This is a genomic window from Mucilaginibacter sp. OK268 (genome assembly GCF_900103125.1).
Lineage (GTDB): Bacteria > Bacteroidota > Bacteroidia > Sphingobacteriales > Sphingobacteriaceae > Mucilaginibacter.
This window is the reverse complement of the sequence record NZ_FNJV01000005.1, coordinates 173014-403699: the sequence shown is the minus strand read 5'-3', so window position 1 is coordinate 403699 and position 230686 is coordinate 173014. Positions and strand designations below refer to the sequence as shown.

At 41.5% G+C, this 230686-nt stretch carries 198 protein-coding genes, 2 tRNA genes and 3 riboswitches (2 of these 203 running past the window's edge); of the genes, 110 read left to right on the top strand and 90 right to left on the bottom strand.

What is annotated here, in order from left to right:
• Positions 1-76: the start of a hypothetical protein gene (locus tag BLR84_RS29740; RefSeq protein ID WP_143013936.1), read on the bottom strand. It extends 200 nt beyond the left edge of the window; the window shows 76 of its 276 coding nt (coding positions 1-76); the start codon lies at positions 74-76; its stop codon lies off the left edge, out of view.
• Positions 77-168: 92 nt separating this feature from the next.
• On the opposite strand from BLR84_RS29740, the gene BLR84_RS18215 reads away from it, so the two are divergent.
• Positions 169-1851, top strand: a complete 1683-nt coding sequence (locus BLR84_RS18215) for a MutS-related protein (RefSeq protein ID WP_090470955.1) — start codon at positions 169-171, stop codon at positions 1849-1851.
• Positions 1852-2000: 149 nt separating this feature from the next.
• Here the strand turns inward: BLR84_RS18215 and BLR84_RS18210 are convergent, their stop codons facing one another.
• Positions 2001-2294 (bottom strand): chaperone modulator CbpM, encoded by a 294-nt coding sequence (locus BLR84_RS18210; protein ID WP_090470953.1) that lies wholly within the window; start codon positions 2292-2294, stop codon positions 2001-2003.
• 16 nt (positions 2295-2310) lie between these two features.
• On the bottom strand, positions 2311-3204 hold the full coding sequence (locus BLR84_RS18205) for a DnaJ C-terminal domain-containing protein (RefSeq protein WP_090470951.1): 894 nt from the start codon (positions 3202-3204) through the stop codon (positions 2311-2313).
• Between the two features lie 223 nt (positions 3205-3427).
• Here BLR84_RS18205 and BLR84_RS18200 point away from each other — a divergent pair, with 223 nt between their 5' ends.
• Complete coding sequence (locus tag BLR84_RS18200) at positions 3428-3760, top strand: cupin domain-containing protein (RefSeq protein WP_090470949.1); 333 nt, start codon at positions 3428-3430, stop codon at positions 3758-3760.
• 17 nt (positions 3761-3777) lie between these two features.
• Positions 3778-4290, top strand: a complete 513-nt coding sequence (locus BLR84_RS18195) for a GNAT family N-acetyltransferase (RefSeq protein ID WP_090470947.1) — start codon at positions 3778-3780, stop codon at positions 4288-4290.
• Here BLR84_RS18195 and BLR84_RS18190 read toward each other — a convergent pair.
• Together BLR84_RS18190 and BLR84_RS18185 are read right to left on the bottom strand one after the other, a co-directional pair.
• Positions 4287-4916, bottom strand: coding sequence for a chloramphenicol acetyltransferase (locus tag BLR84_RS18190; protein ID WP_090470946.1), 630 nt, complete (start codon positions 4914-4916; stop codon positions 4287-4289). The two genes, BLR84_RS18195 and BLR84_RS18190, sit on opposite strands and share 4 nt — an antisense overlap.
• The gene (locus tag BLR84_RS18185) at positions 4913-5602 is read right to left on the bottom strand and encodes an HAD family hydrolase (RefSeq protein ID WP_090470944.1); all 690 of its coding nucleotides are present in this window, start codon (positions 5600-5602) and stop codon (positions 4913-4915) included. The genes BLR84_RS18190 and BLR84_RS18185 overlap by 4 nt, the downstream gene beginning before the upstream one ends.
• Before the next feature lie 156 nt (positions 5603-5758).
• Between BLR84_RS18185 and BLR84_RS18180 the strand changes: the two genes are divergently transcribed.
• The gene (locus tag BLR84_RS18180; RefSeq protein ID WP_176852097.1) at positions 5759-6118 is read left to right on the top strand and encodes a DUF1493 family protein; all 360 of its coding nucleotides are present in this window, start codon (positions 5759-5761) and stop codon (positions 6116-6118) included.
• 132 nt (positions 6119-6250) lie between these two features.
• On the opposite strand, the gene BLR84_RS18175 is transcribed toward BLR84_RS18180, so the two are convergent.
• A complete protein-coding gene (locus BLR84_RS18175) occupies positions 6251-6472 on the bottom strand; it encodes a PspC domain-containing protein (RefSeq protein ID WP_076373079.1) in 222 nt (73 codons plus the stop codon).
• Between the two features lies 1 nt (position 6473).
• On the bottom strand, positions 6474-7760 hold the full coding sequence (locus BLR84_RS18170) for a DUF2851 family protein (RefSeq protein WP_090470940.1): 1287 nt from the start codon (positions 7758-7760) through the stop codon (positions 6474-6476).
• A 137-nt stretch (positions 7761-7897) separates the two neighbouring features.
• Between BLR84_RS18170 and BLR84_RS18165 the strand changes: the two genes are divergently transcribed.
• The gene (locus tag BLR84_RS18165) at positions 7898-9229 is read left to right on the top strand and encodes an MFS transporter (protein WP_090470938.1); all 1332 of its coding nucleotides are present in this window, start codon (positions 7898-7900) and stop codon (positions 9227-9229) included.
• A gap of 137 nt (positions 9230-9366) precedes the next feature.
• Positions 9367-10443, top strand: a complete 1077-nt coding sequence (locus BLR84_RS18160) for a M20 family metallo-hydrolase (RefSeq protein ID WP_369829185.1) — start codon at positions 9367-9369, stop codon at positions 10441-10443.
• A gap of 146 nt (positions 10444-10589) precedes the next feature.
• On the opposite strand, the gene BLR84_RS18155 is transcribed toward BLR84_RS18160, so the two are convergent.
• On the bottom strand, positions 10590-11306 hold the full coding sequence (locus BLR84_RS18155; protein ID WP_090470936.1) for a ZIP family metal transporter: 717 nt from the start codon (positions 11304-11306) through the stop codon (positions 10590-10592).
• The gene (locus tag BLR84_RS18150; protein ID WP_090470934.1) at positions 11306-11869 is read right to left on the bottom strand and encodes a phosphatase PAP2 family protein; all 564 of its coding nucleotides are present in this window, start codon (positions 11867-11869) and stop codon (positions 11306-11308) included. The genes BLR84_RS18155 and BLR84_RS18150 overlap by 1 nt, the downstream gene beginning before the upstream one ends.
• A 306-nt stretch (positions 11870-12175) precedes the next feature.
• Here BLR84_RS18150 and glmM point away from each other — a divergent pair, with 306 nt between their 5' ends.
• The 4 genes from glmM to BLR84_RS18130 all read left to right on the top strand — a co-directional run bounded on the left by glmM (position 12176) and on the right by BLR84_RS18130 (position 15978).
• A complete protein-coding gene (gene glmM / locus BLR84_RS18145) occupies positions 12176-13558 on the top strand; it encodes a phosphoglucosamine mutase (protein WP_090470932.1) in 1383 nt (460 codons plus the stop codon).
• A 99-nt stretch (positions 13559-13657) separates the two neighbouring features.
• Positions 13658-14794, top strand: a complete 1137-nt coding sequence (locus tag BLR84_RS18140) for a cysteine desulfurase family protein (RefSeq protein WP_090470930.1) — start codon at positions 13658-13660, stop codon at positions 14792-14794.
• A 431-nt stretch (positions 14795-15225) separates the two neighbouring features.
• Positions 15226-15714, top strand: coding sequence for a hypothetical protein (locus tag BLR84_RS18135; protein WP_090470928.1), 489 nt, complete (start codon positions 15226-15228; stop codon positions 15712-15714).
• Between the two features lie 39 nt (positions 15715-15753).
• Positions 15754-15978 carry a hypothetical protein gene (locus BLR84_RS18130; RefSeq protein WP_090470925.1) on the top strand — a complete coding sequence of 75 codons (225 nt, stop codon included), beginning with the start codon at positions 15754-15756 and terminating at the stop codon, positions 15976-15978.
• Positions 15979-16054: 76 nt separating this feature from the next.
• On the opposite strand, the gene accD is transcribed toward BLR84_RS18130, so the two are convergent.
• Entirely contained in the window at positions 16055-16900 is an 846-nt protein-coding gene (gene accD, locus BLR84_RS18125; protein ID WP_090470923.1) for an acetyl-CoA carboxylase, carboxyltransferase subunit beta, read from the bottom strand.
• A gap of 220 nt (positions 16901-17120) precedes the next feature.
• Here accD and fbaA point away from each other — a divergent pair, with 220 nt between their 5' ends.
• The 4 genes from fbaA to BLR84_RS18105 all read left to right on the top strand — a co-directional run bounded on the left by fbaA (position 17121) and on the right by BLR84_RS18105 (position 19865).
• Complete coding sequence (fbaA, locus tag BLR84_RS18120) at positions 17121-18200, top strand: class II fructose-bisphosphate aldolase (protein WP_090470921.1); 1080 nt, start codon at positions 17121-17123, stop codon at positions 18198-18200.
• A gap of 91 nt (positions 18201-18291) precedes the next feature.
• Positions 18292-18804: a low affinity iron permease family protein gene (locus BLR84_RS18115; RefSeq protein WP_090470919.1), complete on the top strand. Its 513-nt coding sequence runs from the start codon at positions 18292-18294 to the stop codon at positions 18802-18804.
• The gene (locus BLR84_RS18110) at positions 18764-19195 is read left to right on the top strand and encodes a GNAT family N-acetyltransferase (protein WP_090470916.1); all 432 of its coding nucleotides are present in this window, start codon (positions 18764-18766) and stop codon (positions 19193-19195) included. The genes BLR84_RS18115 and BLR84_RS18110 overlap by 41 nt, the downstream gene beginning before the upstream one ends.
• A gap of 73 nt (positions 19196-19268) precedes the next feature.
• The gene (locus tag BLR84_RS18105) at positions 19269-19865 is read left to right on the top strand and encodes a hypothetical protein (RefSeq protein ID WP_090470914.1); all 597 of its coding nucleotides are present in this window, start codon (positions 19269-19271) and stop codon (positions 19863-19865) included.
• Between the two features lie 119 nt (positions 19866-19984).
• On the opposite strand, the gene BLR84_RS18100 is transcribed toward BLR84_RS18105, so the two are convergent.
• The 5 genes from BLR84_RS18100 to BLR84_RS18080 form a co-directional block, all read right to left on the bottom strand.
• Positions 19985-20761: a DNA-formamidopyrimidine glycosylase family protein gene (locus BLR84_RS18100; protein ID WP_090470912.1), complete on the bottom strand. Its 777-nt coding sequence runs from the start codon at positions 20759-20761 to the stop codon at positions 19985-19987.
• Positions 20762-20811: 50 nt separating this feature from the next.
• On the bottom strand, positions 20812-21696 hold the full coding sequence (locus tag BLR84_RS18095; protein WP_090470910.1) for a helix-turn-helix domain-containing protein: 885 nt from the start codon (positions 21694-21696) through the stop codon (positions 20812-20814).
• Complete coding sequence (locus BLR84_RS18090) at positions 21693-22313, bottom strand: pyridoxamine 5'-phosphate oxidase family protein (RefSeq protein WP_090470909.1); 621 nt, start codon at positions 22311-22313, stop codon at positions 21693-21695. Before BLR84_RS18090 ends, BLR84_RS18095 begins: the two co-directional genes overlap by 4 nt.
• Before the next feature lie 83 nt (positions 22314-22396).
• On the bottom strand, positions 22397-22951 hold the full coding sequence (locus BLR84_RS18085) for a carboxymuconolactone decarboxylase family protein (protein ID WP_090470907.1): 555 nt from the start codon (positions 22949-22951) through the stop codon (positions 22397-22399).
• A 117-nt stretch (positions 22952-23068) separates the two neighbouring features.
• Positions 23069-24121, bottom strand: coding sequence for a winged helix DNA-binding domain-containing protein (locus tag BLR84_RS18080; protein WP_090470905.1), 1053 nt, complete (start codon positions 24119-24121; stop codon positions 23069-23071).
• 459 nt (positions 24122-24580) lie between these two features.
• Here BLR84_RS18080 and BLR84_RS18075 point away from each other — a divergent pair, with 459 nt between their 5' ends.
• The 33 genes from BLR84_RS18075 to BLR84_RS17920 all read left to right on the top strand — a co-directional run bounded on the left by BLR84_RS18075 (position 24581) and on the right by BLR84_RS17920 (position 73203).
• A complete protein-coding gene (locus tag BLR84_RS18075) occupies positions 24581-25417 on the top strand; it encodes a hypothetical protein (protein ID WP_090470903.1) in 837 nt (278 codons plus the stop codon).
• Between the two features lie 17 nt (positions 25418-25434).
• Positions 25435-27885 carry a bifunctional YncE family protein/alkaline phosphatase family protein gene (locus BLR84_RS18070; protein ID WP_090470902.1) on the top strand — a complete coding sequence of 817 codons (2451 nt, stop codon included), beginning with the start codon at positions 25435-25437 and terminating at the stop codon, positions 27883-27885.
• 54 nt (positions 27886-27939) lie between these two features.
• Positions 27940-29184 (top strand): ElyC/SanA/YdcF family protein, encoded by a 1245-nt coding sequence (locus BLR84_RS18065; protein ID WP_090470900.1) that lies wholly within the window; start codon positions 27940-27942, stop codon positions 29182-29184.
• Between the two features lie 50 nt (positions 29185-29234).
• The gene (locus tag BLR84_RS18060) at positions 29235-30113 is read left to right on the top strand and encodes a hypothetical protein (RefSeq protein WP_090470897.1); all 879 of its coding nucleotides are present in this window, start codon (positions 29235-29237) and stop codon (positions 30111-30113) included.
• Positions 30114-30480: 367 nt separating this feature from the next.
• The gene (locus BLR84_RS18055; RefSeq protein ID WP_090470895.1) at positions 30481-33876 is read left to right on the top strand and encodes a SusC/RagA family TonB-linked outer membrane protein; all 3396 of its coding nucleotides are present in this window, start codon (positions 30481-30483) and stop codon (positions 33874-33876) included.
• A gap of 20 nt (positions 33877-33896) precedes the next feature.
• On the top strand, positions 33897-35429 hold the full coding sequence (locus BLR84_RS18050) for a RagB/SusD family nutrient uptake outer membrane protein (RefSeq protein ID WP_090470893.1): 1533 nt from the start codon (positions 33897-33899) through the stop codon (positions 35427-35429).
• Between the two features lie 434 nt (positions 35430-35863).
• Positions 35864-36460: a Pvc16 family protein gene (locus BLR84_RS18045; RefSeq protein ID WP_090470891.1), complete on the top strand. Its 597-nt coding sequence runs from the start codon at positions 35864-35866 to the stop codon at positions 36458-36460.
• A complete protein-coding gene (locus BLR84_RS18040; RefSeq protein WP_090470890.1) occupies positions 36457-37629 on the top strand; it encodes a hypothetical protein in 1173 nt (390 codons plus the stop codon). Before BLR84_RS18045 ends, BLR84_RS18040 begins: the two co-directional genes overlap by 4 nt.
• Positions 37630-37644: 15 nt before the next feature.
• Complete coding sequence (locus BLR84_RS30400; RefSeq protein ID WP_090470888.1) at positions 37645-39663, top strand: phage tail sheath C-terminal domain-containing protein; 2019 nt, start codon at positions 37645-37647, stop codon at positions 39661-39663.
• A 51-nt stretch (positions 39664-39714) separates the two neighbouring features.
• Positions 39715-40146: a phage tail protein gene (locus tag BLR84_RS18030; protein WP_090470886.1), complete on the top strand. Its 432-nt coding sequence runs from the start codon at positions 39715-39717 to the stop codon at positions 40144-40146.
• A 2-nt stretch (positions 40147-40148) separates the two neighbouring features.
• Positions 40149-40673: a phage tail protein gene (locus BLR84_RS18025; protein WP_090470883.1), complete on the top strand. Its 525-nt coding sequence runs from the start codon at positions 40149-40151 to the stop codon at positions 40671-40673.
• 36 nt (positions 40674-40709) lie between these two features.
• Positions 40710-40880: a DUF5908 family protein gene (locus tag BLR84_RS30090; protein ID WP_176852096.1), complete on the top strand. Its 171-nt coding sequence runs from the start codon at positions 40710-40712 to the stop codon at positions 40878-40880.
• Positions 40880-41602 (top strand): CIS tube protein, encoded by a 723-nt coding sequence (locus BLR84_RS18020; RefSeq protein WP_090470881.1) that lies wholly within the window; start codon positions 40880-40882, stop codon positions 41600-41602. The genes BLR84_RS30090 and BLR84_RS18020 overlap by 1 nt, the downstream gene beginning before the upstream one ends.
• A gap of 2 nt (positions 41603-41604) precedes the next feature.
• Entirely contained in the window at positions 41605-43401 is a 1797-nt protein-coding gene (gene vgrG, locus BLR84_RS18015; protein ID WP_090470878.1) for a type VI secretion system tip protein VgrG, read from the top strand.
• Positions 43402-43418: 17 nt separating this feature from the next.
• Positions 43419-43709 carry a PAAR domain-containing protein gene (locus BLR84_RS18010; RefSeq protein WP_090470876.1) on the top strand — a complete coding sequence of 97 codons (291 nt, stop codon included), beginning with the start codon at positions 43419-43421 and terminating at the stop codon, positions 43707-43709.
• Between the two features lies 1 nt (position 43710).
• A complete protein-coding gene (locus BLR84_RS18005; RefSeq protein ID WP_090470874.1) occupies positions 43711-44118 on the top strand; it encodes a GPW/gp25 family protein in 408 nt (135 codons plus the stop codon).
• Entirely contained in the window at positions 44118-47984 is a 3867-nt protein-coding gene (locus tag BLR84_RS18000) for a baseplate J/gp47 family protein (protein ID WP_090470872.1), read from the top strand. The genes BLR84_RS18005 and BLR84_RS18000 overlap by 1 nt, the downstream gene beginning before the upstream one ends.
• The gene (locus BLR84_RS17995; protein ID WP_090470870.1) at positions 47977-51039 is read left to right on the top strand and encodes a hypothetical protein; all 3063 of its coding nucleotides are present in this window, start codon (positions 47977-47979) and stop codon (positions 51037-51039) included. Before BLR84_RS18000 ends, BLR84_RS17995 begins: the two co-directional genes overlap by 8 nt.
• A gap of 3 nt (positions 51040-51042) precedes the next feature.
• A complete protein-coding gene (locus tag BLR84_RS17990; RefSeq protein WP_090470868.1) occupies positions 51043-54438 on the top strand; it encodes a hypothetical protein in 3396 nt (1131 codons plus the stop codon).
• A 26-nt stretch (positions 54439-54464) separates the two neighbouring features.
• Positions 54465-56408 carry a contractile injection system tape measure protein gene (locus BLR84_RS17985; protein WP_090470866.1) on the top strand — a complete coding sequence of 648 codons (1944 nt, stop codon included), beginning with the start codon at positions 54465-54467 and terminating at the stop codon, positions 56406-56408.
• A 10-nt stretch (positions 56409-56418) separates the two neighbouring features.
• Positions 56419-58548 (top strand): eCIS core domain-containing protein, encoded by a 2130-nt coding sequence (locus BLR84_RS17980; protein ID WP_090470864.1) that lies wholly within the window; start codon positions 56419-56421, stop codon positions 58546-58548.
• Between the two features lie 59 nt (positions 58549-58607).
• A complete protein-coding gene (locus tag BLR84_RS17975) occupies positions 58608-59648 on the top strand; it encodes an eCIS core domain-containing protein (RefSeq protein ID WP_090470862.1) in 1041 nt (346 codons plus the stop codon).
• A gap of 18 nt (positions 59649-59666) precedes the next feature.
• Positions 59667-61079 (top strand): eCIS core domain-containing protein, encoded by a 1413-nt coding sequence (locus BLR84_RS17970; protein ID WP_143013935.1) that lies wholly within the window; start codon positions 59667-59669, stop codon positions 61077-61079.
• Positions 61080-61142: 63 nt separating this feature from the next.
• A complete protein-coding gene (locus tag BLR84_RS17965) occupies positions 61143-62492 on the top strand; it encodes an OmpA family protein (protein ID WP_143013934.1) in 1350 nt (449 codons plus the stop codon).
• Positions 62493-62513: 21 nt separating this feature from the next.
• Complete coding sequence (locus BLR84_RS17960) at positions 62514-64364, top strand: eCIS core domain-containing protein (RefSeq protein WP_143013933.1); 1851 nt, start codon at positions 62514-62516, stop codon at positions 64362-64364.
• Between the two features lie 10 nt (positions 64365-64374).
• The gene (locus BLR84_RS17955; RefSeq protein WP_090470858.1) at positions 64375-65760 is read left to right on the top strand and encodes an eCIS core domain-containing protein; all 1386 of its coding nucleotides are present in this window, start codon (positions 64375-64377) and stop codon (positions 65758-65760) included.
• A 69-nt stretch (positions 65761-65829) separates the two neighbouring features.
• Positions 65830-67290: an eCIS core domain-containing protein gene (locus BLR84_RS17950; RefSeq protein ID WP_090470856.1), complete on the top strand. Its 1461-nt coding sequence runs from the start codon at positions 65830-65832 to the stop codon at positions 67288-67290.
• Positions 67291-67334: 44 nt separating this feature from the next.
• Entirely contained in the window at positions 67335-68231 is an 897-nt protein-coding gene (locus BLR84_RS17945; RefSeq protein WP_176852095.1) for a hypothetical protein, read from the top strand.
• Between the two features lie 22 nt (positions 68232-68253).
• Entirely contained in the window at positions 68254-69570 is a 1317-nt protein-coding gene (locus BLR84_RS17940; RefSeq protein ID WP_090470852.1) for an ATP-binding protein, read from the top strand.
• Between the two features lie 27 nt (positions 69571-69597).
• A complete protein-coding gene (locus tag BLR84_RS17935) occupies positions 69598-70410 on the top strand; it encodes an SH3 domain-containing protein (protein WP_090470850.1) in 813 nt (270 codons plus the stop codon).
• Positions 70411-70440: 30 nt separating this feature from the next.
• The gene (locus BLR84_RS17930; protein ID WP_090470848.1) at positions 70441-71583 is read left to right on the top strand and encodes a hypothetical protein; all 1143 of its coding nucleotides are present in this window, start codon (positions 70441-70443) and stop codon (positions 71581-71583) included.
• Positions 71584-71740: 157 nt separating this feature from the next.
• A complete protein-coding gene (locus tag BLR84_RS17925) occupies positions 71741-72703 on the top strand; it encodes a heme-binding domain-containing protein (RefSeq protein ID WP_090470846.1) in 963 nt (320 codons plus the stop codon).
• Between the two features lie 17 nt (positions 72704-72720).
• Positions 72721-73203: a hypothetical protein gene (locus BLR84_RS17920; RefSeq protein WP_090470844.1), complete on the top strand. Its 483-nt coding sequence runs from the start codon at positions 72721-72723 to the stop codon at positions 73201-73203.
• Positions 73204-73224: 21 nt separating this feature from the next.
• Here BLR84_RS17920 and BLR84_RS17915 read toward each other — a convergent pair whose 3' ends face one another.
• The 3 genes from BLR84_RS17915 to BLR84_RS17905 all read right to left on the bottom strand — a co-directional run bounded on the left by BLR84_RS17915 (position 73225) and on the right by BLR84_RS17905 (position 77248).
• Complete coding sequence (locus BLR84_RS17915; protein WP_090470842.1) at positions 73225-74202, bottom strand: GlxA family transcriptional regulator; 978 nt, start codon at positions 74200-74202, stop codon at positions 73225-73227.
• Positions 74203-74458: 256 nt separating this feature from the next.
• A complete protein-coding gene (locus tag BLR84_RS17910) occupies positions 74459-75859 on the bottom strand; it encodes a pyridoxal phosphate-dependent decarboxylase family protein (RefSeq protein ID WP_090470840.1) in 1401 nt (466 codons plus the stop codon).
• A gap of 375 nt (positions 75860-76234) precedes the next feature.
• Positions 76235-77248 (bottom strand): fatty acid desaturase, encoded by a 1014-nt coding sequence (locus BLR84_RS17905; RefSeq protein WP_090470839.1) that lies wholly within the window; start codon positions 77246-77248, stop codon positions 76235-76237.
• A gap of 319 nt (positions 77249-77567) precedes the next feature.
• On the opposite strand from BLR84_RS17905, the gene BLR84_RS17900 reads away from it, so the two are divergent.
• From BLR84_RS17900 to BLR84_RS17890, 3 genes are all read left to right on the top strand, one after another.
• The gene (locus tag BLR84_RS17900) at positions 77568-78101 is read left to right on the top strand and encodes an OmpA family protein (protein ID WP_090471060.1); all 534 of its coding nucleotides are present in this window, start codon (positions 77568-77570) and stop codon (positions 78099-78101) included.
• 192 nt (positions 78102-78293) lie between these two features.
• A complete protein-coding gene (locus BLR84_RS17895; RefSeq protein ID WP_090470837.1) occupies positions 78294-80018 on the top strand; it encodes an ATP-binding cassette domain-containing protein in 1725 nt (574 codons plus the stop codon).
• Positions 80015-81070, top strand: coding sequence for a glycosyltransferase family 1 protein (locus BLR84_RS17890; RefSeq protein WP_090470835.1), 1056 nt, complete (start codon positions 80015-80017; stop codon positions 81068-81070). Before BLR84_RS17895 ends, BLR84_RS17890 begins: the two co-directional genes overlap by 4 nt.
• Positions 81071-81266: 196 nt before the next feature.
• On the opposite strand, the gene BLR84_RS17885 is transcribed toward BLR84_RS17890, so the two are convergent.
• Genes BLR84_RS17885 through BLR84_RS17875 form a run of 3 tightly spaced genes read right to left on the bottom strand, consistent with a single transcriptional unit; the run spans position 81267 to position 84301 of the window.
• The gene (locus tag BLR84_RS17885) at positions 81267-82385 is read right to left on the bottom strand and encodes a glycosyltransferase family 4 protein (protein ID WP_090470833.1); all 1119 of its coding nucleotides are present in this window, start codon (positions 82383-82385) and stop codon (positions 81267-81269) included.
• Between the two features lie 3 nt (positions 82386-82388).
• Entirely contained in the window at positions 82389-83561 is a 1173-nt protein-coding gene (locus tag BLR84_RS17880) for an amidohydrolase family protein (RefSeq protein WP_090470831.1), read from the bottom strand.
• Positions 83561-84301 carry a class I SAM-dependent methyltransferase gene (locus BLR84_RS17875; protein WP_090470829.1) on the bottom strand — a complete coding sequence of 247 codons (741 nt, stop codon included), beginning with the start codon at positions 84299-84301 and terminating at the stop codon, positions 83561-83563. Before BLR84_RS17875 ends, BLR84_RS17880 begins: the two co-directional genes overlap by 1 nt.
• 227 nt (positions 84302-84528) lie before the next feature.
• Between BLR84_RS17875 and BLR84_RS17870 the strand changes: the two genes are divergently transcribed.
• Genes BLR84_RS17870 through BLR84_RS17850 form a run of 5 tightly spaced genes read left to right on the top strand, consistent with a single transcriptional unit; the run spans position 84529 to position 90142 of the window.
• Positions 84529-86037 (top strand): B12-binding domain-containing radical SAM protein, encoded by a 1509-nt coding sequence (locus BLR84_RS17870; RefSeq protein ID WP_255366979.1) that lies wholly within the window; start codon positions 84529-84531, stop codon positions 86035-86037.
• A gap of 12 nt (positions 86038-86049) precedes the next feature.
• Positions 86050-86799 (top strand): class I SAM-dependent methyltransferase, encoded by a 750-nt coding sequence (locus BLR84_RS17865; RefSeq protein ID WP_090470827.1) that lies wholly within the window; start codon positions 86050-86052, stop codon positions 86797-86799.
• A 2-nt stretch (positions 86800-86801) separates the two neighbouring features.
• Positions 86802-87851 carry a radical SAM protein gene (locus tag BLR84_RS17860; protein ID WP_090470824.1) on the top strand — a complete coding sequence of 350 codons (1050 nt, stop codon included), beginning with the start codon at positions 86802-86804 and terminating at the stop codon, positions 87849-87851.
• 3 nt (positions 87852-87854) lie between these two features.
• Positions 87855-89324 (top strand): B12-binding domain-containing radical SAM protein, encoded by a 1470-nt coding sequence (locus BLR84_RS17855; RefSeq protein WP_090470822.1) that lies wholly within the window; start codon positions 87855-87857, stop codon positions 89322-89324.
• Positions 89321-90142 carry a class I SAM-dependent methyltransferase gene (locus tag BLR84_RS17850; protein ID WP_090470820.1) on the top strand — a complete coding sequence of 274 codons (822 nt, stop codon included), beginning with the start codon at positions 89321-89323 and terminating at the stop codon, positions 90140-90142. Before BLR84_RS17855 ends, BLR84_RS17850 begins: the two co-directional genes overlap by 4 nt.
• A gap of 118 nt (positions 90143-90260) precedes the next feature.
• On the opposite strand, the gene BLR84_RS17845 is transcribed toward BLR84_RS17850, so the two are convergent.
• The 7 genes from BLR84_RS17845 to BLR84_RS17815 form a co-directional block, all read right to left on the bottom strand.
• Positions 90261-91181 carry a nucleotidyltransferase domain-containing protein gene (locus BLR84_RS17845; protein ID WP_090470818.1) on the bottom strand — a complete coding sequence of 307 codons (921 nt, stop codon included), beginning with the start codon at positions 91179-91181 and terminating at the stop codon, positions 90261-90263.
• A 26-nt stretch (positions 91182-91207) separates the two neighbouring features.
• Positions 91208-92527, bottom strand: coding sequence for an O-antigen ligase family protein (locus BLR84_RS17840; protein WP_176852094.1), 1320 nt, complete (start codon positions 92525-92527; stop codon positions 91208-91210).
• Positions 92502-93632, bottom strand: a complete 1131-nt coding sequence (locus BLR84_RS17835; RefSeq protein WP_090470814.1) for a DUF1972 domain-containing protein — start codon at positions 93630-93632, stop codon at positions 92502-92504. Before BLR84_RS17835 ends, BLR84_RS17840 begins: the two co-directional genes overlap by 26 nt.
• Positions 93633-93634: 2 nt before the next feature.
• Positions 93635-94708 carry a glycosyltransferase family 4 protein gene (locus BLR84_RS17830; RefSeq protein WP_090470812.1) on the bottom strand — a complete coding sequence of 358 codons (1074 nt, stop codon included), beginning with the start codon at positions 94706-94708 and terminating at the stop codon, positions 93635-93637.
• On the bottom strand, positions 94705-95673 hold the full coding sequence (locus tag BLR84_RS17825; protein WP_090470810.1) for a glycosyltransferase family 2 protein: 969 nt from the start codon (positions 95671-95673) through the stop codon (positions 94705-94707). The genes BLR84_RS17830 and BLR84_RS17825 overlap by 4 nt, the downstream gene beginning before the upstream one ends.
• Entirely contained in the window at positions 95663-97336 is a 1674-nt protein-coding gene (locus BLR84_RS17820; RefSeq protein WP_143013932.1) for a hypothetical protein, read from the bottom strand. The genes BLR84_RS17825 and BLR84_RS17820 overlap by 11 nt, the downstream gene beginning before the upstream one ends.
• Before the next feature lie 229 nt (positions 97337-97565).
• On the bottom strand, positions 97566-98390 hold the full coding sequence (locus BLR84_RS17815) for a glycosyltransferase family 2 protein (RefSeq protein WP_090470805.1): 825 nt from the start codon (positions 98388-98390) through the stop codon (positions 97566-97568).
• Between the two features lie 238 nt (positions 98391-98628).
• Between BLR84_RS17815 and BLR84_RS17810 the strand changes: the two genes are divergently transcribed.
• Together BLR84_RS17810 and BLR84_RS17805 are read left to right on the top strand one after the other, a co-directional pair.
• A complete protein-coding gene (locus BLR84_RS17810) occupies positions 98629-99198 on the top strand; it encodes a TetR/AcrR family transcriptional regulator (protein WP_090470803.1) in 570 nt (189 codons plus the stop codon).
• Position 99199: 1 nt separating this feature from the next.
• The gene (locus tag BLR84_RS17805; RefSeq protein ID WP_090470801.1) at positions 99200-99868 is read left to right on the top strand and encodes an NAD-dependent epimerase/dehydratase family protein; all 669 of its coding nucleotides are present in this window, start codon (positions 99200-99202) and stop codon (positions 99866-99868) included.
• Positions 99869-99953: 85 nt separating this feature from the next.
• On the opposite strand, the gene BLR84_RS17800 is transcribed toward BLR84_RS17805, so the two are convergent.
• The 5 genes from BLR84_RS17800 to BLR84_RS17775 all read right to left on the bottom strand — a co-directional run bounded on the left by BLR84_RS17800 (position 99954) and on the right by BLR84_RS17775 (position 108811).
• On the bottom strand, positions 99954-101291 hold the full coding sequence (locus BLR84_RS17800; protein WP_090470799.1) for a hypothetical protein: 1338 nt from the start codon (positions 101289-101291) through the stop codon (positions 99954-99956).
• The gene (locus tag BLR84_RS17795; RefSeq protein WP_090470797.1) at positions 101288-101920 is read right to left on the bottom strand and encodes an RNA polymerase sigma factor; all 633 of its coding nucleotides are present in this window, start codon (positions 101918-101920) and stop codon (positions 101288-101290) included. The genes BLR84_RS17800 and BLR84_RS17795 overlap by 4 nt, the downstream gene beginning before the upstream one ends.
• Before the next feature lie 231 nt (positions 101921-102151).
• Entirely contained in the window at positions 102152-103189 is a 1038-nt protein-coding gene (locus BLR84_RS17785; protein ID WP_090470792.1) for a PorP/SprF family type IX secretion system membrane protein, read from the bottom strand.
• Positions 103190-103192: 3 nt separating this feature from the next.
• Positions 103193-107344 (bottom strand): PKD domain-containing protein, encoded by a 4152-nt coding sequence (locus BLR84_RS17780; RefSeq protein WP_090470790.1) that lies wholly within the window; start codon positions 107342-107344, stop codon positions 103193-103195.
• Positions 107345-107572: 228 nt separating this feature from the next.
• Positions 107573-108811: a nucleoside recognition domain-containing protein gene (locus BLR84_RS17775; protein WP_090470789.1), complete on the bottom strand. Its 1239-nt coding sequence runs from the start codon at positions 108809-108811 to the stop codon at positions 107573-107575.
• 84 nt (positions 108812-108895) lie between these two features.
• On the opposite strand from BLR84_RS17775, the gene BLR84_RS17770 reads away from it, so the two are divergent.
• The gene (locus tag BLR84_RS17770) at positions 108896-109330 is read left to right on the top strand and encodes a DinB family protein (protein ID WP_090470787.1); all 435 of its coding nucleotides are present in this window, start codon (positions 108896-108898) and stop codon (positions 109328-109330) included.
• Between the two features lie 5 nt (positions 109331-109335).
• Here BLR84_RS17770 and BLR84_RS17765 read toward each other — a convergent pair whose 3' ends face one another.
• Complete coding sequence (locus BLR84_RS17765; protein WP_090471056.1) at positions 109336-111711, bottom strand: ABC transporter permease; 2376 nt, start codon at positions 111709-111711, stop codon at positions 109336-109338.
• A gap of 420 nt (positions 111712-112131) precedes the next feature.
• Here BLR84_RS17765 and BLR84_RS17760 point away from each other — a divergent pair, with 420 nt between their 5' ends.
• The 8 genes from BLR84_RS17760 to BLR84_RS17725 all read left to right on the top strand — a co-directional run bounded on the left by BLR84_RS17760 (position 112132) and on the right by BLR84_RS17725 (position 120572).
• Entirely contained in the window at positions 112132-113286 is a 1155-nt protein-coding gene (locus BLR84_RS17760; RefSeq protein ID WP_090470785.1) for a TauD/TfdA family dioxygenase, read from the top strand.
• A 54-nt stretch (positions 113287-113340) separates the two neighbouring features.
• On the top strand, positions 113341-114504 hold the full coding sequence (locus BLR84_RS17755; protein WP_090470783.1) for a 2-trimethylaminoethylphosphonate dioxygenase: 1164 nt from the start codon (positions 113341-113343) through the stop codon (positions 114502-114504).
• Between the two features lie 22 nt (positions 114505-114526).
• A complete protein-coding gene (locus BLR84_RS17750) occupies positions 114527-115123 on the top strand; it encodes an HD domain-containing protein (protein ID WP_090470781.1) in 597 nt (198 codons plus the stop codon).
• An 8-nt stretch (positions 115124-115131) separates the two neighbouring features.
• Positions 115132-116457 carry a DUF5690 family protein gene (locus tag BLR84_RS17745; protein ID WP_090470779.1) on the top strand — a complete coding sequence of 442 codons (1326 nt, stop codon included), beginning with the start codon at positions 115132-115134 and terminating at the stop codon, positions 116455-116457.
• 395 nt (positions 116458-116852) lie between these two features.
• Positions 116853-117269, top strand: coding sequence for a DUF3052 family protein (locus BLR84_RS17740; RefSeq protein ID WP_090471054.1), 417 nt, complete (start codon positions 116853-116855; stop codon positions 117267-117269).
• A gap of 91 nt (positions 117270-117360) precedes the next feature.
• Positions 117361-117792: an OsmC family protein gene (locus tag BLR84_RS17735; protein WP_090470777.1), complete on the top strand. Its 432-nt coding sequence runs from the start codon at positions 117361-117363 to the stop codon at positions 117790-117792.
• Positions 117793-117896: 104 nt separating this feature from the next.
• The gene (locus BLR84_RS17730; protein WP_090471052.1) at positions 117897-118727 is read left to right on the top strand and encodes a maleylpyruvate isomerase N-terminal domain-containing protein; all 831 of its coding nucleotides are present in this window, start codon (positions 117897-117899) and stop codon (positions 118725-118727) included.
• A gap of 468 nt (positions 118728-119195) precedes the next feature.
• Positions 119196-120572, top strand: coding sequence for an OmpA family protein (locus BLR84_RS17725; RefSeq protein ID WP_090470775.1), 1377 nt, complete (start codon positions 119196-119198; stop codon positions 120570-120572).
• 199 nt (positions 120573-120771) lie between these two features.
• On the opposite strand, the gene BLR84_RS17720 is transcribed toward BLR84_RS17725, so the two are convergent.
• Positions 120772-121155, bottom strand: a complete 384-nt coding sequence (locus BLR84_RS17720; RefSeq protein WP_090470773.1) for an SRPBCC domain-containing protein — start codon at positions 121153-121155, stop codon at positions 120772-120774.
• Between the two features lie 36 nt (positions 121156-121191).
• A complete protein-coding gene (locus BLR84_RS17715; RefSeq protein WP_090470771.1) occupies positions 121192-121782 on the bottom strand; it encodes an acetate uptake transporter in 591 nt (196 codons plus the stop codon).
• Positions 121783-121884: 102 nt separating this feature from the next.
• On the opposite strand from BLR84_RS17715, the gene gpmA reads away from it, so the two are divergent.
• Together gpmA and BLR84_RS17705 are read left to right on the top strand one after the other, a co-directional pair.
• The gene (gene gpmA / locus BLR84_RS17710) at positions 121885-122574 is read left to right on the top strand and encodes a 2,3-diphosphoglycerate-dependent phosphoglycerate mutase (RefSeq protein WP_090470770.1); all 690 of its coding nucleotides are present in this window, start codon (positions 121885-121887) and stop codon (positions 122572-122574) included.
• Between the two features lie 82 nt (positions 122575-122656).
• A complete protein-coding gene (locus BLR84_RS17705; RefSeq protein WP_090470768.1) occupies positions 122657-123145 on the top strand; it encodes a hypothetical protein in 489 nt (162 codons plus the stop codon).
• A 50-nt stretch (positions 123146-123195) separates the two neighbouring features.
• Here the strand turns inward: BLR84_RS17705 and BLR84_RS17700 are convergent, their stop codons facing one another.
• The 4 genes from BLR84_RS17700 to BLR84_RS17685 form a co-directional block, all read right to left on the bottom strand.
• Positions 123196-124431: a homoserine dehydrogenase gene (locus BLR84_RS17700; RefSeq protein WP_090470765.1), complete on the bottom strand. Its 1236-nt coding sequence runs from the start codon at positions 124429-124431 to the stop codon at positions 123196-123198.
• Positions 124431-125486, bottom strand: coding sequence for a homoserine O-acetyltransferase family protein (gene metX, locus BLR84_RS17695; RefSeq protein ID WP_090470763.1), 1056 nt, complete (start codon positions 125484-125486; stop codon positions 124431-124433). The genes BLR84_RS17700 and metX overlap by 1 nt, the downstream gene beginning before the upstream one ends.
• A gap of 78 nt (positions 125487-125564) precedes the next feature.
• The gene (locus BLR84_RS17690; protein ID WP_090470761.1) at positions 125565-126890 is read right to left on the bottom strand and encodes an O-acetylhomoserine aminocarboxypropyltransferase/cysteine synthase family protein; all 1326 of its coding nucleotides are present in this window, start codon (positions 126888-126890) and stop codon (positions 125565-125567) included.
• Positions 126891-127143: 253 nt separating this feature from the next.
• Positions 127144-127254, bottom strand: a riboswitch (SAM riboswitch).
• Between the two features lie 182 nt (positions 127255-127436).
• Positions 127437-128552, bottom strand: a complete 1116-nt coding sequence (locus BLR84_RS17685; RefSeq protein WP_090470759.1) for a trans-sulfuration enzyme family protein — start codon at positions 128550-128552, stop codon at positions 127437-127439.
• Positions 128553-128632: 80 nt separating this feature from the next.
• On the opposite strand from BLR84_RS17685, the gene BLR84_RS17680 reads away from it, so the two are divergent.
• The 7 genes from BLR84_RS17680 (at position 128633) to BLR84_RS17650 (ending at position 136341) form a co-directional block, all read left to right on the top strand.
• Positions 128633-129160 carry a hypothetical protein gene (locus BLR84_RS17680; RefSeq protein ID WP_090470757.1) on the top strand — a complete coding sequence of 176 codons (528 nt, stop codon included), beginning with the start codon at positions 128633-128635 and terminating at the stop codon, positions 129158-129160.
• An 87-nt stretch (positions 129161-129247) separates the two neighbouring features.
• Positions 129248-130444 (top strand): aminofutalosine synthase MqnE, encoded by a 1197-nt coding sequence (mqnE, locus tag BLR84_RS17675; protein WP_090470755.1) that lies wholly within the window; start codon positions 129248-129250, stop codon positions 130442-130444.
• A gap of 98 nt (positions 130445-130542) precedes the next feature.
• Positions 130543-131163 carry a histidine phosphatase family protein gene (locus BLR84_RS17670; RefSeq protein WP_090470754.1) on the top strand — a complete coding sequence of 207 codons (621 nt, stop codon included), beginning with the start codon at positions 130543-130545 and terminating at the stop codon, positions 131161-131163.
• Between the two features lie 14 nt (positions 131164-131177).
• Positions 131178-131921, top strand: coding sequence for a menaquinone biosynthetic enzyme MqnA/MqnD family protein (locus tag BLR84_RS17665; protein WP_090470753.1), 744 nt, complete (start codon positions 131178-131180; stop codon positions 131919-131921).
• 547 nt (positions 131922-132468) lie between these two features.
• A complete protein-coding gene (locus BLR84_RS17660) occupies positions 132469-133272 on the top strand; it encodes an SDR family oxidoreductase (protein WP_090470751.1) in 804 nt (267 codons plus the stop codon).
• Positions 133273-133498: 226 nt separating this feature from the next.
• Positions 133499-133981, top strand: a complete 483-nt coding sequence (locus tag BLR84_RS17655) for a hypothetical protein (RefSeq protein WP_090470749.1) — start codon at positions 133499-133501, stop codon at positions 133979-133981.
• 161 nt (positions 133982-134142) lie between these two features.
• Positions 134143-136341, top strand: a complete 2199-nt coding sequence (locus BLR84_RS17650; RefSeq protein ID WP_090470747.1) for a bifunctional alpha,alpha-trehalose-phosphate synthase (UDP-forming)/trehalose-phosphatase — start codon at positions 134143-134145, stop codon at positions 136339-136341.
• A 69-nt stretch (positions 136342-136410) separates the two neighbouring features.
• Here BLR84_RS17650 and BLR84_RS17645 read toward each other — a convergent pair whose 3' ends face one another.
• Both BLR84_RS17645 and BLR84_RS17640 read right to left on the bottom strand, forming a co-directional pair.
• Positions 136411-138195: a glycoside hydrolase family 15 protein gene (locus BLR84_RS17645; RefSeq protein ID WP_090470745.1), complete on the bottom strand. Its 1785-nt coding sequence runs from the start codon at positions 138193-138195 to the stop codon at positions 136411-136413.
• A 677-nt stretch (positions 138196-138872) separates the two neighbouring features.
• Positions 138873-139976, bottom strand: coding sequence for a WD40/YVTN/BNR-like repeat-containing protein (locus BLR84_RS17640; protein ID WP_255366977.1), 1104 nt, complete (start codon positions 139974-139976; stop codon positions 138873-138875).
• Between the two features lie 149 nt (positions 139977-140125).
• On the opposite strand from BLR84_RS17640, the gene BLR84_RS17635 reads away from it, so the two are divergent.
• The 11 genes from BLR84_RS17635 to BLR84_RS17585 all read left to right on the top strand — a co-directional run bounded on the left by BLR84_RS17635 (position 140126) and on the right by BLR84_RS17585 (position 151391).
• Complete coding sequence (locus BLR84_RS17635; protein ID WP_090470743.1) at positions 140126-141016, top strand: winged helix-turn-helix domain-containing protein; 891 nt, start codon at positions 140126-140128, stop codon at positions 141014-141016.
• Between the two features lie 414 nt (positions 141017-141430).
• Positions 141431-142066 (top strand): peroxiredoxin, encoded by a 636-nt coding sequence (locus BLR84_RS17630; RefSeq protein WP_090470740.1) that lies wholly within the window; start codon positions 141431-141433, stop codon positions 142064-142066.
• A gap of 145 nt (positions 142067-142211) precedes the next feature.
• On the top strand, positions 142212-142409 hold the full coding sequence (locus BLR84_RS17625) for a cold-shock protein (RefSeq protein ID WP_076372898.1): 198 nt from the start codon (positions 142212-142214) through the stop codon (positions 142407-142409).
• Between the two features lie 115 nt (positions 142410-142524).
• A complete protein-coding gene (locus BLR84_RS17620; RefSeq protein WP_176852093.1) occupies positions 142525-143763 on the top strand; it encodes an MFS transporter in 1239 nt (412 codons plus the stop codon).
• Positions 143764-143887: 124 nt separating this feature from the next.
• Positions 143888-144802 (top strand): oxygen-dependent coproporphyrinogen oxidase, encoded by a 915-nt coding sequence (gene hemF, locus BLR84_RS17615; protein ID WP_090470738.1) that lies wholly within the window; start codon positions 143888-143890, stop codon positions 144800-144802.
• A 116-nt stretch (positions 144803-144918) separates the two neighbouring features.
• A complete protein-coding gene (locus BLR84_RS17610; protein WP_090470736.1) occupies positions 144919-145317 on the top strand; it encodes a hypothetical protein in 399 nt (132 codons plus the stop codon).
• 187 nt (positions 145318-145504) lie between these two features.
• The gene (gene gyrA, locus BLR84_RS17605; protein WP_090470734.1) at positions 145505-148075 is read left to right on the top strand and encodes a DNA gyrase subunit A; all 2571 of its coding nucleotides are present in this window, start codon (positions 145505-145507) and stop codon (positions 148073-148075) included.
• 5 nt (positions 148076-148080) lie between these two features.
• A complete protein-coding gene (locus tag BLR84_RS17600; RefSeq protein WP_090470732.1) occupies positions 148081-149196 on the top strand; it encodes a tetratricopeptide repeat protein in 1116 nt (371 codons plus the stop codon).
• 8 nt (positions 149197-149204) lie between these two features.
• Positions 149205-150464, top strand: coding sequence for a tetratricopeptide repeat protein (locus BLR84_RS17595; protein ID WP_090470730.1), 1260 nt, complete (start codon positions 149205-149207; stop codon positions 150462-150464).
• Positions 150465-150642: 178 nt separating this feature from the next.
• A complete protein-coding gene (locus BLR84_RS17590; RefSeq protein WP_090470728.1) occupies positions 150643-151074 on the top strand; it encodes a hypothetical protein in 432 nt (143 codons plus the stop codon).
• Between the two features lie 29 nt (positions 151075-151103).
• Positions 151104-151391, top strand: a complete 288-nt coding sequence (locus tag BLR84_RS17585) for a hypothetical protein (RefSeq protein ID WP_090470725.1) — start codon at positions 151104-151106, stop codon at positions 151389-151391.
• A 41-nt stretch (positions 151392-151432) separates the two neighbouring features.
• Here BLR84_RS17585 and BLR84_RS17580 read toward each other — a convergent pair whose 3' ends face one another.
• Complete coding sequence (locus tag BLR84_RS17580) at positions 151433-152101, bottom strand: Type 1 glutamine amidotransferase-like domain-containing protein (RefSeq protein ID WP_090470724.1); 669 nt, start codon at positions 152099-152101, stop codon at positions 151433-151435.
• A 104-nt stretch (positions 152102-152205) separates the two neighbouring features.
• Positions 152206-154038, bottom strand: a complete 1833-nt coding sequence (locus BLR84_RS17575; protein ID WP_255366976.1) for a M1 family metallopeptidase — start codon at positions 154036-154038, stop codon at positions 152206-152208.
• 217 nt (positions 154039-154255) lie between these two features.
• Between BLR84_RS17575 and BLR84_RS17570 the strand changes: the two genes are divergently transcribed.
• Complete coding sequence (locus tag BLR84_RS17570; protein ID WP_090470720.1) at positions 154256-155170, top strand: aldo/keto reductase; 915 nt, start codon at positions 154256-154258, stop codon at positions 155168-155170.
• 9 nt (positions 155171-155179) lie between these two features.
• Positions 155180-155563, top strand: coding sequence for a nuclear transport factor 2 family protein (locus BLR84_RS17565; RefSeq protein WP_090470718.1), 384 nt, complete (start codon positions 155180-155182; stop codon positions 155561-155563).
• Between the two features lie 88 nt (positions 155564-155651).
• Here the strand turns inward: BLR84_RS17565 and BLR84_RS17560 are convergent, their stop codons facing one another.
• Both BLR84_RS17560 and BLR84_RS17555 read right to left on the bottom strand, forming a co-directional pair.
• Positions 155652-157268, bottom strand: a complete 1617-nt coding sequence (locus BLR84_RS17560; RefSeq protein WP_090470716.1) for an RICIN domain-containing protein — start codon at positions 157266-157268, stop codon at positions 155652-155654.
• Positions 157269-157815: 547 nt separating this feature from the next.
• Positions 157816-158808, bottom strand: a complete 993-nt coding sequence (locus BLR84_RS17555) for a quinone oxidoreductase family protein (protein WP_090470714.1) — start codon at positions 158806-158808, stop codon at positions 157816-157818.
• A 195-nt stretch (positions 158809-159003) separates the two neighbouring features.
• On the opposite strand from BLR84_RS17555, the gene BLR84_RS17550 reads away from it, so the two are divergent.
• Complete coding sequence (locus BLR84_RS17550; RefSeq protein ID WP_090471046.1) at positions 159004-159798, top strand: SDR family NAD(P)-dependent oxidoreductase; 795 nt, start codon at positions 159004-159006, stop codon at positions 159796-159798.
• A 51-nt stretch (positions 159799-159849) separates the two neighbouring features.
• Here the strand turns inward: BLR84_RS17550 and BLR84_RS17545 are convergent, their stop codons facing one another.
• A complete protein-coding gene (locus BLR84_RS17545) occupies positions 159850-160062 on the bottom strand; it encodes a hypothetical protein (protein ID WP_143013931.1) in 213 nt (70 codons plus the stop codon).
• Between the two features lie 203 nt (positions 160063-160265).
• Here BLR84_RS17545 and BLR84_RS17540 point away from each other — a divergent pair, with 203 nt between their 5' ends.
• The 4 genes from BLR84_RS17540 (at position 160266) to BLR84_RS17525 (ending at position 163374) form a co-directional block, all read left to right on the top strand.
• A complete protein-coding gene (locus tag BLR84_RS17540; RefSeq protein ID WP_255366975.1) occupies positions 160266-160709 on the top strand; it encodes a DUF4442 domain-containing protein in 444 nt (147 codons plus the stop codon).
• Positions 160710-160719: 10 nt separating this feature from the next.
• Entirely contained in the window at positions 160720-161178 is a 459-nt protein-coding gene (locus BLR84_RS17535; RefSeq protein ID WP_255366974.1) for a GNAT family N-acetyltransferase, read from the top strand.
• 31 nt (positions 161179-161209) lie between these two features.
• The gene (locus BLR84_RS17530; RefSeq protein ID WP_090471042.1) at positions 161210-161839 is read left to right on the top strand and encodes an RNA-binding domain-containing protein; all 630 of its coding nucleotides are present in this window, start codon (positions 161210-161212) and stop codon (positions 161837-161839) included.
• A 152-nt stretch (positions 161840-161991) separates the two neighbouring features.
• Positions 161992-163374: an MATE family efflux transporter gene (locus tag BLR84_RS17525; protein WP_090470709.1), complete on the top strand. Its 1383-nt coding sequence runs from the start codon at positions 161992-161994 to the stop codon at positions 163372-163374.
• A 122-nt stretch (positions 163375-163496) separates the two neighbouring features.
• Here BLR84_RS17525 and BLR84_RS17520 read toward each other — a convergent pair whose 3' ends face one another.
• The 6 genes from BLR84_RS17520 to BLR84_RS17495 all read right to left on the bottom strand — a co-directional run bounded on the left by BLR84_RS17520 (position 163497) and on the right by BLR84_RS17495 (position 168920).
• On the bottom strand, positions 163497-164399 hold the full coding sequence (locus tag BLR84_RS17520) for a histone deacetylase family protein (protein ID WP_090470707.1): 903 nt from the start codon (positions 164397-164399) through the stop codon (positions 163497-163499).
• 130 nt (positions 164400-164529) lie between these two features.
• Positions 164530-165384 (bottom strand): bestrophin family protein, encoded by an 855-nt coding sequence (locus tag BLR84_RS17515; protein WP_090470705.1) that lies wholly within the window; start codon positions 165382-165384, stop codon positions 164530-164532.
• A gap of 159 nt (positions 165385-165543) precedes the next feature.
• On the bottom strand, positions 165544-166821 hold the full coding sequence (gene kynU / locus BLR84_RS17510; protein ID WP_090470703.1) for a kynureninase: 1278 nt from the start codon (positions 166819-166821) through the stop codon (positions 165544-165546).
• Between the two features lie 376 nt (positions 166822-167197).
• The gene (locus BLR84_RS17505; RefSeq protein ID WP_090470701.1) at positions 167198-167800 is read right to left on the bottom strand and encodes a DNA-3-methyladenine glycosylase; all 603 of its coding nucleotides are present in this window, start codon (positions 167798-167800) and stop codon (positions 167198-167200) included.
• Positions 167797-168444, bottom strand: coding sequence for an alpha/beta fold hydrolase (locus BLR84_RS17500; RefSeq protein ID WP_090470699.1), 648 nt, complete (start codon positions 168442-168444; stop codon positions 167797-167799). The genes BLR84_RS17505 and BLR84_RS17500 overlap by 4 nt, the downstream gene beginning before the upstream one ends.
• Entirely contained in the window at positions 168441-168920 is a 480-nt protein-coding gene (locus BLR84_RS17495; protein ID WP_076369170.1) for a GAF domain-containing protein, read from the bottom strand. The genes BLR84_RS17500 and BLR84_RS17495 overlap by 4 nt, the downstream gene beginning before the upstream one ends.
• Before the next feature lie 605 nt (positions 168921-169525).
• Here BLR84_RS17495 and BLR84_RS17490 point away from each other — a divergent pair.
• Positions 169526-170281: a DUF3291 domain-containing protein gene (locus BLR84_RS17490; RefSeq protein ID WP_143013930.1), complete on the top strand. Its 756-nt coding sequence runs from the start codon at positions 169526-169528 to the stop codon at positions 170279-170281.
• A 120-nt stretch (positions 170282-170401) separates the two neighbouring features.
• Positions 170402-170650 (top strand): hypothetical protein, encoded by a 249-nt coding sequence (locus BLR84_RS17485; protein WP_090470697.1) that lies wholly within the window; start codon positions 170402-170404, stop codon positions 170648-170650.
• Between the two features lie 225 nt (positions 170651-170875).
• Here BLR84_RS17485 and BLR84_RS17480 read toward each other — a convergent pair whose 3' ends face one another.
• The 5 genes from BLR84_RS17480 to BLR84_RS17460 all read right to left on the bottom strand — a co-directional run bounded on the left by BLR84_RS17480 (position 170876) and on the right by BLR84_RS17460 (position 176544).
• Positions 170876-171592: a Dph6-related ATP pyrophosphatase gene (locus BLR84_RS17480; RefSeq protein WP_090470695.1), complete on the bottom strand. Its 717-nt coding sequence runs from the start codon at positions 171590-171592 to the stop codon at positions 170876-170878.
• A 425-nt stretch (positions 171593-172017) separates the two neighbouring features.
• Positions 172018-172707 (bottom strand): SIR2 family NAD-dependent protein deacylase, encoded by a 690-nt coding sequence (locus tag BLR84_RS17475; RefSeq protein ID WP_090470693.1) that lies wholly within the window; start codon positions 172705-172707, stop codon positions 172018-172020.
• A gap of 80 nt (positions 172708-172787) precedes the next feature.
• Positions 172788-173366 (bottom strand): DUF6580 family putative transport protein, encoded by a 579-nt coding sequence (locus BLR84_RS17470; protein ID WP_090470691.1) that lies wholly within the window; start codon positions 173364-173366, stop codon positions 172788-172790.
• Positions 173367-173418: 52 nt separating this feature from the next.
• The gene (locus BLR84_RS17465; protein WP_090470690.1) at positions 173419-174534 is read right to left on the bottom strand and encodes a DUF5074 domain-containing protein; all 1116 of its coding nucleotides are present in this window, start codon (positions 174532-174534) and stop codon (positions 173419-173421) included.
• Positions 174535-174543: 9 nt separating this feature from the next.
• On the bottom strand, positions 174544-176544 hold the full coding sequence (locus BLR84_RS17460; RefSeq protein ID WP_176852091.1) for a TonB-dependent receptor plug domain-containing protein: 2001 nt from the start codon (positions 176542-176544) through the stop codon (positions 174544-174546).
• A gap of 119 nt (positions 176545-176663) precedes the next feature.
• Positions 176664-176872, bottom strand: a riboswitch (cobalamin riboswitch).
• 47 nt (positions 176873-176919) lie between these two features.
• On the opposite strand from BLR84_RS17460, the gene BLR84_RS17455 reads away from it, so the two are divergent.
• Together BLR84_RS17455 and BLR84_RS17450 are read left to right on the top strand one after the other, a co-directional pair.
• Positions 176920-178179, top strand: coding sequence for a serine hydrolase (locus BLR84_RS17455; protein ID WP_090470686.1), 1260 nt, complete (start codon positions 176920-176922; stop codon positions 178177-178179).
• A gap of 65 nt (positions 178180-178244) precedes the next feature.
• Positions 178245-178979 carry an SRPBCC family protein gene (locus BLR84_RS17450; RefSeq protein WP_090470684.1) on the top strand — a complete coding sequence of 245 codons (735 nt, stop codon included), beginning with the start codon at positions 178245-178247 and terminating at the stop codon, positions 178977-178979.
• Between the two features lie 77 nt (positions 178980-179056).
• Here the strand turns inward: BLR84_RS17450 and rplT are convergent, their stop codons facing one another.
• The 8 genes from rplT to BLR84_RS17410 all read right to left on the bottom strand — a co-directional run bounded on the left by rplT (position 179057) and on the right by BLR84_RS17410 (position 188086).
• Positions 179057-179401, bottom strand: a complete 345-nt coding sequence (rplT, locus tag BLR84_RS17445; protein WP_076369188.1) for a 50S ribosomal protein L20 — start codon at positions 179399-179401, stop codon at positions 179057-179059.
• Positions 179402-179479: 78 nt separating this feature from the next.
• Positions 179480-179680: a 50S ribosomal protein L35 gene (rpmI, locus tag BLR84_RS17440; RefSeq protein ID WP_076369190.1), complete on the bottom strand. Its 201-nt coding sequence runs from the start codon at positions 179678-179680 to the stop codon at positions 179480-179482.
• Between the two features lie 94 nt (positions 179681-179774).
• Positions 179775-180341 carry a translation initiation factor IF-3 gene (gene infC / locus BLR84_RS17435; RefSeq protein WP_090470682.1) on the bottom strand — a complete coding sequence of 189 codons (567 nt, stop codon included), beginning with the start codon at positions 180339-180341 and terminating at the stop codon, positions 179775-179777.
• A gap of 1 nt (position 180342) precedes the next feature.
• A complete protein-coding gene (gene thrS / locus BLR84_RS17430; protein ID WP_090470680.1) occupies positions 180343-182268 on the bottom strand; it encodes a threonine--tRNA ligase in 1926 nt (641 codons plus the stop codon).
• 442 nt (positions 182269-182710) lie between these two features.
• Positions 182711-185050 (bottom strand): hypothetical protein, encoded by a 2340-nt coding sequence (locus BLR84_RS17425; RefSeq protein WP_090470678.1) that lies wholly within the window; start codon positions 185048-185050, stop codon positions 182711-182713.
• Between the two features lie 242 nt (positions 185051-185292).
• Positions 185293-185832 (bottom strand): DinB family protein, encoded by a 540-nt coding sequence (locus BLR84_RS17420; RefSeq protein WP_090470676.1) that lies wholly within the window; start codon positions 185830-185832, stop codon positions 185293-185295.
• Between the two features lie 195 nt (positions 185833-186027).
• Positions 186028-186756 carry a (Fe-S)-binding protein gene (locus BLR84_RS17415; RefSeq protein WP_090470674.1) on the bottom strand — a complete coding sequence of 243 codons (729 nt, stop codon included), beginning with the start codon at positions 186754-186756 and terminating at the stop codon, positions 186028-186030.
• Between the two features lie 13 nt (positions 186757-186769).
• Positions 186770-188086 (bottom strand): MFS transporter, encoded by a 1317-nt coding sequence (locus BLR84_RS17410; protein WP_090470672.1) that lies wholly within the window; start codon positions 188084-188086, stop codon positions 186770-186772.
• Between the two features lie 253 nt (positions 188087-188339).
• Here BLR84_RS17410 and BLR84_RS17405 point away from each other — a divergent pair, with 253 nt between their 5' ends.
• A complete protein-coding gene (locus BLR84_RS17405) occupies positions 188340-189005 on the top strand; it encodes a hypothetical protein (RefSeq protein ID WP_143013929.1) in 666 nt (221 codons plus the stop codon).
• Between the two features lie 160 nt (positions 189006-189165).
• Here the strand turns inward: BLR84_RS17405 and BLR84_RS17400 are convergent, their stop codons facing one another.
• Together BLR84_RS17400 and BLR84_RS17395 are read right to left on the bottom strand one after the other, a co-directional pair.
• The gene (locus BLR84_RS17400; protein WP_090470669.1) at positions 189166-191628 is read right to left on the bottom strand and encodes a glutaminase family protein; all 2463 of its coding nucleotides are present in this window, start codon (positions 191626-191628) and stop codon (positions 189166-189168) included.
• 236 nt (positions 191629-191864) lie between these two features.
• Positions 191865-192326 carry a DUF4268 domain-containing protein gene (locus BLR84_RS17395; RefSeq protein ID WP_090470667.1) on the bottom strand — a complete coding sequence of 154 codons (462 nt, stop codon included), beginning with the start codon at positions 192324-192326 and terminating at the stop codon, positions 191865-191867.
• Between the two features lie 53 nt (positions 192327-192379).
• On the opposite strand from BLR84_RS17395, the gene BLR84_RS30395 reads away from it, so the two are divergent.
• Positions 192380-192511, top strand: coding sequence for a hypothetical protein (locus tag BLR84_RS30395; protein ID WP_255366973.1), 132 nt, complete (start codon positions 192380-192382; stop codon positions 192509-192511).
• A 65-nt stretch (positions 192512-192576) separates the two neighbouring features.
• Here the strand turns inward: BLR84_RS30395 and BLR84_RS17390 are convergent, their stop codons facing one another.
• Positions 192577-193095 (bottom strand): DinB family protein, encoded by a 519-nt coding sequence (locus BLR84_RS17390; RefSeq protein WP_090470665.1) that lies wholly within the window; start codon positions 193093-193095, stop codon positions 192577-192579.
• A 123-nt stretch (positions 193096-193218) separates the two neighbouring features.
• Positions 193219-193312: riboswitch (TPP riboswitch) on the top strand.
• A 67-nt stretch (positions 193313-193379) separates the two neighbouring features.
• On the opposite strand from BLR84_RS17390, the gene thiS reads away from it, so the two are divergent.
• The 8 genes from thiS (at position 193380) to BLR84_RS17350 (ending at position 203544) form a co-directional block, all read left to right on the top strand.
• On the top strand, positions 193380-193583 hold the full coding sequence (gene thiS / locus BLR84_RS17385) for a sulfur carrier protein ThiS (protein ID WP_090470662.1): 204 nt from the start codon (positions 193380-193382) through the stop codon (positions 193581-193583).
• A 106-nt stretch (positions 193584-193689) separates the two neighbouring features.
• Positions 193690-195573 (top strand): phosphomethylpyrimidine synthase ThiC, encoded by a 1884-nt coding sequence (gene thiC, locus BLR84_RS17380; RefSeq protein ID WP_090470661.1) that lies wholly within the window; start codon positions 193690-193692, stop codon positions 195571-195573.
• A gap of 103 nt (positions 195574-195676) precedes the next feature.
• Positions 195677-196285: a thiamine phosphate synthase gene (locus tag BLR84_RS17375; RefSeq protein ID WP_090470659.1), complete on the top strand. Its 609-nt coding sequence runs from the start codon at positions 195677-195679 to the stop codon at positions 196283-196285.
• Entirely contained in the window at positions 196282-196926 is a 645-nt protein-coding gene (locus BLR84_RS17370; RefSeq protein WP_090470658.1) for a thiamine phosphate synthase, read from the top strand. Before BLR84_RS17375 ends, BLR84_RS17370 begins: the two co-directional genes overlap by 4 nt.
• On the top strand, positions 196927-197694 hold the full coding sequence (locus tag BLR84_RS17365; RefSeq protein WP_090470656.1) for a thiazole synthase: 768 nt from the start codon (positions 196927-196929) through the stop codon (positions 197692-197694).
• The gene (thiH, locus tag BLR84_RS17360; protein WP_090470654.1) at positions 197687-198799 is read left to right on the top strand and encodes a 2-iminoacetate synthase ThiH; all 1113 of its coding nucleotides are present in this window, start codon (positions 197687-197689) and stop codon (positions 198797-198799) included. The genes BLR84_RS17365 and thiH overlap by 8 nt, the downstream gene beginning before the upstream one ends.
• Before the next feature lie 19 nt (positions 198800-198818).
• Positions 198819-199874, top strand: a complete 1056-nt coding sequence (moeB, locus tag BLR84_RS17355; protein ID WP_090470652.1) for a HesA/MoeB/ThiF family protein — start codon at positions 198819-198821, stop codon at positions 199872-199874.
• A 271-nt stretch (positions 199875-200145) separates the two neighbouring features.
• Positions 200146-203544: a DEAD/DEAH box helicase gene (locus BLR84_RS17350; protein ID WP_255366972.1), complete on the top strand. Its 3399-nt coding sequence runs from the start codon at positions 200146-200148 to the stop codon at positions 203542-203544.
• 49 nt (positions 203545-203593) lie between these two features.
• On the opposite strand, the gene BLR84_RS17345 is transcribed toward BLR84_RS17350, so the two are convergent.
• The 10 genes from BLR84_RS17345 to kdsA form a co-directional block, all read right to left on the bottom strand.
• Complete coding sequence (locus BLR84_RS17345) at positions 203594-205381, bottom strand: M56 family metallopeptidase (RefSeq protein ID WP_090470648.1); 1788 nt, start codon at positions 205379-205381, stop codon at positions 203594-203596.
• 11 nt (positions 205382-205392) lie between these two features.
• Positions 205393-205755 (bottom strand): BlaI/MecI/CopY family transcriptional regulator, encoded by a 363-nt coding sequence (locus tag BLR84_RS17340; protein WP_090470646.1) that lies wholly within the window; start codon positions 205753-205755, stop codon positions 205393-205395.
• A gap of 225 nt (positions 205756-205980) precedes the next feature.
• A complete protein-coding gene (gene efp, locus BLR84_RS17335) occupies positions 205981-206541 on the bottom strand; it encodes an elongation factor P (RefSeq protein WP_090470644.1) in 561 nt (186 codons plus the stop codon).
• A 167-nt stretch (positions 206542-206708) separates the two neighbouring features.
• Positions 206709-208553 carry a CocE/NonD family hydrolase gene (locus BLR84_RS17330; protein WP_090470643.1) on the bottom strand — a complete coding sequence of 615 codons (1845 nt, stop codon included), beginning with the start codon at positions 208551-208553 and terminating at the stop codon, positions 206709-206711.
• A gap of 95 nt (positions 208554-208648) precedes the next feature.
• A tRNA-Leu gene (locus BLR84_RS17325) sits at positions 208649-208730 on the bottom strand.
• Positions 208731-208824: 94 nt separating this feature from the next.
• The gene (locus BLR84_RS17320; RefSeq protein WP_090470641.1) at positions 208825-209613 is read right to left on the bottom strand and encodes an ABC transporter substrate-binding protein; all 789 of its coding nucleotides are present in this window, start codon (positions 209611-209613) and stop codon (positions 208825-208827) included.
• 1 nt (position 209614) lies between these two features.
• Entirely contained in the window at positions 209615-211018 is a 1404-nt protein-coding gene (locus BLR84_RS17315) for an undecaprenyl-phosphate glucose phosphotransferase (protein ID WP_090470639.1), read from the bottom strand.
• 221 nt (positions 211019-211239) lie between these two features.
• Positions 211240-212577, bottom strand: a complete 1338-nt coding sequence (locus tag BLR84_RS17310) for a nucleotide sugar dehydrogenase (protein ID WP_090470637.1) — start codon at positions 212575-212577, stop codon at positions 211240-211242.
• 55 nt (positions 212578-212632) lie between these two features.
• Positions 212633-213568: a KpsF/GutQ family sugar-phosphate isomerase gene (locus BLR84_RS17305; protein WP_090470635.1), complete on the bottom strand. Its 936-nt coding sequence runs from the start codon at positions 213566-213568 to the stop codon at positions 212633-212635.
• Between the two features lie 88 nt (positions 213569-213656).
• Positions 213657-214433, bottom strand: a complete 777-nt coding sequence (gene kdsA / locus BLR84_RS17300) for a 3-deoxy-8-phosphooctulonate synthase (RefSeq protein WP_090470634.1) — start codon at positions 214431-214433, stop codon at positions 213657-213659.
• Between the two features lie 173 nt (positions 214434-214606).
• Between kdsA and hscB the strand changes: the two genes are divergently transcribed.
• Positions 214607-215131 carry a Fe-S protein assembly co-chaperone HscB gene (gene hscB, locus BLR84_RS17295; protein WP_090470632.1) on the top strand — a complete coding sequence of 175 codons (525 nt, stop codon included), beginning with the start codon at positions 214607-214609 and terminating at the stop codon, positions 215129-215131.
• A 24-nt stretch (positions 215132-215155) separates the two neighbouring features.
• Positions 215156-215235 (top strand) — tRNA-Leu (locus BLR84_RS17290).
• A gap of 144 nt (positions 215236-215379) precedes the next feature.
• Here the strand turns inward: BLR84_RS17290 and BLR84_RS17285 are convergent.
• Both BLR84_RS17285 and BLR84_RS17280 read right to left on the bottom strand, forming a co-directional pair.
• Positions 215380-216108 carry a PIN domain-containing protein gene (locus tag BLR84_RS17285; protein WP_090470629.1) on the bottom strand — a complete coding sequence of 243 codons (729 nt, stop codon included), beginning with the start codon at positions 216106-216108 and terminating at the stop codon, positions 215380-215382.
• A gap of 173 nt (positions 216109-216281) precedes the next feature.
• A complete protein-coding gene (locus tag BLR84_RS17280) occupies positions 216282-216740 on the bottom strand; it encodes a hypothetical protein (protein WP_090470628.1) in 459 nt (152 codons plus the stop codon).
• 364 nt (positions 216741-217104) lie between these two features.
• Between BLR84_RS17280 and BLR84_RS17275 the strand changes: the two genes are divergently transcribed.
• Positions 217105-217584, top strand: a complete 480-nt coding sequence (locus BLR84_RS17275; protein WP_090470624.1) for a YcxB family protein — start codon at positions 217105-217107, stop codon at positions 217582-217584.
• A 43-nt stretch (positions 217585-217627) separates the two neighbouring features.
• Here the strand turns inward: BLR84_RS17275 and BLR84_RS17270 are convergent, their stop codons facing one another.
• The 9 genes from BLR84_RS17270 to BLR84_RS17230 form a co-directional block, all read right to left on the bottom strand.
• Positions 217628-220015 (bottom strand): glucosidase family protein, encoded by a 2388-nt coding sequence (locus BLR84_RS17270; protein ID WP_143013928.1) that lies wholly within the window; start codon positions 220013-220015, stop codon positions 217628-217630.
• Between the two features lie 139 nt (positions 220016-220154).
• Positions 220155-221861: a hypothetical protein gene (locus BLR84_RS17265; protein ID WP_090470620.1), complete on the bottom strand. Its 1707-nt coding sequence runs from the start codon at positions 221859-221861 to the stop codon at positions 220155-220157.
• 195 nt (positions 221862-222056) lie between these two features.
• Positions 222057-223466 (bottom strand): APC family permease, encoded by a 1410-nt coding sequence (locus BLR84_RS17260; protein ID WP_090470617.1) that lies wholly within the window; start codon positions 223464-223466, stop codon positions 222057-222059.
• A gap of 49 nt (positions 223467-223515) precedes the next feature.
• Complete coding sequence (locus BLR84_RS17255) at positions 223516-225309, bottom strand: DUF885 family protein (protein ID WP_090470615.1); 1794 nt, start codon at positions 225307-225309, stop codon at positions 223516-223518.
• Positions 225310-225362: 53 nt separating this feature from the next.
• Positions 225363-226265 carry an AraC family transcriptional regulator gene (locus BLR84_RS17250; protein WP_090470613.1) on the bottom strand — a complete coding sequence of 301 codons (903 nt, stop codon included), beginning with the start codon at positions 226263-226265 and terminating at the stop codon, positions 225363-225365.
• Positions 226266-226560: 295 nt separating this feature from the next.
• On the bottom strand, positions 226561-227802 hold the full coding sequence (locus BLR84_RS17245) for an NAD(P)/FAD-dependent oxidoreductase (RefSeq protein ID WP_090470611.1): 1242 nt from the start codon (positions 227800-227802) through the stop codon (positions 226561-226563).
• Positions 227803-227850: 48 nt separating this feature from the next.
• Positions 227851-228852: a 4-hydroxyproline epimerase gene (locus tag BLR84_RS17240; protein WP_090470609.1), complete on the bottom strand. Its 1002-nt coding sequence runs from the start codon at positions 228850-228852 to the stop codon at positions 227851-227853.
• 8 nt (positions 228853-228860) lie between these two features.
• Entirely contained in the window at positions 228861-229799 is a 939-nt protein-coding gene (locus tag BLR84_RS17235) for a dihydrodipicolinate synthase family protein (RefSeq protein WP_090470607.1), read from the bottom strand.
• A gap of 445 nt (positions 229800-230244) precedes the next feature.
• Positions 230245-230686: the end of a SusD/RagB family nutrient-binding outer membrane lipoprotein gene (locus tag BLR84_RS17230; protein ID WP_090470606.1), read on the bottom strand. The gene runs 944 nt beyond the window's last position; the window shows 442 of its 1386 coding nt (coding positions 945-1386); the start codon falls outside the window, past its right edge; it ends in the stop codon at positions 230245-230247.

Sequence of the window (230686 nt, the reverse complement as noted above, 5' to 3'; positions counted from 1 at the left end):
ATATACTTTGAGCTTTTACAAACTGAACTGAAAATAGAAGCGCAAAAATTATGACTGAAAATTTGACGAGTTTCATAAATCAAAAATTAAGTTAACACTGTAGTTGTTTTATATTTATAGACTATAAATATCGCTTGAGGTTTAGTATATTTTTTCTATTTTTAAGGCATGTATTATTTTTTGTTTACGTTGTTATTCCTGGCTATTGTTTTAGGCTTTTCGCTGATAAGCTCTTACTATGGTAAATTGCGTGCAGAAGAGAAGAAGCTTGATAAGATAAAAAGCAAATGGGGCAAACCTGTAAATACCAGGCGTAATTTCGATCTTATTAAAACCTATTTAAACGCCGATAAAAGCTGGAATAGATTACCAGATGTTACTGCAGAAGATATTGATCTGAAAAGTATTTTTAATTATATCGACAGAACCAGCTCAAAGCCCGGCAAACAGTACCTGTTTAAAAAGCTGCATTTCCCCGAAACAAATCTCGAAAAACTATTAGAGCTTGATGCAAAGGTTGAGATCATCAATAAGGATAAGCCCAATCGGGAATTGATTGAACTACAATTATCAAAGCTCAACAACACATACGCTTATTATATAGCCGATCTGTTTTTAAAAACACATGAATCGATGTTTGTACCGATCATGAATTTCTATATCCGATTTGTTCCCCTGGTGATCATTGCTTTGATCGTATCGCTGGTTGTTTATCCTAACCCCATCAGTATTTTATTGTTATTGTTTTTTGTAGGCTATAATGTGGTTTTGCACTATGCCAACAAGAATAAAATAAGCGCCTATACCAATTCACTGCCTCAACTACTTATTATGCACAACGTAGCGGTATGGCTGGTAAAACATTCCGGTCTGGAGGATAATGAATCTATCAAAAACAGTTTAAAGAACCTGTTAGGGCTAAAACGATCTTTAAGCATCATCAACTTAGAAAGCAAACTGATCAATGGGGCGGGCGATTTGAGTTACGCCGTTTTTCAGCTCATAAAAACACTATTTTTATTAGAGCCACGCATTTATGCCAGCTCCATAAAACACATTGAACGTTATCGTGAAGATATTGAGCTGGTATATCAATATGTGGCCGAAATAGATATGCTGGTAGCCATCCAATCGGTACGGGATGGTTTACCTTATTACAATAAACCCCAGTTTATTGACACAGATGCCCAAATGAACATTACCGATCTTTATCATCCCTTGATTGATAAATGTGTTACCAATTCATTGTATACCCGTGCCGATAGGGGTGCCTTGATAACGGGTTCAAACATGTCGGGTAAAACAACTTTTATTAAGGCTATCGCTGTTAACACCCTGTTGGCGCAAACCTTGTTCACCAGTTGCACCAGGGAATATAAAGCGCCTTTTTTAAAGATACAGACCAGTATTAAAACTACTGATAGTATAGAAGAGCAAAAAAGCTATTTCCAGGCGCAGGCACAGTCGATATTAACTATCATGAGCCGCAGTAATGAGGTAGAACAAGTAAAAAGCCTGGTTATTATTGACGAGATATTCAGGGGTACCAATACCATTGAGCGCATCGCTGCCGCAAAATCGGTTTTATCCTATATCACGGCTAATCAGAATTTTGTTTTTGTATCAACCCACGATCTTGAGTTGGCTGAATTACTTGATGAAGATTTTGCTATTTATTCTTTTGAGGATTCAAAATCGGGGGCCGTGCTGGTATTTGACTATAAGCTGAAAGAAGGCCTGCTTAAAAGTCGCAACGGTATAGCCATATTAGAATCCATGGGATATCCGGATTCTGTAATTGAAGACGCTAATATTGTAAGTGAGCGGATGATGCTGAAATATATGGAGTAGCCCTCATGGTTTAGTTTCGTACCGAGAGTTAAAAAGCAGACGTCATGCCGAATTTATTTCGGCATCCCATATGCACAGATAAACCGCAGATTTGACAGGCCTGAGTATCATGTGAGATGTCGAAATAAATTCGGCATGACGTGATGTTTTTATCCACCCTCATACAACCTCAGTTTATTTTTCAGGCTTTGCATTTCATCTTGTATCCTTTCCATGCGGTGCAATAAATGACTGATGGCTTCTATACCTGCCACATTGATATCCAGCTGATAAAGGTTGATCAGCTTTTCCAGTTTTCTCAGTTCCTCTCCGGGTATATAAGTAGTTTCATTAATCAGGGTAACTTTAACTAAATCAGCCTCATATAACGACTCTATAAAGGTATATTCTACGTTATGATACAAACAAAAATCATTTACTGATATTAAATCTGCTGTTTTCATCTTCTTTAAACTTATATCATGATTTTGAAAGCTCTTCAAATAATTGTTTCTGCTGCTCGGTAAGGTTAACTGGTATCTGTACATCATAAGTAAGGTACAGGTCTCCAAACTCATTCTCTTTTTTGTAAAGAGGCAAACCTTTACCTTTTAGTTTTACTTTGGTACCATTCTGGGTTTCGGGCTTTACTTTTACCTTAACCTTACCGGTTAGTGTTTCGGCGGTAATTTCGCCACCAAGCACGGCAGTATAAAGGTCGAGTTTTACAGTAGCGTATAAATTGCGGCCGTCGCGCTTAAAGCGGGCATCATCGGGTATCGAGAATTTGATATACAAATCACCAGCAGGGCCATTATTTACACCCGCGCCGCCATGACCAGCTATTTTAATGGTTTGTCCATTCTCGATACCGGCAGGTATGGTAATACGTATATTTTTACCGTTAACCGTCAGCGTTCGTTTATGTGTTTCTGCAATATCCTGAAGAGTTAGTTGTAACTCCGCGTTAAAATCCTTCCCGCGGTATTTGGTTTGCCGACTGCCGCCACCGCCAAACATGGATTTAAAGAAATCAGAAAAATCACCACCACCAAAACTTTCATCATCGGTAAAGCCACCGAAACCACCACCACCATAACTGCCTTGCTGGCTTTGCTGTTGTCTTGCCTGTTGTTCATAGGCTTCGCCATGCTGCCAGTTCTCACCATATTTGTCGTATTTTTTACGTTTTTCGGCATCGCTCAATACTTCATTGGCTTCGTTAAGTTCCTGGAATTTTTTGTGAGCCTCCGCGTCATTCGGATTAAGATCGGGGTGATATTTACGAGCCAGCTTTCGATAAGCATTTTTGATATCCTTATCGGTAGCGGTTTTAGTAAGACCCAGTGTTTTATAGTAATCAATAAAAGCCATATCAAGCGTCGAATGTGGTATAATTTAATTAACCCTTAAATATACGGCTTAGTTTTAGAGAGTGCATTTTTTACCTGCTATTCTGACCATAACCTGATCAAAGCAAAATGCCAACGCTGACCAACTACATCGATATCGCAAGTAAATAAAATGGGGACATTAGGTTAAGCGCAAATTTTATACTTTTACGCTTGAGCCTCCAGACAAGGCACAAAACACTATCATGGATAACAAAGTATTTAATCAGTTTGCAGACATCGAGACCAGGGAAATGATACCTGACTATTTCTCTAAGATCATTCATACTCCCGGTAATACCATCAATTTTTTAGAAGTTAAAGCAGGTGCCGTAGCGCCGATGCATCAGCATATCAATCACCAATGCGCTTTTGTTATCGAGGGGCAGTTTGAGTTAACGGTCGACGGGGTATCACAAATATTGGATACCGGTACTTATGCTATTATACCTCCTAATGTAATACACGGGGGCAGGGCTATTACCGATTGTAAACTGATTGATATATTTGATCCCGTACGCGAAGATTTTAAGTTTTAGAAACACCTTTTTAATATATGCCGATTACTAAAGCATCAGTGATTGATGTTCCTGAATTAAATGTATTAGTTAACAGTGCCTATCGAGGAGAAGAATCGAAAAAGGGCTGGACAACAGAAGCCGACATGCTAGACGGCCTCCGGATAGATGAGGCTATGCTAAGAGAATATTTTAGCAATGAGACTATCACGATATTAAAACATACCGATGATAAGGGTCAGATCACTGGCTGTGTTTACCTGGAAGTTAAAGGGCCGAAACTATATCTTGGTATGTTCAGCGTGTCACCCGTGCTGCAGGGAAAAGGAGTGGGGAGGACCTTGTTGGAGGCAGCCGAGGTATTAGCCAAGCAATTTAGCTGTGACACCATAACCATGACGGTGATCAGCACCCGTGCAGAGCTCATTAGCTGGTATGAGCGTCGGGGTTATGCATTTACGGGTGAGATGCAACCCTTCCATGCCCATGGTCGTTTTGGCAGTCCTAAGCAACATATAGACCTCATCGTAATGGAAAAAGCAGTAGTTTAATTACTATTGCTCATTAGTTCCTGGAAAAGATCATAGTATTGGCCCACGTGCAAGCCATCAACCAGGGCATGGTGTACGTGGACAGATACCGGCATGCTTTTTTTGCCGTTTTCTTCCGTCATTTTTCCAAATGATATTTTAGGGCAGCTATCCGGGAACGAAAAGCTGCGGGCGTGTGATAAGCTGGTAAAATTGATCCAGGGCATGGCCGAATAGTGTACAATATCATCATCAAGCTTTGGCGCAAAAAGGGTAGTGGTGGTTTGCACTCGTTCGATCTCTTTTTTGGCTTCTTGGACAAAAACATCCAGTGAGAGATGAAAATCCATATACGCAAAGCCAAAAGTACCATTAGCCCGGCCAATAGTTGGCCCGGCGTTTATACGGTCATAAACAAAAACATCGTCACCATAAATACGGCATTTGAATGGCTCCAGCACATTCACCGCAGTTAATGATTTGTGCAGATAATACAGAAAAAATGACACCCCGTTATCTTTAGCAAAAGCGTATGCCTGGGTACAGTCAATATTGACAACAACGCCATAAAATGGCTCTTCAAAGGTCTTAAAAAAGTTAAAATGTTCTTTTCGCGCCCAGGTATCGATATTTAGTTTATGCTTCATGCCAATATATACGGCAGAATTTCCCGAAGTGTATCAGCCTGTTTAAAATTTTCGTGGGTTAAATTAGTTTCTACATGTTCATGGGCCCAGGTAGTATGAAAAGGCACATGAATGGCATGACCACCAATATTAAGCACCGGCATCACATCAGATTTTAAGGAATTACCTACCATCATAAATTCCGCAGGCTTAATATCCAGGTGTTTGATGAGTTTGATATAATCATCATCCTGCTTATCAGACATGATTTCGATATGGTGAAAATAATGCGACAGTCCAGATTTTTTGAGCTTGCGTTCCTGGTCGAGCAGGTCGCCTTTGGTGGCCACTACCAATCTGTATTGCTTTTTTAGAGTTGCCAGTACATCTTCCACACCATCCAGTAATTCAATGGGTTCATTGAGCATTTCCTTACCGTACTGCATAATCAGATCAATAGCATCAAGACCTATTTTTTTGTCGGATATTTTTAGCGCGGCCTCTATCATGCTCAGGATATAACCTTTTATACCATAACCATACAAGGCCAAATTCTCTATCTCGATTTTAAAAAGTTCGCTTGATATGGTATGCTGAGGTAAGAAGTTCTCCAGTAAACTGCAAAATTTCTCTTCAGTTTTTAAAAAATAGGGTTCGTTTACCCAAAGGGTATCATCGGCGTCAAAAGCTATAACCTTTAGTTTCATGTGCTTTTATTAACAAGACTGCAATAATAATCATACGGCTTTTATTTCCTACCGATTTATGGTAACCTTTTTTTGAAAATAATGTCTCCACAGATGCAACCTAATTTTAAAAACGACGTCCTATACCTCACATGGTCAAAACTATATTCGATTAAAATGGAAGAAGTACTGCCACCCTTAAAAGAATTTATTGTTGATTATTGCAACCGCTATAAGCTGAATCATGTTGATCCGGGAAGCCTGAACCTGGATACCAGCATTGATCTGGATCTGGACATCTTTGATATCGAGATAGATCTTTTCCTGGCCGATTTTGCCGATCAGTTTAAGGTTGACCAATCCAAGTTTACCTGGTACAAATATGGCTATCCCAAGGGTTCAACCCGGGTGCGCATGATTAAGATCATGTTTGGCTATAACAGCACCTGGGTAAAACAGCTGGCACAATACTGCTACAAACCTAAATTTATGGTACGTAACCTACAGGATGCCGTAAAAACAGGAAGACTTTTATAAAATTTCGGAATTCGGATTTTCGATCTCGGATTTCCTGAATTAAGCTCACTTAAGAATCATCATAATCCTTTAATCAGGTAAATCAAGGTTCAGAAAAATCAGCGGCATCAACGAAATCAAATAAATCAACGGTTAAAGATCCGTAACCCCGGTATGACGGCGTTTTACAAAATTGCGGATATCCAGCACAATGCCGGCAAAGAAATAAAATATCAGCGGGAAACCCACAGCCAGGAATGAAGAGTAAATAAAAAACAAACGGATCTTTGAGATGGAAACGTTAAACTTTTCGCCAAGATAGGTGCATACACCAAAGGAGTATCGTTCAAAAAAAGTAAGGATTCTCTGTATCATGTCAGGCAAGTTTTAATATTTTGTTACCAACGCCACATTGCAGGCATTTCTTATAATTACAATAATTATTTTTCAACTCCAGCAGCGCCTGCGACTCAAAAGCATTGTTAATTTTCAGCCCTAAGGTAATAAAATCTTCTGTAATATTGTTCTGTTCGGCCGGTAAATTTTCCAATAACTTTAAACTCCTGCTAATATAATACTGCTGCTGGTGCTGTTTTCCATAGCTGAACAAAAACAAAGCCAAAGTGTTTATCAATAATATATCGATAGAAGCCGCACCCAAAGTTTTCGATACCGGTTTTGATTGTACATCAAACCGGTAATGATCTTCCCAATAATCATTCACTTTAATATCGGTAAACAAGGCCCGTAAAGCGTTAATATCTTTTATCTCCAGTATCTTTGAGAATAAGTGATTCGACTGCACAATCAGCGCCGCGAACTGTGCCAGCCGGATAGTAGGAAAGTTTTGTGGCCGCAGGCGCATGAACTTCCATAGGTGGTTTTCAATGGGTTGCAGGTTATACTTTTTCCGCAAAAAATCATATTCCTTTTTTAGCTTCAACGGGTACTCATCTTTAAGCTCTGCTTCCAGGAACCCTGCCTGCCCAAATATCAGAGCCTCAATCTGCATAGGGTTGTTTTTATGCTTGGCCAGCGTGAGCTGCGGTAATGATTTGGCCAGCAGTTCAAAGGGCAGGGCATTGGTTTTAAAACCAAAGTTGGCAGCCAGGAACTGATAAAAAGTCTCTTCCCAATCATTATGATTTAAATTTAAGGAATCTGTTACCGCTGTGGAGCGTTTCTCCAGTCGTTCCACCAGCACACGGGTAAGCCAGTTGCTCATGATGAGCCCATCAATGCCGGCAATGCTTTTTTCGCAGGGGATGATACGCTGCTCGCCAAACACCATTTGATGATAACGGTTGTATAATTCATCAGGCACGCGGTTTTGGAGTTGCAGCGTAGGCACTTTACGACCGCTGGACAGGATAAGCGGTACGTCATTGCGATAAACTACATGAAGTATCACATTGTCGTAAGCATTATCAGTGGTATGACCGTGCTTTTGCCAGTCCGACGAGGAAAGATGCACCTCCACATTTCCGGCCCAAACCGTTTCGCCTATCCGCACACGGGCATTATGAAAATCGGGACCTGAATCGGTATTGGCCATGCCTGCTGAAAGGATCTCCAGCTCCTCGCCGTCATCTGTTTTCAGATCGGCACGGTCAAACAGCCTGAATTTCCATACATAGTGCAAAAAGTCTTCGGTAAAAAGCATCAAACAAGGTAATTATTTTGACTGTTGATTGGATATGATTTTTTGGATTTTGTTACGAGATTAAAGGATTACTACGATTTTGGATAAGATCGATCAAATTCTCTTACATTTATGATCAGATACACTTACCACAACCTATGAAAGAAGAAGCCAAGGAAAATTTATCGATAAATGAAACCAAACCCATCCCCAAAACAACAACCGGGCGTATCAAATCCATCATAGGGGGCTCCTTAGGTAACCTGGTGGAATGGTACGACTGGTACGTATACACCGCTTTCTCACTATATTTTTCCGACGCGTTTTTCCCTTCAGATAACCAAACCGTACAGCTTTTAAATACGGCCGGCATTTTTGCTATCGGCTTTTTGATGCGGCCTATAGGCGGCTGGCTCATGGGCACTTTTGCCGATAAATATGGTCGCAAAAAAGCGTTAACCACATCAGTATTATTGATGAGCGTAGGCTCGTTGATCATCACTATAACACCGGGTTTCCGTTCTATTGGCGTTGCTGCACCGTTGATGCTGGTACTCGCCCGCATTATACAGGGCATAAGTGTTGGCGGCGAATATGGTACCAGCGCCACCTACCTGAGCGAAATGGCGGGTAAAAAACACCGGGGCTTTTATTCAAGCTTTCAGTATGTAACATTGATTATGGGGCAGTTGATGGCGCTGGGCGTGCTGGTTTTATTACAGCGCGTTTTTTTAAGTGAACAGCAACTGCATGATTGGGGCTGGCGCATCCCATTTGGTATAGGCGCGTTTTTAGCGGTGATCACTATGTATTTAAGACGCAGCCTACAGGAATCAGCCTCGTTTACCAACGAAAGCAGTAAATCAAAATCGGCACAGGGAACTTTAAAGGCTTTGGCCAAACATCCCAAGGCGGTATTTACGGTAATTGGTTTAACGGCAGGAGGGACGCTCGCTTTCTATACGTTTACTACCTATATGCAAAAGTTTCTGGTGAATACTTCGGGTTTCAGTAAAAGCAGCGCTACACTGGTATCAACCCTTACCCTGGCCGTGTTTATGCTACTGCAGCCTGTGTTTGGTTTTTTATCTGATAAGATAGGCCGCAAACCTTTACTCATCGGTTTTGGTGTATTAGGCACGCTCTGTACCATACCCATCATGACGCTTTTGAGTGAAACCAAAGATGTGTGGGTGGCTTTCGCGCTGATATTGGCTGCACTGATCATCGTAAGCGGTTATACCTCTATCAATGCTGTAGTAAAGGCCGAGCTTTTCCCGGCCAATGTACGTGCCCTGGGGGTAGGCTTTCCGTATGCCATTGCCGTATCCTTATTTGGCGGCACAGCCGAGTATATAGCCCTGCTGTTCAAGAACGAGCATCATCAACAGTGGTTTTACTGGTATGTTACCGTCTGCATCGCACTGTCACTGATTTTATACACCACCATGAATGATACCCGCAAACATTCCAAAATAGAAGATGAGTAATTTATTATCAATTAGTTAGTATCAGGTATTAGGGTTTTGAAAATCTTATAAGACAAATAAAGGTGTCTTGATACTTGATACTAACTACTTGATACTGGCTAAAAAATATTAATTTTGCCCGCTTACCATCATAGGATATGCCTACATATATGGCCGATAACAATAATCTATTTCAACAGGCAGTATCTTTACTGCAACAACTGATATCCATACAATCCTTTAGTAAAGAGGAAGATCGCACCGCCGATCTGATCAACGAATTTTTACAACAGCGCGGTGTGCAAACGCATCGTAAAATGAATAATATCTGGGCCTGGAACAAGCATTTTGACGCCAGCAAACCTACTATTTTGCTCAACTCGCACCATGATACTGTAAAACCCAACTCGGGCTATACCCGCGACCCATACGACGCTAAAATTGAAGACGGTAAACTTTACGGCCTGGGTAGTAATGATGCCGGAGGTTGCCTTGTATCGCTGATAGCGGTGTTTCTTTATTTTCACGATCAGGAAAATCTAAAATATAACTTTTGCCTGGCTACCACCGCTGAAGAAGAGATCTCGGGTGTGAATGGTCTGGAATTGATTATACCTGAATTAGGCAAACTGGATTTTGGCATAGTGGGCGAGCCCACTTTGATGCAGCTAGCCATTGCCGAGCGTGGCTTAATGGTGCTGGATTGCGTGGCCCATGGTCGCGCTGGTCATGCTGCACGTGAAGAAGGTGATAACGCAATCTATAAGGCCTTAACAGATATTGAATGGTTCCGCAGTTTCACATTCCCAAAAGAATCTGAAGTATTTGGGCCGATAAAAATGTCGGTAACCATTATCAATGCAGGCTCGCAGCATAACGTGGTACCCGCCAGCTGTACCTTTACAGTTGATGTAAGGGTGACGGATGCTTACCGCAATGAGGAAGTATTGGAAATCATCCGTCAGCATGTCAACTGTGATGTTAATCCACGTTCTATCCGCTTAAAACCATCATCTATACCCAAAGAACACCCGATCGTTCAGGCAGGTATTGCTTTAGGTCGTATTACGTACGGCTCACCAACCACGTCAGATCAGTCGCTGCTGGATATCCCATCTATCAAAGTTGGCCCCGGCGATTCAGCGCGTTCACATACAGCCGATGAGTTTGTTTATGTAGACGAGATCAGAGAAGGTATCGATCTGTATATTCAAATGCTGCAGAGCATTAATTAACGATGTGCGGATGATTCGCCATATACGCATAATACCAGTCCGTCATTGCGAGGCACGAAGCAATCCCCAATGAGCAGAGATGCTCTGTAGATAGGGGATTGCCACGTCGTTCCTCCTCGCAATGACGCTTAACGAAAAAGACAGGCCTACATCTCTCCCAAAAATGCTCCTAGTGCTATTGCAACCCCCAATAACACAGCGATCATTTTGCGCAGGTTAAAGCGATGGTCGGTGCTTGATTCAAACAGGATGGTGGTAGAGATATGTAAAAATATACCGATAACCACACCCATAATACGGTTAAAATAATGCTGTAAATTGCCGATATCCCCATTGCTTAGGGCCGTGCTAAAGAAATAACCCGCAGGCGCCATTACCGCGAACAGGGCCACAAACAGGATGGTGTTTTGTTTACTCTGCTTATTGGTCAGTAAAACCGTGGCCAGCGCAAAGGCGGCCGGGATGTGGTGCAGCGCGATACCATAAACCAGTTGATCCTGGTTGCCCTGGGCCAGTGGCATCCCCTCCAAAAAAGCATGCAAACAAAGACTGATCATGATCCCCACCGGGAAAATAGCCATGTCATGCTTGGGTTTATGCATGTGGCCGTGTTCAATACCATCAGAAAATTGCTCCAGTATGATCTGGAACAGAAAACCGGCGAGTATAAAAACGCCAACCCAGTTATCATTACCATGATAGGCATCTGGGATTAAATGCAGCACCGTAATACCAAACAGGTAAGCGCCACTGAATGATAATACCAGTTTAAGTGTTTTATGGTTATCACCCTTAAAGAAAAACACAGAGGTGCCGCCAAAGAAGGCACAAAAGAATAACAAACAAATTTTCCAGACAGCCATTAAAAAGCAGGTTGTAATTTTTTAAACAGTAAAGCGAATAAGCCACCTACCAATGCGCCATAAATAGCGCCGCAGGTAATATCAATAGGGAAGTGCACGCCCACATATACCTGTGCAAAACTGATAATACCGGCCCAGAGTATAGCCCAGAGCCATATCCAACGCCATTTCCTGAAAAATACCAGGCTCAGGAAAATAGCCATCGCGAAATGATCGGTAGCATGGGTAGAGGGGAAACTGTAACCCGTTCCGCAGGGTACACGACTGATGTCGGTTTGCGAAACAATAGGGTCGCGGCAGGGGCGTAGTCTTTTTACATTATACTTAATGATACTGGCACTGGTAAAATCGGCAAAACCGGCTGTGATAGCCAGCAATACAATAATAATAGCACCAGTTTTTTTATAACGATAGATACAAAAACCGATGATGAACAAGTACAACGGGATCCAGAATTTAGGATTGCGCAGCAAAGGCATGATCCAGTCAAAAAACGGGTTCGACAGATCGTGATTTATAAAATAGAATAAATGCCGGTCGAGTTGTAATAGATGTTCAGGCATTGCCGTTTTAATGTAATGGATAAAAGCCGCGATATGGTGAAGCCGCAATTAGTTGGCAAAGTTATCAATTACTTTAAAACAACATTGATGCGGTAGGGTTAATGCTGGTAAATAAACGGATAATTTACAATCAAAGTACATAATGTAGCTTTGTTGCATTTACAAATACTTTTTAAATGCAGGTTATCACAAACGTTTGCGTGAAAAAAGTGGCTTATAAATCAGGTTCAGCCCGCAAATTGTACCTGCTTATACACCGCTTATCATTTAAATATTTATACTTTTGCCTCTCAAAACCAAATAATTTTGACACTCATAAAATCTATTTCAGGGATCCGCGGCACCATAGGCGGTGCTGTTGGCGACGGTTTAACACCATTGGATATTGTTAAATTCACATCGGCTTATGGTGCATGGGCCATAAAAAAATCGGGCATCAAAAAAATTGTTGTCGGTCGCGATGCGCGTTTATCGGGTACCATGGTCAATAACCTGGTTATCGGTACGCTACAAGGTTTGGGTATCGATGTGATCGACCTGGGCCTGTCCACAACACCGACTGTAGAAGTTGCTGTTACCGGCGAACAAGCGGCAGGAGGTATTATCCTTACCGCGAGCCATAATCCTAAACAGTGGAACGCCCTTAAATTATTGAATGCTAAAGGCGAGTTTATAAGCGATGCCGATGGTAAAGAAGTGCTGGAAATAGCTGAGAACAGCGATTTTGATTATGCCGATGTGAATGACCTGGGTAAAGTTACACAAGACGATAGCTGGATGCAAAAACATATCGACCTGATACTGGCATTACCCCTGGTTGATGTGGCCGCTATTAAAAAAGCCAATTTTAATGTAGTGATCGACTGTGTGAACTCTACCGGTGGTATTTATGTACCAGCCTTGCTTAAAGCACTGGGTGTGGATACCGTTCATGAACTTTATTGCGAACCCGATGGTAATTTCCCGCATAACCCGGAGCCACTGCCAGAAAACCTGGTGGCCTTATCCAAAGAAGTAACCGCTAAAAGAGCTCATTTAGGTATAGCTGTTGATCCTGATGTTGACCGCCTTTGCTTTGTTTGCGAAGATGGCAATATGTTTGGCGAAGAATATACCCTGGTAGCCGTCGCCGATTATGTATTGCAAAACAATAAAGGGAATACCGTATCAAACCTGTCATCAACACGTGCCCTGCGCGATGTGACCGAAAAAGAAGGCGGCGAATACCACGCCGCAGCGGTAGGCGAGGTGAACGTGGTTAACAAAATGAAAGAGGTAAACGCTGTTATTGGCGGCGAAGGTAATGGCGGGGTAATCTATCCAGAGCTGCATTACGGTCGCGACGCTTTAGTGGGTATTGCTTTGTTTTTAACCCATCTGGCTAAGTATGGCAAATCTATTTCTCAGCTTCGTATGTCATATCCCGGTTATTTTATTTCTAAAAACAAAATAACCCTGACGCCTGAAATGGATATAGATGCCCTTTTAATTAAGGTTGAGCAGAAATACAGCAAACAGCCGCATAGTACCATTGATGGCCTGAAGATAGAATTTGACAAAGAATGGGTACATTTGCGCCGGTCAAATACCGAACCCATCATCAGGATATACTCTGAAGGTAATTCGGAGACGGTAGCAAACGGCCTGGCAAACAAAATAATTGCCGATATAAAAGAAATATTAAACTAATTATTGCATTACTGGAGTAAGGATTTTTGGAACAAGGAGCAAAGACTCATTCAAAAATCATTAATTCACTAATTCAATAAATCAATAATTGTACGAGAGATGCGTGTTTACTTTGATAACGCGGCCACCACACCGCTTGATCCGGAAGTTTTAAAAGAAATGTACAAAGTGATGGAGAACCATTATGGTAACCCTTCATCTATTCATGCCCACGGTCGCGAAGCACGCACACTGATCGAGCGGGCACGCAAAACCATAGCCGGTTTGCTGCACACTTCACCTGCCGAGATATTTTTTACCTCAAGCGGTACCGAGGCCGATAATACAGCCATTCGCTGCGGTATTGTTGATCATAACATTACCCACGCTATTACCAGTCATATAGAGCATCACGCGGTGCTGCATACGCTGGAGGCGATGGAGAAATCGGGCATAATTAAACTGAGCTTTGTTGATGTAGATAGCAAGGGTAATGTTGATTATGATCACCTGGAAACATTATTGAAAAATAATGAGCGCAGTTTTGTATCTATCATGCATGCCAATAACGAAATTGGCACCCTGTCTGATATGATCCGTATCGGTGATCTTTGTGAGGTATATAACGCCATTTATCATTGCGATACCGTACAAACCATGGGTCATTATCAACACGACCTGAGTAAGTTAAAAGCGCATTTTTTGGTATGTGCCGGGCATAAACTGCACGGGCCAAAAGGTGTGGGCTTTTTACACGTGAACCATCGTATTAAAATAAAACCGTTTATTTATGGCGGCGCACAGGAGCGTAATATGCGTGGTGGTACCGAAAACATTTATGGTATAGTAGGCCTGGCCAAAGCGCTTGAGCTGGCCTATGCCGAAATGGAGCAGCACCGCAACCATATACAGGATCTTAAAACCTATATGATGGGCAAACTGACTGACCAGATCCCAGGCATTAGCTTTAATGGCGAAACAGATCCGGAGAAAAGTTTATATACCGTACTGAACGTAGCTTTCCCGGAAATGGAAATGGGGGATATGCTGTTATTTAACCTGGATATCGCGGGTATTTCTGCATCAGGTGGCAGCGCCTGTAGTTCTGGTACCGACATTGGTTCGCACGTGCTTACCGCTATTGGAGCCAGCTCATCAAAACCGTCTGTAAGGTTCTCGTTCTCCAAATACAGCACCAAAGAAGAAGTTGATTACGTTGTGGCTAAAGTTCGTGAGCTTTGCCCGGTGAACGCTTAATTTCCTGAAAATTTATTGCTAAGATCTCCCATAATTTTAGTATATTTATATAACTAAACAGCCCGGTTACCTTTAAAAAGGTAACCGGGCTGTTTAGTTAAGGACAAAACCAAGCCAAAAGTAGCCGTTTTGCATGTAGTTATTTGATAATCAATAAATTAATACTTTTTAAAGTTTCAGAAACCGCTCAAAACTGTAGTAAAATTTGTTAAAAAGTGTTAAAATCGATGGTTTTGAATGATTTTTGACCCGTTTTTAGCCTGTTTTCGTACCGAAAAGTGTTAAAATTAAAGGTTTAAAAAGTTTTTCGGGGGCCATAAAATTTCTAATTTAACACTTACTCAAAAAGAAATAAATTATCCTATTTAGATAACACAAAAAACAATATCACATCCCGGTTGGTTTATCAATTATCACCAAATTGAAAACCTATGATAACTAATAAAGAAGAAGCCTGGGATTCCCAGGATAATAATCGTAATGATTTCGATAATACCAATAACTCCGCCTCCCGTCAAAATGAAGACGCCTTTAATAGCAACGAATTGGATGACGACGAATTAAAAGAGGATGAGGATGCTTATACTAATGATCTGAAACCCACGTTTAATCAAAAGGACCTAAATGATGAGGACGAAGAATATGATCGTCCTGCTGAAGTACCTGGAGAAGAGGGTGATAACGAGCTACCTGATGAGGGCCAAACCAGAAAAGAAGGCTCCGGCTACCACAGCCAGCAGGAAGTAGACCAACCTACCCGTGGTGCAGATACCTCATACAGTGAGAAAAACGACGTAACGCCACCAAATAAAAAAGAATTTCCATCCCAGGGCCCGGCCAAAACCGATTTTGAAAGCCGTCCACAAGGACGTACAACCGGCAGAATGATCGGCCATGAACCTGGTACTGAGGGTATATAACGAGTACTTTGATTATTTATAGAATAGGAGGATGAGAAGATGAACAACTATTTAAAACCTGGCACCAATCAGGGTAATAACAAAGGAACAGCGCCGAATTACCTGAATACTTATTCGGGCACCGGGCAAAATGAAAGATACATTGAAAAATATGGACCTCATAGAGGTAATTTCAAGGTATTTCACAGTGATGGCAGTTTCGCCGACCTTCCCGACCAGCATGTGGAAGGTGGAGGCGCAAATGCAGGTGCAACTACCAAATAACTTATTGATTTCCTTTACAAACAGAAAGGCCATCCAAAATGGATAGCCTTTTCTGTTTGCTTAAAAAACAATATTTTTAATTAGCCATCATTTTGAGAAATGAGGCAAGTTTTTCTTTCATTTCCCGGCGGTCAACAATAAAGTCAAGGAAACCGTGTTCCTGAACAAATTCCGCGGTCTGGAAGCCTTTCGGCAAATCTTTTTTAATGGTTTCTTTAATTACCCTTGGGCCTGCAAAACCTATTAGCGCACCTGGTTCAGCAATATTGATATCACCCAGCATGGCGTATGATGCGGTAACACCCCCTGTAGTAGGATCAGTCAGTAAAGAAATATAAGGAATTTTAGCCTGTGACAATAAAGCCAGTTTGGCCGATGTTTTAGCCATCTGCATTAATGAAAAGGCTGCTTCCATCATCCTTGCACCACCCGATTTGGATATCATCAGGAATGGAACTTTATTAGCGATACAGTAATCAATAGAGCGGGCAATCTTCTCGCCAACTACTGATCCCATGGAACCGCCGATGAAATTAAAATCCATACAAGCGATAACCAGGTCCTGTCCGTCAATTTTACCCGCTCCGGCGCGTATAGCGTCCTTTAAGCCGGTTTTAAATTGGGTTTCGGTCAGTCGGTCAGTATATTTTTTAGTATCCTCAAAATGTAGGGGATCACCTGATGTCAAATCGGGGAATAACTCAGTAAATTCGTTATTATCAAATAGTACTGCAAAATATTCTTTTGAACCTATACGCAGGTGGTAGCCACAATAGTGGCAAACATATTGATTTTCAACCTGCTCAGAATAATGCAGGGGTTTCTTACAATTCGGGCATTTATTCCAGATCCCATCGGGGGTTTCTTTCTTTTCCTCAGTAGTCGTAATTATCCCTTTCAACTCTCGTTTAAACCATGCCATATCTATGTCGAGCTCTTTCAATTGACTACAAAGAAACGAAAAATATTATAACAAGTAGTAAGTAATCCATGTTCAGTTTTATTTGTTAAAATTATTTTTATCCAACAAAGTGTATAAATTACAGTATGTGAGTAGCTAAATAGTTAAATCGTAACAAATAATCAGATACTTATACCTAAAACCAAGAAATTTTATAACTTCGAGGCCCAAATAAAAGCTCATGAATTTAAAAAATTATAAAGGTGTTCTGCACGGCGATCAGGTGCAGGAACTATTTGAAGTTGCTAAAAAGCATCAGTTTGCTTTACCTGCGGTAAACGTTATAGGTACCAATACCATTAACGCGGTTATGGAAACAGCCAAGCTGGTAAACTCTCCGGTAATCATTCAACTATCAAATGGTGGCGCACAGTTTTATGCTGGTAAATCATTAGATAATTCAAAACTTCAGGCATGCATATTAGGTGCGGTATCGGCTGCAAAGCACGTGCACTTATTGGCTGAGCATTATGGTGTAGCTGTGATTTTACATACCGATCACGCTGCCATGAAGTTTTTACCATGGATTGACGGCTTGCTTGATCATGGCGAAAAATTCTTTGCCGAAACAGGTAAACCACTTTTCTCATCACATATGCTTGACCTTTCTGAAGAGCCGATTGAAGAAAACATTGAAATTTCGGCAAAATACCTGGCCCGTATGGCTAAATTAGGTATGACACTGGAAATTGAGTTAGGTGTAACCGGTGGTGAAGAAGATGGCGTTGACAACTCTGATGTTGACAGCTCACGTTTATATACCCAACCAGAAGAAGTTTCTTACTCTTATGAACACTTATCAAAGGTTAGTCCACGTTTTACAGTGGCCGCAGCTTTTGGTAACGTACATGGTGTTTACAAACCAGGTAATGTGAAATTACAGCCTGTGATTTTACATAACTCACAAGAGTATGTAAAACAAAAGTTTGGTTTAACTGATGCAAAACCAATCAACTTTGTATTCCACGGTGGTTCTGGTTCAAGCCAGGAAGAGATCCGTGAAGCTATTTCATATGGTGCTATCAAAATGAACATTGATACCGATATGCAATGGGCTTACTGGGAAGGCATTAAAGATTACTATAAGTCAAAAGAAGCTTACCTGCAACACCAGATAGGTAACCCGGAAGGTGAAGACTCTCCAAACAAAAAATATTATGATCCACGCGTTTGGTTGCGTAAAGGCGAAGAAACCTTTGTTAAAAGGTTAGCTGCTGCTTTTGAAGACCTTAACTGCGTTGATGTAAATAGCAAACTATAATATTCATCAAAAACTAACAAAGCGCTGTTACATTTGTTGTAATGGCGCTTTGTTGTTATAAGCGTTTCCCCAACCCAATAAATAAAAATATATGGCAGAGATCGCTAAAAAAAAGAAGAATTTATTTGAACGTTTTGCTAATTGGGCAACCATTGCTACGGGCAGTTCCGGAGCTTTTTTAACGGCTATCAGCATCATCATCGTGTGGGGCATCACCGGGCCGATATTTCATTATTCTGATACCTGGCAGCTTATTATCAATACGGGTACAACCATTGTTACTTTCCTGATGGTTTTCCTGATCCAGAAATCGCAAAACAAGGATTCAAAAGCCATCCATTTAAAATTGAACGAATTGCTGGCCTCGCACCAGGGTGCCAGTAACCGGATGGTGGATATCGAGGATATGAATGAAAAAGAGCTTGATCAGCTCCATAAATTTTATGTGCAGCTATCGATACTTGCAGAAAAGGAAGACGATCTTACTTGCACACACTCAATTGATGCCGCCGAAGAGAACCACAATGCCAAACTAACTATACTTAAAACCAAACCACATTATAATGCCCACAAACTCAAACTTAGAAGTAAGAAAAGTAACTGAGCAAGCCGATCTTGATAAAGTTTTTGCCGTAAGGCGCGAAGTTTTTGTAGTTGAACAAAACTGTCCGCCCGAACTGGAATGGGAATTTGAAGACGAATCAACCCATTTCCTGGCAACTGTTAACGGCGAACCCGCAGGTGCCTGTCGCTGGCGAAAAACAGATAAAGGTTATAAACTGGAGCGCTTTGCTGTATTAAAAAAGTTCCGGGGTCATGGAATAGGGCAGGCTCTGGTGCAAACAGTTTTGGACGATCTGCCGGCTAATGCCACGTACGTTTACATGCACGCGCAAACACAAGCCGTATCATTATATGAGCGGTTTAATTTTGAAAAAACAGGTCCGGAGTTTGAAGAAGCCGGCATCTGGCATTATAAAATGATCAGGAAATAAAAGCCCAACCTTGCAACCAATGCATGGTTGGTTTCGTCTTGCTTTTATAAAATATCATTTTACAAGCCACCGTATGATCAATCACTGCCTGCCGCTATCCAAAGTATTTAAATTACTATTTATCTGTTTTATTTGTTTTGCCGCTTTCAATAGCCTGGCCCAGGACAAAACCAAAACCATTGGCCATAAAGCCCGGTCTGGAACAACCAATAATAGCTTTGGAGTAGTACAAGGTGCACAGGTAGGGATCAGGATGAATGCCGGCCATAAACTGGTTGAATTACTGAAATTGAGCTTTCATGTCGACAACCTGGGCAAGGATACTATTCCCTTTAAAGTAAACGTGTATGCGATGGGCGATAAATTGCCAGAGGGTGACAACCTGGTTAAAGAAGAAATAAAGGGAACAATTGTAAGGGAAAAAGATCCTGGTGGGCCATTGATCAATAATCAGTTGATCAGTGTTGATCTTGCACTCTATAAAGTTGATGTTAAAGGCGATATCCTTGTTTCTGTTGAGTTTTTAAATACTATGACCGGAAAATCCCTCGGCTTTTCATGCGGATTACTCAACGGAGGTACCTATTATAAAAAGAACCCGGATACCGAGTGGAAAAAGATACCCATTGTTGGTGCCGATTTTAATGTGCAGGTGAAGAAGTTGAAGTAGAAGGAAATAAACATTAAAACACGCGTCATTGCGAGGTACGAAGCAATCCCCAATAAGCAGGGCCACTCTGTAAAGCATAGAGATTGCTTCGTACCTCGCAATGATGTTTTATTTGATACCTAACTATACAACTCCTGTTCCTCAGTATAATAAGTTTTCCTGGAGCCTTCTTTTACAATGATCTTTTCGCCTTTGGGGCTGTGCGTCTTTTTTGAATTGTGGATGTGCATAAAATCCCTTACTTCGCCGTTAATGATATCCGGATTTGATTTAAGAATAGCTCTTTCGGCTTCAGTAAGCACAGCGTGGATAGATTTAACCAGATCTTTTATCTTATCGCCAGGTAATTTATTACTTATGGAGAACGGGGATATATTTGCATGCCACAAGATCTCGTCGGCGTAAGCATTACCAATACCCCGAATGATCTTTTGATCAAGCAGTACAGTTTTGATGTTGGTTTTTGTTTTTTGCAGGCGGGTAGTCAAATATTCAACGCCACCATCTTTGGATAAAGCATCGGGCGATTCTTTCTCTTCCGGATTTAAAGTAGGATTGGCTATCCCCTGGAAATCTGTTAACACCAATCCGCTGCCGTCAGTAAAATGCAATTCAATGATGGGATATTTATTTTCGTTTTTACCCTCAAATAAAAATAGCTTGCCATGCAGCATCAGGTGCAGGCCAAGGATATCTCCTTTCGAAAATTTAAGGTAAAGCTCTTTGCCTTCGCGATATACCTTATTCAATTTTTGCCCCTCCAGCGTATCCTGCAGTTTCTGATGGCTCACATTCAATTTTTTGGCATTGATAACCGCAATTTGTTTAACCGTTTTTCCGGCTAATTTTTTATCCAGGTTGTGACTAAATGCTTGCAGATCGGGTAATTCAGGCATGATAACAGGTATTTAATATGGAAACCAAATATAGCAGGATAAGTTTTAGTTTAAGCGCTTGCACGACCATAACCAACAGTATCCCGGTATAATTGCGGCGATACATCGGCATTTGTTTTAAAAAACCTGCTGAAATAATATTCATCCTCATAACCCAATTCGTATGCTATTTCTTTTATAGGTCTGTTAGTTAAATACAACTCACGTTTGGCTTCAATAATAATGCGTTCGGCAATCAGGTTACTGATGGTTTTATTAAAGTGGGTTTTAGTGATACGGGCCAGAGCCTTGGCTGATATATTCAGCATATCGGCATAGTGACTGGCACTGTGCTTGGTTTTAAAATGAGTTTCGATGGCATCTTTAAGGTCCTGCAATATATAAGGTTCCTTGGCGTCTTTGTCGGGGTCGTGTAAAATATCCTGTTGTTCTGTTTTTAAACGGGAAGCCGTTATCAGGAAAATTTTGAGGTATGATATCAGTATTTCATACTGTGCCAGCGCTTTATTCAGCATTTCCGCTTTCATTTGCTCCAACAGTAAATTTAAAAGAGATTCGTTTACAGCATCAACCATTACATAAGGCGGCTTGTATATATTATCAAACAAAATACCGCTGCATGATACTTCTTTATGATGCTTAAGGATACAAAAAAAATCGGGGTGAAACTGTATGGCCACACCCTTTATAGGCTCCCGTGCCAATAACATGAATGGCTGGTAGAGCGAAAAAGCCAGCATCCGGCCTGCTTCAAAGCTGTATTCAGAAAAATCCGATTTTAATATACCTGATCCTTCTTTGATCCAAATAAGTGAGAAATAATTATGACGCTGCAAATGATCAAAGTGACTATTGTCATCAAACCAAAATAATTTAAAGGCGAGGTTCCCTTTCGGTTCATCAATCAGTGTAAATGTATTTTGCGTATTGCTCATTTGTTATTGGTAGCTAATTGCGCCTTTAAATCAGCGTTTTCTTTTCTTAACTTATTGATATATTCATGTTGCGCGGCAAATTCATCTTGAATCTCTTCCAGGGTATATCTTGGCGTTATATGTTGAGGGCAGTTCCAATCGTACGCTTTCACTTTAAACAATATTATTCTTTCGGCTTTAAATTTATAATCCTCAAGGTTAAGCTTGTCATACAGCTCTGAATTACCTTCAATCGGGAGTACGCTGGCTTCGGCAAATATTTTTAACCGTGTCCTGGCCGCCTGATCAAGAAGGAATAACGCCGCTTTGTTATTAGTTACTAAATTACCTGTTGAAACATATTGCTTGTTACCGCCAAAATCAATAAAGCCAAGTGTTTCCGAATCAACCACTTTCAAAAAGCCTTTTGGCCCGCCACGAAACTGAATGTAAGGATAACCATTTTCACTGATGGTCGATATATAAAAATTATCCTGACGGGCGATAAATTCTTCTTCGCTTTCTGTTAATCCATCAGTGTAACGATGTTCTTCCATCCTGCCATAACTGGCACGGCTACCATAACGCTCCTGAAAATCTTTTACGGCATCAGTAAAAGCCATTTTTGGATAATTCATAACACTAGTTTTAGTAAAGTTAAATAATACAGCAAAAGCCAAAGCATTTGCTGTTGACTTTTACTGTTAGCTGAATATGATCATTAAGCTTCAATATCCTGTAGTGCTTTTGCAACCGGAAAATCAATTTCAGTATCGGCGGTATTATTAAAATAGTTGGTTAATATATTTAAGGCGACATGGCCAACAATTTCACCTATTTCACCTTCTGACAGACCAGCAGCTCTTACAGTTTCAACGTCACTGTCGTTCACCAGGCCATTTTTAGTAATTAATACATTAGCGAATTTGAGAACCGCGTCGGTTTTTGCATCGGCCGAATTTGCATGACGGGCTTTTATGATACTGTCGGTATCAATATGAACCAGTTTTTCGCTGATATAAGAGTGTGCTGATAAACAATAATCACAAGCGTTTTTTTCGGCTATTGACAGCGCTAATAGCTCACCGGTTTTTGCCCCCAGTAAGCCACGGGATAAAGTATTGTTCAGATCAAGGTAACCTTGCAACAATGCAGGGGAACTACCCATTGCGCGCATCATGTTAGGCACTACACCTAATTTGCTTTGTATAGCATTAAATAATTCTTTTGTTTTGCCTGTTGCTTCTTCAGGATTTATTGCTGTTAAACGTGCCATTGTTTTGTCTTTTTAGTTTGTCGTTATTGACAATACAAAGTTGCATACAAGAGCTTCGCTGTAACATGGATGAATTTCGTTAGTACATGGACAATTTTCCCGGCAATATACCTTTACCTATGGGAAAAGGAATTTCCTGTATTTGGAAGTGGCTACTTCCACGGCTTTTTCCTGTGTTTTATTTAATGAACCAAACAAATTTAAATTGATATCAACAGATTTAGCTTTGAGCGTTCGTTTCCAGGTACCCACCACCTGGTTGTCGACCACTATCGCGGGGTCAAAAATTACGTGTCGTGCCTGTTTAAGATATTTTGGATTAACCAAAGCGTCGCGATCTTTATAGGCAATAGCAAATTCATCAAATGCCGGCAATAAGTAAGCTTTTGTTTTTGGCGATGGTAGATCAGTTATACTATCCGGCATCCAATAAGTACGACCATCAATCACATCACTAATCAATTGCGATTTAATATGCTCAAGCCCTATACCAGCATCAGTCAGCGTTAAACCCGACCAGTTTGCAAAATCGTACAGGGTAGCAGGTCCACGGCTGTTGAAATAACCACGGGCCAGTTTGGTTAGCGCTTCTTCATGGGTTAATACTGGCGTTAGCGGCGCGCGGTCGTCAAGTAGAGCATAAGTAAATTGCTTCCCGATGCGGGCCCCGCTGCAAATTACCTGGTCTAACTCGGCTCTCATTAATAATATAGTAAACCTGAGTTCGTCGGTAGCAATCCCTGCCTGCTCAAATACATTCACCAACTCAGGCCGGGTAAGTTGTCTATTTCCGGCCAAAGCTTTTTCCAACGCTGCATTACTTTTGGCAAAAATGTGGTCGGTGAGTTCAAATTTTTTGCTCATAGCTGCATTAATAGCGTTAATACGTGGCGCTGTAAGCGTTAATAACCAGCGAATATCCTGCGGTAAAACGAAGTGCCAGGTTGGCCGCAGCAAATGGGTCCGCAATATTTTCCCCTCTGTTATAGCTTGTTCTATTACTTCTTCGCTGGTGTTAGGCATCCGCAACCCAATAGCCCATTTGGCTCCGGCGTAATCCTGGGCCTGCATAGCTATCATGTGTTTAACAACATCTTCAGGCTTACTAAATTTTGGATTATAAATATGCTGATTATAAATTCGCTGAGCAGCCAGATAATTGTCCTTCATAGTGATTCTTGATATATAAAGTTAAATTAATGTTCAGGAATGACAGCTGTTTGTCAGTAGCAAAAGATACCATAATTTATTGCAGATGTCATAATCCCTAAACAGGCGGGCCATTTTGTTATAAAAGTGGGTTTACATGGTTTACACTTTTTATGGCTAACATCTATTTATATAATTGAAAATAAGATTATTACAAGTATTTTACCATAATAAAGCGGGTTTACATGACAACCATAAAACAAAGTATTCCATGTCATTAAATAAGGGTTTATGCAATATTCAATATCGGGCGATAGGGATAGCAATTGGATTTTTAATTATATTTAAAAAAGCCAGGGAATAAAACATATTACTTTCTCTATGGTAGTATTTGTAACAAAGTCATAGTCAAAAGCCTGCTAAACACTATGTTTACTTTGACTTAATTATGGGTTAATATAAAGGGGGTTATTTCACATCATGAAAAGAGAGCTTTACCTTATTCTGCTTTTATTGACATTAAGCCTGGCCGGAAAGGCGCAAAATGATCATTCTATAAACCCTACGGGGAATTTTATAACTGCAGCTCCGCAACCATTCCTGTTTTCTGTTAATACGTTAACCGGCAGTTCTCCATATTGGAGTTTAAATTATTCCGGAAGCTATGGCGAACGTACCCTAACACCATTTGGCTATGATGGCGTTGATCAACAATTAGCTGTCAAAGGCTATCTGGGTAACCGGTTTACATTATATGCTAATGCCGCTATAGGGTTTGCACGTGATGGTGGCACAACCAGTTCGCAACAAGCAGAATTAATGCATGATTTTATTGGTGGTAAACAACAATTTGGCCCGCGTATTGGCCTTAGCTTAGGTGGTAGCCGCGACTGGACAAATGTTAAATCTATATTCAGCCGGGTTACCGCTTCGTTTGATGCCGCATCATGGCGATTTGCAGGGAACCTACGCTTTGAAAAAGCTTTTGATAAATCACGGGATGGCATTGATCTGGTAACCAGCTTCGGTTTTCATCATCGTATTGCCGACAACTTTTTTGGTGGTGTAGAAGCTGTGGGTGAAGATCTGGAAGGTTTTTGGGAAGCAGATGAGGCAGAAGGAGGGGCTAAGCTATTAGTTGGGCCGTCAATTAACTACATTCCTTCGGGTTCAAGGTTTGGATTTTCTATTTGTGGTGGCCCAATTATTTATGCAACTCGTAGCAATGTTGTACCATCAGAAGCGATAAGGGACCTATCCACACTATCTCAAAACGGATACACCATCAGGGCTCAGGTCTCATTTAATTTACATTAATATTTACTCAAACTATTATGGGTTCAATTAAAAAGATAGGCTATGTTATAGCCTTAAGTTTATTGGTTAATGTATCAGCAATGGCGCAGATACCTGGTCAAATAAAAAAGACTGGGCAGGTACTACTTCCCAATGGTTGGAAATTAAGTCCAGCTGGGCGGTCTTTAACCTTGGGTGATCTGCCGTTAAATATGCAATTAAGCACATCTGGTAAATTACTGGCAGTAACCAATAACGGGCAGAGCACACAATCGTTGCAACTTATAGATCCCAAAACTGAAAAACTGCTGGACGAACGGGTACTGGGTAAATCATGGTACGGATTAGCCTTTAGCCGCGACGAAAAACACCTTTACGCGTCTGGGGGTAATGATAACTGGATACTGGATTTTCATTTAAAGGACAATAAATTAAACCAGGCAGATACAATAAAATTAGGTACGCCCTGGCCTAAAGGTAAAATATGCCCTACAGGTATCGCTGTAAATAAGAACAATACCAAACTATACACAGTAACTAAAGAAGACAGCACACTGTATATCATTGATCCACAGGCAAAACAGATCCTTCATAAAGTTCAGCTGCCTGCTATAGCTTACAGTTGCGTGTTATCTCCCGATGAAACAAAACTGTATGTTTCGCTTTGGGGTGGCCGGGCTGTCGCGGTAGTGAGTACAACGACCCAAACTATTGAAAACAAAATAGCAACCGGCGACCATCCTAATGAATTGCTTTTGAATAAAAAAGGCAACTACCTGTTTGTAGCAAACGCTAATGACAATACAGTTTCTGTCATCAATACCATTAGTAATAAGGTAATTGAAACGGTTGCCACCACATTATATCCAACAAAGCTTACTGGCTCCACCACCAATGGGTTGGCGCTTAGTGCTAATGAAAAAACATTGTACATTGCTAATGCTGATAATAATTGCCTGGCTGTTTTTGATGTATCAAAAGCTGGTTACAGTAAAAGCCAGGGTTTTATCCCGGTAGGCTGGTATCCAACCAATGTAAAAACATTAGGCAATAAAATATTGGTAACTAACGGAAAGGGACTAAGTTCTATGGCTAACCCACAAGGTCCTCAACCCATTTCAAAGGCTGATAATAGTGGTTACCAAACAGGAAGTACCGCCAACAACCGTTTACAATATATTGCGGGTTTATTTAAAGGCTCATTATCTTTTATTGATGCGCCAAAACCAGAGCAGTTGAAACAATATACCCACCAGGTTTATGCCAACACGCCATTTACAAACAAAAGAACCATAACTGCTAATGGTGAAACCGGAAACCCTATCCCCCGTAAACTAGGCGAAAAATCACCTATAAAACATATCTTTTATATCATTAAGGAAAACCGCACCTATGACCAGGTTTTGGGAGATATGCCAGGTGGCAACGGGGATACCTCTTTAACCTTATTTGGTAAACACGTAACTCCTAACCATCACGCTTTAGCCGGTGAGTTTGTTTTGCTTGATAATTTTTATGTTGATGCTGAAGTAAGTGCCGATGGGCATAACTGGAGCATGGCAGCGTACGCTACTGATGTAATTGAAAAAACCTGGCCAACCAGCTACGGCAGTCGTGGTGGCAGCACTAGCTTTGAAGGTGGCCGGCCAGCTACTTATCCGCGCGATGGCTTTATATGGGATTATTGTAAACGGGCCGGTATCACTTATCGTAGTTATGGTGAATTTAGTGATGATGGCAAGGCAAATATTAAAACACTGCAAGGGCATATTTGTGCGCAATCACCCGGCTTTAACCTGGATATAAAAGACCAGGTTAGGGTTGATGCATGGCAACATGATTTTGATTCATTGCTTACCATTAACGCGGTGCCTCAGTTTAATACCATTCGCATTTCAAATGACCATACCAGCGGACAAAAGAAAGGCAAGATCTCACCGGTTGCTGCAGTTGCTGATAATGACCTGGCGATAGGTCGTTTTATTGAGCATCTGTCACAAAGCCCAATCTGGAAGGAATCTGTTGTATTTATACTGGAAGATGACGCTCAAAATGGCCCTGACCATATCGACGCCCACAGGTCACCGGCATTTGTAGTAGGCCCGTATGTAAAACGTAACACGGTTGTACACACCATGTATTCAACTTCGGGCTTTTTGCGAACCATGGAGCTTATATTAGGTTTACCGCCGATGAGCCAGTATGATGCCGGAGCAATGCCTTTATATGAATGTTTTACCAGTAAGGCAGATGTAACACCTTATCAACTAAAACCGGCAGAGGTTGATCTGGAAAGACGAAATATCGCCAATAACGAAAGCAGCCGACGGTCTGAATCCTTCAACTTCGCAAAAGAAGACGCAGTACCCGATCTTGATCTGAACGAGGTGGTTTGGAAATCCGTAAAAGGCGAACATTCCACAATGCCGGCACCTAAAAGAAGCGCTTTTGTACTATTGGAGCAGAAAAAGAAAGACGATGATGATTGATCTGATCAATTGACATTAACCACCATTTTATCAATAACATCAACATTTCTTCTCATGAATTTTAAGAAGTACTTATTCCTATTATTAAGTTTTACCATTTTTTATACTTACGGTCAGCCTGCTGATCAAAATTACAAACTGATAGGCAGCAATATTATACAAACCAAAAACTATTACCTGCTTACTTTATTTCAAAATAATGTCGCGGCAAAACAGCTATTGGCGAACGATCCGGAACTGGCCAAACTGACACAAACCAGGTTAGATAATATTAAATCGTCACTTACTACTTGTAAAGATCCATTGTGTTTAACTCAAACCCTGAAATTTAGCCCGGATGAGATCAAAGCTGTTAGTGACAGGCTTACAACTTTATATAAAACCGATAATGCTTTAGGCAATTTGGTAAAACAACATTTAATACCTTCAGGTACTTATCAGCAATTTAATAGTTTATCACCTGTTCAAATATTGATTAGTGCATGGGAACAGGATGCTAAAGCGGTCAACTACGTTATTGAGGTTTATGCTGAGGGCCGCAAACCTAACTATCCGGCCATTGACTCTATCAGCTTCAACGTAAAAAGCAGGGGATATCTGAATCTGGTTTACGATGCCTCGGCGACCATATGGGATGAAAGCAAAAAGGAAAAACTATTTTTTGTCCCTTCCATGAATTACGCCTTACACTGCCTCGAAATAAACGAAAGAGACGATGCGGCCAATGATGAACCAATGATCTCTAGAATCAATAAAAACGCTTATAACCGGATTAAAACTATCAATTGGGCAAAATATAAATACACCATGATCCTGATACCGGGAGCAGGTCCGGATGTTGCCGGAGTAGCTTTAAGCGCCGAAGGGATGCTACGATGCCGGGTAGCCGCATTAAGGTATTTTGAAGGACTGGCGCCTTTTATCATGACATCAGGAGGTAAAGTGCATCCTTATAAAACAAAATATTGCGAATCGGACGAGATGAAAAAATATATGGTAGAAAAACTGCATGTACCGGAAAACGCCATATTTGTTGACCCACATGCACGCCACACTACTACCAATATGCGTAATTGTGCCCGTATTATATTCCGTTACGGGATGCCATTCAGCAAACCATGTATCACCTCAACAGATAAATCGCAAAGCTATTTTATAGAGAATATGGCTGGGCGTTGTGAGAAAGAGTTGGGATACGTGCCTTACAAACTGGGTAAACGCTTATCAGATACCGAACAGGAATTTTATCCAACAATTGAATCCCTGCGTATTGATAATGATGAACCCCTTGATCCATAGCAGATCGGTTTATCAGACGCCTTAATTTTCGAACACATCAAAAGATCATCATGAAGAAATTACTATTTGCTTCTACGGCTATACTATGTTTAGGACTCTTCGCTTTTTTAAATAAAACAGTTGATATGACTGTTACCCGTACCTTAACTATCGATTCATTGGGTGCATGCCAGGGTATTTCTTATCAAAACGGAAGAATATTTTTGTACGGCGACCGTGAGGTTGGAATGATACGGGAATTTAAATTGATAGGGGATAGCCTTACCTATATCAACAAGGAATATAAATTGACCACAAACGGGCATGATGTGATCAATCATCCTACCGGTGTGGCCTATAACGGTAGCGGGCCAACGTTTATGGGCAACTCCATCCGTTTGAATAAAGAGGGCACCAAGTGGAAGGCTGTAATCTATTGCATTAATTGGGATGGACTGCTAAAAACAGGCACCCTTGACGGCAATCTGACCAATACAATTGATGATGATGCCTGCATTCAGGGTACACGACCAGAATATGTAAAATATAATAATAAGTGGTACGTGGCTACCGCCGATTATGGAAATAATGGTAACGAGGTTAGGTTATATGATCCCGAAGCGCTAAAAAAAGCCACTAAAACCAGCGAAAAGGGCGTGCTGTTTAAAAAATTCAACTGTACCGCATGGGTTCAGAACCTGCATTGGATAGCTTCAAAAAATACCCTTGTACTTATCCAAAACCAAAAAGAGGGTAGGATGTGGCGCTTTACTTACATAGATCTTAAAAAGTCAATAGAAACCAACTCGCAGCAAGTAATTAAGGAGATCAATATCGATGGAAAACAGGACGAACTGGAAGGTTTTTCGTTTTTAGATGATACCGAAAAAGGCATAGCCGTATCCTCGTCCCGGAAAAACAATGTAACCTTCACCAATACGTCCTGGTAGATTCCTACCTACCCGGATTTACCAACGTAATCTTACATTATTCGTAAACTTTGTATAGTTAATATAAACTTAACTCACAGACCTCATTGACTTAAGGTTATAGGTTTAGATTTGGCTTTTTCATTATCATATTCTTAATTTATCTATTATTTTATTACGAAGTAATAAATATTATGATTTAGTAAATCGATTTATTAATAATATTAAAAAAATCGCCTATGTAAAAACTGTTCTATCAAAAACGAAACTGGCGAAAATGAAACGGAGAAATCCTCACCTTCTCCAAGCCCGGAATTAATTGTCAAATAACAGGAAAGCCGGCTACAAGCTTTCAGGAGTTACCCGTTAACAATCAACATTTAAATATATGCAGAAAAAGATTACACCCGATCTTTTAAAAGGAAATCTTATAAAGATAAGCGCTGTTTTAAGTATACTGTTTGCATTTTTGCAACCCGTATATGCAAATAACAGCAAAGGAAAAATATTACCCGACAGGGTTATTGATGCACCTGTAAAAATATCAGGTACTGTAGTTGACGAAAATGGCTTACCATTACCTGGTGTAAGTGTTTATGAAAAAAAATCACATAAAGGAACGTCTACCGACATTAATGGTAGATTTATTATTACTGCAGAACCAGGCGAGACGCTGCTTTTTACCTTTGTTGGTTACACCAATCAAGAAGTGGTTATTGGTAGTAAAAACGAAATAAATGTTAAGCTACAACCATCTGCCAATATTTTGAACGAGGTTGTTGCTGTTGGCTATCAAACCGTGCGTAAAAGCGATTTTACCGGCGCGGTTGCTAACGTTAGATCTGAGGAGCTGAATTTAACCGCTCCGACCGTAGGACAAGCCCTGGTTGGTAAAGTGGCCGGCGTACAGGTATCGCAAATTACGGGTGCTCCTTATGGAACTACCAAAATTGCAGTACGTGGCGTGGGCTCGATCAATGCCAGTTCTGACCCGCTATATGTAATTGATGGCTATGCAGCCGGTAATGACCTGTTCATTAACCCTTATGATATTGAATCGGTAAGTATATTGAAAGATGCGGCATCTGCAGCCATTTACGGTTCGAGAGCGGCGGGCGGTGTAGTGTTGATCACTACCAAGCATGGTTCAAAAACCGATAGTAAAGGTAAGTTTGAATATGACTCTCAGGTTGGGATTAGTCAAATGGCCAAAAAAGTTAACCTGTTAAATTCCGATCAGTTTGCTCAATTAGTGATCGATGGTCGTAATAACTCATATCACGATTTATGGATAACTACCGGTCATACATGGAATGATGCTATGTATTCAGACGACAACGCCACACGTATAGCCAATGTAGGTAACGCAGGTTCGGTAAGTGTTCCACCATATCTTTATAATTTCCAGACCCAGTCACTTATCCATCAAACGGTTAATACCGACTGGCAGGATGAGTTATATCGTAATGCTGTAACACAAACCCATAACCTGTCGTTCACCGGTAGCTCCAATGGCACCCGTTACTATTTCAGCACAGGGTACCAGGATCAGCCAGGTATTATGTTGGGTACAGGGCAAACAAAAATAAACCTGCGCGCCAATGTGGATGGGCAAATAGGTAAAAGGCTTCTGGTTGGTGCTAATATATCCTTTACCCAAAACACCAACCAGGAAACACAAGATGGCCGATGGGATCATAGTCCGGCCTTCGGTGCATTGATCTATATGCCGTTTTTCCCAGCTTACAACGCTGACGGTAGCATAGCAACGAACGTTGCTGCAGCACAATCAACAGCTTATGCCTATCAGTCCATTGAAAATCCAATTGCTACAGCTACGCTGATCAAGATAAGCCGTGTTGGAGACCGTGCAACTTATAACGCGCATGCGAACTATACCATTTTCGAGGGTTTGACATTCAACGCCAATTTAGGCATGCAAACCTATGCCGAAAACTATAATTATTATTTACCAACTAATATCAGTAATGGCGCCAACCCACCTTACTCGTCTCAATCAATTCTGGCCGCAAAAGCAGTAAGGCAAACCATTGATTATCGGGATCAATTAGGCGAGTTTACCCTAAATTATACAAAACAATTAGGTAAAAATCACTTTGATGGATTGGTAGGTTATACTGCTCAAAAAACAGTAAATAATGTACTTACGGTACAAGGTACGGGCTTTCAGAATGATAATATACCAAATATAACCGGTGCCGCTCCAAATCAAATAACGTTGATAACACCCAATAGTGCTCCTATTGAAGGTGTGCAACCAACCGGCGATGATACCTTCACACTGTTATCATACCTGGCAAGGGTAAATTATAATTACGATAGTAAATATTTCTTATCGGCCTCATTCCGTACAGACGGTTCTTCGCGTTTTGGTGAAAGTAACCGTTACGCATCTTTCCCTTCCGTATCTGCGGGCTGGAATTTGTCCGACGAACCGTTCTATCATGCCTGGCTCGGTGAACAGTCTACTGTTAAATTACGGGCAAGCTGGGGATTAAGTGGTAACAATAACGTAGGTAATTATAACCTGCAGCGTGTATATAACTCGCCATCAAATGTTGTATTTGGTACTGGGGCTTTATCTCCATCACTTGTTGCCGACAATATCAAAGACCCTAATTTAGGTTGGGAAACAACTTCACAGTATAATTTTGGCGCCGATCTTGGTTTATTAAAAGGGCGACTTTTTCTGATTGCCAATTACTATTTAAGCCATTCTTACAATCTGTTGTTTAAAGCGCCAATATCTGCAATCTCAGGCAGTCCAACTATCCTTACTAATATAGACGGTGCAAGAGTAGGTAATAAAGGGTTTGATTTCCAGATAGATGGTAAGGTAATTGCGAATAAGGATTTCACCTTAAACTTAAGCGGTAATATTTCTATTAACCGTAACAAAGTATCAGGCCTAAGCAGTAATAACACGATCATTAGTGCAGGTGCTGAACGTTCTTATCTGACCAGCATTACACAATCTGGACAGCCTATAGGTATGTTTTATGGTTATAAAGTGGGTGGTATGGTTACGCAGGCAGATCTTGCTAATATCGCCGCTGATAAAGCCAACTATAATCCGGCAACGCAATCCTATCCCGCAGGTTATAAAATTAAAGGTCCGCCTATTTCTACATTTTCAACCACGCCATTACAAGCAGGCGATCTTTATTTTAAAGATGTTAACGGCGATGGCGTAGTGAATAGCAAGGATGCTGGTATTATTGGTAGTCCATATCCAAAGTTCACTTATGGTTTTGCGATCAATGCAACATATAAAGGTTTCTTTTTCAGTTCGGCATTTGCCGGCTCATACGGCAACCAGGTACTTGATGGGCAGGATTATTACCTGTACAATATGGAAGGTTCAGGTAACCAGTATGAAGACGTTGCAAACCGCTATCGTAATGCCGCAGATCCCGGCGATGGTTCTGTTTACCGTGCATCACGCGGTAGCACTCAAAGTAATAGCACCAGGTTGTCAACCTTTTATTTACAGAGTGGCTCTTTCCTGAGAAATACCAACACAACAATTGGTTATACCATTAAATCCGATTACATAACGCGTAATTTGGGATTAAGCGGCCTTAAAATATATGGTGCTGTTAATAACGGCTTTACCATTACCAAGTACAAAGGCTATAACCCCGAGGTTAACTACAATTATAGCTATAGCGGTTCGCAGGGTGCCAACCTTTCACCGGGTATTGATTATGGTGTTTATCCTTTGGTGCGTTCATATAATCTTGGCATTAAAGCCACTTTTTAATTACAATAATTCTTAAGCAAATGAAGAATATAAATTTTAAGCTGTTATGCCTTTTGGCTGTATTTGCCCTTGGCTCATGCAAAAAAGATTTCGTGCAGCAAACCAACCCCGATGCGAATACAATAGTTAACTCTTTTAAAACAGAAAATGACGTATTATTGGCTGTAAACGGATGCTATGCACTGTTAAGAATCGGTAACACGGTAGGTGAGGGAAGTGACCTTTGGACAGACCAACGTTCTGATGACACCGGTACCAACGATAACCAATCAAATGCCGGTGAGCCTTTCGGGTTCAATAATTTCTCATTAACCCCTACCAATAGTTACTTGTACACGCATTGGTTGGCAATGTATAATATTATTTCAAATTGCAACATACTCTTATCTAATATAGATAAAGTCACTTTTGCGAAACCGGAAACCAAACAGCGGTACAAAGCCGAGGCTGAATTTATACGCGCCTATATCTACTTTAATCTCGTACGAAAATGGGGAGATATACCATTGGTTACTAAACAACTAATTACTAAAGAAGAGGTTGCAGCAAATACATTCCGTACACCACAGGCGACAGTATATACGCAAATAGTAGCCGACTTAAAAGATGCCTTAAGCAGCCCCTTGCCAAATACACAGGCTACTGGCACTATCGGTCGGATATCATTGGCAGCGGTAAATACTTTATTGGGGCAGGTATATTTAACTATGGCTACTACGCAGGACCCTGCCAATAAAACAGCCAATTTAAATAATGCCCTGGCAACACTAACAGCTGCATACAATTTTAAAACTTTCGCTAATCTGAAAGATATTCCTTATACCGATGTATTTGATGTAAGCAAAAAGTCTACTTGTCCTGAATTGATATGGCAGATAGTGAACATTCAGAACGACCCTGTTTATAGTTCAAGTATTGCTGCGAATAACCAGGCCAAGGGCGAAACCATTAACTCTCTTAAATCATCAAGTGGAGTAGGCAACAACGTAACCCATGACCTGGTGAATGATTATGAGAGTAATGATCCAAGGGGAGCATTTTCAATTAAATACGCCAGTGATCCTACCGTTAAGGATTGGTTTGTGACTAAATTCAGGGATGTAACCCCGGCGATAGGCAAAACCGGTTACGGCGGTAACGACTGGATACTGATGCGTTATGCCGATGTGATACTGATGCTGGCCGAAGTGAATATGTACCTTGGAAATAACACAGTGGCCATCCAATATCTTGATATGGTACGTGCCAGGGCAGGTATGCCAACCTATGAAGTATCTTTACAAGATCCTGGCTATAGTTCAAAATACCCTACACTTAAATTGGCTATACTACACGAAAGGCGTGTGGAACTTGCTTTTGAACATCACAGGTTGTTTGATTTATTAAGGACCTTTACTATCGATGAATTGGTGACATACTTCCATAGCAAAAAACAAGCTGATTTTGGTTCGGCGTTACTCTCTAATTTTACAACTAAAGACAGGTATTACCCTATACCATTTAATGAAACTAAATTAAATCCTGTGAAAATGTATCAAAATCCGGGATATTAATTGTACTTGTTTACGCAAGAACAAAAAAGGAGGGCATAAAGCCCTCCTTTTTTGTTCTCAGTCATTTTTTATATAAGTCAAGTATTCTTTTCCCTGCTATTATCTCAATGCAGGTAACTTTTTTACTCAAAAAGAAGAAGAAATTTATAACCGATATGATATTAAATAATACAAACAAAATCATATCAACTCCTGGTTATTAACATTAGTTAACTTCCTCAATTACAGAATAAACCAATTATCATAACGACACAATCAAGTTGCGTAAAAATACGTATGGGTTTAAAGTATTTTTCGTAAAAGTACGCGTATTAATTAATAATTAAGCCCATACTTTTACATCATAATAATTCTCCCTGAAATTATTAACCCGCTATTTTATACATCCCTTTTATAGACCAGCATTTTTTAACCAGTATAAACTTTATAACACAATGATAGATCAGGTTTTAACATTCTTGAACACGCATCTGGACAGCTATCTGCGGTTAAAGTTGGATCCATCCAACAGTAACCACTTTATTCAGGTAGCCAATATTGCCTGGAATGATAGTGATACTTCCGGGTCTAACGGGGCCAACAGCCCTGCGAATGCATTCATAACCCTGGTAAATATTGAAGAGGACAGGATCAGTAAATCACCTGAGAATTATGTTCGGCAGGGAAATGAAACGACCTATAAAAACCCTAAGATATACCTTAATCTTTATGTCCTGTTCGCAGTTAACCTGTCATCTTATACAGAGTCGTTAAAACGACTTTCTTTTATCATCCAATTTTTTCAATATCAAAATGTATTTACACCTCTTAGTTCACCTGATTTACCTGCAGGGGTCGAAAAACTGATCCTTGATCTCAATACACTGTCGTTCCAGGACATGAACAATTTATGGGGCATACTGGGTTCAAAATACCTGCCATCTGTAATGTATAAAATGCGTATGATCAGTATAAGCGAAGAATTTGCACAGGGAAGTGCCCCCTTATTACATGAAATTATTATTAACGATAAAACGCTGCAAACGTTATGATAGATATCAATTTTGGAAACCTGTTCACGGTTGAACTATTGCATAGTTACTATAAAGACCAATTGTGCCCCGACTTTAATATTACAGCCACAAGTCAAACAGTAAAAACTTTAGGTGGCCATCAAATAATAACGCGGCAGTATGCTAATCAATTGATTGCTGGTGTAAACTGTAATGGCAAAATAAGTCCTCCCAAACCATTTACTACAATTGAAACAGGTGCACAATTCACCTTTTTTATGCAGCTTAATAATCCTGTATTTTTCAACTATACTAATTTATCATCCTCTGCACCCGGTAAAATTTATTATTTCACTAATAGGAATAATAACGTCAGTAACGGGAAAACTTTCCTGTCGGGCAAAATAGCAACTTATAACGCAGCCAGTACTTATGCTCCAGGCGATCTGGCTTCAAATGGTACGGATACAATATATCGGGCTATTGGTAGCAGCAAACCAGGAAACAGTTTTAATCTTACAAATACCAACCATTGGATGGTAGTAGATAAAAATCAGTACATGTCTGAAACAGATGCTTTACAATGGATGCCATCTATATCAGTATATCAGTTAGGTTCTGCACAACCCTCGGTCAACATATCGGTATTGGGTTATAATAGCATCGCAACGGCTTACACCCAATCTGTATTTTCAAAAACGATAGCTTTTGCAAATCCGGCATCCTCATTTACACTTGATCTGAGTTTTTTACAGCCAGGCAAATATTCATTGACAATTAATGGGATCCAGCAATGGATCTACATTAATGATGAACTTAATGCAAGTAAAACCTTTGCGGTGATTGACATTTTCAACGATGCGGCACCTGCTTCCTGTAATTTGCTTGATGGAACCGGGGCCCTTATTAACCCTGCGCCTCGTTACAGTATTTGCTTTTTAAACCGCGCAACTATCTGGAAATATATTCTGGCAAGTAAGCAGTCGGGAAATATTAATGATACAGCAAATTTATATCACTTTGCCAATCCCGCAAGTATCATTACTTCACTTACGCCAATTCCATTAAGCAATAAGGCACTGAATTTAAAATTAACCTTAAATAATCATGATTATTCTCCAATTGCTTGTGCAGATCCTCAAAGGATCGTCACAATTACAAAGGGTACCGATACTTATCCATGTTCAGAGATCTTTTTAAACTTTTAATAAAAACCGATAAATATGTCACAAATAAACGAAAGCACAATTAAAACTCCAGGGGTTTATGTGAATGAAATTCCATCCTTTCCGCCATCGATCGCTCAGGTGGCCACCGCGGTTCCGGTATTTATCGGATACTCGCAAGATGCAACAAGAAATGGGAAAAGTGTGGTTAACCAGGCTGTACGCATTTCTTCGCTTGTTCAGTACGTACAGTATTTTGGAGCCGATTTTCCGAATCTCACCGCTAATGTGGCACTTAAGCCAGACAATAGCGTAGATACGGTAAATATATCGCCAAGATACCAGTTGTATAATGCTGTAAGAATGTTTTACAGTAATGGCGGTGTTAACTGCTACATCATTTCTGTAGGTAAATACAAAAATGATGGTTCTGTTCTGATCACCGACTTTATTGACGCTGGTAAGATCAGAGCTTTTGAAGTTTTACGTAAAGAGGATGAACCAACGCTGATAGTTATTCCTGATGCCATTTTATTTGGCGCCAGTGACTTTAATAACCTGGCCACAACATCGTTAAAAACATGTGCCGATCTTCAGGACAGGTTTACGATACTGGATGTACTGAATGGCGACCAGGAAAGATCTTACGATAACTCAGATGTTATAACCGTTTTCAGAAATGGAATAGGTTCGGCCAACCTGAATTATGGTGCCGCTTATTATCCGTGGCTGCGTTCAAGTTTGTCATACTCTTTTTCTTACCGAAATATTCAGCTGCAAAAACCTGCCGGTACCAATGTGCCTACAAAAAATGTGATAACTAATAATGTTTTTGTTACACAAATTGACAGGGCCGTAACTGATCTGAATACGCATATCAACACTTTTGTTAATACACCGGCTTTTGGCGCTCCTTTCAATGTGGCTCCATACACCGGGGCAATAACTGATGCTTATGGCGTAATATCTGCAACCAGCGACAAGCCAGAAATGATTTTACGACTATCTTATATTAAGGATATCATATTAGGTTTTGTGGCTTTAAACAGCACATTAACCGATGCCGATCCAAGTCATATTTACGGTGGCCGTACAACCAAGGATATTCACACCACCTATACACGGGCAGGAGCCAACGCAGCTGATATTTCACCGATGGATCAGCTGATCCGTGAACTCCTTCTTTTGGATGAAAGTTTTCCTGGTGGCGCTGTTGGTGCAGCTATCCCGGCTAATTTCTCAACGACACCGTTATTTCCAAATGCCGCAACCGTAGTAGCAGATCCAACCATATACGGCACACCTGCACCTGTCGACGCCGCTGCTGCGGTAAAATACATCAGGTCAAGGGTTAACAACCTGTATTCAGCAGTTGTGAATTCTGTGATGGCGTTCATCAATGAGGTGAACCTGCGTTTACAAAACCTGGAAATTCAATTGAATGATTCCAGTTCAATATACAACAACATTACTGTAGCCATTAAAAATCAAGGCATTGTAGTACCTCCAAGCGGAGCCCTGGCCGGTATTTATGCATCAGTTGATGGTACAAGAGGCGTTTGGAAAGCTCCGGCCAATGTAAGTGTCAATACTATAGTAGAACCATTGGTGAATATCGATGATAATACTCAGGAAGATCTGAACATTGATACAGATTCCGGCAAATCAGTTAACGCGGTGCGTGCTTTTACAGGCAAAGGTATCCTGGTTTGGGGAGCTCGTACGCTGGATGGTAACAGTAATGATTTCAGATACATATCTGTACGCCGCTTTTATATCATGGTTGAAGAATCAGTTAAAAAAGCAGCCATGCAATTTGTATTTGAACCCAATGATGGCAACACCTGGGTACGTGTACGCGCTATGATCGAAAACTATCTAACTAATCTGTGGCGTCTGGGCGCTTTGGCAGGACCTAAACCCGAACAAGCATTTTATGTAAAAGTAGGCCTGGGTCAAACCATGACTTTTGATGATATCCTTAATGGAAAAATGATCATTGAAATTGGTATGGCTCCGGTACGTCCAGCTGAGTTCATCATCTTGCGTTTCTCACAGATCCAGCAACAAGCTTAACAGTAGAGTTTATTAAAAATTAATTATCAATCAATCTAAAACTTAAATATTATGGCTAATTACCCACTTCCGAAATTCCATTTTAGTGTTGACTGGGGCGGTACACGCATCGGCTTCACTGACGTAAGCGGACTTGATATAACAAATGATGTAATTGAATACCGCGACGGCGCAAGTCCTGAGTATCACAAAATAAAGATGCCAGGACAGCGTAAGTTCAGTAACATCACCCTTAAACGTGGTGTGTTTAAATCAGACAATGAGTTTTATAACTGGCACAACTCTATCAACATGAATACAGTTGAGCGCCGCGACATCACCATCAGTCTGCTTGACGAAACATTAGCACCTGTAGTGGTATGGAAAGTTAAAAATGCATGGCCAACCAAGGTTACCTCTACCGACTTAAAGGCCGATGGTAATGAGGTTGCTATCGAAACACTTGAACTGGCACACGAAGGCTTAACCATGCAAAACGAATAACCATGTTTGATTATCCTTTTACCGGCTTCCATTTCCTGGTAGTATTTGAAATATTTCCGCAGGTGCCCAATGATTTCCGCTTTCAGGATGTTACAGGCCTAACTGTTGATGTGGGTCTGGATACTTATAAGGAGGGTGGCGAGAACCGTTTTGTTCACCGATTGCCCGGGCGTAACACGTATTCCGACCTCGTTTTAAAACGGGGAATGACACTGGTATCAGGGGTAACCGCATGGTGTCTTGATTCAATCGAGAATTTCAATTATCAGCCTACCAATATGTTGATATCGCTTTTAAACGCAGATCATTTACCGGTATCGTCATGGTACATAGCTAATGCTATACCGATCAAATACAGTCTTTCGTCATTTAACGCGGAAACAAACTCTATAGTTATTGAATCAATGACCCTTCGTTATGAGTATTATAAAACGCTAAATCTATCAGCAGCAGTTGGTGCAGCAGTAGGTGCCGTGGCCGATCTATTTGGTGGAGCCAGTGCAAGTGCAAGTATTTCCGTAGGGTAATCATCATGTTTTAATAAACAGTTTAATAGTAAACCAATGCCAGTAGAAATACGAGAATTGCAAATTATCACAACCATAACCGAGGGTGGGGGTGCCGGTGGTAATACATCGTCAACATCACCCGCTACTGCTACAGGTGGTGAGGATATTATTGCCAAATGTGTGGAACAGGTGCTGGAAATTTTAAAAGAAAAAACTGAACGCTAATGAGCCTGGGAGAATTAAAGAAGATGAAGTTGGTTGCCTATACGGATTCCACTTTCGGTACAAAGGTTGCTGATGTGCCTGAGTATGAAGTATTGATCAATCCGGAATCGTATGCACTTACTTACGGAACTGAGGTTAGTCAGAAAAGTGCGCAGGGGGCAAGCGAAAGAATTACTACTTTCAGTAAGAGGTCACCACAATCACTCACCTTTAAATTTCTGTTTGATGGCACCGGCGTAATACAAAAAGGCGGAGGAGGACTATTATCAGGTTTAGCCGTACCGGGATTGCCAAGGGCTAAACCTGATGTGGTTACCGAGTTTGAAAAGTTTAAAAATGTGGTTTATAAGTATGCGAGCGATACGCATCAGCCCAATTTTGTGCAACTGCAATGGGGAGCCTTGCTCTACAATTGTAAGATGACACATATGACCATGACCTTTAAACTGTTTAATCCCGATGGTTCGCCCTTACGTGCTGAAGCCGATTGTACGTTTCTGGGAGTAATTGACGAGGTAAAGCTGGCAACAGTTGAAAATAAGCATTCGCCTGATCTTACACGCATCAGAACGGTAAAATTAGGAGATACGCTACCCTTGCTTTGTTATCGCGAATATGGCAACAGTAAATATTACTACCAGATTGCGCAGTATAACGGACTAACAGATTTTAAACAATTAACCCCGGGAACAAAACTCATATTTCCTCCTATCGAAAAATAACCATGTCACTAAGCCAAACCTTACCCGGACCACAAGATACCGATCTGGTTACCTTCACTATCAAGGTAAACGGCACCACATTGGGTGCCGCTTACCAGATGGTATCCATTAATTTTCACAAAGAAATAAATCGTATCCCGATGGCTAAGCTGGTGATATATGATGGAGATGCTGCCGCCCAGGATTTTGCAATAAGTAACGAAGCAACATTGGTTCCGGGAGCCGAAATTGAGATAGCCGTAGGTTATCATTCAGACGAGGCCCCACTTTTTAACGGCATTATTTTAAGACATAGTTTAAAGATAAGGGATAGCGGATCTCCACTCTTAATACTGGATTGTCGCGACAAGGCGGTAAAAATGACCGTGGCCCGCAAGAACAAATATTTTTATGATACTAAAGACAGCGATGCCATTACCGAGATCATAGGTAATTACGGGTTGGATACTGACATAGAAGACACCAGTACAACGCTAAAAGCCCTTGTTCAATATGACTGTACGGACTGGGATTTTATGGTATCGCGCATGGAGGCCAACGGAAAGCTTTGTATAGTTGATAATGGTAAAATAACCGTAAAGAAACCCGATTTCAGTTCGGCTACCGTACTCGACGCTTTATTTGGAGCAACTATATTGGAGTTTGATGCCGACTTGGATGCACGGAACCAATATCAAAGTCTTACCGCTAAAACCTGGGATTATACCACTCAGGAAATAACCACTGCAAGCGCTGCTGAACCTGGTTTTGAAGAAAATGGCAATATTTCAGGTAGCGATCTGGGAGCAGTTTTGGGTGTATCAGAATATGATCTGTATTCCGGCGAAGACTTGACAACTGATGAATTGCAGAGTTTGGCCGATGGACGACTTCAAAAAGCACGTATGTCACGCTGTAGGGGTAGGGTTCGTTTTCGTGGCTATGGCGGTCAGTTAAATCCCGGCGACCTGATCAATATTGGTGGCGTGGGCGACCGCTTTAACGGAAAAGTATTTGTTTCAGGAGTACGCCATGAAATAGTAAATGGCAGCTGGACAACCGACGTACAATTTGGGTTATCTAACGAGTTGTTTACACGCCAACCTGATGTAAATTCTGCACCGGCTGTAGATATGTTACCAGCCATACAGGGCTTACAGATAGGTATTGTAACCGATCTGGAAAACGACCCTGATACGCAGGACCGGATCCGCGTAAGGTTACCCATTATTGATCCTGCCGAAGATGGTGTATGGACTCGTATTGCCTGCTTGGATGCAGGTAATAACCGGGGTACTTTTTTCCGCCCGGAAATTGGGGATGAGGTAGTGGTTGGTTTTTTAAATAATGACCCCAGGCACCCGGTAGTATTAGGTATGCTGAACAGTAGTACTAAACCAGCTCCATTGAAAGCCGCAAATAAAAACGACGAAAAAGGATATACCTCCCGCAGTGGAATGAAAATGATCTTTAACGACGATGAAAAGTCATTAAAAATTGAAACACCGGCGGGTAAAAAGGTAACCATCAGCGAAAAAGAAGGCTACATACAAATGGAAGATGAGAATAACAATAAGGTAACCATGGATTCATCGGCCATAAGCCTGGAAAGCGGTGCAGATATCAAGATAAAGGCAACCGGCGATCTATCCATTGAAGCCACCAATGTTTCTATAAAACCATCATCCAGCTTTGAGATGAGTGCGGGTGGAGCTTCAATAAAAGCCGATAGCGGCAGTGCTGCTATATCTGCCCCATCTGTAAAGGTGGAAGGTTCAGGCACGGCCACCATAAAAGGCGGTGTAGTAATGATCAATTAAATAAGGAGAACAGAAATATGCCACTCGCAGCAAGAGTTTCAGATATGCATGTTTGCCCGATGTTTACAGGGCCGATTCCGCACGTAGGGGGGCCTGTGCTGCCCCCGGGAAGTCCCACTGTGTTAATAGGTGGACTACCAGCAGCATGCGTAGGTGACATGTGTACCTGCGCGGGGCCACCGGATGTAATAGCAAATGGATCTGCAACGGTATTGATAGGGGGTAAGCCGGCGGCCCGTATGGGCGACCCGACGGCGCACGGTGGTTCAATCATAATAGGATGTCCAACAGTAATTATAGGAGGTTAACATGTCAGATTCATTTTTAGGAACAGGGTGGAGTTTCCCACCAACATTTGATACCACGGCAAACTCGGTGATTATGACCAGCGATGAGACTGACATACAACTCAGTTTACAGATATTATTGGCAACACGAAAAGGCGAACGAGTGATGGTACCTGATTATGGATGTAATCTGGACGAAATGCTCTTTGAGCCCATGACCACCACCTTTAAAACCTATATCCGCGAGATGATCAAAACGGCCATACTTTATTATGAGCCGAGAATTGATCTGAGCTCGATACAGGTTGATGACAGCCGCGAAACAGAAGGAGTGATCCTGATCATCCTTAATTACACTGTTCGCACCACAAATTCAAGGTTCAATTTTGTATATCCTTACTATAAAAACGAAGGAACAGAAATACACTGATGGCAAATAATTGTTTCGATACCAAACTCTTATCCTATAACGGCACCAGCCAGGCGCAGCGTGCGTTGGATGCCCTTTTGGCTAAATGTGCACTTGTAGATGAGCGGACAGATGCAGATCTCATCCTGCTTACAAAAAAATATAGTGCCTGGTTAAACTATTACGATAATACCAATACGATCAATGGTGATTGGCAACAACTCATGGGTAAAGATATTGCCGTAGTAATTGCAGCAATTGCCGAATGGAGAATAAATGATTATGCATCATTCATTAAATATTTAAATGAAACAATAGTCAACGCGCCTACTGATGTCGATGCAAAAAATAACTTTAAAATTCTTTTTGATTTTATTTTTTCGATAACCGCAGCGCTTGATGATGCATATAAGCATTTGGCGGACGACCTGAGCTATAAAACTTTTTTATCTGTTTCCATAGTTTCAAAAGTAGCAGCGCCACTAAGCATATTGTTTCAATATTATGAAAGCTTTGTGACTGGTTCACTTATAGATCCAACTTCAACTCATACAGATGCCCTAACCCCTGTCGACGATATTATTTATTCACAAAATTTCACTTTTGATCCGTTGAAGAAGGTTTTTGTTATTTCTTCACAGAAACAATTGGAGAGTATTTTTACAGTTGATCCTCCGGTTACCGCATTCCCAATCACACTAACAGGTACTGTACACGAAGATATTGACCATATCCTTACACATAATTTATTTACCGGGGCTTTACAATCATTTATTTCGGGCATTGTCAATATAGTAAGCCGCACGCCGGCTTACCTATCCGAAGCAATGGATAATTACCCAACGCATGCACCTCATTATGCGCTCTATCTGGCCTTCATAAGGCTATTTGGTTTTGCCCAGCAACATTTAAATCAGTATACTAAAAAGCATCTGGACTTTTATTATAAACAGGTTTTACAACTTAGTAATAATGTGGCCGAAGCCGATTTTGTACATTTGGTTTTTGATCTGCAAAAAAATATAGATCAACACTTATTACCTAAAGGCACCTCATTTAAGGCTGGGAAAGATGCCAATAATAAGGATTTATTCTATTCGCTCACAGATGACCTTGTAGTTAAGACAGCCGGAGTTCAGGCACTAAAGTCTATTTATTTAAACAAAGACAACACGCCGGTAACGCTGTATGCTTCACCTGTTGCCAATTCAGAAGATGGACAGGGAGGGAAATTATTAACCGCGGATAACTCCTGGTTCCCATTTGGTAACCCTAAGAATATTCAACAAGCCTCAATAGGCTTTGCTGTGGCATCAAATGTATTATACTTAAATGAGGGCAAACGAACCATAACATTAACTTTTACCTGTGATAGTTTGGTAGGCATTGCATCAGCAGATCTTTCCGGAATATTCAGCATACAATTAACTGGTAAAAAGAGTTGGTATACCGCGCCTGTTTACACAGCTTCTGTCATTAGTAATACCACATTTTCATTAACACTGGTTTTAGAGGGTGATGCACCCGCCATAGTTTCTTATTCACCAAAAGTACATGGCGGAAATTTTGACACTACGCTTCCTATGGTTCAGGTATTACTTAACGGTTATACATCATATCAGAAAATAAAGATCCCCCGCATAAATGAGGTAACCATATCAGTAGGAGTTGATGCTGTTAAGAATTTAATACTGCAAAACGATGATGGCAAAGTAAACCCGGCAAAACCATTTAAACCATTTGGTGATTTTCCTGAAAATGGGGCCTCATTTATCATTGGCAGCAAAGAGATATTTCAAAAACAATTGACCAAATTAACCATAGATTTCGACTGGCAGGAGGCTCCACTTTCTAAAACAACAGTAAATATATCCTCTTTAGCTAAAGGTACTTGGTTGTCCGTTGCAAGTAGAACGAGTTTATATGCATCGAGTATTGTTATCACCGATCTGCAACAAAGAATACTAAGCCCGCGAACATTTAATGATTTCAATGCACGTAACACTTTAACTGCTGATATTACTTCTGTAGTAAATAAAGGTTTAGCATTTGAAGTTAACAACGCTCTTTCAATGAATATGAGCAGCTTGACACAAGATGATCAGCCTTTTAATGTTAAAAATATAATTAACAGCGGCTTGTCTCTTGATCGGAGTAATGTCAGCAAAAGCGGTATCTCTAACATGATCATAGCTGCTCCAATAGATCGCCTGGACATAACAAGTCCGAAAGAGATTGATATTACCGGCTTAGAACGCGTAGTGCAATCACCCGAAGATTTCACACCTAATGAGGATTACAGTATAACCTCTGTTGACGGTTATCTAAAACTGGAAATGATTGGTGATGATTATAGTTTGAATACGTTTCAAAAAAATATACCCCATCCTTCAGTTAAAGTAGTTTATGATACCACAGACACCAATAAAATTGTTGGCTATACTGTAGATACAAGTGCGGTTCCGGTACCTAACCATCCGGTTTTAAAATCAATCAATGTAAAATATACCGCAGCAGATAGTGTTGTTTTCAATAAGATAGATTTTACTAACCGCAGCAATTTCTTTTATCATCTGGAACCCTTCGGTTTCCGTGAAATGCACCCGGCTACTACTACAGATACGCTTACATTATTACCGGTTTTTAACATAGAAGACGGAATAACCACAGATGACGGCGGCGAATTATGGATAGGGCTGAATAATGCCAAAGCCGACGAAACATTCTCTATCCTGTTTCAGGTATCTGATGGCAGCGCCAATCCGTTAAAAAACATGACTCAGGTTAATTGGTATTATTTAAGCAATAACAACTGGTTACCATTTAACAAGCAATCGGTTACCGATCAAACCAATAATCTAACCAGCTCCGGTTTGGTAATATTTAATATCCCCGCGGATGCTACCCTTATCAATAGCCGCGCAGACAGTGGATTGATCTGGATAAAAGCGGGTGTACAACACGATACAGATGCGATCTGTAATTTAATTGCTGTCGACGTAAATTCAGCGAAAGCCCAGTTTGTTCAGGATATTACCAATAACATAGTATTTACTAAGATATTATCTCCCAATATCATTAGTAAGCCCGCAATTGCCGACGCTGCGTTAAAGAAAACACAACAACCGTATACCTCATTTGGAGGCCGCGTGCAGGAAACGGACGACCAGTTTTATCAAAGGGTAAGTGAACGCTTGCGTCATAAAAACAGGGCTATTACCACCTGGGATTATGAACGTTTGATATTGCAGTATTTTCCGCAGGTTTTCAAGGTAAAATGTATTGACCATACCGGGTTTCTCACTGATGTGAATACCAATCAGCAAAAATATAGTGAGACGCTGGCGGGACATGTAACGATAATAACCATCCCCGATCTGACACATCTAAATAATGCCAATCCGCTTCGACCATATACCAGTATAGGTTTATTGACCGAAATAGAGAAGTACATTAAAACATTGACATCGCCATTCGTAAAACTACACCTCAGCAACCCATCATTTGAAGAGGTACAGTTTGAATTTAACGTTACGTTCCGCGAAAATATCGACCCTGTCTATTTCTCTAATCAATTAAACAATGAGATCGAGCAATTTTTAACCCCCTGGGCCTTTGGTAACCCCCAGGCTATTCAATTTGGTAACAGTATTGAAAAATCGGTGGTGCTCAATTTTATTGAGGAAAGACCGTATGTAGACTTTGTTACCTGTTTTAAAATGAACCACATTATACTTCGCGAAGGTCAGGTAGTAATACAGGCACAATATGATATAGATGAAGCGATAGCAAGCACTTCCAGATCAATTTTGGTATCATACTATAATGAAGAAACCAAAGTAAAACATTTAATTAATTCACCAGCTAACTGTGATTGTAATGGATAAGCAAAAAGTAATCAGCAAAGATCCCGGTTTAACTGTCGATCAAAATTATGCTTTTCTCAGAGAGGCCGGCCTGGGTTATATTGAAAAGCTTAGCGGTAAAATCTGGACAGATTATAATGAGCACGACCCAGGTATTACGATTTTAGAGGCCCTTTGTTATGCCATAACCGAATTAGGTTACAGAACAGGGATGCCGATGGAAGATCTGCTCACCGATGCAGATGGCCAGATAGCATCTGCACAAACTTTATATACCGCTAAGAATGTATTAACTCAATCGCCGCTTACGGTTAATGATTATCGCAAATTATTGATAGATATAGTAGGGGTGCACAATGCCTGGTTTTTGTATGACGACTATTATATCAATAACGATCAAAACATTCCGGCCGGTGAAATTGCCCTTTATGCAGATTGTAAAGCGGATTCATTATCGTACCAGGAAACACCCCATCCGGTTTACTTATCTGGTTTATATAAAGTATTACTGGACCTTGATTCCGATCAGCAGTTTGGTGATATGAACAATGGTGAGTTACAGATTTTAAATCCAGCAAGTGGCAAATTTAAAGGAGGTGACGTTGGGCTTACTATCGTTTTCCCTATATGGGATGATCCGGGCGTAGCCAAATTATTAACCATTGATCCAAAAGTCGTTTCCGGTGCTACCGCCAGTTTTACAACCGGTAGTAGTATTATTATTCAAATTGATTTTAATTACACCATTGGAGGTTCAAACTTTTCAGCAGTAATTGCAGGTATAGTTGATATTGATCTGCAACCTTCGGGCCAGCCTGTACAAATAAGTGACATCCAGGCCTTCTTTAGTGCCAATTTTACTGCACAGGTACTTAATCTATACCTGTTAAAAATTCAACAGGCAAAAAGTATAGTTCAATCGGCTATCCGAACCTTAAATGAAAACAGAAATCTATGTGAAGATTTTGTTAGTGTTACCACTATAAAAGATGAAGAAATAGCCATTTGCTGCGACATAGAAGTTTCGCCATCTGCAGATATGGAGCAGATACAGGCCCAGGTATTTTATGCTATTGAGGAATATCTTAATCCTTCGGTGAACTTTTACCTGTTAAGTGAATTGCAGGACAAAGGCTATACTACAGATGCCATATTTGAGGGCCCCGTACTACAGCATGGATTTATTGACACAGCAGAACTGGAGCAAACACAATTGCGCGAGGAAATATATGCATCAGATATCATCAGCCTGATCATGGATATTGACGGAGTATTGGGAGCCCGGAATTTTATGATGACAAAATATGGAGCTGATGATAAACCGGTTACAGGTTTAAGCGGAAAAACCTGGTGCATGCCCATCACAACCGGTAATAAACCTGTTTTTTCTGAAACAAAATCGAAACTCCTTTTCTATAAAAACCAATTCCCGTATTTACCATCTCTTACCGAGGTACGTGATACGCTCAAATGGCTACGCGCAGTAAAAGCCCGGAATAAACTTTCTGGTCATACCGATGATTTGGCTGTTCCTTCCGGCAACTATTATCCCCTGGATAATTACACTTCTGTTGAATATCTTTTACCGCAAACATATGGCATTGGCTCGGCAGGACTTTCAACAAATGTAAGTGATGAAAGAAAAGCACAAGCCAAACAGTTACAAGCTTATTTATTACTATTTGATCAGTTACTGGCTGATTTCTTTTCACAACTAAACGGCGCAAAAGAATTGTTTTCCACTGAGAATATAGTTCAAACTTATTATGCACAGTTCCTGGGTGATATCAAAAATATTAAACCAGTATATAAACAGGATGGAGCAACCCATACTATTGAACAACGGGTGATGCAAAATCAGAACGCAACCACAGTCCCAGCAAACGACTGGCAAAACTTGTATGAATCAAATGAAGTTTTCACCGATCGTCGTAGCCGTTTTCTCGATCATTTGATGAGTCGTTTTGGTGAATCATTCAATGATTATGTTTTACTGAACTATTCACTTGATTATGCAACTCAAAAAGAATCTAATTTAACACCTGCGAATATAATCGATAGCAAGATTTCTTTTTTGAAGGACTATCCGGTTATAAGTTATCAAAGAGGCAGGGCGTTTAATTATTTCCCACAAAACTACTTTCCGCCTCAACCAGACTTTTCTGTTGACAACACTAAATTATGGGATACCGACAATGTATCAGGTTTAGAAAAAAAGCTATGCCATCTGGGTGGAATCAAGAATTTTTATCGCAGATTTTTGTATTGTATTGGTAACGTTACTATTATCACTACTAATGATACACCTTCTAAATACCAGTTTTCATTCAGTAATCAAAACGGCGGAACCTTAACCTCAGTGGCAATTTACAATACGCAGGAGGAATTGAATAATGCCTTACCTGCATTTATGGATCTTGTTTTAACTGATGAACACTATGATATTAAACAAACCGGCAGCAACTGGAATATTTACGTTATAGATAACGAAGATCACAACCTTGCTATAAGTAATGACTTTACATCCCTGGCAAATGCAAATGCTGCATTGGCTCAGTTTGTAACGGAGTTTAATAAGGAGTGTGATGCCGATGGGCTTCATCTGATTGAGCATTTGCTTTTAAGACCACGGAGTGACCAATTTAAAAAATTTGCACCAGTATGCTTGGATCAGAATTGTGATTTCTGTGGCGAGCAAGACCCTTATTCCTTCAAAATGTCTGTCGTGCTGCCTTATTGGCCGCTGCACTTCCGGAATTTAGCCTTCCGAAATTATTTTGAAGATATCATAAGGCAAGAAACGCCGGCACATACCATGGTAAAAATCTGCTGGATAAATGACCAGTCGATTTATGATTTTGAAAATGCATATAAGACGTGGATAACTGCTTTAGCCAATTATTCATCTGATAATACCAAAATAGATGCCCTGCAGCAAACCAATGATACGCTGATACAACTGCTCTTTAATTTACATAGTGAATATCCGGTAGCCACTTTGCACGATTGTGCGGAAAGCAAGGATACCAACCCGGTAATGCTGGGCAAAACCATTTTAGGATCTTTAAAAAATTGATATATGGCAAATCCAATAGAATACATCGTGTTTGAACCAGATCAGGTACTTACTAACGATCACCTCAATGAAACTTTTAACTACCTTGATCAGCAAAACCGCTGGACACGCAACAAACTGATAGGTATTGGTATTGTTTGCGGACTGGATATAGTGCTCAATCCGGGTATTATTGAAATTAATAAAGGTTGCGGAGTTACTTCGCAGGGGTATTTAATTACCCAGTATACCAACCAGTATACCTACTATATGCCGTATACACCTGTTGAGGTTCCTGATGACCTGCCTTTTGTTTATGACAAGGAAGGAGGCCTCCCTTTTTATAAACCTTTCTGTACCGGTAAAACTGTTTGGCTATTACTTACGGATGATCAATTTAATGCATTGGAAAGCGCACAACAACTCAATGCGAAAACCCTTTCATCAGCAGCGGCTACCTTTTTAAGTGACTATGTGGTTGCTTTGTTCTTGGAAGTTAAAGAAACAGATCTCAAAAACTGCGATACGCAGGATTGCAATAACAAAGGTGAAAAAATGGTTTTACAGGTAAGGCCTTTACTTGTTGCAAAAAATGACCTGTATAATAATAACGCTAATAAAGTAAGCAATATCGATAGAATAGGTAATATAAATAAAATATCCCCTATATCATCCAGGTTAAATATTCCGTCTAAAGCCTTTCAACTGAGCTTAAACTCCAAGGTACAGCTAAAGAGATTTAACGTACCCTATACTGATCTTGAAACCGCGGATGATGTACTGAATGCTTTTGTTAGTCTGGTTGATGATACCACATTAAGCCAACTAACCGATGCTTATAATTCCTGCTATCAGCAATACGGGACTATTTTGAACATTACGTCAAACCCTTTTTCTGATATGCTTGCCGTACTGAAAAATTATCTTGACCAGTTATTAAAACAAAACCCGCTGGCTATTGAATACTTTTATGATTTCATTGATGATCTGATCAAGGCTTATGAGGAATTTTCTGCTAAAGTATCTCATATCATTACTACCTGCTGCCCGGATGAAAACTTATTTCCATTGCATCTGATTTTAGGTGACGCATCACTGGCAACTAATGACTATGTAAAAGATAGCTATCGTAATTACTTTATTTATTCACCTTTATTCTCAAAAATGGGGGTTGAATCGGCCGAGGTGCTCTTGCTATTTAGCCGGATGGTATTGATGATTAAAGATTTTACCATTCCTGACACGACTCAGTCAGACAAATTTACGGTAAAGATCACTCCAAGCCAGTATATGCATTTCCCGCTTTCCGAACGTGCTATCCCATACTATTACGCAGTAAATGAAAGTGGTGCTGAATTATATAAATCATGGAACTATGCCAAAACCAATAGCGGAAAAGCCACGTTAAACCTGGGCTATAATTCGGGTTTATATAACACAAGTACCGAAGTAGCACAACCGCTTTTATATGATATTGAAAAGTATAACTTTTTTAGAGTTGAGGGTCATATCGGCCAAAACTATCAGGATGTTTTATCAAATATTCTTATTCAGCGTTTAACCTATAATCTGCCATTTGATGTGGTAGCCATTGCAGATCAGCAGTTTGATTTTTCAAATGTGACTTTGCCAGATGCTGAGATTCAGGATCTGGAAACTGATTACAACCTGATAACAACTGAGGCCAGAAGTAAGATACTAACGCCATTTATTTTTGTTGCAAACCTACCTTATGTTGGTAAAACCGCCACGGGAACAAATATCCCTGGTAGATTAACAGATAGTCCAATTAAAAGGTTCTCAGAGGTTAAAACAAACGCTATTAGGGGTATTGAACCGATACGGTCATCAGGCACCTCTTATGTCTACCCAAAAGGTACTTTTATACGCAACAATTGCGCGATACTACCCAACACAATAGCAAGTGCTTACCTTAATGCGTTAAGTGATACCGGAGTTTTCACTAATCCGGTAACAGGCCCTCAACCAGGTAGTATAGACGAGCTTTATTTCAACTTTTTTTATTTTATTGATGCTATTGAAACGGTGATGGTGTATTTACTTAATACCCCATCTGTTATTGATGTCGACTTAAACGAGCAATATGATGCGTTTAATAATTATCTTGACTCCATCAACAAAGTTATCGCTACCCTAAAAGGCCCTGTGGCAAAAACTCAGGTCTCCCGGGATGGCTCTATAATATCGTTAATTGAAGATTATGGAGTAAACCTTTTAATTGTAGATTTTGAAACGGTATTAAATGCTGTTCTTGACGAATTATTAGATTCATTAAGTAATGAAGTTAACCAGAGATATTCCCGCTACGCCGATAAACATACATTTTTAAACTACTATAAAAACAACCCAGGTCTTGAACATAAAGCAGGTGTGCCCAAAGGCGGTACCCTGGTATTAGTTTATAAAAATTATATTTCCACTTTTAATAAAAACATTAGCGCCCCGCTTTCTAAAGCTGGTGATGCGGCATCAGTGAAAGTCCGGTCGGCAAGTATGGAAGCTGCTCCAACCGAAGGACAACAGGTCTCTGCATCCCCAGATCTTGATGAAAACACCTTGAATCTTGTCAAGAAAATGGTGGCCGACAGTAAAGGAGTATCTGATACTGAAAAGCTGAGGTTGATTGATATCCTGGCAGGCAGGGGAGTGTCTGAGAATGAGCCAAACTATGATATTATTAACAAAATAATTATTGCTGACTTCTATGTTCCTTATATAGGTTCACCGATAGAACGTACTACTGCAGAAATAACTCCACCACCACCTCCGGCACCGGTTATTTCGATGAGTGGTACTACTTTCTGTGATAATGATACCAATCCTGCGCAAATTGCAGTATCAATACCCGGCGGTACTTTTAATGCCGTACCGGGTCTTGATAGCGTCAAACAAACCTTCACGCCGGCAATAGCCAAAGCCGGAACATACCGGCTAATTTATACCGTAAATAATGTAAGTTCTGCGCCGTTCAATATTACAGTCCTTTCCGTACCCAGTAGTAGTCTTTTCAGCTTTATAAATGATTGGTCTGGTAGTGGTGTTAAGACTGCAGCCGTAGCTGCCAGGTCAGGTATTGTATCTGCAACATTTACTCCTACTATCAGGGACAGTAGATTTACCTATGATTGGGAAGTCTTTGGAGATAATGTATCAAAGGGGGCGATGACTGCCGATGGTGTTATTCGGATATCAGGTGATAGTAGTGTAGTAAATGTCAAAGCTTCAATTGTCACCGTTTCATTAACCATATCAAACGGGACTTGTCATTCATCAACAACATCAATGCAATTGGAGATCACCTCAACTGGCTTCATCATTACAACTTCTGACGACGGTCCACAAGCTTCGCTTAAAAAACCCGGGGCAATAGAAAAACTTTTTACCAGGAAGAAGAAATAATAAGCTGATTCATATGTAATACTATCATGGCATCACACATTGTTCATAAACAGCAAGTCACTTTAAACCTTCCTAAACGGGAGGAGGCACACGCTTTTCAAAATCGTGTAAGCGACTTGCTGCGCAATGAACTATGTGCTAGCATGGAAGCTGTTTTTGATGAATTATTTCCAACTACTGATAGTATACGCATCGATTCATTGGTTCTTGATTTAGGTAAAATTGAAGCGCTTAATTTTGAACAGGAGTTTAAAACGCACTTTATTGAAGAGCTGAGGAAAAACCTGTCATCTAAAAAAAGTAAGCAGGCTGATGAAAATACTGAAGAAGTATTACGCCCTGAGCAATCATTAATAAAAGCCTTCATCTATTTTCTGGAGAATGGTTATTTACCATGGTATAGCCCTGTTGAAAACATGGCTGACTGGAGCAATGAAATCTTAACTGCTTTATCAGAGAAAAAAGATCCATATTTCTTTAACTGGCTAAGTGATAATTATGTAGATGAGCCAATCATATTGCAAAGACTGATTTTGCAATATGATAATGTCTTCCTGACACAACTCATATCAATCATAAGCCCTGCAACAGATGAGTCCTGGAACGCCATTTACAGGGATCTGGAAATCTTTATAACTAACTGTACAAAGAAACATTTACCAGTTCGTAATGAAATATGGAAGTACATTTTCCATGCCTTATTAAGCCCTCATGTTTTAGAAAACAAAATTGCTTTATCAGTTACAAAAGATAAGGAATTGATATTACAGTCATTAAGTCTGTTAGCAAACCACTTCAATATCTCAAGCCATGAGATAACCACATCAATGGAGAATAGAATAAAGCAGTCGCTCAAAACAAACATTGTAAAGCAAGCATTTCAGGATCTCAAATCGCTTTTAATATCGGAGGAGGGTTTTAGACAGGATATGGATGATCATATGGTTACGAGTAAGCATAGAGAAACTGAAGTAAACAATACTTACAATAAGAAGAAAGAAATAATCACCGACAAGTTGAAGGGCAATACTGAAGAAAGTAGCACTTACAATGAAGAAGAAGAGATAACCACAAATAAGTCAGAAAATAATAGTGAAACAAACAGAGCTAAAAATATAGATTCTATAAATATTAATAAAGGTAAAAAAACACACAAGGTTGAAACAGATGATACCCATGATATTACGAATAAGCCAAACGATATCTGCAAAGAAAAGACACATAAAGATACTGGACAAAGGAATGTAAGGGAAGAAAAGACACATAAGGATAAAGGGCAAAAGAATGTAAGGGAAGAAAAGATCAAAGAGGAACACGAAAATCACAAAATTCATCATTCTGATAATCAAGTTGAAATATTATCAAGACAGCGGGAGATCCAGGCGGAAAGGTTTAATAAAAACAAGAAGGAGAATAATACAGGGCAATTTTTACCCAATAATAAAAAACATACAGGAATTATAGAAGCAGAAACACTGTACATAAAAAACAGCGGGATCGTAATACTTCATTATTTTTTATCCCCTTATTTTAATGATCTTGGATTATTAGCTGATGGAAAGTTCATAGATGACACAACTCATCAGCGGGCGGTACTATTGCTTCATTATCTGGCAACAGGGAAGATTAAGGCTGCCGAATTTGATTTAACGCTTTCTAAAATTTTATGTGGTTATCCTATTCAGGAAACGCTGCCAGCAGTCATTATTTTAACAAAAAAAGAAAAAGCAGAATCAAAAAGATTATTGGAAGCCATTATAGATCATTGGTCACCGCTAAAAAACACATCGGTTAAAGGCTTACGCAATGCCTTTTTTGAACGCGATGGAACACTAACCAAAAAAGAGAATGGATGGTTATTAACGGTTGAACAAAGAACTATTGATGTATTGTTAGGGAAATTGCCATGGGGGTATTCAACCATACGTCTACCATGGATGCAGGAAATATTAAACGTGGATTGGTATTAAAGCAAAAGTTATGTTAGCAGCTAAGCAATCACAACCTGAAAATACCGTAAAGGCAAAAAATAATGCTCCTTTTTTTCCTGGGCATCTGGCACAGCCTAAATTACAGGTAAATGAGCCTGGTGACAGGTACGAACAGGAAGCAGACTCTATGGCCGATCAGATTATGCGCATGAGTATCCCATCATCAAATGAATCCTCTTTTTTCAAACCCGCCCCAACAACTATTCAGCGCAAATGTCAGCAGTGTGAAGAAGAGGAAAAGCTTCAGCGTAAAGAAAGCTCCGGTACCGGCGTGAATGGAAGTATAGAACTTGACAGTTATATAAGCTCATTAAGCTCATCTGGTCAGGCCTTATCAGAAAGTAGTCTTGGTTTCTTCGAGCCGCGTTTTGGCCATGATTTTTCAAACGTGCGTATTCATACTGATTCTGTAGCCGCAAAATCCTCGCAATCCATCAACGCGCTGGCATACACTACAGGTAATAATATTGTTTTTAATAGTGGGCAATATTCTCCCGAAAGTGAAAGTGGTAAAAGACTAATAGCTCATGAGCTCACCCACACCATACAGCAAGGGGAAAGCAATGTTTCGCGAATGATACAAAGAACCGTAGATAATGTAGAGGTAAATTGCGGCGATAATCAAATCAAATTTTCGCATGATGGAGCGGTTACCTCTTACAATCTTGACCATTGTAACGTAACAGATGGCCAATACAATGCAACCGTAAGGCTATCACCTGCCAGAGTTGATTTTGATCTGGGTGCTGTTGGGCCCGGCACACAGTTTGATTTCGGCTACGCGATAGGTCCTGGTCAACCAAGCCCTAATACATTCTTTGCCGGGCAAACATCAGTTGCCATCAATTGCACGCATACACCATCAGCTTCAGGTGATGGCACAAATATACATTTCAATGCAAGCCAGTTAACCCCAGAAGAGTTTACACAAATGACGGGGCGTTCAATTGATAGTGTGCCTGAAGGGATAATGGTGCCGTTAGGTAATCTGCTATCTTCGGTTGCGGGACCGGCAGTAGCAGGGGCAAGCCATTTTTCACCTACTCCATGGTCTTTCATTCCCAGAAATACTACAGGCATATTGTGGGGGGGCAGTCATACCTCGGTGTGGTCGAACCCGGAGGGATTATTTTCATCACCAACAATAAGGGGATATAGGGGAAACCTTGGTTATTATATGGGCGAATATGCGCCAATAGTTGGTCACAATTTTACGGTCAGACTTCACGAGGGTGTACCCGGTAGTTTTGCAAATGATGCCTGGTTCCCGATGATGGCCGGAGACCAATATTACATTTTTACTCCCCAAACACCAGAGCAAGGTCTGGCGTTTGCCGAACGTTTAAGAAGTACCGAACATGGTGGAACTTATACCTACAGTCCACCACGTGCAACTGGCGCGGCGGATCCCATATTAGGTCCTGTTGGTGCCACGGAGGGCGATCTCAATGCAGAATTACTCTCTCGTGGACGAGCCCCAATGTGTACTAATAATTGTATTACGGTGCCAAGGGCCGAAGTCGAGGCGGCTATTGGAGGAAGACCTACGACCCCAAGCGGAGTAGATGTAATGAGCGGAACCGGTCCAGATGGAGCTGTTGATCCTGCATTTGCTGGGCGCGGCAGGTTAATGACAGAGGCAATGCGTGATGGGGCATTGCCACCCGGGGCACAACGTCTCCGTATCCGGGTAACTCCCGGTGGATCAGCTGGAATGTTTGTAATAAGAGGTGCTGGTGGAATAATGCTGGTATACGGCATTTATCAAACAACCGATAGAATAGCTTCATCAGTAGGCACAGGACATACTACAACCGTAATTACCGAAGAGGCTGGTTCATGGACCGGAGGTATTTTAGGTTCTGCTCTTGGCGGGGCGGCAGCAGGTGCGATTCTATGCTCGCCTACAGGTCCGGTTGATGCCGTTTGTGTGGTTGGTGGATTTCTTGGTGGACTACTATTTGGAGCGATCGGTGGAGCCGCGGGTCATGCTGTTGGCCACGAGGTTGGAGAGCATGTAGCTACCCCAATTGTAGATTCCGTGATCCAACAAGCAGCCGAAGTGGAAAGCAGTATGACAAGAAGTATTTATAATATATATGGAGTACCTTATTTTTAAAGGATGCACAACTAATAATTGAATTTTTAAATAAACGGGAACTATCAGAATAGGTTTATATGTCAAAAGAAAAACAAAATATTGAGCCAGTAAAACGCAATTCGCATCGTGATATATCCCTGGCTGCTTCGTCCTTCTTTCAACCTAAGCTTACCGTAAACCAACCTAATGATATTTACGAGCAGGAGGCTGATGCTATGGCGGATAAGGTAATGCGCATGCCTGCAATAAATGAAAATGCTTTTTTTAAGCCGGCTGCGAATAGTATTCAGCGGAAGTGCCAGCATTGTGAAGAGGAGGAGAAAATACACCGTAAGGAAACCTCCGGTGGCGAAGTGCAAGGTGGTTACCAACTGGATAATTACGTAGGATCATTAGGTTCCTCTGGGCATGCTTTGTCCGAAAGCAGTCGCCAGTTTTTTGAACCTCGTTTTGGGCGGGATTTTTCCAATGTACGTATCCATACCGGTTCAGAAGCAGAAAAATCGGCACAATCCATTAATGCATTAGCTTATACTACCAGTAATAACATCGTTTTCAATACCGGTCAATATGCTCCGGAAAGCAGCAGCGGTAAAAAACTAATCGCTCATGAGTTAACTCATGTAGTACAGCAAGGCAAAGGCGCCGAAGTTAAAACCTTCCCATGGGTCCCAGTTGCTGCAGGTGCTGCCCTTGGAGGGGCTTATGCTTATTGGAAATATAATTGTTTAAAACCATGCAAATCTTTAATGAAAACAGCCACAGACGATTTCAGTGAGTGGTACTATGAGCAAACTCATGCCGACGTTTCGAACAATGTTTGGGATGCCTATGGGCATTGTTATGCAGCGTGCTGTGCCAAAAAGAGATGTGGTGGCACGGCAGCATACATGGCCGGCCGGGGCCGGGAGTATGGGCGGGAAATTGAGCGGAAAATTGGCCGGGCACCCCATGATAGTTATACCCAGGATGTAAACAACCAGGAGTTAGGGAGGAGTTTAGCTAAAGATGAATATGTGGACTGTTCTGAAGCCTGTCAAAATCAAGTAGGTAAACTGGACCTGACTGCACCGAAAGCAACATTTTGGAATCCAAAAAAAGGCTTATATAAACCATAATAAAAATTATTATACCCATTGAAATCAGCAGAACATATCCGGAAACAAGAAAGAATAAAGGATTCATTATCTCTATCCAAATCATTCTTTCAGCCTAAGCTTACTGTAAACCAACCAAATGATGTTTACGAGCAGGAAGCTGATGCCATGGCTGACCGGGTTATGCGCATGGCTATACCAGATCATAATGAAAATACTTTTTTTAAACCGGTTGGGGATAACATCCAGCGTAAGTGCCAACATTGTGAGGATGAGGAGAAACTTCATCGTAAAGAAACTTCTGCCGACAAGGTAGAAGGCAGCTATCAACTGGATAATTATGTTGGATCATTGGGATCATCCGGTCAAGCTTTACCCCAAAGTAGCCGCCAATTTTTTGAACCGCGCTTTGGCCAGGATTTTTCAAATGTTCGATTACATACAGATTCCGTCGCTGCAAAATCGGCACAGTCTATCAATGCCCTGGCTTATACCACCGGCAACAATATTGTGTTTAACAGCGGCCAGTACTCGCCCGAAAGTGATGGTGGAAAACGGTTGATGGCCCATGAGCTTACCCATGTGGTGCAACAGAAAAACCAGAATTTAACAGAAATAGGAACAATTCGCCGTGTTCCGCAAGAGCCTACGCTGGGGGAAACTAAAACTCCCAAAACAAATCTACCAATGAAATCCCTAAAAGGTATGGACATACAGAAGTTATTTAATATGTCTGCGGATGACCGGAAAAAATGGTACATCGAAAAGCTGGGCGCTTACGAAAGTCAGCTTAAGGAAAGTGCAAATAATAATGTGGTTCCGGTTCAACTTTTGGCTCTTGTAATTTTAAATGAACTGGCAGATATTGATTATAAAGATATATTGCAGTCTGAACTTGGCGTAACAAAAGGTTCATTAGGTATCGCTCAGATCCAGATTGATACTGTTAAAAATGATAACCTGTTTGATGATATTACCGAACAGGAAGGTAAAGAGGCGTATAAACAGATGGTTACCAATGCGGTACGTCCAGGACTAAGCCGTTATGCAGCCAGATGGATGGAAGATGCAGACAAAGATAAAAGAATGGCAATTAACAGGCGCTTGCAAATACCACAATACGCCATTGAAGCTGCAGCTAAAGAAATCAGGATATTATTAGACCGGATGATGGCCAATCGCGGAGCTGACTGGCAAACGCGTTTTGGTTTTGTACACGCAGGAATAAAAGCACCACTTAATGCACAGGGAATTTATGATGACGTGAAAGGCACGGACCAGAGGGAAAAAGAAATGAACCTGGCAAATCTCATTACCGGTGCATACAATTCTCCGAAGATAATTCAAACAGCAAATTCGAGCGAGGATGTTTTTCCTAACGCAAATATACACGGAGATAATTCAAGGGACATAGCAGGCGAGCTTTTCGATTTTAAACTCTTTAGGCCATAACGTAGTATCATTAAAATTTATAAATTGAACTTAATAAATCATATAACCAAATCTGAAAACCAGTTGAATTCATCAGCTTCTAAACCGCTATTTTTTCAGCCAAAGCTTACAGTAAATCAACCCAATGATATTTACGAGCAGGAGGCTGATAACATGGCTGATCATGTTATGCGGATGCCTGGTGGAACTCATAATGAAAACACTTTTTTTAAACCGACGCAAACAACTGTTCAACGTAAGGTTCCCGCTACTATTATTCAAAAGCAACCAGCACCGGGTCCACCAGAATTCACAGTCAACAATTTCAACGAAAACTTTCCCACTTTCAATGCCAAATATGATGTAGCAGGACCTGTGCCAAGCACAGGAACGCTTTTTATATCGCATGGTGTACATATGAATTATCCCGCAACCGTTACAAAAAGTGAGCAATCAACTTTTGAGACTGATTTTGTGAAAAGCATACACGATAAATGGAGTAAACAACATCTTCTTGCTCTTGCTGAGCCCGGTTTCGCCTCCTATATGTGCGAGGTGGATGTTACAGCACAAGTAAAGGCCAATGCAAAAGATGCCAATACAGTTATTGATGTGGTAAAACCTGGCGATACCAAAAAAAGATATCGTTCAAGAGTAACGTCTGCTAATAAAAAAGAGGGTTCAGAAACCACACATACCGCAAAATTAGATCTGCGTGATCCAACAACAGAAGAGAATAAAAAATTAGATGAAGCTGATTTTATTCAGCAGGTAGGTAATTTTGATTTTGATAACGATGTAATCAATGCCGATTGTAAAGAAGATATTGAAAAAATAAAGAGCTTTATACAAGCCATACCTGCCACAGATAATCCAGAAGAATGTCAATACACATTGAGTTACGTGGGCCGTGCAAGCTCAGAAGGCTATGCAGCTTATAACAAGAAATTAAGCGAAAAAAGAATAAGAGCAGTAGAAAAAGAGCTAGGCACGCTTGATCATCTGTGTCTTTCTTTTTACAAAACCGCAGGGGAAGAAGGGGCTACTGAAGATGCAAAATTCAGGAGAGTAAATGTAGGCGTGTTTTTATCAAATAGTCCAAAAGCAAAAACAACTAATCAGAATGTAGCCGCACATGAATTTGGGCATATGATTGGGTTAGGCGATGAATATGTTGATGAGAAACCTGAAATCCATGGTTCAAAAATTAAATATTTCGGCGATGATCCAACCCATTATGACGGGGTTAAGGATGTAGTTGACGAAGTTGCAGCCAACGAACTACTTATACAAAATTCGTCAGGCATCATGTCTATGGGAAACGAAGTAAAAAGAGGGCATTATGTGATGTTTGCAGCCGCAATTGACAAAATGACAAAACCCGAAATTGAAAAAGCGACCGGTAAAAAAGATGCAAAATGGATGGTGTTTTAATTTTTTTTAAACCTATAACCAATGAATGTAACTGATACTATACAAACCAGGCGGATAAATGCCGAACCCACTTGTTCAAGTAGAGAAAGAAAGGGGAATGCACCGTTTTTTGGTCCTTTGATTCAGCCTAAGCTTACGGTAAATCAGCCTAATGATATTTACGAACAGGAGGCTGATAGCATGGCTGATAAGGTTATGCGTATGACCACCCCGGCTCATAACGAAAATAGCTTTTTTAAGCCGGTTTCTGATAACATCCAACGCAAGTGCCAGCATTGTGAAGATGAAGAAAAACTGCACCGTAAAGAAAATTCAGATGCAGCAACACAGGGCAGCCATGCATTGGATAACTATGTGGGCTCACTTGGTGCGTCAGGACAGCCTCTTTCTGAAAGCAGCCGTCAGTTTTTTGAGCCACGTTTTGGGCAAGATTTTTCGGGTGTACGCATCCATACTGATTCTGTAGCCGCAAAATCGGCGCAATCCATTAACGCTTTGGCTTATACCACAGGCAATAATATTGTTTTTAACAGCGGGCAGTTTTCGCCCGAAAGTGATAGCGGCAAACGATTAATGGCGCATGAACTAACCCACGTAGTACAGCAAGGCAAGGGTATACAGCCCAAGTTAATTCAGCGTGCCCCGGGTAAAGGGGATGCACAGGCAATAATTGACCGTGATAAATTGATTAAAGATATCAAGGCAGAAGCGGCTTATAAAGCTCTGGATGCTGCTAAGAGAAAACTTGCAGAGGAAATTATTACTGAAATAAAGAAAAAACCTATTGCCGAACAGAATTCGTACTATTTAACGCAGTTCCAATTACTTTTTAAAACGGTGACCCAAACACCTGCCCAAATTACCACTATAACAAATGCAAAAACCGATACAGCGGTTGCAGACGAAGCTGTTAGGGTGGCTAAACCAGAAGAGGCAAAAAATAAAGATATGGAGGAAAATACCGCGAAAGATCCCGCCAGGGCCGGGGCTTTTGAACGGGTTGTTGGCAAATGGGGAGGTGGCGCTTATTATATTGACCGCAGATCGCCTACAGATATTGTAATAAAGGCAGAAGTAATGCTAACGCCTACGGGTACGGGCACAATGGATGAGGTGAATAAAATTAAACAAATGAAGGATGGGATTGAAAAAGCGGCATCCACAAAAGGCTATATCGTTTCGCTCACATTTGTTGACGTAGCCGGTCCGGATACATTTAAAGCAGGAGTAAATCCAGAAAAATGGGAAGACGCAACTAACTGGTCTGGCGGTGCCCCTAAAGGCTTTGCTCATGAATTGCACCACATGATGGCATATGAAGTAGACCGGTATAACTACATTGACTATCAAGCACGTAACGACAACATGGTGCTTGAGGATAGATTATACTGGTTCAGGAAGGAACTATCGAAACCAGCCGGGTATAATGACCCTACTTCTATTATGGATAACGCCCCTCATCCCAATAACCTTGATGTGTGTACAGTTGCAGGGACAGATATGAAAATGTGCATGGATGCACGTAAAAAGATGGATGATGAAGCGGTTCCTGCTAGCGAAAAGAAACAATTCGTTACACCTGATTCCATAAAAATTGGCAATGGGGATAAAGCCAGAATTGGTTTGGACATGCATATTGACTTTTTACCAGATCATACCCGCTTACATGTTTTTACAGCTAAGGAACAAGGCGGCGAATATAAAGCCGGGGCATCACGCCAGATCATAGGCGATCCTGGTAAAGGCGGAGACTATGGTGTTGCTTTATCTGCAGTATCTGCCGGCCCTTTTATCAGGCTCGAAGCCAGGTCAGAAACTACAGGTATCAGCGTGCCAAGCGTAAAGGGGACATATACTTTAGAACTTAATTAAATACTTAACATTGAACTCGCACCAACATATCAACCCTGTCGGTAAGCCTGAAAATCACACGGCTTCTAAACCGCTATTTTTTCAGCCAAAGCTCACGGTAAATCAGCCCAATGACGTTTACGAGCAGGAAGCTGATAACATGGCTGACCGGGTTATGCGGATGACCGGTATGCCTCAAAATGAAAACGCTTTTTTTAAATCCGCGCTTACCGGTATACAGCGCAAATGTCAGCATTGTGAGGAAGAGGAAAAAACAGTACATCGCAAAGAAAATTCAGGTGCAGAGGTACAGGGTAGTCATGAATTAGATAGTTATATAGGGTCATTAGGTTCATCGGGGCAAGCGTTACCCGAGAGCAGCCGGAGTTTTTTCGAACCCCGGTTAGGACACGATTTTTCAAATGTGCGTATCCATGCAGATTCAGTAGCAGCAAAATCAGCACAGTCTATTAACGCGTTGGCCTATACTACGGGGAATAATATCGTATTTAACAGCGGGCAATACGCACCAGAAAACGACAGCGGGAAAAAACTGATGGCGCATGAACTTACTCATGTGGTGCAGCAAAATGCGGTCAAAAACAATACTATTGTTCAAAGAGAGCTTGCCATTGAGCCTCAGGGTGCCGCCGCAGGTGTAACTAAACGAATTTTATCCAAGGTAGATATTAAGGATGCTATAAGAGTTAATAAAAGTGTATTTGGTACCAAAGAGGCTGTTAAACAGGTCAGAGATGTTATAGGAACCAATGATTCAACTGTTATTGATGAGGAATTTGTGTTGGCTGTTGCTGAATTTCAGTTTAAGCAGGGAGTTGCCCAAGACGGAAAAGTAGGCCCGGTAACTATGATGATCATTCTGGAAGAATTACAGGCAGAAAAGCAAACTGAGACAGAACAAAAAGTAAAAAATGGTTTTCAGGTTTTTAAACCAACAGACATCAATACTTCGCATTGCGGCTGTCAGCAAGAATTAAAAAGAGCTATTGCTGGTACTCAGTTTTTTATTCCATTTTATGAAAAATGCGAAACACAACCAGGAGTGGTTGACGGGAAAACAGTGGAAGCATGTGTATTATCTGAATTGAAAAAAATAGGAGTTAAAACAAAAACAGCAGGAACTACAGATCCAACATCTGGTGATATAAAGGTGAAACCGGTTCCGGGTAAATGCGGAAAGCTCCATGAAACGGATACACTTGCACATGAGCAGGTGCATCATGTTCATGTAAAGGAGCTGGAACAAGCGAATGGTGCTGGTACAACAGCCCTTAACAAAGCAATAAATGATCCCCATGATTGGGTTGCTGACGAGATAAATGCGAGAAAAACAAATGTGGCTGTTCTTAATTTCATGATCCAGGCCCTGGATGGTATGTGTGCAGTTACTCCGTGATCCTGAAACATTAAGAAATATAAAGCCAGATTAACAAATATTAGCAACTGATAAATAAATTAAAAAGACGTGCAAAAGAATCAACCCATATCAAGTGAACATCAGAGCCAGGGGGGGAACAGGATACTTTTTGGCGAATCTTTTTTTAAGCCCGTTATTCAGCCGAAGCTCAGGGTAAATCAGCCCAATGACATTTATGAGCAGGAAGCCGATACTATGGCCGATCGGGTTATGCGGATGGCTATTCCTGCTCACAATGAAAACGGCTTTTTTAAACCTGTTGACGATGGCATACAACGCAAATGCCAGCATTGTGAAGATGAAGAAAAACTGCATCGCAAGGAGAGTTTGGGTGCGGATGTGCAAGGGGCGAATGAGTTGGACAATTATGTGGGTTCATTAGGTTCATCAGGCCAAGCGTTACCAGAGGGAAGCCGCCGTTTTTTTGAGCCACGTTTTGGTCATGATTTCTCAAACGTACGTATCCATGCCGGTGCGATAGCGGCAAAATCTGCTCAATCAATCAACGCATTAGCCTATACTACCGGTAATAATATCGTTTTTAACTCGGGGCAATATTCGCCTGAAACCGACAGCGGCAAAAAGTTATTAGCACATGAATTAACCCATGTAGTGCAACAAGAAAAAGCGCTTCCATCAGTGCAGCGAAAAATAATGATCGGTAACACGGTAATGACGGTTGATGATCAATACAAAAAAATAGTAAAAGATACATTTGGAGATAAGGGATTAGAAATTGTATTGGATTGGCATAACAATGGTGCCAGTCCAGAATATGATTTTAAAGATTGGGAAGCTTACCGAACCGAGATCCGTATCAGGAGCAATGCCATAAAGGGCATGGACATCGCCAACGATAAAAGTATTAATTGTTGTCACTATCCAACAAAAGGTCATCCCGGTGGCACTTTGAATCCGTTATACTGGGATAAAACGGAGGATTATCATTTTACTGCGAAAGTACCGTTCCCCGCAGGGAAAAATTCATCAGACGCAATAGAAGATATGTTTAGGCCTAACGCGGGTACTGAGCTTGAATGCCTCACATTGTCTGTCGCGGTAGAATATTATGCTTTGCTACAGGCCTTAGGCAAGGATAAATTTAACAAAATGTTTCCGGCTGGTGCTGGCCTGGTGATTGCCAATTCGGGTGCCGATCTTTTAAAGTCACTTGTAGGTTCGGACAAATTTGAAGAGTTACCCACAAAACAAAAAATAAGTGAGCTTATTCCGGGTGATCATGGCTATTTTAAAAACTTTGCCGACTATGGAACCAAGCATCCAAATGGCTTATGGCAAGGTGAGAATGTAATATACTATGGCGACGGAAAATTCAGGGGGTTTGGAATCGGAATCTATGATGAGGATACCATTTTAGATAGATTGGTTTTCTATTATAATAAAGATTTAGATGACAAGGATAAAAAAACAAAAGCTGATCTTATAAAAGAAGGCGGGGGCTTTACAGGATGGGTTACCAGGCCATCAATTAAACAAATTTTAAAGTAATATAGAATAACTTGAAAGCAGTAAAAGACACAAAGCAGCCGGAAATGCCAGTGAGATCAAGGGATACAAAGCCCCTGTTCTTTCAGCCCAAACTTACCATCAATCAGCCCAATGACGTTTACGAGCAGGAAGCTGATACAATGGCTGATAGGGTTATGCGCACGGCCGATCCTGCTCCAAATAATAATACATTTTTTAAACCCTCCAGTAATCTGGTTCAAAGGCAAGACGATCCATCAAAAACACTTACCGAAGGGGCAGGAGTTGTTAAAGAACAGCTAGATGATAAACCCGGATTTGAAGAATGGCAGAAAGAACAAACAGACGCATTAAAAAAGCAAGTTTGGGATAAGCAGCCTACAGAACTCAAAGCCAGCATTATTGGTTTCGGCCTGGGCTCCCTGGGAATATTAGGTTCTGTGTTTGCTACCGATCAAAGATTTAGAACCGATACTATAAAATTGCTCAATGACAAAAATATAGCTCTGCCACTTTCACTGATCCCTTACCATGATTATTTTCCTTTATCATCGTTTAAATATAAACTAAGCGATGGTAAAACACCGCTGTCATTTGATACAGAATTTGAATTTAAGCCTTATCTGGAAATGTTACATGATAAATGGAGTTTTATACCAAAACTTGATCTTACATTAGGGTTAAGCAGTGAATATTCGTCAAAAGGCGGTTTTGATATGACGGGTGGTTCCATTAAACTAAAATTTGCCAGTGGCATTATCAACCTGCAGGGATACATCAATGAACCTTTACCACCAACACCGATGCTGGTTAGTGGTAACGGACAATCACCCATGTGGATAATGAGAACTCTTCCAGGTCAGTTTGATGATCAATTGCCTAAGGGAACCGGCGTATTTTTATCTGTTGATGTATTACGTATACCTGAACTGTTTACAAATGAGGGAGCAAAAAAACCTTAATTTTATTAAAAGCTAAAATACGATGCAGGCTCAATCTATAACAAACTCTTTAGAAATGCTGTACCAGGTGATACATAATCGTCTGCAATCACATTTTAATAATACGGAAGCCTCTTTTCCGGCGGTTACCCTCATGGACGATGGCAGTTCCCTTAACGGGTTTATCATCGAAAATAAACTTCCGATTGAAGAGTACATCATCCTTTTAACTGCGTTGGCTCCACATTTGCGTACCTCCTTTTTTGAAAATATCATACAAGAATTTTTACCCAATGGTGGCGATTTTCCGGAGTTTGGTGGAATTAAGGGTAACAATCATCGCGGATTATTGCCAACTGGCGAAACTGTCCAATTCATATTAGGCAGCAATGATATTGAGAAGCGCCTTGCGGTTCGGCATTTACTCACTAATGGTATATTGGCTAAACAAAGGGTATTATCTATGGAAACCGTTAAAGAGGGTGAGCCACTGATGAGCGGCCGGATAATACTTGATGCGGAATGGGTAAGTCGTTTTCTTACAGGTGCAGAAACCATACCCAAATTTAGTCCCGATTTTCCGGCCAAAAATATTACCACAGCGATGACGTGGGACGATCTTGTATTGAACAATTATACCCAGAATCAGCTTAACGAGATCTTGATATGGGTAAAACATAATGATACCCTGATGCAGGATGAAGTGCTGAAAAGAAAAATAAAACCGGGTTACCGGGCGCTCTTCCACGGCCCCTCCGGAACAGGTAAAACATTAACGGCGACCTTACTCGGCAAACACTTTGATAAAGAAGTATACCGCATTGATCTTTCGCAGGTGGTGAGTAAATACATAGGCGAAACCGAAAAAAACCTGGAAAAAGTATTTCAGAAAGCCGAAAATAAAAACTGGATACTGTTTTTTGACGAAGCAGATGCCTTATTTGGTAAACGTACTAATGTACAAAACTCACATGACAGATATGCCAACCAGGAAGTGAGCTACTTACTGCAACGCATAGAAGATTTTCCGGGCTTGCTTATATTGGCGTCCAACCTAAAAAGCAATATGGACGATGCTTTTTTAAGGCGCTTCCATACTATTATACACTTTTCTATGCCAAATGCCCAGGAACGGCTGAAATTATGGGAGAAAGCATTCCCGGCATCATGCGGGCCGGAACCGGGCATCCAATTAAAGGATCTGGCCGATAAATATGAATTAACCGGAGCAGCCATACTCAATATCATCCATTACGCCGCGCTGCAATCTATTTCCAAAAATGATCAATATATACGTAACGTTGATCTGATAGAAGCGATAAGAAAAGAGTATCGCAAAGAAGAACGTACTATGAGTTAACTAAACAACATAACCGGAGGAAAAACCATGGCCTTAGCACAATTTCACATATACACCCCACAGGAGTTTCAGCAATACCTGGTGAATACCATTTTTTCCAGAAGTATCAAAATGATACAAAACCACCATACCTGGGAGCCCAATTATAGTTCATTAAGCCCCAGCCAGGGAGAAATGTATTGGCTTGAATCCATGAGGAGCTATCATATTCATAATAACGGATGGAGCGATATTGCGCAAAACCTAACTACTTTCCCTTCGGGTAACATTGGCTTGTGCCGACCCATAAATATTACCCCCGCGGGCATTTTTGGAGCAAACTCTGGGGCGATTTGTATTGAAAACTTAGGTAACTTTGATACAGGGCACGATCAGATGACACTGCCGCATAGGGATACCATTGTGTTTTTAAACGCTATACTTTGCATGAAGTTTGATCTGAAACCAGTAAAAGAACAAGTGGTTTACCACCATTGGTTCGACCGAACAGGTAAAAGATTTCCGGAAAGTGTGGTTAATAACAACCAGGTGGGCAATCAGCAGAAAACCTGTCCGGGCACTGCCTTTTTCGGCAACAATACCATTACATCCGCCGAAGCTAACTTCTTCCCACTGATTGACAACAAAATAAAGCAGCTCAGTGGGGTCGATGCACCTCAAACAACATCCTTAATCGTATATGCGACCTTATTAAACGTACGTTCGGGACCGGGTACATCGTTCCCGGTGCTGCGCACCATTACACAAGGCACACAGGTATCTGTTTATACCACTACCAGTCAATGGAGTAAAATAAGTAATACGGCAGATGAGTGGGTATTCAGCAGCTACTTGTCTTAAATAGTTTTTAACCATAAATATAAAAAGATCATGTTGTCATTTTTTAAAGCAAAAACCTGGAGCGGTGCCGGTTGGTTACTGACTCTTTGCATGTTACTTGTTTTTGTAGCGATGATTTATACTGCGCTTCATTTTTGCTACAAAGGTACCGATCATAAAAAACTGGACAGCGTGCAACTCTTAAATATAGATAACGTGCTTGCTGCATATCCGGATTCGACGCAATCAGCATCAAAAGATCCTGCGGTCAATAAAGCAGCGGTCGCGAAACGTGAAGAGCGGAATCAGGCAGTTTTTAATTTTCTGAAAAATGAATATGACGACTGCATAGATGAACCCCGCTTAAAACTCCTGGATGGCTTATTGATCAATCTAAGTAATAAGGACACGAAAGCATATCTTACCGATAAGGATATCTTCGTAAATGATTTCTTCTGGTTTGTTGGAACAGGCACATATGCCGAAGTGCTGTTTTGGGCACTTATGGGCGTTTTGGTGAGCTTAATTTATTACGTGAGCATCGCTAACCGTGAGGCATTAAAAGTGGCAGGAGACGCAGATACAGGGCCATTTGACCCCGCTGAAATATCCGGGCAGGTATCAAAAATGTTTTATGCCCCCGTATGTGCCCTTGTTTTGGTACTCGGATATAATTTACTGGGTGGCAGCAACAACAAAATGACAGATATTAGCATAGGCAAGGGGCTTTTATTATTTTCTTTTATTTCGGGGTTTTTCTCTAGCCGGGTTATGAAGTTTATTGACGGACTAAAAGATCTGGTATTACCCTTAAGTTCAAGCAACAATAATTCCACAACAAACAGTAACGAACCAGGGGCAAAAACAGCAGACATAACAATCGACTTGCACCTGGCACAAGCCCTGTTATCTACACCAGAGGCCGCTGATATCATTGACGAGGGCTTTAACACGGCAATTGTTACTTTAAAACCCGAAACCGGCGATATCATTACCCTGGACAAACCCGCAGACGATCAGAGTTCGGAATTTACGGCAACACAAGTGCCTCTTGGTAAGTACACCCTGCACGCCACTATGCCTTTTAAAAATAATGATACCATTATTAACCTGGATGCCAATAAGGATATTGAAGTAAGTGATACCGAAAAGATCTTTCAATTGGATATGGATAAAGCAGCGGAGGCTGGTTAAAAATAGCTATCTGTGTTTTTTTGAGATCTGATAGGTGGACATTTGTATAATTCAACTATTAAAATGTCCGGTTCAGCTTTACGTTTGTCTAATTCAGCGTTGATATAGGTGTATAAGTACTTATTATTAAGCAACTTTACAGTATAATCATCGAACTATGAGTGCCCAACCTTCCAGCTTATTCAAAAGAAAACCCGTTATTATAGCAGCCATTTTACTGATCGGCTTTTTGTCCATACAATTCATCCGCCCACAAATTACAAATCCACCTGTAAAAGCAGAGATAGAAGCACCGGCAGAGGTAAAAAGTATACTGGTACGGGCATGTTATGATTGTCACTCCAACGAAACAAACCTTCGCTGGTATGATCAGGTATCACCTGTTTCCTGGAAAGTAGCCAATCATGTGAACATCGGTCGTAAGCACCTAAATTTTTCTAACTGGAAAAACTTGGCACCGGCCGATCAAAAAGCTGTGCTTTGGGAAGCCGTGAACCAGATAGCCGCCGGCGCTATGCCCATAAAAGATTATGAGCTGGTTCACCCTTCGGCCGCTGTTTCCAAAAGCGACCTGGAGGTACTTAAAAAGTATGTCTCGTCCATGTCACCTAAACAAATACCGGGTGATACAACCAAAATAAACGCGGCCGATAAACAGTATGCGCATTGGCAAAAAGCAATTGCTGTATCAGTTAAACCACCCACAGCCTTGAATGGAATTACTTATATACCCGATTATAAAAACTGGGAAACCATCAGCAGTACCGAACGTTTTGATAATGGTACCATGCGAGTAATATTTGGCAACCCGATAGCCATTAAAGCCATCCGTGAACATCACATCAATCCATGGCCCAACGGAACAACATTTGCCAAAGTAGCCTGGGATCAGGTAACTGATAAAGATGGCAATGTACATACCGGTGCCTTTAAACAGGTGGAATATATGATCAAGGATGATAAAAAGTACGCTGCTACTGCTGGTTGGGGCTGGGCCCGGTTTAAAACCGATAAGCTTGTGCCTTATGGCAAAACGGCCATGTTCACCAATGAGTGTGTTAGCTGCCATAAGCCATTAAGCAATACCGATTTTGTTTTTACCTCACCAATTGAACACTAACTGATCAGGAACCCATCATGAAAATTACCTATATATTATTCGTAGCCGCTGTTTTTATATTATCAGCCTGTAATAACCGCAAGCCAGCCGAAGAACTTTTGAATAAGAAAGCAGCTATACCCGTTTCGTTCAACTTTAGCAAAGCCGGCTTAAAAGTGATCACTTCATCTATCAACAAAAAAGCGCAAACCATGTCTACCTTGTATGGCAACGAGCTGGCTTTAAAAACAGCTATATCAGGTTCAACAAACTATCCTTTGGGCGAAAACCTGACGTTGGTTACCTGGAAACAACAGGATGACGACCGTTGGTTCGGTGCCAGGATCCCGGGCGATCTTGTATCTGTTGAAGTAGTTAAAACCATCAGCTCAAATACCGGAAATACCATTGCTAATTACCAGCGATTTACAGGTAAAGAATTAGTAACAGATACCGATACAGCACATCAGCAGGAGCGTATCAGCTATATCTTTTCACAGAAACCTTCAGTAATGCCCTGATAGTTAAAATTAAGGTCTCTGCTACGTTGCGTATTCCCTTTGATATTTATTGCGGTAATCAATAGGCGATAGGCCTGTAATGCGCTTAAATGTGGTGCGGAAGGCTTTGGTATCAGTATAGCCCACATTATACATCACTTCATTCACATTTTCGCGCGAAGTTTCCAGGCTTACTTTGGCTGCCTCTATCTTAACACGTTGTATATATTCGGCTACGGTATTGGCAGTGGCTTTTTTAAACCGACGTTCCAGGTTCCTGCGACCCAGAGCGAACATGGATGCCAGCTGCTCTACCGTGATCTTGTCTTGATAGTTCTTTTCAATAAACTCCTGTGCCTTTTTGATCGGATCATCCGCATGATCTTTTTGCCCTTGGAATATGATGAAGGAAGATTGGCTATTCCGCTCCATTTCAATGGCGAATACCTTGGCGCTTAAAATAGCGATATCGCGACCAGCATATTTCTCGATGAGATATAAGATGAGGTTTAAATAGGAGAAAGCTCCACCACTCGAATAAATGCCCTGCTCATCGGTAATGATTTTTTCAGTAACCAGGTTAACATCCGGGAACATCTTCCTGAATTCATTAGCAAACATCCAATGCGTAGCGCATTTTTTGCCGGCCAGTAAACCGGTTGAAGCCAGTAAAAAGGCTCCCATACATAAACTGGCGATCTCGGCGCCATTATTATATTGCTGGGTTAACCAGGGTAAAAACTCTTTATTATTTTCAACTTCTTCGCTGATATTTCCATCAATAGCCGGAATAATGATCAGGTCGGTTTTTCGTACTTCGCCGATCACCTTGTTGGCGTTAACAGTAAATAAGCCACCGCTAACAGCGGTTTCCATAGTAAGTCCAACCAGTTCAACTTTAAAAATAGGGTCTTTGCCCGCAGCCAAAAAAAATTGGTTCACTTGCGTAAGCAACTGGCGCGACCCTTCCAGGCTCCCGAGTATGGCCCGTTTAGGAACCAGTATTGATATGTGTTTCATACAATAAATAGGTTTATAAAGCAGTATTTTACGCTATGAATTTGCCGTTCTATCTATTCACAGGATATTGCAATATAACGCTAATTTTTTTTAGATGTGATAAGCAAAAATCACTTATCTGCTTTTATGCTATACAAAAAAATACTCCACGCATTATTTAGCTAAACTCCATAAGAAACTGATTTAGTTGAGCTTAATATTCAAATCTTAAATAGAAAGTCAACTGGTTTAAATTATTAAACCACTCATTTCCCGATCAGGAAGCCTTGATCAACTCATCAATGGCTATCAAAATATCTTCTTCCGTAGTTCGCCAGTTAACAAACGCCGCCCGCAGACAAGGCACTCCTTTATAAGAGGTTGGGGTGATAAACAACTTACCTGATACTTTGAGCTTTTCTAATATCAGTGCCAGTTTGCCACTCCTGTTTTCTTCATCCGGAATACTAAAACAAACTACATTTAACCTTACCGGGGCGGTTAGCCTAAACATGGTTTTTTCCTCCAGCAATTGCGCAAACTGGTTTGCCAGGTTAATATTATTTTCCACTATCCATCCAAATCCGTTGCGGCCATAGGCTTGCAGGGCAAACCAAGCCGGTAATGCCCTTAAACGTCTGGAGTTTTCTGGTCCGAAGTTCAGGAAACTAAAGTCGGTAGCCGGATCGCCCAGATAGGGGGCATTGCTGTTCTGAAACGTTTGTAACTGCAAAGCCGAGTGTTTTTCCTGAACCAGGTATATGGCACTGTCGTACGGAACATTGAGCCATTTGTGGCAATCTACCGTAATGCTGTCGGCAAATTGCCAGCCGTTTAATAAATGTGCATATTTTTCAGAACAAGCTGCAAAAGCACCAAAGGCCGCGTCGATATGCCAGTAAAAAGTATACTGTTTTTGCAAGTTGGCGATGGCTTGCATATCATCAAAATCAACGGTATTAACCGTGCCGCCACTGCTGATCACTATTACCGGGAAATCTTTACTCTCCCGCAATTTGGCTTCCAGATCAGCTGTATCCATTGCCTCCCGGTTACCTTCAGCGGTTTTTATGGTGATGATATTACCACTGCCCAAACCCAGCATAGCCAGCGATTTAATGGCTGATGAATGTGGAGTAGCCGTCAATATCCTGATCTCTGTTTTGATGCCCTCACGTGCAATATCAATGCCTTTTTGCTTACCTGCCCATTGCCTTGCCACGGCCAAACAAGTAAAGTTTGACATGGTAGCGCCCGTTACAAAGCCGCCTTTAAAATAGGATGGTAAACCAAACAATTGAATAAGCCAGTTAATGGTTTGCAGCTCAATATTAGCGGACACATCCCCGGCGCCATTTAAGCTTTGGGGATTTTGATCAAATACAGCACTTAACCAGTCGCCGGCAATGGCGGCAGGGGTGGTGCCACCGGTTACAAATCCCCAGTACCGCGGCCCGGATGATGCCACTATTTTATCCTGATGCTGCTCATAAAAGGCCTTCAGTGTATCCTCCAAGCCAATTCCGTTTTCAGGGAGGTTGATGGGAATGGTCACCTGTACATTGTTGATGCTTACAGGCCTGTCATTTATTTCATTCAGGTAAGCGGCGGCTTTATCTTTGGTTAGGGATAGTAAATAATCCAGGTTATCCAGGTCGTTTTGTAATGTGCTGTACATAGGTTTATCAATTCGATACCACAAATAAATATATATTTGATCAGGATAAAACGCCGGTCATAAAATTTGACACGGGCCATACAAAAACTTTTTAAAGTTTTATTTTAACACTTTTTTAACTAAAAATGGGCAGAAAATCATTCAAAAACTGCTCAAAATTCATTCAAAACCATCGATTTTAACAAATTTTAACACGGTTTTGAAAGGTTTAAAAAGTATTAATTTATTGATAATCAATTCAATAAATACAAAACGGTTGTTTTTTTGGCTATATTTCCCCTTAACTAAACAGCCCGGTTTTCCTTTTTGATCAGAAAACCGGGCCGCTGTATATACAAAAATACGAAAATTTCGCCATTAATTTAAATGCCCTGGTTAAGATACCAGCTCTTTATTTTGCCTTAAAGACTCGGCCATTTTTAGTCCTTCCAGTCGTATTTGTTCGGTACGCACGTAGCGTTTATCGGCGCCTAAGCGCGATTGGGTAATAAAGTCATAAAACATCCGTGTCCATGACCGTGTAGAATCCAGGTGCTCATAAAATTCTTTAGTGATTTTATAATAGCGGGGTAAAAACCTACCGGGGATATTCATAATATCATGATGTTCGTTATGATAGCCTACATTAAAGCAAACCAAATTAAGCCATCCGTAATAGGAATTAGTTTCCTGGCCTTCTTTAAATACAAAATGTTCATGAATAAAATGCCCTGCGGAGGGGTGAAGACTAAAGCCCCAAAGTGTTGAAAGCAGCAAATAAATAATGGCGATCTTACCCAGGAAAACAAATATCAATATGTCTGTGATGATGAGTGTGATGATGTTTGCCCATTCCCAGCGGGTTGGTTTGGTATCAAAACCTCGTACCAAGAAGAGAAAGAATATGTAAAAAAACAGCCATACAAATTTCTTAATACCCGATTTACCAACCATCTTAACTTCCCAATGGCTCGGGAAGTCATTATCTACCTGCTCGATACCCAAATGCGAATGATGTTTCATGTGGTGCCTTCTGAAGGCAATGGCCCCTGGTACCAGGACCGGTATATTGGCAATAATAGCCAGGGCCTTATTTTGCGCAGGGGTTTTAAGCATGAGGTTATGGGCCATTTCATGCACAGCCATAGCCGCCCAATGGTTCATGGTACCACCTACAACGTATGATAACAAAATAATTTGCCACCAATATTGGCCAAAATGAGGGAACCAAATACCTACAGCCCAAGCAAAGGTTAGCTGACCGGCCACAATAAATAGGGTAAGCACCGCTGCCCAGGGATCATAACCCATTAATTTTTTTACTTCGGGATGCTTTTTTAGCACTTCAACTCTGCGTAAATAGTGGATATCCGGCGTCTGGATGCTTTCGAATGGTGTATTACTTTTCATGATAATATTTAGGTAACACTAATTTAACATCAATGGCTAAAATTGCACACCGTATTTCTACTGAAAACAGTGCGTACAATTACCTAATTATCAACACCATAAAACACCATCAACTATCCGTTTTAGTCGCCGGCTTTATATCTATCAAATACTTACCTTTTAAAATCTGCGTTTAGTTACGGTACAAAACCTATGGAGGGTAGGTGTATATGAAATAAAATTCCTGAAAGCCCTCTTTATTTTCACGTCGTGTGTTTATACTCAATTGAGGTTGAAATCACGAATATTTTTTATGTTTACAAAAAAACAAAACTTAGCTATGAAAGCTTTAAAAACACCCTTATTTACTTTAATCTTTGCATTAGGCGTCATCACGGTAATTTCATGTAAATCAAAAAAACTGGTTCAAAAACCTGTACCGGTTGAAAACGAACAAACTTACGCGCCGAAACCGCAACCTGCACCGGCTCCAAAACCTGCACCAAAAGAAACTCCGCCACCACCACCGGCAAAACCAAACTATAACTTTAGCAATATCCAGTTTGAGTTTAACTCAGCTGTGCTAAGAACTTCATCTTACCAAACGCTTGATCAGGCTGCAGCCGAGATGAAAAAAGATCAAACTGTAAAATTTGTGTTGAACGGAAACGCTTCTGCCGAAGGTACACCTGATCATAACATGGAATTATCTGTTGAACGGGCTAATTCGGTAAAATTATACCTGGTAAACAGCGGTATTAACGGCGACAACCTAACTGTAAAAGGCTATGGCGAAACCAAACCTATCGCGGATAACAGCACTGAAGACGGCAGGGTATTGAACCGTCGTGTAGAGATCAAGGTTAATCAATAAACCTTTTTCAACCCCAGATAAAAGCCCGGTAATTTAAATTACCGGGCTTTTATGCTTTATAGGGGCAACCATTAAGCTTTTTAACCCGTAATGAATAGAGTCAAGATATTAGAGTCAAGAATCAGGACAGGAAAAAAATAAACACATCGTTTTTCTTGATTCTTGACTCTCGATTCTTGCCTCTAACTAAAAATGAAGCACATTATAAAAGGCATTTTAACGCTGCTGAATGCGCAGGAGAAAAAACAATTGGGCAAACTTATCCTGCTCGATCTGTTGATCAGCGCGCTTGATATTGTTTTTCTGGGGATGCTTTTGCTGGTAATAGGTTTTTATACTTCCACCAAAACCATCAATACCAACCTTGCTTTTTTACCGGCAGGCTGGTTCAATAAAAATTCCATATTGCTCGTCAGTGTATTCCTGGTTCTTTTCAGCTTCAAAAACTGGATAGGCTACCTGATCATGCGTTTTCAGCATCATTTTTTTTATGGTGTGGCTTCACGCTTGTCTAAAAAGAACATTATCCATTACCTGAAATCCGATTACCTGAACTTTGTTAATGTCGATTCCTCTATCCACATCCGGCAGATCAGTCAGCAACCCATTGAGTTTAGTCATTACATCCTCACCAATGTACAGCAGGTTATTTCGCAGGCTATCCTCATTTTGTTTACGGTTTGCGCGATACTCATCTATCAGCCTTTACTGTTTTTGTTGTTGTTACTTTTGCTATTACCTCCGGTGATTTTACTGGCTTACTTTATCCGGAAACGGTCGAAGCAGATCAGGGTAAACACCAAACAAGCGAGTGAAAAAACCATCCAGCATTTGCAGGAGTCATTAGCCGGCTTTGTAGAGAGTAATATTTATAACAAAAGCGACTTTTTTACCGATCGTTATCACAGCTACCAGCAACAGCTGAACGATAACCTGGCCGGGCAGCAAACTTTGCAGGCCCTGCCATCGCGACTGGTAGAGATCTTCGCGGTACTGGGTTTCTTTATACTGGTACTCATCAATAAATACTGGACCGATAAACCGGTAATTGACCTGTTGACCATCGGCGTTTTTATGGCTGCCGCCTACAAGATCATCCCCGGTATTATTAAAATACTGAATAGTACCGGGCAAATAAAAACTTATGAATTTACGCTGAATGATTTGACCTCACCCCAGCCCTCTCCAAAGGAGAGGGCGTTTGAAAAAGAGTTAGGTAAAGTCCTTTCCTTTGGAGAGGATTTAGGAGAGGTGTCTTCTGGAGAGGGTATAGGTGAGGTTACCTCCATCAAATTTGATAATATCAGCTTCCAATATAAAGATCATCAGATCTTAAAAAATTGCAGTTTTAGTATCAGTAGGGGCGATATGGCGGGAATATCGGCCGTATCAGGCAGGGGTAAAACAACGCTCATCAACCTATTGTTAGGGTTTCTGGTGCCGGATGCCGGCGATATCCTGATCAATGACCAGGCGACTGATGTTATCGCCCTAAAACGGTGCTGGAGCAGGATAGCTTATGTAAAACAACAGGGTTATTTTATTCACGATACCATCCTTAAAAACATTACGCTGAGCGATGATGAAAGCGATCCGGAAAAACTGGCTGAGGCCATCGCGATATGCGGACTTAATCCATTATTAAACGGCAATGCCGAAGGACTGTACCGCACGATCAGGGAAAATGGTAAAAACCTGAGTGGTGGCCAGCGCCAACGCATCCTGCTTGCCCGGGCACTTTACCATGATTTTGATGTACTGATACTGGATGAGCCTTTTGGTGAAATGGATCAGCAATCCGAGGAAGCTATTTTGATACAACTGCAAAGACTGGCTGCTTTGGGCAAGATCATCTTTTTTATTACCCATAATACCACAAGTCTTAGCTATTGCAACAAACTGATAACGCTGGAATGACCAAACAAAAAACTATAGTGATATTGAGTCCCGGTTTCCCGGCTGATGAAAACGATACTACCTGTATACCGTCTATGCAGATCTTTGTAAAAGGGCTGAAGCAAAATAAACCTGGGTTACATATTGTGGTGCTGAGTTTTCAGTATCCGTTTAAAGCCTCGCGATATCATTGGAATGGGGTTGAGGTGATCGCATTGGCTGGTAAGGGCAAAGGGCAATTGTTCCGGTTAATTACCTGGCGGCGTGTATGGCAAACGCTTAAACAGCTGCATAGCCAATATGAACTGGTGGGGCTATTGAGCTTTTGGATGGGCGAAGCTGCATACATGGGTAAGCGTTTTGCCAAAAGGTATAACTTACCGCATTATACCTGGCTGCTTGGCCAGGATGCCAAAGCGGGCAACCATTACGTAAAACAGGTAAAACCCCAGGCAGGGGAGTTAATAGCCATATCAGATTTTTTGGCCAAAGAGTTCAGGATAAATTACCAGATAAAACCCGGACATACCATCCCTACGGGTATTGACACTTCCCTTTTTGCTGATCCACCTGCCAACCGGGATATCGATATAATTGGGGTGGGTTCGCTTATCCCGCTTAAGCAGTACAATTTGTTTATCCAGGTAGTTAAAAGTCTGACAACACAATTTCCACAAATAAAAGCAGTGATCTGCGGCAAGGGCCCCGAAATGGATAACCTTCAAAAACAGATCAGCAAGTTAAAACTGGGTAATCATATTGAACTAAAAGGGGAGTTATCGCACCCGGAGGTCCTGGCATTGATGCAGCATTCAAAAATACTGTTGCATACTTCGGCATACGAAGGTTATAGTACAGTTTTAAGCGAAGGCTTATATGCAGGCTGTCATGTAGTGAGTTTGGTTAAGGGGATGGATTCGCACCCGCCACAGCATCATGTGCCCGGGAATGCCGAAAATATACCTGGCATAATTAAAGACTTGCTCCATGACCCCAATTTGCTTCATGAACCCGTGTTGGCTTATCCTGTAGAAACCATAGCCACCCGCGTTGCCGCTTTATTTGGCTGTTAAATATATACCTATCGGGACATCTCTATTAAAAAAAGTATGTCATTTCGACGAACATGGGGTGACTGAGGGCGGAGTGAGGAGAAATCTTTTTCGCTAAGCTTATCTATCATACATGTTGCAGAAGATTTTTCACTTCGTTCAAGAGATAGTTTCTCCTCGTACCTCGTTCGAAATGACATGACTTTGTTATTGAATGTCAGGCAGATTTAGTCATTACCTGCCCGCAAATATTCACCAGGTCATCAGCAATATTCTTGAAGGTGAGATGCTGATTAAAATAACTTAAAGTATCATCCGAAAGCTTTTTTTGATCTACGTTATTGACGGTGTAAAGCAATTTTGCCAGCGCGTTTGCATCGCCAGGTGGATATAAAAAGCTGCACTGACCACTGCCGGTTAATTTTTGATAAGGAGGGATATTGGTGATCAGCGGAACACATCCACAAGCCATAGCCTCCAGCAGAGCGTAACCGCTACCTTCTTTATGACTGCCTGAGATATAAAAATCAGCGGCGCTATACCAGTACGGTAATTCGTGGTTGGCAACCCTGCCCACCAATACCACGGCGTTTGAAAGCAGCTTACTGGAAGCAAACAACTCCATTACATCATTGATCATATCCTCGCTTTGGTAGATCATATACAATTTGGCCTCAGGGTTTATTTGCAGGTATTGTATAAAGGCTAATAAAACGGTAATGGGGTCTTTATTAGCGTTTAACCTGCCTACCCATAAAAAGTTGTTTTCGTCCGTCATTTGAGTGCGTTGCTTACTTATTTGCTTGTCCTGCTGTGTAAAATGGGTAGATGCTTCCAGCAATTCAAATATGTTGGCATCGGGCTTAATGATGTTTCTCTTTTTCCAGATCCAGGCATTACCCGCCGCAGTAAAAATAAAAGCATCGGCAAAACCACAAGCTAATTTTTGCAGCCAGCCTTTGATCCCGCTGTAGGGCAATTCTCCATGATGCTGGATCATGATCTTAAAACCGGAGCCACAAAACAATCGCAGGAAAATGACCTGCAATGGAAAAACGAGTCCCTGTACCAATACGATATCCGGCTTCAGTTTTTTGATATAACGGTGCGTTTTTAGCGTGATTGACCAAAAACGGTTGCGGCCTTTAAAAAAATGATAGGGTATGCCATCAATTACTGTGTGCTCCTCAAATGACGCGTGCTTAACAAAACTAAAATCGATTTTACCAATGAGGTGGGGTGCAAAAGCCAGGGCAGGAGAATGGTTCTTCGACACCTGGCCGGCATGAGTATAGTTGAGATGCGCGTAATAAGTAAGATCGACCAGCTTTATCACCTTTTATAAGATTTGATGATCAATAAATTCTATCGGGAAACTAAATTCGGGCAGGTATGTGTGGATCTGTTCCATCAGTTCTCCCAGGTTGCCCTCCACATATTTATGCACTTTATTTATCCTGATGAGACTAAAACCACGTCCCTTTAACCCGGAGGCCAGTTGCGACAGTAATTCCTGGTCAAACAGGCGAGTATTACCCTGATGTATAACCAGGAGCAAATCGGCAGGACTAAGGTCGTAAAAAGAATCAAACCCGGCCGCGTGGTCTTTTCTGCGGGCTATCACCAGATCGGCATCTTTTCCTTTGTTGATCGCACCGGTGTTCATCTTCCATACTTTTGCGGCGTTACTGTTTAAAGAGTGGAATAATTCATCATCGGTTAGCAAACCTGTTTTGCGGGCCATCCCGATATGATCCCAGATGTTCCAATTGCCTGTCAGGGTTGAATCGGTACCAAATAAAATGGTGGTATGCTGTTTCAGCTGATGAACAGGAGCCGTTTTATTGAGCAAATAATAGTTGGACTCCGGGCACCAGACGATACCTTTAAAACTCGAGGCCTGTTTGCCGGTCATGGCCACGGCATGTATGCCAATTAAGACGCGGCGCCATTTATTCCAGCGGATAAGGCTGTCAATTTCTATTGAAGCGGCCTCATCGGTTCCTTCGCCAATATGTATCGCTACAGGTAAATGCTTCTTTAGCGGATTGTTCAGTTTCAGCTTCCACAGCTTTTCAAACCCAACGGAGTGCAGATCGTGGGTTTCTTCGTAAACCGTGATGAGGGCATCATCAATGATTAATTGTTCGCCATGATTGACAACCGTGGTAACCCCGCAAAGTAAATTTTTATACATGCCCCAACGGATGCGCAAGGGCAAAGGTACCTGCAATACCCGCTCTATCTCTGGTTTATATTGCTGATGGATATAGGCGCCCCATTCAGTATAATTTTTATAGGTACGGTTGCCTAATTGCGGGAAAAGGTTAAAGTCCAGATGATCGTGCGAATTGATCAATCCCGGAAAGATCAGGGCGTCATCAAAACCTAACTGCAAGTCGGCAGTATTCCCGGCAATTGGTACGGATGTTAGTGCATCAATTTTACCATTGTTGATCCTGACGTTTACATTTTGTTCGCCATCGGCCAGCCTTATCCCCTGGAGTATCATTATCCCTTTTTTAAATGAATACCATAGATCACCGGGAAGCCTTTATATTTTTCATATACATGCAGGGCATCTTGTTTGGCATAAAAAGGTTTCATGGTTTCATCTACTTTGATCTCTTCCTGTATAAGCAGTTCAAAATTATTCCGGGCTAAAGCATCTTTAATGGTATAAATGGGGTGTACATAATTGCGCACGGCCATTACGGAGTTATTGTGTTTAAATGTCCGTTTACCGCCAAATGCCAGTGTATGAGGATGAAAATCGGTAATGATGATCTCACCGCCGCTTTTTAATAAACGGCTCCAGGCTTGCATGGCTTCGTCAATATCTTCAATATGGGCCACGGTAAGGGTAGATACGATCACGTCAAAAGCTTCATCAGGAATGCAGGAGAACAGGTTATCCGTAATGAGAGAAGTATGGGCCTGTGGATATTTTTCATTGAGCTTTTTAAGCATCCCACCGGATACGTCGAAACCCGTTAAACTGGCAGGTTGTTTACTGAATATCATGGGCCAGTGTCTCCCTGTACCACAGCCGATATCGGCTACCTGTTTATTTTTGATATCAACATCGCTTATCAGCTGTAAAAACAGTTTGCCGTCAAGATGCAGCATCAGGTTATCGGGCTGGCTGTCATAGTTCTCGGCCCAGATGTCATAGGCCTCCACCACACTTTTTTCGGTTACCGCCGAGGATGATCTTTTGTTTTGTAAGTAGTTTTTTATGGTTGCCAGCATAGTATTGATCTTTATTATAATACGATGTAAAATGGACTAAGGTTGCCCGTACTTTTTTTATTACTACCGCAGGCAACCCCCGTACAATATGCAGCGTATTGTATAAAGAACGGTTACATTTTTTATGATTTAGGGTTGTGTGAGCGATGGGGGTAAAACCCCATCGTTTATTATAAAAATTGACCAGCCGGTTTAGTTTAAGTATTCATGCGTCAAGAAACATCTGTATGACAAATATTAATAAGGTAATACTGTTTAATCCTAAAAGTGCTATAGCTAAATATCGTATACCCAATTCTATTTTGAATATCGCGGCTTCCATTGAGGGAAAATACGACTGGGCCATTGTTGATGGCAATTGTGAAGCTGACCCGATGGAAAAAATAGAAAGCTATTTAAGAACCGGCGAATATGGCTACCTCGGTTTCACCGTGATGCCTGGCCCGCAGCTAAAACAAGCCATTGAAATAGCCAAAGCCATCAAAATAAAATATCCTTATACTACTATGATCTGGGGAGGATATTTTCCCTCTAACCAGCCCAAAGTTGTATTGGATTCAAAATATGTTGATTTTATCATCAACGGGCCCGGCGATAATGCTTTTCCACTGCTGATAGATGCATTGGAGAATCATAAACCATACGAGTTTATAAAAAACCTGATCTATAAAGCCGATGGTAAAATAACAAAAACCATTAAAGAGGATCTGCTCGACCAGGATTCACTGCCACCTTTACCTTATAATAAGCTGAATAATTTTTATCCTTTAGGTAAATTCTTAGGTAAAACTTACCTGGGTGAACATACCATGGCTTATCATTCCAGCATAGGTTGCCCTTTTACCTGTTCTTTTTGCGCGGTAGTCCCTATTTACGAGGCCCGCTGGAAAGCTAAATCGGCACAAACTGTTTATAAGGATATCAAATATATTAAAGACAACTGGGGCGCCGATGCCATTGAATTTCACGATAATAATTTTTTTGTATCTGAAAAACGCTCGGTAGATTTTTCAAAACTCATTAAGCCCGAGCGTATGACCTGGTGGGGTATGGCACGTATCGATACCATGGATAAGTTTAAGGATTCATCGCTGGAGATTATCCGTGAATCGGGCTGTAAATGTATTTTCTTTGGCGCCGAAAGCGGTAACAACGAGATCCTGGAGCAGATGGATAAAGGCGGCACCCAAACCGGCGAACAGATCATCCGTTTCGCGGAACGGTTAAAGCAATTTGACATCATCCCCGAATATTCTTTTGTATTAGGTACACCAGCGGCAACGCCAGAGAAAGTACAGAAACAGATAGATTTTGAGATCAATTTTATTAAGCAGGTAAAGGCCGTTAACCCTAAAACCGAAATTGTTATTTACACCTATACACCGGTGCCGACTGAAGGATCTGAACTGTATAAGCAGGTTCTGGAACAGGGGTTTGCATACCCTCAAACGCTGGAAGACTGGATAAGCCCGGCCTGGGAAAGTTTTGATCTCCGCAAGAATCCATTAACACCATGGATAAAACCGGAAATGATTGATAAGATCAGAAATTTTGAAACTGTATTGAATGGCGTTTATCCTACGGTTACCGATATAAAATTAAACGACCTGAAACGGAAGTCGATCAAACTGCTGTCGACCCTGCGTTATAAAACAAACCTGTATAAGTACCCTTACGAAATAAAGCTATTACAAAGGTTTTGGCAATACCGCCAACCTGAGATACAAGGTTTTTAATTGTTTTAAGATTTGAAAGAAACGGCAACAAATATAACCCCTAACATTACTCCAACAGCTGATGAAGCTTTACTGGAGGAGATGTATATTGCCATACGTGAAAAGGAGGGCAGAACCTATACCGATATACAGGTGGCCCAGTTGCCACTTATTAACGCCGGGCATCCGTATTACCGGGAATGGAGAGTACGGCAACGCTCATCATGGCGACTATTAAATCACCTCGAAGAAATGCGCAGGCCGCTTCAGATACTGGAAGTTGGCTGCGGCAACGGGTGGCTCGCGGCAAAACTGGCTGATATACCCAACGTCCGGGTTACCGGCATTGATGCCAACCGTATTGAAATTGAACAAGCTAGCCGCGTATTTAAAAAACCCAACCTTAAATTTATTCATAAAGGGTTTAACAGCAACACCTTCACAGAAAAAGTAAAATTTGATGTGATCATATTCGCCGCGTCCTTATCATATTTTCCATCTGTAAGAACCGTTATCGCCGACGCGTTTGCGCTGCTGAGCGAACATGGAAAAGTACACATACTCGATACACCATTTTATCATCAAAAGGATATCGAAACATCGGCATTAAGATGCCGGAAATATTACGAGAGGATGGGTTTCGCCGCTATGGCCGATCATTATTTCCATCACCATATTGATAAAGTTCAAGCTTTCAAACATAAAGTGTTATTTAATCCGGGCGGCTTCTGGAACAGATTGATCAAAAGGGATGTTTTTTATTGGATAATGTTAAAACCTTAGTTATGGCAGCTCAGTCGTTATATCATACTTTTAAGCGCTACCGCACGCTGCAAACGCACCGGATATCAGCATTACCCATTGTGATATTAATGCCTCACAGCGCCTGTAATTGCCGTTGTGTGATGTGTGACATCTGGAAGGATAATAAAAACCTGAAACAGCTAACCGAGGCTGATATCAGTGGTTTATTGACATCACTCAAAGATCTGGGTACCAAACAGGTGCTCATGTCAGGTGGCGAAGCCTTATTGAACACCAATTTCTTTGTACTGTGTCGCATCCTTAAAAATGCAGGTATCAAAGTAACGCTGCTGACTACCGGCTTGTCTATAAAGAGTAATGCCGAACAGCTGTTAACCTGGGTTGATGACCTTATTGTTTCCTTAGATGGTGATGAAGCCCTCCATGATGCCATCCGGAACATACCCAATGCTTTCCGTAAGCTTAAAGAAGGGGTGGAGCATATCAAAAAACTAAACCCGGCTTACCGTATTACAGGTCGTACGGTGATACACCGACTCAATTACCGTAACTGGCTGGCCATTATTGCCGAATCAAAAAAAATGGGGCTCGATCAGGTGAGTTTTTTACCTGCCGATGTAAGCAGCCATGCCTTTAACCGTCAACAGGCCTGGGAAGAGCCGAAGCAGGATGAAATACTGATAGCCGAGCGCGAGCTACCTGAATTAAATGAGGTGATCAATTACCTGATGACCGAATATAACGCCGAATTTAATAACGGTTTTATTGCGGAAAGCAGGGAGAAGATCAGGGACATTTATCATTATTATGCCGCTTTTTACGGCTTAAACGCCTTCCCTTATAAAAAGTGCAATGCGCCCTGGGTATCAACAGTTGTTGAAGCCGATGGCACTGTGCGACCTTGCTTTTTTATGGAATCGATGGGTAATATCAGGGATACCCCGCTCAACCAGATTTTAAACAGCGACGAAGCCATCGCTTTTCGCAGAGCATTGGATACCTCGGGGCATCCAACCTGTGTAAAATGCGTTTGCTCGCTTAACCTGTCGCCATTAACCCGTGTTGCTTAACCTATGGAACAGTTAAATCACATACTTTTTACGCATTCCTATTTTTTGCGTTTTGATCCCAAACAATGGGCCCAGGGACAGCCATACCCACCATTGGGTACTTTGTATGCCGCCTCATTAATGCGGCAGCACAATTACCAGGTATCGCTTTTTGATACTATGTTCAGTCATTCTCCTAACGAAGTTATTGAGCTGCTGGATAAAACCCGTCCCGGCTTTTTTGTGATCTATGACGATGGTTTTAATTACCTCACCAAAATGTGCCTCACCAATATGCGCGAGGCTGCTTTTGCCATGTGCAAACTGGCCAAAGAGCGGGGCTGTACAGTTATTGTTTCCAGTTCCGATTCAACTGATCGCTTTAAAGAATATTTACAGGAAGGCGCCGACTTTGTGATCATCGGCGAGGCAGAACATACTTTATTGGAATTGGTTACAGCCATAAAAAACGGGAAAGATTTCTCGGGTATACAGGGCCTTGCTTATCTACAGGATAACGCCCCGGTTAAGACGCCCGGACGTCCGGTGCTCAAGGATCTGGATAGTTTACCCTTACCCGCCTGGGACCTGGTTGATATCACTCAGTACCGCGAATGCTGGTTGCAGCATAAGGGCTATTTTTCGCTCAATGTAGGCACCACAAGAGGTTGCCCTTTTAAATGCAACTGGTGCGCTAAGCCAATCTATGGTAACCGCTATAATTCGCGCAGCCCCGAAAATGTGCTCATAGAATTGAAGCTGATGAAGCAAATGTTCAACATGGATCATATTTGGTTTTGTGACGATATTTTTGGTCTGAAACCAGGCTGGGTAGTTGAATTTGCCAGATTGGTAAAGCAGGAGGGGCTTCAGTTCAGCTACAAGCTGCAATCAAGGGCCGATTTGTTGTTGGAAGATGAAACCGTTGAGGCACTGGCTGCTTCGGGCTGCGATAATGTTTGGATAGGCGCCGAGAGTGGTTCGCAAAAAATACTGGATGCCATGGATAAAGGCACAACCATACAGCAGATCTATACCGCTACACAAATGATGAAAAAGCATGGCATAAAACCATCCTTTTTTATACAATTTGGCTATCCGGGTGAAACCAAAGCCGATATCATGCAAACCATCCGTATGATCAATAACCTTTTACCACATGAAATTGGTATCTCGGTTTCGTACCCGCTACCCGGGACTTTATTTTACGAAAAAGTAAAAGCCGATCTGCAGCAAAAAACCAACTGGACCGATTCCGACGAGATGGCGCTCATGTTCAGCAATACCTTTAACCCGGCTTATTATAAACAGCTGCATAAATATGTACACCAGAACTATCATGCGCACCTGGCTACGCATAACCTAATACAACTACTCAGTAATCCCTTTAAGCCAAGCGTAAAACGCCTCCGTAAAGCCGCTTCGGTTTTATACCATGCACCAGCCATGATGATTGAGCGGTTTAAATTAAATCAACTGGAAAAAGCATCATGACAAGCGGGATCAGCATAGCAAATAATAACGAAACCGATGCCTCGACCGCTTTTAGTCGGCAGTCGGTAATTTTTGATGAGATCTATTCTACCAATACTATTGTTAACTATAAAAGGGCAAGGGTGAGGCAGCATGTTTTGCAATACCTGGTGCCCAACAGCAGTATCCTGGAGCTTAACAGTGGCACCGGCGAAGATGCCCTATTTTTTGCAAAAAATGGCCACAAGGTTCATGCTACTGATATATCAACCGGAATGCAGGAGGTATTGCGTCAAAAAACAGAGGCCTACCGCGATCAGATCAGTCATGAAATTTGTTCTTTTACTCAACTGGAGCAGTTACAAAACCAAGGACCTTTTGATCACATATTCTCCAACTTTGGCGGTCTCAATTGTACCGGCGAGCTGGATAAAGTATTGTTATCGTTTGATCAGCTTTTAAAACCCGGCGGCAAGGTAACCCTGGTGGTTATTCCCGGTTTTTGCCTGTGGGAAATCCTGCTGGTTTTCAAAGGAAAATTTAAAACCGCATTCCGCAGATTTTTTAGCAGCAAGGGGCGTACCGCGCATATCGAGGGTACGTATTTCAAGTGCTGGTATTACAATTCATCGTTCATTATCAAAACTTTACAACAATCATATAAAGAATTGGGTGTAGAAGGTCTATGTACTATTGTACCGCCATCATACATCGAAGGCTTTGCCGAGAAGCACCCCAAAGCTTATCAATTCCTAAAAAATAAAGAGGACAAATTAAAAAGCCAATGGCCCTGGAAGTATATGGGTGATTACTTTATTATCTCGCTGGAGAAGAAATAGCAATATACTCAAAAGGGTGTCATGCTGAGCCTGTCGAAGCATGGTGGGTTGGCCTTTCCGCGCGATCCTTCGACGGGGCTCAGGATGACAGGCCTTTACCGTTACATAGATGCTTACCCTAATTCGCCACGCTATGCTGATTCTCTACCAGCAATTGCGCAATTCGTGTTTCGTAGCGGCTGATGAGGTTGATCTGAAAATTCTTTGGATCGGGCTTGGCATAGTGTTTACCTGTTGCCATGGCCAGCAGCATGCCATGATCATTTAATCTTTTTTCACGGGTTTTCTGCTCCCATCTGCTGGCCGTTATCCTCATTAATTTATTATCCAGCAGTTCGCCCAGGCGATTGTTCAACAACCATTCTACGAGGCTTTTTAGCGGCCGTTTGCTCAGGGGTTTAGCGGTTGATACCCGCATAATATGGTTGGGCAGGTAATTACGTGTCCAGGCGTTAGCGGTAAAAAAATCGGCAAAGGTAGTATCGCCCTGTATCGGGATTAGGGTAACCACTTCTGTAGCGGTGTAGATATTCTTTTCGGCAATTTCCAGCTGCTGCTCATCTATATAATAATTCATACAGAAGTAATGCTCCCGGTTAACCAGGAAGGTCAATTTTTTTAGAAGGTGCATCAGGGTACGGGCCACCCACATCCGGTTAGGGGCAGTAACAATAAACAAGTCGATATCTGATTCGGCATCAGCAAAATTTTTAGACAGCGAGCCCGAAATGGCAATACCGCGTACATAAGGGAACCTGATGAGGATATTACCCACTTTGCGTGCCGTTTTTATCATTTCGGCCGCTTTCTGGTTCCCGTCATTTCTTCTTTTGATGAGGTATGGATCGTTCTTTAAAGTATAGAACCTATCGAACCGGTAAATTAGCCTGCAGCCCACCAGGCAGGTCATGGCCATATCAAATGCTATCGGATCGCATTTAACAGGCAGAAACAAACCTATCTCTTCCCGCGTAAGCGGATAGTTGAACACATCGAAGTAAGCCAGTGTTGCTAATATGTTTTTTTTGATCTCTGCCACGGTGCTGTGTATTTAGTAGTATACTATTATGACGTAACAGCCAATACGTTGGTTGCCAGCGGAATTAAATAATCATCAGATTTTTGCTGTTCTTTAATAATTGCTTCATTATCAGGAGCGGAGAACATAAAAAAGGAAAAGAAAAAGCTATAAAACATCACGCCTTTATCTACATCCAGGATATTTTCGGTAACCGATACAACAGCTATTACCAGCATAAAACTGATGAACATAACATCATTTCTTTTGAAGGCTATTTTAAAGCCATAAACTAGTGTAAGCAAGTAAATAGTTAATCCCCATATACCTGATTTCAGTAGGAAACTGATATACTGGTTATGGGAATTTAAACCTTTGAGGTAGGAGCTGTACATCCTTGCATTATAAAAATCGTCTTTCAGCAAACTGATCTCCGAGCCTGACCCATATCCTAACAATGGTTTATCTTTTATCCGTGCGGCAGCCACCCGCCAACGCTCCAGGCGTGAATCTGAATTCCTGGGGATGGTTTTATCTGTTGAAATATCTTCTTTCAAAAGAGTTACATAACGATCTCTGAAGGTTGATATGCTTAAAATACCGGCGATACCTATTACAGTGGCTATCAGTCCGGTGAGCATATATCTGCGCCGTTGCCTGCCTTTTAGTAAATACAAGGGGAGTACCACATTCCCAACTACGAAAAGAATAACCAATATTGATTTGGAACTTAGCTGAACCATGCCGCTTACCAGGATAAGACAGCTAATGATATATATTCTTTTTAACGATTTGGTTGTTCCTCCTTTTATTAAAACAGACAGGAGATAAACCAAGGCTATAACCAACTGGAATGAAAAAAAAGTGGCATGAATATGTATCGGCCCCGCAAAATTATGATTGGTAAAACCTTCGCTAAAGATGGCACTCATTGGCATATGGTAAAATCTGATAGTTACCAAAACCACCGCGAACAAACAAAAAACGGTTAATGCGCAGATCAGCGAAAAAGCCATCAACAAATTTTCCCGGTACTTTTTCAGGTCGAGGCCATTCAATAAAAACACAATCGGAAACAGCAAAAGCGGTATCCGCAACGTCCACTCGGTAAAGGCAGCGTGCAGATTGATGGTATAAAGCGTAGCAATGATGGTAACAAACAAAACCGAAGGCAGTACCAGCAATTTAAATGAACGCAATGATTGTAAACGGCCCTTATCCAAATGAATAAGGGTATGCAGCGTAAAGCTGATCAGGATAATGTGGCTGTAAAAAAGATCAAAAGGCAAACTTGCCATGAGTAACAGCACATGGTAATAGCTGATCTTATTGACCGCAGTATCATTGATGAGCAATAATTGCTTCATGATTGGCGTGTTTATAGCATTCAATAATAAATTCTTCATACTGATCAATCACCCGTTCCCAGTTAAACTGATCCTGGATCTTATGCAGGTTATTCATCACCATGCTTTTTTCCAGATCTTTCCGCTGCACTGTTTCTACCAGTTCCTGTACTTCGCCGGCATTTGAAAAGTAAAAGGCGTCGGTATTCAGCACCGATTTATTGAATGGGTTATTGTGCGCGGCAATAAGGGCTTCACTCGCCATAGCTTCCAGTAGTGATGGATTGGTACCCCCAACACTGTGCCCATGAAAATACAGGTAAGAGTTGTTTTGTAACGACCGCACTTTGGGGGTATCAAAAATGGCTCCTTTAAATTCTATGCGCTGGTCGTTATTAAATTTATTGGTGATATACTTACCAAAGCGGTTGCCGGTATCACCCAAAACTTTAAATTTTCTGTCTGAATTGCTTTTATTAAAGCCATCTAAAATAGTTTCGATATTATTTTCAGGCTCCATACGTGCCATGAGCAAAAAGTAATCTTCTTTTAAGGCTTCGTTAAAGTCATACTGTTCACGTTCCTGATCCGAGTAAACATCGGCACCGTAGGGGATGTATTCGCTGTTGATATTGTACTTGTCCGCCAGGTATGATTTGATCACCCTTGAATCGGCTACATAATACTGGCTATATTTTACGGCCAGTTTTTCGGCATATTTTAAAAACTGCTGTACCGGTTTAGAATATTTTGACCGCTTCCACTCCATGCCATCCATGTTGGTGATGATGGTGCTATTTTTTGGATATAGCTTACCCCAAACCGAGCTGCTGGTATAACCCATGATCAATACCACATCAAACTTATTTTTGCGGGCGTCCAGCAGGCAGTTCATGTCATAAATAAACTGACCGGCTGTACCTATCAAATATTCCGGGTCGTAGCAGTGTTTTATTTCTACACCGTTCCAGTTATCCTGGGTATATGGGTGGTTGTGCGAATTGTAAACGGTTACCGAATGACCGCGTTTTACTAAACCGGCCGAAACATATTCAGATATATGCTCAAATCCGCCGTAATAATTGGGGATACCCCGGGTTCCTAATATGGCTATACGTAATTTCATGGCTATAATACTGATTGATATGCTTTTAACGTTTGTGAAGCCGCCTGTTTCCAGGTGTATTGTTTTAATATGCGGTGCCTTAAAGTTTCGTTATAAGGAGTGCTGCTCGCCTTTTCAACTGCAGCCAGGATGCTTTCAGGCGATGACGGATCGCAATAAAAAGCGTCATCGGCAAAATATTCGCGTACATCGCCCTTGTCGCTGGTTACAATATTACAGCCCATGAGCGCGGCTTCAATCGAGCTTAGGCCGGTAGTTTCAAACCAGCTAGGCAGGATATGCACTTTTGCCCGGCGATAATATTTCACCAGTTCCTGTTGCGGTATGTGATCAATAAAGCCCACATTTTCAGCGGCTATTTCGCGGCATTCCTGGTAATAGGCTAGCTGGTTAGGGGCGTGCGTGCCGATCAGCAGTAAACGATAGGAGGTATTATTCAACGCGCGTATCAGGTTCAGCTGATTTTTAATTCCTTCTATCCGGGCAGCACATATCACCAGTTTCTCGTCTTTTTTGATCTCCGGATCATACTGAAACATGTTCTGATCGGCACCGTTAGGTACTACCAGGTGTTTTACCTTGCGTTCGTACGATTGGATCACCCTGCGATATTCCGACTCCGAATTGGGCAGTATCATGGCGGCCCGGCTCAGTATATTCTTGATGCTTTTACGCTGACCAAGCCAGGTATAGGACAAACTTGCCAGACTATCGCGCCCAAGCAGGTAACGGGCTATGGATTTAAGGTATTCAATGGTATCGGTCGACAGGTAACGCAGCAGCCTGCCCGCGCCTTTGCGGTGGTATTTATCATACTCGCCGTAATTGCACAAAATGGTGGATACCACATAAGGCTTACCTGCCTTTTGGCTATGATACAAGATATCCGCCGGGCGGGTAAGGTTAAAAAAATGCAGCAGATCATAATGACTGTAGTGTATACTTTCATTAGCCAGCCTGATATCGGCAGTAATGCCCATTTCAGTCAGATGGCGCGCTGTTTGTACAGCCTGAATCGTGTCGCCGCCGGGTACGGTGTATATGGTTGACCGGGTTATAAATGCTACTTTGATCATTGTGCCTGCCTCCCGGTAGTCATTTTATGTAACCATGCCACCAGTTTTTCTGGCAGGTAGCTAACGGTGTATAATAAGTAATTATCCAGCCTCAAGGGCGATATGCTGATGGCCTTAGCTACATGCAAGCGAGCCTTTTGCGGATGGTAATTATTGACCAGTAATTTTTTGGCGCATAAAGCGTAATAAGAGCCATGTTTAACCTGGTGCGAGTATTGTTTTTCGCCCATTTCGGTTAGCTGGCTGCCCTCATCAGATGTGATGACCCTGCTTTTAAGTGTGGCATATTTTATTTCGAGGAATTTGCGCGGGCGCCATTTTTCGTCGATGGTGATGGATTCGGGGTTTAACCTCAGTTTTATTAATGGTTGCGAAAAATTACAGGCCTTTTGATCGTTAAGGATGTTTACCCATAAAAAATGATCCTCATAGGTATAAGCATATTCATTATAGCCACCCGCTTTTACGATCACCTCTTTTTTATAGCATACGGTAGAGTGTATAAACGGACAAACAGATGATGCCAGTTGCTGAATATCTTCATTGTTGATAGCCGGCGGAGTGGAGGTAAAAAGATAAGTACCCTCCATATCCATGTAATCGGCTGCGGAGCCTATAATACTGTAATCGGGATTATTTATCATAAAATCATATTGTAGTTGCAAACGCTCGGGATGGCAAACATCATCGGCGTCAAACCGGGCTATATAAGGGGCTCGGGCATACTTTAACCCGGTGTTCAAGGCCAGGGATACCCCTTTATTATCCTGGTATATCATCACTATCCGGGGGTCGGTAAATGAATTGATCACATCGGCGGTATCATCTGTAGATCCGTCATTAATAATCAGCAGCTCAAAATCGGTAAACGATTGCTCCAAAACCGATCCGATAGCATCCGCGATGTATTTATCCGCGTTATAGGCGGGCATCAAAACCGTTATTTTGGGTGTATCAAAATTCATGTTCAGCGGATTTAACGGTTTGATTTTCTTTGATATTGAGCAATAAAAGCAGCTCAAAAAACACCATTACCGATAGTTGTTCAAACCAGTAATCAGTAAATAGCACTGCCAGCATTAAAAACAAAATGGGCAAGCTATAAGTGAGTTTTTGATAATGCTTAGCAAAAAAGCCCACATAAAATATCATAAACAGAGCAAGGCCGATCATACCATACTCGGCAAGTAATTGATCATAAACAGAAAACGGACTATTGGTCAAGGAATGATAACCTGATCGTTTGCTAAAGAAACTCAAGTACAGATCAAGGTGGTTAACCAAAAAGTCATGATTGATATAAATGTCACGGGAAGGGTAGCCCCCTGCAAAGCCGAATCCTGCTGCCCGATAAGCAATCTTTGACGAAAAATTACCCATGCCCGCCCCCATTAAAGCCTTGCCTAAATGCCCATGAAAAAGAGCCGTGGTTTGCAAAAATCCCATGGCCTTGCCGGGTAAAGCAGCGGTATAATTATTATTTCCGGATATAGGCAGTGTGGCCTTGTGCTCCCTTATAAAATCCAGCAGCTGTAACTGTTCAACCGGTGTTTCTTTTTTGCTTTGATAATAATCCCCGTTAATATCATCCTCTGTGATCGCTATACGTCCGCCTTCGGCCAGGTAAACGTTTTTTGCATACTTAGGACGTTTGCTTGCCCGTATCGAATCCAGTATTTTGCCTACACTGTCCAGGTATAAAGTAGCTATCTTTTGTTTATGCTCTTCGGGCGTCAGCGTGTTGTCGGGGCGATCTGTAATACGCAGATTTGCCGATGTGTTTTTGTGTTTGGCGTCGGTATTTACAGGTATATGTTTCTGAAATAGATGTACCAGCGTTAGCGTGGCGTATTTGTTATTCTGTGGCGATATTTTCGCCATAAAAACAATCAAAAAAATCAGACAAACAACAACAAGGCTTTTTTGATAACGGTTGGTTTTAAAAGCAAACAGCAACAGTAATATGGGCAATAAGGCCAGGTTAATAAAATTACTGCCGGTAAGCAACAGCGTAGCCATGCAAACCAACAACATCACTGCGTTTTTCCTGATCAAAAAGTAAACTACCCCAAAGGCATTCAATGTAGCATTGGTAATGGAGGTATCAAATGTTATACCTTTAATGTAATCGCCGGTATTGATAAAGTATTTCTGATATTCTCCCTGGTAAGTATAAGGGTTGATGGAATGCGTTTTTAAAACGATAACAACAAGCGTTAGCACGGATATCAGGGTATTTACAATAAAGAAGGCCGATATGGTTTGATGTACTATCTCGGGCGAATTGTTATCAACAGCCAGTTTAACCTGGTGTATGGCCAGTATGCACAGGAGCCAAAAACCAATACCGGTAAATAACAGGATATTGTAATTCCCGTTAACATAGCCTTTATAAATGATCCAGTTAACTAAGGCTATGATGATGATCAGCGGGTAAAAAAGCGGCAGGCGGGAATCCTTAAACCGAAACCCGAATTTAAAATTGAACTGCCATAAGCTAAACAGAATAATAACAGGAATTTTTACAGCCAGCTTTACATTTAAAAACAACAGCAAAAAGGTGAGTAGTCTCCAATCCACCTTATCCTTCATTTTATTCGTATAAAAAGCCACTGCTCTGGTCAACATTCTCCGGTTTCTTTATAATCATTACGACCTGAAAATGGGATTGGTTGCCTGTGTAAATTTGTTTATACGAAAAAAGAATTGGAAAAAAGGAATAAGAACCAAGAGACAAGAATCAAGCGTTAAGACAAAAGCCTGTGATTGTGCATTTATTAAATCAAACGCAAAAACAACCTTATAGGGTTGTTTTCTTGATCGTGATTCTTAACTCTCTCTTCAAGTACACCTACCTTTATTCGGTATGCGCATTAGCTTTAAATTCATACGCCATAACAGGTGTTTCATACAGATTTTTCTTTTGAACGGGGTTCTGTATGGCTTTATCTAAATAATAATATTTTAGCCAGGTATTTTTAAAGGCCATCCGGGCTATATTCCAGCCTTCTTTGCCATCCAAAAAACCTAATAAAAACACATAGGCTTTTACAAAATGGAACAAGGGGGCAAGGTATAATTTTACCAGGCTGGCTTTTTTACCACTTTGCAGGTATTTTAAAGCACTTAACTGGGCGTAATGAATAATTTTGGCTTCATGCTCCTGCACGTTTTTAACTGAGTAATGGTGCAAATGACCACCCAGCTTTTTAACGTTCATATTTTGCGGCAGGATTAATGTTTCGTGCACAGGTGGTTCGGACCATTTTACCCTGGTACGGTTAAATAGCCTGATATGATGATCGCGGCCCCAATTGCCAAAGTTGATAGGTTTATTACCGTAATAGGCCTTAAAGGGTATATCGTACACGATATTGCAATCGTCGAGTTTTAGCTGGCTGATGGCTGTAAGCAAGGCCGCGTCAGGGATTTCATCGGCATCGATACTTAGTATCCAGTTGTACCGGGCAAGGGCGATACCCTTGTTTTTATTGGCCCCGTAACCGTCCCAACTTTTCTGATAAACCCGGCAACCATTCTCTATTGAAATGTCTATGGTATGATCCGTACTATCGTTATCAACCACAATAATATCATCGGTTAGCTGCCTGAGCATAGTAATGCTGCGGCCTATCATTTCGGCTTCGTTTTTTGTAATGATCACAACTGAAACAGGTACCATGGCAGATAATTAAAATTCATCAAGCTTGTGTAACACCATCAACAGAACCCGGATACACCCACAGGCTCTAACATAGGCGTCTATTATTATATCGTTACTTTTTAGCAAAGGGTTGCCCGGAGAATAAAGAATTGTCTTTTTATTTTAATATTTTATGATTTAAGGCCCAACAGGCAGGCAAATAATTTGCTGGTTCTGAATTTTATATAGCTTTGTAGAGTGATTAGTCAATTTATATATGAATAAGCCAGCATCAATTCTTTCAGTAGCCTTAAAATTGTTTGTACAATACGGTTTTCATGGCACGCCCACCAGTAAAATAGCCAGTGAAGCAGGGGTATCAAACGGTACGCTTTTTCATTATTTTAAAACCAAGGACGAGTTGGTAGTAGCCCTGTACAACCAAACAAAAGAGGAGCTGAACACGTACCTGTTTGAAAAAATAAACCAGGGCGAAGTTTTTAAAGACAAGTTCAGGAATATGTTTGTGTACTCATTAAAATGGGCAGTTGCACGTCCAGAAGAGTTCTTTTTTCTTCAACAATTCCATTTTTCGCCGCACCTGGCCTTGGTTCCAGCCGAGGATATAGCCAAACATTCCCGTCAGCATACGCAATTTTTAGAGGGTGCTGTACAGGCCGGAATATTTAAAAATTTGCCCACCGAACTGATCGCTACGCTTGCCTGGAGCCAGATTAACGGGATGTATGAGTTCCTGGTGAAATGTGACCTGTGTGCAGACAAACAAGAACAGATCATTAACGAAGCTTTCGACCTGACCTGGTCAATGTTAATCAATCCCCAATAATATGAAAACAAAAATAAGGGCTATTATAACCGGCGCCACCGGCATGGTAGGCGAGGGGGTGATGCACGAATGTTTACTGCACCCTGATGTAGAAGCGGTTCTGGTGATTAACAGGAAAAGCATGAACATTACTCACCCTAAGCTTAAGGAATTGATACACAGTAACTTCTTTGATCTTTCGGTCATTGAAAACGAATTATCGGGTTATAATGCCTGTTATTTTTGTTTAGGTGTATCGTCTGTAGGGATAAAGGCGGGGGAATTCTTCAGATTAACTTACACGCTAACCATGCATGTAGCTGAAACCCTGAGCAAACTCAACCCTGGTATGACCTTTTGTTATATCTCGGGGGCGGGAACCGACAGCAATGAAAAGGGTAAAGGCTGGGCAGCTGTTAAAGGAAAAACAGAGAACGACCTCATGAAACTTCCTTTTAAGCAGGTATTTGCCTTTCGCCCGGGTTTCATTAAGCCGATAAAGGATTTGTTAAACACACACAATTTTTATAAATATATCAACTGGCTTTTCCCCATTGGCAGGGCGTTGTATCCAGGTGGTTTTGTTACGTTGCAAGAGTTATCCCATGCCATGATCAACATTACCGAAGCTGGTTATGGAAAGCAGGTTATAGAAGGAAAAGGCATCATTTTACTGGCTAAAAACCAGTAAAATCTTTTAATATTAAAAAATGTCTGTACTAAAAAGCCTCGCGGTTTTTGAAACCGCGAGGCTTTTTTATTTCTTTAACTCTTCTTTATTTAGGTTTGAATGGATTAATATTCCAGCTTACGCCAACTGCCACACCTGTTGATCTAAGGTCAACACGTCCAACCCCGATACCGGTAACAGGGAGCTTCATATAAGGCTGTATAATGGTACTGAATTTAGAATTGATCCTACGCTCATAAGTAGCATTTAAATTCAGTACACCTAACCAATGCTGGTTACGGCCATCAACCTGGATATCATATGATGGTTTCATGCCATCAGCAAATTCAAAATGGTAGTTTTCGCGCAGCATGATATAGGACGATAAGCCGCTGCCTATTGCAAACTTGTTTTTCCCCTGAGCGTAGAACTGATAATTCAGGTTCAACGGTATATCTAAAACCTTGCAATTGGCCGCTACATAATCCGGCAGATTAGCAGATGGTACACCTTGCCAATTAGCAGAGTTATACTGGCTGCCACTAGCCTGATACGGTTTAACGGCATATGACGCACCGGTTGATATACTGAACTTTTTAGACAGATGAATACCCAATTGCACACCAAAGTTTGTACCTACCTGATTACGGCTAAATGAATTAACCGCGTTAAGATCTGGTGCAGCCAGTATGGCCAGGGTAAAGCGTGGCCCGGTCCTTAATATTGGTTTAAGGGATGGTTTATCTTTTTTAGTCTGTTGCACCGGCGCTGTTACATTACCTGTCGTATCCGGTTGCTTGGTATTAATTGGATTGACAGCCAGGTTATTTTGAGTTTGATCGGTCTTAGAAGCTATCTTCGACGGATCGACTGCATTGTTGTTATTATTATCTACCGGAGGAACCGTTTTATTTTTATCGGCGCTGTCTTTTGTGGTTTTATTACCGGGCACATTCTGATTTACCGGACTTTGATCTGCAGGTATATTGTTGTGCTGATTACGCTTACCTGGAGTAATACCCAAGGTCGATCCTGTTTTATCTTTATTGCTATTTATATCATTCTTAGCCAGGTTTTCAGTCCCCGGGTTAACATTCTTAACCGAATCTTTATCTTTAATAGATTGGCCGTTTTGGACAGTATCTTTTTGGACAGGTATCTGAGTATCTGTTTTGATCTTTGGTTTAATCGCCAGTTGATCCTTTTTTTGATCTGCTTTATCGCTCCTGTTAAAGAAGAACAATCCCACAGCCAGCAGTAAAAGAGCTGCTATTGCTGCTGAGTAATAAATTATCCTCTTGATGACCACCTTTTTGCTGGGTTTATTATCCAGCAGGCGCTCCATAGAAGCCCAATCCTCCTCACGAAAAGCAAAATGATCTTCAGAGCCGGATAACCCGTCTTTGAATAGCTGATCTAATTTATTTTCGTTTTTCCCTTTCATCGCATTATTAATTCAATCAAGTGTGATATTCCAACGCTGATCGCACCTATGGCAATAATTTTGTGCCGGATATCCTCAGAACCATTATCCGGCAAACGGCCGGAGTTGAGTACCATAATTTTTAGTTTTTCTCTCGCTTTAAATAAATTTGATTTTGAAGTACCTGTGCTGATACCCAACTGGGTCGCTATTTCTTCGTGCGAGAAACCTTCAATAGCAAACAAGTTAAACACGGTACGATAGGCATTTGGCAACTGCTGTATCATGCTTAGCAGGTCATCATAATTCAATTTCTGATCAGGTAACTCATCATGACCTATATCTTCAGCAGCATCCAGATCATCATTAAGCGACAGTTTCAGGTTACTCCTGTAATAATCAACCGAAGTATTCATCATAATACGGCCAACCCAGGCAATGAACGGACGTCCCGTATCATATTTATGCAAATTAGTGAATACTTTTAAAAAACCCTGATTCATGATCTCCGCAGCTTCATAGCGGTTACCGGCATATCGCAAACATATGCTCATAGCAAAGCCATAAAATGCCTTATAAAGCATTTTCTGATCCTTTCGGCTTTGCTGCAAACAGCCCGCAATAAGTTGTTGTAGTTCCGCTTCTCCCATATAAGGGGTTCAAATGGGGTTAAATTGTACTATTATTTATCAGTTTTACAGTCATCACGTAGCCCGGTATTAAAAGGTTGCCTGCACAATTAATTTTTTGAAAAAAAACATGATCAGTTAAAAAACTACTAAACCCAGGAGAAAAAAATTCAGGGGTAAATATACTAAAAGCAAGTATAGCGTTATTCTGATCGTACATAAATGAACTACATGATTAAAATGAATGCCTGTTTAATAAAAATCATAACAACGCCGTGCTCCCTCAAATTTACGATAAGCATCGGAACGGGATGGAAGCGTAGTTTCGTATCCAATGCTTCCTTCTGTTGACCCGCTGGTATTACTATAATTTAATCCTCCGAAAGGAGCATCGTGACTGACACCCAAACGCAGCTTTTCGCCGCCATCACGATGGGTAAACAGGTCGAATATCAGCGAGAGCACAACGGCGCTTGGGCCTGCCGAGCCGCCTGTACGGTACCACAGTCCCGCGTTAATGCTTCTCCTTTTAAATTGCATCCCGGCATTGATAGATTGCGCGCTGGCTTGTTTATATAAAATAACCGAGGGTATAAGGAATGATTTTTCGTCTTCATCAAGGTTGGCATAGGGATTTAGGTCCAGCCTGTAACTCGCGTGCGCCGTCCCTCGCATAGGTAATTTGGCAGGGATGCCGGTAAAAGATTCGTTGGGCCGGTTAATATGTTGTAATGCCCCGCCAATATTAAAATCGCTGACAACCAGGTTAATGCCCACGCCTGCATCAAAATAATAACGGTTATCAAAAAGCGGCGGTTCCGCAGCAGTAGGAGTACCAGGTATATAACCAAATTGCGGGTCAATCTGATCGCTGAACACCAGTTTACCATAATTAACCGAACGATTGGTAATGCCCGCCTGTAAACCAAATGATAATACAAAATCTTCGGAGCCCACACTGTATGAATAAATACCTGCTATATTATTTTTAACAAGTCCCGCCGAACCTTCGCTGCCACGGGTAAACAGTAAGCCTACACCGCCGCCAAACCGGGGGATATTATAATCAATCGATGCGGTGATGTAATTAAAGCCGCCCGGCACCGATGTAAATTGATTACGGTAAATGAGGTTCATGCGCAGATCACCGGGAAACTGACCATTCAATGCCGGGTTAAGGTAAACCGGCGAATTAAAGAACTGCGAATACATATGATCCTGGGCAAATGTTACTATGCCTGTTAGCAGCGCTATAAAAAATAAAATGCTTTTTTTTAACTGGTTGCGCATCTGCTATCGTATTAAATTTATAGTACCTGTGCGTTTGGGTAACGAATGATTATAGCTCATGCCTTTCCATTCCGTTCCGTTTATAAATATTGCCGAAGCCTGCCATATATAAACGCCCTGCTGAACCGGCGCCCCTCTGAATGTGCCGTCCCAGCCATCACCATTTACTGGTGTACCTTTGTAATCATCGAGTTTATCGGTTTCCCACATCAGTTGCCCGTAATTATTGTACACCTGCAAATGCCATTTTTTGATACCTGAGCCTTTTGCTATAAACTTTTGAAGCTCGGTTGAACCGCTGGTTGGCATAAAAGCGTTCGGCAGATAAAGCTGGCCAGGAATACCCGTAATATGAACCTTGTGTGAAATGACGCTATCGCAGCTTCCCCGGTAAGTTGTGAGTGTTACTTTATAAGTACCTGTGTCAATGTAGGTATGCGCCGGGTTTTGATTGTTGGAGGTTTGTCCATCGCCAAAATCCCAATGCCATTGCGTAGGTCCGTTGGTAGTTTGATCAACAAACGTAAACCGGTAATTAGGTATGCTGATGGTAGTATCCGGTTTTACCCCAAACGCGGTAAACGGTGGGGGATTTACGGCGATATAACCATTTTTAACAGCAGTGGCAGTACATCCGGTTACCGGGTTGGTAACTACCAGGGTAACGGTAAATGGCGTGTTACTAAACTGGTAGGTGTGCGGGGCCGGATTTTGTTCAAACACGTGAGGACTGCCATCGCCAAAATCCCAGTCGTACTGATATGAACTCGCGCTGGAATTAGCATCGGGCGCTTGTGTGCTGTTCGTAAAGTTTACTACCAGCATTTTACAACCCGTGGTAACATCGGCAGAGAAAGCAGGCAATGGTAACGGATCTACCGTAACTGTTACCTTATCCGACTCAATAGATGAACAGCCATTAGCCGCTGTTATAGAAACATTGTAAACACCTGCCTGGTTAAAAGTATAATTAAGCGTGCTACCTAAACCGCCCGCAGTTATATGAGTAACGTCACCGTTCGGGGCATATATATTATAGGTAAATATATCGCCACCTGTTGAGCCATTATTAAAGCTGGTAGAAAAGGGAACGCAGCCTTTGTTGTTGTTATCCGTTAAAAAGGTTTTTGCTACAAAATCGGGTGGCGATACGGAGATGGGCCATTCTATACTTTTTGTGGTATTACCGCAAAGATCTTCGGCTACCATATACAATTTGTACAATTTGGCTACTGTAGAAGTTATAGTGAAAGCCACCGAACTTTTATCAGTACGTGTTACCGGAGGCTGGACATCCTGTTGTGTGGCCGGGTCATATAAATGGTAAGTGTAACTCTTATTATTGCCCGGCGACGCATTTTGAACGGTCACATCAAATGGCGAACAACCACTTAGCGGGGATGGAAGAATAAGCGCCACCGGTGCTGCCGGATGCACCGTGATCTGCATAGGTGTAGCGGTTACATTACCGCAGGAGCTGATCAATTGCAAAGTCACCGTATAAACTTTGTCCTTACCATCGGTACCTGGCGCAAATGTATGCGATGGGCTAACTTCAGTTGAGGTAGCGCCATCGCCAAAATCCCAGGTAAAACTACTGCTGAGCGGTACAGAGGTATTGGTGAACTGAACGGGTAACTGTCCGCAGCCTTCGGTTACACTTGCAGTAAAACCGGCTGTGATGTGCGTGGGTAAAACATTAACGGTTAAGGTAAAAGGATCGCCGTTACAATTACCGCCCGTAGCTTGTATAATATAGGTAACCACAGCCGAATTTAAGGGATCGTTATTGGTAATCACATCGTTGATAACAGAACCGCTTCCGCTGGTATAACCCGTAACAGAGGACGATGTTTTAGCAGGGTCAACCGTCCAGCTATAAGTACTGCTGGGAGTAGAGAGTATATGATAATTAAGAGCCGTACCAGAACACAGATTATTAACCACCGGAGCGCTGTTGATCACTGTTTGTGGTTGAATAGTTACTGTAACCGTGCTCACCACCTTATCGCAAGGCGGGGTTAGTGAGGTAGTACCGGTTAACGAGAAGCTTACTTTGCCCGCGGCTATATCAGCAGCCGATGGGGTATAAGTAGTAACCAGGGCATTGGGGCTGGTAAAAGTACCTCCTGACCCACCAGACCATATTTGACCGGTTACCGTACCGCTTGGAACGGTTCCGGTAAGGTTGATGTCTGAACCGGCACAGACAGTAAATGGGCTACCGGCACTGATGGTGGGAGATACCTGGAAAGTAAGATGCTGCGTAGCCGAAGCCGGCGTGCCGCAGCCATTTTTTACGGCCACACTAATCGTATAAGTTGCTGCATCCTTAAACAGTATCTGTGGATACTGAGAATTGGCCGTTGTGCCGCCTGCAAAATCAAATGCGCCGCCACTTATTGTCCAGATATAAGAATCAGGTTTGAGTTCGCCTATGCCACCTAACACCGTGTGGGTAATACCGGCATCTGTATTAAATTTAAGGGTCTGATTAATACCACATACCGATGCATCTGCCGATAGTTGGACACTTGGCACATCGTCAACCGTTATGCTTTGTTCGGCACCCAAAACGGGCCCGCAACTTTTGGTATTAATGATCAGGTTAACGCGGTAAACACCTGCTGTGGCAAAAACCATATGAGGTTGTTGGCTATTAGCATTGGTATTGTCGGTATAAGTAACTGCACCTGGCCCCGCGGTTATCCACTGGTATGTATTGGTGTTGTCGCAATTAGCATCAATTACAGAAGTATTATCGGGAATTAAGGTTAAAGGTCCGCAGCCAGCTTTCACGGGAAAATTAAATATCGGTTTTGGTGGATTTTGAATGCAAATAGGGGTGATAACATCCGCTGCCCCACAAATGCCGGCCGTGTTTTGCAGAACCAGTTTCACATCATGCACACCTGTTGTGGTAAAAGTGTAAATAAAAGGTTGAGTAGCTCCGTAATTCTGCACTTTCAGGTCACCATCAACATACCAGGAATATTTGGCATCAGTGTTAATGCAACTCGCGGAAGTGTTGGTGGTACTGGCAGACTGACCCGGGTAAGAGGTATTGGCAAAGGTAATAGGCGTATTTACACATCCTACATCAACATTGGAAATTTTATTTACAGGTGGAGCAAGTACCTGGGCGTATTTGGTTGCCGGCGTGCCAATATCACCACAATAAACGCCTGAAAGTTGAAGATCGACCTTAAAAACATTCTTGATATTAGCAACAATACTACCGCATGACGATGCACTGTAAGTATGCACAATTTTACCTCCTTGCGCCATGATCTCACAAAGAGTAAATGTGCTGCTTGCCCCATCGCCCCAGGTTACTTTATAAGTATGACCAGGGTAATTATTCTGCAAACCGGTTTCGGGCGATGTGATATCTGCATTAAAGGTCAGATCACCGGTACCATTTGAAAGGCACACCGAGGTAATACCTGTAGCGCCGAGCCCGCTGTTGGCCACGTTATTCATCAGCAAATAGGATTTTGTACCTACAATGCCGCCATTTACCGCTTTAACCGTTACGGTGTAGTTTGCGGCATTAGCATTGAGAAAGGCACTGGGCGAAACAGGAACTGTACCACCTTCGGCCGTTTGTGCCAGGTCATTGAAAAATGTAGCTGTAACCGATGCCCCAGATGTGGACTGATTTAAAAAAGTATACTTTGTAGTGGTGTTGGGTGTGCCGTTACACGTTCCAAATACTTCTGGATATTGCGGATTGATGATCTGGGAGCTAACCGCGGCAACAACACCTCCAGAATTATTAATAGTGAAGGCCGACGAAGTGCCGCTCGTTACAACCGGAGCTGTTGATACCACTTGTAATTTGTATCCTGTTCCGGCGGGTGTTCCTGAAGGGATAATGCCATTCACGAATGTGGCGTAAAAACCGCTGATGGTACCTATCTTTTTTTGTGTGCCAAAATTACCATTAGCATCCGACAGGTAAAGATCAAATACATTGTTCATGGCAAAGCAACCGGAGCCATTGCTCAACTTTATTGGTATACTGATTGTTGAGCCTTGGCCATAGGGTCCCGCATCAACATTACCTACAGTGATGGTTTGCGCCCGGGCAAATAGTACAGGTAGAATGAAAATGACTAAAAAAAATATTTTTTTAGCGTAGCTTATATTCATTAAAAATTGGTTTCATGATGATCAAATGCTTCTTAACTCACCGGCCGATAAGGTGAATTTGGGGGCAAAACAGTTGTGAATCATTAAAGCGATCATGAGTAGGTTATCACATGATGCCAAATCAGCACTCTTATACGGAATGTTTTTCCTGCTGGTTACAAAAAAGAGAGGAGTATAGGGAGAAATTAACTTGTCGGAAAATTACAGAATTCGCTAAAGACAAAATTGTTAACCAAAAAACAAGTAGGCCACCAGAATAGCGGCAATGATACCGGCAAAATCGGCTATTAAGCCTACCGGGATAGCATAACGTGATTTTTTAATACCTACCGAGCCAAAGTATAAGGCTACAATATAAAAAGTAGTATCTGCCGAACCATTGAATATGCAACCTAGTCGCCCGGCAAAGCTATCCACACCAAAGGTTTGCATGGTATTGATCATCATGGCTTTTGAACCAGATCCGCTCAGGGGTTTCATGTAGGCTACAGGCATAGCATCCACAAAACGGGTATTGAAGTTAAATTGTGTACATACCCAGCGCAGGCCGTCGTTCATATAATCCAGCGCGCCGCAACTCCGAAAAACGCTGATACCGACCAGCAGGGCCACTAGGTAAGGTATTATTTTCACCGAGGTTTCAAACCCGCCTATAGCGCCTTCAATAAAAGCTTCAAACACATTGATTTTTTTTATCAAGCCGCCTAAAATAAACAGTACAGGTATGGTGAACAGCAAAAAGTTACTGCCTACATTTGATACCGCGCTGATCTGCCCTTTGGTGAGGTAATGGGTAAAACACCAAACCAACAGCGTTATGAAAGCGGTTAAGCCCCCCAACCAAGCGATGATCACCCTATCAAACAGGTTTATTTTCTGCTTAACGGCAACCACAAGCAAACCAACCACAGTGGCTACATAAGTGGCAATAATAATAGGAAGAAATACATCGGTAGGGTTGCCAGCATTTAGTATGGCACGCTGCGCTATAATAGTAACAGGTAATAATTGCAAGCCCGAAGTATGCAATACCAGGAACATGATCTGGGCGTTTGAGGCCGATTCCTTATCTGGGTTTAACTCCTGCAAACTACCCATAGCTTTTAAACCCAGCGGGGTAGCGGCATTATCAAGTCCTAATAAATTGGCCGAAAAATTCATCAGCATGTGCCCGGTAGCGGGGTGGTCGCGGGGAACTTCAGGGAAAAGCCTGCGAAAAAAAGGGCCTACAATACGAGAAAGGAAATTAATAGCTCCCGCCTTTTCGCCAATATTGAGTATACCCAGCCAAAATGCCATATTACCGATCAGCGGCAAAGCGATGTCCATTACCGACGATTTGGATGAACTGAATATACCATCAACCAATAGCTTAAATGATTCCGTATCGCCAAAAAAAACCAATTTAATAAAGGCAACTACAAAGGCGATCAAGAAAAAAGCTACCCAGATATAATTAAGGACCATTAGCTATGTTTAAGGCTTTGAAGTTAATGGTTTTGTTATTTAATATGAAATAACAATCTTTAAATACTATTTGAATAAGCCAAAATGAACAACGTTGTGCAACAATTAACCGATATTATTAATGAGTTTCAGGATATCAGATCTCGGGCGATCGACTGGGAAACCCGACCGGCACCCGGCAAATGGTCAAAAAAAGAGATCCTCGGTCACCTCATCGATAGCGCGCATATCAACCTACAGCGGTTTATACGCTGCACTTATGAAGAAAATTTCAGGCTTACTTATGAACAGGACGCCTGGGTAACGGTACAGCGTTACCAGGATGCTGATATCAATGACCTGATAGACCTTTGGACTTTACTCAACAAACAGATCATCAGTGTACTAAAAAACTATCCTTTGGACAGGGTGGGCGCCCGTTGCGACAACAGCAAACTGGAACCCAACCTGCAAACAGTAGCCTGGCTGGCTAATGATTACCTGGAGCATTTAAAACATCACTTAAAACAGATTGGTTAATACAATCATTCCGTCCTCAAACTCTTGATAGGGTTAACAATTGCTGCTTTTATCGATTCATAACTAACGGTAAGCCAGGCAATACTTAAAGCTGCCAGCGATGCCATGAAGAATACCAGCCAGCTAACATAGATATGATAGGCAAAACCAGCCAGCCAGCTGTTCACGGCATACCAGGAAAGCGGTACGGCTATAACTATAGCTATAACGATCAGCCTGGTGATCCCAGAGGATAATAAATAGACCAGGTTAAACACAGATGCGCCTAATACTTTACGCACGCCAATTTCTTTGGTACGCTGCTCGGCCATAAAAGCTGATAAGCCGTATAAACCCAGGCAGGATATAAAAATACCAAGCGCGGCAAAAAGATTAAAAATGTTGCCCATCTGCTGCTCTCCTTTATAAAGGTTAGCCAGGTCCTGGTCAAGAAAATCAAATTTGAAAGGGTAGGCGGGGTTGAGTTCCTGGCTTATAGTTGATAGGGCCTGTATGGTGGCTTTGGTTTTGCCGGGCAATGTTCTTACCATTACAAAACCACCTATTTTATTAAAAGGCATAACCAATGGCTCTATGGCCTGCTGAACCGGCTTAAAATTAAAATCCTTCACCACACCAACAATAGTACCCTTGTTACCCCAGAGCGTTAATGATTTACCTATTGCTGTACTGGCTTTTAAACCCATAACGCTCAGCATTTTTTCGTTAACCATGTAATTATTTGAATCGGCTTTAAATGCCCTTGAAAAGCTCCGTCCCGCTACCAACTTCATCCTAAATGCATGCGTAAAATCCTCATCAACAGCCATTACCGGAACAGCTAATTGCGAGTGGGGATCTTTGCCAGCCCAATCAACACTAACAGTCCAGCCCCCCAGGTTAGTGGGCAGGTCGGTAATCAAGGAAAAATCGCTGGTAAGCGGGTTTCCTTTTAACTCATTTTTTAAAGCCTGCTGTTTACCCCATATATCACCTGTCATCGGCATATACAAGAGATTAGCCTTCTCAAAGCCAGGGTTCCTGTCTCTAATAAATTTAAGCTGATTGTAGATCACCATTGTACCTACCAGCAGTACAATGGAAACCATGAACTGGATCACCACCAAAGCGTTGCGGAACAGTAAATTGCCACCCATTGATTTTACATTACCCTTGAGCACTTTAACCGGGTTGAAGCCGGAAAGGAATAGGGCAGGGTAGCTGCCAGAGATGAGCCCGGTTAACAAGGCAATACCCAAAAGACTTAGCCAAAGCTTTGCATCAGATACATCGATGACGAGCTTTCTGTTGGCCAGCTCATTGAATACCGGCAGGAATAAAATAACGATCCCGAACGCAAGCAATAAAGACAGAAAAGAAATAAATACCGATTCGCTCAAAAACTGGATGATCAGTTGCCCGCGTATAGCGCCTGCTACTTTCCGTAAGCCAATTTCTTTAGCCCTGCGGGCCGAGCGTGCTGTAGCCAGGTTCATAAAATTGATACAAGCTACTATCAATATCAAAATAGCGATAATAAAAAAGATGCTTACATATTGCGCGTTTCCATGGCCGGGCGAATCTCCCAATCTTTCAGGTGCCAGGTGAATTTTAGTTAAAGCCTGCAACAAGAACGAGGCCTTAACCTCGATCCCAGGAGTGTGTTTCAGAGATATCTGGTCAATTTGTTTTTCCAGTTTTAATAAATTCGGAGCGGAAGGATCGAAATTTTTATCTAACAGAACATAGTCGTAAAAATTAAAATTAGTCCATACGCTATTTTTCAAATCATCATTGGTTCTGGCTAAAGAGGCCATTGGTAGGATAAAGTCGAATTGCAGATCGGAGTTGGCAGGGATATTGGCCAAAACACCGGTTACTACCATATTTTCTTTATTGTCTTTTCGTATTACCTTGCCAATGGGATCTTCTTTTCCGAAGTATTTTGTGGCCATTTCCTGTGTTATTAAAACGCCATCTACCTGTTTTAATGCGGTAGCACGGTCGCCCTTAACTAATGGAAATGAAAATACATCCATAAAACTCGGGTCGGCATAAAATGCTCGCTCCTCCTGGAATTTTTTGTTACCTGATTCAAGTAAGACAGAAGGAAACGCAGGTTGTAAACGAACGGTATTTTTGATCACCGGCATTTCCGCTTTTAGCCCTGCGGGCATGCCTGCAGAGCTGGCCGCGGTTTTTGAATCACCAAAATCGTTGTTTATACGATAGATCTGGCCTGCATTTTTATGGAACTTATCATAGCTCAATTCATTTTGCACCCAAAGCAAAATCAGGATACTTGATGCCAGGCCTATGGCTAAACCTGTTATATTCAAAATGGAGTAGGCTTTATCTTTTATGATATTCCTGTAAGCAAGTTTAAAATATGTTTTTAGCATGGCGCGGCCGGTTTTAAAATGTATCGATATATTTAATTGTGCCAATAACGTGCCTTTATTTTAATATATTGATTATCAATAATATATATTATTAAAAAAAGATCAATCGTTCGGAAATGTTACAGTTGGCGTACGTTGCCGAACAGGAAGTATGAATTTAAGTAATTAAGAATGACCCTACAAGTAATGATAATTAATTTCTATTGAGAATATGGTTTATGACTTTAATATTAATTTTTTATTAAATAACAATCTTTCTTATCCCATTTTTTAGCTTTTATCCTGGCCTTCGGACTCCTTTTTTCTCTTGAGTACATTACCTTTTGTTAACAAATAGCCCTAATACTTAATGTAATGTTAAATTATTGGTAATACTGTTTACTCAGTTTTGACCCGGTAAATGTTGTTGATGAGCTTGTTATGGAAAAGTATAGTATCGTTAATTATTCCGCGGGTAAAAATTGGCTTACCGTTGCATGGAAAGATGGGCATGCCAGTATCTTTTATTATATCTATTTAAGAGATAACTGCCCGTCGCCGCGCAACATTCATAAAAATGGTCAAAAGATAACCGAAACTGCACAACTTGATACCGATATCAGACCTGCGCATATTGAACTTGTACAGAACGATACGATAAATATTATATGGGAACAGGACGGCCATCAAAGCGAATTCGGGGCCAAATGGTTACGGGATCATTGTCTTTCGAAACAGGAAATTGAAAAGCGGGAAATGAAGAACCGGCTTTTTGAACCTATTGAATTATGGGATAGTACCCTCGGCATCGGGGCGCCCCAGGCCGATTATCAGCAGATCATTGAAGATGATACCTCCCTTACAGTTTGGCTGGAGTATGTGCGCCGGTATGGGTTTGCGGTTTTAAATAATGTACCCATTCACAGTGGTGCTGTGATAGAGATTGCCCGTTTGTTTGGCTATATACGCGAAACCAATTATGGCCGTGTTTATAATGAAAAAACGGTGCTTCATCCTAATAATCTCACCTATACCTCATTGGCATTGAGCCCAAGCACCGATAACCCTTATCGCGATCCGGTACCTACGCTGCATTTGGCACATTGCTTACAGAACCAGGTGCAGGGTGGCGATACCATTGTAGTAGATGGGTTCAAGGTAGCTACAATGTTCCGGATAGAATATCCCTATCTTTTTGAATTATTGAGCACCGTACCGGTAAATTTTCGCTTCAGGGATAAAGACCATTGGATTGAACGAAAGGCTACCATTATTGGCCTCGATGCGCAAAAAGAGGTATGCTCTTTAAGGTTTAATAACAGGGCAATTCAACCTTTTGAGATAGAAAACCAACTCATTCCGCTGTTTTATAAAGCATACCAAACATTTGCACGCATGCTTGATGATCCGGCTTTCCAGGTGAAATTTAAGATGCTTCCCGGTCAACTTTTTATAACAGATAATGAACGCATCCTGCATGGTCGTACCAGCTTTGACAGCAAAGAAGGGAAAAGACACCTTCAGGGTACTTATGCCGATAGGGATGGGCTTTTGAGTAAGCTGCGCATGCTCAAGAAAAAACAAATGCCGGATTGATCAATATAATAACTGACATTAAATTTTAATACCCCAATAATAAATTAAAACAACATGAGCATACCAGCACGAATCAAAAAAATAGTTGAAACTACAGATACACTGATAGTTTACTGGAAAAACGGAGAGGTATCCAAATATCCCTATCTGTACCTCAGGGACAACTGCCCTTCGCCGTCAACCATTCATAGCAGCGGGCAAAAACTGATTGAAACACCAGCCATCAATCCGGCTATATGTCCAAAAAACAGTGAACTAAATAATGATACAGAAGTGCAGATCAATTGGGAAACAGAAGAGCATACTAGTTTATTCAGCGCACAGTGGTTATTTGACCACCGCTTGTCGAAAGCTGCTATTGCCGAACGCCGCGAACAGCGTATAGCACGCGAGCCCGTTAACTTATGGGATGATGCTTTAAATGATAATATTCCAGTTGGTGACTACACAGAAGTATCCGTGAGCGATGAAGCTTTGTGTGCCTGGCTTGAAAATGTGAGCAGGTATGGTTTTGCTGTATTGCGTAATGTGCCTGCAGAATTAGGCATGGTATGCAAGGTGGTAGAGCTGTTTGGCTATGTACGCGAAACCAATTACGGAAAACTGTTTGATGTTAAAACCAGGGTTAACCCAAGTAACCTGGCATTTACATCGCTAGGATTAAGTGCCCATACAGATAATCCATATCGCAACCCTACGCCAACGCTGCAACTGTTGCATTGCCTGCAATCAAGCGCGGTTGGCGGTAATTCGGTAGTGGTTGATGGTTTTAAGATTATGGCCGACCTGAAATTGCATTCGCCCCAGATGTTTCATTTACTGTCTACCACACCGGTAACTTTCCGATTTGAAAATGAGCATGAGTGGATTGAAAGAACGGATACCATTATCGGTATTGATGTTTTTGGCGAAGTAAATGCCATGAGGTTCAATAACCGCTCTGTACAGGCATTTGAGGTGGATGAAGATAACATGCCTGCGTTCTACACGGCGTACCAACACCTGGCTAAGATGATTGATGATGAGCGCTATTTTGTCCAGTTCAAGATGGAAGCCACCGATCTTTTTATTGTAGATAACGAGCGGGTAATGCATGGGCGCAGCGCCTATGACGGATCTGCCGGTGAACGTTTTTTACAAGGTACCTATGCCGACAGGGATGGTTTACTAAGTAAACTCCGCGTATTGAAACGCAAGGCGATAACCCAATTGGTTTAAAAATCAGATAAACAGATTTGCAATGGAACAACAACAGATACAAGATACAGTAGAACATATATTTAGCTTGTACGAAGCTTATGGCGCACAGGAATATGGCGAACGGGTAAGCATGCTGATGCACATGATGCAATGCGCCCAATTGGCACAGTCAGCCGGTGAAGATGACGAGATTGTATTGGCAGCATTCTTTCATGATATAGGTCATTTTTTTGAAGATGAAGAAAAAATGGGAATATATGGAACGCAGAGCCACGATGATCTGGGCGGTAAATGCCTGATGGATATGGGTTTTCCGCACAGCATGGCCCGCCTGGTATCAAGCCATGTGATCGCCAAAAAATACCTCGTTTATGTCGAGCCGGCTTATTACAACGAGCTATCAGAAGCAAGTAAGAAAACACTCGAGTTTCAGGGAGGGAAAATGACACCCGAAGAAGCTGCCGAATTTGAAAAGGATCCCCTAGCACCCATATATGTTAAAATACGCAAATGGGACGACCTGGGAAAAGATGCGGATAAACCTGTATTTGCCGCAGATGTTCAGCAAATGAAGGATATGACCTACCAGTATTTGCTGAAACTGCAGGCAGAAACAACAAGATCTACCAGTCAATAAGATACACCATGCAAAAAACAAACCCAATTAAAAATAAGCTCATGCAGCTACCGCAGGCCTATACTGCAGTATTATGCGCCATGGCTTCATTTTGCATTTATGTATGTACTTATGCATTTCGCAAGGGTTTCACAGCAGGTACTTATCTGGAATCGCCATTATTGGGAATCGATTTTAAAGTGTGGCTTGTTATAGCACAGGTTACCGGTTATGCCCTGAGCAAATTCATCGGCATCAAATTCATTGCCGAAATACAGCCAAAAGGCAGGGCCAGGGCTATTATTGTTTTATTACTGATATCCTGGCTCGCGATGTTTGGTTTTGCCATCATTCCGGCTCCTTATAATATCATTTGCCTGTTTATTAACGGTATACCTTTAGGGCTTATCTGGGGATTGATTTTTACCTACATAGAAGGAAGAAAAAGCGCGGAGTTTATTGGCGCTGTTTTATGCACCAGCTTCATTTTCTCATCAGGGGTTATTAAAACCATTGGACGTTTTATGATGACACATGGGCATGTATCCGAAAAATGGATGCCTTTTCTGGTAGGCGCTTTATTTGTATTGCCACTTTTATTTTTTGTTTATCTGTTAGAACAGGTGCCTCCGCCTACGGCAGAAGATATTAAACAAAGAACCAAGCGCCTCCCCATGACGGCCAAAGAGCGGAAAGCTTTTGTACAGTATTTTTTGCCTGGTCTTGTCTTTAATATTACTATTTATGTTTTGCTCACCGTAATGCGCGATTTCAGGGATAATTTTGAAGTGGAGATCTGGTCAGACTTTGGTTTTAAAAACAACCCGGGCATCTACAGTCAGATCGATATCCCGGTTTCTATTATTGTATTAATACTGATGTCGCTCATTATGCTGGTTAAACAAAATTTTAAAGCATTTAAGCTCGCGCACTTGAGTATAGGCTTTGGGTTTATGCTTATAGGTATAGGTTCATGGGCATTTATCGGAGGGGCCATTCATGGCATGTTCTTTATGTATATGGTAACATTGGGACTTTATCTGGCCTATGTACCTTATTCGATTATTTTCTTTGAGCGGTTGATCGCCACGTTTAAATACAAAAGTAATGTGGGTTTTATGATCTATCTGGCCGATTCTACAGGATACCTGGGCAGCGTTTGCATTTTGCTATTCAAACAATTTGGGCATACTCAATTATCATGGGGCAATTTCTTTGTGCACGGTGCAGGTCTGGTAGGTATCATTGGCATAACCGGGGTGACTTTATCCTATCTTTATTTCTATCGAAAAAAAATGGCGAATGAATTAGAAGAGTCGAATGTCGCGGTTACGCTGAATCAGCCTGCTGTTTGATCAACATAAGCGTGCGGTTTTATTAAAGTTGAAATTACGAATCACTAACCACAATGTAATTCATATTCAGACAAATTTTTCGTATCTTTATATATAGCAGCCCGGTTTTTCTGATCAAAAGGAAATCCGGGCTGTTTAGTTAAGGGAAAATACAGGTCAAAAACCACCCGTTTTACATATAATTATTTGATAATCAATAAATTAATACTTTTTAAACCTTTTAAAACGCATCAAAACCGTGTTAAAATTTGTTAAAAAGTGTTAAAATCGATGTTTTTCTAGTGATTTTTGATCAATTTTCAACTGTTTTTGAGCAGAAAAGTGTTAAAATTAGAGGTTTAAAAAGTTTTTCACCATACGAAGTATTAAGAAAACCACCTAAATCAAATCGTATCATGGCCGGATATTCAGGAACACCGCTCGCCAAAAAACTGGGCATCAAACCCGGGTTCAAGATTAAACTGATCAATGCACCCGATCATTATATAGACTTGTTTACCGATCTGCCATCTGAGCTATATTTTGATGATACACCGGGACCGGAAAAGGATTTTATACATTTCTTCACTTTAAATAAAGATGAGTTGTTGATCAGGCTGCCATTATTAAAAGAGCAGATCAAACCCAATGGGATGATATGGGTTTCCTGGCCCAAAAAGGCCTCCAAGGTAATAACCGATGTAACAGAAGACCTGGTTAGGGGCACAGCCCTCAAAAGCGGACTGGTTGATATTAAAATTTGCGCGGTTGATGAAACGTGGTCGGGTTTAAAATTAGTGATACCTGTAAAAGACAGGAAACCATCAGTTTAAGATCATTTTTATTAAAAACAGTACAAAGCGACCTAAGTGTACTTTACTAAGCGCTTACAAATACATAACTTAGCGTTACAATATATTCAATATGCCTAATAAAATAGAACTTAAACGTGTACATGGTGATTTCGGGTTTGAAGCGGTTGACGCCAATGGCCACACCGTAAAAATGGATAGCAGCCCCGAAAGCGGTGGTGAAAACTTTGGTGTTCGCCCTATGCAGATACTTTTAATGGGCCTTGCAGGCTGTTCGGCCATTGATGTGATCAGCATCCTGAAAAAACAACGCCAGGAAGTGACAGACTATAAAATGGTAGTTAACGGTGAGCGCGAAGCAGGTAAAGAACCTTCATTATGGGAAGATATTGAAATTGAATTCCATTTATATGGTGATATTGACGAGGATAAAGCTGCCCGTGCAGTTGAACTGTCTTTAACCAAATATTGCTCCGTTGCAGCTACATTAGGTAAAGCCGGCGCTGATATTAAATCAAAAGTTTTTGTACATCCTGCTGTTTAGCTGATAGTTCATAGTTGATGGTTCATGGACACTGATTGAAGATGCAGTTACTATGAACAGTATGGATTCAGGATGCAGCTGCCATGAACTATGAACCATCAACTATGAACCCCATACCTATACAAACGATACACCTTTTTCCGGTTCTGGATCAATTGCTTATTGAACTGCTCAGATCACTGTCGCCTGATGACTGGGACAAACCTACCGTGGCCAAACTTTGGACCGTAAAGGATATTGCAGCTCATCTTTTGCATGGCAATGTACGTACGATTTCGTCCAAACATTCATTTACAGGAGATACGCCACCCGTGATCAACAGCTACCAGGATCTGGTTAACTATCTTAATGAGCAGAACGCGACCTGGGTAAAGGCCATGAAGCAGGTAAGCCCCAATTTGCTGATACAACTACTTGAAGCAACAGGTAAACAATTCATAGACGAATTAGCCGCCTTAGATCCTTATGCAAACGCCAGGTTTTCTGTGGCCTGGGCAGGAGAGGAGCAATCGGCCAACTGGTTCCATATAGCCCGAGAATATACGGAAAAGTGGCACCATCAGCAGCAGATACGCGATGCTGTAAACAAACCCGGTATTATACACAGGGAACTCTTTTATCCTTGCATAGCCACTTTTATGTATGCGTTACCATATACTTACCGCCATGTACAGGCACCCGAAAATACTTTAATCGAAATAACAATCCAAAGTGAAGCCGGCGGTAAATGGTATCTTCAAAAAGGAGCTGACGGGTGGAGCTTTGTTGCGGAAAATAATAAAGTGGCTGATTGCAAAGTAAGCATCAGCCCTGATATTGCCTGGAAACTTTTCACCAGGGCTATTACACCTAAAATTGGTATACAAAATTCAATGTTAGGGGGTAATATCAAATTGGGAGAAAAAATATTTGACACCATCGCGGTGATAGCCTGACCATAATATGTTATTATTATATTATAATAACATATTATACGCACCTGCTATTGATATTGAATAATAAATCAAAAAATCCTTATAAAACTCGAATTTCATCTAAATTTCATCTTCAAGGTTTTCAACTTTTATTAACAATATACTTATAGTTAATTATTGCATAGCTTAATATATACAAAAATAAGTTTTTTAATACAGACTGTACTATTTTTAACTCATTAAACATTTGGTACAAAAAGTTAATATGCCACAATTGCTACCCGTTAAAACACGGGTTTTTCTTTTGTCCTTTTACATCTCTTAAAATGAGTTCTATCAGTAGTTTATACTTAAATTTTAGCTCTAAAATTTAAAAAACTGGCAGAATTTTACCCTATGCACATGTTTCAGGGAAATCCTGCTGGCATTAATGTTGCCTAAGGGGGGTATGGTTTATTGAACAGTAAACCTATAATTAAACACAACGATATGAAATCAAATTTAAAAAAAACCACACTGCTGCTAACAGGACTTATGGTAGGTGGTAAACTATTTGCCCAATCACCTGACACAACAGCTTCAAGCTACGATTATGTTAAACCTTTTTCAGGTGGCGATAAATTACGCACCTGGTCGGTAGGTGTGCACGGTGGTATGTTAACCCCTTATACTATTTTTGGTACCAATAGCAGACAGGATTTTAAAAACCCGACAGAACAAATAGGGTACGGTGCTTACATTAAAGACCAGATTTTACCATCATTAGGCATCCAAGCCGATTTCTTGCGCGGTAAAGTAAAAGGTAATAACAGCGCCCAGGTAGATGCCTCAGGCAACTCTATTTACAGCTCATTTACTACCGATATTAACTGGTCTGCCGCATTAAGCGCTAACATTACATTGGCTAACATTAACTGGCGCCATGACAAACCATTTATTCAGCCTTATTTAACAGTAGGTGGTGGATATATGAGTTACAAGCAAAAAATCACCACAGCAGGTGGCCAGGAAACCAATTTCAGAGCAGATGGAAAATCTACTAAAGAAATTTTTATCCCGGTTGGCCTTGGTTTGAAATTTGACATTGCTCCTGGTATAAACCTTGATTTAGGTTACCAGGTTAACTTTGTACAATCTGACAACTTTGATGCTAATAACTACGGATCAGGTAACGACAGATTTTCTTATGCGCACATAGGTTTGGAATTTGCTTTAGGTAGCCGTAAAAAGCCTCAAATGGCAACACACAACCCTGTATCATCAATGCGTAAAGAATACTTATGGGAAAATCAACAAACCAAAACCGCATTGCAACAACAAATTGATGCAGAAAAAGCTAAAAACGACCAGTTAAGAAATGATTTGAACACTACTAATGCTAACCTTGCTAAATTAACAGTTGATAGTGATGGCGACGGAGTTTTAGATATTAATGATAAATGTCCAAACACACCTTCTGGTACTAAAGTAGATGGTTCTGGTTGTCCATTAGCTAAACCGGTTATTGTCGTAACTGAAGAAGACAGAAGAGTTGTTAAGGATGCGATCAAAAACCTGGAGTTTGATTTAGGTAAATCAACTATTCGTGACCATTCATTACCAAGCTTAGACAGAGTTGCTAACTTATTGATCAACAAAAACTTCAGCTTGAAATTAGCAGGCCACACTGATAACACAGGTTCTAAAGATCTGAACATGAGGTTATCAAAAGACCGTGCAGAATCAATCAAATCTTACTTAGTAAGCAAAGGTGCTAATGCATCACGTATTGAAGCTACTGGTTATGGTCAAACACAACCAATTGCATCTAACAAAACAGCTGCGGGCCGTCAGGCAAACCGTAGGGTTGAATTCACACTATATTAATAGTTGGATTTCAGTTTAGATACAATCTATAAAACAAAAAAAGCCGCTCAAATGAGCGGCTTTTTTTGTTACCCTCACGTCATTGCGAGGTACGAAGCAATCTCTACACAGGCAGGTCAGTCATACAGGTTTAACCTTGCTTATTTGCTCTGTGTAGCATAGAGATTGCTTCGTACCTCGCAATGACGCGTTTTTATTATTATTCTCCTTCAAAAAAATCTATCAGGCCGCCAAAATAACTATTGTTCCAGCCATCAACCATATCATCAAAGTCTGCATCCGGGATATTGGTATGTCTTAATTCAACAGATGATCCTCCTTTATCAGGATGTAGCTTGATGGTCACAATAGAATTATCAGATTCGCCCTCAAAATACCATTGTTGTACTATTTTTTTTCCTGGCTCAAACTCCACGTTTTTCCCCGTAATGCTGCCATCCCACATAGAAAACTCGGAACCAGGCTCAGTCGACATTTCGGCCGTTTCACCTGTCCATAATTCCATAGTAATGGGATTGGTTAAGGCCATATAGATCTCATCGGGAGTGGCCGGTATGCTGTAATATTTTTTAAAATCTTTCACCTGCGCAATTTAGCAGAATTAATTTTAGCTTTTAAATTAAACATTAACAGGGCCAATGGGTAATACAGTCCTGCCGTAAACCTCATTTAATACATTCGCTATACCAGTATATATAGCCGATGCGCCGCAAATAATCCCTTCATACCCGGCCAGATGCTTTATACTGCTGTTACCCGTAGCATCGCCGGCTACCAGCAAAAAGAACAGTATAGTTAAGGATGCAAATACAAACTGTAGCGCACGGTTAAGTTTCAATGTTCCAAAAAACAACAACAAAGTGAATACGCCCCAAACGCTTAAATAAGCACACATTGCACCTTCTGACGGCGCCGCGCCCCAACCCAGTTTAGGCATCACTATTAAACCGACTAATGACAGCCAGAAAAAACCGTAGGAAGTAAAAGCGGTTAAGCCGAAAGTATTATTCTTTTTGGCTTCAATTACACCGGCAATTACCTGAGCCAATCCGCCGTAAAATATGCCCATGGCCAGTATCATGGTGTTCATTTCAAAAAAACCGGCATTGTGGATGTTTAATAATACGGTGGTCATGCCGAAGGCACAAAGGCCAAGAGGAGCGGGGTTGGCAATGCCATCTTTAACAGTTACGGGTGTTGTAGGGATCATAATAGGTTAGATTTTTATTTGGTTCATTGCAATCTAACAGATTTATAAATATTAAGCAAATTTTTACAACTCAAGGGGTACTTTTGCGTTAAGTAATTACCTATGCAAAAATTAGTATTGATACGCCACGGCGAAAGTATGTGGAACCTGGAGAACCGATTTACCGGCTGGGAAGACGTTGATCTATCCGAAAATGGTTATGAGCAGGCCAGAAATGCAGGCCGTATACTTAAAAAAAATAATTACAATTTCGATGTTGGCTTTACATCGTACCTGAAACGGTCCATCAAAACGCTTCATTTGGTATTGGAAGAGTTGGATCACCTCTGGATACCGGTTGAGAAATCATGGCGGCTGAATGAACGCTTTTATGGCGCGCTACAGGGTATGAATAAAGATGATGCCATAGCCAAATATGGAGCGGAGCAGGTACATAAATGGCGGCGTGACCCTAATGAACACCCTCCGGCTATAACACGGGATGATCCTCGTTACCCGGAACACGATCTGCGGTATAAAGGCCTGACCGAACGTGAATTGCCCCTAACCGAAAATCTGGGCGAAACCATGGATCGTGTTTTACCCTTCTGGAACGAACGTATTGTAAAAGCCATGCGACGGAATCAAAAGGTAGTAGTAGTTGCCCATGGAAATAGTCTGCGCGCTTTAATAAAATACATTGACTGCCTGACTGATGAAGAGGTGACCAACTTCGAAATACCTACCGCTACACCCTGGGTGTACGAACTTGATGAAGGTTTAAACCGAATAAGACACTATTACCTGGATTAACCCAGCGGGCTTATAGTTTCCCTTCTATATGTGCGGTATTTGTTTATATTCGTTGCATTATAATCTTATCCCCACTTAAAAAATGAAGAAGTCTGATGTGTATGAAATTACCATAAAAATTCTTGGTATTTATCTTTTGGTGGCGGACATTTCAAAATTACCAGGTTTACTTACCTTTTTCAGCTCGCATGGTGGTAATATGAATGTAGCACAAGGAGCAGAGCAGATCAACGATTTATGGATAAACAGTTTGCAATTTGCACTATTATTCATCCTCGCTGTTTTTCTTATAGCTAAAACAAAGTTTATTACCCGCGTAGTTACCAATGCCGCCGACTATCAGGAAAACGTAAAACTATTTGCCGACAGAAAAGTGATCTATGAAATGGCACTACTTATCATTGGCGGTTTATTGATAGTTAATACCCTTCCTGATCTGATCTACAGAATATATAACCTAACCAATGCCGCCGACCAGCAAAGTGTGATATCTTCCTGTTCAAGGTTGTTTATAGGAATTATCACGGTTGCTTTTGGCAAGCGCATTGCCGCTTACTTTGCTAAGATTTAAATAAGAAGGCCCCGTTTCCGGAGCCTTTAATGTTATTGTAACAGATAAACTTATACAGCTTCAGCCGTTAGTTTCTTTGCCGACGCTAAAGTCACCCCGGTAAGCTGATCAGCAAAAGCAACGAATGCTTTACTTTCAGAGATCAAATCCTGGTTATCGATCAGGTTTTGCAGGTTAACTTTTCCGATAACAAACTTATAGCTGCCCGAGTAGTAGCGTTCCTGTATATGCTCAAAATTTAAAGCTTCAACCAGGCTTTCCTCATCATACCTCAGATAAATATTCAATTCAATATTATTGGTAAAATTCAGATCGGTTTTTTCCTTAGCCTTTTTATACTCGTACTGATAATTATAACGCAAGGCCGCGATATCAGATAACACTGCCGAACCGGTAGGGTGACCACCTGCACCTTTACCAAAAAAGAATTGCTGATCGGCAAATGCTGCCTGCACAGTTACGCCATTATATTCGTACTCCACATTGTATAAAAACTCTGTTTCGTTTACAAATTTAGGCAGCACAAATAAGGCCACATTACGCTCATCCAGTTCTTTGGCTACAGGAACCAGTTTTATTTTCAGATTTTTTTCGCGGGCGTATTGTAAGTCCTGTGCCCCCAAATTCTGTATCCCGAAGTTAAAAACTTCATCAGGCTGTACAATTACACCATAAGCATGGGCGGCTGCTATTACCAGCTTATATTTGGCATCAAAACCACCTACATCGCTGGTTGGGTCGGTTTCCGCAAAGCCAAGATCCTGGGCTTGCTTCAGGGCGCTATCATAATCCAGTCCCTCAATAAAGCCTTTCGAAAGGATATAATTTGATGAGCCGTTAAAAATACCACTGATGGAATGCAGTAATTCATTATCATAATATTCTTCCAGATTACGGATGATCGGGATACTACCGCAAACCGCACCTTCATATAGTAAAGATGTGCCGTATTTATGTTGTAACTCAATCAGTTCTTCCAGATGAAGGGCGATCATTTTTTTACTGGCCGAAACCACGTTTTTACCAGATTTTAGCGCTCTTGACACTATTTCAAAGGCTGCTTCGGTGTCATTGATCAATTCAACTATAGTATTGATCTCCGGGTTATTCAGCAGTTCGTCCCGGTCGGTAGTAAATAAATGTGCTGGCAAGGAGCGCTCTTTGTGCGGATCCTTGATGGCAAATTTTACAATTTCAATGTTTAAATTTTTGGTTTTAACGATATCATAAAGTCCCTGCCCAACAACTCCAAATCCAAATAATCCGATATTTAACTTTTTACTCATTACGCTGTACGTTGTAATTCTATAATTTTTCCTTTTACATCAGTTTTAAAAAACGATGTAATAATATTTGTTAATGCTTCTGTTTCAATTAAAAATCCATCATGTCCGTAAAACGAGTCCAGCTCAGCAAAGGCTGATTTAGGGATATGATTAAATAGATACTTCTGTTCTTCAAGAGGGAACAATACATCCGAATGGATACCGATCACTAAAGTACGGGCTTTGATCAGGCTCAATGCCTTTTCAACTCCGTGACGGCCACGTCCCACATTATGCGAATCCATAGTTTTGGTCAGGTACCAGTAACTGTAGGCGTTAAACCGGTTCACCAGCTTTTGTCCCTGGTAGCTTTGATAGGTCGATGCGCGATAATCATCGGTTTTATCATCGCTCTCTTCCTGCTGGGTTATGGAATAAGTTTTATACCCACGGTAGGAGAGCAGGGCAATACTTCTTGCTGCTTTAAGTCCTTTTTGACCACCATCAGGTGTATTGGCATAAAAAGTACGATCGGTAGCAATAGCCAAACGCTGCGACTCGTTAAATGCGATCCCCCAGGGAGAATGACGCGCGTTGGTAGCAATCAGGATCAGGTTTTTGACCCGTTCAGGCTCTATAATAGCCCACTCAACAGCTTGTTGTCCGCCAAGTGAACCACCTATAAGGATGTGTATGTTATCGATCTGGAGATGGTCAGCAAGCAACTGGTGAGCTTTTACAATATCCCTGATAGTGAACTGCGGAAATGCCTGGTAATAAGGCTGTCCGCTTACCGAATTAATGCTTAACGGATTACTTGTACCATAAGGTGAACCCAGAATATTAGCGCACACAATAAAATGCTCCTCGGGGTTGAAAAGGAACCCGGTACCCACCAGGCCTTTCCACCAGTCAAATACATCGGCATTGGCTGTAAGTGCATGACAGATCCAGATCACATTATCTTTTGCTTTATTTAGCCTGCCATAGGTATGAAAACCAATTTCCAGATCCTGTATTTCCTGACCCGATTCGAATTCAAATGCTTCTGTGTACTTAAATATTTCTGTATTCATTATTCTATTATTCGAGTTTTAAGCAGTGAGTTTTGAGTTTCTATTTTCAACTCACCACTCACTACTTACCACTCACTATTATACTAACTCTGCAGCAAGCTGCTTTACTTTGGCAAACGCCTGTTCAAAATCGGCCTTGATATCATCAATATGTTCAATGCCTACCGAAATCCTTAATGATGTTGGTGTAACACCTGCTGATAACTGTTCTTCGTCAGAAAGTTGCTGATGTGTTGTGGCCGATGGCTGAATGATCAGCGTTTTGGCATCGCCCAGGTTAGCCAGATGGCTTACCAGTTGCAAACTGTCGATAAAATTACTTGCTTGTTGTTTATCGCCTTTGATTTCAAATGACAACACCGCTCCGAAACCATTTTTTAAATATTTTTTTGCCAGCGCATGATAAGGTGACGACTGTAGTCCTGGATAGCTAACAGTAGCTACCTGTGGATGCTGTTCCAGCCACTTAGCCAATTCCAGCGCGTTATCTACATGGCGTTGTACACGCAATGATAAGGTTTCCAAACCCTGGATATTCAACCAGGAATTAAATGGCGACTGTGAAGGGCCAAAATCACGCAAACCTTCAACACGGGCACGTATAATAAACTGAATATTGCCAAATGGGCCGCCTATACCAAATACATCGGCAAATACCAACCCGTGATAACCTTCAGATGGTTCTGTAAACTGCGGAAATTTTCCATTACCCCAATTGTAATTACCACCATCAACTATAACACCACCAATACTGGTACCATGACCGCCTATCCATTTCGTGGTTGATTCTACAACAATATGAGCGCCATGCTCCAATGGACGGAATAAATATCCGGCAGCGCCAAATGTATTATCTACAATAAGCGGCAGATCGTACTTTTTAGCCAAGGCAGCTACTCTTTCAAAATCAGCAATAGCAAATCCCGGATTACCAACGGTTTCCAGGTAAATGGCCTTGGTTTTATTATCAATTAAAGCCTCAAGGTTTTCGGCTGTATCATCTTTTGCAAAACGGGCATCAATACCCAAACGTTTAAAAGCTACTTTAAACTGATTGTAAGTACCTCCATAAAGGAAAGGGGAGGTTACAAAATTATCGCCGGCTTGCAGTATATTATTTAATGCTAAAAACTGCGCCGCCTGGCCCGATGCTGTGGCTAAGGCCGCAACACCACCCTCTAAAGCTGCTACACGTTTTTCAAAAACATCCGTAGTGGGGTTCATTAAACGGGTGTAGATATTACCAAACTCTTTCAGCGCGAAAAGATTAGCACCATGCTCCGCATTTTTAAATACGTATGATGTGGTTTGGTAAAGCGGCACAGCGCGTGAACCTGTTGTTGGATCAGGTTCCTGACCGGCATGTAATTGCAGGGTTTCGAATTTTAAATTGTTGGCAGACATAGTTGTAAGATTGAAATGTGTTTAATTAATTTTTTAACGATTTGATGGATTTTTAACTGGACTGGTAAATGATCTTACCAGTTGTTGCAACACGCGCGTTTTTCGGGATCAGAAAAAGAGGACGTGTCAGGTCGATCAGCAGCAGCAACACATACAAATACCGCTAATATTTAAGCTAATATGTTGTATACTACCGTTTGAGGTGTTAAAAATACTGTACTGATTAAATTTAATTAAACTTTTCATGGTTATAAATTTATATTCCCCGGGGTTATTTTCCGGGACAGGAATTGGCACCTTCTCCAATTTTGGAGGGTTGCCAGCGGGTCATTGAGCCTGATCTCTCGCCGCTTCTTTATAAATCAAAACCCGAACTATCGCGGAGAATTGATCAATGGTATCGCTACCAAATATTGTTGCAAATATAGGGTGATATAAATGGTAATTCCAAATTAAATTTTTCTTTAAGGTAAAAGGCGAAAGGTTAAGAGTGAAAGGTCTCGTTTTAATATTCGTAAATATGACCTTTCGCTTTTTACCTTTATCCTAATTCAAAGCCTGCTTCAAATCAGCAACCAAATCATCAATATGTTCTAAACCAACAGATACCCTCAATAGGTTACGTGGTGTTTTAGTATCAGGCCCCTCTACAGTTGCCCGATGCTCTATAAGGCTTTCAACACCACCCAGACTTGTGGCGCGAGTGAATAAGTTGAGTTTGTTAATGATATTGTGCGTATCGTTTTCGTCGCCCTTAACAATAAAGGATAACATACCGCCAAAGGCCAGCATTTGTTCTTTAGCAATGGCATGTTGCGGATGCGATGGTAAGCCCGGGTATAGCACACGTTCAACCTTAGGGTGTTGTTCTAAAAACTCAGCCAGCAACTGCGCATTATGTACGTGCCCTTTAACCCGATAAGGCAGTGTTTTAATACTGCGGGCAAGATAATAGCAGTCAGTTGGAGAGGGGATGGCACCACCCATTTCCTGGACCTGGCGTATTTTTTGCCACCATTCGTTTTTTTCGGCAGTAATTAAAGCGCCGCCCATTAAGTCGCTATGCCCACCAAAATATTTGGTTGCGGAGTGCATCACCAGGTCGGCGCCCAAAGCAAGTGGTTGCTGACATATCGGCGTGGCGAAAGTATTATCGCAAACAACTTTAATTCCCCTGGCTTTGGCAATAGCTACAACCTTTTTAATATCTGTTATCTTAAGCAGCGGATTTGATGGCGTTTCTATCCAGATCAGCCCTGTTTCGGGTTTAATATGCTGTAGCAATACCTCCGTGTCGTTTACATCAATAAAATCAAAAGTTAAAATACCGGCAAACAGGTTTTTAAGTTGATTGCGTAAACCATGATACATATCGTCCGGCGCGATGATATGCGTACCCGGGGGCAATGATTGAAATACCGACATACCTGCCGCGTTTCCTGATGAAAAAGAGGCCGCATCAGCACCGTTCTCTAATTGAGCCAATACATTCTCCAAAGATGCCCTGTTAGGATTTGACGACCGGCTATAGATATGCCCGCCAGGGAAGTCACCATCAATACCGCGTTCAAAAGTAGTTGATAGTATAATAGGTTGTATAACGGCTTTTGATGACTCATCCTTCTTATTTCCGGCGTGTATGGCTATAGTTTCAATCTTCATTTGGCCAAATTAAATAAGATTATTTTTATACAGTGTAGTGGAGGATATAATTTTTCCGTAATATTTTAAAAACCTGTATCATGAAAGCGCTATACATATCTGCTATCATTATTTTAATTTCAGTAACCAGCTGCAAAAAAGATAACATCGCCAATGAAAGCGAGTTTAACAAAAGCTATAAAACCTGGTTAAGTTTCAAAAGCACTGCACACAATACATATCTCTATACTACTAGCTTTAGATCTGTTTTCGGTTATGGTGCGGAGGTTAAAACAGGCGTTATTAATGGCAAAGTTACCTGGCGGGATTTTATATCAACCCAACTCAAACGAAACGGCACTTCTCAAATAGATACAATAAAGCAATGGCATGAAGACGCCAGTCACATCAATACACACCCTAACGATGTTGGCGAATCACTTACTTTAGACGATGTTTACCAGAAAGCTAAAACTGTTTGGCTTAAAGCGGATAAGAAATCCAACGACATTTATTTTGAAACAAAAAACAGCGGCATGATATCCAGCTGCGGCTTTGTTCCCAATGGATGCCAGGACGATTGCTTTAACGGCATTACTATTAGCCTGATTACTTCTGTGCAATTTTAGTGTCATTTACTTCCATCAACTTTGCAATGAATTATCTCATAAAGCATAGTTTTATGCTTTTTAGTACATTTGCGCAAAGTTTTTTTCATGGAAGCTGAAGGTAATTTACAGTTATTATTACAAAATCCGGATCTATCCGCTGATTTAAAGCACATTGCCGAAAAAGTGCTCAACAATGAACGCATCACCTTTGATGAAGGCGTGATATTGTATGAGCAGGGCGACCTCGGTTATCTGGGCGTTTTAGCCAATTACATCCGGGAAAAACGGCATGGTCATAAAACTTATTTCAACCGTAATTTTCATATCGAACCCACTAATTTGTGTGTTTACGATTGCAAATTTTGCTCATACTCGCGCCTGCTGAAACAAAAATCAGAAGGCTGGGAGTATACCATGGACGAAATGTTTAACATGGTGACTAAATACGATGGTGAACCCGTAACCGAAGTCCACATTGTTGGTGGTGTTTTGCCACAATACGATGTGCCTTTTTACCAGGAGCTTTTTAGCCGTATCCGCGCCCATCGTCCGGAATTGCACATCAAGGCGTTAACACCGGTTGAGTATCACTACATATTTAAAAAGGCCAAAATTGACTATGCTACAGGCATGCGCCTGATGCAGGAAGCCGGTTTACAGTCGATACCTGGTGGCGGCGCCGAGATCTTCCATCCGGAAGTACGCGACCTGATATCTAAAGATAAATGTACCGGCGATCAATGGCTGGCTATACATGAGGAGTGGCACAAATTAGGTGGTCGCTCTAACGCTACCATGCTTTATGGTCATATCGAAAAGTTCTGGCACCGGGTTGACCATATGGAACGCCTGCGCCAGCTGCAGGATAAAACGGGGGGCTTCCAAACCTTTATACCGCTCAAATTCCGCAATCAAGATAACCAGATGTCGCATGTGCCGGAGTCAACCGTGGTAGAAGATCTGCGTAATTATGCCGTTGCTCGTATTTATCTGGATAATTTTGATCATATCAAAGCTTACTGGGCCATGATCAGTCGTACCACGGCACAACTATCCCTGAACTTTGGGGTTGATGATATTGATGGAACCCTTGATGATACCACTAAAATATACTCTATGGCTGGTGCAGAAGAACAACACCCGGGCATGAGCACCAAGCAGCTGGTAGAACTGATAAAAAATGTAGGCCGGTACCCCATTGAGCGCGACACTTTATATAATGTGGTAACCGACTTTACTAATTTTGAATTCCCGGAAACCGAGCCCAAACCCCAGTACTACAAACTACCGGTAATTAATTAGGTAAAAAGCTTAAAGCAGAAGGCTAAAAGCCTAAAGCCACAAAAAACAAGCAGATAAAGCTTTAAGCCTTCGGCTTTTAGCTTTCAGCTTAAAATTGAATGATACAAAAAACCTTATATATAGTACGCCACGGCCAAACAGAGCTTAACAGACTGGGCGTTGTACAGGGCCGGGGAATGGATACCGATTTAAATGATGAGGGCCGTAAGCAGGCTTCTCAGTTTTATGAGGCATATAAAACCATACCCTTTGATAAAATATACATATCGGCTCTAAAGCGTACTCAGCAAAGTATTCAGCCTTTTATTGATCTGGGTATCCCGTATCAAAAACTATCAGGTTTGGATGAGCTGGCCTGGGGAATACATGAGGGGCAACCTGCTACAGTCCAAAACAAAGCCGCCTTTCTACAGATCATGCGCGACTGGCTTGATGGCCGTTTAGACAGCAAATTTGAAGGCGGTGAAAGCCCGAATGAGGTGGAGATCCGCGAGCGGGAAGCGCTTGACGTGATCATGGGCCACCCCGAAGAAAAAACCGTACTAATATGCATGCACGGTCGCGCTATGCGTTTATTGCTTTGTATCCTGAGCGGAAAATCTCTTACCGAAATGGATACCTTTCCGCACCAGAACCTGGTTTTATACAAAGTAATATATGACGGCGAAAAATTTGAGATCGTCGATTTTAATAACTCCGAACATTTAAAACAATCCTGAAAGAGAGCGTTTCTGTGAATAAAATAAGAATTTCAGCTGTAAGCTACACCAATACCAAACCCTTTATATACGGCATCCAACATAGTGGAATTTTAGATAAAATTGAATTGAGCCTGGATATGCCCTCAGACTGCGCTCAAAAACTGATTGATGATGTGGTTGATATCGGCCTCATTCCCGTAGCAGCCACCCTGAACTTACCACATTGGGAAATAGTATCTGAATACTGTATTGGTGCGGTTGGCGCGGTAAACTCCGTATTTATTTTTAGTAATTGCGATGTAAAAGACATCAAATACCTGCAACTTGATCCGCAATCTCGTTCATCCAATAACCTGGCGCGGGTTTTACTAAAAAACTATTGGAAGGTCTACCCGGAATTGATTAAAGATGCTGTCGACTACAGCGAATCTACAGAAGCTAACACTGCTTTTGTGCAAATAGGCGACCGTACCTTTGGCAAAAAGAGCAAATACAAATATGCCTACGATCTTGCTGAAGAATGGCAGAATTTTAAAGATCTCCCTTTTATGTTTGCAGGCTGGATAGCCAACAAGCCCATTCCGCAGGATTTTATGGATGAGTTTAACGCGGCATTGAAATATGGTCTCGATCATCGCGCCGAGCTTTTTAAGGAATTACCTATGCGTGATGATTTTGACATACAGGATTACCTGATGCACAAAATAGATTTTGACCTTACTGAAGGAAAAAAGAAAGCACTTTACATGTTTTTAGATTATATAAAAGCATTGTAAATCTTTGTCTGAACCTTAAGGGATGACCAGGGTTTTTATTTTATTACAGAGGCACATGCCTCATCGCCGCCGCCTGTGTCCTCACAGGCGGCTTTTTATTTGATACAGATTATTGGCTGTATCCTCACAGCCAGCGAGATGGAGTATAATTCTTGAACAGAGGGCCATTTTGTTACAAAAGTGGGTTTACATGGTTTACATAATTCATGGTTTACATTTATTTATTTAATTGATAGTCAAATAATTAATTTTAATTTTCATCAAATACTGGGTTTACAGTGTAAACCATAATATTCTCTGCGAAATACCATTGGGAACAAGGGCTTTTGGAATATAGACTTTGGGAACAAGCATCCAAGAATGAACACAATGAAGACATTTCAAAAATCCTTGCTCCTTGTTCTAAAAATCTTTGTTCCATATAGTAAATCGTTAATTAATGAAAAAGTGCATATCCGGATCCCTTTTTGTTTACACATTTTTAATATTATAAAACCTTCTGGGTTAAAATACATTGGTTATATTAAAACAATTAAATTGTAACTCAATGAACCCATCATTAAAAGGACAAGCGGCCCTGGTTACTGGTGCTGATAGCGGTATTGGTAAAGGCGTAGCCCTGGCACTGGCTGGCGCCGGTGCAAAACTAGTTATCAACTACGCTCACAATCATGATGCTGCCGAGGCTACTGTTGCCGAAATAAAAGCGGCCGGCGGCGAAGCATTTGCTGTACAGGCCGATGTAAGCCATGAAGATCAAGTAAAAGAAATGTTTGCCCAGATGTACGCGCAGTATGGCACCATCGATATACTGGTAAACAATGCCGGTTTGCAAAAAGATTCCAGGTTTGTGGATATGAGCCTGGATGACTGGAATACTGTGATCAGCATTAATCTCACCGGTCAGTTTTTATGCTCACGTGAAGCGGCAAGGGAGTTTATACGCAGGGGAGTAGTTGAAGAGCGGAGCCAGGCATCCGGCAAGATCATCTGCATGAGTAGTGTTCATGAAGTGATTCCCTGGGCGGGGCATGTTAACTATGCTGCAAGTAAAGGGGGCATCAGCATGTTTATGAAAAGTATAGCCCAGGAATTGGCGCCGCATAAAATAAGGGTAGTAGGCATTGGGCCGGGTGCCATACAAACTCCTATTAATAAAGCCGCTTGGGATACACCCGAAGCATTAGATAAACTGCTCACGCTCATACCATATAACCGCATTGGCAAGCCCGATGATATTGGCAAACTGGCCACCTGGCTGGCATCAGACGAGGCCGATTATATAACCGGTACCACTATTTTTATGGATGGTGGCATGACCTTGTATCCGGGGTTCGCAGATAACGGTTAAATTGAGGTTAAAAAAATGTGAAAAATCGGTTTAGCTAATCCAAAACCGATTTTTTTATGCATTTTTAAATTTACATATTGTAAATTATACACTAAGTAGATTGTAAAAATTTAAATTTTTCATCATAAAAGTCATATAATTATAAAATATTCATAAAAGTTAAATTTTATTTGTCACATTGCTAATCTTAGCATACTTTTGTTATGGATTTAAAATTTAAACGAACATGAAAAAGATATTTATAACTACCGCAATTGCCGCTTTATTAAGTGTTAATGTATTTGCTGCCGATGGCGCTAAAAAAGTAGTAGATGGTGGAACTAATGTTTCATACATTGCTTTACACGGTTTTACAGTTGACTTTGCTGATGCAAAAGAAGTAAACTGGACAGTAACCAAAAATTGCCAGAAAGCTACCTTCACTATTGATGGTGTTAAGAAAACCGCTTTCTACAATCTTAACGGTGAGTTTTTAGGTGTAACTCAAAGAGTTGACGCTAAAGCTATCCCAGCAAAAACTTTAAAACAAATTGCTAAAGATTACAAAGGTTACGAAATAGGTGAGGTTATCGTTTACCAGGCTAATACCGACCTGAACGACAACATCGACCCAACTTCATACTTTGTTGACCTTAAAAACGATGCTCATGAAGTATTGGTAAGGATCACTCAACAAGCTAACCTTGAGTTTTTCCAACAAGTAAGATAATTCTAAAAGAGTTTTCATAAAAAGCCATCCTGATATATCGGGATGGCTTTTTTTATGTCACAAGCTTGTTATTTTGCCATCCATTGTAACTATTAAGCAAACAAATCAGGGCTTTCTGTCTTTATTAATAAGTATAAATATTATTAATATAATTTACAGATATGCCCAAGACCATCATTGTATCTAACCGGTTACCTATCAAAATTTCAAAAGCAGAGGACGAGTACATTTTATCGCCCAGCGAAGGAGGTTTAGCAACCGGTTTAGGTTCGATATATAAACAAGGAAATAATGTATGGATAGGCTGGCCCGGCATCGAGATCACCGAGCAGCAGGATAAAGATTACGTTTCCCATCAATTAAAAGAACTAAGCCTCATACCTGTTTTTCTTGATCAGGAAGAGATCAACCAGTATTACGAAGGATTTTCGAACGAGGTATTATGGCCTGTGTTTCATTATTATGCCTCCACGTACGCTAATTACAAACAATCCAACTGGGATTATTACCAGGCTGTAAATCAAAAATTTAGAGATATCATCTTAAGCATTGCCGAACCTGGCGATATTATATGGATCCATGATTACCAGTTATTGCTTTTACCAGCTTTGGTGAGGAATGAGCTGCCTGATGTTTCTATCGGCTTTTTCCTGCACATTCCATTCCCATCGCACGAAATGTTCCGGCTTATCCCCTGGAGATCTGAGTTGTTGGAAGGCATGCTTGGGGCCGACCTCATCGGCTTTCACACCTTTGATGATGTACGGCACTTTTTAGGTGCAACCTCTCGCATTTTACCGGTAAACACATCATCAAATATTATTACCATGGACGAGCGTTCCATCGTGGTGGAATCATTTCCAATGGGAATAGATGAGCAAAAATATGCAACTTTACCGCTACAGGACGATGTAAAAGAGCAGATTGAACAGATAAAAAACAGTTTTATAAACACAAAACTCATACTATCTATAGATCGCCTTGATTATAGCAAGGGGATATTGCAGCGCCTACAGGCCTTTGAGCTGATGCTGGAACTTTGCCCCGAGTGTATTGAAAAAATAACGCTCTATATGATCGTTGTGCCTTCGAGGGATACCGTTCCGCAATACGCTCACCTGCGCGATGAAATAGATAAAAGGGTAGGCAATATCAATTCCATATACCGTACCATGGATTGGACACCCATTCATTATTATTACCGGTCGTTCCCGATTGAAACACTCTCTGCCTTATATCACACCGCCGACGTATGCCTGGTTACACCTATGCGCGATGGTATGAACCTGGTAAGTAAAGAATATATTGCCAGCCGCACAAATAACGATGGTGTATTGATATTAAGCGAGATGGCTGGTTCATCTAAAGAATTAATTGATGCCATAATCGTCAACCCCAACAATACTGGCGAGGTTTGCCGGGCGATATTACAAGCCATCAGCATGCCGCTGGAAGAGCAGCAAAGACGGATGACCGCGATGCGGCAACTGGTCTCTAAATTTAACATCTCTCATTGGGTTAAAATTTTCTTTGATCGTTTAAAAGAGGTTAAGCTCATGCAACGCTCCATGCAAGCCAGGCACGTAAGTTTTGCTACCGAACAATCCATCATTAACCGGTATATTAAAACCAAAAAAAGGATCATCTTTTTAGATTATGATGGCACCCTGGTAAACTTCAAATCGAACATTGAGCAGGCCAGTCCGGATGAAGAGTTATATAATATCATTAATAAGCTTTCTGAGGACCCGGCTAACCAGGTAGTACTGATCAGTGGTCGTAAACATGAAAACCTGAATCAGTGGTTTAGTCATACTGATATATACCTGATTGCCGAACATGGTTCCTGGTTTAAAAAACCCGGTACCAACTGGCATAAAATATCGGGCCTGAGCGATCAATGGAAGCATGATATTTATCCTATCCTGGAAACCTACGTAGACCGCACTCCGGGCTCCTTTATCGAAGAAAAAACATATTCGCTGGTTTGGCACTATCGCAAGTCGCAAAATGGCTTAGGAGAGCTTAGAGCAAGCGAACTGATGAACAACCTGAAATACCTGGCCAGCGATAAAGGTTTACAGCTATTGGCAGGAGATAAGGTACTGGAAGTAAAGAACATGGATATCAATAAAGGTAAAGCCGCTTTAACACTCACAGAAGGTAAAGACTATGATTTTATTATTGCCTTTGGCGACGATTATACCGACGAAGATATATTTAAAGCCTTGCCTGAAACTGCCATTACCATCAAAGTAGGCAGCAATTTATCGGCAGCTAAGTTTTATCTCCGTAACCCGATAGAGGTACGCAAATTATTGACCAGCTTTACCCAGCATACCACGGTTGAGGTAGGTTAATTATTGAATTAGTGATTTAGTGAATTACTGAGTTAAATCAGGTTCGCTAAATCACTAATTCAATAATGATTACAAGAATATTGGTCTATCCAGCTTTATGGCTATACGGTAGGCAGCATTCATTAAGCCCACATGGCTATAGGCTTGCGGGAAATTACCCCATTGACTGCCGTCCTGTTCATCAACATCCTCACTAAATAACAGCAGGTGATTGGAATATTGCAGCAGATTGGCAAACTCGCGCTGCGCATCATCCAGCCTGCCAACGCTGGCCAGTGCCTCTACATACCAAAAAGCGCATATCAGAAAAGTGGTTTTGGGTTTACCAAAATCATCGGTATATAAATACCTGTAAAATAAACCATTAGGCGTTCTCAACTCTTTCTCTAATGCAAGTAAATGATCCTTTGCCCTTTGCGATTCCGGATCGAGATAATTCATCATAATCAATTGCAGGGTACTGGCATCCAGGTTGGAGCTGCCGGCCGAATTGGTATATACTTTTCTTACCGGATCATAACAGCTTTCGATATGCGCAGCGGCGCGTTCTTTCAGTTCAATGGCTTTGTCAACAAGTTCTTTATTGTCGATGGTGCGCGCCATTTTTTCGGCGGCTGAAGCTCCGGCCCATTGAAACAGGTTGCTGTAGCAGTGTATATTGGCCATATTCCGGAACTCCCAGATCCCGGCGTCCTTTTCATCAATAGTACGGTCAATTTTATTCAGTAACGACTCTATCCAGCGTACAGAATCTTTACGTTCCGAAAAAACAAAACGATGATCGGTATACAAGGGAAGCAGGGATATCATAACCTGGCCATAAATATCGTTCTGTATATGCTCATAGGCCTGGTTTCCAATGCGTACGGGCTTGTTACCCATGTATCCATCCAAATCGGTCAATATCTCTTCAACCAGGTTCTTTTTGCCGGTTATGCCATAAAGCGGCTGGTAGCGTTCATCTTCGGAAAAGGAAATATCGGTAACATAGCCGAAATATTTTTCCATTTCCTCAAAATGTCCGATGTGATTCAGGGCCATGATCACATAATAAGTATCGCGCAGCCAGCAATACCGGTAATCCCAGTTACGACCGCTTCCGGGCGATTCGGGTAAACTGGTAGTACTTGCCGCTATAATGGCTCCCGTATCCTCAAACTGGTGTATTTTTAAAGCCAGTCCCGAGCGGATCACAAATGGCTGATAATACGTAGCGATAGAGGAGTGTTTGATCCAGGTACGCCAGTACTGCACAGTTTCGGCCAAAAAACGGTCGGCTGTGGATATCAGGGCAGCCTCCAGCGGTTCTCCATAGGTTAGGGCCAGATATTTGGTTTCATTCAGTACAAAAGCCTGTTCGTCAAAAACATAGCTGATAGGGATATTGGTAGTAAGCCTGATATTTTCTTCGCCGCCCAGGTATTGTATGTGATTACTTCCCCGGTTAACGGTTAGTTTTACCGCGCCATATTCAGATACCGGTTCACACTTCACAATAACCCTCGGTGAGCCTTCTATAGCCTCTATCTTCCTGAATAGCATTAAGGGCTTGTAGTACCGCTGATGCTGGTAAAATCTTGGCGCAAAATCGGTAATACGGTATTTACCACCACTTTTAGGACTTACCTCGGTTATCAGCACATTGGTATTTTCCAGGTAGTGCTGTTCCGATGTATATTCTCCTTCGGGCCGTATAGAAAACTCGCCGCCCTTGGTTTTATCCAGTAAACCGCCAAAAATAAAGGTGCTGTCAAATTTGGGCCAACACAGCCAGTCAACGTTGGTATTTTTATTAATGTGGGCCAAAAAGGCGCAATTTCCAATTATTCCGGTCTCATAGGTATGTCTGCTCATGCAATTTTGTGCTTAGTCAATAGGTTCAACAATATTTGCGGCTTAATGTTGAGGTAAACTTTCAATGCACAAACTGAACCCATTTCACAATTGATTTTAAGTTTTAAAATTATTATAAAATTCAAACAATAAAATAGGGGTGGGGGACTTCTTAAACCCTTATTTTAACACTTTTCTGATCGAAAATGGATATAAAACGAGTCAAAAACTGATGAAAACTCATTCAAAACCATCGATTTAACACTTTTTAACAAATTTTTGAAGGGTTTTGAAAACTTTAAAAAGTATTAAAATATTGATTTAAAGTTATTTAACTAAAATAAGACAGATTTTTGGGCTGTTTTATCTCTTTAAGCAAACAGCCCCACTTACACTTTTCAAAGTAAGCAGGGCTGTTATTTATTACACATAAATATACAAAATATTTGTGGTCTTTGCAATTACAGACCGGTGTATTTCAGCTTATCTTGCAGTGTCGAGACGTACCCTACGTGTTCTTCATCAATATCAAATAGCATTGAACCTTTCCATGTTATAACACTTTCAGTCGTATCTATATTTAAATTAGGTAGAGGATTGTTAGCTTGTTGTTTATACTACAGAAATGATATTGATTAATAATAATTACCAAATGATTTAAAATCAGCGATACACATTATTTCTGAGTTTGGATTTTTTTAACATCCTTTATTTGGTATGACATAAATCACGTTGCCTGAAACAGATAAATTGAAGCCATAATTTTCTATAGCAGGAAGTAACAGTTTTTTCCATGTTTTGCCCATGTCAGATGACCGGAATATACCATCTGAGCGGCCACATATTAAATATTTACCCATTTGTTTAATTGATAAAATATCCGATGAAGATTGAAGTAAGCCTATTTTTTTCATTAATAAACTACTCCAGGAAGGTTGAAGTTCTTCGCCTATGGCATTCCAGGTTTTTCCACTATCCAGTGAAATGTGTATGCTGTTTGTTTGGGTTATTGTGTTGTAGACTATAGCAGCAAATCCTCCATCTATACGTTCCACAGCGATGCCACCCCCCCCTTCACTAATCACACGATCCCAGTTTTGACCATCATCGGTCGATCTTAATATTCCATCTTTACTGGTAGTCAGGAGTACACCGTTTGACTCTACCAATTTCATTCTACCGTCTCCAACATGCACTTGTTCCCAGGTTTTTCCACTGTTAGTGGATCTAAAAAGGCTGTTGCTGGAGCCAATGAAAACTGTGCCTCCGGCAGTTTCAAAAACGGTGCGTACTTCTCTTTCTTTATAATTCTTGTACATCCAATCTATCGTTTTGTCTATGCGTATGGCTTGCTCTTGAAAATTCGTGTACATGGGTGACCAATTATTCGTTCCGTTTATTTTTTGTAAAAATTGACCCCTGAAATCATATGCAAGTATCCCATTCTTGCCAGGGGCAATGTTACGTTGTTTACCAGGGAAAATTTCTTTTGTCCAAAAAGGAGTTGTGGAATTTGGTTCACTGTGATAAACCCCATTGCCGGCACGTAAATATAGCCCACGGTCATTTACAAATAAACCATCTCTCCACACACCTTCTCTCTGCAATTTTTCAGGCAGTCCTTCGCTAATGTCCTGCCATGTTTGTCCGCCATCAGCAGATTTAAAAATGATGTTGACAATCGTCGATGATTTGCCTTCTTTTATTGGTCTCTTTTTTGCTTCCTTTTCTTTTAGTACAAAAGAATTTAGTAGAAATAATACCAGGAAGATAGCCGGAACAAATACAAATAATCTTCTCATTTTTTTAAATTTTAAGTAAAACATATGTTTCATAATCTATTTTATGATCCTATCAGAATTGATGCAGCAAAATTACTTTGATATATTTCAGCCCAGAGAATTTGGATTGTAAATAAAAATGTAAACTTTGTAAATAAAAACTTGACACTATGCATCTTAGCCGAAATCTCCTCTCCGGGAAACGCAAGTACCTGTTCGGAGTGATAGTACTCTCGTTTATCTCTGTGATCTGCGCGGCTTTCAGTATGACCGGCAGTGACGATTTTAATATCGCCAGGAGGGAAGTTTTACTCCGCAGGATCGGACATGAACTACTCTTGCAGTCGGGCGACAGTACATCAAGGGTGCTCCCTGTAAAAAAGATCGCAGAAAATGAATACCAGATCAGGTTTGAGAACGACCTTACTTTTCGACCGGACTCCCTGGTGAATACTACCGGGCGTTTGTTGGCCGAAGACCCCTTAGCACATGATTATGTTGTTAACGTTCTGACCTGTGGCGACTCCAGTGTGGCCTATGGATACGCTATATCCAAAAATAAGAAAGATGATATTGTACCATGCAAAGGAAGAAAGCAACCCAGGGCATGTTATATGATCAACATTAAATTCAAACCAACAGGAATAAATATAGCACAGAGCGGATATCTTCTGGGCAGCCTGCCATTTTTAGCATTTGTTGGTTTTATATTTTTAAGATCGGTTAAGCCACGGAGAGCCTTACCTGCCGGTCAGTATACCGACATCTTAACTTTAGGCGCGGTGTCGTTCGATGCGAAGAATCGGAAGCTCATCATAAACGGAAAAACTATCGACCTGACCGGAACTGAAACCCGTCTGCTGGTCATTTTCGCGTTGTCGCCTAACCAGACTATAGAGAGAAGCCGGCTGCAAAAAGAGATATGGGAAGATGAGGGTGTTATTGTAGGGCGTAGTCTGGATATGTTCATATCAAAACTTAGAAAAAAACTGGAACTTGATCCTAATATCAACATTGTTGTTGTACGCGGCAAAGGATATAAGCTGGAAGTTAGCGCTTAAGAAGAATCTCCTCGTCCCGAAATTGATCTTATTAGAATTCAATTTGGCATTTGTAAAACTTTATCCTGAACTACTAATATGGCACCATTAAAAGAATTATCCTTGCCCAGAGATCGAACCCAAAACAGTGCTTTCCGGGCAATAAAGCCACATTTAATATTCACTAAAAAAACCTTCCTACGTTTGTTTTGTAAAGAGGGTTTTGCGCCCAGCGCTCTAGGCGGAGAGGGATGTGGAGCATAGCGATGACAGGGTAAGTCACCCACACCAGAAATGTACCCTATTACCAACCTATAAATCGACACATTTCATCATTCTGTAAATTTTGCCCCCGATTATCTTTTTACATTTTGATTTATCAATTAATGTATAGTAACTTAGTAGTCATTTATTATATATATAAACAACATAGTCATGAGTTTACGATTAGGCGATAAAGCCCCAAATTTTCAGGCAAAAACATCAGCAGGTGATATTGATTTTTACGAATACCTTGGCGACAGCTGGGGCGTGCTTTTTTCGCATCCCGGCGATTATACACCGGTTTGTACAACCGAGCTGGGTAAAACAGCCGCTTTAAAAGACGAGTTTGCCAAACGCAATGTTAAAGTGCTGGCACTAAGTGTTGACTCGGTCGAATCACATAACGGCTGGATAGGGGATATCAACGAAACACAGGGGGTAGAGGTAAATTTCCCGATCATTGCCGATGAGGATCGTAAAATTTCTGAAGCTTATGATATGATCCATCCCAATGCTTCTGTGAACGCTACAGTAAGATCGTTATTCATCATCGGTCCGGATAAAGCTGTTAAGCTGATTATTACCTATCCGGCATCAACCGGCCGTAATTTCCAGGAGATTTTAAGGGTGATAGATTCCTTACAATTAACAGCCAATTATGGTGTTGCCACACCTGCCGATTGGAAGGACGGAGAGGACGTTGTTGTTGTGCCGGCTATAAAAACAGAAGACATCCCGGCCAAATTTCCAAAGGGTTATAAAGCTATAAAACCCTATTTAAGGATAACTCCGCAACCAAACAAATAATTTTATTTGGTTTATTAATAATTTTATATATTTGGGAAAGGTGGATTTATCTATTCCTTCTGATTATTAAAACCATTTTATTTTCAGTTTGGCTTTAGTTATTAATCTTATACACGAATTTTTTTTTAATACGATAATTATAATTATGAAAACTGGAAAAGTAAAATGGTTTAACACACAAAAAGGTTATGGCTTCATCGTTACCGAAGACGGTAAAGATCTTTTTGTACACTTTAAAGACGTACAAGGCGGCGTAAACGCCATTAAAGATAACGACGATGTAACTTACGAAGTGGAAGAAGGAAGAAAAGGACTGCAAGCAGTAAACGTAAAAAAAGCATAGTTAACCAAAGCTCTTAAAAAAAAGACCTCTGCATACACAGGGGTTTTTTTATGTTTAAATTTTTGATTTTATATAATTCTGCTACTTTAGCCGTTCAAACGCCTATAAAAAACTTATGACAACAGCTACAGCTACCTCCGCCAAAGCTACAAGGAACATGATCTTCCTGGTTCTTGTGGCTTCACTTGGCTATTTCGTTGATATTTATGACCTGGTTATCTTTTCAATCGTACGGATCGATAGCTTAAGGGGCATTGGCATTTCCGAAGCTGATATACGCGCGCAGGGTGTATATGTTATCAATATGCAAATGTTTGGCCTGCTGCTGGGTGGTATTATCTGGGGTGTTATTGGCGACAAGTTCGGGCGCATAAAGGTTTTATTCGGGTCGATACTGCTGTATTCCATTGCCAATTTCGCGAATGGCTTGGTACATGATATCAATACCTATGCTATTGTCCGTTTAATAGCAGGCATAGGTCTTGCCGGTGAATTAGGCGCAGGTATTACCCTGGTAACCGAAACATTGAGTAAAGAAAAACGTGGGTACGGCACCATGATAGTTGCCGTGATTGGGCTTTTTGGAGCCGTAGCCGCTGCCACCATTGCCAAATACGGCTGGCGTAACGCTTATTTTGTTGGCGGTGGTTTAGGTATTGTATTGCTGTTACTAAGATTAGGCACTTTTGAATCGGGCATGTATAAAAATGTAGCCGACAGCAAGGTATCTAAAGGAAATTTATTGATGCTGTTTAATGATGGCAAACGGTTCAGAAAATATTTGTATTGCATTTTAATAGGCGCACCGCTTTGGTATGTAGTAGGTATATTGATAACTCAGGCCAAAGAGTTTGGGATAGCATTGGGTTCAAAAGAAGTATTAACTGCAGGCTCAGGCATTTTATATAGCTATGTGGGTATAGCTGTCGGTGATCTGTTTGCTGGCTTGCTGGCTCAAATTACCAAGTCAAGAAAGCTAACGATGGCTGTGTTTCTTTTACTGTCATTAGTGAGTGTTACAGCATATCTGAGCTGTAAAGGAATTACATCTTCACAATTTGTTTGGCTAAGCTTTTTTATGGGATGTACCGTTGGCTATTGGGCCACATTTGTTACCATAGCAGCCGAGCAGTTTGGCACCAATATACGATCTACAGTTACTACAACCGTTCCCAATTTTGTGCGCGGCTCTTTAATTCCCATCAACTGGGCTTTTGATGCCTTAGTAAAACATAACGGCATGATCACCAGTGGTTATATTATGATGGGGATATTAACCGTAATTTCATTATTTGCATTAAGTCAACTCAAAGAAACTTTTGGCAAAGATCTGGATTATGTAGAGATCAGCTGAGGGAGACAGTATCAAGTAGCTAGTATCAAGTATCACGACTTTTAAAAAGTACATTTACAAACTACCCGAAATCTTGATACTTGATACTAGCTACTTGATACTAAAAAAATTACTTTTACATCTTATGATCAGCAAGGAACAAATAGCCACCGATTACCAGCAAATACAGGACGAGATATGCGCGGCGCTGGAACAAACCGACGGCAAAGCCAGGTTTGAAGAAGAAAAATGGGAACGTGAAGGTGGTGGCGGTGGCAGGACCCGCATCATTCAAAACGGTAATATATTTGAAAAAGGTGGGGTAAATTTTTCCGCCGTTCATGGTCAGCTGCCCGAAAATATGAAAAGGGCCCTGCAGGTAGAGTCTGACGACTTTTTTGCTACCGGCGTATCCATCGTGATCCACCCGAATCATCCCATGGTACCCATCATTCACATGAACATCAGGTATTTTGAAATGCCATCGTCATTTGGCGGCGAACAACAACCCATCCGATGGTTTGGCGGAGGTATCGATCTTACACCGCATTATATTATCGATGCAGATGCCCAATATTTCCACAGCCATATCAAGGCGGTTTGCGACGCCTACTACCACGATTTTTATCACCGGTTTAAACTTTGGGCCGATGATTATTTTTATATCAAACACCGTAACGAAACCCGAGGCATAGGCGGCATATTTTATGACCGCTTAACAGCCAATGATGAGTTGTCATGGGATAACATCTTTGAGTTTTCAAAAGCATTGGGACGGTCGTTCATACCAATTTACACCCAACTGGTTGATCGTAACCGCAACACTGCCTTTACCGAAGAACAGCAACTTTGGCAATACCAGCGCCGCAGCCGCTATACCGAATTTAACCTGGTATATGACGCAGGCACCAAATTTGGTTTAGAAACCAATGGCCGTATCGAATCTATACTGATGAGTTTACCGCCTACCGCCAAATGGCTCTATAACTATCAGCCGGTGGCGGGCAGCGAAGAGGAAAGAACACTATCTTTACTCAAAAAGGGTATTAACTGGGCGTAAGGAAGTATCAAGCAGCTAGTATCAAGTATCACGACCGCCTAAATACGGTATCTACAATTACCAAAAAAATCTTGATACTTGATACTAGCTACTTGATACTGTAAAAACATTTACTCATGAAAAAAACGATCTTCCCTTTATTACTTATAACCCTGTTGTGTGGCTTTACAAAGAGTAAAAGTCCGCTGACGGGCCTTTGGGAGTATAGGGGAGGCCTGTTCAATGGCAAACAAGATACTGTATCAACCAGCTATAAACTGCAGCGCACTTATAACGATCTGCATTATGAGGCCAAAGTAATTGAAAAAGGACAGAAAACTTTTATTTATGAAAAAGGCGATTATAAGCTACAAGCGGATACCTGTTTTGAAACACAAACCTATTGTAACCAGCCATCAAAATTATTAGGCAAAACCGTAAAATACATCTATAACTTGAGTAATGATACCCTTAAATTACTGGCTACCTTACCCAACGGCAACAAGATCGAAGACCATTGGGTAAAAGTAAAGTGATAATTTCCGATGTGCGAATGTGCGGATTTCAGATGTGCAGATAATTTAAAGTATTTATCATCTGCACATTTGCATATTTGAAATCCGCACATCTGAAAATAACCAACTATTTTCTTAACTTCGCAGGTCGTTTAAAAAACACTTTTTAACGCGCAATTATAAGAGAAGATTCCACAAATTAATAAAAATGGCCGAAGGAACAGAAAACGATAATTCAAGCAAGGAAGACAGAATAATTTCGATAAATATTGACGAAGAAATGCGATCCGCTTACATTGATTATTCAATGTCGGTGATCGTTTCCAGGGCATTACCCGATGTTCGAGACGGATTGAAACCCGTACACAGGCGTGTGTTATACGGCATGCTTGATCTGGGTTTAAATAACAACAAACCTTATAAAAAATCTGCCCGTATTGTAGGGGAGGTGATGGGTAAATATCACCCGCATGGTGATAAATCTGTATATGATACCATGGTTCGTATGGCCCAGGAGTGGAGCTTACGCTACCTGCTGGTTGAAGGCCAGGGTAACTACGGATCAATTGACGGTGATGAGCCCGCGGCAATGCGTTATACTGAGGCACGTTTGCAAAAGCTGGCTGAGGAAATGCTGGCTGATATCAATAAAGATACCATTGATTTCCAGTTAAACTTTGACGACTCGCTACAGGAGCCAACCGTATTGCCATCTAAATTCCCTAACCTGCTGGTTAACGGAGCATCTGGTATTGCGGTAGGTATGGCTACCAATATGGCACCGCATAATCTATCAGAAGTAATTGATGCTACCATAGCATTGATCGATAACCGCCAGATAGAGGTTGCCGAACTGATGAAATATGTTAAAGGTCCGGATTTCCCTACAGGTGGTATCATCTATGGTTTTGAAGGCCCGCGCGAAGCGCTGGAAACAGGTCGTGGCAGGGTAGTGATCCGCGCCCGTGCTGAAATTGAAACACACGGCAGCGACCGCGAACGTATCATCGTGACCGAAGTACCTTACCAGGTAAACAAAGCCTTGATGATTGAGCGTACTGCCGACCTGGTGAACGATAAAAAACTGGAAGGTATATCATCCATCAGGGACGAATCGAGCCGTGAAGGTATCCGTATAGTTTATGAAATTAAACGGGAGGCCAATGCAGCTATTGTATTGAATAACCTGTTTAAATATACCGCGCTGCAAACATCATTCAGTGTAAACAACATTGCGCTGGTTAATGGCCGCCCAATGATGCTTAACCTGAAAGATCTGATCCATCATTTTGTGGAGCACAGGCATGAGGTTGTGGTACGCCGTACCAAGTTTGAGCTTTCTGAAGCAGAAAAACGCGCCCATATATTAGAAGGTTTACTGATCGCTCTTGATCATCTTGACGAAGTGATTCGCCTGATACGTGCATCACAGACACCTGATGAGGCCAGAGAAGGCTTGATGGGCCAGTTCGGTTTATCAGACATACAAGCCCGTGCCATATTGGATATGACGCTTCGCCGGTTAACCGGACTTGAACGCGATAAGATCAAAGATGAATACGCGGAGTTAATGAAGCTGATTGATTATTTAAGATCAATTTTAAATGATGAAGGCTTAAGGATGCAGATCATTAAAGATGAGCTGTTAGAAATAAAAGATAAATACGGCGACGAGCGCAGAACAGAAATGGTTCACTCATCTGCCGAAATGCAAACTGAAGATTTTATTGAGGATGAGGATGTGGTAATTACCATATCGCGCGAAGGGTATATCAAACGTACACCTTTAACCGAATATCGTCGTCAGGGCAGGGGTGGTAAAGGTTCACTCGGCAGCAACAGCCGTGATGCCGACTTTATTGAGCACTTACTGGTGGCATCAAACCACAACTATATGTTGTTCTTTACCGAATCGGGCCAATGTTACTGGCTCAGGGTGTTTGAAATTCCGGAAGGCACACGTACATCAAAAGGACGCGCTATCCAGAATATCATCAATATCCCTAAAGAAGAGAACATCAAGGCTTACATCAAGCTGCTCAGTCTGAAAGATAAAGATTACCTGGAGAATAACTTCATTATCATGTGTACCAAGAAAGGTACCATCAAAAAAACATCGTTAGAAGCTTATTCACGTCCGCGTGCTAATGGTATCAATGCCATCAACATCAACGAAGGTGATTCATTACTGGAAGCTACCTTAACTACAGGCAGCAGCGAAATAGTAATGGCATTACAATCGGGTAGGGCTATCCGCTTTAATGAGTCGACTGTTAGACCGATGGGACGTACCGCAACCGGTGTTCGTGGTATATCATTGGATAGCGATAATGATGAAGTAGTAGGCATGATCAGTATCAATGATACTGAAACAACCGTTCTGGTAGTTTCTGAAAAAGGTTATGGTAAACGTACCGATATTGACGACTACAGGGTAACCAATCGTGGTGGTAAAGGTGTAAAAACTTTAAACATTACTGAAAAAACCGGAAACCTTGTGGCCATAAAAGGTGTTACAGATAAAGAAGATTTGATGATCATCAACAAATCGGGCATTATTATACGTATTGCGGTTAGCGAGCTAAGAACCATGGGCCGTGCCACACAAGGTGTTAGATTGATTACTTTAAAAGGTAATGATGAGATAGCTTCTGTAGCGAAAATTGAGCATGACGAGGATGAAGAAGCGGAATTGGATGAAAATGCAGTAAATGACGCAGGCGATGGTGATGGCGCAGCTAATGACAGCGAAGAATCAACTACCGAAACTACTGAATAAACAATATGGGTTACCGTAAAATTATCCTGGCGGTTTTAATAACATCAATGACTACAACCTTTGCCTTTGCTCAAAGCGAAGCGCTAAAGGTTGTAGTTAATAATCTGGCTTATTACAAGCAGAAAAATGATCTGAAATATCTGGCGGCAGCCAAAAAATCGGCTGACAGCCTGATCATTACCAGATCAGATACAGCCGATCTGGAGAAGAATACCTACCGGGCATTGGTTAATTCGAGCATTCTGTATATAGATTCGCTCAATAAACTAAACCAGCCGGAGAAATTGCTGCCCGAAACCTCTACTTTGGTTGATAAACTTTCGGCCAATAAAAAAGAGTATAAGTTTCAGGCGGAAATTGATTATGCCAAGCGTTGTTTAGCGAATGTTTACATCCGCAAAGGGTTTGAGTATACCAACAACTCAGATTTTACCAAAGCACGGGAATCATTTGATAACGCGCGCAAATACGCCCCGAACTTTAAACCGGTTAACGATTACATCGCTTATTCAAACAATAAGGCCGGTAACCTGGTTGATGCAGCCAAATACTATAGCAGATTATTAGCCGTTGATAGTGGAAGGGCCGAATATATTGAAACCGCTTCCAGCATTTATAAATCATTAGGCGATACATCCAAAGCTTTAGAGATACTTCAAAAAGGGAGGAAGGTATTACCTAACGACCGTTTTTTACTGCTCGATGAGGCTAACATTTACAACAATCAGAAAAATTATAAGGCCCTGGAGCCATTAATAGGCCCTTTACTTGATATTAATGCAAATAACGCCGATATTGCATTTGTGGCCGCTAATTGTTACGACCATTTAAATAAATTTGATAAAGCGGAGTCACTTTATCTGCGTACTATTGAATTAAACAGTTCTGCTTATGACCCCGCTTTTAATTTAGGCTTGCTTTATTTAAAACAAAGTGCCAACGCGAAGGGGGGGAGTGAAGATCAGGACATAGGTCGTGCTGTACAATGGCTTGAAAAAGCTAATGAAATATCCCCTAATAACGTACAGGGCCTGAAAGCGTTACAACTGGTTTATGCTAAAACCGGTAATAAAGATCAACTTGACAAAATAAACAGTAAACTAAAACAGTTAATCAACTAAAATAAACTATGAAAATCAAACTTTTGATGGCGGGCCTGTTAGGCTTAGTTTCAGCAACAACGTTTGCACAAAAAGGTGAATTAAGCACTGCAAAAAGTGAATATGACAACTACGAAGGATTAAGAGGATCAAAAGCCACTTTAGCCGTTGCTACTAAAAGCCTTGGAACGGCCAAAACCTCTATTGACAAAGCTGCTGCTAATGAAAAAACAGCTGCCTTACCGCAAACCTTTGCTTTAAAAGGTGCTATTTATGCTGCATTGGCTGTTCAGGACACGGTTGCTGCTACATCGTTGCCTTTGTTTACAACTGCCGATGAATCATTGAAAAAAGCCAAAGAACTGGATACCAAAGGCGAGAACAAACAAGTAATAGACAACGCTTATTTAAACCTGGCTCAATACCAGTTAACCAAAGGTGTTGCCGAATACTCTGCTCAAAAGTATGATCAGGCTTATCATTCATTTGATTACTATCGTACCGTTTTACCTGAGGACACTAACGCTATTTACTATACAGGTTTAGCAGCGGCCAACGCCAAAAACTATCCGGCAGCCATAACCAATTATAACAAACTGGTTACTACTAAATACTCCAAAAACGCGGGTGTTTATATGGATCTGTCATCACTTTATTTGGCTAATAAGGATACCACCAATGCGCTTAAATCAGTTAGCGAGGGTATAACCAAATATCCTACAAATAGCGATCTGCGTAAGAGAGAGATCGAAATAAGCCTGCAAACAGGAAAAGAAAAAGAAGTAATTCAAAAAATACAAGCTGCTTTAACTGCCGATCCTAAAAACAAAACACTGTATTATTACGCGGGTTTAACTTACTCACAAACAGCAGAATCAATCATCAAGGAACAAGCTAAAGCAAAAGACCCTGCTGCTAAAAATACTTTGCAACAACAAAAAGTTGACAATTACAATAAGGCTGCCGACATGTACAAAAAAGCGTTGGAAATAGATCCAAACTATTTTGAAGCTAACCTGAACTTAGGCTATGTGATCCTTAACCCGGCAATTGACTCTTACAACGCTGCAAATAAATTACCGGCTAACAAACAAAAAGAATATGACGCGGCTATAGCTAAATCTAACGCGCAATTTGATCTGGCAAAACCATATTTGGTAAAAGCTGCTGATCTGAATCCAAAATCGATTGATGCTTTAACAAATCTGAGAACCTATTACTTAGGTAAAAAAGATAACGTTAATGCAGAAGCAACCAAAAAGAAAATTGACGCGTTGAACGGTCAATAAGATACTCATAAGGAAGAGGGGCTTTTTAATAAAGCCTCTCTTTTTAATTCTACTACTTAACATAATGTTAATTATGTGAAAAAAACATGCAAAAAAGTTTTAACTGGTAAAGCTCTTTGCCTTGATTATTCAGATTACAAAGATTACCTTGGTAGACATCATTTAAAATAACCTTGTCATGAAATACTTAGCTTTTGCGTTACTGATTTTCAGCGCAATATCCGTTCGTGCTCAAATTGTATTTGCATCACCTGACCGGAACGATTTTAAATCTATTACTTTAATAGTGAATCGTGAAGATGTTAATAGCTCACAACTAATCTTAAATGATTTAAAGCATGCACCTGTAACTCTTGTTGTCAAAAAGGATACAACGATTTCTAATGTTCGGTTAATTAAAGTTTTTAATCCGGCAATAAACGAATTGTGCTTTTTGAGTGTTCCCCTTAATCTATCTATGTTAACGCTTTATGATAGTAAATTTAAGATTGTGGCTAATTTAAATAATGATAGTTATTCCTGGCATATTGCAAATGAGGCTTCTCAGACTAAAAGTACTCCACCAATATCACCTGAACAACTTGTAAAGCTTTTTATGTTGCTGTTGTAATTTTGTACCTTTCATACAAATATTTATTTATGGATTTGGATAATGCTGAGAAAACATTTGATAATAATAAACATTTGATAGGTACGGAATATAGAGGTAAACAGATATCTACTATTTTAATTCTTGAAAAAGATGCCTCGCATAACTCAATTAGCCATGCGGCTAATGTTTGGGTTCAAGTCGGTATACATTCTCCTGATTATAGGGTTGCTGATTACGACCTGTATGTTATATATGATTTACCCACTTGGGTAAATAAACCATTAGAGTATACAACTTTGGAATCTCTACTTTTTAGATTGAATAAATCTTCATAGCTGAGACACCTAATGAATTAATTTTGCGCTATAAAAAACGTTTATTCAGGGCTAAACAACTTCCAATGTCCTTCGGAGATAACTTCTATGGTACCGTCGGTCACTTTAATGGCGGTCTGATCGTCAATCGCATATGACGGTACTGGTATCGTAGCCGCCAACTTTTCCAGGTTGGCCAGGGAATTCTCCGGAAACAACTCATAATCCAGATGTGGATGCAGCGCAAAATCAACCAGTCCCAGCGCCTTATCGCTTTCGGCTGGCAGTATATGGTTACCATAGGTGGTTCCAAAGCGGGTCATGATCATACTCCCGGCGCTCAAGCCTACATAGACCATCTTGCTTAGTAGCGACGGCAATAGATCTGCCAGTCCGGACTGCTGCATCCAGTAGCACAGATATTGGCAGTCGCCTCCCCCAACCAACAAGGCGTCAGTCTCCCGGAGCATGGGCACCCAAAGCTCTTGTTTGATGCTGGGCAGAGCCGTTAGTTCCAGCACTCCCAACGACTTCCACCCTAAATCACAAAAAGGGTCACCTAATGAGCCGCAGATCACTTTTCGAGATATTTCCGCACCACCGGCTATGCCATATATTGCGGTTGGGACAAAAAGGGCGTTGGCCTCAGCAATCGATTTGCCCAGGAGTTCAACCAGCGCATTCCGGATGCTTGGGTTGCTGATGCCAGCGGAAGTAAGAAGAAGCTTCATGATTTCTTTCCTTTTAAAAGTTGAAATTAAATCATAGATCTCGAATTTCCATAGGAAGGCCTATTAAATTATTATAGCCGTCAGTTCCACCTCCAGTAAGTTACCTATGGAGCCTCCCATCTATTATTTTGCTTATTGATATCAGCATCGTATACTGTTCCTAAAATAATTTCCTTAAGTCGCTTGTTTGTAGCGAAGGTGAAAGTTTTTGTTTTGGCGCCATTCATCCAGCAGGCGGCGCTTGAATTCAGGTATTGTTTACTACCATCCGCAAAATATATGGTCAAATGCACCGGGACAGCTTCAGTGCCTACATTGCAGACAACCAGGCTGTATATCTTATTTTTTAAGGAGACCTTACTGATAGCCAGATCGGGGACTCCCCTTTCAAAGAACCAATTTTTCCAAAACCAGTCGAGGTTCTTGCCCGATGCCGTGTTTATGCAATTAAAAAAGTCGTAAGGTGTAGGATGTTTACCCTTCCAACTGTTAATGTACGCATGCAGGGCTTTCAGAAATAATTCGTCGCCCAATATTTCTTTAACATATAAATAAGCTAATGCCGGCTTTTGATCTTTATCCAAAAACCTGGCAGCGCCCGCCAACTGGGGTGTTAGTGTCATCACGGGAACATCCTGTTCAATACCCGAATTGGTATTAATATCCGTCATATCATAATCAACCGGAATTGACTGATCAATCATTGGATGCAGATAAAACTCAGCCATAGTTGCCCAGCCCTCATCCATAAATGAATACTTGGTTTCGTTTGTTCCTACATAAAACGGAAAAATAGTATGGAATATCTCATGCGCGGTTAACTGGATAGCGTCCTTTTTTTGTTCAAATGGATTGTTGTCAACCATCATGGGAAATTCCATTTCGTCGGGCCCGTCAAATACGGTTTCGTGTGGATATGGATAAGGAATTTTAGGAAACTGATAGCTGATGGCCTGTACCGTTTTGCGGGCATAATCAATAACGGGCCTATAAGTAACATCCTGGGGATTGTATACTGCATCTACCCTTGTGCGTCTTTTACTTATAGCATCTACTATAATGCTTGATGATTGCCATATATAATGGTTACTGATACCAAAAGCAAAGTCAGTGACGTTTTCGGCTTTAAAATGCCATATATTTTGCTGGTTATCTTTAGTGATATGCCCTGCCCTTAAATCGGCTTCGCTAATAATATTCAGCACACTGTCGCTTTGTTCGGCTTTATTGATCAGGGCAGAAAACTTTGGCTGATAAACTTCCTGCTGGTTTTTAAGCATACCTGTGGCCCAAACCTGATAATTGCCCGGTACAGCTATCTCTACATCAAAATTACCATAATCGTTATAAAACTCTACCTGCCCGGTGTAGGGATACATGTTCCAGCCATCAATATCATCATAAACAGCAACTCTTGGGAAAAAATATGCCAGGAAGAAAGCTCCTGAATCTATTTGCCCTGTGCGTACAAATGACCCTTTGTTAAGGATGTAGGAATACTCCACATCAAAGTGCGTTTTGGTACCGGGGAGTAGCTTCTTAGTACGTACAAACATGTTTGTACCCCTGATAGTGTATTTTGTTGAATCGGGCGATTGCCCGTTTTGACTTACTTTTTCAATCTTTATGCCACCTGTAAGGTCTTCTTTGGCAATTGTAATTGCTTTCGGCGCGATATCCTGAAACAAATTTGGATATAATTTAAACAATATAAACTTAAGCGTATCGGGGCTATTATTGGTGTAATCCACTCCAACTGTACCTTTAAGTTCGCGGGTCAATGGGTTAAAATTAATTTTTATGGCATAATCAGCTTTGTTTTGCCAATAAAATTTTCCTGGTATCCCTGTTTTATTGCGAGTACCCTTGATATATGCTTTTTGTATGTTGATAGCTATAGGTAGTTGCTGGGCCACAGCCATTGATGTTATAAACAATAGGCAAATAAAAAATATCGGCAACTTAGTAATCATCTTTAATAAATATAACAAGGTGAATTTATAGGAATTATCCAATAACAGGTATTTTAAATTATATCATACCTAAAAATGATGTACATCACATAAATACAGCCGCCGTTCAAATGTGATGTAGGTCACGCAATGATCTTACATTTCCTGCCGTACTTTGTTATATAATCTAAATATTATAAAAATGAAGCCAGCAGATAACACCATCCATATGCCTTTACTCGGGTTTGGTACCCTGATCCCCGATAAGGCCCTGACGATAAGCGCTACCAGGGACGCGCTGGAAGCCGGATTTCGGCACTTCGACGCTGCAGAAAGATACAGAAATGAAAGCGAGGTGGGCGAAGCATTGCAGGCAGGACTTGCCGCTGGTGGTATTGCCCGTGAAGACATATTTGTAACTACCAAGTTGTGGAACACTAATCATCGTCCAGAACGTGTGGAACTAGCATTTGAGGCAAGTTTGAAGAGACTCCAACTCAGCTATCTGGACCTTTATCTCATTCACACTCCGTATGCATTTCAACCAGGCGACGACCAGGATCCGCGGGATCAGAACGGTCATGTTATTTACGACAGTGATGTGACTTTGCTCGATACCTGGAGGGCGATGGAGCGTCTTGTTGACAGTGGCAAATGCCGGGCTATCGGACTGTCTGACATTACTTTGAAGGACCTGGTACCCCTCTACGAAGCGGCACGAATTAAGCCAGCCGTAGTTCAGGTGGAATCACATCCATATCTGCCGGAAACGGAGCTGCTGGAATTTTGCCAGGAGAAAGGCATTGTGTTTTTAGCTTTTGCACCCTTGGGTCACGGGATAAGACCCGGACTGTTGGAAGATCCGGTTATTTTGGCCATTGCCGCACGGGTTAAAAAAACGCCGGCGCAGGTATTGTTGGCCTGGGCCATCCAACGTGGTACGGCTTTGCTTACCACACCAAAAACCGCTGCCCGTGCCAGAGAGAATTTCGACATCTCCCCCCTGCCTGATGACGCCTTTGATGAAATCAATAACATTCAGACCAGGCAGCGGCTCAATGACGTAGTGAAGACCGGCGTCCCTGGTTTCATTCCACAAAATAAAACTAAACACTAAGAGCAGAACATGGAAAACGAACAAATACGCGAAGCCCTGAACGCACACTGGCACGCATCGGCAACTGGCGATGTAAATGCGGAACATGATATTTATGCCGACGATGCCATCTGTTATTATCCCCAGTCGGGCGAGCGGATCCTGGGGCGAAACAATTTGCAGGCCTTGCGAAGCCATCATCCGGGTAAACCGTCGGGCTTTCAGGTTAAACGAATTATCGGGAAAGGTGATCTTTGGATCACCGAATACACCATCAACTACCAGGGGCAATCGGCATACACGGTGAGCATTATGGAGTTCAGCAAGGGTAAAGTAGTGCACGAGACACAGTATTTCGCCGATCCTTTCGAAGCGCCGGCCTGGCGAAGTCAATGGGTTCAGCAGATCACCTAATATCCGATTGAGGTTATAAAAAACGCGGCTCTTCTCCAATATGGAGAAGAGCCGCGTTTACTTAGCAGTTGAATTACTGATTCACAGATCAATTGATCTTTTCAAATCGCCATTGTTGTGCGCCTCCCCCATTATCCGAATATATCTCCACGTTATTATTGGCATCAGTTCCGCTGGTAACATCCAGGCACAATGTTGGCGCGCAGGCCGGCTGTAATTTATAATAGCCAGAGCCTACACTCACAATTTTCCATTTTTGCGCGTTGGAACCGCTATCAGTATAAATATCCACATTGGCACCCGAAGCACTGCTGCCGCCGGTTACGTCAAGCACTTTTCCGGTGGTGTGTTGCGGAGCGAGTTTGTAATATCCATTACCTAAGCTGGTTACCTGCCAGCGCTGGTTGCTGGTGTTGCCGTCGGTATAAACCGCTACGTTGGTATCATCGGCTGTTCCGCTGCCGGTAACATCTAGGTTGCGCCCGGGAGCGCAGGCTGCTTTCAGTTCATATACACCATCAGTCAATGCTGTGGTTTGATCAAAATTAAAGCTGATCACCGGTAAATTATTGGTGAAATTATACAAATACCCTACCGTAGTCCGGTTTCCATTACTCATGATCAATGATACAAATAACTCATAGTTGCCGGTAGTATTCTGAAGCTCCGAAATAGGCATGGTCACCGTAAATGAGTTGCCTGTAGGGTTAACTGACCAGGCTACAGCATCGTAGTTATTGTTGGGCTCACCATAGGTCGGTCCGGGGTCCTGGTACACATTAACAGCAGTTATGGCATCTGTAGTGGTAAAAGTTCCGGAAACTATAAAATTTCCACCGCTTACGCTGCCGTTTAAGGAGGTCAATGATGCTGATGATGTATTATAAAATGTTTTAACGGTTTTAGAAAATACCTGGCAATTATTCAAAATAGCGCTGCCTGCCCGGTTTATAAATGTAGGCGCCGAACCCAGCGTATAATTCCCGGAGCCCATCAAATTGGTGCCTAAGGTTGAATGTTCTGTATTGGTTTCGTGCGAATGTGGCAGGTTTAAACCATGACCAAGCTCATGCATCATACCACCAAACCATTTGGTGAGCAAGTTACCGTCGGTTGTTGCTTGCCCCATATATTGGATATCAAATTTGGCATAATCCAGCGCGTAACAAAATCTGCCGGTTCCGTAAAAAGGCACGTCGGCAGCATTAATATCGGGCACAGGCATAATAACAAGGTAATGATCGCTTGCTTTAAGCGTTGGGTTAGCCGTAAAATAACTGTTTATTTCCTGCTCAACCGTACCTTTATTACTATAGGTATAGGAACTCGCCGGACTCTGCCCATTAATCACAATGATACGAACGGATGAGGTATCAGCAGTCTTTACAAACATACCGAACGTTGAATTGTAACCGTTCCGGATCATGTTCGACCGGTAAAATTCCTGCCCCCAGCGCAATAACTTACTTAAGCGGGTTTGATAATTGGTAATGGCCGTGCGGTCTGAGGGTACAAAATAAACCACATTCAGGCTGTAGGCATTTTCCGAGGTGTAATCGCCGCTTACTACTTTGGTTTGTGGGTTTGAGCCTGCTTTGTTTGTCCCGTTGACCGAAGTATTAACCAGGTCTTTTTTACAGGAACATACAAACGTAGCCCCGCACAATAATACAATTGTTGTGAGTTTGTTTAACATCATTTTCATAGTGATTCTGGTAATTTAATTGGTTTGTTAATATTTAATATGTGTTATTCATAGAAAAGGACAATTCTACAAACCAATGGATACCTAAAATCCAGACCGTATATCACCAGGAGTTAAACAATGACGCTTAACCCAATTCAACACGCGCAAAAACAAAACGATGTTTTCACAATACAATACAATCAATTAATATTCAGCTATTTATTGGCTTACAAAAACAAGATAAAATTAAATGTTCGGGAAACATTTATTTTCTTAACACAAACGTTTGTGTTAATATTTTAATTGCCGGGAAAGCAAATTTGATTTTATTTAACTGGGCTTAAATAAATACCTATTATTCACTTAAAATCAATTATTAACAATAAAACCCATACACCAAAAACTCTGATATACATGTTTATCAGCAAAAAATAGCACACAAACGTTTGTTATTCATAAATAACCCATTATTATAATAGCCTAAATAAATAAAGGGGGATACTCTATATAAATAAAGCTCCCCCTCCTCTATCAAAACACCTTGTTATTGACTAACAAGCTCTTCTTAAAACTTCAAGAGCACTTTACCAAATGGCCTGTCCTCTATTAAATAACGCTGCGCTTCGGCAACATCGGCAATATCAAATATTTTGGCCACGATGGGTTTTATTTTGCCTTCGGCCAACAATGGCAATAGCTGATCCCATACTTGCTTTTGTTCTTCGGCGTTGAACCATCCGGAAAGACTTTGTCCTCTCATTTGTAAACCCTTCCATACAAAATCAGTTACGTTGGCTGTAAATTGTGTACCTGCTGAGTAGCCAATGGTAACCAATATGCCATTGCGGGCCAGGGAATGAAGCGCCTCTCCGGTTAAATTTCCGCCTATACTGTCAATCACCAGGTCAACCCCTTTCCCTTCTGTTATTCTTAATACCCCTTCACTGATGGTTTCTTTGGAAAGATCAATAACGTTTTCGATACCTACAGATCGCGCAGCTTCTGCCTTTTGAGTGGATCCTGCCGTAGTGATCACCAAGGGCGAGCCATAAGCTAATGCCAATTGAATAGCGGCATTACCAACAGCGCCACCTGCTCCTAATGTCAATACACTTTTGCTGCTGGTAAAATCGCCTTTATTTAAGCTAGCCTGCGCCGAGAAAAAGGCTACCGGAAATGTGGCGGCTTCTTCATCCGATACATGATCCGGCGTTTTGATCACTTCCTGCGGGTATAAAGCCAGGTATTCCTGCCAGGTTCCGTCGATGATGATCCCCCTGATCGAGCCATCGGGTGAAAAGGGTGAAATTGTAACCCTTGTCCCTTCCGGAAATTCGTTGTTACCTTTTACAATTACCCCGGCGGCTTCATTTCCTAAAACCATGGGTGGCTTTTTAGCCAGCGGTATCAGGCCTTTTCTGATGGTATTATCTACCGGGTTAACCGCGGCTACATTTATTTTAACCAATAACTGTCCTTCTTTTAGTTCCGGGATATCCAGGTCAACTACTTTCAGGGTTTCATAGTCTCCGTATTCTTTAAATTGAATTGCTTTCATGTTGGTTTTTATTGTTCAAATGATCAACCGATCATTTACGAAAACAAAAATATACCGATTGGTATTATTTATTATAATTGGATTGTCACAGTTTTAAATTTCATTTTGTCAGCACTATTCCATCTTTTGTTTGTAATGATATATGCTGACGAGACATTGGGTACTTTTAATCATCAATTCAACTATAGAAAAAACATGAATCTTCAACTCAAAAACAAAGTAGCTTTAGTAACCGGTTCAACAGCCGGGATTGGTTACGCAATAGCAAAATCATTAGCCAACGAAGGTGTAAAAGTATACGTGAATGGTCGTACAGACGAACGTGTTAAAGCCGCGGTAGACCAGATCAAAAAAGACACTGGTAACAATGATGTTTACGGCCTGACCGGGGATATGGCCAACAAGAGCGATATCGATCAAATCACCAGCAAACTACCCGAAGTTGATATCCTGATCAACAACGTAGCTATTTTTGAACCCAAAGCATTTAAAGATATAACCGACGAGGACTGGCTTAAATTTTATGAAGTGAACGTGCTGAGCGGCGTTCGGTTTTCCAGGGCATATTTTGATAAAATGCTGCAAAAAAACTGGGGACGGATCATTTTCATCTCCAGCGAATCGGCTATACAGATCCCTGAAGAAATGATCCATTACGGCATGACCAAAACCGCGCAGGTAGCCATAGCACGTGGTTTGGCCGAATTAACCAAAGGCACTAACGTAACCGTAAATTCCATTTTACCAGGCCCTACCCGCTCTGAAGGTGTTGGCGGTTTTATTGATAAGCTTGCCGCCGAAAAAAACCTGACCGCCGGTCAAATGGAAAAGGAATTTTTCCAAAACATGCGCGGCACATCCATCATTCAGCGCTTTACAGAAAGTGATGAGATCGCCAACCTGGTTACTTATATAGCAAGTCCGTTGTCATCAGCAACCAATGGCGCTTTGTTAAGGGCCGACGGTGGTGTTATTAAAAGCGCGTTTTAATAAATAATCCCCGGATAAATAGCTCGTCCGGGGATTATTTACAAAGCTGTTTTAGTGAACAGGCTTTTTGGTGGTGTCTTTTTTAGTGGTGTCGGTTTTTGCGGAGGTATCCTTTTTAGCTGTATCGGTTGCTGCCGGGGCCATTTTTGAGGTATCGGTGCTGGTGCTATCTGATCCACTGGTTGTTTTTGAAGAACTGCAGCCTGCTGCTATTGCCCCTATCATTGTCGCGACTAGTGCCAGACCTAAAATTTGCTTTTTCATTTTATCAGTATTTAAATTAATTGTCAATTTTTGTTCGAACATACTATTAACCCTACATTAACAATATTGTTTAAGTTAAATTTTTATCAGGTAATCAAAGAGCAAGCCCACATCTAATTTTACATAACAAATGCAATTAATTTCTTATAAATTTCAGATATTTAAGGGCTATGGTAGTATCTGAACGAATGTTAAAGTGGGCGATGCGTCTCTACCCTCCTCTTTTGTTGCAGCGTATCTGGGTGGTGAAATTTGATAAGGGATTTAAAGGTGTTCAGGTAAAGATCATCAAAAGCATCCTGAATAAAAATTATAACAATGCCATTTTCGGCGGCACTATTTTTTCGGCTGCCGATCCGTTTTACCCGGTATTGTTTCACCAGTTGCTTATTCAAAAGGGGTATAAATTAAAGGTATGGTCAAAATCATCATCCATCCATTATTTAAAACCGGGCGCATCCAATCTTTATTTTTCGATCACTTTAACCGACGCAGAAATTGAACATGCAGAAATGATATTAAACACCGAAGGCAAATATATGGCACATCACCCTATTGATATTTACAATAAAGATGGCGAAATATGCGTATCTGTAATGAACGAGGTGTATTTGCGCAATTTAAATTTTACAAGTACAAGCTTATAATTCTATCTTAATGACTACATATATGAACGATGAGGTCTTTATCAAAAAAGGCTTCCTGATATCTACCGATAAAAACTTACTTAACGTTGATGTGATCTTTAATTATCTGAATGACGACTCCTACTGGGCGCAGGGTATCCGTCGCGAAGTACTGGAAAAGGGCATTGCCAATTCCATGTGCTTTGGCGTTTATCAGCAAGATGTTCAGGCAGGTTTTGCACGGGTAGTTACCGACAATGCCACTTTTGGCTACCTGTGCGATGTTTTTATTTTGCCCGAGTTCCGTCAAAAAGGCCTGTCCAAATGGCTGGTGCAAACAATTGTTAAACATCCCGATCTGCAAGGATTAAGGAGATGGTCATTAGCTACACTTGATGCGCAGGGCTTATATGGCCAGTTTGGGTTTACCCCAATAATCCATGCTGAAAGATGGATGGAAATACATACCCCCTATATTAAACCTCAGTAATCAGTTTAACAAACAGGATAACAGCGCTAACATGAACCATATCAAAAAATTGATATTTGAGGGCGAAGGTGTAACACTCGACTTTAAAAAAACAATTACCAGTTGCGAAAAAATTGCCCGTACCATGGTATCCTTTGCTAACAACAAAGGCGGCAAGCTATTGATAGGCGTTGCCGATGATGGTACTATTAAAGGCGTAAAATCTGAAGACGAGGAACGTTATATGATCACTAAAGCGGCACACATGTTTGCCAGGCCTGCTTTGGAACCCATATTTGATGAAGTTTATGTAGACGACAAACTGGTATTGGTTGTGGATACCCCCGCAAGTGACCTGAAACCTCACTACGCCCTGGCCGAAGATGGCAAATGGTGGGCCTATGTAAGGGTAAAAGATAAAAGCGTACTGGCCAGTAAAATTGTGCTGGAAGTACTTAAACGATCATCAAGCGACGAAGGCGTATTGATTGAATACTCCGAAAATGAAAAATCATTGTTACAATACCTCGAACTAAATACCCGCATCACCATTAAAGAGTGTGCCGAACTGCTAAAGATCGGTCGACGACGAGCGCAACGCATCCTTGTCGACTTAATATTATCGGGACTTATCCGTATTAATACCACTGAAAAGGAAGAATTTTATACGGTAAGTTCATAAGCTTAAAGCCGAAGGCAGAAAGCTACAAAAACTTCAAACTATTACCGGCGATTGACCCGGAGGGTAAAATATTTATATTAAGTTTGCTAATAATCAGCAATGCAGCTTTTGGCTTTTGGCCTTAAGCTTTCTGCTCTCCTGTACCTCAATAAATGAAAAGCGTTTTCCTGAAATACAAACCTTATTATGGCGAAAGCCTTAAACTGGCTATCCCCGTAGTGATATCACAGCTGGGGCATACCCTGGTTCAAATGTCCGATTCTATTATTGTGGGTCATTTTGCGGGCACGGTTTCTTTAGCTGCGGTGTCGCTGGTGAACAGTCTTTTCATGACCCCACTGGTTATCGGCATGGGTATTTCTTATGGCTTAACGCCACTCATCGCGCAAAATAATGGTCGCGGAAATTTCAAAGAATGTGGTCTGCTGCTTTCCAATAGTTTATTTTTAAATATGCTGAGCGGCATCCTGCTGTTTGCCGGTATCTACTTTGGTACCATGCTGCTCATCGGTCATTTGGATCAATCGCCGCAGGTGGTCACCGAGGCCAAACCTTATTTACTGCTGCTCAGTTTATCATTGATACCACTGCTTGTATTCAATACCTTTAAGCAATTTGCCGAGGGCCTGGGTTTTACCAAACAGGCCATGCTCATATCCATCTGGGGTAATTTGCTCAATATATGTCTTGGGGTAATTTTTGTAAAAGGCTTATTCGGTGTTCACCCTATGGGGATCAAGGGTGTAGGTTATAGCACCCTGATTGATCGTTGCGTGATGGCTATTGTGATGGCCATATACGTTTTAAGGTCGCCTATATTTAAGCAGTACCTGAAAAGCTTTGCCATTAAAAATATCGACCGCTTGCGGGGTATCCAGATTATGAAGATCGGCGCGCCGGTGGCTTTGCAGTATACGTTTGAAGTAAGCGCTTTTGGCGGGGCCGCCATTTTGGTAGGCGTTATCGGGCTCGATCAGCAGGCAGCGCACCAGGTGGCTATCAGTCTGGCCGCCATGACCTACATGATGGCCAGCGGTATATCTGCCGGGGCAGCCATCAAATCAGGCAACTATTTTGGCGCAGGTCATCATCAAAACCTCCGACTGTCGGCCATCTCCAACTATCACATTGTGCTGGCATTTATGGCGATCACAGCCCTGATATTTACCTTCGGCAGGCATCTGTTACCCTGGATAATCACTTCCGATCAGGCTGTTATTGATATTGCAGCACAGTTACTTATCATAGCAGCGTTCTTTCAGTTATTTGACGGCGCGCAGGTAGTGGGTCTCGGTATACTCCGTGGCATGGGCGATGTAAACATCCCTACTATTTTTACTTTTTTGGCTTATTGGGTGGTAGGTTTACCGGTGGGTTATCTATTAGGAATCAAATTTAACCTGGGAGTTAACGGAGTTTGGTATGGCTTGACGCTGGGACTGGCAACAGCTTCGGTGTTGTTATTTATCCGCTTTAACATCATCAGCAAAAAGCACCGGCGAGATAATACGATCCCGATATTGGCGAGGGATTAAAAGCAACCATATGCTAACATAACTGTCATTTCGAACGAGGTACGAGGAGAAATCTTCTACTTCAGACTCATCGCTCGCAAAAGATCTCTCACTATCGTTCGAGATGACAATACTTTATATTATTAGAAATACAGATCAGCCGCTACTTTAAAAGTATTGCAATGCGCCTCCACAATATCTTTGATCTGGGGCGAATATCCACCGCCCATGCTTACCTGCACCGGTAAATTATTGACAATGCATTGCTCAAACACAAATTTGTCGCGAGCTTTGCAGCCTTCTTTGCTCAGCGCGAGTTTGCCCAATTTATCGGTAGCCAGGATATCAACACCCGACAGGTAGAATATAAAATCGGGTTTTTGTTGTTCAATCAAACCGGGCAGCGTATCATACAGGATGCTTAAATATTCATCATCCTCAACCCCATCTGCCAGCGGGATATCCATGTTAGATGTTTCCTTGCGCGAGGGAAAATTGTTTGCGCCATGCATCGAGAACGTAAACACCCGCGGCTCGTTTTCAAAGATCTGGGCGGTGCCATTACCTTGATGTACATCTAAATCAATAATTAAGATAGATGATGCTAAATTATTATCCAATAGCCAATTAGCTGCGATAGCCTGATCGTTTAACAGGCAGAAACCTTCACCCCAGTTACTACCCGCATGGTGCGTACCGCCGGCCACATTAAAGGCAATGCGGTTATCAAAAGCAAACCTGCAGCCATTTATAGTTCCTTTCGCTATCCTGATCTCGCGCTCCACCAGCCGGGCCGATAAAGGAAAACCTATGCGGCGCTGCTCCTTGAGCGACAAGGTCAGGTCGCGCAGTTGGTGCCAGTAATCTTTGTCATGGGTTTGCAGGATAATATCTTCCGAAAGCACATCAGGCGAAAACAGGTTATCCTTATTGATCACCCCTTCATGCAGCAATTGAGCCGGTATCAACTCATACTTCAGCATCGGGAAACGGTGCCCTTCGGGAAGCGGGTGCGCGTATATAGGGTCGTAAGCTATTTTGAACATACTTTATTATTAAACCTAAAACTGGTTGTCACCCTGAGCTCCGTCGAAGGGTAGAGCGCAGAGGCCGCCCCACCATGCTTCGACGGAGCTCAGCATGATATCCTTTTTACCAGTGTTAAAACCTACCCTACTAAGCCAATATCTCCCCCACATGCTTCTCGATATTCTCGCAGATATTGTCGAGTGGCAGGTCATTGGCGTCATAGCCAAAAGGATCTTCAATTTCCTCGGCCAATAGTTCAATACTGGCAAAAACAAACAGCACAAAAGCAATCACGGGTACAATAAAATACTTCAGATCAAATGCCCAGGTAAAGGGCAAAGTCATGATATAGGTAAAGATAAACTTCTTGATAAACACATTATAAGAAAAAGGAATAGGTGTTTTTTTGATGCGTTCACAACCACCACAAATATCTGTAAATGAAGTTATTTCTGCCGTAATGCTAAACAATTGCTCCGGATTAATTACGCCACTTTTATTAAGCTTGTATACGTTTTCAATGATAGCAGAGGCCACCTGGTTGGGCACATGTTTTTGCGGATCGATAGTAATAAACCCAGATTCCTCGGGCACATACTTATCCCTTAAATGATCCCGGAGCGAACGTGCGTAAAGCGGTATGGTATAGTTAAAAAACGCGGCGTCATTTTCGCCAACCAGGTGTTTCAGTTTAATAGCCAGATTGCGGCTATTGTTGGTGAGGCTACCCCAGATCTTGCGCCCCTCCCACCAGCGGTCATACGCCGAGTTGATGCGAAAGGCAAGCAATAAGGAAAATACAAAACCAATGGTTTGATGAATATAACTCACCTTCCGGAGCAAACTGGTATCCGGCAGATGCCAGAAATCAATCAAAAAGTAAGTCACCACCCCAGCGTATGCACCCACGGCCAGCATCAGCGGAAACAACTCCCGCATAGTATCGGCCTTATTAACCTTGAAAATAAAAGAAAACCACTCTTTAGGATTGTAATAAACCATTTGTTATTTTTTTAATATCGTCAACCTGTCATTTCGAACGAGGAACGAGGAGAAATCTTCTACGATTATCCATGCGAACTTTACAGGGCGTAAAAGATTTCTCCTCACCCTCTTTCGCTACCCATCACCGTTCGTTCGAAATGACATTTTTTATTTTTATTATTTTATCGCGGCGGCCATGTGCTGTACCGCCTGGTAAACATCCTGAAAACTGTTATAAAGCGGCACTGGGCTCAGCCTGATCACATCGGGTTCGCGCCAGTCGCCTATTACGCCGTTATCTGCCAGGTATTGAAAAACCGCTTTGGCATCCCGCTTACAAACTACCGATAACTGGCAGCCTCGCTGCTGCGGATTAGCGGGCGTAATGATCTTAAAGACCTCCTCGCCCTGCACTCTATTCAACTCATTTATCAAAAACTCCATATAGCCCGTTAAAGCCACGCTTTTCTTTCGCAGGATATCAATACCGCCCACATCATCGAAAATAGCCATAGAAGCTTTAAATAAAGCCAGGAGCAATATAGGACTCGTGCTTACCTGCCAGCCATCGGCACCTTTGGCGGCATCGAAGCCCGGCGCCATCAAAAAGCGCTTATCTTCCCGATAACCCCACCAGCCTGCAAAACGATCTAATTCCTGATTATCAAAATGCTTTTCATGCACAAAAACACCACTGATACCACCCGGACCTGAGTTCATATATTTGTACGAACACCAGCAGGCAAAATCAGCACCCCAGTCGTGCAATTTTAGGGGAACGTTACCAGCAGCATGTGCCAGATCGAAACCCGCATACGCGCCAGCTTTATGAGCCGCAGCGGCGATAGACTCCATATCAAACAGCTGACCGGTATAATAATTGATACCGGCAAACATCACCAGCGCCAGTTCATCAGCATGCTCATTGATGGTTTTGATGATATCTTCGGTGCGTAAAGTAAGCTCTCCTTCCCGTGGAAAGATCTCAACGATAGCCTCCTTTGGATCAAAGCCATGGAAAAGAGTCTGGCTTTCCATCGCGTACTGATCTGAAGGGAAAGCTCCTCCTTCCATAATAATTTTAAACCTTTTACCATTTGGCTTATAGAAACTTACCATCAGTAAGTGAAGATTTACTGTAAGTGAATTCATTACTGTAACTTCGCTTTCCTGCGCGCCAACTATACTGGCTATGGATGATGAAAGTTGTTTATGATAATTAAGCCAGGGATCATCACCCTGAAACCAACCCTCTACCGCGAGGTTCTGCCAGGCACTCAATTGGTCGGCTATATATTTCCCTGCCGAAGCCGGTTGCAGGCCCAAAGAATTGCCGCATAAATAAACCGCGTCGGCACCCTGGTGCTGCGGAATTAGAAAACGGCTCCTGAAATTTTTTAGCGGATCAAGTCCATCCTGCTCCAAGGCAAATGCTAAACTGTTCTGATAGTTCATCGGCCAAAGATAATTAATTAGTGAGTGGCGAGTAGTGAGTGGTGAATAGTTAATTTTTGTGAATTATTGAATTTGCTTCCTTTTTAAATAACCCCTGCGCAGTCGCTCGGCTCCAGCCGAGTGACGATTATCAACAGGCCTCCGGCCTGCGAATTAAGCAAATAAATTAGACACGGCGGCCAGAGGCCGGGCAATATTAATCACTCGGCAGGAGCCGAGCGATTGCGGACAATTTGTTTCACGAACATCAAACACTTACTTTTCCCTAAATTGCTAGTCCATTTTTTCACATCTCACATCTCACATCTCACATCTCACATCTCACATCTCACATCTCACATCTCACATCTCACATCTCACATCTCACATCTCACATCTACTTATTCGGCTTACTCACATAAATATCACCCTTGACATAAAAGCGATAGGGCAACAAAGCATCCTCACCGGCATAAGCTACCCCAATCCGTGGGCCTACCGTTATCTGATCATCGGTAAAATTCAATCCCCGGTCTTCCAGCCAGAGGGTGTCGCTTTGCAAACTGATAGCGTTGATGTTTCGGGATATACCCAGGGCTTTGGCTACGGAACCTGGGCCGGCAGTGATGGCTGGTTTAAGCACCATCATATTGCGCCTTACCTGCATCGCCTCGATTCCTTCAGTCGGATGTACCGCCCTGATCAGGATAGCCTGGGCATGCCCTTCTGTCGAAGTCACGATATTGAACATTTCGTGAATGCCATAGCACAGGTATACATAGGCGATGCCGCCCTGCATAAACATGGTTTTGGTGCGCGGGGTTATGCGATTGCCATAAGAGTGCGCCGCCTTATCTACAGCGCCATTATAAGCTTCTGTTTCAATAATATAACCACCTGTAGTTACACCATCAATACAGGTAAATAAATACTTTCCTAATAAACTTTTACTGATAGCTACCACATCGGTACCCAGGTAAAATGCTTCGGGTAACTTCATTTTTTCAAGATATTTTTTAATAGTTTATTGATCTCTTTTGCCTTATCAAATATCATGATATGGGTGCCGCCCTTAACAATGGTAGCATCGGGGATGCGCTTAAAAGAGAACACCAGATCCTTGTCACCGGTGATATGAAAGAGATTTGGCGGGATAATATCATTTTTCCAGTGCAGTACCGCCCGCATAGCCCATTTTACAAATTTGGGTGATGAGCTTTTCAGCATATCACTAAACAGCCAGGCATCCTCGGCGCTCATGTGTCCAAATAAGGGCTTGATCATAAAACCTAATGAGGTGAACCATTTTCCGGGGATAAGTTTATAAATGGGCAGGTTACGGAAGAAGCCAAAATAGCGTGGAGCTTCCTTACTGGTTTTAATACTCGAAATCAGGATCACCTTTTTTACCGGGATCTGCTTGGCTATCTCTACGGCGATCATCCCACCTAAAGAGTTTCCTATGATGATAGAATTTGATAGTATATTGTATTGATGAATAAGCTTTTGAGCGTAAGTAATTAAAGTATCTGATTCGTGCGGCTCTATCCAGTCAACAGGCGTCACCTCATGATCATGCAGGTCGATATTGTTATACACGCGGGTGTCGGCCCCGAGGCCGGCTATCAGGTAAATCCTGCTCATGCAAAGTTCAGCAGCTTTACAATTTGCTCCAGGTACTGTGCGTCAGTTTCATCGAACTGATCCAGCAATTCGCTGTCCACATCTAAAACGGCAACCACTTCCCCATTATGAAATACCGGCACTACAATTTCCGATTGGGAAAGCGAACTACAGGCAATATGCCCCGGGAAAGCTTCCACATCGGGCACTACCAGCGTTTTGGCCTGCTGCCATGCTGCTCCGCAAACACCTTTACCCAGGCCTATACGGGTACAAGCCACAGGTCCCTGGAAAGGGCCTAAAACCAGCTCATTATTTTTCACCAGATAAAACCCTACCCAAAACCATTTAAACTGCTCCTTTAAAGCCGCAGCCACATTAGCCAGGTTAGCTACCAGATCGGGCTCGCCATAAAGCAAGGCCTCTATCTGCGGAATAAGCGTAGTATATTGTTCGGTTTTATCTGTTGATGTGGTTATGTTTAAATCCTCTGCCATGATACAAAAATAGCAATGTGCGGCAGAAAGTACATCAACCGGATATCATAATTTAGGTTGAATTGGATAAAGGCGTGATTCGCCCGTGCTTCATATTCCCTGTATGTCATTGCGAGGAGGCACAACGAAGCAATCTCCTCGCGTTCTCATCCACGAGAATAGCTACGAGATTGCCACGCTGCGTTCGCAATGACATATTTTTAACCCTTCTTTACGCCGCAGGCGGAGAGAGGAATGTCGAGCGCGCCAAATCGAATTGCCCCCTTAGGTAATAAATAGCTCCTAAATTTTCCGTATATTTGTATCATACAACGGCCCGATTTTCCTGATAACAGGAAAATCGGGCTGTTTGCATAAGAGCCAGCAGGGCACAAAAACAGACCGATTTAAATACAGTTCTTTGATAATCAATAATTTAATACTTTTTAAACTTTTCAAAACGCATCAAAATCGCGCTAAAATTTGTTAAAAAGTGTTAAAATCGATGGTTTTGAATAAATTTCGACCCGTTTTTATCCTGTTTTTGATCAGAAAAGTGTTAAAATTTGAGGTTTAAAAAGTTTTTTGGCCGGGGTTTTACAATTAATGTTTTATTTAGCGGGAACATGATCGTTAGCCTTACTATAGTTCGATACCGAAAACTTTTTGTCCCTTTTGCATTGCTGGCCATGGCCATACACCGCCTGCCCATGTGGCTGCAAAAAGGCTGCAGTTTTTATAAACTATTGGGTTCGGGCCATAACGGCACTTTTGATCTTCAACCCGACTGGCAACAATGGGGATTATTAGCCTGCTGGGACAGCCGGGAAGATTTTGATAGATTTCAGGCCAGCTCCTTTGTCGCCAACTGGTGGAAGATATTAGGCAGCGAAGGTTGGACAGTGCTCTGTGAGCCTTTGCAAAGCCACGGTAAATGGGATGGCAAAGCGCCTTTTGGCAACCCGGAAGTAAAAGATCACACCGGCTCTATTGCGGTGCTTACCCGAGCCACGATCAGAATGAGCCGATTGAAAAACTTTTGGTCGCATGTAGATGAAGTGGCCAATTTAATGTCGGGCGCAGCGGGTTACATCACTTCATTTGGTATAGGCGAAGCACCGGTTTACCGGCAGGCCACCTTTTCGATTTGGCAAAGCCTGGATGATGTAAAAGCCTTCGCCTATAAAAGCCGCGAACACGCCGAGGTGATCAAACTTACCCGTAGCGAAAACTGGTACAGCGAAGAACTTTTTGCCCGCTTCAGGATCCTGGAGAGCTTTGGATCGCTCCACGGGAAAGACCCTTTGGGAGATTTTGGAGCAAGGAGCAAGGATTTTAGGAGCAAAGAACAAGGACTCCTGGAACAAGGATCTAAGGAATAAGGATAAAGGACAAAATAGCAAATGCCGTTTCATTCAAAAATCCTTACCCCTTGTTCCAAAAATCTTTGCTCATTATATATCAATCACTAATTCAATAAATCAAAATTCAATAATTAATCTATGAGAATTATTGCCGAACTACCGCATCCTGATTTTAAAATATCCATTCTGAACATGAACCAAAAGTTTATTGTGAAGATAGAACAAGGTGCCCTGGAGCAGAGTTACAAGATCCCCGAAATGGATTTGACAGACGGAGTGAACAGCGTTTTTGAATTGCTCGATGAAGAGTTTTTAAAAAAGGTAGGCGCCCGTTTCACCGAAATGCGAACTGATTTTAAAGAGTCATATTACCGGTATAACTACTAATCAAATAACACATAACTATCTAAATTACAGATACTTAATTTTAAATTAGTTTAAAAACAGAATTTTATTCTGCAAAATAAATCAATTCAGGGCAAAAAACAACTCATTATTCCTATATAATTGGATAATTACTTTATACTTTTTAAATAAGTAACTGTTATATAATTATTTATGTGTTTATAAAAAATTATATTTTGTTGATCATTTTACCAAATAAATGGGAAGTTAAGCCAAAATAAGGTCGCAATACCAAAATCCGGAACATTTTTGATCTGTTGGCGAAACACAGGAATCATCGGCATTTTGAGGCGCTTTGTATTCCTTAAAAACTTTCACCCCCGTTTTGTAAGGTATCGGATTTTTAAAAATAGGCCCCTTAAAAGTAAAGGTATGAAACTCGCCATTCTCGCCGCAAACATCTACATCATCGGGCAAGGCATCTATCAATTCCGGACTGATCTCCTTCCCTACTATGCGCTCCAGGCGCTCCTTGGTGCAGGCGATCACAGTGCCAAAACCAAGGGCTAAAAACTCGCTGATCAATTCGGCAGTGTCGCGTTTCCATAAGGGGTATATTCCTTGTATTCCTACCTCGCTCAGGCGGGCATCGCGGTAAGCTTTCAGGTCCTCTAAAAATATATCGCCAAAAATGGCATGGGTGACGCCCTCGTTCTTAAAATGCGCCAGGTGTCGGTGCATCACTTCATCATACTCCTGCATGCCCGGCATTTCGGGCAGCCGGATCTGATATAGTGGAATGCCGATACTTTCGGCCTGTTTGATCAGCAGCTCCGTACGCACGCCATGCATAGATATCCTGTCGGCCGCATCGTTGATGGTTGTAACCAGGTATTTGATCTCCAGATCAGGGTTTTGGAGACAGTAATATAAAGCCAAGGCGCTATCCTTGCCCCCGCTCCAATTGAATATGCACTTTTGCATTAATTTTGAATTATTTATTTAGTGAATTAGTGATTTTAAAAAAGACCGGCAAGCTTAAATTATTATTTCTGAAGTTTTACAGTTCACACGAGCAATGTCATTAAAGGTTTACTACTCCGTAGGAGTAAAAGCTTTGTAGCAAACAAAGAACAAGTATTTAGCATGCCGTAGGTATGCAACCCGTGTGCAGTACCTACAGCACTGATATTAAAATTGATCTTCTTCTACAAGCTTTAACCCCGATGAGGTTTGCAAAACTCCTTATTGCCCCATCGGGGTATTTCACAGAGAATATTATGGTTTACACTGTAAACCCAGAATTTGACGAAAATAAAAATTAACTATTTGATTATCAATTAAATAAATAAATGTAAACCATAAATTATGTAAACCTACTTTTCAGAGGGCCCGCTCTACCCTTTGAATTACTGATTTTTCAGAAGCTGATCAACTAATGCGGGCACGCCCACTGTAGCCCTCTCCTGTATTTTGATCAATTGGCCCCGCACACTTACATCCGGTATCTTTGGATCGATAATATATCTCGGGATCTCCGGCCTTACATAACTGATCAGTCCGGCGGCTGGGTATACTGCTAAAGAGGAGCCTACGAGCATAAAAATATCCGCGTCGGCACAAACACGTGCCGCAGGACCTATCATGGGTACATCCTCACCAAACCAAACTACATGGGCCCTCAGGGGCGAACCTAATTCGCACACTTCATCCATCCTGATCTCCCAGCCATCAATGGGGTAAGTAAGCTCAGGATCGATACTTGACTGTGAGCGGGTAATGATCCCATGCAAGTGCATCACATTAGTTGAACCCACGCGTTCGTGCAGATCATCTATATTTTGGGTGATGATGGTTACCTGGTATTTTTCTTCGAGTTGTGCCAAGGCGTAATGAGCGGCGTTGGGTTTGGCTTCCAGCACCGATTTGCGGCGTTCGTTATAAAACTGCTGTACCATGGTCGGGTTACGCTGCCATGCCTGGGGCGTTGCCACGTCTTCTATATTGTAACCCTCCCACAACCCGTCGCTGTCTCTGAAGGTCTTTAAACCGCTCTCAGCGCTAATGCCAGCCCCTGTTAGCACTACCAGTTTTTTCATAGGTATCTAAAAATTATATATCCATAAAAAAAAGCGACCTGCCCTGATGGCAAATCGCTTTTCTGTATTAGTTATTCAGCTTAAAGTGCCAGTTGTTTCTTGGTGCGTAAAAAGGTGTACCTGGTTTTAGCCAGCTCAAAACCGCCAAATAAAATAACCCCAAACACCAGGTTACCATAAATCATGTTATACTCAAACGGAATAGCATTTACCAACGATGTGCCATAGCCAGCTAAGGTGTGTGGGTAAAGATTAGATGTGGTATAAAGCCATGGCAGATCAGTAATTAACCAATGTATTAAAACTGATGCCAATGAAGCCAAAAGCACATTTACTACACGTACCTTTTTTATCATAGTACCTAAAAGCACCATCAAAGCAAAGCTTACATACACTCCCATGATACCTTCATACCATATCGTTATCTTGGAGGTATATAAATAGTTGAGGATAACGTCGGTCGTAAACAAGGCAAGCAATACGGTAACATAGCTCTTCCATTTGCTGGTAAAGTACGCTCCACCAAACAACGCGATAGCTCCTACGGGATTAAAATTACTCAGGTCCTTATACTTGTAGGCAAGCAATCTAAATGCAGCCACAACCACAATGGTTAGTATAAGAACAATATTGCGGGTTGTATTTTCTTTTGAGTTCATGATTCAAATTTACTTGGTAAAATTACTTAATATTCTGCATAAATATAAATACTTACTTGTTAACAAACGCAACCTTGCCCGGACTGATGCCTGTAGTTATGGAATATTCCTTTTTACCGTTTTTATCAAAGGCATATAAAGTACCGTTAGATGAATAATCTTTTGCATCTGTAACAAACACTTCGTCTGTAAGGGAATCTGTAGCAATAGCGAAAGGGCTGGTGATCACGGTACCATCAGTAATAAAATTAGCCTGCGCTGCTGATTGTGTTTTGGCATTATATACAGCAATTTTATTATCAGCAGTAACATAATATACAAAATCGCCTAATACAGCCATAGGGATATTATAACCCAAACTTAAATTAGTTTGCGAAATAGATACATCTGTTTTATTATCAATAATCGTCATTCCCGGAGGGGCAACAATTGTTGGTGGCGTGCCGCTGTAATCGGTAATACCTAATGAAAGCACATAAACATGTCCGTAATCATCAGCAGCAATACTTACCGGGTTTGGCAAAACTGTTATTTTTTTGATCTCTGTTAAGGTATTCAGATCTATCACCGATACTGTTTTATCCGGATTACCAAAGCTTAAGCCGCCACTATTGGCCACGTAAAGTTTGCCATTACTCACTACCAACTGTTCGGGGTTACGGCCCACGGTGATGTACTTGCTGATGGTTAGTGTAGCAGTGTCCATTACGGCAACTGTACCATCATAAGAAGTGATGAAAGCGTTGTTTTTATAGAAGGCTACACTCCTGGGCTGGCGACCATTGTTTGGAGCCGGTAAACTGGCATTAACCATGCTAATTTGCTTTATAAGCTTACTGGTTTTAGCATTTACAATATCAACTACGTTAGAATAGTTAACAACAATATACATTTTTGCACCATATATTTCTATATCGTTACCCGTATCGCCTAAGGGGCTTCCATTAACACTGCTGTAAATATCAGGCACCAGTTGCTTTGTGGTGTAATCATAATAAGTTAAAGTGCTGTTGTTTGACTGAAAGATCCCCTGGTTTAAGACGTATAACCCGGCCCTGCTTGCCGTTGGCGTATCAGATTTTGGATTGATCTTATCTTTATGACATGCCGATAGCAATACAGCAAGTGCAATGGTCATTAAAAAGGGACTGAGTTTGATTTGTTTCATAATGATGAATTAAATAGTTATTTGAAGGGAAAATCGGAATGAGCGCCCCGGCATTGGGTAGCTTTGTACAACAAAATAGTTTTTATTAAAAAGATTGTTAGCCTCAAAGGAGCTTACCAGCGGTTTACCTTTTATTAAAAAACGATAAACAACAGAGGCATCACTCGTAGAGTAGCCAGGGATATAATCAGACGGAAGATTATCATTGGTATAATACCTTGATGTAGAAATTATCTGGTTATAATATATCCCTAAATGATGATGATCGATCCCGGCATTGAGCGAAACCGTATTTTTAGGCGTATAAGGTAACTGGTTAAGATATATTGATGAGGTTGGATCAGTAACATTTAAAGCCTGCTGATAAGAGTAATTAACACTTAATGAGCCCTTCCACTCTTTAGCGAGTTTAGCCTGTGTTTTTAAACCAACGTCAAGACCTTTGATATCTACCGTGCCCAAATTTTGTATAGAGCCATTATAAGCGTCTTTAGGGATAAACACGATCTTATTGGTTACATGATTGTAATAGGCATCTGCGGTAAGGGTTATATAGCTTAAAAAGCCATTCAAAGCTTTACCGTACGTTGCGCCCGCATCAAGCTGTTTGGTAAATTCAGGCTTTAAATTAGGGTTCCCGACCCCGCCATAGTACAGGTCATTAAAGGTTGGATTACGAAATATAGATTTATAATAAGCCCGCAATTGAAAATTAGGACTCTGAAAAGGCCGCAAAGTAGCCATTAGCGTAGGCGAATAAATATTCCGTTTGGGTGCCGGACGACCACTTTTTACTGTTTCAGAGATATTACTATTCAATAAACTTCCCTGTAAACTCAATTTCCCTATGATGATGTTAGAGGCCAATACATTCAGAAAGGTGAGCCTTGTTGGGTACGAAAAACTTGGCAGATCGGCATTGATCGTATTAACCGCAAAATCCAAAGCATAAGAAACTTCCCAATTGGATGTAAAATGATAAGCCAGCACAGCAGATTGGTAAAACTCCCGTTGCCTGAAGTGCTGATCCAGTTTTCCCTCTTCATTTAAAAAATCTGGATCAAGATAGTGGAGCTGGCTTTGAGATACTTTAGTATTTAACAATAAATGAAAGCCATCATTCCAAATATGCTCATAACCGGCCTGTGTAAAAAAATCACGGTTCCAGAGCCGGCTTCTCGAAATTGATGCATTGTAGAGTATCACCGCACCCGGGAGTCCACGGTCGGAATTATAATAATTAATGTGCAAATTGAATTTATTACTATCGCTTTTGGCCCAGTACAAAGCTCCGTCTACCTGCTGGGCGCTAATATCTCCGTTGTTACGTGTACGTACGGAGTCGCCATTAGCCCCTTGTGCATCATATTTATAACGCCCATTAGCATTTTCAAGGTAGCCGTTCATAATAAACGACCAACGCTCATTGATCCGCTGCTGCCACTGTAAATATGGATTTACTAACCCGAAAGAACCTGTTTTTATCCCAGCAGTAAACTGATAGGTTTTATTTGCATTTAAAGAGGGTTGTACAGTTTTTACCGCAAGGATGCTTGCAGAAGCAAATGAACGCGCTGGCATACAAATAATAGTTGGCTGACCATTGTATAATATAATTTGCTGCACATTGTTCAGGTTTAACTTACTCAGGTCAATCTGGCCATTTTCAGCATCGTTGATCTGGATACCATCGTATAAAACAGCTGTATGATTGGCGCTCAAACCTCGCACAGACACTGTTTTTAAACCACCTATGCCACCATAATCTTTCAAAATTACACCACTAAAGCTACGAATGGCATCGGCAATATTAAATGCGCTATAACGCACAAAATCATTCGCTGATATCTGCTGCGATGGTGTAATAGTTTGTATTTGAGGCATGATTGAACTGTTTACATTCACCTCTTTCAGTTTTTTGGAAGTATCGGCCTGGGCTAATACCCTATTAGGTAAAGCCAATAAAAAACCAGGCAGTACAACTAATAAAAGTTGAAAGCTAATTTTCAAATCACATGTATTTCTTGGCATTTTCTCTTCGCAACAACTTTGCAATAGGGCGACACAAAGGTTGAACAGAAATCACGACAAACGGATTTCACATTCAAGCTTCAATCCCCGAAAGCTATGAATAATATAAGTGCCTGGGCAGGTATTCTGACTTGCTCCCCAAGTTGCCCTGCCTTCCCGACCCTTTTTATTTCAAGGACAGTGACAATAAAAATGGACAATGGTTAAAGAGCTTACAGCTGCGGGACAGTTACGGATTCTTCACCGTATTCCCTTTTAATTCATTTACGGTTATAAACCATATGAAACCTAAAGCGCAACAAAAGTAGGATAAGTATTAACAACCACAAAGTAACAATCTGTATATTTATAATAATGAAATTGTATACTACACTTCTGTTATTTATAATCACTGTTATTCCCTGCTTTACCCAGCAACCTGATACCATCTTTTTAAAGGGGCTTTTGCAGAGCCGTCCAGAGCTATTTAGTGGAATACTGAACCACCCGACCCAAAATGAGGTGCAAATATTGTACACACAGATCGACCGGGATAAAAACAACATACCTCATTTTAAATCATATAGTTATCATCTAAATGCTAAACATTATTTTTATCCGGCAAGTACAGTTAAACTACCAACGGCCATTTTCGCGCTCGAAAAGCTGCATGAGTTACACATTAAAGGTTTAACCCAACAATCAGTCATGATCACCGACAGCGCCTTTGCCAAACAAACCAAGGTAAAAACAGATACTTCATCAGCAAATGGATTGCCTAGTATAGAGAATTATATCAAGAAGATACTGCTGGTGAGCGATAATGACGCTTTCAATCGCCTATATGAATTTGTTGGCCGCGAGGAGATCAATCGTAAATTAAAAAAATATCAGTTGTATTATACCCGCATTGTGGGTCGACTTTCTGTAGGCGATGCCGGTGAAAATACCCGGCACACTAACCCTATCACTTTTTACAATGGAAACAAGGTAATTTACCACAAAAAGCCATTATATGATAGCTTGAATTACCCGATGCACCTGGATAATATGATCATGGGTAAAGCTTATATGGATAGCAGTGATCGCCTGGTGAATAAGCCTTTTAACCTTAGCGAAAAGAATGTGTACTCCATTGCCGATCAGCAGCAGGTTCTAAAAAGATTACTCTTCCCGCGAACTTTTCCCGCAGATCAGCGGTACAACCTTACTCCAGCCGATTATGCTTTTATATATCGCTACATGAGTATGTTTCCTACCGAAAACATAAAACCAACCTACAGTCGACCAGAATATTTCCCGGCATACTGCAAGTTCTTATATTATGGTGGCGACAGCACGGCCACAATTGAACCCAACATCAGGATATTTAATAAGGTGGGTGATAGTTATGGATATGACATTGACAACGCCTACTTTGTCGACTTTAAAAACAACGTCGAGTTTTTACTTACCACGGTGGTACAATCAAACGAAGATGGGGTTTACAATGATAATAAATATGAATACGCTACGGTTTGTCTGCCATTTTTAAAAAACCTGGGACGTGTTATTTATCAATATGAGTTAAAAAGACCCAAAATGCGCCAACCTAATTTAACTCAGTTTAAATTTAATTACCTTCCAATAAAATAACTTCATTTAAAAAAAACTTAGCTGGAGGTATACTGTTTAAATTCTACAATCATTTAAACTATACTATGGCTACTACAATTGTAAAATATACTGATAATTTCCCAGTACTTTATGGCGATGACCGTGTAAACCTGAATTGGCCCGAGCGGTATACATCTATCATCGGCGGTGTAAAATTGGGCTTATCCGGCTTTAAAAACCTTTTCTCCAGTCCGTTAAGCAGTGTTGTTAAATTGGGGGCTGGTGGTTACCTGTTAAGTCGTGGCATTACCGGTCATTGCGAATTGTATAAACGCATAGGCAAACTTTCAACCAATCCAGTTAATATCAATATCAGATCATCATTTACAGTTGATAAACCCCGGCACAAGGTATATGATTTTTGGCGTAAGCTGGATAATTTACCTCTGTTCATGAAACATTTGGAAAGTGTAGAAACGATAGCCCCCACCTACTCCTATTGGGTTTTAAAACTCCCTGCCGGTGTAGCAACTGTAAGCTGGCATGCCGAAATTGTAAAGGACGAACCCAATGAGATGATCGGCTGGAGCTCCTTACCTGACTCTATGATCAACAACGCGGGCAAAGTACGTTTTCAGGATACGCCGGATGGTATGGGGACTATTGTTGACGTCGTGATCAGCTATCAGCCACCTGCCGGCGGTCTGGGTACCGGTATCGCTAAAATCTTAAACCCCGTATTTAAAAGAATGGTTGATAAAGATGTACAAAACTTTAAGCAATATATGGATATTGACAACGACAGTGAAGAGTTTACACCAACGGTGATCATTCTTTAACTACCAACAAAACAAAAGAGGCCGCGATTTGCGGCCTCTTTTGTTTTGTTTAAAATACTAATAATCAGTATTTTATATTATTTTACTGCATCAATTACGGCTTTGAAAGCATCAGGATGATTCATCGCTAAATCAGCTAATACTTTACGGTTTAAACCGATTTCTTTTGCTGCTAATTTACCTATTAATTGAGAGTAAGAAATTCCGTGCTGACGGGCACCTGCGTTAATACGCTGGATCCATAAAGCTCTGAACTCTCTTTTTTTGGTTTTACGGTCACGGTAAGCGTACTGTAAACCTTTTTCAACTGTGTTTTTTGCAACGGTATAAACCTTGCTACGTGAACCCCAATAACCTTTGGCGAGGTTCATGATCCTTTTCCTGCGTCTTCTCGACGCTACTGCGTTAACTGAACGTGGCATCTTGTTTGATTTTGGTAGTGAGTGCCTGCTTTTACAACAGAACTTAAAACTCTAATACCTGGTTAAAAAATTTGTGAATTACTTTCCGATACAAAGCATACGTTTTACGTTACCCATGTCAGCATTAGATACTAAGCTGGTGTGACCAAGGGCACGTTTACGTTTTGTCGACATCTTGGTTAAGATGTGGCTTTTGTATGCGTTTTTTCTTGCGATTTTACCGGTTCCAGTAAGCTTAAAACGCTTTTTTGCACTGGAATTGGTTTTCATTTTTGGCATAACTCTATTTATTTGTTTTTAGATATTAACGTTTCTCAACGTTTTCCTTTTGTCGCTTCTGTGCATTTTAACTTTACACATCAGCTTGTTTTATTTACTTCTTTACTGCTTTAGGAGCCAGGGTTAAAAACATCCTTTTTCCTTCGAGCTTTGGTAATTGTTCTACTTTACCGTTATCTTCCAACGCCTGTGCAAAGCGTAACAGGAGTATTTCACCTTGCTCTTTATACACAATGGCACGGCCTTTAAAGTGTACGTAGGCTCTCACCTTTTCGCCGGCTTCCAAAAACTTCATAGCATGCTTTAGTTTAAACTCAAAGTCATGATCATCTGTATTCGGTCCGAAACGGATCTCTTTAATAACCGTTTGCTTGGCATTGTTTTTTATCTCTTTCAGCTTTTTCTTTTGTTCGTAAATGAACTTGTTATAGTCCGTTACTTTACAAACCGGTGGAACAGCGTTTGGAGATATTTCAACCAGGTCAAGCTCCTGCTCCTGTGCAATTGCCAGCGCGTCTCTTAGAGAGTAAACTCCCTGCTCAACATTGTCGCCTACAAGACGAACTTCCTGAGCCCTGATGAATTGATTAATGTTGTGTTCAGCTTCTTTTTTCTTAAAAGGAAGCCTTGGTCCTCTATTGAAGGGTTTGTTTAATGCCAAGTTATACTTTTATTTCTTTAGTTATTTGTTCTTTAAAATCTTCTATGCTCATACTTCCTAAATCGCCCTGACCATGTTTCCTTACAGAAACCAAGCCTTCGGCAGCTTCTTTTTCACCCACAATCAACATATAAGGGATCTTTTTGACTTCAGCATCACGTATCTTACGCCCTATCTTCTCGTCTCTAAAATCAATCAGCCCGCAAATATCGGAATCTTTTAACACATCAGAAAGTTTTTTTGCATATTCCTCAAATTTTTCTGATATGGGTAAAATAATAAACTGCTCCGGCGATAACCAAAGCGGGAAATTACCTGCGCAATGCTCAATTAATACCGCGATAAAACGCTCCAATGAACCAAATGGCGCCCTGTGGATCATTACCGGGCGGTGTTTCTGATTATCGCTGCCTGTGTACTCCAATTCAAAACGCTCTGGAAGGTTATAATCAACCTGTATAGTACCCAATTGCCATTTACGGCCCAGGGCATCTTTCACCATAAAATCAAGCTTAGGGCCGTAAAAAGCGGCTTCACCCAATTCATGTACAGTGATCAAGCCTTTTTCTTCCGCAGCTTCAATGATAGCCGATTCAGCCAATGCCCAATTTTCATCTGTACCAATATATTTGGCTTTGTTTTCCGGGTCGCGAAGTGATACCTGCGCGGTATAGTTATCAAAGCCTAATGCCTTGAACACATATAATACCAGGTCGATCACCTTTTTAAACTCCTCTTTTACCTGGTCGGGGCGACAAAATAAGTGCGCATCATCCTGAGTAAAACCACGTACACGGGTTAAGCCATGCAGCTCGCCGCTTTGCTCATAACGGTAAACGGTACCAAACTCTGCCAAACGCACCGGCAGATCCTTGTATGAGCGGGGTTTGCTTTTGTATATTTCGCAGTGGTGCGGGCAGTTCATCGGTTTTAAAAAGAACTCCTCTCCCTCCTGGGGTGTTTTTATCGGCTGAAATGAATCGGCGCCATATTTTTCATAGTGACCTGATGTTACATACAGGCTTTTGTGGCCGATATGCGGTGTAATTACCTGCTCATACCCTGCCCTAACCTGTGCTTTCTGCAAAAAGTTGGTAAGGCGTTCGCGTAAGGCTGCACCTTTTGGTAACCACAATGGCAAACCCATGCCTACTTTTTCAGAGAAAGTGAACAATTCCAGTTCTTTACCCAGCTTGCGGTGATCGCGCTTTTTAGCTTCTTCAATCATGTGCAGATACTCAGTAAGCTCGCTGACTTTAGGGAATGTAACAGCGTAAATACGGGTAAGCTGTTTACGTGTTTCATCGCCGCGCCAGTAAGCACCGGCAACACTCATCAGTTTAACAGCTTTTATAAAGCCTGTATTAGGGATATGCGGCCCACGGCACAGATCGGTAAAGTTACCTTGTGTATAAAAAGTGATGGAACCATCGGCCAGATCCTTGATCAGATCAAGCTTGTATTCGTCCCCCTTTTCAGTAAAATATTCAATCGCATCGGCTTTGCTCACCGGTTTGCGGATATATTCTTCTTTGGTTTTGGCCAGCTCAATGATCTTATCTTCAATCTGTTTAAACTCGTCCGACGAGAATTCACGATCGCCAAAGTCAACATCATAATAGAAACCGGTTTCAATAGCCGGACCGATACCGAATTTGGTACCCGGATACAGCGCTTCCAGGGCTTCGGCCATTAAGTGTGCCGATGAATGCCAGAAGGTTGATTTTCCTGAAGTATCGTTCCAGGTTAATAATTTAACGTGCGCGTCCTGCTCAATGGGGCGGCAGGCATCCCAAACCTGTCCATCAACTTCGGCGGCTAATACGTTACGTGCTAATCCTTCGGAGATCGACAGCGCGATCTGCAAGGAAGTGATCCCTTTGTCATACTGACGAACGGATCCATCAGGAAGTGTAATACTAATCATCTACAACTATGATTTAAATTTTTATAAAATTACGTTTTCCGATCACCTACAAAGTGATCTTTATTTTTGTGGCGCTAAATTAAGATTTTATTTTGATTTAGATTTTCAAAATCCCGCTACCCTTTTCAAAAACTTTTTAAACCTTAAATTTTAACACTTTTTTAATCGAAAACGGCTTAAAAACGCCTGAAAATTGATTCAAAACCATCGGTTTTAACACTTTTTAACAAATTTTAACACGGTTTTGAAAAGTTTAAAAAGTATTAAATTATTGATTACCAATAAACTACATACAAAACGACCAATTTTTGGCTTCTTTTTGGTCTTAACTAAACGGCCCGCTACTCTGATAATAGAGCAGCGGGCCGTTATTTACATAAAGATACGAAATCCGGAGCAGACCGGCAAATTTCAGCTACCCCCGATTGCCTAAGGCCGAAAACTATCTGATCAATTCAAAGGTCTCAAAATAGATCTGAACAATTGGCAACTGACTGGAATCTGTAGCTGTTAATGTGCCTGCAGATACTCCCGCCCAGTAAAACCTAAAAGTTGGCATATATGATGGGTCAATATCCACCAGTACATCAGCGCCTACCCCGCCGGCATGTCTTCCTATCTCTGCAATGCGAGTTCCGGTAGTTTTAAGATCAATAGTTTGTGTAAATGTCCCGGTAGTGTATGATACCAGTTTCAATAAAGCATTAGTATCCGTTCCAGTGTAAGCTTTAATTACATTTACAATCAACCGGCACGGGTAGCCAAACGCGCTTCTGACGTTGGCTGAGTTACCCTGAGTAATGTCCTGATCTGTAAGCAGGATCCGTTTCAGGTCATGCGCCGGTGTATTTTCCCTGTATTGAATTTGCGGAAACAGGTCTTCAGTCAAAAACAATTGATAATTATTAGCATTAGCACCTATTTTATGCTGTCTGCCTTCTACCGATATTCTTCTTACATAAATAAATTTAAATACGTCACCAACTACCGGTACTTGTGAAAAATCACCAACTATGCCCACATTATTGGCATCATAGGCATAGACCCTTTTTACGATAAATCTTTTATTTGTACTGGTATAACCTATACTGCCGGGCAAAACCTGCCTGCCATTTGTAGCTGTAATCCAATGGGCATTAGTTACTAATACCAATGTATTATTAACCACCGTATCTACAGTCAGTATCGTGTTATTGGAATTGGCGATCAAAGCCGAGCGCCCGGGTAAACTGCAATTCCAAACATTGGTTCCTAACCTCACATGCTCTACACCTTTATTCTGTCCAAAAAAGGCCAATGCTGATGATGAACCAAATGATGTTGAAGCAAAGGTGCAATTATCGATATCCAGATAGCGTGGACTAATATTAAACTGCCCGGAAAATGTACAATTAAGCATCTGCAAAAAGTTCACCCCGCCACCATTTACCACATCAACAAACGAGGTGTTCTTAAATATCAATTGGTCAATAAGTTTATCCGGTTCACATGCTTTGGAAAACTGGCAAGTATCAAAAAGCAGGTTTTTACCTTGCCCCGGGTATACCGACCCACAATTTACATTATAAAACCTTGCGTTAATATATCCATAAACAGACAGTCTTGCAGTTCTAAGCGCCGCATTCGGGCTTACCCATCCATTAAATGGAACCAGGCTCAGATCCCTGATAACCAGGTCTTCTATTGTTTGAAAATTTGATCGTGTGCAACTGATAATACGCGGCGCACCTCCTACACCTCCACCAGGAAGATTATCCGGCCATCCAGCATCATATTCGTAATTCAAAGCACGATCAAATGTAATTATACCTGTTGCCGCATCAGCTGTAACCACTTTTACATAATCATAATATCTTGCATCGGGTGGAAACCCCGGAATATTCTCGTGTTCAAAGCCATATATCAATGCCCAGGTACCGGGCGTATAATTAGCCGCATCAGTTGCGGTAAGCGTAGTTACAGACTGGGCAGAAGAAGCAGATGTACTTACCGTTGATGCGATCAGGTCGCCATAAACATAGGGAGTAGCACTCCCGTTATAAAAAGTATTATCGAAGGTGTCAAAAACGGATGGCATGTTAAGCGCCTGTTGATTAAATGCATAACCATTAGGATCGGCAGCACCATGGGTACACATAATATTTGCTCCATTGCCAATCACCTCGACCGATCTTATACCGGCAAGCCAATTATTAAAATTGGTCATATAAGTGCCCGACTGAAGAACTATCTGCAATGATTTACCAACGAGCGATCTTCCGTAATTATTTATGTTTGTGAAGGCGTTAGTACTATCGGTACCATAAGTTGCCGGCGTATTGCTGGCTGTGGTTGAAGCAGCTACGGATAAAGTTACTTGTGTAGCCGAAGTGTAGGCCGTAATGGTTGCGGTTAATGTTAAAGCGGTAGCACCCACGCCAACTACATAAATTTTCTTACCAATGTCCTTCGCGGTAAAGTTGGCAGATGCCGACGTTAGTACAGCCGAACTTGCGGTCATATTTGCATCGTTAAGCACTTTAACATCAGCTTTCCCTCCCCAAAAGCGGATGTCGGCAAATTCAAATTGCCTTTCCCACCAGCCTGTTGCGTCGGCAGTACTGTAAACAATTATGCCCCCATCAGCACTTGGCCGGGGGCCGTATACCGCTATGGTTTTCCAGATAAAATTACCTCCTCCTCCATCTCCAACTACATTAAAACCGGAAGTTACCGAAACGGTGTCAACGGTCACTCCCGAGGTTGTTGTTAAATCCTGTACGGTGTTGTTTGATTGAATCATGATGATATTATAGATTTATGGTTTATATCATCAATAAACGTGCTTAACTATCAAAAGATTATACAGTAAATTATATTTAACATAAAAGTATATTTATCATAATTTAAAATACATATTGAAAAGCCAACGGGTATATTTGCTTTAAGAAAGCGTTTCCTGTCTCCTCAAGAGCTCGTGAAGGGAAGCTCCGGAGCTTTACATTATTTGGAGACCCGGTTGGGCAGAAACCATATCACCTGCTTTTAGGATCCGGCTTGCAGATACTTCTCTTTAATTAGGTTGATATGGTGCAACTCGTGCCCGGCAATATGATAGGCCAATGCCCTTACTGTGGCATCGTTGGCGGTACCGGTGCCATGCCCCATCCTGTCGAAAGCATTATTTGGCAGACCATTGAATAAAGCGATGGTTGCTCTCCGTACAGCCTCATATTCTTCAAAAATATTATCGAGCGACCGACTGTCGGCTTCGGAATAAACCGCGTAAGCATCCTGATCAAAACCAATAAGATTATTTTTTTCGTTACGAGCGAAACGCAGAGCGCGATAGGCGAAAATGCGCTCGTCGTCAATAATATGCACCAATGTTTCTTTAATGCTCCATTTACCGGGGGCATAGCGATGATATAAGACATCTTCGGGTAAGGAATAGACCAACTGCTTCACCATATCAAAATTATCCTGCAGGTGCTTTAATATCAGCCCATCGGTAGGTAGTAATTTCATGTACATGATAGCGTACGGTGGGTATTCTTCGGGTTGGGGTGGCTGTATTATTCTCATTAGATGTTTATATTTATATTTCCTCGGGCCTCGAAGAGCACACCACGCGTCATTGCGAGGCACGAAGCAATCTCTACTCAGGCAGGTCAATCGTGTAATTCTATTTGCTCTGTACAGTATAGAGATTGCTTCGTACCTCGCAATGACGTGATTTTTATATAACTCTACTCCCTAACCTCAATTCCCAAATCAAAATCAAACATTCCCCCAGCCCAATGTGAGTACATCGGCCAGGTGCATGGTTTTAATGGGGAGACCGTTTTTGTCGATATAGCTTTGCAAGTGCAGCAGGCAGGAGGCATCGGTGGAGATAATGTACTCCGCTCCTACGGCCAGGGCGTTGTCAACCTTTTGTTGGGCCATAGCGGTAGAGATACCATCAAATTTAACAGCAAAGGTGCCTCCAAAGCCGCAGCAGGTTTCGTTGTCTTTCAGGTCGAGCAGTTCCAGGCCCAATACTTTAGAGAGCAGTTGGCGGGGCTCGTCCTTGATCTTACACTCACGCAGTGCGGCGCAGCTGTCGTGGTAAACGGCTTTGCCGTCGAGCTCGGCGCCGAAATAATCGAACTGCAGAATGTTTACCAAGAAATCCGATAGTTCGTAGATATTGCCTTGTACTGCCCGGCATTTATTATGAACTGCGGTATTGGTGAACAGATCGTTATAATAGTTTTTCACCATACCCGTGCAAGATGCTGATGGCGTTACGATCACGCTATCGTCCGAAAAATCATTCAGAAATTTGCTGCCCACGGCTTTGGCTTCGTCCCAAAAACCGGCGTTAAAGGCAGGCTGACCGCAGCAGGTTTGGTTGGGGTTAAAGCTTACTTTACACCCTGCTTTTTCCAATACCTTTACGGTATTAAAAGCGGTATCCGGGAATAACTGATCAATAAAACAGGGTACAAATAACTCAATCTTCATCTCTTACACCAAATTACACGGCGCTAAGCTCCGCATTTTGCTTAACCTTTTTTTCTGCCGCTAACAAAGAAAACAATAATATTAAACCTATTATAAAAAAGATGGCCAGTACCAGTACTGAATTACGCGGACTGCCCGTCAGTTCTTCAAAAAAGCCGAAGCTGAACACCCCGCCTACTATCGCCAACTTTTCGGTAACGTCATAAAAACTGAAGAACGATGCAGTGTCGGTAATGTTTTCGGGTAAATATTTGGAATAGGTGGAGCGCGACATGGACTGGATGCCGCCCATCACCAAACCCACCACCGCTGCCACCACATAAAACTCTGTAGCTGTAGTGGTTAAATAAGCAGCGGCACATACACCTATCCAGATGATCACTACGGCGATCAATACCCTTACGTTGCCAAACCTACCAGATAACCTTGACATTAAGGTAGCTCCGCCAATAGCTACCAGCTGAATGATTAAAATGGTGGTAATCAACGCCGAAGTAGGCATATGCAGTTCTTTGGCCGCGAAACCTGTGGCTACCAGCATAATGGTTTGTACCCCCATGGAGTAAAAGAAAAACGCCGGAAGATATCTTTTGAGCAAAGGCATGGTCTTCACTTTTTTCCAAACTTTTCCAAGTTCTATAAAGCCGCCTTTAATGATGTTATGGTCGTGACTAACCGCATTGGGGCTCCCCTTGGGTAATACGATGAATGGAATAAGAGCGAACCCCATCCACCATAAGCCAACCAGTAAAAATGATAAACGGGCCGGGAATGTTTCATCAACAATACCAAACAACTCGGGTTTCATCACAAACACAAAACAAATGAGTTGGAGCAATACGCTGCCGATATAGCCGTAGGTAAAGCCTTTGGCGCTCACCTTGTCCTGCATGTCAACCGTAGCAATTTCGGGCAGGTATGAATTATAAAATACAAAGCCGCCGCTGTAGCCAATAGCAGCCAGTGCGAAGGCTATAATGCCCAGTTCAATATGATTCACGTCGAAAAAATAAAGCACGCAGCAAGCTAAGGCACCAATGGCCGTAAAAAACTGCATGAATATCTTTTTATTCCCCTTATAATCGGCAATGGACGACAGTATGGGTAATAGTAAAACAATGATCAGGTAGGCGGCTGACAAGGCATAATCAGAAAGCGCCGTGTTAACAAAGCTTTTGCCGAAGAAAGTCACCCTACCCCCATTGGCCTTTGTAATAGCCACATAATAAGCCGGAAAGATGGTGGAGGTGATGACCAGGTTGTAGGCAGAGTTGGCCCAATCAAAAAAGGCCCAGGCCCTGATGGTTTTCTTATTGTTTTTGGTTTCCATTGAACAATAAAAGTATACAAATTTTGCTATTTGCGAAAAAGGGGTCAAACATAGCGTATAAAAACACACCATGATTATCGGCGTGTGGAGTAATACTGGTTTAATTTTTGAGGGAAAAGGACATTTTAGTATTTTCAAGGTTGTGTGCAGCAATTGAAATACATCTTTTTTACAAATCAGTTGGTATGGAAACCAATGCTGACGATCCAGAGAAGTTAATAGGTGAATGGGATCGGCCAAAACTACTAATGCTATGAATGAAACTGGTAAAACAAGCACAATAACTACAGATATATCCCATCATACCGACGCGAAAGCCTTGCTTTTAAAAGCCAACAGCATTCATGGCGACAGTAAGCTCGACATGATCAAAACAATGCGTTATTCGGCGACTATCATGGGTGTAAAGGCGATATCCTATGTTGATATTCCCGACAACAGGATACGGATAGAACTTTGGGAAAACGGCAAAATGGTTTCTGTTGAACAGGAAGAAAATGGTGATGGATGGCAATGGCTTAACGGTAGAAAAGCCCCAATGCCGGCTGCGCGGATAGCGGAAATGAAAAGCACATTTTATTCGGGCCTGCTGGGATTACGCAAACCGGCCATCAACCAGATGCAGGTGCTGAATATGCAAAAGCTCAAGAACAACACCTACTCGGTTTTATGCAAATTGGATGGTAACGACTACATTTTTGCAATCAACGATAAAAACCAACTGGTAGCTGAGGCTAATAAAACATTCGGCCGGACGTCTATATCGGTGTTATCAGATCTGCGCCCGGTACAGGGTATCATGATCCCTTTTCACGAGGTGGTAACATCGGGTATAAAAAAACTGGTTATCCAGTACGATAGCTTCGAGATCAATCCTGCATTTAATGCAGATACCTGGGGTGTGCCTGCTGGGATGTAGGTAGGTAATTAAGATCAGAATCAAAAAGCGTCATTGCGAGGCACGAAGCAATCCCCGATAAGCAGGTCGGCCCTGTATAGCATAGAGATTGCTTCGTGCCTCGCAATGACGCGTGTATTTTTATTTATGGCCCCTCTTTCGGAGAGGATTTGGGTTGGGTTTATTTAGCGCTCCATTTTTGCTGTAATAGCTTGATATAGTATCCGCCTACCACACTGCGGGCCTGGAAACCTACCTGTTTGCCGTTGATAGTTTCGTGCCAGTCGCTCAGAGGTACGCGGGTTGGTGTTTCCATCGCATATTTATAAACCGGGTTAACCAACGCCTCAAAATCGGCCCTGTTTTTAGCCAAAGTAGCCGTCCAGATGATCCAGTCACTTTTGGTATAGGTTTTACGGCTATCCAGCGGTATGCCATATTGATTTTGTTTGGTCAGATAGAATTTTATCTCGCGGTCATAAACCGATTGTGGGAATAGGTTTAAACCAAGGATTTTATCCCAAACAATATTATATTTCTGACTCCAGGTGTCTTTTTTATCAAACACCAGCGAATAATGATCGCCGGCATCGGCCATTTTCATCCATTTGGCCACCATATCCTTAGCCATCGCACGGTATTTTGCAGCTACATCCTTTTGACCGAGTAACTCGGCTAAATGGGCATAACAGCCTACACCGACAATAGCCTTGGCCGATAAGTTAGCGTTACGCGCCAGGTGACCGGCAAAATCATCTGTACATAACTGGTTGGCGGGATCTAAACCTTCCTTGGCTAAGTAATTTGTCCAGGTGGTTAGTGTTTTCCAATGCTTTTTGGCATAAGCAGGGTTATTGCCATTGGCTCTTACTATAGCCGCGGTTAAGGCAAGCATATTGCCTGATTCTTCCACAGGCATCCCTTCACCATAGGTTTGACCATTAGCTAAAGGATAGGTACCCAGATCATGTGCGGCGAAATCATGGGCGAATTTACCTGTCTCGCTAAAATAGAAGATTCCATTCAGCATACCTTCCATCAGCTTAGGGTTGTAAAGCAAAAATAATGGCGCCGATGGATAAGTAACGTCAACGGTATTGATAGAACCATTACTAAAATTCTCTTTCGACAGGAATAAGATCTCCCCCTTCGGACTTTTCACCAGTGTATGAGCAGAAATAGCCTGCCTGTAAGCCAGCACACATAGTTTAGCATACGGCGTACCACCCGCATTCTGGGCGTCTCTATACATAGAAGTATTAAACGCGGCACATTTTTGCAGTATTGCGGGATATTCTGTAGCGGCTTTGGCCAATACCTGCTCTATAGTTTTAGTCTGCGCGTTTTGCCACCATGGTTTTAAATTAGTATGGAAGTATTGCACCGGAGTAATATCGTCATAACCCAGCTCTATAAATTTAGCCACGGCAGTTTTGCCCACTTTTCCAAAAGGGATCACCGTATTTAAAACCAGGTTACTCCCCTCCTTTGTGGTTGATTTACTATCGCCACTAAAAAATGAATCGACAGATTGCTTGCCGGTGCTTACATATTGTTGTGCATTGGCTGTTTTTGGTACAGCTACATACATATACCCCCAGTCGATGCGCAGGTCGTCACCTTTCTTTTGCAGTATAGGCTGTTCAATAGTACCAGCTTTTAAAACAGACAGCGTACCTGATGTATATTGCTGTGTGGTTACCGGTTGCTGCGGTGTATTACGTGCGATATCTGCCGATGCACCTAAATAAACCTTCACATCATGCGATGCGCCATCATTTGATTTTACCTTATAACTGATATAAGATACCGGGCGCGATAAAATGCTCAGATCACTCATCAACAATGGCGAAGTGAAGGTAAGCTGCAGATCGGCTTTACCGCATGTAAAGTTGTAAATGGTTTGGGTAGCATTTAAAGTTACGCTGGTTTGTTTTGCCAGTTCAAGGGCGGCATGACCGATTGGTTTTAGTTCATCGGCTAAACCAGCATCAAGCCAGGCACCGCCGCCGGTATTGGTACAATGTAAGGCCAGCACATTTTCACCTTTTTTCAGCGAGCTTACAGCATCATTAGAAAGTGGGAAATATTGCAGATCGCCATTGGCACCGCCTTGTTCGCTTACTTTTTTACCATTAATGTAAACCTCGGCTTCATCGTCATGGTGCAGCCTTAACCAAAGCTTATTAAAGCTAAGATCGTTCAAGGTAAAAGTACGACGCACCCAGATATCCCGGCCCGTCCATAAGGTCTTGGCGGCTTGTTTATCGCTGCTGAAAGGAGCTATTCCTGTTTTCCAGCTACCGTCATCAAATTTGGCAGATGCCCAGTCTTTTGAAGGCTCCGTCTCTGTAAATTTACAGGTATAAGGTTTTTCATCAGCAGGGGCCAATATGGTTTTATACTCCACTGGTTCCTTACCCATAAAACAGTAAACAGTGCCATCCACTTTAATGAGGCCCAGCAGCGATTGATCTTTACCGGTCCAGTGATGCGTGGTAGATTCATTCAGGCTATCGGTAAACGACCAGATACTGAAATAAGGATTGTGGGTAATAAGGGGGTAAGCAGGCGCTTTGGTAGCCTGTGCCCTGGCCAAAAAGCCTGCTAACATTAGGCAAACAACTAATGGGAACCTTTTCATGTTTTTATAAATGGTTTATACAATATGAAATTATAGAGCCGTAAATATTTGCATTTTTCGGCTTAAAACAGGTACCTCTCTACAAAAAGCGTTAAATTGACGATTAATTGAGACGATATGTAGAATTAGATGTGCAGATGAGATTTGATGTGCGGATATGCAAATGTGCGGATGTGCAGATTAAGAAAACAAATCATTAATCAATTACCTTCATTTGCACATTCGCACATCTGATTTTACTTAAACACCTCAAAACTATACTGAGCTACACTCCAGAATTCATCAAGGGCTATGATACGGGGTTTAAAAAAGGAGATTAGTGCAGGCCAATCGTTACGATTAAAGATACTTGCAGACGGCAGCGTTTTGATGATGCGGCTTATCAGTTTATTGCTTTCGTCGCGGGTATGGAGCTCCCAGTCCCATTCCTCATTAAGATTGGTATCTAATACGGCTTTCAGCTCCTTGAATTGCTCAAACATTAGTTCCTGCATACCAGCGTCCGGATGGGATATTTCAATAGCAATGTAGGCCTGTCGATTACCGGTTTGCATTTTAAAGCTCAGGTGTTTAATGCCGGTTTTATAATTGATCCAGTTAATTCTTAAACCATCGGTCGATAATTGTGGTGCTATATATTGCCCAAATGCGGTCCAAAAACCTTGTCTTATTTGTGATGCCTCGTCTTTTGAGTACAATGTGCTGCTAATTTTATTTTACTGAGCCTGTAAAATTATAGAAAATATTGGCAATGGGTATCTCAAGTTTAAAGGATAAGCCTGAAGTAGCAACACAGCTGGATAAGAATAAAGATTATAATTTTAATAATATCGGGATGATCGTTCATGCTTACAATGGAAATTTGCCTGTTACTACGATATAGGTTTTATCAAAAACAATCAAAAAAGCAGCCCGGTTGAAGCTGCTTTTTTGATTTATAGGGTCAGCTTAATACCTGTCCCAAAATGCAGGTGGCTCAATACCTAATGTACGCAGGTAAACGTAGGCTTGCGCGCGGTGATGGATCTCGTTATCAATAGCATAAAGTATAGTGCCAATATTTTGATTTTCATAAGCTCCAAAGGCCAGTTCTACTTCTAAAAAACGCTCTACTGAAATTTGGGGCCAGTATTCATTAATTTGCGCTGTGATCTCATCCCATTGCTTCAAAATTTCGGCTTTCGGTTGTGTCGGTATATTGCCTGAAGAATGATCAAGCAGGGCATTCCACTTCCCGGTGATGATACCATCAATACCATAATGAGCTATATCCATAATTTCAATAACCATCACACCAAATGAACGCATCCCTCCTACAGAATAATTGAATAATTTATCTTCGGGAAAGGCCTCAATAACTTTCCGGGTTAATTTGCGATGGCCTTGCCAGTGGTTTAATAAAGCTTCTGGTGAAATAAGCTGAGCGGTTGAATTGTTTACTTGTTGTTGAATTGCATTTGTTTCCATGGTTCCTTTTGTTTTGATAGAACAAAGAAACCAACGGCCAGTGACAACCTTATGTCAGCAGTATCAAAAGAAATTTAAAAAAAATAAATATCTCTTTGAATTATCTATTTTTTTATAAGTTTACCGCAACTTTAGGGGTGTCCTTTAATGGACTGAGATAATACCCTTTGAACCTGATGCAGTTAGTACTGCCGAAGGGAAAAGTGACGATAACCCTGTAAGGTTATTTTTTCTTTCCTCCATGTAAACGGGGCCATTCCTAAAGTCGAAATTTTAGATGAAGAATGGAAATCACCGTAAATCAACAAACTTACCAGGTTACCGATGTATGCAATGTGCAGCAAATGCTGACTATTGTATTCGACGCTTTGCCAAAAGGCATTGCCGTAGCCATCAACCAGGCCATTATTCCACGGGCCAAGTGGACTGATCACAACATCAGCCCCAACGATCAAATAGTCATTATCAAAGCAACTCAGGGGGGGTAAAAGCAGATATGCAAATGTGCGGGTGTGCAAATGAAACGATCATTGAAATTCCCCAATGATAAAAATCACTAATTCACTAAATCAATAATTCAATAATTGTATAAGGATGAAGCAAGAAAAAATTCCAACCGATCAGGTATTAACTACCGATCCGTTCCCGGGCTCCAGAAAAGTTTTTGTAAAAGGCCAACTGCATGACATCCAGGTAGCCATGCGCGAGATCAGTTTAAGCGATACCAAATTGCATGGCCGCTTTGGCGAAACAGAGCCCAACGCCCCGGTTACCGTTTATGATACCAGCGGCCCCTATACCGATGTCGATGCAGTTATCGATGTGAAAAAAGGGTTGCCACGTTTGCGTGAGCAATGGATCATGAACCGGGGCGATGTAGAGCAGTTAGACGGCATATCCTCTCAATATGGACAGCAGCGTTTAAATGACAACAGCCTGGATGAGCTGCGCTTTGCTTATGTAAGCAAACCTTTGCGGGCAAAACCGGGCATGAACGTATCACAAATGCACTACGCCAGGAAAGGCATCATCACCCCCGAAATGGAATATATAGCCATTCGCGAAAATCAGCGTATCGATCTGTTAAAAGAACAGTTGAACGGACAATATGAGGTCATGAGCCATCAGCACCAGGGCCATAGCTTTGGGGCAAATACGCCAAAAGGCTATATTACACCCGAATTTGTACGCTCGGAAGTTGCCGCAGGGCGTGCGGTGATCCCTTCTAATATTAACCACCCCGAAATTGAACCGATGATCATTGGTCGTAATTTCCTGGTGAAGATCAATGCCAACATAGGTAACTCGGCCGTTACTTCCAGCATCGAAGAGGAAGTAGAAAAGGCGGTTTGGGCCTGCCGTTGGGGGGCAGATACCATCATGGATCTTTCGACCGGAAAAAACATCCACGAAACACGCGAATGGATCATCCGTAATTCGCCCGTGCCTATTGGTACAGTTCCCATTTACCAGGCCCTGGAAAAAGTAAACGGAAAAGCGGAGGACCTCACCTGGGAGCTGTTCCGGGATACGTTGATTGAACAGGCAGAACAGGGTGTAGATTACTTTACCATTCATGCCGGTGTACTGTTGCGCTACGTGCCACTCACAGCTAAACGCATCACCGGTATTGTATCCCGGGGTGGCTCTATCATGGCTAAATGGTGCCTGGCCCATCATAAAGAAAACTTCCTGTACACCCATTTTGAAGAGATCTGCGAGATCATGAAAGCTTATGATGTGGCTTTCTCCTTAGGCGATGGCTTAAGACCTGGCTGTATTGCCGATGCCAATGACGCCGCGCAATTCGGCGAACTGGAAACCCTGGGCGAACTCACAAAAATTGCCTGGAAACATGATGTACAAACCATTATAGAGGGGCCTGGCCATATACCTATGCACATGATCAAGGAAAACATGGATAAGCAACTGGCGCATTGTGGTGAGGCCCCTTTTTATACCTTAGGTCCGCTGACTACAGATATTGCCCCCGGTTACGACCACATTACCTCGGCCATTGGCGCTGCCATGATCGGTTGGTTTGGCACCGCTATGTTGTGCTATGTTACGCCTAAAGAGCATTTGGGTTTGCCCAATAAGAAAGATGTAAAAGACGGGGTGATCACCTATAAAATAGCGGCCCACGCGGCAGATCTGGCTAAAGGCCACCCCGGTGCGCAATACCGGGATAATGCCTTAAGTAAAGCTCGTTTCGAATTCAGGTGGGAAGATCAATTTAATCTTTCGCTCGATCCTGATACCGCACGCGAATTTCATGACGAAACCCTGCCTGCCGATGGTGCTAAGATCGCCCATTTCTGCTCGATGTGCGGCCCTAACTTCTGTTCGATGAAAATTACGCAGGATGTAAGAGAGTATGCCAAAGAAAATGGTGTAGATGAGGCTGCTGCATTGGCAAAAGGCATGGAGGAAAAATCAAAGGAGTTTACGGAGAAAGGAAGCGAGATATACCTGTAGACCCCACCCAACCCTCCCCGGAAGGGAGGGCTTTAGGAGTCAATGAGGTTAATTAAATAGTAAATCAAAAGTCTCCCCTTCCGGGGAGATTTAGAGGGGGTATATGCAACTAATAGTTATTTCACGTCCCGATCAGGTAACCGATGAGGCCACGATAATCAACCAATTGTTTGAGGCCGGTTTAACGCGTTTTCATTTGCGGAAACCTGATTGGGATGAAAAGCGACTGATTGATCTGTTACGACAGATCGATCAGATTTTTCATCCGTATATCGCATTACATCAGCATCATCGCATCGCTCTGGATTTTGATATCAAAAGGCTGCATTATACGGAAAAACATAGATTGGCTACTGAACAGGATAAGTTGATCCTTCAGAAAAAAGAAGGATATGTGTTGAGTACATCAATTCATGATATAACTGACTTGAGCTCATTAAAGCCATTTGATTATACCCTTTTCGGGCCTGTATTTAACAGCATATCCAAACCGGGTTATCAAAGTAAACTGACAAAAGATTTTCGAATAAATCGAGATGACATTCAACCAAAGATTATCGCCCTAGGCGGCGTGGAACGCTCGAATCTGGATAAACTAAAACACATGTGTTTTGATGGGGCAGCTGTTTTGGGCACAATATGGAACGATCCCGTGCAAGCTGTTGCCATCTTTAGAAAATTACAGGAACATCTTTTAATAAACCAAACATGATTGATAAACTTCATTATATATCGCAGCAACCAACAAACGAAACGCACATCACCGCTATAAAAGCCGCATTGCTTGCCGGTTGTAAGTGGATCCAGCTCCGGGTAAAGGATCAGCCCGAAAACGTGATCATTGAATATGCATTGGAGGCGCGGGCCTTATGCGAAGAATTTGATGCGAAACTCATCGTAAATGATCATCCGGAAATCGCGCTAAAAGCCGGAGCTTATGGCTTACACCTCGGCTTACAGGATATACCCATTGCCCAGGCACGGCAAATAGTAGGTAACCAAATGATCATCGGCGGAACAGCCAATACATTTGAGCACATTGAACAAAGAGTTGCCGAAGGCGCTGATTATATTGGATTGGGGCCCTATCGGTTTACCAAAACCAAACAAAAGCTAAGTCCGATTTTAGGATTGGAAGGCTACCGGGAAATTTTAGAGCGGGTGAGATCAGGCGGTATCAATATTCCCATTATAGCCATTGGTGGAATTGAACCGAATGATATCCCGGCTATCATGCAAACTGGTGTACATGGTGTGGCCATTTCAGGAGCAATTACACATGCTGCCGATGCGGCACAAACTACCCAACATATCTACCGGCAGTTACACATGAACGTTTTAAAAGAAGTATAAATGTTAAAAATAGCCGATAAAACTTTCAGTTCCCGTCTGTTTACGGGAACAGGGAAATTTAGCTCATCTGCATTAATGGAAGAAGCTTTGGTGGCTTCGGGTTCCGAACTGGTAACGGTAGCCCTAAAGCGCGTTGATGTCAAAAACAATGAACAGGACGATCTGCTGATCCGTTTGAAATACCCGCATATTAACCTGTTGCCCAATACTTCGGGTGTACGCAATGCCAAAGAAGCTATTTTCGCGGCGCAACTGGCGCGCGAGGCTTTGGAAACTAATTGGATAAAACTGGAGATCCATCCCGATCCCAAATACCTGATGCCGGACCCTATCGAAACCCTCAAAGCCACTGAAGAACTGGCCAAAATGGGTTTTGTGGTGCTTCCCTATATCCATGCCGACCCAGTTTTGTGCAAACGCCTGGAAGATGCGGGTACAGCCGCCGTGATGCCCCTTGGTTCACCGATTGGCAGTAATAAAGGTTTAAAAACCATTGATTTTTTAGAGATCATCATAGCACAAAGCAATGTGCCTGTTATTATTGATGCCGGGATAGGTTCACCATCTGATGCTGCATGGGCGCTTGAAATTGGCGCGGATGCCGTATTGGTCAACACCGCTATAGCCGTTTCCGGTGATCCTGTACGGATGGCCGCAGCTTTTAAAATTGCGGTAGAGGCCGGCCGGATGGCTTTTGAAGCCAAACTGGCCTCCCCTGTTTCACACGCCGTTGCCAGCAGTCCTTTAACCTCTTTTTTAGATGCATAGCTTTAACGATATTTTCGAAACCTATAACTGGGATGAGGTAAAAGCCAGCATCTACGCCAAAACCGGTGCCGATGTGGAAAAGGCTTTGTCGGCCACCAAACGTACACTAGAGGATTTTAAAGCACTGGTTTCACCGGCTGCTTCCCCTTACCTGGAGCAAATGGCGCAGCTTAGTCAGCAGCTTACCCTTAAACGCTTCGGCAAGGTGATCCAGATGTATGTGCCGCTTTACCTATCCAACGAATGCAGTAATATTTGCACCTATTGCGGCTTTAGCTATGATAATAAGGTAAGGCGCAAAACGCTGTCGCCCATGGAAATTATGCAGGAGGTTGCAGTGATCAAGGATATGGGATATGAGCACGTACTTTTAGTAACCGGCGAGGACAACGTTACGGTTCATGTAGATTACTTTAAAAAAGTACTGGAGCTTATCCGGCCACATTTTGCACATATCTCAATGGAGGTACAGCCTATGGATCTGGAAGATTATGAGCAATTGACACCCTACGGTTTAAACACGGTATTGGTTTACCAGGAAACCTACCATCGCGAAGATTATAAGAAACATCATCCCAAAGGAAAAAAATCCAATTTCAAATACCGCCTGGAAACCCCCGACAGGCTTGGGCAGGCAGGCATCCATAAAATGGGTTTAGGAGTGTTGATTGGTTTAGAGGACTGGCGTACCGATTGTTTTTTTACCGCCCTGCACTTAAATTACCTCGAAAAAAAATACTGGCAAAGCAAATACAGTCTGTCGTTTCCCCGATTGCGCCCCTTTAGCGGTGGCCTGGAACCTAAGGTAGAAATGAACGACCGTGAGCTGGTTCAGTTGATCTGTGCCTACCGTTTGTTTAATGAAGAAGTGGAATTGTCGATCTCCACCCGCGAATCACCTCATTTCAGAAATAATATCATCAAACTGGGCATTACCTCCATCAGCGCGGGTTCAAAAACCAATCCAGGCGGCTACGCGGTTGAACCGGAATCATTGGAGCAGTTTGAGATCTCAGACGAACGGAGTCCAGCCGAAATTGCCAAAGTGATCACACAGCAGGGCTACGAACCGGTGTGGAAGGATTGGGATAATTGTTTAGCATAGAAGTTCAAAACTTAAAAAAATGTTGGAACGTGAAGAACTGAAATTATATAACCGCCAGATCATATTACCTGAGTTAGGTATAACTGGTCAAGAGAAATTAAAAGCAGCCAGGGTGCTGATGATTGGTGCAGGCGGCTTAGGTTGCCCGGTTTTACAATACCTGGTGGCTGCAGGTGTTGGCCATATAGGCATTGTTGATGATGATGTGGTAGATATCAGCAACCTACACCGACAGATCTTATACTCCATTGCCGATGTTGGGAAATCCAAAGCCGAAACGGCTAAACAAAAGCTGGAATGGTTAAACTCTTTCGTAGAACTAACAGCTTACGAGGAACGGCTAAGTATCGATAACACAGTAAAACTGATCAGCGGATATGATATAGTCGTTGATGGTTCTGATAATTTTACTACACGTTACCTAGTGAATGATACTTGTGTGGCTTTAAACAAGCCTTCGGTATTTGGTTCTATTTTTAAGTTTGAAGGACAAGTATCCGTGTTCAATTACCAGGAGGGGCCAAATTACCGGGATATATTTCCAGAGCCCCCTGCCGAAAACGAAGTGCCCAATTGTTCCGAAACAGGCGTTATCGGTGTGCTTCCGGGTATCATCGGTACTTACATGGCCAACGAAGCCATCAAGATCATTTGCGGCATAGGCGAAACACTCTCTGGTAAACTATTCAGCATGAACGCGTTGGATAACAGCATGAGCATATATAAAATAGCCAAACAAAAACAGGCAATTTTAGCACCTGCAACTGCGAACCACACGATATCAGTCGATCGTGAGATTAGCATGGAAACCCTAACCAATTGGCTGGCAGAATCCCCTGATGAGATTTATCTTGTTGATGTACGCGAAACCTATGAGTTTGATGACTACAATATAGGCGGCGTAAACATTCCCCTATACGAATTACAGGAATCCATAAATATACTACCCATCGATAAAAAACTGGTATTCGTTTGCCAAAGCGGCCAAAGAAGCAAAATAGCCCTGCAATGGACACAGCCATATCTTAAAAATGAAAAATACAGCTTGAAAAATGGGATTAGGGATAACTCCTGAACAGGCGGGACATTTTGTTACAAACTGGGTTTACATGGTTTACACATTTTATGGTCAACATAAATATAATAAATTATTAATCAATAAGTTAAGTTAATTACACCATCATATAGTGGGTTTACATGTAAATCCACCCGGGGCTAAGTATTTCATGTGATTAAATAAGTTTGTCATTTTCCTTAGTGTCATTTGCACATCTGCATATCCGCACATCTGCACATCTATTTTTTTATCCTAAATTCGCTCTCATTATTTCATACAGGGCAAAACATTGAGCGATACAGAAACACAGGACGGGAACCATCATTTTATTTTCAGAGGCACTAACCTGGAATCGATGACCAGCAGGGATATTGCTCAACATAACCCGGCCAGTTTCTATACCGAGGATGATACAGGCCAATACCTTTCACCTATCAGTTTAGCGGTTAACGAAGGTGTATTTCATCAACCTAAAAATGCCGCCTTCCCTACCGTAACTGTATCACAGGATGCTGAACAATTATTGCTCACTTGTGCTTGTCCCGGCGAGCCGGGCAAGTTATGTGAGCATGAAGCGCTGGTATTACAAACCATTCTGCGGAAGGATGAGTTTGCCGTTTTTTTTAATACGCGCCTGCGCCATCAAAAACTAAAAAATGCCGCCATACCTTATGGTTTGGAAAACGAGCCTGACCCAGATCAATTTTTCCGGATCGAATTGCTCTTTAATAAACTGGTGATCAGCCCGCACTCACCCGATCTTTTCCCGGTAACCAAAGAAAGTCTGAACACCCTGCGTACGATGATATCTTCCGGCCCGGAACAAGCACCGGTTTCCTCTCCAACCGATAATGAACAAACATACTTTGTGGTCATTCGTGAACATAAATACTATAAATATTTGCATGTCGAACTATTTACCTCGGGCCTGACCAAAGAAGGGAAACTCAAAAACCCGCTGAACCGACTGGAGCCTATGGACCTGGTCTGGAAAACTACCGATCACGAGGAATTGAAGTTCTATACCGGCATCAGCAAGTTCCAAAATAACCTTACCGGCAAAAGGACAGAAACGGATCTGGCGGCTTTGCGGGCTATTGTCAAAAACCCAATGGGTTATCCTTTTTATTATCAGGATACAGAAAAGGGTGAAAAAGTAAGCGCTTCTTCACTGATACCGGTCAACGTAGCCCAACTCCCGCAGGGGGTGCAATTACGTGTAAAACCCGACGGATCTTTTTTTGAACTGTCACTTGATATCAATATAAATGGCGAACGCCACACGCTGAAAGACCAGCGTATTATGTTCAGTTATTTTTTACTAAATGGCGGTACCTTATACCTGGCCGATAATCTGCAGGCTCTGAATGTGATGAGTTTCCTGAAACAAAGGCCAGGCAATCTCCTGGTTCATCAATCCCAATATCCTTTGATCAAAAGCCAGTGGCTCGGTAAACTGGAGGATACTATTGATGTAAAATATCAGCATATCCAGACTGCCACACCTAAGCAGTTGGAGCAGTTGGGCTTTAACCAGGATCCTGAAAAGATCATCTACCTGTCGGATTTTGGGAACCATGTGATGCTGATCCCGGTAATGCGGTACGGGGAAGCCGAAATACAGGTGCGTACCAAAAGAAATATCTATGCTACCGATGCCAAAGGGAAAGAGTTCCTGGTACAGCGTAATGAACCTGCAGAAAAGGCCTTTATAGCCAGCCTGATCAGGCAGCATCCTTATTTTGAGGAACAGGCTGATGATGACCTGTACTATTTTTATCTGCACAAAAAGCATTTCCTGAATGAGGATTGGTTTCTGGATGTTTTTGAACAATGGCGTAATCAACAGATCACCGTATTGGGCTTTAATGAGATAGAAGGCAACCGCCTTAGTCCTTACAAAATCAGTATCGATATTAAAGTGCTGAGCGGCATGAACTGGTTCAATACCATTATACAGGCCAAGTATGGTCAAAAAAAGGCGAGCTTAAAATCCCTGCATAAAGCCATCCGCAACAAAAGTAAATTTGTACAGCTTGATGATGGCACACTGGGCATCCTCCCTGCAGAATGGATATCTAAATTTGAAAGTTATTTTAATGCTGGTGAGGTAGCTACTGATGATACTTTACATACGCCTAACATAAATTTTACTGCCATTGAAGAGCTTTATGATGCCGAAGTTTTAGCCGAGGAAGTTAAACAGGATCTGAGAAGCTACCGTGAGAAGTTTACCAACTTTGAAACCATTACTCCTGTTAATGTACCGGATGAGCTATTGGGTACCCTTCGCCCCTATCAACATCAGGGATTAAACTGGCTTAATTTCCTGGACGATTTTAATTTTGGTGGTTGCCTGGCCGACGACATGGGGCTCGGAAAATCTATACAGGTGATCGCCTTTATCCTGTCGCAACGTAAAAAAGTTGGTCAGAACACCAACCTGATCGTTGTACCTACTTCTTTGATCTTTAACTGGCGGCAGGAAATACAGAAATTCGCCCCTTCCATCCGCTTGCATACCCTTTATGGCGCCGACCGGGTAAAAGAGATCCATGATTTTGACCGGTACGAAGTTATTCTCACGAGCTATGGAAACATGCTTTCCGACGTTCGTTTCCTGAAGGACTATCATTTCAATTATATCTTTCTCGATGAATCTCAGAATATTAAAAATCCATCATTGCAAAGGTATAAGGCTGCACGTTTATTAAAATCGCGCAACAAAATTGTAGTAACCGGCACCCCCATCGAAAACAATACTTTTGATCTTTATGGTCAGCTTTCCTTTGCCTGTCCCGGTTTATTGGGTGGTAAACAATATTTTAAGGATATCTACTCCACGCCTATCGATCAGTTCAAGAGCAGTATCCGTGCTGCCGAATTACAGAAAAAGATAAAACCCTTTATTCTGCGAAGAACCAAGGAGCAGGTAGCGGGCGATCTGCCGGAGAAAACAGAAATGGTGCTGCATTGTGAAATGGGGGCCGAACAAAAACGGATCTATGATGCTTACGAAAAGGAGTTCAGGGAATATATTTCGGCTATCAACAATGAAGAGCTGAAGAAAAGCCCAATGAATGTATTAAAGGGTCTTACCAAACTCCGCCAGATCTGTGATTCGCCCGTTTTATTGAGCGGCGACAGGTTGCCCGGCAAGGAGTCGGCCAAGATTGATACGCTGATCGAACAGATAGAAAGTAAATCCCCGGAGCATAAAATACTGGTATTCTCGCAATTCACCGGCATGCTTGATCTGGTGAGTAAAGAATTGCTTAGCCGAAAGATCTCCTTTGTTCAATTAACCGGCAAAACCCGCAATCGCGAAGCTGTAGTACAATCCTTTCAACAGGATCATGGCTGCCGGGTATTCCTCATCAGCCTGAAAGCGGGCGGCACAGGCCTTAACCTCACAGAAGCCGATTACATCTACCTGATCGATCCCTGGTGGAACCCGGCTGTCGAGAACCAGGCTATTGACCGTGCGCACCGCATCGGCCAAAACAAAAGAGTTGTGGCCATTAGACTCATTTGCCCCGGCACAGTAGAAGAAAAGATCATGCAGATACAGGAAAACAAAAGGGACCTGGTTCATGATCTGGTTAAAACAGATACCAACATCCTCAAAGCCTTGTCCCGGCAGGATCTGTTGGATCTGCTGACACCTTTGCATGTTTTATCTGATTAGGTTACAGTACAAGGGAGCCTTTTCATTTTCAGGTAAGCGCTTACTGAGGTTAATTAACTTTCTTCCAAACATCTTTTCCAAAAGCCAAAACCTGGGTAATGCCGCCGGAATTGTTACCAGTAAACTGGAGGGTAAAACCAGGCGCTGTTTTTGCAAAAAAGTCTAATGGGCCCGTGGCAGCAAAACCAATTTGTTTGTTGTCCCATAATTGATTTAAAACTAATCCATTACCGATAGAGGTGATTTGTATGAAAGTTCCTTCTTTTTCCGTGAACTCATACTTGCCCTCGAATTTTTTCAACTCCTGTGCAGTTAATTTTACTTCAACAGGGGCATGGTAATTATTACTTCTAACCCAAACATCTTTTCCAAAGGCTAAAACCTGTGTAATGCCGCCTGCATTGTCGCTGGTAAATTGAAGGGTAAAACCGGGATTCGTTTTTGCAAAAAAGTCTAACGGACTTTTGGCTGCAAAATCAATTTGTTCATTATCCCATAATTGTTTTAGAACAAGACCATTGCCGGCAGAGGAGATTTGTATAAAGGTTCCTTTTTGACCTTTAAGCTCGTAATAGCCCTCAAATTTTTTAAGGTCTTGTGCAATTAATTTTACTTCGACAGGGAGATGATAGTTATCGTTTTTAACCCAAACATCTTTTCCAAAAGCCAAAACCTGGGTGATGTGGCCTGCATTGTCACTGGTAAATTGGAGGGTAAATGAGACGTTTTCTTTTGTTGAAAACGTCAGCGGGCCGGTAGCGGTAAAGTCAATTTTCCTGTTATCCCATAGTTGTTTTAAAACAACGCTCTTGCCGATAGCAATAATTTGTATTAAGGCCCCATTTTTGCCTTTCAACTCGTAATAACCCTCAAATTTTTTCAGGCCTTGCGTTGTTCCGATCACATTTTTCGGTAGTACGCTTGCGTTTAAGGGATTGATAAGGAAATAACTGGCCGCAACCAGTAACAATACAAATGCATATTTGTACGCATTTGCGTTAGGTGATTTTTTTAAATTCATCATTTTAATACGGAGTTTAATTTTTGAAGAACTATATAGGTTGGTTAATTGGTATACCTGGTTGGTTTTAAGTGAGTTGTACAAAATACTAAGCTGGTAGTTTTTTTTATCAACACCGCTGTTGATCACTTCGTGATCAACAATGTATTCATGGTTGAGCTTGATGCAGCGTTTTAAGTATAGCAATAGTGGGTTGATCCATAGTATAGCATGCACCAGTTCCACAAATAATATATCTATACTATGTAATTGCCGTATGTGCACATTTTCATGCGCAATGATTTGCCGGAGTTCACTATCGGTAAAAAGTTCTTTGTTGATGACCAGGTAATTGAAGAATGAAAACGGAGCAGTTCCATCAAAAGTGCAATAGTAAATGCCATCTATAAATTGTTTATTGGTGTTTTTGATCATGATGCTAATCTTAAGCACTTTTATGATCGATCTTGCCAGCAAAACAGTACTAATTAATAAATAAGCACCAGCTAAAATTTGCATGAGCGAAGGACGTGTAAAGCCCTGGTTAACGGCAACGTAAGCATTGTTAACGGGATGAGTAACAATTTGCGAATTACCAATAGTTGTGTACAGGTCGTTTAACGGGTTGGCCGTTGTTATCTGGCGCTGGATCGGCTCGAAATGAGGAGAACTCAACTCTGGCAAAAGAGGCAAAAACATCGATAATACTAAACTGAATAGCAGGTAAAACCTATTCTGCGTAAATGACTTATCGTTTTTAAGCAGCAATAAATAAAACAGGAACAATATGGACATCACCACATTGGCCTTTAACAGGTACATAACTAATGGTTCCATGGTACTGAAATTTATTTGTTCTTATCCTCTATCATTTTAATGATCTCTTTTAGCTCATCTAAGGATACTTCATCCTCCTCGGCAAAAAACGATACCACGTTTTTCATGGAATTACCAAACAGCCCAGCTAAAAGCGGCCTCACAAATTTCCTGGTGTATTCCATCTTAGATATTACCGCTGCATATCGGTAGGTACTTCCGAAATCTTCATATTTTAAAAAGCCCTTGTCGGCCAATCGGCGCATCATGGTTGCTACTGTGTTGATGTGAGGTTTTGGGTTGGGCAGGCCGTCGCGCACTTCCTTAACAAATGCCTTTTTTAACTTCCAAACCGCCTGCATTATGGCTTCTTCTTTTTCGCTTAGTCGTTTCATAATACAAGTATAAAACTATTATTGTAATTACACAACTACAACTGTAGTTTTTGTGAAAAAATATTTAGCGTAGTTTTTGACGAAAGTGTCAGATTTTTGCAGTTTTATTTCTTGATCAATAGAAATTACAAACTTTACTATTGTACGGTTCTGCGCAACACATAAAAAGCCCCTTAAGTAATTAAGGAGCTTTTTATGTGTTAATTTAAATTGATAGATATTTACCTATTTAGCCCGCTCAACGTACTCGCCGGTACGGGTATCCACTTTTATTTTATCGCCCTGATTTACAAAGAGAGGCACTTTAATTTCTATTCCGTTTTCTGTAGTCGCTGTTTTTAGCGCGCCAGATGAGGTATCACCTTTAACGGCAGGTTCGGCGTAGGTAATCTCCAGCTCCACAAAGTTGGGTGCTACCGCCATGATCGGTTCTTCGCTTTCAAACGAAACGATTACGCTCATCCCTTCTTTCAGGAATTTCACCGCGGGTCCGAAAAGCGCTTTCGGGATATTATGCTGTTCGAAAGTAGTGTTATCCATGATCACCATGGCATCGCCATCTTCATACAGGTATTGAAAATCGTTTGTTTCTACACGGCAAATTTCAACCTGCTCGTCGGTAGCTAAGCGGGCTTCAACAATTTTTCCTGTTTTTATGTTACGAAACTTATCCAGATAGAATGCTCCGCCTTTGCCTGGTGTACGATGCAGTACTTCTGTTACGGTTACCAGTTCGCCGTTGAAGCGTAGTATATTACCTACTTTAATTTCGGATGCTTTTGCCATGAAAATATAATTAGAAAATTTAAGCCCCAAAGATAGATTAACTTTGCTAATCAACTACAATTAAAACTCAGGCATCAAGATTAAGGGTTTTAATCTTCGCTCAATTGTTGTCAATCAACATACGCAACTCTTATGGTTGAAGTTATTACAAATAGTTAAAACTTATTTTATTTAATAACAGGCAATATGATCTTCGAACTGTTATGATAAACATTAACAGTTTCTTTTACAAAGTCGGTATCCTTTGCATGGTTAATATCAACAAACTGCTGTGGGTTCCTGTCTGTTAATGGAAACCACGAACTTTGTACCTGTATCATTATTTTGTGGCCTTTTTTAAAGGTGTGTGCAACATCGGGCAGGGTGTATTTTACCCGTGTTGGTTTGCCGGGCACAAATGGCTCGGGTTTCTCAAAGCTATTACGAAATTTACCCCGCATAATTTCTGCACGTACCAGCATCTGGTAGCCTCCCATAGGATATTTAGTAACCGGGTTAACTGGTGTATCCTCAGGAAATACATCTATCAGCTTTACAACAAAATCTGCATCTGTTTTTGATAAGCTGATCATCAGGTCGGCAACCACCGGGCCGGCTAATGTTATATCATCGGTTAATATCCCTGTATCATAAACCAGCACATCTGTACGGCGGGCAGCAAAACGCTGATCATCATCCATATATTCACGGGTGCGGTAGGTATGTACTTTTTCTGCATAAGGCACAGGTTTGGCGGGATCGCTCACATAACTATCAAACGTAGGTTTTGTGCTTTTTAAAGCTTTAAATGATAATTTACCATTTGCCTGTAGATAAATGGACGTTTGTTTAATGTCAGCCAGCGGCCATTGCGAAAATTTGCGCCATTTATTTTCACCTGAGAAAAAAACATTTACCTTACTTAAGGTGTCGGCTCCTTTCCCCTTTAAATAATAATTAAAGAATGGAACTTCCATATCCTGGTAATAAAGGGAGGTATTGCTATCAAACTGTACATTTCCTAAATGAGTGCCATCCTTACTGGCCCATTGCCCGTGATACCAGGGCCCCATTATCAATTTGCTATTGGTTGCAGGGCTTTGTTTAACCAAAGCATCGTAAGTATGCCAGGCACCATAACCATCTTCGGCGTCAAAAAGGCCACCGGTAATCAACATAGCTGGTTTAACATCTTTTATTCCGCTACGGGCATCACGGGCTTTCCACCAGGCATCCAGATTGGGATGGTTCATCATATCGCTCCAAAATTTCATGGTGTCCCCACTCAGTTTAGTAAAATGGGGCATTGCACCCATCTTTAAATAATAATCGTAATTATCCTTATAGCTAATATTAACACCTTTAGTCCCTTTTGTTGACGGTGTACGGCTTGGTGCGCTAAAGCCATACCCCACATGAAAATCAAAAGCATCCATCAGCATTAATACACCATTATGATGGTCGTCATCTCCAAAAAAACGGTCGGTAACCGGTGCCTGCGGACTAACTGCTTTTAGAGCCGGATGCCCGCTTAACGCTATCATAGTGGCATAAAAGCCGGGGAACGATATACCTATCCCGCCAACGTTGCCGTTATTATTATCAATATTTTTCACAAGCCAGTCAATGGTGTCGTAACTGTCGCTTGCCTCATCAATATCTTTATTTGTTTTTTTATTGGGATTAAATGGTCTTACAACTTCAAATACACCTTCACTCATGTACTTGCCGCGAATATCCTGGTTAACCATAATATAGCCTTCACGGCAGTAGCGCATCATATAATTGCGCCAATATGCCCTATAAGCTGCTCCATAGGGCGAAACGGAATAAGGGGTTCGGGTAAGCAATATGGGGTGTTTTTCCGATTGATCTTTTGGTATATAAATAGATGTAAAAAGCTTAACGCCATCCCGCATTGGTATGGTTACTTCTTTTTTAATATAATTATTTACAAACCATACCGAATCAGCATTTTGAGCGCTTGCTGTAATTGAAAAAAAACTCAGGATCAACAAGTAAATGTTTTTCATATAGGATAATAAAAGCTTTGAGAGTAAATATATTGAATTTCAACAGCATGGGAACAAAAAAACCCAGCCAAATTGACCGGGTTTTAAACTGTTAGTGCGGAAGAAGGGACTCGAACCCCCACGCCGTGAAGCGCCAGATCCTAAGTCTGGTGCGGCTACCAATTACGCCACTTCCGCATTAGGATTTTTAACAGGTCGCAAAGATAGTGTTTAAAGCTAAATTTTAAAACAATTTTTTAGTTTTTTAGCTATCCCCCTCATTTCGTTGCCATTAATTTAATGTTAAGGCTTGCATAATAGTCCTAAAATAATCCGGTGCATATAATAAACGGCTGCCGTACCACGAAAACATTTCACCATCAACCAGGATAACTTTTGCATTGGGCAGCATCAGCTTAAATTCGTCTATATGTTTTTGCTTAAAGGGATATGGTTCTGATGATAAAAAGATCAGATCGGGATCAGTTGCTATTATTTCCTGAGAAGTTATTTCCGGGTACCGGTCTTGATTAATGGCATTAGTTAGTCCACACTTTTGCTGCATACTGTCAATAAAAGTATCACTACCGGCAACCATATAAGGCTTACGCCAGATAAAATAAGCTACTTTGAGATTTGTGACGGGTAATGCCAGGTTATTAAAGCGACTAACAATATCGTTGCATAAAGCATTGGCCTCCGTTTCACGGTTTACCAGTAACCCTACAGCTCTGATCATCTCCAGGGCGCTATCGAGGTCATGGATATCACTTATCCAAACCGGACAAATGTTTATCAACTCCTCTACCTGGCCGCGCTCATTCTCTTCTTTATTAGCAATGATCAGGTCTGGCTGCAAGGCCCTTATCTGATCAATATTCAACTGCTTGGTACCCCCTACTTTAGTTCGGGCTTTAAATTTATCCTCCGGATGAATACAAAATTTGGTAATGCCTATAACCTCGGCATCAAGTCCTAAATGAAACAATAATTCTGTCTGTGACGGTACTATAGATATGATCCTTTTAGGAACTGCCGGCAAACTGACCACACGATTGAGCTGATCGTGAAAAACAGCCATGTTAAAACGCGTTTTTCTCGCCTTTCACCACATTCCAAACGGTCAGGAAGATGATCTTCATATCCAGCAGGAACGACCAGTTTTCCAGATACCAAACATCGGCCTCAACACGCTCCAGCATGGCCTGGGTGGTTTGGGTTTCGCCCCTTAGCCCTTTGATCTGGGCCCAACCGGTAATACCAGGTTTAAGAAAGTGCCTTACCATAAAAGTATCAATCAACTGAGAGTATTGCTGCGTATGGCTGATCATGTGTGGCCTTGGCCCCACTACGGACATATTACCTAAAAGCACGTTAAAGAACTGAGGCAATTCGTCAATACTGGTTTTACGGATAAAGGCCCCGGTTTTAGTGATACGTGAGTCGCCACGTGTAGCCTGCTTTTTATCAGAATCTTTATTTACCCGCATACTGCGGAATTTGTAACATTTAAATGGCTTATTATCGCGGCCCGAGCGTTCCTGCACAAAGAATATTGGGCCCCTTGATTCCAGTTTGATCAAAATGGCCAGTATAGGGAACAACCAGCTAAAAATAAACAGAATGATGAACAGGGAAAAAGCTACATCAAATAATCGCTTAATTGACCGGTTCAGCATATTCTCTAAAGGCTCAGGCCTTACTGATATTACCGGGATATGCCCGAAACTTTGTATAAAAGTTGGTTTCTTGGCATAATCATAATACTCGGGAATAAATTTAAACCTGATGAGGTTTTTATCGGCGTCAAGCATCAGCTTTTCGATAGTTTGGGCTTCAGAATTAGGAAGAGTACAAAATATCTCATCAACCTTATTATTGAGCACCCAGCTAATGCAATCCTCGGTTCCGCCTAAATAAAGGCGTTTATCCATAATATGCTCGGTACCGTCATCAAAAAAACCAACCAGGCTATAGCCACGTTCGGGGTTTAGTTTAAAAAAACTATACAGATCTGACCCTATTCTGCCCCCGCCGATAATAATTACAGCCCTTGTATCAATCAATGAAGCGCGATCACTTTTACGTATGGTGAGGAACACCAGTTTCCATAGCCCCAACAAAAAGCCAAACAATGCCAGTGAATAAAACAAATACTCGCGGGTTATAAAATAGGCCTTTGTCCCTATCAATATAATGATGGTGAAACAAATAAAGCTTACAAACAAGAGATAGGTTTTAATTACACCCCGATAAGTTTTTATGGAGTCTTTGTTTAAAACATGTTCGTATAAGCCAGTGATGTTAGCAGATAGTAACCAGATTAAATTAAACACCAATACAATAGGCAGATATTTCCTGTTACTTATCCAAAAAATATACGATCTGTCTTCGATGAAGTAAGAAATCACCATGCTTATATTAAGTATAATATAGTCAATGGTAAGGTTCACTGCTTTAATAAAAGTAGCGTATCTGTGAATCATTTATTAGAGCTTATTATAGTAGAAAACACACGCTAAAATTAGCATAATTTATTTATATAGCAACCTGAAGGTTGAATGTTAAACGGGTAATAAAGCTGTAAAGTTGCTGCCCGCAAAATTATAAATTAAGAAAATCCATACAAAACCAAATATAAAACAATTAACCAAAAACAAAAGACATTGCAATACTATAAACAGTTTTTTTATCGACGAAGCTAGAATTATAAGCGTCCGTTTACAAGATCTTTTTCTAAAATTCCTTTGATATCGTATATAATTGATAAATCGTTTTTCTTTAACAAGCTATAATTCAGTTTAAGAAACTCCCGGTGCCCTACCGCAATAACTATAGCATCGTAATTTCCGCGTAATTTATCTACATCCTTTACCGTATCTACGCCATACTCCTGTTTAACTTCAACCGGGTCGGCCCAGGGATCATATATTTCACAATGAGCCTCAAAACCGCTTAAAACTTTCACAATATCAATAACACGGGTATTGCGGACGTCAGGGCAATTTTCTTTAAAAGTAAAACCTAATACCAATATATTGGAGTGCTTAACTGATATGTCATTTTTTATCATCAATTTTATTACTTCAAGGGCTACATAATTGCCCATACCATCATTAAGCCTGCGTCCTGCCAATATGATCTCGGGATGATAACCTACCTCCTGCGCCTTTTGCGCCAGGTAATAAGGATCAACCCCGGTACAATGCCCGCCAACCAGCCCTGGTTTAAAATTCAGGAAATTCCATTTGGTACCGGCAGCCTCTAAAACAGCATGGGTATCAATATTCATCATGTTGAATATCTTGGCCAGCTCATTTACAAAGGCAATATTGATATCCCGTTGCGAATTTTCGATAACCTTGCAAGCTTCGGCCACTTTTATACTGGGGGCTTTGTGCGTTCCTGCTGTTATGATGGAACGGTAAAGCCCATCAATAAAGTCAGCGGCCTCGGTTGTTGAGCCTGAGGTTACTTTTAAGATATTGGTAAGTGTGTGTACTTTGTCCCCCGGATTTATACGTTCCGGTGAATATCCTGCAAAAAAATCGTTGTTAAATTTCAGTCCGGATGTTTGCTCCAATACCGGAATACAAACATCTTCTGTAGCGCCGGGATACACGGTTGATTCATATATCACTACATCGCTGGCTTTAAGTATGCTACCTACACTTTTGCTGGCTTTAATCAGCAAGCTCAGATCCGGGCGGTTATACTGATCTGTCGGAGTTGGTACGGCGATGATATAAATATTACATGAGGCAATATCCTGAACAGAAGATGTAAATATTAGGCCTGTACCCGCCCCTGCATCTGTTGTTAATACTGATAATAATACAGCAGAATCGGTCTCAAGGGTACGATCAAAGGCTTGATTCAACTCATCAACACGACTTTGCTTAATATCAAAGCCTTTTACAGGATATTTTTTGGCAAACTCTACGGCTAAGGGCAAACCAACGTACCCTAATCCGATAATGGCAATATGAGTACTGGCTGGTGGTACAAATTTTTCAGAGAATTGATTTGACGATTGATCAATCATTTTTTATAGCTGTAGATCGTAAATATAATTTATTTTTTATGATGCTTAATCCGCCCTACTGGTTATAGATCTGGTAAACACCCTGAATAGTTTTGTCTGAAGAAGAGCCCACCAGCAAAGTGGTGATCTTTTTTTCGATCATTAATTGTTCGGCCCGGCTCACAAATTCCTCACCATCAATAATAATGGGGTTTGAGGTCATGATCTCGGCGACGGTTAATGTCGAAGTATCCGGATGTTGTAATAATGCCCTGCGCAAATCACCATCGGTAACTATCCCTTTAATATAGGTGGCATCCCCTACCATCACCATCCCCAATCGCCCTGCAGACATGCTGAGCAATAACTCCATAAAAGGGGCATTCTCATTTATAAAAGGCAGCTTATCTGTACGCATCAGGTCCTTTACCTTAACCAGTAACTTACGTCCCAGGCTTCCGCCGGGATGGAAACGGGCAAAGTCATGTTGCTGAAAGCCACGGGATTCCATCAGGGCTATGGCCAGAGCATCGCCCATAACCAGAGCGGCTGTAGTTGATGAAGTAGGCGCCAGTTCAAGCGGACAAGCTTCTCTTGAAATTTTTATGTTCAAATGGTGGTGACTGTTTTTAGCCACTGTTGAATTCGGATTACCTGTAACTCCAATAACGAGGTTCTTGTTCCAGGTTAAAAACGGGATGATCCTAAGCACCTCATCTGTCTCTCCCGAATAGGATATCAGCATCACCATATCATTAGAACTTACCATACCCAGATCGCCATGAAAAGCTTCACCCGGGTGCAGAAAAAAGCTCGGTGTACCCGTGCTGGCCAGTGTAGCAGCTATTTTTTTACCAATAAGGCCTGATTTGCCTATCCCAATCACCACCAGTTTGCCCGTAGATTTTAGTATAACATTAACTACTTTAGTAAACTCATCATCAATTAAGCCAGCCACATGTTGTAACGACTCGATCTCAATATCAAAAACCCTTTTGGCAATATCTTTCATTACGTTTTACGTGGTACGTGATACGTTTTATGTTTATAATTTAACCAGTTTAGGTGCCGCTTAAAACGTCCAACCTAAAAACTCATCATCAGGACAATAGCGGCGCTAATACTTTATCCAGGTCATGGAGCTTAACCATATTTGGGCCATCACTTAATGCATTGTCCGGATCGGGGTGTATCTCCATAAAATAACCATCAGCGCCAAAAGCTTTAGCGGCCAGTGCCATCATAGGCACAAAGGTACGGTCACCACCGGTTTTGCCCCCTGCCCCGCCCGGACGTTGCACCGAGTGGGTACAATCCATACAAACCGGGTGCCCGAAAGCCTTCATATCATAAATGTTCCTGAAATCAACAGCCAGGTTATTATACCCGTACATATTACCGCGTTCGGTCAATATCACCTGATTATTGCCTGCTTCTATAACCTTTTGTGCCGGATAAAACATATCCTGCCCCGACAAAAACTGGGCTTTTTTTACGTTCACTATTTTACCTGTTTGAGCAGCCGCTACCAGCAGATCGGTTTGACGGCATAAAAAGGCCGGGATCTGTAATATATCAACCACCTGGGCGGCGATAGCAGCCTGGCCAGGTTCGTGAATATCGGTAGTTACAGGTAAGCCAAAACGATCTTTTACATTTTGCAGCATTTCCATGCCTTTTTCAATACCCGGGCCGCGATAGGAATGAATAGACGTACGGTTGGCTTTATCAAACGATGATTTAAATATTACCGGAACTTGATAACGCTCACCAGCCTCAGCCACTTTCTCGGCTACCTGGTATAACAGCTCCTGGTTTTCCATTACACAGGGTCCTAATATAAAGAACGGCTTTTGCCGCATTTGTTCAAACAACATGATGTGGTATTTTATAGTATAAGAGGCAAAGATAGTGATAAGCACGAATTAAAAAACAGACACTGATTTCACCGGTCAAAACAATTGGTAATAATTCAAGTCATTTGATAATATTCATGTAATAGTGCTTACTAAATTCGTGTTAATTCAATAACATTCTTGAAATTCGTGCTATGAATTATTTTGAATTTTACGGTGTACCTGAATCTTTTGATATTGACGCGGTCCTGCTGAAAAAGAAATTCTATGGGCTAAGCAAGCAATATCACCCTGATTTTTATGCGGGCGAAGACGAGGCGAAGCAACAGGAAATACTGGAATTATCTACGCTAAATAATAAAGCTTACCAAGTACTTTCTGATCCCGCGCGCAGGATGGAATACATTTTAAAGCTGCATGACCTGGTATCTGAGGGGGCAAAACCACAACTTCCGGCAGATTTTTTAATGGAAATGATGGATATTAATGAACGCCTGATGGAAGTTGATGATGCAGAACAACTGGCTGCAGTTACTACAGAAGTACTTGCTATTGAGGGAGATATTAATGACAAACTCGCCAACTTGACCGCCGGTTATGCGCATTTAGATCATACCGCCCAGGAAAGCAGGCGTAATGAAATAGCAGAAATTTACTATAGACAAAAATATCTGTTGCGAATTAAAGAGAGTTTAGATACATTTGCAGCCCGCTTGTAAGAAATACCACTTACAATAGAGCATGCCCAGCTGGCGGAATTGGTAGACGCGCTGGTCTCAAACACCTGTGGGAAACCGTGCCGGTTCGACTCCGGCGCTGGGTACAAAGCCTTCCTGAGAAATCAGGAGGGCTTTGTTGTTTTAGACTTATTGCGTAGTCATTAAGACTAAGGTCATAGTTTATCCGAAGTCAGAGACTTCGGATAAACTATGACCTTTCTTTTCCAATATGTACCCGTATAAAGTTTTTACTTACCTCGTGCAATATCGTATTCATATTGCGCTTGTTGGTCTAATTGATCCTCAAGCCATTCATCAAAGTCCTCGATGAGTTCGGGTGCCAGTTTCAGAGCTTCGCCAAGTTCAGTGACATTCTTAACATTGATTGGCTTTAATCCTTCTGTCAAACTCACATGAACTTCTTTTGTCTGCTTGTCAATGAGGTCATCAGGGTTATTAGACACGTAAATCAAATCATGCGCAAAAGGAAAAGCATCTTCGGTTGCCTCGCAAATATTCCGAAATATCAACGCATCGTTAAAATTATTCTTATTGTTTTGAAATGGTGGTTCCTTTTTCATAGCCAAGTTAGCAATAAACAACTTTTGAGCTTCGGTTACTTCAATCAGCTTACAATTACGCATAAATTGCTCAACTTCCTCAACTCTTTCCGTCGCCATTTGGATACGTTTTGCCTCATCTTTATAGTTAGCAATACTTTCTTCAAATTTATTTTTGGCATCCCCAGTTAGAAATTTAGCAAGATTTTTTGCTGACTGATACTCAGTTTTAATGCTGTCTGCCAGATTGGAGATTGTTTTTGCTTTGTTTCTTTCCCACTCCAGCAATATTATATCATTGACCAAAACGGTGTATCCCTCTTTTTCCTTTTCTTCTTTAAGTTTTGTCCAAAGCTCATGAAAAATCTCTTTGGTCAAATAAATCCAAATATTGGTGTCCAGAACTAAGGTGATCATATTGCTGTTAAGATTAATTGAAAATTACTTAATTTACTAAGTTATACCGGAAGCACTTACTACTCCTAAGCGATCTTTTGATAATCAAAAACAGCAGTCCAGCTACTTCATTCGTTGACTCGTTAGTAGATTACTGCTTTAAACAGTTCGGGCTTCGTTTTCTATGTCCGCACTTATATAAAGTAAATCGAGTCCTTATCAAACTTTGATGTAATGCTTTGTGCTTCTGCTGGATGTTTCATTGGTTCTAACAGCTTTTTCCAAAAATCATCGTCAAATCCACCGCTTAGATAAACGTATTTAAATACCGCGATTAAAGTAAATCGTTCAATATTATTTTCGTTTGCAGTTCTAACGCTGAAGTAATCTTCATATTCATAGAAAGTGTACAAGCGTTTATCCAACCATTCACTGTCAGCGTATTTGGTAATTTGATCAATCTGTTCTTTAGAGATTTTAAAGAACTCACTCAAATCACCACTTAAATCACTTTCGTGCATAATTGGATAAACTTCATCATACCAAGCATAAGCGTAAGCGTCTGGAATATAATCAGAGGTTTGAGGATTAACTTTTGTTTGTAATATTTGAAACCTTTGCAGGTTGTAAATGGTTCTGTTATTGTTTGACATGGTTAAGGTTATTTTGATCTATTAATATTACAAATATAGTTTAAAGGATATAATTTGTTTATTTCCCGGGGGATTTAAATCTGGTCTTTCTATTCATTCTCTCTTCAAGTGTGATTTCGGCTTTTAATTAATCAAAGTTCTGAATGCTGGATACATCGTCAAGGCCTGGGTCCTGCAGGTTTCCGGCAAAAAATATTCCTCTCATCTCCTTCATAACGGGCATTCGGCATATTGTTCAATTAAAAACGGGATCAGCCTGTGGTCGATGTTATCACCACATCCGTGCAATATAAAAATAAGGAACAACCATAGTTTTTATTTCTACGCTATTGTTTTACCTTTAATAAACTATCACAATATATCGATGAACTTTTCTATTACTTCATGCTTAAATCAACGGGAATACATCAAAGTAATGTTTATTGGTCTTTATAAAAAACCGGGATTTATTATTAGTACCATTGCAGGGCTTTATCTTTTCATAACAGCATTATTAAATTATTTTAATGTGATAGATCTTTATGTATACTCTCCGTTCGCTGACGGGATTTTGGGATTATTTTTGTTATTAGCTCCATCACTGATTGTTTTATTATCCATCAACCAAATTAAATCAAATCCCAACCTGCTAAATGACATAACCTACACTTTTACTGACACTGGAATGGCGGTTAAAGGAACGACATTTAAAAGTGAATTTTCATGGGAGCATATCATAAAACAAAAAGAAATACGCCAGTTTTTGATTCTCTACCACACTAAAAAGTTTGGGAATTTTATCGATAAGTCGGAGCTAACAGCAGACCAATTAAGTTTTATTAAGTCAAAAATCATAAAAAAATAATTCTGAAAATACTTTGCAAAATCCTTGCATACACATAATTTATCTACTCTGCATCAACACTTATTTTCTCCTTGATATGTATTGGTTTGTAACGCACAACCAACTCCCCTTTACTATTGCTGCTTACTTTTTGTAAAAGATGCCCATTAACAGAGATTACATGCAGCGTATTGGGGCTTAGCTGACTGATCAGATAAATTAGCGATGTTGCAGATGGCCTCATTATGCTCTGCTCCCATTCCTTTTTCTTCTGTCCCCAGTTATTGAGCTTTATTATTAAGGGTTTATCTGTGGTGATTTGCAGGGCCACATGTGGATTGCTGCCATTAAAATAGGACAATTGATTAATAGTAGCATTAAAACCAAAGCTTTTAGAACTAATCACTTTAAAGTTTTTGTTGGATACCGAATAGTTATCGCTATCAAGATTTATGGTTAAATGCTGTCCCCTGAAATTATATTTCAGTTCGGTACCTGCCAATTCCGGTGTGATATGCGGATCGAGATAAAAGCGGTTGTACAGGGGATTTACACCGTATATGGCCTGGTACAAACCCACTATAGACAGACTATTGCCCGATAAAATATCATCGCCCCGGCCATCCTGTTTCAAGCGGCCATAACGCTGATAGGCCAATCCGTCTTTACCATACTGCGCCAATACATTTTTCACGTATTTTACTGCAATAGCAGGATCATAACCGGCGTAAGCTTTAACTCCTAAAGCCCCCCATGATAAAAACAGGTCGCCGTTTTCATATTCCGGAAAGGGATACTGATATTCCTTTCCTTCTGCTGGAGTATATGAGGTCATGGCTAATGGCCAGAAGAAAAGCTTTTCCCGTTGCATTTGCACCTCTATATTATCCAGTATAAACTTTTGCCGGGTGTGGTCTTCACAAATGCCATAGGCAATGGCCATAAAATTAACCGGAGTAACCATATTACGCCCATGTATGGTATTGTCCTTATCCCGCCAGTGAACGTAACAATTCTTTTCTTCATCCCAAAAACCACCCCGAGTGGTCGGTTTATTGAAACTTGCTTTGAGTTTTGTCGCGAAGGCTTCATATTGACCGGCTTTAACAGAATTGTGAAGCAAACGTTCTACGGTTGCCCATTTTACCAGGGCGTGATAAAGTTTGGCATTCACAAAGGCATTTTCATAGGATGCCCAGATGATATCTATCCAGTCGCTGCTTCGTTTTTGTCCTGTAACATCGGTCATCATTTCAACCAGGCCATTACCGTTACTGTCTCTTTTCAGGATCCAATCCAAGGCCTTTTCGCAGGAAAGCTGGTGTGTTTTTACCCATTTTTGATCGCCGGTCATATCATATAATTCGGCTACATTGGTTACAAAATCCGGGTTCGAATCCATCAATATCCCCCATTGGGCTTCATAAAAACCTTCTTTATTCCACTGGTTGGGCATGGCATCTTCATTGGTATAGGCCCAGCGCGGGTAAACCCGTCCATCAGACTTTATAGCATGATCCCGGTAATAATCAAGACAGCTTTCATATCCGTTAAGATAATTGGGATCATTAATACCTAAGCCTAACTGGCCAATATACTGTTCATGCAGACATATTGGGCCATAGGGTGTTGCCCAGCTGTTTCCACCAAAATGGAGTGAATCAATAACGCCAATGCGGGCAATGGTACCCAATACAGCATTCACCTGATCACCATTTACCCCCACAAGCTTACCCCGGCCATATTTTTCATGATAATCAAAATAACTGAATGTTAAACTTTGTGTGCTTTTACCGCTAACGATATTAAACGGAGCCCAAACATCCGTGCTTTTTCTGATAAATCGCCGCCGGTTGGTTCCGCTGTCTGATCGGGGTAACATTTCTCGGTCGGCAACGGTAACCGTATAAGCCAGTTTGTCTTCGTTGGTACGGGTATACTTCATCGCAACCTCTTTACCCGGTGCATCAACCACGATATTTAGTCCATTACCACTTTTACTATTCCAGAAGCTTGATGACCGGGTGTGAACACCATAGGTACATAGTTTTTCATTAAACAGGTAAAACCAGGCAATACCACCATAACCCTGGTAAGCACCTTCCCAGGTGTTGATATCGTCAAAATTAATAACAGGCATAGCGGCCTCTTCTACTTTCACCCCTTTTGAAAAAGATCTTTCAATACCCCATTTAATGCCATCCTTTTGTTTCTGGAAGATCCAATTTTCATTAATAGTCACCCCCCCATCGCCATAGCAGATTCCGCTGATCCGGATGCCAGCCGTAGAACGTGTTAATACCGGTTTGCCTTTCAAATGCAAAGAAGAATAAGTGACACTGCCAACCTTTACAGATGTAAAGGCTCCATCCGCAGCGCTGACTACTTTTTGTCCATTAACTATAAGTGAAGTGATACTGGCTTTGTTCCCGTAGTTAATTACCATTGACATATGAGAACTACTTATAGTGATCGATTTGTCTTCTTCCATTGTCGTCTTCGCCATGCTGCTGACAAACGAAAAAACGAACAGGGAATAGATGAAAAGAATGTGTATTTTTTTGATGAACATAAGGTTACGACTTAAAAATTCAAGGCTTTTTGATGGCAGAAAGATCAAAAAGAATAGTATTCATTTGGGGCTTTAAGCGGAACAAAACCCCGTTCCCTGGTTCTGAAAAACTGCCTTTGATCGACTTAAAAACATATTCCATACCTTCAAAACGGCACGTGATCTGGTTATCCAGGATTTTTTCATAAGGCAATTTTGCATCAGCAGCGGTAGTCATATCAAAATACCAGGTATAGGGATGGTCGCTAACTAAGCACATTTTCAGTTGTTTTTCATCCATATCCATTTCAAAAGATCCCTTAACAGATGTTAACGGCCAGGATACATGCAAGTGCCCGGGTTGAGTTTGGCTGTATACCGGATCTTTCCCTTTTACCAATACTTCCTGTCCATCAACCAACACTTTTAACCTTAAGCCAGCTATTTGATTAGGTTTACTCCAAATATAGCCATCAATAACCGGTAGGGTAAAAAAAGAGCATTCATTAGATGTTGCCACCTCTTTAGTATAAACAGAGGGGAAACTTTCATCAAAAAGATGCAGATCGCGGATACGGAGATTACCATTTTCCCACAGTAGGTTGATCCGGTAAAAACGGCTGTTGAACCACACTGTTTTAAGATCACTACCTTCGATATCCGTACTTACTGCGAACGAAGTGGCTGGAGTAACTTTATATTTTTCTTTAAACCAGCGCCCGGATGTTTCCATGGTTTCCACCCTGATCTTATGCTCATCCCTCAACCGCGCCAGTAAAGGCATCTGGATCTCGAACCCCTTAGCCATAGCGTCCCAGGTAAAAGAATTTTCCTGCCCTGCCTGTGTATAATTAAACCCGAGGCACTTATCTTCCGTAAACGATTTTAAGAACCAGTTGACCCAGGCAGAATCACCACCTCCGAATTTATAAACAGGCTCCAATGTTACCACACCCTGACGTGTTGTCCCCAGGCCGTTATCATACTGGCGTATCGGATCAGATCCCAGCATCCGGAAGATGGGCACCGGGATCTGGTTCTTTTCGTTTTGGGCCGGCATATAAGAGTTGATCTTACTTGGATAATAAGCCTGGTTCCAATAACCACCCCATAAAGTATAGCCATCTGTACCGTATTGATCTTTACAATTGCTGGAGGCAACAATGTGGTACTTTTGATACATGTAGTTCAGACTGTAACTATCAATAAACCAAGAACCGACTGATTTGGGATAATATCCAAAGATCTTTTTAAATTCAGCCATATACGCGTCGATCAGTTTTTCACGTTCCTTTGGCGTGTAACCGGTTGAGAAACCAATATTAGCACGCCAATCCCAGGGATATCGCCCGCGCCATTTTAATCCCGCCTTCTCTACCTGTGGCTGGGGAATTTCCCACCAGGCTCCTATCTCAAAAGAGTCGCGGGGTAAAGTCTTCAGTAGTTTTTGATACCTGGGATCAATAAGGGCGTCATATTGTAATAAAAAGGTGCCCCCGAGCTTGTATTTTTTCATGATCTCCACTTGCTTAACCACAGTCTGATACAACACATCCTCTGTAATCGCTGCATCACGGGGTTCCAGTAAACGTATAAAATTGACGATATTGACAATCCGGGGCGTTGGCTGATCTTCTGGGGGCGTTATTTCCTGTTTATTCTGACTGTGAAAAGAGCTTAGCGTGCAAATGCACATCAATCCAATGATGATAGATCCTCCAAAAACTTTGCTGATGGTGTTTTTCATTAAAATAGATTACGGAATAGCCTTACGATGGAAGTTTTCAATTCAGTCTCTTAAACAGAGATATAGGTGCACTTCATCGTATAGCATTATAATGGTTTAAGCTAATGTAGCCATAGCTCAAGGATCCACTATCCCTGTCTGTCTTTTCAGGAGGTCAGCTTTTTACTGTATGGTGTGTTTTGGTAAATTGATAGATTAGATTGTTTTCTGCTTACTACTGCCAATAAAATAGTATACAGGTATACCAGTAAGCGCGATGATCAATCCAGGCCAGGTGTATTGAGGTTTATACTTAATGAGGAGCAGACAGAATGCCAGCCCCATGATCATATAAATAAAAGGTAATACGGGATATCCAAAAGCTTTATATGGCCGTTCGGCACCAGGCATTTTTTTGCGCAGTATAAATATACCGCCGATGGTCAATACATAAAATACAACTACCACAAATGATATCATATCCAACAGATCGCCATATTTACCACTTAGGCTCCATAAACAGGCAAAAATGCATTGTAGCCATAGACCAAATCCGGGGACTGCATTTTTATTAAGTGTCCCTACCCGCTTAAAAAACAATCCGTCCTTAGCCATTGAATAGTATACACGGGCGCCCGACATGATAAGGCCATTATTGCAGCCAAAGGTGGATACCATGATGAGCAAGGCTATAATTATTGTACCCGAGCTTCCAAAGATCTGCTGCGACGCGGTAACACCCACCCTATCTTTTTCTGCCACAGCAATATCATGCAGCGAAAGCACGCCGGTATACATGATATTGGTTAAAATGTATATTACGGTAACAATGAGCGTACCCAGGGCTAGGCTTAAGCCAATATTCCTTTTCGGATTTTTTATTTCGCCGGCAATAAAGGTTACATTGTTCCAGGAATCACTGCTGAATATGGAACCCACCATGGCCGAGGCGATAGCACCCAAGGCGGCTATGGTAGTATACGATGCTATAGATCCGTCAGTTTTTAAAGGGTGTATGCTCCAGGCATTATGCCAGTTGCTGTTCCATACAGAAGCTTTTAAGGCAAACAAGCCAAAAACAATCAACCCCAATAAACTAAGCAATTTGGCCATAGTGAATATGGTTTGCACTATTTTACCGCTGTTAATGCCCCGGGTATTGATATAGGTTAACAGCACAATAACCAGAATAGAAAGCAATTGAGCCGGCGATATGGTTATAAAACCAAGATCAACAGCAACCAGGTCCTCACTGATCTGCGGCAACAAATAAGCTGTAAACTTCGCGAAAGCAACACCAACCGCTGCTATGGTAGCAGTTTGTATCACCGTAAAAAAACTCCATCCATACAAAAAACCAACCAAGGGACTGTAGGCTTCTTTCAGATAAACGTACTGACCGCCGGCCCTGGGGAACATAGCGCTTAATTCGCCATAGCTCAGGGCCGCTGTCAGGGTCATAAAGCCGGTGATGAGCCAAACTAATATCAGCCAGCCGGCACTGCCTACGTTACGGGTAATATCCGCACTTACAATAAAAATTCCCGAACCGATCATGCTACCGGCTACCAGCATAGTAGCATCAATCAGCCTTAGTGATGGTTTAAACGAGGTGCTGTTATCCATATAACTAAACGGTCAGTGTTTTAAAGGGGAATGATGATGAGTACCAGTGTTATTTATTAAAATCATAGAATTTCCAGCTGGTGGTAAAATCTTTATTTAAAGATTGATTGATTAGCGTGGCCCTTAACATTTCAACAGGAATAAGATTTTCTTTGATAACCGCATCATGAAATTGTTTGTAGGTCATTTTACCACTATCCACCATCTCTTTTTTAAGTTCCATGAGCTGCAGGCCGCCCAACAGATAGGCCACCTGATAAAGCGGACTATAATCGCCTTTGAATGATCTTCTTACCTCACCTTCGGCGTTGGCCCTTTCATGCCCAACCCTGTCTACCAAAAAGTCAATACATTGTTGTGGTGTCCAGTTACCTAAATGATAATTAAGTGAGAATATGATCCTTGCACAACGGTGCATGCGCCAAAACAGCATACCAACCCTTTCTTCTGGTGTTTTAGCAAAACCTTTATCATAAAGCAGCAACTCCCAATATAATGCCCATCCTTCTATAGCAAAAGGAGTGGTAAAATCCTGACGATATGCTTTGTACCGGCTATTCATAAAATACTGTAGATTATGACCCGGGATAAGCTCATGCTGTACCGTTCCCCTGGAAAAGTAAGGGTTGTTGCCGCGCATACTCATCAACCTGTCTTGCAGCTGCATGGTGTTGGTGGGGTACGAAATACTGATCTCCTTCCCTCCTGTAAAAAATGGGTTTACCAATTGCCTTTCCGGCGACATCATTACCATTCCCCAGGTTTCTTCAGCAAGCGGTGGTATGGTTATCAGGTCACGCTCTTTAATAAAGCTGATAGCGTCATTATACAGCTTCACGATCAATTCCGGTTGATGCCCTACAGGTACATAGCTGTTTTTTACCTTTTCGAGCGCCTTTTTCCAATCGTTACCAAAGCCCATTTCCTGAGATGCTTTCAGCATTTCCTTATCGCACCAGGCAAACTCTTTGTTGGCCAGCTTAATCAGCTCTTCGGGAGTATAAGGTATCATCTCAGCCTGTAACTGATTGATCAACTCCTGCCTACCGATTGGCACTCCTTTTATACCACTGCTATCCGGCTTTTGAGTGGTATTGATTTTACCTTTGCTCAAAGCAAGGTCACTATATTTTTGCAATGCTTTGTCCAAAGCCTTGTATGGCTCTGGTACCCACCAGGTGAAATTGGGGTCGAAGGTATTGTAAAAATTATAAAAATCCTTTAACCTGCCTTTTAAGCCCAGTAATGCATCCTTGGTCATTTTTGCCAGAGGCATATCTAAACCAGGGAGATTATGATAGGCCAGGGAGTCTGTTTTTAGTTCTTTTAATATGCCATTAAGTTCACCAGCAACCTTTTCGCCCTCCAGATAATTGCCACGACGCCGTTTTTGTTCCAACGCATAGATCCCATCAGCAAACGAAATATATTTTGTGATCTGGCTATACTGTTCTTCTTCTTTTTTTAAACCAATCAATTCAAAATTGATCTTCTTTTTAAGCAGTATATAATCAACTTTGCCGTATATACTCAGTGCGGAAAATTCAGTTTGATCAAGCTGTTTTAAATAATCATTATTAACTTCTGTCAATCTTTTCCGCTGTTCTGGCGAATTGAGCACATTAATTTTATACTGATACTCGGCATGCTCGTTAACACTATATGGAGAGTAGAAATCTTTGATAGCGCCAATATCCTGCCCGTACCGGATTACCAAGCCGGCTGTTTCGCTAGTTTGTTCATAAAGATTATTGGGGGTTTGCGCCTTACCTTTAAAGACTGATATAGTTAAACAAAATGTAATTAGAAGTGTAAAATAGCTTTTGGTAAGAGTTATAAGCACTGTTGTGTATTTATTAAAGGGTAAGGTGAACGCAAATTTTTCTCTGGCGACTTTTAGCTGGCGGCCCTGTTCAGACTTATCAGGTTATTGTTATAAGTATCCAGATAACCACGCGGCGAGCTGCCAATAACGTATTTAAACACCCGGTTAAAATTTGTTATGCTGTTAAACCCGCATTTATAAGCAATGGAGTTTATGCTCTCAAATTTATGGGCGATGAGTTTTTTACAGGCTTCGTTGATCCTGATCTCATTTAAAAATGAAACAAAAGTATGGCCGGTATGCTTTTTAAAATAGCGGCAAAATGATTCCGGCGTCATATAGGCTACCTTGGCTACATCTTCCAATGTAATGGGATCACTATAATGTAACATGATGAAATTATAAATCTTTCCTATGCGTATACCCTCGTTTTCGGTGATGCCCGGGAGGTTGCCATAGGTGGATAATGGATCTAATTTATCTTTGATGTTAGTTAATCCCTTGAGCAGGTATAAAAACTGCACAAGCTGATCGGAGCCTGAGGCATTTTTCAGAGTGGTCATTATTTGAGATATCTCATCAGCATTATCAACAGGAACTTTAAACCCTTGCTGATGTTGTTGCATAAAAATTCTGCCATGGGTCATCTCCGGCAGATCAAAAAAAGAGGCCAGTGTGCCCTCCGGATCAAAAAATATAGTTAATGCTTCTACTTGTTTATTGGTGTTCTGAGCAAAATATTCGGGATTACTTTTAAATACATGGGGTAAGTTCGTTCCCAAAAAAAACACATCCCCTGCCGAATAATCATGCATATTATTTCCAGCTATCAAAGTTCCCTCACCCTGTTTTATCCAGGTGATCTGGATCTCTTTATGCCGGTGTAAATATGGGTAATGATGGGGCAGACAAACTTTTTCTACTATCACACTTTTATCGTGGGGCAACGGGATGGTAAATTGTAAAACTTTCATCTTGATATGAATTAATTCTTCTTGAATTTACATTTACTTAACTTAAAAAACTAATAATTGAGCATAATAGGATAATATCCGGTTACTATTTGATAATTTATTGTGATAGGCAGATAAAAATTGCTTTAAAAATGGATAGTCAATCCATTTTTTATTGTTAAATAAACAATTTTTAAATATACAATACTGAATATCAAATATGCACATTTATAATTGTTAATTAAACAATTATAAACGTGCTATTATGGATACTCCTCAATAAAGGTATAAATAGTATGAATTTTTTAAATCTGCCCTACCGGTCGGGGGCAAATTCATTGATATTGATGGATGTTGGTGTCCCCGAAATAACTTCAGTCACCAATAAGCCTGTTGCAGCACCCAAGCTTAAACCCATCATACCATGCCCGGTGGCTATGATAAGGTTAGCGTACTTGTTACTGCGGCCAATGTAAGGCAATCCATCGGCTGAGGATGGCCTGAAGCCGAACCATATATCTTTTTGCTGTGGGACGGCTGGTTTAAGCCCAGGAAAGTATTGAGGTACAGATTCTACTATACCCTTTACCCTATTCATATTCACCCGATTATTGATCCGGTCAAGCTCCATGGTTCCGCCGTAACGTAAACCGCCGTTCATGGGCGTAATGGCAACCCTGGCTTCGGCCAGCAGGGCCGGGATCTGCATTACTTCGGCATCATCCTGAATATTAAAGGAGTAACCTTTGCCCGGCATCAGCAGGATTTTCAATCCTAATAATTTACCTATCGAAGGCGACCATGAGCCACCCGCCACTACGTATTCATCGGCTGTAAACTCTTCACCGGATGACCATACCCGGCTTACTTTGCCATTGGAAGTTTCAATTTTTGTAACCTCTTTATTGGTAACCAGGTTAACGCCTACAGTTCGTAAATACTTTAATAAAGCAGCCATGAGCTTATTGGGCGAAAGATGCGCATCGCAACCGTAATGTACAGCGCCTAATACATCCAGGTTAAGCTTGGGTTGCAGCTTCATGCAATCGGCTGGGCTAAGCACCTTCATATCCAGGCCCAGCTGCCGTCCCTTTTCGGCCATGTGAGCTTCTTCCTCCCCAGCTTTTTCGGTTTTATAAAACATCAGGATGCCTTTTTCAACCAGATCAAATTCAAAATCAGGTTCTTTGCTCAACTCCTGATAAAGTTTTTTACTCAGTAGTGAAAGCTCGGTTAAAGGAATAGCCGAGTTTTCTACATGCGCCGCATTAGCCTTTTTCAGAAATTTAAGTCCCCATGATATTAATTCCGGATTTAGCGATGGTTTCACATAAAACGGACTTTTACTGCTAAACATCCAGCGGATGCCCTGGCTTACCATGCCTGGCGTGGCTAATGGTATAAAATGGCTTGGTACAATCATACCGGCATTTCCGTAGGAGCAATTGTCGGTCATATCCCCTTTATCAATCACGGTAACCTGGTGCCCGGCTTTATGTAAATAATAAGCAGAACTCAAGCCAACGATCCCGCCACCAATAATCAGCACTTTAGCCATAATGTATTTTGAGCTATTGAAATATTAGATTTTTTTAAATAAAACAGGTTATATCACCTGGAAACCATGTGCGTAAGGATCGTCGTCATCGATCTTGATGGTGTTGTAGCCATAAACTTTGGCCCAACCTTCTACGCTCGGAATTATAGCGTCTATATCATTGATCTTAACCACCTCTTCCACCCTGCCCGTAAATTTACTACCAATGATGCTTTCATGTATAAATGGCTGGCCAACCTGTAGTTTCCCTTTGGCATGCCATTGTGCCATACGGGCGGATGTACCCGTACCACAGGGCGACCTGTCGATAGCTTTGTCGCCATAAAATACGGCATTTCTGGCGGTGGCATCATCAGATAATGTAGCCCCGGCCCAAAGGATATGTGTACAGGTATTTATAGTAGGATCCTGCGGATGCACGAACGTATATTTTTCATTGATACGTTTGCGCAACACCTGGCTCCAGGCAATCAATTGCCCGGCAGTATAGTTTTCGATTCCGCCGAAATTCGGTTGAGGGTCAACTATGGCGTAGTAATTTCCGCCATAAGAAACATCAATAGTAAGCATACCTAGATCAGGACACTCCACCTGTAGATCCGTTGCCGCGAGATAAGCTGCTACATTTTTGAGCTTTACCGAGGTAACCTTTTTACCCTCCTGTTTATACTCAATTAAAACCAGGCCCGCGGGAGCTTCCATTCGTATAATGCCAGGCACTTTAGGTTGTATCAAGCCCTCTTCCACAGCAATGGTAATGGTACCGATAGTACCATGCCCACACATAGGTAAACATCCGCTAGTTTCAATAAACAAAACCGCCACATCGTTTTCGGGATCGTGAGGTGGATACAGAATACTGCCCGACATCATATCATGCCCCCGGGGCTCAAACATTAAGCCCGTCCTGATCCAATCATACTCCTTTAAAAAATGCTGGCGCTTTTGACTCATATTGTCGCCTTTCAAAGTTGGACCTCCCCCAGCCACCAACCTCACGGGGTTACCGCAGGTATGCGCATCTATACAGAAAAAAGTTTTACTGGCCATATGTTGTATTATATAGCAACCTCACTTATTTTACCCCAGCTACCTACAGGCAACACCGGACGAACAGCAAGCGCGTCGCTGATGATCTTTTGAACTTTTTCACGCTCTGCTCCCACTAAAGGTAAACGTGGGGCGCGTACGTTTTCGGTACCTATACCGGTAGCTACTTCTGCCAGTTTAATGTATTGTACCAGTTTAGGGTGGATATCCAGTTCCAACACCGGTAAAAACCAACGGTAAATAGCCAATGCTTCATCATATCTTTTAGCCTTAACCAAACGGTATATAGCCACAGTTTCTTTAGGGAAAGCATCAACCAAGCCGGCTACCCAGCCATCGGCGCCCATTACCAGGCTTTCCATAGCCAGGGGGTCAACACCGGTTAATATTTTAAACCTGTCGCCAAAGCGGTTGATCATCCGGGTAACGTTTGAAACATCACGGGTTGATTCCTTTACCGCCTGTATATTATCATAAGCTGCAAGCTGCTCAAACATATTCAGGGTGATCTCTACCTTATAATCAACAGGGTTATTGTAGATCATGATAGGCAGTTCCGTGCTTTTTGCAATGGTAGTGATATAAGTTATGGTTTCGCGCTCTTCGCTGTTGTAACGCATTGGTGGCAATAACATTAAGCCATCAGCGCCATTGTCCAATGCCTTTTGTGCACAGGTAACAGCAGCTTTGGTTGTTTGCTCCGCGATATTCAATATCACAGGTACTTTTCCGTCAACAAAGGCTACGGTATGGGCAAGCAGGTCATACTTTTCCTTATCACTTAATACGCTGGCTTCGCCTAAAGACCCTCCCAGAATAAATCCGTCAACACCGGCTTCCAGTTGGGCATTTAAGTTGATATCAAAAGCGTCGAAATCTAATTCATCATTATCAGTAAACTTGGTAGTTACGGCGGGTAGTACGCCTTTCCAATCAAAAGTTATCATTTCTAAATGTTTTTTTTACAAAATTAGCGTTGTAACAAGTATTAATAGGCCAGTAATTTAACAGGTACTAACCATATTTTATCAAACAAAACCATTTTTAATACCGCTATCGTGATAAATCATGATGCATAAAACTTTTTAAAGCTTCAATTTTAACACTTTTTAGGCCTAAATTGGGGTAAAAACGGCTCAAAAACTGCCAAAAACTTACTTAAAACCATCAATTTTAACACTTTTTAACAAATTTTAACACGTTTTTTTTACTTTAAAAAGTATTAAAATATTGATAATCAAATAACTATATAAAAAATAGTCTTTTTTGGGCCTTTTGGCGCTTAACTAAAACGGCCCGGGTGCATTTTTTACATACATCCGGGCCGTTATCTATACAAATATACTAAATTAATTAGCAGGATAAAAGGCCCAGTTTTGTTTGTTGTGATATCTATTGCACATCCCACCAAACCCTGTCGGTTAGTTTGGCGCTTTGTTGTGGTTGTGGGTTTGATATAATTTCTGTTTGCGGATATAGCACCCTGCGCGGCATAGCTGATAACGCATTTTTAACCGCAGGCAATACCGGGAAGCCTGTACGCCTGAAATCGGTGAAGTTTTCCAGCGAAAGGAAATTCGCTATCCCCTTTTCTTCGATGATCAATTGTTCCGCGTTGGCGCTGGTCAAAGGCCTTGAAGCTATATAAGTGTTTGCATTAGTTGTGCTAACTCCCAATTTTGTCATATGCGATGATATGGCACTTTGATAAATGGATTGCGCGCTGCTATAACCAGAAAGGACAAGCGTGGCTTCGGCTTTTATAAACAAGGCTTCGGAGTAGTTTACAATATAATTACTTGCCCCTGCAGCGCCATAAAAGCTTCCCGGACGC

Coding starts and splice junctions, on each gene's coding strand:
- BLR84_RS17875 (WP_090470829.1), bottom strand. CDS start 84,301: ATGCTGGCAACCATAAAAAACTACTTACAAAACAAAAGATCATCCTCG.
- BLR84_RS17680 (WP_090470757.1), top strand. CDS start 128,633: ATGAAAGCGCTATACATATCTGCTATCATTATTTTAATTTCAGTAACC.
- BLR84_RS17825 (WP_090470810.1), bottom strand. CDS start 95,673: ATGAATTTTGATACACCCAAAATAACGGTTTTGATGCCCGCCTATAAC.
- BLR84_RS18205 (WP_090470951.1), bottom strand. CDS start 3,204: ATGGCTTTTATTGATTACTATAAAACACTGGGTCTTACTAAAACCGCT.
- hscB (WP_090470632.1), top strand. CDS start 214,607: ATGAATTATTTTGAATTTTACGGTGTACCTGAATCTTTTGATATTGAC.
- BLR84_RS17600 (WP_090470732.1), top strand. CDS start 148,081: ATGGGTTACCGTAAAATTATCCTGGCGGTTTTAATAACATCAATGACT.
- BLR84_RS17925 (WP_090470846.1), top strand. CDS start 71,741: ATGAGTGCCCAACCTTCCAGCTTATTCAAAAGAAAACCCGTTATTATA.
- BLR84_RS18020 (WP_090470881.1), top strand. CDS start 40,880: ATGAGCCTGGGAGAATTAAAGAAGATGAAGTTGGTTGCCTATACGGAT.
- BLR84_RS17750 (WP_090470781.1), top strand. CDS start 114,527: ATGGAACAACAACAGATACAAGATACAGTAGAACATATATTTAGCTTG.
- BLR84_RS17855 (WP_090470822.1), top strand. CDS start 87,855: ATGGAACAGTTAAATCACATACTTTTTACGCATTCCTATTTTTTGCGT.
- BLR84_RS17705 (WP_090470768.1), top strand. CDS start 122,657: ATGAAGAAGTCTGATGTGTATGAAATTACCATAAAAATTCTTGGTATT.
- BLR84_RS17280 (WP_090470628.1), bottom strand. CDS start 216,740: ATGTCAAACAATAACAGAACCATTTACAACCTGCAAAGGTTTCAAATA.
- BLR84_RS18130 (WP_090470925.1), top strand. CDS start 15,754: ATGAACAACTATTTAAAACCTGGCACCAATCAGGGTAATAACAAAGGA.
- BLR84_RS17820 (WP_143013932.1), bottom strand. CDS start 97,336: ATGTTGACCAGAGCAGTGGCTTTTTATACGAATAAAATGAAGGATAAG.
- BLR84_RS17930 (WP_090470848.1), top strand. CDS start 70,441: ATGTTGTCATTTTTTAAAGCAAAAACCTGGAGCGGTGCCGGTTGGTTA.
- vgrG (WP_090470878.1), top strand. CDS start 41,605: ATGTCACTAAGCCAAACCTTACCCGGACCACAAGATACCGATCTGGTT.
- BLR84_RS17585 (WP_090470725.1), top strand. CDS start 151,104: ATGGATTTGGATAATGCTGAGAAAACATTTGATAATAATAAACATTTG.
- BLR84_RS18155 (WP_090470936.1), bottom strand. CDS start 11,306: ATGGCTGTCTGGAAAATTTGTTTGTTATTCTTTTGTGCCTTCTTTGGC.
- BLR84_RS17530 (WP_090471042.1), top strand. CDS start 161,210: ATGAACCATATCAAAAAATTGATATTTGAGGGCGAAGGTGTAACACTC.
- hemF (WP_090470738.1), top strand. CDS start 143,888: ATGATCAGCAAGGAACAAATAGCCACCGATTACCAGCAAATACAGGAC.
- BLR84_RS17595 (WP_090470730.1), top strand. CDS start 149,205: ATGAAAATCAAACTTTTGATGGCGGGCCTGTTAGGCTTAGTTTCAGCA.
- BLR84_RS17655 (WP_090470749.1), top strand. CDS start 133,499: ATGAAAAAGATATTTATAACTACCGCAATTGCCGCTTTATTAAGTGTT.
- thiC (WP_090470661.1), top strand. CDS start 193,690: ATGAAGCAAGAAAAAATTCCAACCGATCAGGTATTAACTACCGATCCG.
- BLR84_RS17995 (WP_090470870.1), top strand. CDS start 47,977: ATGGATAAGCAAAAAGTAATCAGCAAAGATCCCGGTTTAACTGTCGAT.
- BLR84_RS17840 (WP_176852094.1), bottom strand. CDS start 92,527: ATGAAGCAATTATTGCTCATCAATGATACTGCGGTCAATAAGATCAGC.
- BLR84_RS17320 (WP_090470641.1), bottom strand. CDS start 209,613: ATGGCTGTTTTTCACGATCAGCTCAATCGTGTGGTCAGTTTGCCGGCA.
- BLR84_RS17305 (WP_090470635.1), bottom strand. CDS start 213,568: ATGAAAGATATTGCCAAAAGGGTTTTTGATATTGAGATCGAGTCGTTA.
- BLR84_RS17625 (WP_076372898.1), top strand. CDS start 142,212: ATGAAAACTGGAAAAGTAAAATGGTTTAACACACAAAAAGGTTATGGC.
- BLR84_RS17890 (WP_090470835.1), top strand. CDS start 80,015: ATGACCAAACAAAAAACTATAGTGATATTGAGTCCCGGTTTCCCGGCT.
- BLR84_RS17620 (WP_176852093.1), top strand. CDS start 142,525: ATGACAACAGCTACAGCTACCTCCGCCAAAGCTACAAGGAACATGATC.
- thrS (WP_090470680.1), bottom strand. CDS start 182,268: ATGATTAGTATTACACTTCCTGATGGATCCGTTCGTCAGTATGACAAA.
- BLR84_RS18200 (WP_090470949.1), top strand. CDS start 3,428: ATGGATAACAAAGTATTTAATCAGTTTGCAGACATCGAGACCAGGGAA.
- BLR84_RS17555 (WP_090470714.1), bottom strand. CDS start 158,808: ATGAAAGCAATTCAATTTAAAGAATACGGAGACTATGAAACCCTGAAA.
- rpmI (WP_076369190.1), bottom strand. CDS start 179,680: ATGCCAAAAATGAAAACCAATTCCAGTGCAAAAAAGCGTTTTAAGCTT.
- BLR84_RS18070 (WP_090470902.1), top strand. CDS start 25,435: ATGGGTTCAATTAAAAAGATAGGCTATGTTATAGCCTTAAGTTTATTG.
- BLR84_RS17990 (WP_090470868.1), top strand. CDS start 51,043: ATGGCAAATCCAATAGAATACATCGTGTTTGAACCAGATCAGGTACTT.
- BLR84_RS17745 (WP_090470779.1), top strand. CDS start 115,132: ATGCAAAAAACAAACCCAATTAAAAATAAGCTCATGCAGCTACCGCAG.
- BLR84_RS18095 (WP_090470910.1), bottom strand. CDS start 21,696: ATGAGCAATACGCAAAATACATTTACACTGATTGATGAACCGAAAGGG.
- mqnE (WP_090470755.1), top strand. CDS start 129,248: ATGGAAGCTGAAGGTAATTTACAGTTATTATTACAAAATCCGGATCTA.
- BLR84_RS17540 (WP_255366975.1), top strand. CDS start 160,266: ATGCGTCTCTACCCTCCTCTTTTGTTGCAGCGTATCTGGGTGGTGAAA.
- BLR84_RS17770 (WP_090470787.1), top strand. CDS start 108,896: ATGAACAACGTTGTGCAACAATTAACCGATATTATTAATGAGTTTCAG.
- efp (WP_090470644.1), bottom strand. CDS start 206,541: ATGGCAAAAGCATCCGAAATTAAAGTAGGTAATATACTACGCTTCAAC.
- BLR84_RS18010 (WP_090470876.1), top strand. CDS start 43,419: ATGCCACTCGCAGCAAGAGTTTCAGATATGCATGTTTGCCCGATGTTT.
- BLR84_RS17805 (WP_090470801.1), top strand. CDS start 99,200: ATGAAAACAAAAATAAGGGCTATTATAACCGGCGCCACCGGCATGGTA.
- BLR84_RS18060 (WP_090470897.1), top strand. CDS start 29,235: ATGAAGAAATTACTATTTGCTTCTACGGCTATACTATGTTTAGGACTC.
- BLR84_RS17265 (WP_090470620.1), bottom strand. CDS start 221,861: ATGAAAAACACCATCAGCAAAGTTTTTGGAGGATCTATCATCATTGGA.
- BLR84_RS17635 (WP_090470743.1), top strand. CDS start 140,126: ATGCATCTTAGCCGAAATCTCCTCTCCGGGAAACGCAAGTACCTGTTC.
- BLR84_RS17345 (WP_090470648.1), bottom strand. CDS start 205,381: ATGGAACCATTAGTTATGTACCTGTTAAAGGCCAATGTGGTGATGTCC.
- BLR84_RS17450 (WP_090470684.1), top strand. CDS start 178,245: ATGGCTACTACAATTGTAAAATATACTGATAATTTCCCAGTACTTTAT.
- BLR84_RS18040 (WP_090470890.1), top strand. CDS start 36,457: ATGATAGATATCAATTTTGGAAACCTGTTCACGGTTGAACTATTGCAT.
- BLR84_RS30090 (WP_176852096.1), top strand. CDS start 40,710: ATGCCAGTAGAAATACGAGAATTGCAAATTATCACAACCATAACCGAG.
- BLR84_RS17570 (WP_090470720.1), top strand. CDS start 154,256: ATGAAGCCAGCAGATAACACCATCCATATGCCTTTACTCGGGTTTGGT.
- BLR84_RS17945 (WP_176852095.1), top strand. CDS start 67,335: ATGCCAGTGAGATCAAGGGATACAAAGCCCCTGTTCTTTCAGCCCAAA.
- BLR84_RS17480 (WP_090470695.1), bottom strand. CDS start 171,592: ATGCAAAAGTGCATATTCAATTGGAGCGGGGGCAAGGATAGCGCCTTG.
- BLR84_RS18160 (WP_369829185.1), top strand. CDS start 9,367: ATGCCTACATATATGGCCGATAACAATAATCTATTTCAACAGGCAGTA.
- BLR84_RS17315 (WP_090470639.1), bottom strand. CDS start 211,018: ATGATTCACAGATACGCTACTTTTATTAAAGCAGTGAACCTTACCATT.
- BLR84_RS18090 (WP_090470909.1), bottom strand. CDS start 22,313: ATGAATTATCCAAAAATGGCTTTTACTGATGCCGTAAAAGATTTTCAG.
- accD (WP_090470923.1), bottom strand. CDS start 16,900: ATGGCATGGTTTAAACGAGAGTTGAAAGGGATAATTACGACTACTGAG.
- BLR84_RS17420 (WP_090470676.1), bottom strand. CDS start 185,832: ATGAGAATAATACAGCCACCCCAACCCGAAGAATACCCACCGTACGCT.
- BLR84_RS17795 (WP_090470797.1), bottom strand. CDS start 101,920: ATGGGAGAAGCGGAACTACAACAACTTATTGCGGGCTGTTTGCAGCAA.
- BLR84_RS17870 (WP_255366979.1), top strand. CDS start 84,529: ATGACAAATATTAATAAGGTAATACTGTTTAATCCTAAAAGTGCTATA.
- BLR84_RS17245 (WP_090470611.1), bottom strand. CDS start 227,802: ATGGCTAAAGTGCTGATTATTGGTGGCGGGATCGTTGGCTTGAGTTCT.
- BLR84_RS17470 (WP_090470691.1), bottom strand. CDS start 173,366: ATGAACTCAAAAGAAAATACAACCCGCAATATTGTTCTTATACTAACC.
- BLR84_RS17780 (WP_090470790.1), bottom strand. CDS start 107,344: ATGAATATAAGCTACGCTAAAAAAATATTTTTTTTAGTCATTTTCATT.
- BLR84_RS18080 (WP_090470905.1), bottom strand. CDS start 24,121: ATGAAGGACAATTATCTGGCTGCTCAGCGAATTTATAATCAGCATATT.
- BLR84_RS17425 (WP_090470678.1), bottom strand. CDS start 185,050: ATGATTCAATCAAACAACACCGTACAGGATTTAACAACAACCTCGGGA.
- BLR84_RS17830 (WP_090470812.1), bottom strand. CDS start 94,708: ATGATCAAAGTAGCATTTATAACCCGGTCAACCATATACACCGTACCC.
- BLR84_RS17260 (WP_090470617.1), bottom strand. CDS start 223,466: ATGGATAACAGCACCTCGTTTAAACCATCACTAAGGCTGATTGATGCT.
- BLR84_RS17475 (WP_090470693.1), bottom strand. CDS start 172,707: ATGAAAAAACTGGTAGTGCTAACAGGGGCTGGCATTAGCGCTGAGAGC.
- BLR84_RS18075 (WP_090470903.1), top strand. CDS start 24,581: ATGAAAAGAGAGCTTTACCTTATTCTGCTTTTATTGACATTAAGCCTG.
- BLR84_RS18185 (WP_090470944.1), bottom strand. CDS start 5,602: ATGAAACTAAAGGTTATAGCTTTTGACGCCGATGATACCCTTTGGGTA.
- BLR84_RS17535 (WP_255366974.1), top strand. CDS start 160,720: ATGACTACATATATGAACGATGAGGTCTTTATCAAAAAAGGCTTCCTG.
- gpmA (WP_090470770.1), top strand. CDS start 121,885: ATGCAAAAATTAGTATTGATACGCCACGGCGAAAGTATGTGGAACCTG.
- BLR84_RS17310 (WP_090470637.1), bottom strand. CDS start 212,577: ATGATTGATCAATCGTCAAATCAATTCTCTGAAAAATTTGTACCACCA.
- BLR84_RS18170 (WP_090470940.1), bottom strand. CDS start 7,760: ATGCTTTTTACCGAAGACTTTTTGCACTATGTATGGAAATTCAGGCTG.
- BLR84_RS17985 (WP_090470866.1), top strand. CDS start 54,465: ATGGCATCACACATTGTTCATAAACAGCAAGTCACTTTAAACCTTCCT.
- BLR84_RS18065 (WP_090470900.1), top strand. CDS start 27,940: ATGAATTTTAAGAAGTACTTATTCCTATTATTAAGTTTTACCATTTTT.
- BLR84_RS18150 (WP_090470934.1), bottom strand. CDS start 11,869: ATGCCTGAACATCTATTACAACTCGACCGGCATTTATTCTATTTTATA.
- BLR84_RS18140 (WP_090470930.1), top strand. CDS start 13,658: ATGCGTGTTTACTTTGATAACGCGGCCACCACACCGCTTGATCCGGAA.
- BLR84_RS17560 (WP_090470716.1), bottom strand. CDS start 157,268: ATGAAAATGATGTTAAACAAACTCACAACAATTGTATTATTGTGCGGG.
- BLR84_RS17660 (WP_090470751.1), top strand. CDS start 132,469: ATGAACCCATCATTAAAAGGACAAGCGGCCCTGGTTACTGGTGCTGAT.
- BLR84_RS17370 (WP_090470658.1), top strand. CDS start 196,282: ATGATTGATAAACTTCATTATATATCGCAGCAACCAACAAACGAAACG.
- BLR84_RS17645 (WP_090470745.1), bottom strand. CDS start 138,195: ATGAGCAGACATACCTATGAGACCGGAATAATTGGAAATTGCGCCTTT.
- BLR84_RS17920 (WP_090470844.1), top strand. CDS start 72,721: ATGAAAATTACCTATATATTATTCGTAGCCGCTGTTTTTATATTATCA.
- BLR84_RS17740 (WP_090471054.1), top strand. CDS start 116,853: ATGGCCGGATATTCAGGAACACCGCTCGCCAAAAAACTGGGCATCAAA.
- BLR84_RS30395 (WP_255366973.1), top strand. CDS start 192,380: ATGGGTATCTCAAGTTTAAAGGATAAGCCTGAAGTAGCAACACAGCTG.
- BLR84_RS17240 (WP_090470609.1), bottom strand. CDS start 228,852: ATGGCCAGTAAAACTTTTTTCTGTATAGATGCGCATACCTGCGGTAAC.
- kynU (WP_090470703.1), bottom strand. CDS start 166,821: ATGAACTATCAGAACAGTTTAGCATTTGCCTTGGAGCAGGATGGACTT.
- BLR84_RS17590 (WP_090470728.1), top strand. CDS start 150,643: ATGAAATACTTAGCTTTTGCGTTACTGATTTTCAGCGCAATATCCGTT.
- BLR84_RS17505 (WP_090470701.1), bottom strand. CDS start 167,800: ATGAAGTTACCCGAAGCATTTTACCTGGGTACCGATGTGGTAGCTATC.
- BLR84_RS17520 (WP_090470707.1), bottom strand. CDS start 164,399: ATGTTCAAAATAGCTTACGACCCTATATACGCGCACCCGCTTCCCGAA.
- BLR84_RS18115 (WP_090470919.1), top strand. CDS start 18,292: ATGGCAGAGATCGCTAAAAAAAAGAAGAATTTATTTGAACGTTTTGCT.
- BLR84_RS18025 (WP_090470883.1), top strand. CDS start 40,149: ATGTTTGATTATCCTTTTACCGGCTTCCATTTCCTGGTAGTATTTGAA.
- BLR84_RS17490 (WP_143013930.1), top strand. CDS start 169,526: ATGATCGTTAGCCTTACTATAGTTCGATACCGAAAACTTTTTGTCCCT.
- BLR84_RS17630 (WP_090470740.1), top strand. CDS start 141,431: ATGAGTTTACGATTAGGCGATAAAGCCCCAAATTTTCAGGCAAAAACA.
- BLR84_RS17465 (WP_090470690.1), bottom strand. CDS start 174,534: ATGAAACAAATCAAACTCAGTCCCTTTTTAATGACCATTGCACTTGCT.
- BLR84_RS17900 (WP_090471060.1), top strand. CDS start 77,568: ATGAAAGCTTTAAAAACACCCTTATTTACTTTAATCTTTGCATTAGGC.
- BLR84_RS18030 (WP_090470886.1), top strand. CDS start 39,715: ATGGCTAATTACCCACTTCCGAAATTCCATTTTAGTGTTGACTGGGGC.
- BLR84_RS17730 (WP_090471052.1), top strand. CDS start 117,897: ATGAACCCCATACCTATACAAACGATACACCTTTTTCCGGTTCTGGAT.
- BLR84_RS18055 (WP_090470895.1), top strand. CDS start 30,481: ATGCAGAAAAAGATTACACCCGATCTTTTAAAAGGAAATCTTATAAAG.
- BLR84_RS17755 (WP_090470783.1), top strand. CDS start 113,341: ATGAGCATACCAGCACGAATCAAAAAAATAGTTGAAACTACAGATACA.
- BLR84_RS17410 (WP_090470672.1), bottom strand. CDS start 188,086: ATGGAAACCAAAAACAATAAGAAAACCATCAGGGCCTGGGCCTTTTTT.
- BLR84_RS17905 (WP_090470839.1), bottom strand. CDS start 77,248: ATGAAAAGTAATACACCATTCGAAAGCATCCAGACGCCGGATATCCAC.
- BLR84_RS17545 (WP_143013931.1), bottom strand. CDS start 160,062: ATGAAAAAGCAAATTTTAGGTCTGGCACTAGTCGCGACAATGATAGGG.
- BLR84_RS17330 (WP_090470643.1), bottom strand. CDS start 208,553: ATGAAAAACATTTACTTGTTGATCCTGAGTTTTTTTTCAATTACAGCA.
- metX (WP_090470763.1), bottom strand. CDS start 125,486: ATGAATACAGAAATATTTAAGTACACAGAAGCATTTGAATTCGAATCG.
- BLR84_RS18195 (WP_090470947.1), top strand. CDS start 3,778: ATGCCGATTACTAAAGCATCAGTGATTGATGTTCCTGAATTAAATGTA.
- BLR84_RS18005 (WP_090470874.1), top strand. CDS start 43,711: ATGTCAGATTCATTTTTAGGAACAGGGTGGAGTTTCCCACCAACATTT.
- BLR84_RS17235 (WP_090470607.1), bottom strand. CDS start 229,799: ATGATAACTTTTGATTGGAAAGGCGTACTACCCGCCGTAACTACCAAG.
- gyrA (WP_090470734.1), top strand. CDS start 145,505: ATGGCCGAAGGAACAGAAAACGATAATTCAAGCAAGGAAGACAGAATA.
- BLR84_RS17275 (WP_090470624.1), top strand. CDS start 217,105: ATGAACTTTTCTATTACTTCATGCTTAAATCAACGGGAATACATCAAA.
- BLR84_RS17800 (WP_090470799.1), bottom strand. CDS start 101,291: ATGAAAGGGAAAAACGAAAATAAATTAGATCAGCTATTCAAAGACGGG.
- BLR84_RS17285 (WP_090470629.1), bottom strand. CDS start 216,108: ATGATCACCTTAGTTCTGGACACCAATATTTGGATTTATTTGACCAAA.
- BLR84_RS17400 (WP_090470669.1), bottom strand. CDS start 191,628: ATGAAAAGGTTCCCATTAGTTGTTTGCCTAATGTTAGCAGGCTTTTTG.
- BLR84_RS17390 (WP_090470665.1), bottom strand. CDS start 193,095: ATGGAAACAAATGCAATTCAACAACAAGTAAACAATTCAACCGCTCAG.
- BLR84_RS17980 (WP_090470864.1), top strand. CDS start 56,419: ATGTTAGCAGCTAAGCAATCACAACCTGAAAATACCGTAAAGGCAAAA.
- BLR84_RS18000 (WP_090470872.1), top strand. CDS start 44,118: ATGGCAAATAATTGTTTCGATACCAAACTCTTATCCTATAACGGCACC.
- BLR84_RS17415 (WP_090470674.1), bottom strand. CDS start 186,756: ATGAAGATTGAGTTATTTGTACCCTGTTTTATTGATCAGTTATTCCCG.
- BLR84_RS17735 (WP_090470777.1), top strand. CDS start 117,361: ATGCCTAATAAAATAGAACTTAAACGTGTACATGGTGATTTCGGGTTT.
- BLR84_RS18110 (WP_090470916.1), top strand. CDS start 18,764: ATGCCCACAAACTCAAACTTAGAAGTAAGAAAAGTAACTGAGCAAGCC.
- BLR84_RS17405 (WP_143013929.1), top strand. CDS start 188,340: ATGAATGAAACTGGTAAAACAAGCACAATAACTACAGATATATCCCAT.
- BLR84_RS17850 (WP_090470820.1), top strand. CDS start 89,321: ATGACAAGCGGGATCAGCATAGCAAATAATAACGAAACCGATGCCTCG.
- BLR84_RS18135 (WP_090470928.1), top strand. CDS start 15,226: ATGATAACTAATAAAGAAGAAGCCTGGGATTCCCAGGATAATAATCGT.
- moeB (WP_090470652.1), top strand. CDS start 198,819: ATGTTGGAACGTGAAGAACTGAAATTATATAACCGCCAGATCATATTA.
- thiH (WP_090470654.1), top strand. CDS start 197,687: ATGCATAGCTTTAACGATATTTTCGAAACCTATAACTGGGATGAGGTA.
- BLR84_RS17715 (WP_090470771.1), bottom strand. CDS start 121,782: ATGATCCCTACAACACCCGTAACTGTTAAAGATGGCATTGCCAACCCC.
- BLR84_RS17270 (WP_143013928.1), bottom strand. CDS start 220,015: ATGTCAATGGTAATTAACTACGGGAACAAAGCCAGTATCACTTCACTT.
- BLR84_RS17640 (WP_255366977.1), bottom strand. CDS start 139,976: ATGAGAAGATTATTTGTATTTGTTCCGGCTATCTTCCTGGTATTATTT.
- BLR84_RS17915 (WP_090470842.1), bottom strand. CDS start 74,202: ATGAAACACATATCAATACTGGTTCCTAAACGGGCCATACTCGGGAGC.
- BLR84_RS18175 (WP_076373079.1), bottom strand. CDS start 6,472: ATGATACAGAGAATCCTTACTTTTTTTGAACGATACTCCTTTGGTGTA.
- BLR84_RS17365 (WP_090470656.1), top strand. CDS start 196,927: ATGTTAAAAATAGCCGATAAAACTTTCAGTTCCCGTCTGTTTACGGGA.
- BLR84_RS18180 (WP_176852097.1), top strand. CDS start 5,759: ATGGAAGAAGTACTGCCACCCTTAAAAGAATTTATTGTTGATTATTGC.
- BLR84_RS17515 (WP_090470705.1), bottom strand. CDS start 165,384: ATGGTTTATTACAATCCTAAAGAGTGGTTTTCTTTTATTTTCAAGGTT.
- BLR84_RS17690 (WP_090470761.1), bottom strand. CDS start 126,890: ATGTCTGCCAACAATTTAAAATTCGAAACCCTGCAATTACATGCCGGT.
- BLR84_RS17835 (WP_090470814.1), bottom strand. CDS start 93,632: ATGAAATTACGTATAGCCATATTAGGAACCCGGGGTATCCCCAATTAT.
- BLR84_RS17495 (WP_076369170.1), bottom strand. CDS start 168,920: ATGGCAGAGGATTTAAACATAACCACATCAACAGATAAAACCGAACAA.
- BLR84_RS17880 (WP_090470831.1), bottom strand. CDS start 83,561: ATGATACTCCAGGGGATAAGGCTGGCCGATGGCGAACAAAATGTAAAC.
- kdsA (WP_090470634.1), bottom strand. CDS start 214,433: ATGTTGTTTGAACAAATGCGGCAAAAGCCGTTCTTTATATTAGGACCC.
- BLR84_RS17765 (WP_090471056.1), bottom strand. CDS start 111,711: ATGCTAAAAACATATTTTAAACTTGCTTACAGGAATATCATAAAAGAT.
- BLR84_RS18215 (WP_090470955.1), top strand. CDS start 169: ATGTATTATTTTTTGTTTACGTTGTTATTCCTGGCTATTGTTTTAGGC.
- BLR84_RS17785 (WP_090470792.1), bottom strand. CDS start 103,189: ATGCGCAACCAGTTAAAAAAAAGCATTTTATTTTTTATAGCGCTGCTA.
- BLR84_RS18190 (WP_090470946.1), bottom strand. CDS start 4,916: ATGAAGCATAAACTAAATATCGATACCTGGGCGCGAAAAGAACATTTT.
- rplT (WP_076369188.1), bottom strand. CDS start 179,401: ATGCCACGTTCAGTTAACGCAGTAGCGTCGAGAAGACGCAGGAAAAGG.
- BLR84_RS17565 (WP_090470718.1), top strand. CDS start 155,180: ATGGAAAACGAACAAATACGCGAAGCCCTGAACGCACACTGGCACGCA.
- BLR84_RS17610 (WP_090470736.1), top strand. CDS start 144,919: ATGAAAAAAACGATCTTCCCTTTATTACTTATAACCCTGTTGTGTGGC.
- BLR84_RS17895 (WP_090470837.1), top strand. CDS start 78,294: ATGAAGCACATTATAAAAGGCATTTTAACGCTGCTGAATGCGCAGGAG.
- BLR84_RS17375 (WP_090470659.1), top strand. CDS start 195,677: ATGCAACTAATAGTTATTTCACGTCCCGATCAGGTAACCGATGAGGCC.
- BLR84_RS17670 (WP_090470754.1), top strand. CDS start 130,543: ATGATACAAAAAACCTTATATATAGTACGCCACGGCCAAACAGAGCTT.
- BLR84_RS17860 (WP_090470824.1), top strand. CDS start 86,802: ATGGCAGCTCAGTCGTTATATCATACTTTTAAGCGCTACCGCACGCTG.
- BLR84_RS17975 (WP_090470862.1), top strand. CDS start 58,608: ATGTCAAAAGAAAAACAAAATATTGAGCCAGTAAAACGCAATTCGCAT.
- BLR84_RS17650 (WP_090470747.1), top strand. CDS start 134,143: ATGCCCAAGACCATCATTGTATCTAACCGGTTACCTATCAAAATTTCA.
- BLR84_RS17910 (WP_090470840.1), bottom strand. CDS start 75,859: ATGTACAGCACATTACAAAACGACCTGGATAACCTGGATTATTTACTA.
- BLR84_RS17455 (WP_090470686.1), top strand. CDS start 176,920: ATGAAATTGTATACTACACTTCTGTTATTTATAATCACTGTTATTCCC.
- BLR84_RS17580 (WP_090470724.1), bottom strand. CDS start 152,101: ATGAAGCTTCTTCTTACTTCCGCTGGCATCAGCAACCCAAGCATCCGG.
- BLR84_RS17960 (WP_143013933.1), top strand. CDS start 62,514: ATGAATGTAACTGATACTATACAAACCAGGCGGATAAATGCCGAACCC.
- BLR84_RS30400 (WP_090470888.1), top strand. CDS start 37,645: ATGTCACAAATAAACGAAAGCACAATTAAAACTCCAGGGGTTTATGTG.
- BLR84_RS18210 (WP_090470953.1), bottom strand. CDS start 2,294: ATGAAAACAGCAGATTTAATATCAGTAAATGATTTTTGTTTGTATCAT.
- BLR84_RS17500 (WP_090470699.1), bottom strand. CDS start 168,444: ATGAGCAGGATTTACCTGATAGCCGGCCTCGGGGCCGACACCCGCGTG.
- BLR84_RS18050 (WP_090470893.1), top strand. CDS start 33,897: ATGAAGAATATAAATTTTAAGCTGTTATGCCTTTTGGCTGTATTTGCC.
- BLR84_RS17815 (WP_090470805.1), bottom strand. CDS start 98,390: ATGGTACCTGTTTCAGTTGTGATCATTACAAAAAACGAAGCCGAAATG.
- BLR84_RS17700 (WP_090470765.1), bottom strand. CDS start 124,431: ATGAGTAAAAAGTTAAATATCGGATTATTTGGATTTGGAGTTGTTGGG.
- thiS (WP_090470662.1), top strand. CDS start 193,380: ATGGAAATCACCGTAAATCAACAAACTTACCAGGTTACCGATGTATGC.
- BLR84_RS18105 (WP_090470914.1), top strand. CDS start 19,269: ATGATCAATCACTGCCTGCCGCTATCCAAAGTATTTAAATTACTATTT.
- BLR84_RS17940 (WP_090470852.1), top strand. CDS start 68,254: ATGCAGGCTCAATCTATAACAAACTCTTTAGAAATGCTGTACCAGGTG.
- BLR84_RS17685 (WP_090470759.1), bottom strand. CDS start 128,552: ATGAAGATTGAAACTATAGCCATACACGCCGGAAATAAGAAGGATGAG.
- BLR84_RS17525 (WP_090470709.1), top strand. CDS start 161,992: ATGAAAAGCGTTTTCCTGAAATACAAACCTTATTATGGCGAAAGCCTT.
- BLR84_RS17340 (WP_090470646.1), bottom strand. CDS start 205,755: ATGAAACGACTAAGCGAAAAAGAAGAAGCCATAATGCAGGCGGTTTGG.
- BLR84_RS17760 (WP_090470785.1), top strand. CDS start 112,132: ATGGAAAAGTATAGTATCGTTAATTATTCCGCGGGTAAAAATTGGCTT.
- BLR84_RS18085 (WP_090470907.1), bottom strand. CDS start 22,951: ATGGCACGTTTAACAGCAATAAATCCTGAAGAAGCAACAGGCAAAACA.
- BLR84_RS18045 (WP_090470891.1), top strand. CDS start 35,864: ATGATAGATCAGGTTTTAACATTCTTGAACACGCATCTGGACAGCTAT.
- BLR84_RS18165 (WP_090470938.1), top strand. CDS start 7,898: ATGAAAGAAGAAGCCAAGGAAAATTTATCGATAAATGAAACCAAACCC.
- BLR84_RS17725 (WP_090470775.1), top strand. CDS start 119,196: ATGAAATCAAATTTAAAAAAAACCACACTGCTGCTAACAGGACTTATG.
- BLR84_RS17485 (WP_090470697.1), top strand. CDS start 170,402: ATGAGAATTATTGCCGAACTACCGCATCCTGATTTTAAAATATCCATT.
- BLR84_RS17935 (WP_090470850.1), top strand. CDS start 69,598: ATGGCCTTAGCACAATTTCACATATACACCCCACAGGAGTTTCAGCAA.
- BLR84_RS17250 (WP_090470613.1), bottom strand. CDS start 226,265: ATGAAAGTTTTACAATTTACCATCCCGTTGCCCCACGATAAAAGTGTG.
- BLR84_RS17810 (WP_090470803.1), top strand. CDS start 98,629: ATGAATAAGCCAGCATCAATTCTTTCAGTAGCCTTAAAATTGTTTGTA.
- fbaA (WP_090470921.1), top strand. CDS start 17,121: ATGAATTTAAAAAATTATAAAGGTGTTCTGCACGGCGATCAGGTGCAG.
- BLR84_RS17775 (WP_090470789.1), bottom strand. CDS start 108,811: ATGGTCCTTAATTATATCTGGGTAGCTTTTTTCTTGATCGCCTTTGTA.
- BLR84_RS17550 (WP_090471046.1), top strand. CDS start 159,004: ATGAATCTTCAACTCAAAAACAAAGTAGCTTTAGTAACCGGTTCAACA.
- BLR84_RS18100 (WP_090470912.1), bottom strand. CDS start 20,761: ATGCCTGAATTACCCGATCTGCAAGCATTTAGTCACAACCTGGATAAA.